General features: G+C 55.5%; 217 protein-coding genes, 1 tRNA gene and 1 riboswitch (1 of these 219 only partly in view). Of the genes, 118 read left to right on the top strand and 100 right to left on the bottom strand.

The genetic code is table 11. The annotated features are described in order from the left end of the window. Positions 1-114: 114 nt before the first annotated feature. The 3 genes from ACHZBS_RS11835 to ACHZBS_RS11845 form a co-directional block, all read right to left on the bottom strand. On the bottom strand, positions 115-585 hold the full coding sequence (locus ACHZBS_RS11835; RefSeq protein ID WP_319406716.1) for a universal stress protein: 471 nt from the start codon (positions 583-585) through the stop codon (positions 115-117). A 269-nt stretch (positions 586-854) separates the two neighbouring features. Beyond that, positions 855-1,490 (bottom strand): MBL fold metallo-hydrolase, encoded by a 636-nt coding sequence (locus ACHZBS_RS11840; protein ID WP_319406717.1) that lies wholly within the window; start codon positions 1,488-1,490, stop codon positions 855-857. A gap of 105 nt (positions 1,491-1,595) precedes the next feature. Beyond that, positions 1,596-1,940, bottom strand: coding sequence for a DUF5320 domain-containing protein (locus ACHZBS_RS11845; RefSeq protein ID WP_319406718.1), 345 nt, complete (start codon positions 1,938-1,940; stop codon positions 1,596-1,598). A gap of 74 nt (positions 1,941-2,014) precedes the next feature. Between ACHZBS_RS11845 and ACHZBS_RS11850 the strand changes: the two genes are divergently transcribed. Next, a complete protein-coding gene (locus ACHZBS_RS11850; protein WP_319406719.1) occupies positions 2,015-2,149 on the top strand; it encodes a hypothetical protein in 135 nt (44 codons plus the stop codon). A gap of 126 nt (positions 2,150-2,275) precedes the next feature. Here the strand turns inward: ACHZBS_RS11850 and ACHZBS_RS11855 are convergent, their stop codons facing one another. The 11 genes from ACHZBS_RS11855 to ACHZBS_RS11905 form a co-directional block, all read right to left on the bottom strand. Further along, on the bottom strand, positions 2,276-2,614 hold the full coding sequence (locus tag ACHZBS_RS11855; RefSeq protein WP_319406720.1) for a DUF134 domain-containing protein: 339 nt from the start codon (positions 2,612-2,614) through the stop codon (positions 2,276-2,278). A gap of 309 nt (positions 2,615-2,923) precedes the next feature. Further along, positions 2,924-4,819, bottom strand: coding sequence for a GTP-binding protein (locus tag ACHZBS_RS11860; protein WP_319406721.1), 1,896 nt, complete (start codon positions 4,817-4,819; stop codon positions 2,924-2,926). A 24-nt stretch (positions 4,820-4,843) separates the two neighbouring features. Further along, positions 4,844-5,551 carry a hypothetical protein gene (locus tag ACHZBS_RS11865; RefSeq protein ID WP_319406722.1) on the bottom strand — a complete coding sequence of 236 codons (708 nt, stop codon included), beginning with the start codon at positions 5,549-5,551 and terminating at the stop codon, positions 4,844-4,846. Between the two features lie 105 nt (positions 5,552-5,656). Then, the gene (locus ACHZBS_RS11870; protein WP_319406723.1) at positions 5,657-6,832 is read right to left on the bottom strand and encodes an MBL fold metallo-hydrolase; all 1,176 of its coding nucleotides are present in this window, start codon (positions 6,830-6,832) and stop codon (positions 5,657-5,659) included. Between the two features lie 43 nt (positions 6,833-6,875). Continuing rightward, positions 6,876-8,288: a hypothetical protein gene (locus ACHZBS_RS11875; RefSeq protein WP_319406724.1), complete on the bottom strand. Its 1,413-nt coding sequence runs from the start codon at positions 8,286-8,288 to the stop codon at positions 6,876-6,878. Between the two features lie 81 nt (positions 8,289-8,369). Beyond that, positions 8,370-8,612, bottom strand: a complete 243-nt coding sequence (locus ACHZBS_RS11880) for a hypothetical protein (RefSeq protein WP_319406725.1) — start codon at positions 8,610-8,612, stop codon at positions 8,370-8,372. A 351-nt stretch (positions 8,613-8,963) separates the two neighbouring features. Next, the gene (locus ACHZBS_RS11885) at positions 8,964-9,293 is read right to left on the bottom strand and encodes an antibiotic biosynthesis monooxygenase (protein ID WP_319406726.1); all 330 of its coding nucleotides are present in this window, start codon (positions 9,291-9,293) and stop codon (positions 8,964-8,966) included. A gap of 48 nt (positions 9,294-9,341) precedes the next feature. Further along, on the bottom strand, positions 9,342-10,004 hold the full coding sequence (locus ACHZBS_RS11890) for a DUF1638 domain-containing protein (RefSeq protein WP_319406727.1): 663 nt from the start codon (positions 10,002-10,004) through the stop codon (positions 9,342-9,344). A 9-nt stretch (positions 10,005-10,013) separates the two neighbouring features. Continuing rightward, positions 10,014-11,924: an FAD-dependent oxidoreductase gene (locus tag ACHZBS_RS11895; RefSeq protein WP_319406728.1), complete on the bottom strand. Its 1,911-nt coding sequence runs from the start codon at positions 11,922-11,924 to the stop codon at positions 10,014-10,016. A 486-nt stretch (positions 11,925-12,410) separates the two neighbouring features. Beyond that, entirely contained in the window at positions 12,411-12,773 is a 363-nt protein-coding gene (gene trxA, locus ACHZBS_RS11900; RefSeq protein ID WP_319406729.1) for a thioredoxin, read from the bottom strand. Positions 12,774-13,028: 255 nt separating this feature from the next. Continuing rightward, on the bottom strand, positions 13,029-14,396 hold the full coding sequence (locus ACHZBS_RS11905) for a sigma 54-interacting transcriptional regulator (protein ID WP_319406730.1): 1,368 nt from the start codon (positions 14,394-14,396) through the stop codon (positions 13,029-13,031). 255 nt (positions 14,397-14,651) lie between these two features. On the opposite strand from ACHZBS_RS11905, the gene ACHZBS_RS11910 reads away from it, so the two are divergent. From ACHZBS_RS11910 to ACHZBS_RS11965, 12 genes are all read left to right on the top strand, one after another. Beyond that, positions 14,652-14,945 carry a hypothetical protein gene (locus ACHZBS_RS11910; protein ID WP_319406731.1) on the top strand — a complete coding sequence of 98 codons (294 nt, stop codon included), beginning with the start codon at positions 14,652-14,654 and terminating at the stop codon, positions 14,943-14,945. Next, positions 14,927-15,181, top strand: a complete 255-nt coding sequence (locus ACHZBS_RS11915) for a sulfurtransferase TusA family protein (protein ID WP_319406732.1) — start codon at positions 14,927-14,929, stop codon at positions 15,179-15,181. The genes ACHZBS_RS11910 and ACHZBS_RS11915 overlap by 19 nt, the downstream gene beginning before the upstream one ends. A gap of 20 nt (positions 15,182-15,201) precedes the next feature. Then, a complete protein-coding gene (locus ACHZBS_RS11920; RefSeq protein ID WP_319406733.1) occupies positions 15,202-15,621 on the top strand; it encodes a hydrogenase iron-sulfur subunit in 420 nt (139 codons plus the stop codon). A 13-nt stretch (positions 15,622-15,634) separates the two neighbouring features. Beyond that, on the top strand, positions 15,635-16,942 hold the full coding sequence (locus ACHZBS_RS11925; protein ID WP_319406734.1) for a CoB--CoM heterodisulfide reductase iron-sulfur subunit A family protein: 1,308 nt from the start codon (positions 15,635-15,637) through the stop codon (positions 16,940-16,942). A gap of 19 nt (positions 16,943-16,961) precedes the next feature. Next, positions 16,962-18,890 (top strand): CoB--CoM heterodisulfide reductase iron-sulfur subunit A family protein, encoded by a 1,929-nt coding sequence (locus ACHZBS_RS11930; protein WP_319406735.1) that lies wholly within the window; start codon positions 16,962-16,964, stop codon positions 18,888-18,890. Between the two features lie 55 nt (positions 18,891-18,945). Next, positions 18,946-19,239 carry a hypothetical protein gene (locus ACHZBS_RS11935; protein WP_319406736.1) on the top strand — a complete coding sequence of 98 codons (294 nt, stop codon included), beginning with the start codon at positions 18,946-18,948 and terminating at the stop codon, positions 19,237-19,239. Between the two features lie 27 nt (positions 19,240-19,266). Next, the gene (locus ACHZBS_RS11940) at positions 19,267-19,569 is read left to right on the top strand and encodes a 4Fe-4S dicluster domain-containing protein (RefSeq protein ID WP_319406737.1); all 303 of its coding nucleotides are present in this window, start codon (positions 19,267-19,269) and stop codon (positions 19,567-19,569) included. Further along, positions 19,570-20,499, top strand: coding sequence for a (Fe-S)-binding protein (locus tag ACHZBS_RS11945; RefSeq protein WP_319406738.1), 930 nt, complete (start codon positions 19,570-19,572; stop codon positions 20,497-20,499). A gap of 69 nt (positions 20,500-20,568) precedes the next feature. Beyond that, positions 20,569-20,943, top strand: a complete 375-nt coding sequence (locus ACHZBS_RS11950) for a DsrE family protein (RefSeq protein WP_319406739.1) — start codon at positions 20,569-20,571, stop codon at positions 20,941-20,943. A gap of 77 nt (positions 20,944-21,020) precedes the next feature. After that, complete coding sequence (locus ACHZBS_RS11955) at positions 21,021-21,722, top strand: hypothetical protein (protein ID WP_319406740.1); 702 nt, start codon at positions 21,021-21,023, stop codon at positions 21,720-21,722. Between the two features lie 14 nt (positions 21,723-21,736). Further along, positions 21,737-22,456, top strand: coding sequence for a methylenetetrahydrofolate reductase C-terminal domain-containing protein (locus ACHZBS_RS11960; RefSeq protein ID WP_319406741.1), 720 nt, complete (start codon positions 21,737-21,739; stop codon positions 22,454-22,456). 27 nt (positions 22,457-22,483) lie between these two features. After that, a complete protein-coding gene (locus tag ACHZBS_RS11965; RefSeq protein ID WP_319406742.1) occupies positions 22,484-23,380 on the top strand; it encodes a methylenetetrahydrofolate reductase in 897 nt (298 codons plus the stop codon). Here the strand turns inward: ACHZBS_RS11965 and cytX are convergent, their stop codons facing one another. The 4 genes from cytX to ACHZBS_RS11985 all read right to left on the bottom strand — a co-directional run bounded on the left by cytX (position 23,381) and on the right by ACHZBS_RS11985 (position 27,898). After that, entirely contained in the window at positions 23,381-24,649 is a 1,269-nt protein-coding gene (gene cytX, locus ACHZBS_RS11970; RefSeq protein WP_319406743.1) for a putative hydroxymethylpyrimidine transporter CytX, read from the bottom strand. Next, a complete protein-coding gene (gene galU / locus ACHZBS_RS11975) occupies positions 24,649-25,521 on the bottom strand; it encodes a UTP--glucose-1-phosphate uridylyltransferase GalU (protein WP_319406744.1) in 873 nt (290 codons plus the stop codon). Before galU ends, cytX begins: the two co-directional genes overlap by 1 nt. Positions 25,522-25,593: 72 nt before the next feature. Beyond that, positions 25,594-26,655 (bottom strand): branched-chain amino acid aminotransferase, encoded by a 1,062-nt coding sequence (locus ACHZBS_RS11980; protein WP_319406745.1) that lies wholly within the window; start codon positions 26,653-26,655, stop codon positions 25,594-25,596. 145 nt (positions 26,656-26,800) lie between these two features. Further along, entirely contained in the window at positions 26,801-27,898 is a 1,098-nt protein-coding gene (locus ACHZBS_RS11985) for a sn-glycerol-3-phosphate ABC transporter ATP-binding protein UgpC (RefSeq protein ID WP_319406746.1), read from the bottom strand. Positions 27,899-28,151: 253 nt separating this feature from the next. On the opposite strand from ACHZBS_RS11985, the gene ugpB reads away from it, so the two are divergent. The 3 genes from ugpB to ACHZBS_RS12000 all read left to right on the top strand — a co-directional run bounded on the left by ugpB (position 28,152) and on the right by ACHZBS_RS12000 (position 31,450). Further along, positions 28,152-29,474 carry a sn-glycerol-3-phosphate ABC transporter substrate-binding protein UgpB gene (gene ugpB, locus ACHZBS_RS11990; protein ID WP_319406747.1) on the top strand — a complete coding sequence of 441 codons (1,323 nt, stop codon included), beginning with the start codon at positions 28,152-28,154 and terminating at the stop codon, positions 29,472-29,474. 155 nt (positions 29,475-29,629) lie between these two features. Continuing rightward, positions 29,630-30,520: a sn-glycerol-3-phosphate ABC transporter permease UgpA gene (ugpA, locus tag ACHZBS_RS11995; RefSeq protein WP_319406748.1), complete on the top strand. Its 891-nt coding sequence runs from the start codon at positions 29,630-29,632 to the stop codon at positions 30,518-30,520. A 9-nt stretch (positions 30,521-30,529) separates the two neighbouring features. Next, positions 30,530-31,450, top strand: coding sequence for an ABC transporter permease subunit (locus ACHZBS_RS12000; RefSeq protein ID WP_319406749.1), 921 nt, complete (start codon positions 30,530-30,532; stop codon positions 31,448-31,450). A gap of 250 nt (positions 31,451-31,700) precedes the next feature. Here the strand turns inward: ACHZBS_RS12000 and ACHZBS_RS12005 are convergent, their stop codons facing one another. Continuing rightward, the gene (locus ACHZBS_RS12005; protein ID WP_319406750.1) at positions 31,701-32,822 is read right to left on the bottom strand and encodes an Acg family FMN-binding oxidoreductase; all 1,122 of its coding nucleotides are present in this window, start codon (positions 32,820-32,822) and stop codon (positions 31,701-31,703) included. Positions 32,823-32,834: 12 nt separating this feature from the next. Further along, complete coding sequence (locus tag ACHZBS_RS12010; RefSeq protein ID WP_319406751.1) at positions 32,835-33,626, bottom strand: HAD-IIB family hydrolase; 792 nt, start codon at positions 33,624-33,626, stop codon at positions 32,835-32,837. 216 nt (positions 33,627-33,842) lie between these two features. Here ACHZBS_RS12010 and ACHZBS_RS12015 point away from each other — a divergent pair, with 216 nt between their 5' ends. From ACHZBS_RS12015 to ACHZBS_RS12030, 4 genes are all read left to right on the top strand, one after another. Next, positions 33,843-34,583 (top strand): glycerophosphodiester phosphodiesterase family protein, encoded by a 741-nt coding sequence (locus ACHZBS_RS12015; RefSeq protein ID WP_319406752.1) that lies wholly within the window; start codon positions 33,843-33,845, stop codon positions 34,581-34,583. A gap of 213 nt (positions 34,584-34,796) precedes the next feature. Beyond that, positions 34,797-35,534, top strand: coding sequence for an enoyl-CoA hydratase (locus ACHZBS_RS12020; protein WP_319406753.1), 738 nt, complete (start codon positions 34,797-34,799; stop codon positions 35,532-35,534). A gap of 4 nt (positions 35,535-35,538) precedes the next feature. Next, positions 35,539-36,615, top strand: a complete 1,077-nt coding sequence (locus tag ACHZBS_RS12025) for a DUF1786 family protein (protein WP_319406754.1) — start codon at positions 35,539-35,541, stop codon at positions 36,613-36,615. 170 nt (positions 36,616-36,785) lie between these two features. Then, a complete protein-coding gene (locus ACHZBS_RS12030; RefSeq protein ID WP_319406755.1) occupies positions 36,786-37,217 on the top strand; it encodes a hotdog fold thioesterase in 432 nt (143 codons plus the stop codon). Between the two features lie 22 nt (positions 37,218-37,239). On the opposite strand, the gene ACHZBS_RS12035 is transcribed toward ACHZBS_RS12030, so the two are convergent. Both ACHZBS_RS12035 and ACHZBS_RS12040 read right to left on the bottom strand, forming a co-directional pair. Next, positions 37,240-38,004, bottom strand: a complete 765-nt coding sequence (locus ACHZBS_RS12035) for a divergent polysaccharide deacetylase family protein (RefSeq protein WP_319406756.1) — start codon at positions 38,002-38,004, stop codon at positions 37,240-37,242. A 275-nt stretch (positions 38,005-38,279) separates the two neighbouring features. After that, positions 38,280-38,423, bottom strand: coding sequence for a hypothetical protein (locus ACHZBS_RS12040; protein ID WP_319406757.1), 144 nt, complete (start codon positions 38,421-38,423; stop codon positions 38,280-38,282). A 143-nt stretch (positions 38,424-38,566) separates the two neighbouring features. Between ACHZBS_RS12040 and ACHZBS_RS12045 the strand changes: the two genes are divergently transcribed. Further along, positions 38,567-39,331 carry a transporter substrate-binding domain-containing protein gene (locus ACHZBS_RS12045; RefSeq protein WP_319406758.1) on the top strand — a complete coding sequence of 255 codons (765 nt, stop codon included), beginning with the start codon at positions 38,567-38,569 and terminating at the stop codon, positions 39,329-39,331. Between the two features lie 117 nt (positions 39,332-39,448). Here ACHZBS_RS12045 and ACHZBS_RS12050 read toward each other — a convergent pair whose 3' ends face one another. Both ACHZBS_RS12050 and ACHZBS_RS12055 read right to left on the bottom strand, forming a co-directional pair. Next, positions 39,449-40,078: a GAF domain-containing protein gene (locus ACHZBS_RS12050; protein WP_319406759.1), complete on the bottom strand. Its 630-nt coding sequence runs from the start codon at positions 40,076-40,078 to the stop codon at positions 39,449-39,451. 415 nt (positions 40,079-40,493) lie between these two features. Further along, the gene (locus ACHZBS_RS12055) at positions 40,494-41,924 is read right to left on the bottom strand and encodes a PLP-dependent aminotransferase family protein (protein ID WP_319406760.1); all 1,431 of its coding nucleotides are present in this window, start codon (positions 41,922-41,924) and stop codon (positions 40,494-40,496) included. A gap of 294 nt (positions 41,925-42,218) precedes the next feature. Here ACHZBS_RS12055 and ACHZBS_RS12060 point away from each other — a divergent pair, with 294 nt between their 5' ends. Next, positions 42,219-42,563 (top strand): DUF2917 domain-containing protein, encoded by a 345-nt coding sequence (locus ACHZBS_RS12060; protein ID WP_319406761.1) that lies wholly within the window; start codon positions 42,219-42,221, stop codon positions 42,561-42,563. Positions 42,564-42,604: 41 nt separating this feature from the next. Continuing rightward, on the top strand, positions 42,605-43,489 hold the full coding sequence (locus tag ACHZBS_RS12065) for a DMT family transporter (RefSeq protein WP_319406762.1): 885 nt from the start codon (positions 42,605-42,607) through the stop codon (positions 43,487-43,489). Between the two features lie 53 nt (positions 43,490-43,542). Here the strand turns inward: ACHZBS_RS12065 and norR are convergent, their stop codons facing one another. After that, positions 43,543-45,117, bottom strand: a complete 1,575-nt coding sequence (gene norR / locus ACHZBS_RS12070; RefSeq protein WP_319406763.1) for a nitric oxide reductase transcriptional regulator NorR — start codon at positions 45,115-45,117, stop codon at positions 43,543-43,545. A 186-nt stretch (positions 45,118-45,303) separates the two neighbouring features. Between norR and ACHZBS_RS12075 the strand changes: the two genes are divergently transcribed. The 4 genes from ACHZBS_RS12075 (at position 45,304) to hcp (ending at position 50,327) form a co-directional block, all read left to right on the top strand. Then, on the top strand, positions 45,304-47,601 hold the full coding sequence (locus tag ACHZBS_RS12075) for a nitric-oxide reductase large subunit (RefSeq protein ID WP_319406764.1): 2,298 nt from the start codon (positions 45,304-45,306) through the stop codon (positions 47,599-47,601). A 95-nt stretch (positions 47,602-47,696) separates the two neighbouring features. Further along, positions 47,697-48,278, top strand: coding sequence for a hemerythrin domain-containing protein (locus ACHZBS_RS12080; protein WP_319406765.1), 582 nt, complete (start codon positions 47,697-47,699; stop codon positions 48,276-48,278). Continuing rightward, complete coding sequence (locus tag ACHZBS_RS12085) at positions 48,268-48,603, top strand: cupin domain-containing protein (protein WP_319406766.1); 336 nt, start codon at positions 48,268-48,270, stop codon at positions 48,601-48,603. Before ACHZBS_RS12080 ends, ACHZBS_RS12085 begins: the two co-directional genes overlap by 11 nt. Before the next feature lie 95 nt (positions 48,604-48,698). Beyond that, positions 48,699-50,327: a hydroxylamine reductase gene (gene hcp, locus ACHZBS_RS12090; protein WP_319406767.1), complete on the top strand. Its 1,629-nt coding sequence runs from the start codon at positions 48,699-48,701 to the stop codon at positions 50,325-50,327. A gap of 91 nt (positions 50,328-50,418) precedes the next feature. Here hcp and ssb read toward each other — a convergent pair whose 3' ends face one another. Both ssb and ACHZBS_RS12100 read right to left on the bottom strand, forming a co-directional pair. Beyond that, positions 50,419-50,886 (bottom strand): single-stranded DNA-binding protein, encoded by a 468-nt coding sequence (ssb, locus tag ACHZBS_RS12095; RefSeq protein ID WP_319406768.1) that lies wholly within the window; start codon positions 50,884-50,886, stop codon positions 50,419-50,421. A 71-nt stretch (positions 50,887-50,957) separates the two neighbouring features. Then, positions 50,958-52,067 carry a DUF362 domain-containing protein gene (locus tag ACHZBS_RS12100; protein WP_319406769.1) on the bottom strand — a complete coding sequence of 370 codons (1,110 nt, stop codon included), beginning with the start codon at positions 52,065-52,067 and terminating at the stop codon, positions 50,958-50,960. Between the two features lie 184 nt (positions 52,068-52,251). Here ACHZBS_RS12100 and ACHZBS_RS12105 point away from each other — a divergent pair, with 184 nt between their 5' ends. After that, on the top strand, positions 52,252-53,463 hold the full coding sequence (locus tag ACHZBS_RS12105; protein ID WP_319406770.1) for a hypothetical protein: 1,212 nt from the start codon (positions 52,252-52,254) through the stop codon (positions 53,461-53,463). 375 nt (positions 53,464-53,838) lie between these two features. Here the strand turns inward: ACHZBS_RS12105 and prmA are convergent, their stop codons facing one another. From prmA to ACHZBS_RS12120, 3 genes are read right to left on the bottom strand one after another with little or no spacing between them, the layout of a single operon-like run. Continuing rightward, complete coding sequence (prmA, locus tag ACHZBS_RS12110) at positions 53,839-54,795, bottom strand: 50S ribosomal protein L11 methyltransferase (protein ID WP_319406771.1); 957 nt, start codon at positions 54,793-54,795, stop codon at positions 53,839-53,841. Next, the gene (locus tag ACHZBS_RS12115; RefSeq protein ID WP_319406772.1) at positions 54,792-56,165 is read right to left on the bottom strand and encodes a radical SAM protein; all 1,374 of its coding nucleotides are present in this window, start codon (positions 56,163-56,165) and stop codon (positions 54,792-54,794) included. The genes prmA and ACHZBS_RS12115 overlap by 4 nt, the downstream gene beginning before the upstream one ends. Next, positions 56,162-57,478 (bottom strand): TIGR04283 family arsenosugar biosynthesis glycosyltransferase, encoded by a 1,317-nt coding sequence (locus ACHZBS_RS12120; RefSeq protein WP_319406773.1) that lies wholly within the window; start codon positions 57,476-57,478, stop codon positions 56,162-56,164. The genes ACHZBS_RS12115 and ACHZBS_RS12120 overlap by 4 nt, the downstream gene beginning before the upstream one ends. A gap of 541 nt (positions 57,479-58,019) precedes the next feature. Between ACHZBS_RS12120 and ACHZBS_RS12125 the strand changes: the two genes are divergently transcribed. The 5 genes from ACHZBS_RS12125 to ACHZBS_RS12145 all read left to right on the top strand — a co-directional run bounded on the left by ACHZBS_RS12125 (position 58,020) and on the right by ACHZBS_RS12145 (position 61,597). Beyond that, a complete protein-coding gene (locus ACHZBS_RS12125) occupies positions 58,020-58,769 on the top strand; it encodes a DUF4198 domain-containing protein (RefSeq protein ID WP_394707985.1) in 750 nt (249 codons plus the stop codon). 6 nt (positions 58,770-58,775) lie between these two features. Then, positions 58,776-59,405: a cobalt transporter CbiM gene (gene cbiM / locus ACHZBS_RS12130; protein WP_319406774.1), complete on the top strand. Its 630-nt coding sequence runs from the start codon at positions 58,776-58,778 to the stop codon at positions 59,403-59,405. 16 nt (positions 59,406-59,421) lie between these two features. Then, positions 59,422-60,039, top strand: a complete 618-nt coding sequence (locus tag ACHZBS_RS12135; RefSeq protein ID WP_319406775.1) for a hypothetical protein — start codon at positions 59,422-59,424, stop codon at positions 60,037-60,039. Further along, a complete protein-coding gene (cbiQ, locus tag ACHZBS_RS12140) occupies positions 60,036-60,788 on the top strand; it encodes a cobalt ECF transporter T component CbiQ (RefSeq protein WP_319406776.1) in 753 nt (250 codons plus the stop codon). Before ACHZBS_RS12135 ends, cbiQ begins: the two co-directional genes overlap by 4 nt. An 86-nt stretch (positions 60,789-60,874) precedes the next feature. Next, positions 60,875-61,597 carry an ABC transporter ATP-binding protein gene (locus tag ACHZBS_RS12145; protein WP_319406777.1) on the top strand — a complete coding sequence of 241 codons (723 nt, stop codon included), beginning with the start codon at positions 60,875-60,877 and terminating at the stop codon, positions 61,595-61,597. Positions 61,598-61,699: 102 nt separating this feature from the next. On the opposite strand, the gene ACHZBS_RS12150 is transcribed toward ACHZBS_RS12145, so the two are convergent. From ACHZBS_RS12150 to ACHZBS_RS12160, 3 genes are all read right to left on the bottom strand, one after another. Beyond that, positions 61,700-62,998 carry an O-acetylhomoserine aminocarboxypropyltransferase/cysteine synthase family protein gene (locus ACHZBS_RS12150; RefSeq protein WP_319406778.1) on the bottom strand — a complete coding sequence of 433 codons (1,299 nt, stop codon included), beginning with the start codon at positions 62,996-62,998 and terminating at the stop codon, positions 61,700-61,702. 105 nt (positions 62,999-63,103) lie between these two features. After that, a riboswitch (SAM riboswitch) is annotated at positions 63,104-63,199 on the bottom strand. 48 nt (positions 63,200-63,247) lie between these two features. Beyond that, entirely contained in the window at positions 63,248-64,096 is an 849-nt protein-coding gene (locus ACHZBS_RS12155) for an HDOD domain-containing protein (protein WP_319406779.1), read from the bottom strand. A gap of 116 nt (positions 64,097-64,212) precedes the next feature. Continuing rightward, positions 64,213-64,782: a stage II sporulation protein M gene (locus tag ACHZBS_RS12160; RefSeq protein ID WP_319406780.1), complete on the bottom strand. Its 570-nt coding sequence runs from the start codon at positions 64,780-64,782 to the stop codon at positions 64,213-64,215. A gap of 144 nt (positions 64,783-64,926) precedes the next feature. Between ACHZBS_RS12160 and uvsE the strand changes: the two genes are divergently transcribed. Beyond that, positions 64,927-65,823: a UV DNA damage repair endonuclease UvsE gene (gene uvsE, locus ACHZBS_RS12165; protein ID WP_319406781.1), complete on the top strand. Its 897-nt coding sequence runs from the start codon at positions 64,927-64,929 to the stop codon at positions 65,821-65,823. Between the two features lie 115 nt (positions 65,824-65,938). On the opposite strand, the gene ACHZBS_RS12170 is transcribed toward uvsE, so the two are convergent. Then, positions 65,939-66,634, bottom strand: a complete 696-nt coding sequence (locus tag ACHZBS_RS12170; RefSeq protein ID WP_319406782.1) for a GntR family transcriptional regulator — start codon at positions 66,632-66,634, stop codon at positions 65,939-65,941. Positions 66,635-66,844: 210 nt separating this feature from the next. After that, positions 66,845-67,588, bottom strand: a complete 744-nt coding sequence (locus ACHZBS_RS12175; protein ID WP_319406783.1) for a DUF6125 family protein — start codon at positions 67,586-67,588, stop codon at positions 66,845-66,847. A 409-nt stretch (positions 67,589-67,997) separates the two neighbouring features. On the opposite strand from ACHZBS_RS12175, the gene ACHZBS_RS12180 reads away from it, so the two are divergent. The 8 genes from ACHZBS_RS12180 (at position 67,998) to ACHZBS_RS12215 (ending at position 74,853) form a co-directional block, all read left to right on the top strand. Then, positions 67,998-68,801 carry an ABC transporter permease gene (locus ACHZBS_RS12180; protein WP_319406784.1) on the top strand — a complete coding sequence of 268 codons (804 nt, stop codon included), beginning with the start codon at positions 67,998-68,000 and terminating at the stop codon, positions 68,799-68,801. A 7-nt stretch (positions 68,802-68,808) separates the two neighbouring features. Continuing rightward, positions 68,809-69,579 (top strand): ABC transporter ATP-binding protein, encoded by a 771-nt coding sequence (locus tag ACHZBS_RS12185; protein ID WP_319406785.1) that lies wholly within the window; start codon positions 68,809-68,811, stop codon positions 69,577-69,579. A 43-nt stretch (positions 69,580-69,622) separates the two neighbouring features. Further along, positions 69,623-70,075 (top strand): outer membrane lipid asymmetry maintenance protein MlaD, encoded by a 453-nt coding sequence (gene mlaD / locus ACHZBS_RS12190; RefSeq protein ID WP_319406786.1) that lies wholly within the window; start codon positions 69,623-69,625, stop codon positions 70,073-70,075. A 96-nt stretch (positions 70,076-70,171) separates the two neighbouring features. Next, positions 70,172-70,801: an ABC transporter substrate-binding protein gene (locus ACHZBS_RS12195; protein WP_319406787.1), complete on the top strand. Its 630-nt coding sequence runs from the start codon at positions 70,172-70,174 to the stop codon at positions 70,799-70,801. A 74-nt stretch (positions 70,802-70,875) separates the two neighbouring features. After that, complete coding sequence (locus ACHZBS_RS12200) at positions 70,876-71,709, top strand: VacJ family lipoprotein (RefSeq protein WP_319406788.1); 834 nt, start codon at positions 70,876-70,878, stop codon at positions 71,707-71,709. Between the two features lie 72 nt (positions 71,710-71,781). After that, positions 71,782-72,009, top strand: a complete 228-nt coding sequence (locus tag ACHZBS_RS12205) for a hypothetical protein (protein ID WP_319406789.1) — start codon at positions 71,782-71,784, stop codon at positions 72,007-72,009. Between the two features lie 223 nt (positions 72,010-72,232). Then, positions 72,233-74,056, top strand: coding sequence for an AAA family ATPase (locus ACHZBS_RS12210; RefSeq protein ID WP_319406790.1), 1,824 nt, complete (start codon positions 72,233-72,235; stop codon positions 74,054-74,056). Further along, positions 74,053-74,853: a general secretion pathway protein GspB gene (locus ACHZBS_RS12215; RefSeq protein ID WP_319406791.1), complete on the top strand. Its 801-nt coding sequence runs from the start codon at positions 74,053-74,055 to the stop codon at positions 74,851-74,853. Before ACHZBS_RS12210 ends, ACHZBS_RS12215 begins: the two co-directional genes overlap by 4 nt. Positions 74,854-74,940: 87 nt before the next feature. Here ACHZBS_RS12215 and ACHZBS_RS12220 read toward each other — a convergent pair whose 3' ends face one another. After that, complete coding sequence (locus tag ACHZBS_RS12220; RefSeq protein ID WP_394707986.1) at positions 74,941-75,123, bottom strand: hypothetical protein; 183 nt, start codon at positions 75,121-75,123, stop codon at positions 74,941-74,943. A gap of 119 nt (positions 75,124-75,242) precedes the next feature. On the opposite strand from ACHZBS_RS12220, the gene ACHZBS_RS12225 reads away from it, so the two are divergent. From ACHZBS_RS12225 to ACHZBS_RS12255, 7 genes are all read left to right on the top strand, one after another. Next, positions 75,243-76,490: a M23 family metallopeptidase gene (locus ACHZBS_RS12225; RefSeq protein WP_319406793.1), complete on the top strand. Its 1,248-nt coding sequence runs from the start codon at positions 75,243-75,245 to the stop codon at positions 76,488-76,490. Between the two features lie 70 nt (positions 76,491-76,560). Beyond that, positions 76,561-76,636 (top strand) — tRNA-Ala (locus ACHZBS_RS12230). Between the two features lie 20 nt (positions 76,637-76,656). Then, positions 76,657-76,854, top strand: coding sequence for a hypothetical protein (locus ACHZBS_RS12235; RefSeq protein ID WP_319406794.1), 198 nt, complete (start codon positions 76,657-76,659; stop codon positions 76,852-76,854). Positions 76,855-77,272: 418 nt separating this feature from the next. Then, entirely contained in the window at positions 77,273-79,837 is a 2,565-nt protein-coding gene (locus tag ACHZBS_RS12240; RefSeq protein ID WP_319406795.1) for an amino acid permease, read from the top strand. Between the two features lie 36 nt (positions 79,838-79,873). Then, positions 79,874-80,332 (top strand): PaaI family thioesterase, encoded by a 459-nt coding sequence (locus ACHZBS_RS12245; RefSeq protein ID WP_319406796.1) that lies wholly within the window; start codon positions 79,874-79,876, stop codon positions 80,330-80,332. A gap of 189 nt (positions 80,333-80,521) precedes the next feature. After that, a complete protein-coding gene (locus ACHZBS_RS12250; RefSeq protein WP_319406797.1) occupies positions 80,522-81,022 on the top strand; it encodes an FHA domain-containing protein in 501 nt (166 codons plus the stop codon). 103 nt (positions 81,023-81,125) lie between these two features. Next, positions 81,126-82,850 (top strand): cation:proton antiporter, encoded by a 1,725-nt coding sequence (locus ACHZBS_RS12255; RefSeq protein WP_319406798.1) that lies wholly within the window; start codon positions 81,126-81,128, stop codon positions 82,848-82,850. Between the two features lie 21 nt (positions 82,851-82,871). Here ACHZBS_RS12255 and ACHZBS_RS12260 read toward each other — a convergent pair whose 3' ends face one another. Beyond that, a complete protein-coding gene (locus ACHZBS_RS12260) occupies positions 82,872-83,387 on the bottom strand; it encodes a methylated-DNA--[protein]-cysteine S-methyltransferase (RefSeq protein ID WP_319406799.1) in 516 nt (171 codons plus the stop codon). Positions 83,388-83,395: 8 nt separating this feature from the next. Next, positions 83,396-84,859 carry an AlkA N-terminal domain-containing protein gene (locus ACHZBS_RS12265; RefSeq protein WP_319406800.1) on the bottom strand — a complete coding sequence of 488 codons (1,464 nt, stop codon included), beginning with the start codon at positions 84,857-84,859 and terminating at the stop codon, positions 83,396-83,398. Positions 84,860-85,020: 161 nt separating this feature from the next. On the opposite strand from ACHZBS_RS12265, the gene ACHZBS_RS12270 reads away from it, so the two are divergent. Further along, entirely contained in the window at positions 85,021-85,335 is a 315-nt protein-coding gene (locus ACHZBS_RS12270; RefSeq protein WP_319406801.1) for a hypothetical protein, read from the top strand. Here the strand turns inward: ACHZBS_RS12270 and ACHZBS_RS12275 are convergent, their stop codons facing one another. Next, on the bottom strand, positions 85,336-85,593 hold the full coding sequence (locus ACHZBS_RS12275) for a DUF2892 domain-containing protein (RefSeq protein WP_319406802.1): 258 nt from the start codon (positions 85,591-85,593) through the stop codon (positions 85,336-85,338). It lies immediately after the preceding gene. Between the two features lie 273 nt (positions 85,594-85,866). Here ACHZBS_RS12275 and corA point away from each other — a divergent pair, with 273 nt between their 5' ends. Beyond that, the gene (gene corA, locus ACHZBS_RS12280; protein ID WP_319406803.1) at positions 85,867-86,931 is read left to right on the top strand and encodes a magnesium/cobalt transporter CorA; all 1,065 of its coding nucleotides are present in this window, start codon (positions 85,867-85,869) and stop codon (positions 86,929-86,931) included. Positions 86,932-87,111: 180 nt separating this feature from the next. Here the strand turns inward: corA and ACHZBS_RS12285 are convergent, their stop codons facing one another. From ACHZBS_RS12285 to ACHZBS_RS12305, 5 genes are all read right to left on the bottom strand, one after another. Beyond that, positions 87,112-87,312 carry a cold-shock protein gene (locus tag ACHZBS_RS12285; RefSeq protein ID WP_319406804.1) on the bottom strand — a complete coding sequence of 67 codons (201 nt, stop codon included), beginning with the start codon at positions 87,310-87,312 and terminating at the stop codon, positions 87,112-87,114. 202 nt (positions 87,313-87,514) lie between these two features. After that, positions 87,515-88,942, bottom strand: coding sequence for a dihydrolipoyl dehydrogenase (gene lpdA / locus ACHZBS_RS12290; RefSeq protein WP_319406805.1), 1,428 nt, complete (start codon positions 88,940-88,942; stop codon positions 87,515-87,517). Between the two features lie 23 nt (positions 88,943-88,965). Next, the gene (locus tag ACHZBS_RS12295) at positions 88,966-90,276 is read right to left on the bottom strand and encodes a 2-oxo acid dehydrogenase subunit E2 (protein ID WP_319406806.1); all 1,311 of its coding nucleotides are present in this window, start codon (positions 90,274-90,276) and stop codon (positions 88,966-88,968) included. A gap of 14 nt (positions 90,277-90,290) precedes the next feature. Further along, entirely contained in the window at positions 90,291-92,969 is a 2,679-nt protein-coding gene (aceE, locus tag ACHZBS_RS12300; protein WP_319406807.1) for a pyruvate dehydrogenase (acetyl-transferring), homodimeric type, read from the bottom strand. 246 nt (positions 92,970-93,215) lie between these two features. Next, entirely contained in the window at positions 93,216-93,515 is a 300-nt protein-coding gene (locus tag ACHZBS_RS12305) for an AF1514 family protein (protein ID WP_319406808.1), read from the bottom strand. Between the two features lie 160 nt (positions 93,516-93,675). On the opposite strand from ACHZBS_RS12305, the gene ACHZBS_RS12310 reads away from it, so the two are divergent. Both ACHZBS_RS12310 and ACHZBS_RS12315 read left to right on the top strand, forming a co-directional pair. Then, complete coding sequence (locus ACHZBS_RS12310; protein ID WP_319406809.1) at positions 93,676-94,503, top strand: NYN domain-containing protein; 828 nt, start codon at positions 93,676-93,678, stop codon at positions 94,501-94,503. Between the two features lie 970 nt (positions 94,504-95,473). Further along, a complete protein-coding gene (locus ACHZBS_RS12315; protein WP_319406810.1) occupies positions 95,474-96,664 on the top strand; it encodes a VWA domain-containing protein in 1,191 nt (396 codons plus the stop codon). Between the two features lie 85 nt (positions 96,665-96,749). Here ACHZBS_RS12315 and ACHZBS_RS12320 read toward each other — a convergent pair whose 3' ends face one another. Together ACHZBS_RS12320 and ACHZBS_RS12325 are read right to left on the bottom strand one after the other, a co-directional pair. Then, positions 96,750-97,205, bottom strand: coding sequence for a MaoC/PaaZ C-terminal domain-containing protein (locus ACHZBS_RS12320; RefSeq protein ID WP_319406811.1), 456 nt, complete (start codon positions 97,203-97,205; stop codon positions 96,750-96,752). 53 nt (positions 97,206-97,258) lie between these two features. Further along, positions 97,259-97,846 (bottom strand): peptide-methionine (S)-S-oxide reductase, encoded by a 588-nt coding sequence (locus tag ACHZBS_RS12325; RefSeq protein ID WP_319409082.1) that lies wholly within the window; start codon positions 97,844-97,846, stop codon positions 97,259-97,261. 508 nt (positions 97,847-98,354) lie between these two features. Between ACHZBS_RS12325 and ACHZBS_RS12330 the strand changes: the two genes are divergently transcribed. The 3 genes from ACHZBS_RS12330 to ACHZBS_RS12340 all read left to right on the top strand — a co-directional run bounded on the left by ACHZBS_RS12330 (position 98,355) and on the right by ACHZBS_RS12340 (position 99,873). After that, the gene (locus ACHZBS_RS12330) at positions 98,355-98,729 is read left to right on the top strand and encodes an STAS/SEC14 domain-containing protein (protein WP_319406812.1); all 375 of its coding nucleotides are present in this window, start codon (positions 98,355-98,357) and stop codon (positions 98,727-98,729) included. Between the two features lie 137 nt (positions 98,730-98,866). Then, complete coding sequence (locus tag ACHZBS_RS12335; RefSeq protein WP_319406813.1) at positions 98,867-99,319, top strand: hypothetical protein; 453 nt, start codon at positions 98,867-98,869, stop codon at positions 99,317-99,319. Between the two features lie 56 nt (positions 99,320-99,375). Continuing rightward, positions 99,376-99,873 (top strand): PaaI family thioesterase, encoded by a 498-nt coding sequence (locus ACHZBS_RS12340; protein ID WP_319406814.1) that lies wholly within the window; start codon positions 99,376-99,378, stop codon positions 99,871-99,873. 37 nt (positions 99,874-99,910) lie between these two features. On the opposite strand, the gene cfa is transcribed toward ACHZBS_RS12340, so the two are convergent. From cfa to ACHZBS_RS12360, 4 genes are all read right to left on the bottom strand, one after another. After that, positions 99,911-101,032 (bottom strand): cyclopropane fatty acyl phospholipid synthase, encoded by a 1,122-nt coding sequence (gene cfa, locus ACHZBS_RS12345; RefSeq protein WP_319406815.1) that lies wholly within the window; start codon positions 101,030-101,032, stop codon positions 99,911-99,913. Positions 101,033-101,530: 498 nt separating this feature from the next. Continuing rightward, on the bottom strand, positions 101,531-102,409 hold the full coding sequence (locus ACHZBS_RS12350; protein WP_319406816.1) for an SAM-dependent methyltransferase: 879 nt from the start codon (positions 102,407-102,409) through the stop codon (positions 101,531-101,533). 315 nt (positions 102,410-102,724) lie between these two features. Further along, positions 102,725-103,012 carry a helix-turn-helix domain-containing protein gene (locus tag ACHZBS_RS12355; protein WP_319406817.1) on the bottom strand — a complete coding sequence of 96 codons (288 nt, stop codon included), beginning with the start codon at positions 103,010-103,012 and terminating at the stop codon, positions 102,725-102,727. A gap of 3 nt (positions 103,013-103,015) precedes the next feature. After that, the gene (locus ACHZBS_RS12360; protein ID WP_319406818.1) at positions 103,016-103,939 is read right to left on the bottom strand and encodes a ketopantoate reductase family protein; all 924 of its coding nucleotides are present in this window, start codon (positions 103,937-103,939) and stop codon (positions 103,016-103,018) included. Between the two features lie 300 nt (positions 103,940-104,239). On the opposite strand from ACHZBS_RS12360, the gene ACHZBS_RS12365 reads away from it, so the two are divergent. Further along, a complete protein-coding gene (locus ACHZBS_RS12365) occupies positions 104,240-104,458 on the top strand; it encodes a hypothetical protein (RefSeq protein WP_319406819.1) in 219 nt (72 codons plus the stop codon). A gap of 36 nt (positions 104,459-104,494) precedes the next feature. Here ACHZBS_RS12365 and ACHZBS_RS12370 read toward each other — a convergent pair whose 3' ends face one another. After that, the gene (locus ACHZBS_RS12370) at positions 104,495-105,901 is read right to left on the bottom strand and encodes an amidase (RefSeq protein ID WP_319406820.1); all 1,407 of its coding nucleotides are present in this window, start codon (positions 105,899-105,901) and stop codon (positions 104,495-104,497) included. A gap of 525 nt (positions 105,902-106,426) precedes the next feature. Between ACHZBS_RS12370 and ACHZBS_RS12375 the strand changes: the two genes are divergently transcribed. The 4 genes from ACHZBS_RS12375 (at position 106,427) to ACHZBS_RS12390 (ending at position 111,570) form a co-directional block, all read left to right on the top strand. Further along, positions 106,427-106,984, top strand: coding sequence for an XRE family transcriptional regulator (locus tag ACHZBS_RS12375; protein WP_319406821.1), 558 nt, complete (start codon positions 106,427-106,429; stop codon positions 106,982-106,984). Positions 106,985-107,051: 67 nt separating this feature from the next. Further along, positions 107,052-107,990: a 3-keto-5-aminohexanoate cleavage protein gene (locus tag ACHZBS_RS12380; protein WP_319406822.1), complete on the top strand. Its 939-nt coding sequence runs from the start codon at positions 107,052-107,054 to the stop codon at positions 107,988-107,990. A 98-nt stretch (positions 107,991-108,088) separates the two neighbouring features. Then, on the top strand, positions 108,089-110,050 hold the full coding sequence (locus tag ACHZBS_RS12385; RefSeq protein ID WP_319406823.1) for an acetoacetate--CoA ligase: 1,962 nt from the start codon (positions 108,089-108,091) through the stop codon (positions 110,048-110,050). 116 nt (positions 110,051-110,166) lie between these two features. Then, on the top strand, positions 110,167-111,570 hold the full coding sequence (locus ACHZBS_RS12390; protein ID WP_319406824.1) for a TIGR00366 family protein: 1,404 nt from the start codon (positions 110,167-110,169) through the stop codon (positions 111,568-111,570). A gap of 111 nt (positions 111,571-111,681) precedes the next feature. Here ACHZBS_RS12390 and ACHZBS_RS12395 read toward each other — a convergent pair whose 3' ends face one another. After that, entirely contained in the window at positions 111,682-111,918 is a 237-nt protein-coding gene (locus ACHZBS_RS12395) for a DUF3820 family protein (protein WP_319406825.1), read from the bottom strand. A gap of 334 nt (positions 111,919-112,252) precedes the next feature. On the opposite strand from ACHZBS_RS12395, the gene ACHZBS_RS12400 reads away from it, so the two are divergent. The 4 genes from ACHZBS_RS12400 to ACHZBS_RS12415 all read left to right on the top strand — a co-directional run bounded on the left by ACHZBS_RS12400 (position 112,253) and on the right by ACHZBS_RS12415 (position 117,061). Continuing rightward, positions 112,253-112,918: an ABC transporter ATP-binding protein gene (locus ACHZBS_RS12400; protein WP_319406826.1), complete on the top strand. Its 666-nt coding sequence runs from the start codon at positions 112,253-112,255 to the stop codon at positions 112,916-112,918. Positions 112,919-112,924: 6 nt separating this feature from the next. Then, the gene (locus ACHZBS_RS12405; protein ID WP_319406827.1) at positions 112,925-115,420 is read left to right on the top strand and encodes an FtsX-like permease family protein; all 2,496 of its coding nucleotides are present in this window, start codon (positions 112,925-112,927) and stop codon (positions 115,418-115,420) included. Then, complete coding sequence (locus tag ACHZBS_RS12410) at positions 115,413-116,264, top strand: arylesterase (RefSeq protein WP_319406828.1); 852 nt, start codon at positions 115,413-115,415, stop codon at positions 116,262-116,264. Before ACHZBS_RS12405 ends, ACHZBS_RS12410 begins: the two co-directional genes overlap by 8 nt. A 161-nt stretch (positions 116,265-116,425) precedes the next feature. Continuing rightward, positions 116,426-117,061 carry a hypothetical protein gene (locus ACHZBS_RS12415; protein WP_319406829.1) on the top strand — a complete coding sequence of 212 codons (636 nt, stop codon included), beginning with the start codon at positions 116,426-116,428 and terminating at the stop codon, positions 117,059-117,061. Positions 117,062-117,123: 62 nt separating this feature from the next. On the opposite strand, the gene ACHZBS_RS12420 is transcribed toward ACHZBS_RS12415, so the two are convergent. The 4 genes from ACHZBS_RS12420 to ACHZBS_RS12435 form a co-directional block, all read right to left on the bottom strand. Continuing rightward, a complete protein-coding gene (locus ACHZBS_RS12420) occupies positions 117,124-119,622 on the bottom strand; it encodes a M1 family metallopeptidase (RefSeq protein WP_319406830.1) in 2,499 nt (832 codons plus the stop codon). A 113-nt stretch (positions 119,623-119,735) separates the two neighbouring features. Further along, entirely contained in the window at positions 119,736-120,023 is a 288-nt protein-coding gene (locus ACHZBS_RS12425) for a hypothetical protein (protein WP_319406831.1), read from the bottom strand. A 170-nt stretch (positions 120,024-120,193) separates the two neighbouring features. Then, on the bottom strand, positions 120,194-120,595 hold the full coding sequence (locus ACHZBS_RS12430) for a hypothetical protein (RefSeq protein WP_319406832.1): 402 nt from the start codon (positions 120,593-120,595) through the stop codon (positions 120,194-120,196). Between the two features lie 231 nt (positions 120,596-120,826). Further along, complete coding sequence (locus ACHZBS_RS12435) at positions 120,827-121,024, bottom strand: helix-turn-helix domain-containing protein (RefSeq protein ID WP_319406833.1); 198 nt, start codon at positions 121,022-121,024, stop codon at positions 120,827-120,829. 294 nt (positions 121,025-121,318) lie between these two features. Here ACHZBS_RS12435 and ACHZBS_RS12440 point away from each other — a divergent pair, with 294 nt between their 5' ends. From ACHZBS_RS12440 to ACHZBS_RS12455, 4 genes are all read left to right on the top strand, one after another. Beyond that, complete coding sequence (locus tag ACHZBS_RS12440; protein WP_319406834.1) at positions 121,319-121,645, top strand: hypothetical protein; 327 nt, start codon at positions 121,319-121,321, stop codon at positions 121,643-121,645. Positions 121,646-121,759: 114 nt separating this feature from the next. Next, positions 121,760-123,211 (top strand): ABC transporter substrate-binding protein, encoded by a 1,452-nt coding sequence (locus ACHZBS_RS12445; RefSeq protein ID WP_319406835.1) that lies wholly within the window; start codon positions 121,760-121,762, stop codon positions 123,209-123,211. A 24-nt stretch (positions 123,212-123,235) separates the two neighbouring features. Further along, on the top strand, positions 123,236-125,527 hold the full coding sequence (locus ACHZBS_RS12450; protein WP_319406836.1) for an ATP-binding protein: 2,292 nt from the start codon (positions 123,236-123,238) through the stop codon (positions 125,525-125,527). Positions 125,528-125,805: 278 nt separating this feature from the next. Then, a complete protein-coding gene (locus ACHZBS_RS12455; protein ID WP_319406837.1) occupies positions 125,806-126,135 on the top strand; it encodes an RNA-binding protein in 330 nt (109 codons plus the stop codon). Positions 126,136-126,226: 91 nt separating this feature from the next. On the opposite strand, the gene ACHZBS_RS12460 is transcribed toward ACHZBS_RS12455, so the two are convergent. After that, complete coding sequence (locus ACHZBS_RS12460; RefSeq protein ID WP_319406838.1) at positions 126,227-127,879, bottom strand: acyl-CoA synthetase; 1,653 nt, start codon at positions 127,877-127,879, stop codon at positions 126,227-126,229. A gap of 288 nt (positions 127,880-128,167) precedes the next feature. Here ACHZBS_RS12460 and ACHZBS_RS12465 point away from each other — a divergent pair, with 288 nt between their 5' ends. Continuing rightward, the gene (locus ACHZBS_RS12465; RefSeq protein ID WP_319406839.1) at positions 128,168-128,569 is read left to right on the top strand and encodes a hypothetical protein; all 402 of its coding nucleotides are present in this window, start codon (positions 128,168-128,170) and stop codon (positions 128,567-128,569) included. Between the two features lie 58 nt (positions 128,570-128,627). Here the strand turns inward: ACHZBS_RS12465 and ACHZBS_RS12470 are convergent, their stop codons facing one another. The 10 genes from ACHZBS_RS12470 to ACHZBS_RS12515 form a co-directional block, all read right to left on the bottom strand. Further along, complete coding sequence (locus ACHZBS_RS12470; protein WP_319406840.1) at positions 128,628-129,644, bottom strand: methionine synthase; 1,017 nt, start codon at positions 129,642-129,644, stop codon at positions 128,628-128,630. An 80-nt stretch (positions 129,645-129,724) separates the two neighbouring features. Next, positions 129,725-130,204, bottom strand: a complete 480-nt coding sequence (locus ACHZBS_RS12475; RefSeq protein ID WP_319406841.1) for a YbaK/EbsC family protein — start codon at positions 130,202-130,204, stop codon at positions 129,725-129,727. A gap of 5 nt (positions 130,205-130,209) precedes the next feature. Further along, complete coding sequence (locus tag ACHZBS_RS12480) at positions 130,210-130,761, bottom strand: DUF2284 domain-containing protein (protein WP_319406842.1); 552 nt, start codon at positions 130,759-130,761, stop codon at positions 130,210-130,212. 52 nt (positions 130,762-130,813) lie between these two features. Beyond that, a complete protein-coding gene (locus tag ACHZBS_RS12485) occupies positions 130,814-131,014 on the bottom strand; it encodes a YebG family protein (RefSeq protein WP_319406843.1) in 201 nt (66 codons plus the stop codon). Between the two features lie 8 nt (positions 131,015-131,022). Continuing rightward, the gene (locus tag ACHZBS_RS12490) at positions 131,023-131,370 is read right to left on the bottom strand and encodes a YebG family protein (protein ID WP_319406844.1); all 348 of its coding nucleotides are present in this window, start codon (positions 131,368-131,370) and stop codon (positions 131,023-131,025) included. Between the two features lie 36 nt (positions 131,371-131,406). Next, positions 131,407-131,760 (bottom strand): hypothetical protein, encoded by a 354-nt coding sequence (locus ACHZBS_RS12495; RefSeq protein WP_319406845.1) that lies wholly within the window; start codon positions 131,758-131,760, stop codon positions 131,407-131,409. Between the two features lie 75 nt (positions 131,761-131,835). Beyond that, positions 131,836-132,558 (bottom strand): PilZ domain-containing protein, encoded by a 723-nt coding sequence (locus ACHZBS_RS12500; protein ID WP_319406846.1) that lies wholly within the window; start codon positions 132,556-132,558, stop codon positions 131,836-131,838. Between the two features lie 155 nt (positions 132,559-132,713). Next, positions 132,714-132,956 carry a hypothetical protein gene (locus ACHZBS_RS12505; protein ID WP_319406847.1) on the bottom strand — a complete coding sequence of 81 codons (243 nt, stop codon included), beginning with the start codon at positions 132,954-132,956 and terminating at the stop codon, positions 132,714-132,716. Between the two features lie 9 nt (positions 132,957-132,965). Continuing rightward, positions 132,966-133,607 carry a YceH family protein gene (locus tag ACHZBS_RS12510; RefSeq protein ID WP_319406848.1) on the bottom strand — a complete coding sequence of 214 codons (642 nt, stop codon included), beginning with the start codon at positions 133,605-133,607 and terminating at the stop codon, positions 132,966-132,968. Between the two features lie 70 nt (positions 133,608-133,677). Next, positions 133,678-133,839 carry a hypothetical protein gene (locus ACHZBS_RS12515; protein ID WP_319406849.1) on the bottom strand — a complete coding sequence of 54 codons (162 nt, stop codon included), beginning with the start codon at positions 133,837-133,839 and terminating at the stop codon, positions 133,678-133,680. Between the two features lie 352 nt (positions 133,840-134,191). On the opposite strand from ACHZBS_RS12515, the gene ACHZBS_RS12520 reads away from it, so the two are divergent. The 10 genes from ACHZBS_RS12520 to ilvD all read left to right on the top strand — a co-directional run bounded on the left by ACHZBS_RS12520 (position 134,192) and on the right by ilvD (position 145,593). After that, on the top strand, positions 134,192-135,001 hold the full coding sequence (locus tag ACHZBS_RS12520; protein WP_319406850.1) for a DeoR/GlpR family DNA-binding transcription regulator: 810 nt from the start codon (positions 134,192-134,194) through the stop codon (positions 134,999-135,001). A 154-nt stretch (positions 135,002-135,155) separates the two neighbouring features. Then, a complete protein-coding gene (panB, locus tag ACHZBS_RS12525) occupies positions 135,156-136,001 on the top strand; it encodes a 3-methyl-2-oxobutanoate hydroxymethyltransferase (RefSeq protein ID WP_319406851.1) in 846 nt (281 codons plus the stop codon). A gap of 23 nt (positions 136,002-136,024) precedes the next feature. After that, complete coding sequence (gene larA, locus ACHZBS_RS12530; RefSeq protein ID WP_319406852.1) at positions 136,025-137,323, top strand: nickel-dependent lactate racemase; 1,299 nt, start codon at positions 136,025-136,027, stop codon at positions 137,321-137,323. A gap of 60 nt (positions 137,324-137,383) precedes the next feature. Next, the gene (locus ACHZBS_RS12535) at positions 137,384-138,391 is read left to right on the top strand and encodes a TRAP transporter substrate-binding protein (RefSeq protein ID WP_319406853.1); all 1,008 of its coding nucleotides are present in this window, start codon (positions 137,384-137,386) and stop codon (positions 138,389-138,391) included. Between the two features lie 111 nt (positions 138,392-138,502). After that, a complete protein-coding gene (locus ACHZBS_RS12540) occupies positions 138,503-138,997 on the top strand; it encodes a TRAP transporter small permease (protein ID WP_319406854.1) in 495 nt (164 codons plus the stop codon). Then, positions 138,994-140,271, top strand: a complete 1,278-nt coding sequence (locus tag ACHZBS_RS12545; RefSeq protein WP_319406855.1) for a TRAP transporter large permease — start codon at positions 138,994-138,996, stop codon at positions 140,269-140,271. The genes ACHZBS_RS12540 and ACHZBS_RS12545 overlap by 4 nt, the downstream gene beginning before the upstream one ends. Before the next feature lie 5 nt (positions 140,272-140,276). Continuing rightward, the gene (gene larA, locus ACHZBS_RS12550) at positions 140,277-141,566 is read left to right on the top strand and encodes a nickel-dependent lactate racemase (protein WP_319406856.1); all 1,290 of its coding nucleotides are present in this window, start codon (positions 140,277-140,279) and stop codon (positions 141,564-141,566) included. Beyond that, a complete protein-coding gene (locus ACHZBS_RS12555) occupies positions 141,563-142,822 on the top strand; it encodes a four-carbon acid sugar kinase family protein (protein WP_319406857.1) in 1,260 nt (419 codons plus the stop codon). The genes larA (ACHZBS_RS12550) and ACHZBS_RS12555 overlap by 4 nt, the downstream gene beginning before the upstream one ends. 12 nt (positions 142,823-142,834) lie before the next feature. Next, positions 142,835-143,866, top strand: coding sequence for a 4-hydroxythreonine-4-phosphate dehydrogenase PdxA (pdxA, locus tag ACHZBS_RS12560; RefSeq protein ID WP_319406858.1), 1,032 nt, complete (start codon positions 142,835-142,837; stop codon positions 143,864-143,866). Positions 143,867-143,919: 53 nt separating this feature from the next. Then, positions 143,920-145,593 (top strand): dihydroxy-acid dehydratase, encoded by a 1,674-nt coding sequence (gene ilvD, locus ACHZBS_RS12565; protein ID WP_319406859.1) that lies wholly within the window; start codon positions 143,920-143,922, stop codon positions 145,591-145,593. Here ilvD and ACHZBS_RS12570 read toward each other — a convergent pair. The 10 genes from ACHZBS_RS12570 to pruA all read right to left on the bottom strand — a co-directional run bounded on the left by ACHZBS_RS12570 (position 145,571) and on the right by pruA (position 157,066). Continuing rightward, a complete protein-coding gene (locus tag ACHZBS_RS12570) occupies positions 145,571-146,590 on the bottom strand; it encodes an oligopeptide/dipeptide ABC transporter ATP-binding protein (RefSeq protein WP_319406860.1) in 1,020 nt (339 codons plus the stop codon). The two genes, ilvD and ACHZBS_RS12570, sit on opposite strands and share 23 nt — an antisense overlap. After that, positions 146,587-147,579 (bottom strand): ABC transporter ATP-binding protein, encoded by a 993-nt coding sequence (locus ACHZBS_RS12575; protein ID WP_319406861.1) that lies wholly within the window; start codon positions 147,577-147,579, stop codon positions 146,587-146,589. Before ACHZBS_RS12575 ends, ACHZBS_RS12570 begins: the two co-directional genes overlap by 4 nt. Beyond that, the gene (locus ACHZBS_RS12580; protein WP_319406862.1) at positions 147,576-148,859 is read right to left on the bottom strand and encodes a M20/M25/M40 family metallo-hydrolase; all 1,284 of its coding nucleotides are present in this window, start codon (positions 148,857-148,859) and stop codon (positions 147,576-147,578) included. Before ACHZBS_RS12580 ends, ACHZBS_RS12575 begins: the two co-directional genes overlap by 4 nt. Further along, entirely contained in the window at positions 148,860-149,675 is an 816-nt protein-coding gene (locus tag ACHZBS_RS12585; RefSeq protein ID WP_319406863.1) for an ABC transporter permease, read from the bottom strand. It lies immediately after the preceding gene. Between the two features lie 5 nt (positions 149,676-149,680). Next, positions 149,681-150,628, bottom strand: a complete 948-nt coding sequence (locus tag ACHZBS_RS12590; protein WP_319406864.1) for an ABC transporter permease — start codon at positions 150,626-150,628, stop codon at positions 149,681-149,683. Between the two features lie 19 nt (positions 150,629-150,647). Continuing rightward, positions 150,648-152,147, bottom strand: a complete 1,500-nt coding sequence (locus ACHZBS_RS12595; RefSeq protein WP_319406865.1) for an ABC transporter substrate-binding protein — start codon at positions 152,145-152,147, stop codon at positions 150,648-150,650. A 44-nt stretch (positions 152,148-152,191) separates the two neighbouring features. Continuing rightward, complete coding sequence (locus tag ACHZBS_RS12600) at positions 152,192-153,169, bottom strand: P1 family peptidase (RefSeq protein ID WP_319406866.1); 978 nt, start codon at positions 153,167-153,169, stop codon at positions 152,192-152,194. A gap of 128 nt (positions 153,170-153,297) precedes the next feature. Further along, complete coding sequence (locus ACHZBS_RS12605; protein WP_319406867.1) at positions 153,298-153,660, bottom strand: LysR family transcriptional regulator; 363 nt, start codon at positions 153,658-153,660, stop codon at positions 153,298-153,300. Between the two features lie 172 nt (positions 153,661-153,832). Then, entirely contained in the window at positions 153,833-155,371 is a 1,539-nt protein-coding gene (locus ACHZBS_RS12610) for an aldehyde dehydrogenase family protein (protein WP_319406868.1), read from the bottom strand. Positions 155,372-155,434: 63 nt separating this feature from the next. Continuing rightward, positions 155,435-157,066 carry an L-glutamate gamma-semialdehyde dehydrogenase gene (gene pruA, locus ACHZBS_RS12615; protein ID WP_319406869.1) on the bottom strand — a complete coding sequence of 544 codons (1,632 nt, stop codon included), beginning with the start codon at positions 157,064-157,066 and terminating at the stop codon, positions 155,435-155,437. A gap of 57 nt (positions 157,067-157,123) precedes the next feature. Between pruA and ACHZBS_RS12620 the strand changes: the two genes are divergently transcribed. Continuing rightward, positions 157,124-157,309 (top strand): hypothetical protein, encoded by a 186-nt coding sequence (locus ACHZBS_RS12620; protein WP_319406870.1) that lies wholly within the window; start codon positions 157,124-157,126, stop codon positions 157,307-157,309. 211 nt (positions 157,310-157,520) lie between these two features. Here the strand turns inward: ACHZBS_RS12620 and ACHZBS_RS12625 are convergent, their stop codons facing one another. Continuing rightward, positions 157,521-157,802, bottom strand: coding sequence for a DUF5818 domain-containing protein (locus tag ACHZBS_RS12625; RefSeq protein WP_319406871.1), 282 nt, complete (start codon positions 157,800-157,802; stop codon positions 157,521-157,523). 408 nt (positions 157,803-158,210) lie between these two features. On the opposite strand from ACHZBS_RS12625, the gene ACHZBS_RS12630 reads away from it, so the two are divergent. Further along, on the top strand, positions 158,211-159,320 hold the full coding sequence (locus ACHZBS_RS12630; RefSeq protein ID WP_319406872.1) for a hypothetical protein: 1,110 nt from the start codon (positions 158,211-158,213) through the stop codon (positions 159,318-159,320). Between the two features lie 48 nt (positions 159,321-159,368). On the opposite strand, the gene ACHZBS_RS12635 is transcribed toward ACHZBS_RS12630, so the two are convergent. Further along, positions 159,369-159,566, bottom strand: a complete 198-nt coding sequence (locus tag ACHZBS_RS12635; protein WP_319406873.1) for a hypothetical protein — start codon at positions 159,564-159,566, stop codon at positions 159,369-159,371. 591 nt (positions 159,567-160,157) lie between these two features. Here ACHZBS_RS12635 and ACHZBS_RS12640 point away from each other — a divergent pair. From ACHZBS_RS12640 to ACHZBS_RS12655, 4 genes are all read left to right on the top strand, one after another. Then, the gene (locus ACHZBS_RS12640; RefSeq protein ID WP_319406874.1) at positions 160,158-161,033 is read left to right on the top strand and encodes an EamA family transporter; all 876 of its coding nucleotides are present in this window, start codon (positions 160,158-160,160) and stop codon (positions 161,031-161,033) included. A gap of 236 nt (positions 161,034-161,269) precedes the next feature. Beyond that, positions 161,270-163,303, top strand: a complete 2,034-nt coding sequence (locus ACHZBS_RS12645; protein WP_319406875.1) for an NADPH-dependent 2,4-dienoyl-CoA reductase — start codon at positions 161,270-161,272, stop codon at positions 163,301-163,303. A 1-nt stretch (position 163,304) separates the two neighbouring features. After that, entirely contained in the window at positions 163,305-163,961 is a 657-nt protein-coding gene (locus tag ACHZBS_RS12650) for a VOC family protein (protein ID WP_319406876.1), read from the top strand. A 123-nt stretch (positions 163,962-164,084) separates the two neighbouring features. Next, a complete protein-coding gene (locus ACHZBS_RS12655) occupies positions 164,085-164,411 on the top strand; it encodes a YajD family HNH nuclease (protein WP_394708043.1) in 327 nt (108 codons plus the stop codon). A gap of 25 nt (positions 164,412-164,436) precedes the next feature. Here ACHZBS_RS12655 and ACHZBS_RS12660 read toward each other — a convergent pair whose 3' ends face one another. From ACHZBS_RS12660 to ACHZBS_RS12690, 7 genes are all read right to left on the bottom strand, one after another. Then, positions 164,437-164,550: a hypothetical protein gene (locus ACHZBS_RS12660; protein WP_394708044.1), complete on the bottom strand. Its 114-nt coding sequence runs from the start codon at positions 164,548-164,550 to the stop codon at positions 164,437-164,439. Between the two features lie 214 nt (positions 164,551-164,764). Continuing rightward, positions 164,765-166,177: a type I glutamate--ammonia ligase gene (gene glnA, locus ACHZBS_RS12665; RefSeq protein WP_319406878.1), complete on the bottom strand. Its 1,413-nt coding sequence runs from the start codon at positions 166,175-166,177 to the stop codon at positions 164,765-164,767. Between the two features lie 59 nt (positions 166,178-166,236). Next, a complete protein-coding gene (locus ACHZBS_RS12670) occupies positions 166,237-166,575 on the bottom strand; it encodes a P-II family nitrogen regulator (RefSeq protein WP_319406879.1) in 339 nt (112 codons plus the stop codon). 54 nt (positions 166,576-166,629) lie between these two features. Next, on the bottom strand, positions 166,630-167,925 hold the full coding sequence (locus ACHZBS_RS12675; protein WP_319406880.1) for an ammonium transporter: 1,296 nt from the start codon (positions 167,923-167,925) through the stop codon (positions 166,630-166,632). Positions 167,926-167,999: 74 nt separating this feature from the next. Further along, entirely contained in the window at positions 168,000-170,642 is a 2,643-nt protein-coding gene (gene glnD / locus ACHZBS_RS12680; RefSeq protein ID WP_319406881.1) for a [protein-PII] uridylyltransferase, read from the bottom strand. Positions 170,643-170,964: 322 nt separating this feature from the next. Next, on the bottom strand, positions 170,965-172,374 hold the full coding sequence (locus ACHZBS_RS12685; RefSeq protein WP_319406882.1) for an ammonium transporter: 1,410 nt from the start codon (positions 172,372-172,374) through the stop codon (positions 170,965-170,967). A gap of 52 nt (positions 172,375-172,426) precedes the next feature. Then, the gene (locus tag ACHZBS_RS12690; RefSeq protein WP_319406883.1) at positions 172,427-172,765 is read right to left on the bottom strand and encodes a P-II family nitrogen regulator; all 339 of its coding nucleotides are present in this window, start codon (positions 172,763-172,765) and stop codon (positions 172,427-172,429) included. Positions 172,766-173,439: 674 nt separating this feature from the next. Here ACHZBS_RS12690 and ACHZBS_RS12695 point away from each other — a divergent pair. The 3 genes from ACHZBS_RS12695 to ACHZBS_RS12705 all read left to right on the top strand — a co-directional run bounded on the left by ACHZBS_RS12695 (position 173,440) and on the right by ACHZBS_RS12705 (position 177,341). Continuing rightward, a complete protein-coding gene (locus tag ACHZBS_RS12695; RefSeq protein ID WP_319406884.1) occupies positions 173,440-174,621 on the top strand; it encodes a pyridoxal phosphate-dependent aminotransferase in 1,182 nt (393 codons plus the stop codon). 15 nt (positions 174,622-174,636) lie between these two features. Beyond that, complete coding sequence (gene mce / locus ACHZBS_RS12700) at positions 174,637-175,041, top strand: methylmalonyl-CoA epimerase (RefSeq protein WP_319406885.1); 405 nt, start codon at positions 174,637-174,639, stop codon at positions 175,039-175,041. Between the two features lie 281 nt (positions 175,042-175,322). After that, the gene (locus ACHZBS_RS12705) at positions 175,323-177,341 is read left to right on the top strand and encodes an acyl CoA:acetate/3-ketoacid CoA transferase (RefSeq protein ID WP_319406886.1); all 2,019 of its coding nucleotides are present in this window, start codon (positions 175,323-175,325) and stop codon (positions 177,339-177,341) included. Positions 177,342-177,364: 23 nt separating this feature from the next. Here ACHZBS_RS12705 and ACHZBS_RS12710 read toward each other — a convergent pair whose 3' ends face one another. After that, positions 177,365-178,789 carry a sigma 54-interacting transcriptional regulator gene (locus tag ACHZBS_RS12710; protein WP_319406887.1) on the bottom strand — a complete coding sequence of 475 codons (1,425 nt, stop codon included), beginning with the start codon at positions 178,787-178,789 and terminating at the stop codon, positions 177,365-177,367. A 776-nt stretch (positions 178,790-179,565) separates the two neighbouring features. Between ACHZBS_RS12710 and ACHZBS_RS12715 the strand changes: the two genes are divergently transcribed. The 13 genes from ACHZBS_RS12715 to yedF all read left to right on the top strand — a co-directional run bounded on the left by ACHZBS_RS12715 (position 179,566) and on the right by yedF (position 191,963). Then, the gene (locus ACHZBS_RS12715; protein WP_319406888.1) at positions 179,566-180,720 is read left to right on the top strand and encodes a TRAP transporter substrate-binding protein DctP; all 1,155 of its coding nucleotides are present in this window, start codon (positions 179,566-179,568) and stop codon (positions 180,718-180,720) included. Positions 180,721-180,832: 112 nt separating this feature from the next. Next, positions 180,833-181,345, top strand: a complete 513-nt coding sequence (locus ACHZBS_RS12720; protein WP_319406889.1) for a TRAP transporter small permease subunit — start codon at positions 180,833-180,835, stop codon at positions 181,343-181,345. A 6-nt stretch (positions 181,346-181,351) separates the two neighbouring features. Further along, positions 181,352-182,695, top strand: a complete 1,344-nt coding sequence (locus tag ACHZBS_RS12725) for a TRAP transporter large permease subunit (RefSeq protein WP_319406890.1) — start codon at positions 181,352-181,354, stop codon at positions 182,693-182,695. Between the two features lie 26 nt (positions 182,696-182,721). Next, positions 182,722-183,480 carry a (Fe-S)-binding protein gene (locus tag ACHZBS_RS12730; protein WP_319406891.1) on the top strand — a complete coding sequence of 253 codons (759 nt, stop codon included), beginning with the start codon at positions 182,722-182,724 and terminating at the stop codon, positions 183,478-183,480. Next, positions 183,470-184,900, top strand: coding sequence for a LutB/LldF family L-lactate oxidation iron-sulfur protein (locus tag ACHZBS_RS12735; RefSeq protein WP_319406892.1), 1,431 nt, complete (start codon positions 183,470-183,472; stop codon positions 184,898-184,900). The genes ACHZBS_RS12730 and ACHZBS_RS12735 overlap by 11 nt, the downstream gene beginning before the upstream one ends. Further along, positions 184,893-185,558, top strand: a complete 666-nt coding sequence (locus ACHZBS_RS12740; protein WP_319406893.1) for a lactate utilization protein — start codon at positions 184,893-184,895, stop codon at positions 185,556-185,558. The genes ACHZBS_RS12735 and ACHZBS_RS12740 overlap by 8 nt, the downstream gene beginning before the upstream one ends. Before the next feature lie 80 nt (positions 185,559-185,638). Further along, positions 185,639-187,027 (top strand): FAD-linked oxidase C-terminal domain-containing protein, encoded by a 1,389-nt coding sequence (locus ACHZBS_RS12745; protein ID WP_319406894.1) that lies wholly within the window; start codon positions 185,639-185,641, stop codon positions 187,025-187,027. Between the two features lie 8 nt (positions 187,028-187,035). Continuing rightward, complete coding sequence (locus tag ACHZBS_RS12750) at positions 187,036-188,325, top strand: (Fe-S)-binding protein (RefSeq protein WP_319406895.1); 1,290 nt, start codon at positions 187,036-187,038, stop codon at positions 188,323-188,325. Beyond that, positions 188,322-189,029 (top strand): FadR/GntR family transcriptional regulator, encoded by a 708-nt coding sequence (locus ACHZBS_RS12755; RefSeq protein ID WP_319406896.1) that lies wholly within the window; start codon positions 188,322-188,324, stop codon positions 189,027-189,029. The genes ACHZBS_RS12750 and ACHZBS_RS12755 overlap by 4 nt, the downstream gene beginning before the upstream one ends. Before the next feature lie 230 nt (positions 189,030-189,259). Beyond that, positions 189,260-189,610: a carboxymuconolactone decarboxylase family protein gene (locus tag ACHZBS_RS12760; RefSeq protein WP_319406897.1), complete on the top strand. Its 351-nt coding sequence runs from the start codon at positions 189,260-189,262 to the stop codon at positions 189,608-189,610. A 255-nt stretch (positions 189,611-189,865) separates the two neighbouring features. Further along, positions 189,866-190,108, top strand: a complete 243-nt coding sequence (locus ACHZBS_RS12765; protein ID WP_319406898.1) for a hypothetical protein — start codon at positions 189,866-189,868, stop codon at positions 190,106-190,108. Between the two features lie 43 nt (positions 190,109-190,151). Next, positions 190,152-191,213: a selenide, water dikinase SelD gene (selD, locus tag ACHZBS_RS12770; protein WP_319406899.1), complete on the top strand. Its 1,062-nt coding sequence runs from the start codon at positions 190,152-190,154 to the stop codon at positions 191,211-191,213. Between the two features lie 153 nt (positions 191,214-191,366). Further along, positions 191,367-191,963, top strand: coding sequence for a sulfurtransferase-like selenium metabolism protein YedF (yedF, locus tag ACHZBS_RS12775; RefSeq protein WP_319406900.1), 597 nt, complete (start codon positions 191,367-191,369; stop codon positions 191,961-191,963). A gap of 36 nt (positions 191,964-191,999) precedes the next feature. Here the strand turns inward: yedF and ACHZBS_RS12780 are convergent, their stop codons facing one another. Next, on the bottom strand, positions 192,000-193,220 hold the full coding sequence (locus ACHZBS_RS12780) for an aminotransferase class I/II-fold pyridoxal phosphate-dependent enzyme (RefSeq protein WP_319406901.1): 1,221 nt from the start codon (positions 193,218-193,220) through the stop codon (positions 192,000-192,002). Between the two features lie 384 nt (positions 193,221-193,604). On the opposite strand from ACHZBS_RS12780, the gene ACHZBS_RS12785 reads away from it, so the two are divergent. The 3 genes from ACHZBS_RS12785 (at position 193,605) to ACHZBS_RS12795 (ending at position 195,945) form a co-directional block, all read left to right on the top strand. Next, entirely contained in the window at positions 193,605-194,366 is a 762-nt protein-coding gene (locus ACHZBS_RS12785) for a YdcF family protein (protein WP_319406902.1), read from the top strand. Between the two features lie 103 nt (positions 194,367-194,469). Then, entirely contained in the window at positions 194,470-195,402 is a 933-nt protein-coding gene (locus ACHZBS_RS12790; RefSeq protein ID WP_319406903.1) for a tetratricopeptide repeat protein, read from the top strand. 81 nt (positions 195,403-195,483) lie between these two features. Next, the gene (locus tag ACHZBS_RS12795; RefSeq protein ID WP_319406904.1) at positions 195,484-195,945 is read left to right on the top strand and encodes a hypothetical protein; all 462 of its coding nucleotides are present in this window, start codon (positions 195,484-195,486) and stop codon (positions 195,943-195,945) included. On the opposite strand, the gene ACHZBS_RS12800 is transcribed toward ACHZBS_RS12795, so the two are convergent. Genes ACHZBS_RS12800 through ACHZBS_RS12810 form a run of 3 tightly spaced genes read right to left on the bottom strand, consistent with a single transcriptional unit; the run spans position 195,942 to position 198,302 of the window. Then, positions 195,942-196,610, bottom strand: coding sequence for a response regulator (locus tag ACHZBS_RS12800; protein ID WP_319406905.1), 669 nt, complete (start codon positions 196,608-196,610; stop codon positions 195,942-195,944). The genes ACHZBS_RS12795 and ACHZBS_RS12800 overlap by 4 nt on opposite strands. A 1-nt stretch (position 196,611) precedes the next feature. Then, complete coding sequence (locus ACHZBS_RS12805; RefSeq protein ID WP_319406906.1) at positions 196,612-197,544, bottom strand: sensor histidine kinase; 933 nt, start codon at positions 197,542-197,544, stop codon at positions 196,612-196,614. Then, positions 197,544-198,302 carry a MinD/ParA family protein gene (locus ACHZBS_RS12810; protein WP_319406907.1) on the bottom strand — a complete coding sequence of 253 codons (759 nt, stop codon included), beginning with the start codon at positions 198,300-198,302 and terminating at the stop codon, positions 197,544-197,546. The genes ACHZBS_RS12805 and ACHZBS_RS12810 overlap by 1 nt, the downstream gene beginning before the upstream one ends. Positions 198,303-198,719: 417 nt before the next feature. Here ACHZBS_RS12810 and ACHZBS_RS12815 point away from each other — a divergent pair, with 417 nt between their 5' ends. The 7 genes from ACHZBS_RS12815 to ACHZBS_RS12845 all read left to right on the top strand — a co-directional run bounded on the left by ACHZBS_RS12815 (position 198,720) and on the right by ACHZBS_RS12845 (position 214,359). Beyond that, positions 198,720-199,196, top strand: coding sequence for a MarR family transcriptional regulator (locus ACHZBS_RS12815; protein ID WP_319406908.1), 477 nt, complete (start codon positions 198,720-198,722; stop codon positions 199,194-199,196). A gap of 15 nt (positions 199,197-199,211) precedes the next feature. Continuing rightward, a complete protein-coding gene (locus ACHZBS_RS12820) occupies positions 199,212-200,570 on the top strand; it encodes an efflux RND transporter periplasmic adaptor subunit (protein ID WP_319406909.1) in 1,359 nt (452 codons plus the stop codon). After that, a complete protein-coding gene (locus ACHZBS_RS12825) occupies positions 200,567-203,803 on the top strand; it encodes an efflux RND transporter permease subunit (protein ID WP_319406910.1) in 3,237 nt (1,078 codons plus the stop codon). Before ACHZBS_RS12820 ends, ACHZBS_RS12825 begins: the two co-directional genes overlap by 4 nt. 107 nt (positions 203,804-203,910) lie before the next feature. Then, positions 203,911-205,356 (top strand): TolC family protein, encoded by a 1,446-nt coding sequence (locus ACHZBS_RS12830; protein WP_319406911.1) that lies wholly within the window; start codon positions 203,911-203,913, stop codon positions 205,354-205,356. Between the two features lie 140 nt (positions 205,357-205,496). Next, complete coding sequence (locus ACHZBS_RS12835; RefSeq protein ID WP_319406912.1) at positions 205,497-206,654, top strand: MFS transporter; 1,158 nt, start codon at positions 205,497-205,499, stop codon at positions 206,652-206,654. A gap of 134 nt (positions 206,655-206,788) precedes the next feature. Continuing rightward, positions 206,789-211,837: a PAS domain S-box protein gene (locus tag ACHZBS_RS12840; RefSeq protein WP_319406913.1), complete on the top strand. Its 5,049-nt coding sequence runs from the start codon at positions 206,789-206,791 to the stop codon at positions 211,835-211,837. A gap of 47 nt (positions 211,838-211,884) precedes the next feature. Continuing rightward, positions 211,885-214,359, top strand: coding sequence for a response regulator (locus ACHZBS_RS12845; protein WP_319406914.1), 2,475 nt, complete (start codon positions 211,885-211,887; stop codon positions 214,357-214,359). Between the two features lie 89 nt (positions 214,360-214,448). Here the strand turns inward: ACHZBS_RS12845 and ACHZBS_RS12850 are convergent, their stop codons facing one another. Both ACHZBS_RS12850 and ACHZBS_RS12855 read right to left on the bottom strand, forming a co-directional pair. Beyond that, on the bottom strand, positions 214,449-216,449 hold the full coding sequence (locus tag ACHZBS_RS12850; protein ID WP_319406915.1) for an FAD-dependent oxidoreductase: 2,001 nt from the start codon (positions 216,447-216,449) through the stop codon (positions 214,449-214,451). A gap of 16 nt (positions 216,450-216,465) precedes the next feature. Beyond that, positions 216,466-217,176, bottom strand: a complete 711-nt coding sequence (locus ACHZBS_RS12855) for a MerR family transcriptional regulator (protein ID WP_319406916.1) — start codon at positions 217,174-217,176, stop codon at positions 216,466-216,468. Between the two features lie 289 nt (positions 217,177-217,465). Here ACHZBS_RS12855 and ACHZBS_RS12860 point away from each other — a divergent pair, with 289 nt between their 5' ends. The 5 genes from ACHZBS_RS12860 (at position 217,466) to ACHZBS_RS12880 (ending at position 222,074) form a co-directional block, all read left to right on the top strand. Continuing rightward, complete coding sequence (locus ACHZBS_RS12860) at positions 217,466-218,059, top strand: TetR/AcrR family transcriptional regulator (RefSeq protein ID WP_319406917.1); 594 nt, start codon at positions 217,466-217,468, stop codon at positions 218,057-218,059. Positions 218,060-218,127: 68 nt separating this feature from the next. Beyond that, entirely contained in the window at positions 218,128-219,276 is a 1,149-nt protein-coding gene (locus ACHZBS_RS12865) for an acyl-CoA dehydrogenase family protein (protein ID WP_319406918.1), read from the top strand. A gap of 36 nt (positions 219,277-219,312) precedes the next feature. Beyond that, positions 219,313-220,095, top strand: a complete 783-nt coding sequence (locus ACHZBS_RS12870; RefSeq protein ID WP_319406919.1) for an enoyl-CoA hydratase-related protein — start codon at positions 219,313-219,315, stop codon at positions 220,093-220,095. 53 nt (positions 220,096-220,148) lie between these two features. Further along, positions 220,149-221,324, top strand: coding sequence for a pyruvate carboxyltransferase (locus ACHZBS_RS12875; RefSeq protein WP_319406920.1), 1,176 nt, complete (start codon positions 220,149-220,151; stop codon positions 221,322-221,324). A 99-nt stretch (positions 221,325-221,423) separates the two neighbouring features. After that, complete coding sequence (locus ACHZBS_RS12880; protein ID WP_319406921.1) at positions 221,424-222,074, top strand: XRE family transcriptional regulator; 651 nt, start codon at positions 221,424-221,426, stop codon at positions 222,072-222,074. Positions 222,075-222,235: 161 nt separating this feature from the next. Here the strand turns inward: ACHZBS_RS12880 and ACHZBS_RS12885 are convergent, their stop codons facing one another. The 7 genes from ACHZBS_RS12885 to ACHZBS_RS12915 all read right to left on the bottom strand — a co-directional run bounded on the left by ACHZBS_RS12885 (position 222,236) and on the right by ACHZBS_RS12915 (position 229,356). Next, positions 222,236-223,276 carry a zinc-dependent alcohol dehydrogenase family protein gene (locus ACHZBS_RS12885; RefSeq protein ID WP_319406922.1) on the bottom strand — a complete coding sequence of 347 codons (1,041 nt, stop codon included), beginning with the start codon at positions 223,274-223,276 and terminating at the stop codon, positions 222,236-222,238. A gap of 417 nt (positions 223,277-223,693) precedes the next feature. After that, complete coding sequence (gene pilQ, locus ACHZBS_RS12890; RefSeq protein ID WP_319406923.1) at positions 223,694-226,090, bottom strand: type IV pilus secretin PilQ; 2,397 nt, start codon at positions 226,088-226,090, stop codon at positions 223,694-223,696. Position 226,091: 1 nt separating this feature from the next. Next, on the bottom strand, positions 226,092-226,715 hold the full coding sequence (locus tag ACHZBS_RS12895) for a pilus assembly protein PilP (RefSeq protein WP_319406924.1): 624 nt from the start codon (positions 226,713-226,715) through the stop codon (positions 226,092-226,094). Between the two features lie 4 nt (positions 226,716-226,719). Beyond that, positions 226,720-227,352, bottom strand: a complete 633-nt coding sequence (locus tag ACHZBS_RS12900; protein WP_319406925.1) for a type 4a pilus biogenesis protein PilO — start codon at positions 227,350-227,352, stop codon at positions 226,720-226,722. 11 nt (positions 227,353-227,363) lie between these two features. Beyond that, entirely contained in the window at positions 227,364-227,864 is a 501-nt protein-coding gene (locus tag ACHZBS_RS12905) for a PilN domain-containing protein (RefSeq protein WP_319406926.1), read from the bottom strand. 59 nt (positions 227,865-227,923) lie between these two features. Next, positions 227,924-228,982 carry a type IV pilus assembly protein PilM gene (gene pilM, locus ACHZBS_RS12910; RefSeq protein ID WP_319406927.1) on the bottom strand — a complete coding sequence of 353 codons (1,059 nt, stop codon included), beginning with the start codon at positions 228,980-228,982 and terminating at the stop codon, positions 227,924-227,926. A gap of 11 nt (positions 228,983-228,993) precedes the next feature. Further along, positions 228,994-229,356 carry a helix-turn-helix transcriptional regulator gene (locus tag ACHZBS_RS12915; RefSeq protein ID WP_319406928.1) on the bottom strand — a complete coding sequence of 121 codons (363 nt, stop codon included), beginning with the start codon at positions 229,354-229,356 and terminating at the stop codon, positions 228,994-228,996. 537 nt (positions 229,357-229,893) lie between these two features. Here ACHZBS_RS12915 and ACHZBS_RS12920 point away from each other — a divergent pair. Next, a protein-coding gene (locus ACHZBS_RS12920; protein ID WP_319406929.1) for an ATP-binding protein crosses the window boundary here: on the top strand, positions 229,894-230,686 show its 5' portion. The gene runs 632 nt beyond the window's last position; the window shows 793 of its 1,425 coding nt (coding positions 1-793); its start codon is at positions 229,894-229,896; its stop codon lies off the right edge, out of view.

Genomic DNA, 230,686 nt, shown 5'->3' on the forward strand with positions numbered 1-230,686 from the left:
TGGCGGTTTGCAGGGGGCCTTGGTTTGGCCGAGGGTGCCGATATTTATTGTGACAAGCGCATGAATGTCGCTATTCACAATCGCTTTGGGCTTTCGACGACGAAGGAACTTGAATCATTCTACCACCCATACGGTGCAGTTGCGCGCATGGTTGACGATCTTGCTGGAGACACTACCGAAGAGAAACGCTTCACTTCGCGAAAGACCTTGCCTGCCAACCACAATGGTATAGTCTTTGGATTGCCGAAGTTCCAACAGAATGCACTCCGCCAATGAAGGACAGTGGCGGAGTGTTGACCGAACCGACACATCCTCCGGCGCAAATCCTTTTCCGATCAGAATCTCGCGATAGTCCTTGAGCATGGCATCAACCTTCAGCTGATACTCGCCGAGCCATTTGTTTATTTCCGCGGAGGTGGGGAAAAAATCTTCTTCGGGGTGACGAATGATATGCAGGATCAACACCCTGAAGCCTTTTATCCCCCCAAGCAGATTACCCACATAGGACACCGCCCGACGGGAGTTTTCCGATTCGTCCACTGCGATCAGAATATTTTTGTTGAATTCAACTTCATCAAGGGTCATGGGTTTCTCCTTAACGTATTGAGTCCTCGACACCATGAAGTATCAGGTCGCTGTCCTAACGGTGCATAGTGTTTTTCAACACCCCCGATGCAAAATGAAGGAATTTGCATAAAATTATTAAGCAAAATTGGCGCCAACTATTTATATGAAAGTGGGCAGTCCCGGGGTAAAAATGAAAATAAAGGTTGCTTGCGCCACGGCGGAGCGACAGGAAAAGGCCGGAGAGGACAGACGCAGTCTTTAATTGACCTGTGGAAGCGTAGAGGTCCTTAAATTTCAATCACCCTGCCGGCGCCGGCGGCCAGATACCTGTTCGGATATCGTCGTTTGATTTCTTCGATGTGTTGGGTGCAGTGGGCCGGGCAAACGCTACCCAGTCGCTCGATCAGGGAAAAATCGTTAAACCCGTGCAGGCCTCCGATCAGGGTTTTGATCTCACCAAACTGGAATGCGGCGGTGAGGATAACCCCGACACCGGGGTGCGAGCATCCCGCAATGACCACCGCATGGTCGTGCTGCCGGATGACCAGCGACTGTTCGATACTGTCGAGTTGTCCCGTAGAGTAGGCATTTTCGAAAAGCTCCATGGGCTTTTTAACTGAAACAACCCGGGTGGCACCCTCTGGTGGCGGGCAGGCGGCGGGCTGGAAAACCGCTGTGGGATGGATGTGCAACAAGTTGGCAAGGCCGCCGATATGGTCCCAGTGGTTGTGGGATATGAACACCGCATCGATGGCCGCCGGGTCGATGCCGAGCTTTTCCATGTTGCCGAGAAGAATCGCCCCTTTGGCGCCGGTGTCGAACAGGAGGGTGTGGCCTTCTGTCTCCACCAGACAGGCGAAGCCCCAATCGGCCCTCAGGGTCGGCTTCCAGACGACATTGTCGTAGACGATGGTGATTTTCATGGGCAAGCAGCCTCGATATGACCGCGGGAGAACTGCGAACAACAAGGGGGTGCCGGTGTTTGGTACAAGCGATCCCGTCAGGCCGGCACCCCGGTTACGTAGCTATTATTCGGAACTCTCCTTTTCCATTTCAGCGAGTCTTCGCCGGACGGCATCCAGGGATTTTTGCATGGCATCGGCATCGGCCCGGAGCCTCTCCATTTCGTCGCTTTTGCTCATCGGGTAACCGGTGCCAAGGGCCTGCGGGTAGGGGTATCCACCGGTGGCCGGCCCGAAGCCGTAACCACGACCCCTGCCGTATCCGCGTCTGAATCCCATTCCTCTGCCATAGCCATAACCGCTGCCGTAAGCCGGCAGGTTGGCTGCGGCACCAGCACGCCCGCATATTCCCCTGCGACCGCCGGTCATTGGACCGGCCCCCATGGGACCGCTTCTGTCTAATCCTGGCATAATGATGTCCTCCTTGATGGTTGTGTGATTGTCGATTACTGATTCTGGCCGCGTCCTCTTCCTGAGCCGCCGCCTTGTCCCTGTCCTCGTCCGCCGCCACCCCGACCTTTACCCTGGCCGGTTCCACGACCGCCGCGACCGCCACCCCCCCCTCCCTGGGGTTGGGGCGGTTGGCCACCTTGGCCGCAGGGGCCTTGTCCTCTGCCTGATTGTCGACCCTTTCCATCCGGGCCGGTTCCGTCTCCTCTGGGCATGTGTTTCACCTCCCTTCTTCGTGCCTTCAATAAACGGTCTTTTTGCCAATATTGGTGTTGTTTCGTTTGTCAGTATCCATGTTACTCACGCCCTCCCATTCGGCCCCGGCGGCCGCGGTGCCGTCTTCCTCCTCCGCGCATGGCATAGTTGCCGCCGGCGATTTTCAGGGCTTTTCCGGTGACCAGGGCTTCGCCGACGATACCGCGGGCCGTGGATAGAATCCTGCCGTAGGTCTGGCGGGATACCTGCATGAGGTTGGCTGCCGATTCCTGGTCCAGCCGCTCGAAATCGCTCAGACGAATGGCTTCCAGTTCTTCGACCGACAGCATTACTTCGCCAGTGATCGGCATACCCTGCGGGACAAAGGCGGCGATGATCGGATAACCGGATACAAATCTTGGTTTTTTGGGTCTCGGCATGTGCTTTCCATCCCCAGTTATGATCGTTTGACTAAAATATAGGAGCACTATATTAAGGTGTCAAGTCGTTTTTAGGTCTTTTGATCAAAATAATTTTCCTCGGTCGGGCATGGGGCGCGTGAAGTTCACGGGGCAGGGTTATTTTTTCCTGAAGCGGGGTCGGTTTAAGCCTCCGCAAGGATGGATTGAAAACGGTCCGGCGTCACTCGGTTCGGAATGATCGGTATACTCATTCAGCCGAACATCAGCACTCAATCGCTTGAAAATTCAGGGAACATGAAGCTTGAGCAATACCTGTCGTGTCTCCGTTTAATTGGAAAGAGCGGGAGAGGGCGCTGTGCGTATAAACCCTTTCGGCCAATCCGAAAGTTCAGGACCTTTGCTGATATTTTGACCGATCAGGACGAGAAATCGGTCCGACATGTTTGGATTATTAAACTCCGAAAATTCATAGCGGCCACCAACGTATTGAAAGAGTTGAGATTTGTCAGTGTCGGTAAAATCAACTACCCCCTTGACACGAAAAACTCCACGGGGGATGGTTTTCATTGCCTCAACGAAGGACGCCTTGTCCAAAGGCGTCGAAAACGAAAATTTATGGCTCGAAAGCATGTTGTGTTCATGCGAATAGTGAATCGGGTAAGCGGTCGCTTGAAATTCTTTCCTGATGGGAGCCGCCGGTTCATCTAACGGATCGACACCATACAATAAGGCCGGATTGATGTCACCCTTACAGACCGTCAGGATGGGAGCAGCTGGATTTAGCGCGTTAAGCGTTTGGTAACTGTTATCAAGTTGGATTTCTGTCAAAAGGTCTTTCTTGTTTAATAAAAGTATGTCTGCAGCTTTTATCTGATCTTTTGCGACCTCAAACGATTCAATCGATTCACAGACGTTCAGACCGTCAACCAGTGTCGTTATTGAATCGAATCGGACCAATTCTTCCACTTCCGATATCTCATCTAAAAGATTATAGGGGTTGGCCAATCCCGTGGTCTCAAGGACGATAACGTCGGGTTGGAAACGGGATAGAATCTGATGGATGGCCTTTTTTAGATTGCCCACCAAGGTGCAACAGAGACAACCTTCGTCGATTTCCGTGACGGCATAATCATGATCCAATAATTTTCCATCCAGACCGATTTCACCAATCTCATTTTGGATGATGGCCACAAACCGATTCAGTTGAACCTGGTATTCGATAAAATGTTGCAAAAAACTGGTCTTTCCAGACCCCAAAAAACCGGTCAACACTATTAATTGGGGTCTGTCATCGATACCCAACGCATTCTTGTCGAGGGTTTTAAAATCGCTTATTTGATGGGCCGTCCACCAGAGAGAATCTTTAAATTCCGGTATGTCAGGTATCCCTTTTTCCCAGGCCACATCGTAATTGAATGATCCCGCTTTGTTTTCCCTGTTTTCAAGGATGGTTTTCCATTCGGCATCACCGTAGCCCAGGTATACTGATTTTTCTTGGGAATCGCCCGACGGAATATCCCAATGTCGGCCGGTGGCGTCATAGACGATTTCCTTGCCGGGCCGACGGAAATGTCTCAGATAAGCGGGGGGTGCTTCGAGATTAAAGGTAAAAGAGGCAGCCAGAACCTGAAAAAAGGCCAGTGCGATGTCATAGGACGGGAAATTTTGATCGTAACCCCCCGGCTTGATCAGTTCCACGACCCGGTTCTTCCGGTGTAATGATACCCCGTTCTGGGCAATGAGCCGCTGATGAGAGATGCTTTCCAGTCCGAGAATCAGGGCGTCGGTGGCATGGTCCGCCATGTTTATACCAAGATGGATGACGCCGATATTAAAAAGTTCACACAGGTGCGGGTATTTTAAAAAGTCTCGAATATGCGACAGGTAGTCTTGCCTCTGCGTATACGCGCCGGCCTGCAAAGAACATTGTTCGACCAATTCTTCCTGCGGGTCCGGGAAATAGCATACGGTAAAACTTCCGTTTATCCACTTGGTTGCTTTTCCGGTTCCGGAAAAATACATCCCGAAAACCCCGGCCGGGCCTTTGATCCTAGCGGTCCATCCTTCCACACTGGTATGCAATTCCGCTAACCCCCGCCATCCGATGACATGGCGAACACCGGGCACGAAGTTCGTTCTGACCAGAAATCCTCGCATTAATTGCTGAATTCCTTGATCCGGAGAGGATAAAATGTCATTTGGGTACAACTGGTTTAGTTTCATTCGAGATATGCCCGTTACAGCGACCTATTTTTTTTGTCCCTTAAATTCGATGGAAATAATTTTTCCTTTTTCCCAGCCGACTTTATATACTTGAACTACATCGGATGGAATTTCGCTGGATGTTCCAACGGTCATTCCTTCAACCGTATAGGTCGTTATCGGGCCTTCTTTTTCGGTTCGCACAACATACGGTTCCTTGAGAATCAGCAGTCCCATTGCCTGCCGGATAATACCGGGGTCGGCATACTTTCCGATGACGTATTGATATTCCTTGGGGTTTGTGTGGGCGCGCATGCACGCTTTCATTTCAGGAATGATTTCATCGTGGATTTTGTTTTTGGGGCCGAAAAATTCCAGAGAGATGATACGTCCATGATCCCAACAGACTTTGTATATTTGCGTGACGTCAGAAGGAATTTCGCTGGACGTTCCAATCGTAGTCCCTTCAACCATGTAGCATATCACCGATCCCTTTTGTTCGGTCTCCAACACATAGGGTTCCCTTATGACCAGCAACCCCATGGCCTGGCGAATAATACCGGGATCGGCGTACTTTTTTATGACGGCCCCATATTCTTGTGGGGTTGTGTGGGCACGCATGCATTCTTCCATCTCAGGGATAACTCCGCCGCCGGCCCATCCAGTCGTTCCCAGAATAACTAAAAAAACAAGAATGGATCTTAATACTTTCATAACAATTCTCCCTCTGGTACCAGGAGATGGGAATTGCATCCTCATCCCCTGGTATCGAAAAGCCTTGTAGAACTGGTCTTCGAAACGGTTTGAGCAGACTCGCATACGCAAACGCTGAATAACAAATCGTTTTATATTGCGCGACTATACCCCAATTCCGAATCCGATTTTATCGCCGTTTCCCAAGTAGGCCTTGTCTTTGGAACGGTTTTGGGCGGTGCCCTCTACCACCGGATAGCCTGCGGAAATAAATTTTTTGGCACACAGGATACCGGTGCAATGATTACAGCCGATTTTCTCAAATCCGTATTTTCCCAACGAGATCACGAGGTCGTCATATTTGGGGTCCCAGTCCTCAAAGGGGGAAATATGCAGACCACCATAAACACCATACAGGTTGTCATTTTCATATTTAATCTCACGATACGCAGTTTCGGCAAATTGAATGATGCTTTGATGGCAGCAGCCGGTGACGCTTACCAACCCCTTGTCCTTAATGTTAAAATACATCGATTGTTCCCCATAGACGCGGCAGATGATCGGGATTGCAAATACAAAAGAAGCCATACCGGGGATAACCGGGTTTAACCCTGCCTTAACCTTGATTACCTTTCCCTTATGACCTGAATCCTTGATATACTGGAGTCCTTCCGGATAGAAGCCATCCGGAATGTAGAGGGTGATGGTTGGATCATATTTCATGGTAACCGGTAACCCCCAGAAATGATCGAAATGTTCGTGGGAGATGAAGAGAGCCTCGATCTCTCGATTTTGCAGCATCTTGTCGATGCCTTCGCGTTGGAAGCATTCATCGGTCCATTTATATGACCAACCGGAATCGAGCAGGTATTTATGTTTTTTACCATTGAGTTCTTCCAACTCGATCAGGCAGGCATAACCGCCGGCATTTTCCGGGTGCACCGACAGCTTTTCAGTAATTTCCCAGGCCTCCTCCAGTCGATCCGGCAGCAAGTGTTTGATCTTGTCGATCCCCTTTTGATAGGAGCCCTTCCCCAGGCCGGCACCGTCCCCGAAAGGCGGCCAGTTGTAGTCGTACTGATTGACCAGCAGACCGCCGGCACCCTTGATATCACCCATCAGGTGCGCATTTTCAAACCAGCTGGTTTCGGAAATGTTGGTGACTTTGATATTTTTACAGGCCCCGATGTCCGCCAACTTGCGTTCGACCTTGGGGAAGTGGGCTTTGCGCCAGGGAGCATAGGAATAAAGCCCCATCATGGCCAACGTGCCGCCCATCGCACCTATGGCTGCGCCTTTAAAAAAGTCGCGACGTGTTGTCTTGCCTTTTTCCTCAGTCATTTTGTCCTCCTTGTCGTAACCCCGGAAATCCGTTTACCATGGGCTATTTGATGACATCGATGGCCTTGTAGAACACCGGCAACAAACCGATCGTAATAAAATAGACGATTACCCCGGCAACGACGCCAGTACCGAGCCCCCATCCCAAAGCAGGATTCCAGCGGACGTCCTGGATTTCCTGGGTTCGCTTCTCGTGTTCCGTGGCGCGTTCATCGGCCGTTTTGGGTACCATTTTCCAGCCAGGCCAGTTGTCCATGAACCAATGGTGCACCAGCCAGATATTGATCAACCATATGGTCGGGATCATTGGAAACTGCTGGGGATGCGAAAACCCTTTTTGGGTGCCTAAAAAATTGTGTGACGTCTTATAGTAGAAAATATAAAGCAGGATGGCGGCAACAACGGTGACCACCGTCCGGATCAGCACATTCACCGGCATACTGAACTTTTTAGGCCAGTTGTTGCAGTAAAAGGTTATAAACAACGCCGGTACCAGGAAGAACACCGCCATTTCACCGACGTGCAGCCAGCGCCAGTCCGGCGCGAACGCCCTGCGGGTGCCGCGAATGGCCGGCCCCCAGGTCAGTTCCTGAGCAAAATAGAGAAAGAAATGCATTGCAAAGGCAATGGCAATGATTCCGAAAAAGGCCACCAGGCGCCGCAACCAGTTCCTTTTAATCAGGTTGAACGGATAGCGCCCCCAGATGGTTTCAACCATCCAGACCGTGACCGTGCAGCACATAATCCAGGAAACATGAAAATTGCCGGAGACGGTATTGGCGAACTTTTCCCAATAGGGCGGTGCAATGGAGGTAAAATACTGCCACGGGTAATATAAAATTCCCATATGAGAATGCATGGTCATGAAATAGATGAGGGTGCTCAGAAAAAAAGTCATCATCAGGATGCTGACCCCTTTTCCCGGTTGTTTTAAATCCTGCCAGGGAGCTTCTTCACAGGCGACCACCCAGGCCGGGCTCAACCAGGAAGCGATGGCTGCAAACATCAGGCAAGCCAGAGCCGCATATTCAATCGCAAAAAATTCCGTTACCCCCGGCAGCTTCATCAGCTGTTCGGGGTTAAAGTAGGCCAGGCCGAAGTTTCCCAGAAGTCCTTCGAAAAACCCCTTGATCAGAACATAGAGGACGCCGTAAGAGACGGCTGTGAGGATAATTCCTTTTATCACCGGATTGGTTTTTTCGAGCCAGGATCGTTTAAGGGGCCAGTAGTTGAATATGTAGACCATCCATATCAGTACGATGAGCCACCAGCGGGTGTACATATAGCCCACATACGGCGTGTACATGCGCATCCAGCCGCGAGGATCCTGGAAAATCCACCAGGTTGCATAAAAGATGACCAGCGTGAACACCAAACTGACAATGGCTGGAATCGGCTGCGGCCATCGCGCCACAAGGTTACGTTCTTCCAAATAGTGTGTTCCGTAAGGTTCCATAGCCCCTCCTTTGGTGATGGTGCGTGCCATTGTTACAACCAACGCGATATCGCAATGTGGCCGATGGAAAACGTACGTATGTCAACGGTACGTTTTCGTATCGGCCAGCGCTGCTTGTTGAACCAACTGGGTAAGTTGGTCGAAATCCTTGGTTCCGGGATCGATTCCCAATGCCAGGGCTTTTTGGAACACGCTTTCGATATCGACGGTATCCGGTTTGGGCGATTCAGTTGCTGGGGACGGGCTTGAACAGGGGGAGATCACCTCCGCGAACCGGATTACATTCCGCAACGCTCTGAATATAAACTGTTTGCGAGTAACCATCTCCAATCCTCGCGGAGCAGGTTGATCCGCTTGATTTTCAAAGCGTTTCGTCCGCTCCCAAACGGTGGTTTGGAAAGATGCGTATTTTTAGCATATGCACAATATGTGCCTTATACTATAGCGGCTGAAATGGCAGGGCGATGAGTTCATCTAAAAAGCAGGCAAAGATGGTTTTGCCTTTGTCCAGAGGCATCCGGATTAACGCGCATCGGGTTTAATTTGCGTATAAATCAAGAACCCGAACGATTGGTGGCCTGGTTGAAAAGGAAAAATTCATGACAGACAGCAAAAAATGCTGACACCTCCGGTTTTTCATTTGGGTTTATTGGTACGATCACCGCAATTAATTTTCTACCGCTTATCGGTATACTCAGGCATAATGCCGCCGACGAGGGGCTCATAGATGCGGTATTTCGTCGCCTCACCGGTGATGGCGTCGATTTTTTTCTGGATGGCCGTGCGCGCCCCGCTGTGAAGCCAGGTGCGCCACTCCTCGACAGACCGCCAGGTGCTTCTCACTAGGTATTCGTCCTCTCCGGGAGGGTCGATACATTTGAGGGTTTCACCGGAGATGTAGCCCGGCTGGGCCAGGGCGAGGGATCGTAAGCGAACGACCAGCGGGGCCAGCGCCGCTTCTTTCTCTTTGACAAACCGTCTTCCGATCAACACCTCGATTGCCATGGGAGGCTCCTTTCATTTTAGGTGGCTCGCAAAAGAACGCAGGCTCGTCTATTTGCTGCCGGCGTTGAGTTTTTCGGCCTGTTCCGTGAGCAGGGACTTAAACCGATCCAGAGTCACCGGGTAGGGAATGATCGGAATTCCCATCCAGTCGGAATATTCCAGAAAATCTTCCGGGTGCTCGGCCATATAGGTGTCCAGGTAGCCCACCCCATCCAGCACCACTGCGCCGCCGCTATGCCTGGGAAAATTTTCGTTGGCCAGCCCCTTGTCCCACCCCTTGAACACCTTGTGGCGAAACTTGATCCAGCCGGGCGTCATCCACCAGACTTTCTCGCCACCGGCCACTTCGTCTGCGATGCGCTGCCGTTCGGCTTCACTGGCGATCATGTCCATGCAGTGGGTGGCATTGATGCGGGCCACGCCCGCCCGCTGTTCGGCAATGATCTGCTGCATGGTGCGGGTGGGTTCGTCGGCATTGACGTAGCAGAACTTGCCGCCGTACACGACCAGAACCTTGTCGGCTTTTTCCCTTGCCCGGCCGATTCGTTCGAGCAACTGGCGCTCCAGTTCATGAATATCCTCGTGAAGTCCCGGTGTGGTGAAAAACAGGTGCTGGGTATCGAGGAAGCCCTCGGATTTGAGATGATTCAGTTCTAGGGAGAGGGTGCCGCAGGAAACGATCGCAATATCGGAAAATGAGATCTCAGCCATGAAATCCTCCTAGTATTTTGAGGCCAGGGCATACCCGGCATGAACAGCCGTGAAAATGTCCATCACGTTTTCGGCGTCGCCGATGACCTCGACGGAGGGCACCGCTTGCGCGATGGCCGGTTCGGGGCCGGGCGCCGAAAGCATTCCCGATGCGAAAATGACCGTATCGAACGGCGCAAGCTCGATGGTTCCCCCGTCTTTTTCCACCACGACCTTGCCGGTTTCGAAGCCCTTGACCGTCGTATGGGGCATCAAGGTCACGTTGCTCATCTGCTCGATTCGCATGAGGGTCAATTTTTTCGTGATCATCTCCATCATGCTGCCGATGGGGTCCGTTCGCTTGGTGGCCGTCACATCGAGGCCGTCTGCGCCGAGTTTTTCCACGATTTCAAGCCCGGTGCGGCCAGCGCCGATGACCAGGACCCGTGGCCCCTTGACCGACTTTGCGCCGCTGAAGTATTCGATAGACGTCATGGCGTATTGGCTGTCGACGCCCTGGATTATCGGGACCTTCTGATGCGCCCCGGTGGCCCAAACCAACAGATCCGGTTTGACATCGGCAACCAGATCCATATCCACGGTCTTGCCGGTCAGCACGGTCTCGGCATTGGCGTTTACGCAAAACGCCAGATGGTCCAGGCCGTCCTGCATCTTCTGTTTGCCCGGTGCCTGCCACGCCAGATTGAACTGCCCGCCAAGCCGCTTTTCCCTTTCGACCAAGGTGACCCGGTGACCGCGTTTGGAAAGGTATAGGGCGGCGCTCATCCCGGCCGGCCCGCCGCCGGCTACCAGAACGTTCATGAGCTTGGACGACTGTTCCAGCACCGGCTGCCCGATTTCCGGATTTACGTTGCAACCGATGGGTTCCCCGTTTTTCACTCGGTGCAGGCATCCCTGCAGACAGTATCCGCAATATCTCACTTCATCGGGTTTTTCAGCTCTCCATTTTTCGATCAGGTCGGGGTCGGCGATCAGGGGGCGGCCCAGGGCGACGAGATCGGCCAGATTTTCGTCGATCACCTGAACGGTTCGGTCAACACGACCCATCCGACCGGCCGCAATCACCGGCAGATTGGTCTGTGTACGTACCCAGGCAAGTGCGTCCATCTGGGGTTTTTCCGGCAAGCGGGCGTGATGGAAATACCATGGCGGACTGAAGCATGCCGACCCCATTCCCACGTGAACGGCATGAATTCCGGAGGATTTGGCCATTTTCAACAGGGGGGCCAGATCATCCGGTGCGATGCCGAAATCCGGGGACATTTCGTTTCCGGAGATGCGCAGAATGAAGGTCAGATCCGGGGCGCCCGCTTTTACCGCAGCCAGAACCTCCTCGGCAAACAACAACCGGTTTTGGCCGTAACGGTCCGTCCGGCGGTTGATTTTGCTGTTGAGAAATTGAGACACCAGGTAGCCGTGGCCAGCCTGGACTTCAATCGCGTCGAATCCGGCGATCACGGCCTTTTCCGCTGCTGATCGATATCCTTCCACAATGCCGCCGATCTCTGTTTCGGTCAGCGGTTCCGAGGATGCGCCGGAGGTCGGACAAGTGAGGGCCGATGGCGCTTTGGGGATGACACCCGTTGCTTTGGGATTGGCCGCGGCACCGGCGTGGTTGAGATGCAGACATGCCAACCGGTTTTTTGCATGGATCACGCCTACGATCTTTTTCAGCTCGTCGGCACTTTCCGGAAGATGGATGCACAGCTGTTTGGGATGTTCCTTGCCCTCCGCCGTGACTGATACGGGTTCGAGAATCAGCAGCCCCGGCCCGTTTTCGGCAATTTGCCCATAGTAGGTCAGATGTCGATCGGTGACATTGCCCTTCGGGGTGCCGTAGGCCGTTTTAATCGGTGGAAAGATGAACCGGTTGGCCAAGGTCAACTTCCCCAAGGTCATTTTTTCAAACAGTCGTTGCATGGTCTGTCTCCTTTTTTGGCATGTAAGGCCGTTAAAGCGATTGAGTCATCAATGGTGTATCTCAATTTTTATGCCAACGGAGGCGTGCATGTCCCACCCTAATCGAGAGACCCCGTCGCTGGACGACAGGATCGTCCCGAAAGACCGTGGCCATGAATGCCGGCATCGTGATAAACGTCCGGTATAGACTTGCGATCAGGGGCAGTAGCTGGCCGGCAAATCGGTCAGGTCGTCAACGTTACCTAAACTTTTTGATGACAGTTTGTAACGTTACTTTAACGATAGTACCGATGGGTTGCCGAAGGATGGAGAACAGGGCCTTTTTAGGGAAGGTTCGTCGCCTCTGCGGGTTTTGAAAATCATTGGTTCGCCGAACTTATCACATCAAGGGTGCCAGATGGGGATGCGTGTAGCCGACTAACATGCATCCCCATCTTCCTCATCGCTGCGGCAAGCCCGGCAATCGCTCAACTTCGGTAGACGAGGCTAGTTGACAATGAACGGCGCCGGCATGGCTTCACCGGCAAGGGCTTTTTTGATCGCATCTTCGAGAACGCCTTGAGAGACCATGCCGGTGATGGAATTGATGCTTTCCCCCCCCTGGAAAATCATCAGGGTGGGGATGGATTTGATGCCATAACGCGCGGCCACGGCGGTGTTGTTGTCGACATCGCATTTTGCGAAAATCATTTGATCTCCGTAAGTTTCCGATAGAGATGCAAAGGCTGGCGCCATGGCTTTGCAGGGGCCGCACCAGGGCGCCCAAAAGTCTACGATGACGGGTTTGGCCTGCTGCAGGACCTGTTGGTCGAACTGGTTCTCTTGGATTTCGATGACAAATTCGGACATGGATCGATTCCTCCGTAATGGTGGTAGTTAGAATCCGGCTGCCTTATAAAGCCTCAGGATGGTTTCATCTTTCGCTTGATAATCCAAAAGTTGTGCCAAAAAGGAAAAGCCCCGACACAATGAGCATGCATTTTCTCGTGTCGAGGCTTCAGGAGGTGAGAGTAAGGTTGAGTGAATCAAAACGGAGGTTTTGATTGGCTTACTCAATCGGATTTTACAGCAAACGATGTGCCAGAACGTTTTCATTTTATGCATTTACAGGTGAATCTTATATTTTTTCATTTGGTTCCATACGCTGGTCCGGGAAATACCCAGCAAGCGGGCGGCTTCAGATTGGTTGCCGGTCGCCTGTTTCAGGGCATCGATCAACCGACGCCGCTTGACATCGTCCAGGCTCTCGGTTTGTGGGCATTGCACACCATTGCAGGACGTAGGCGCAGCGGCAATCTGGGGGGGCAGGTGGTCGGCGTCGATCATGCCACCGGGACAGCTGACAAAAGCAAATTCAAAGGCGCTTTTCAGCTCCCGTGCATTTCCCGGCCAGGGGTAGGCCATCAGATTGTCCATGGCAGTTTTGGAGATGCCGTCCAGCTTTTTGCCGCTTTTCAACAGAATCCGGTTGAAAAATGATCGTGCCAGCAGCGGAATATCTTCGATTCTTTCCCGCAGCGGCGGGACGTGAATCGGAATGACGTTGATCCGGTAGTAAAAATCTTCACGAAAAGTCCCATTGGCGATCAGGTTCGACAGTTGGCGGTTGGTGGCGGAAATGATGCGTACGTCGACATGGATGGAGTGATTGTCGCCCACCCGTTCCACCACCTTTTCTTCCAGCACCCGCAGGAGTTTGACCTGGGTGGAGAGGGGTAGGTCGCCAATTTCATCCAGAAAGATGTCACCTCCGCTGGCGGCTTCGAAACGGCCTTCCCTGCTTTTGTGCGCGCCGGTGTATGCACCTTTCACATGGCCGAACAACTCGCTCTCCAGCAGGGATTCGTTCAAGGCCGCGCAATTGACCTTCACGTATGGCCGGTTGCCGTCGGCACCGGCGTCATGGATGGCTCTGGCAACCATTTCCTTGCCAGTGCCGCTTTCACCATAAATAATAACCGGGGCATCGGATCGGGCGGCGTTGGTAATCAGTTCGAACACTTGCTGCATAGGGCTGCTCACGCCGATCATGCCGTAAAAACGGTCCTCGGCATCCAGTTCCCGGCGGTAGCTTTCAATCTGCGTCTCCTTGGCCATCAGATCGGTGATATCGGTCATGGTCTCGACGGCGCCCGTTACCACACCGCTTTTATCTTTGAGTACAGAGGCATTCTTGAAGATATTAACGATTCGGCCGTCCTTTCGGGTGATGCTGCATTTTTGCCGCCTCAGGTGGCCTTTTTTGAACATGACACACCAGTGGCAACCCTCTTCCCGGCGCGCGATTTCACAGGAAGTGCAGTTGAGCGTGGTGCAGAGTTTCCCCACAATTTCATGCCGGCCGTAGCCGGTGATATCCTCGAACGCCCGGTTGACGGAGATGACAATGCCCTCCGGATTTACGATCATGACGCCGTCCTGGATCGTATCCACAACGGACTTCCAGTAATAGTTCAGGTCAAAAGTGTCCACAATCCCAACTTTTGTTCAAGTTGTAAACAGTTCACATGTCCAGAAAATTAACACATGAACAGTCATCTGCCAATACAAAAAAATGATCAAATTGCTTTTTCCTTTCCCAAAAGCCCACACAACATTTTTAATATATTGATATGATTATGTTTTATTTTTTGTCACCCCACGCTTACCAATTTGGCATCTCCATTGCTCTTCAGAAAACCGTCATCGAACCGTCATCGCCCTCTTTTCGGAGATACAAGAGCCACCATGTTAACCTTCGATCTTCGCGAAACCCTCATTCCCTTCTCCCTGCTGCAGGTCGCCAATGCATTCAAAGAGATGAAGCCAGGCGAAGAGATGGAGATCTTCGCCGGTGCCACTCCCATCGATGCCGCCATCTTGAAGGACGTTCTGCGGATTCTGCCGCAAACCGATTATGACCTGATATTCAGTGAAAACCGGGCGAACGATGATCCGGTCACGCGGCTGATACTAAGGAAAAAGCAGTCATTGAAAACACATAAACAAAAAGGAGATTTATCATGTCGGAAATCGATCTGAGTTCGGTAGAAGTGGCAAGTACAGTAGACGCCAGAGGAAGCGCATGCCCCGGTCCGTTGCTGGAAGCCAAAAAGGGTATCGGCAAGGTCAAGGTCGGCGAAGTGCTTGAAATCTACTCCAACGATTCAGGGACCCGGACCGATATTCCCGCCTGGTCAAAGAAAGTTGGTCACGCATACCTGGGTGTGGTCGGGGCGGATGGGTACGACAGACATTTTGTCAAAAGAAACAAATAGAACAAATAGGCGGAAGCGCTATGGCAGCACATGAAAAGGGCGTAAACCAGGAAAAAATTCTGATTCTGGCCACTGAAAGTTGCGCCTATCCGGGTGCGGATTCCGTGGGACAGGCCCATTCGACCTACCCTGCGAACACCTATATTCTCAGGGTGCGCGCACCGGTTCTTTTTCCGGAACAGTTTTACCTCGATTGTTTTAGAAAAGGAATCGGTGGCATCATCATTATGTCCTGCGGAGAAGAGTGTCCATACGACGGGGCGTATAAGGCCCTCGCCCAACGATTGGACCGGGTTTACAAAATCATGAAAGAAAAAGACCTGGACATTCGTCGATTGCGTCTGACCGCTATCTGCACAGTGTGCAACCGGGCCTTTCTCAATGAGGTCAATCAAATGAACGACCTGGTCAATGAACTGGGGCCGGCAGTTTGCGCCTAAATAGGAGGAATGAATGGATTCCACGCGAGTATTAGCGTTCGACGCACTTGTTGTCGGCGGCGGAATTGCGGGTTTGCAGTCGGCCCTGGATCTGGCGGATCAGGGGTTTCAGGTGGCCCTCGTAGACAAGGATGCATCCATCGGGGGGAAGATGATCCGCCTGTCAAAGGTGTTTCCCACCCTCGATTGCGCCAGCTGCATCACCACCCCTAAAATGGCGGCCGCGGCGCATCACGACAACATCCGTGTGTTTACCTATTGCGATATCGCTTCTCTGGATCGTCAAGCGGACGCCATCGTTGCGTCCGTCACTCAGCGGCCCCGCTATGTCGATGCGCAGAAATGCATCGGCTGCCGGCAGTGCGAGTACACCTGCCCGGTATACGTGGCGGATGAGGAGCAGGGCGGCTTTTCCGCCACAAAGGCCATATCTATTCCGTTTTCCAACGCCATCCCGCAAACGGCGGTATTGGATGTCGAAAGCTGCATGCTCTGCGGCAAATGCGCCAAGGTGTGTCCGACGGAGGCGGTAGACTATTTCCAGCAGCCCGAGGATTTCATCATTCAGGCCAAAACGGCGATTCTGGCTACCGGCTTCGACATCACGCCGCTTGAAAACAAGCGGCAGTATGGCAACGGCAACATTCCCAATGTGATCACGGCCCTTCAGATGGAGCGGCTGCTGGCCCCCCACGGTCCCTATAATCGCGTTTTGCGGCCTTCGGACGGAATGGAGCCGGATTCCATCGCATACATTCAGTGTGCCGGTTCGCGGGACAAGAGCATGGGCATTTCCTATTGTTCCCGGGTGTGCTGCATGTATGCCATCAAGCAGGCCATGCTCCTCTCCGGGTCGCTGCCCCTGGCGGATATCACCATATACTATATGGATATCCGTGCCTTTGGAAAAGGTTACGAACAGTTCTATCAGAATGCCAAAGCCATGGGCATCGATTTCGTCAAAGGCAAAGTGGCCACCATCGGCGAAGGCGAGAACGGATCGGTTGCCTTGCGCTATGAAGCCCAGAACGGCGAAGGGGCGACCACGGTCGATCACGATATGGTGGTGCTCTCGCTGGGAATGGTCCCCGGCTGGAACCCGCAGGGGGTTTGTCCGGTCTCGGCGGATTCTGACCAATTTATCAAAACCATTCAACCCAAGCTGGCCCCCACGCTCACCGACATGGAAGGGGTTTTCGTTGCCGGCGCGGCGGCCGGCCCCAAAGATATTGTCGATACGATTACCGAATCGGGTTCGGCGGCCATGGAAGCGGCCAAGTACCTGGAACAGACCCGTCAATTCCGAAAAGCGGTGGCTTAATCAGTTAGGAGATGCAGGAATGACCGACGAGAAGAAAAGCAACTCGAACCATAAGGCGCCGGGAAAAGTAGGCATCTACATCTGCTACTGCGGCGGAAACATATCGGACCACGTCGATGTGGAGGCGGTGCGTGACCGGGTGGAAAAACTGCCCGGTGTGTCCGTGGCGCGGACCAACATGTTCATGTGTTCGGACCCCGGCCAGGAACTGATCATGGAAGATCTGAAAAACGGTACCGTCAACCGGGTCGTGGTGGCTTCCTGCGCGCCCAGTCTCCATGAAACCACCTTTCGCAACACCCTGCTCCGTGCCGGCATGAATCCCTATGTATACGATCATGCCAACATCCGCGAACAGGTCAGCTGGGTCCATCACGGACAAGCGGCCACCGATAAGGCCACCCGCCTGGTTTCGGCAGCCGCCGCCAAGGCCGAGCAACTCACGCCCCTGGACCCGATTCGTGTGGAGGCCAAGTCTCACGCGGCGGTTATCGGCGGCGGCATCGCAGGTCTTCGAGCGGCCAAGGATTTGGCCGAGCGGGGAATCACCGTCACGCTGATCGAGAAATCCCCGTTCTTAGGCGGTCAATTGGCCCGTCTGGATCGGATTGCCCCTACCGGAGATCGTGCGGAAGATTTGGTGAAGGACCTTGCCGGACAGGTTCTGGCCAATTCGAAAATTATCGTTCACACCTGCTCGGTCGTTGCGCATTTCGAGGGGTATGTCGGAAACTTTGTGCTCGGTGTTAACAAGCAGCCGCCGACATTCCTGCCGGGAGAAGATAAAAACAAGCCGGGCAGCCTGGACGGGGTCAACCCGGGTGACTATGTGCCTTTTTCCGGCGTATACCCGAATCCGGTTCCTGCGGAAGCTGAAACCCTCACCATCGAGGCCGGTGTCATCGTGCTGGCCACCGGGTTTAAATCCTACGTGCCGCGCCGCGGCGAGTTCGGTTACCGAGACTTTAAGGAAGTCATCACCCTGACCGACTTGATTCAGATCCTGGCCGAGACGTCCGCAGATGGAGGCCGACTCACCGTGGACGGCAGAAAAATCAGAAGCATTGCCATGATTCACTGTGTCGGCAGCCGCCAAATTCCGGGGATCCACCCCGAAGACGAGTCCGGCAATTTGAACGAATACTGTTCGCGTACCTGCTGCTCGGCCACCCTCAATGCGGCCAATATCATCCGGAAAACCTATCCCGGCACCAGTGTCTACGAGTTCTATCGGGATATCCGGACCTACGGCCGCGGCCAGGAAGATCTGTACAATGACGCCGCCAAAAACAAGGTGGTCTTTTTGCGGTATGAGGCGGAAGATGCTCCCCAGGTTGTTGAAAACCGGGATTCCAGCGACTATCCGCTGCGGGTCCGCGTCCATGACACCCTGACTTTCGGAGAGGAAGTCGACGTGCCTGCGGATCTAGTGGTGCTGGCGACGGGCATGGAACCCGCCGGCATCCCCGAGTTGGTGGAAATGATGAAGCTGCCGGTGGGTACGGACCGTTTCTTGCTGGAAGTCCATCCGAAGCTGCGCCCGGTGGAACTGCCCCAGGCGGGAATATTGCTGGCCGGCACCTGTCAGGCCCCTATGGATGTCGGCGAGGCATGCAACGGTGCGGGTAGTGCGGCGGTGAAGGCTGCAGCGCTTCTGGGCCGTGGTTATGTGGAACTGGACCCGTTCGTCGCCGAAGTCGATGCGGCCAAATGCAATGGAAGCGGAGCCTGCGTGGAGGCCTGTCTGGTTGACGGCGCCCTGCGCATGGTGGAGACATCCGTGGATGGCCGGACGGTGCAACGCGCCGAAGTAACCCCGGCGATGTGCGCGGGGTGCGGCGCATGCGTGGCGGTCTGCTCGCAAAACGCCATCGACATCAACGGCTGGACCCTAAAACAGTATGAGGCCATGGTCGACCGGATTGTTGCCGCCGATGTGGCGGCTTAGTTCATGACCCATATTTCGCGGGATCAAGTAACTCCTTAAATAAAAAGGCAAGGCAATGACTTCACCCGAGCAGGACAAGCAAGCTGAGAAAGCGGTCATGAAAAAGCTCCGCGAAGAACGGGCTCCCTTTATCAAATCGGCCTCGGCCAAAATGCAAATTCAGAAAAAGAAGATACAGGCCATTAAGGATCAACTCAAGGATGGGGCCCAAACGATTCCTGCCATAGCCGCGGCAACTGGTGGCACCACGGCGGAAACACTCTGGTACGTGGCTAGTCTTAAAAAATACGGGGAAATCAAGGAAGCGCAAAAAGACGGCGGCTATTTCAAGTACGAACTGGCCAAGTGAAAACAGGGACGCCCCTGGGAGGAAAATATGACACTGGTAAACCCGGAGTTTGCACAGGACCTAGCAAAACATGGGAACGAGACAGCGCTTGAGTGTTTCAACTGCGGTACCTGTGCGGCGATCTGCCCGTTGGTCTATGAACACTTTCCACGCCGGATGATCCGCTATATCCAGCTTGGCGCGAAAGATCGAATTCTGGAAAATGCTCAGGAACTCTGGCGTTGCCTGCACTGCGGACTTTGCACCCAAACCTGTCCGCGAGGGGCGGATCCCGGGGAAGTCATTCTGGGGTTAAAACGCTATGTCGTTGCCGACTGGAGGAGGTCTTAAATGCTTAACCCCAAAGATATTATCGATCTGATTGCCGACAACCTGAGAAAAACAAAAAATCCGTTCGGCATTCCCAGATTCGCCGTTAACAATTGGTGGAAGAAAGCCAACGTCCCCCAACAGGGAGATGCCCTGCTGTTTACCGGATTGATGTACCAATTCGTTCCCTACATCGAAACGTCGACCGCCTATCTGGCCCGCGTCGAGGACACCCGTTGGGCCGACTACCTCAAGTACGGCAAATATATTCCCAAACTGTTGTCCGGCTTAGGCCTGGCGGCCATAACCCCGGGGCGGGAAAAAAAGAAATTTAACGGCATCCTGATGGATATTGCCGAGATTCTGACCAAGTCCAGGGTGGATTTCTATTACGACCCCCGCCTGGACGATTACAGCGGTGTCCTGCTGTACGACCTCGGCGACCAGGATGGTTTTGTGCAGCACGCCAGATACGTGGCCGCCAAGCTCAAACAAAACGGCGTTAAAAAATTGATCACCGTGGATCCCCATACCACCTATGCCCTGAAAATTCTCTTTCCCAAATATACGGGGGTCAGTTTCGAGGTTTACACCTATTTCGAATTGTTGAATCTGACGTCGAAAAACGGCCACAGAAAGATTGCGTTGCACGATCCCTGTTTTTACGGGCGATACCTGGAGTTGTCCGACGTTCCAGCCAGAGTGCTTGCCAGCGTGGATATCGAATGTGCACCCATAGCAAGCTCGGGACGCTTTACCAACTGCTGCGGGGGACCGGCCGAATCCATATCGCCCAAACTTTCCACGGAGGTGGGCTCGCGGCGAATTGCCGAACTGGAAAAATCCAACGATCCCATCGTTGCCATGTGTCCCATCTGCCTGGGCAACCTGAGGAAGGCCGGTGCCGAGGTGGAGGATCTGTCGACGGTTCTTGCCCGCCAGGCAAAATAGCAAGTGCCCCGGTATCATATGGGAACAGTATAAAATAGAATTCAAATTCAATTGAAAAGGAGTTGGAACATGTCTGAAAAACAAGAGAAAATCCTTTACGTGTGCACCTGCGGAAAAGACCGGTCCGAGACCGCCCATATGCCTTTTGTGCTGGCCAATGCAGCCTTGGCAATGGATGTCCAGGCTACCATCGTGCTGAATGGGGAAGGTGTCACCCTCGCTAAAAAGGGTTACGCCGAAACCATGCCTCCCGGAGGCGGGTTTCCCCCCATTAAAAAGCTGGTGGACGATTTTATGGAGCTGGGTGGAAAGATGTGGGTTTGCGGCCCGTGTATCAAAGTACGTGAGATCGACGAAGCGGACCTGATTGAAGGGGCTACCATCACGGCCGCAGGGGCGGTTAATGTGGAAGCCCTGGAAGCCGATGCGGTGTTCGTCTTCTAACGCAAGGGGCCTGTGGTTATTGGCCGCATGAAAACAACCCGTAACAGACCACCTAAAACGAAAAAGTGAGGCGCGCCATGGAACTGGCAACCCCAAACATCCTGCCCCATCGCGTAACCGATTTGATTTCCTTTAAAAATCGTGGCGTATCAGTTTCGGCCAGGGTGTCATTTGAAATCCTGCCGGTCGATTTCGACCACCGCGACAACCCGTTTCAGGCCTATATCTTCCTCAGCCGGTATACCGGTGATATTGATGGACAGGAATACGTGTTCAGGAAGTGCTATGCGCGAGGCTGCCCCAACAACCTGTGCCCCCATGTTTCCCAGGCCGTTATGATTGCCAACCGATATTTGCAGCGGGACTATCGCCGGATGGAAGACGCGGGAATCGAGGTCGAGAAAAACCTTTTTACCCTCGAAGAGATGATGGTCAAGTTCGATACCAGCCACCAGGCACATGGCTCGGTGATGGCCATTTACGACTATATCAACCTGGCCCGCGAAGGCACAGATGTGTCGGTGGAAATACAACTGGAATACGTGCCGGCGGTGGAGCATTTTGCAAGCCATAAAAATGCACAAATTTTTCTAATGGCCGATTTCAAAATTGCATGCCTTGGAAAAACCAGCCATGTCGAACGCTGCCTGGCCTGCTACCCAAAAGAAAAAGAAGAAGAAAAATCGCAAACGATGGAAATTGCCAATGACCGCTTGAAGCTTCTTTATGAGGAGTTTGAACGCGCATCCGTAAAATTCGGGCAACGCTTTTTTCAATAAGAGGGGGACCATTCATGCATGCTACCATACAAAAAAAAATTGAAGAGATTGTCGGCTACATCAGACCCGGAGAAAAGGTGTTTGTTGTCGGCTGCAACAACTGCGCCTGGAAATGTCATTCCGGCGGACAGGACGAAACTGAAAAAATGGCCGAACGGCTGACCCGCCGAGGGATCGACGTTGTGGGATATACGGTTCCAGGCCCCCAGGGCATGTCCCTGTGCAAGCTGGACCACACCCGTAAAGTGCTTCAGGAGGATTATACTGAGCAGGTGAACCAAGCGGACAGTTTTCTGGTCCTGGGTTGCGGGCAGGGGGTTCACACGGTCATCGACGCAACCGATGGCGGCATGGTGCACCCGGGCTGCGATACCATTTTCGGCGGCGAAACCGTTTCCGAATCCGATATCGAAGAGTACTGCTCCCTGTGCGGCGATTGTGTGATTGAATTTACCGGCGGCCTGTGTCCCATGACCCTGTGCTCCAAGCAGCTCTTGAACGGGCCGTGCGGCGGTGCCGAAAAGGGTATGTGCGAAGTGGACAAGGAGCGTCCTTGCGGATGGGTCATGATCTATGAACGGCTCAAGAAGCTGGGACGGCTGGAACTGCTTAATCCGTATCAAAAACCTAAAAATCATGCCAGGTGGAGCCGCCCCCGCACCCTTAAGGTCAGCGCAACCGAAGCTACTTTTTGTTCCCAGGCCGGCAGGGTCACGGTCAGCAACCAAGATTAATCACCAGCGGAAAGAAGGAAATACTCAATGAAATTAACCAATTTGTTCGATAAAGGTGAATTTGTGGTGACCGGCGAGGTAGGCCCGATCAAAGGCGCCGTGAACCGCGACAAAAACATCGACCCCCTTTGCACCCAGGAGGCCAAATATCTGCAGGGCTGGGTGCATGCCGTCAATGTGACCGACAACCAGTCCGCCGTGATGCGGTTAGGATCGCTGGCCGCCAGTGTCGGTTTAAAGCAAAAAGGTGTCGAGCCGGTATATCAGCTCACCTGCCGGGACCGCAATCGCATCGCCTTGCAGAGCGATCTGCTCACCGCCTATTCATTGGGCATCGACAACGTGTTGCTGCTTACCGGCGATCATATCCAACTCGGCGACCACAAGGAAGCCAAACCGGTTTTCGATCTGGACTCTGTGCAGCTCATCGACATGGCCATGGGACTGCGCAGGGGACATGACATCACCGGCAATCCCATTGAAAATCCGCCGGACATGGCTTATGGCGCCGTGGTCAATCCCAATTTCGAACCCTTGGACCTCCAATTAATGAAAATGAAAAAGAAAGTCGATGCCGGCGCCGAATTTTTCCAGACCCAGGCGGTTTATGATCGCAAGATTTTCGAAACCTTCATAAACAAGGCGTCGAAGTTGAACGTACCCATCCAGGTGGGGCTGGTGGTGCTCAAATCCCCGCAGATGGGGAAATTCATGAATGCCAATGTTTCCGGAATCGAGGTCCCCCAGCGCTGGATCGATGAAATCGGCAGCGTGGAAAAAGAAGACCGCAAGATGAAAGCGGCTGAGATGATGGGGAAATTCCTGGCTGAGATCAAACACATGGTTCAGGGGGTACACCTGATGCCGTTGGGGTGGGCCGATATCGTTCCCAAAATTTTGCAGGAGGCACGGATCGCGATTTAATCAGTCTCCGGTGTCCCGTGTCATGAAATAGTAGATCAGGCCGGCCACCAGCATGGAGGGAATCGACCCGCCGACAGGATATTTCATCAGGGCGATAACCTCGAAGGTTACAAACCCAGCCGCCCAGGCCACCGCTGCGGTGATATTGACGCCTTTGTAATACCAGTAAGGCCCGCCGACGGTGTCGATGGATTCGATCTGCAACTTGCCTTTACGCAGCAGGAAATAGTCAGTAAGCACCACCCCGAACAGCGGCATAAACATGGCACCGATGAAGAGCAGGAAGTTTTCATACTGCTCCATGGGAAACACCAAGGCAACCACGATGGACAGAAGCCCAGCCATCCACATGACGGTGTTGGCCTTAATTTTCTGTGAAATGTTCATCATGGAGCAGGTGGCCGAATAGATATCCGGAAAATCGGAGGTAATCGTGGAAAAGACCACCATGATGAGTGCCGGAACCGCAAACCCGATTTTTCCCATGGTCTGAAGAATAAGTGCGCCCGGGTCCGTTTCACCGGTCACTAACGTGGCCATCAGGCCCAACAGATACATCCAGGAAGAAACGATAAAATAGCCCCACCAGGTGTTCCAAAAGGCCGGCGCGCTTTTTTTGGAAAAGCGGGAGTAGTCAGCCACCAGGGGCATCCAGGATATGGGCATGGCGATTACCAGGTCGAGGCCGATCATAAACGGCATCGGTTCGGTTTTGGCTGCCGCCACCCCGCCGCCAAACTCACCAAGGGAGACCCAACTCATCAGGACAATTACCAGCAGCAGGGCGATCACCGCGGCGGTTTGCAGTATTTTCCAGATCGATTTACCGGTTCCCAGGGCCCACAGCAGGGTTCCCATGCCGATCAGCACGATCCAGAACTGGCTGGAAGCCAGCAGCCCTCCAAAGGGTTTTCCCAGCATGGCACCGGCCTGGCCGCCGATGATCAGCATGATGGAGGCCCAGCCGATGAGCTGGATGATGTTCAGGAGCGCAGGCAGGTTGGAACCACGGATACCAAAGGCGGGCCGCACCGAAACCATTGAGATGATGCCGTACTGCGAACCGATGACGCCCCCCAAGGACATCAAGGTGTTGCCGATCATATGGCCCAGAATGATGGCCCAAAGGCCGGCCCAAAATCCCATGGGGGCCAGAAAACCGCCGGCCCAGATTTCGGCCAGAGAAATCGCCACTCCAGCCCACAAGAGAAAAAAATCGATGCCGCCGAGATTCCTTTCCGAGACGGCAATTGGCCTGATATCCATCATTAATACTTTTTAATCAGATCGCGGATAAAGGGCAGCAGTTGCTCCCGCATGTCCGGCCGGTCCAGGGAAAAAGCCAGGTTGGCCATCTGGAAGCCCGCCTTGTTGCCGCAATCGAATCGGGTACCCTGGTAGCGGTAACCGTAAATATCCTGGGTTTTGAGCAGCCGGGCCATGGCATCGGTGATCTGGATTTCACCGCCGGCGCCCATCTCTTTGCCCTCCAGAATGGAGAAAATTTCCGGGGTCAGGATATACCGGCCGATGATGGCCAGGTTGGACGGCGCCTCTTCCGTTGCCGGTTTTTCCACCAAACCCCGAATTTTGGTGATGCTGTTAACTAGCGGGTCGGCATCCAGGATGCCGTACTTGCTGGTGTCTTTCGGGTCCACTTCAACGACCGAGACGATTGAGGATTGCAGCGCGTCGAATTTTTCCATCATCTGCTTTAACACCGGTGTTTCAGCCTTGATTAAATCGTCTGCCAGCAGAACCGCAAAGGGTTCTTTGCCCACGATGTTTCGGGCACACCAGATGGCATGGCCCAGTCCCAACGGCTGGTTCTGGCGGGTGTAGATAATGGAGCCGGAATCGGGGATCAGGGAGTGAAGCTCTTTCAACTGCGCGTCCTTGCCCCGGGCCATGAGCATGTGCTCCAGTTCGCAGGTGTGGTCGAAATGGTTCTCGATGGCCGCTTTTCCGGCGCCGGTGACGAAAATGATCTCCTTGATGCCCGAGGCGTAGGCCTCTTCCACGGCGTACTGGATCAGGGGTTTGTCCACAATGGGAAGCATCTCCTTGGCCATGGCCTTGGTGGCCGGCAGAAACCGGGTACCTAGACCGGCGACGGGAAAAACGGCTTTTCTGACTTTCATAAATCCTCCCTGGTTGAGAAAATGTGCCTCCGTGCGTCAGCGGTCACTCGGAAAATCCAGCTGCCTAACCAATCAGACCGTCTCCACCCAGCCCCGGGGACCCTCCATGGTGCCGTCCTGGATGTCCTGAATGGCCCGGAAAAATTTGTGGGCAATCGGGCCGACCTGACCGTCGCCGACGGTGATGACCGTGTCTTCGTACTTCAGTTCACCCACCGGAGAGATGACCGCGGCGGTGCCGGAACCGAAAATTTCCTTCAGTTGACCCGAGGCGTGGGCATCGATCACTTCGTCGATGCTGATCTTTCTTTCGGATACCTTCATGCCCCACGATCGTCCCAAGTGGATCACCGAATCGCGGGTGATGCCGGGCAGGATGCTGCCCGAGAGCATGGGCGTAATCAACTCGTCGCCGATGACGAAAAAGATGTTCATGGCGCCGACTTCTTCCACATACTTTTGCTCCACACCGTCCAGCCACAGCACCTGGGTGTAGCCGGCCTTGTGGGCCTTGTCGCCGGCAAGCAGGCTGGCCGCATAGTTGCCCATGGTTTTGGTGTCGCCCACACCGCCGCGTACGGCCCGCACATGTTCTTTGGTGACCATTATCTTTACCGGGTTGAACCCTTCGGCGTAGTAGGCCCCCACCGGACTGAGAATGATGAAGAACCGGTAGGTAAAAGACGCACGGACGCCCAGGAAGGGGTCGGTAGCAATAATGGTGGGGCGGATGTAAAGCGAGGTTCCCGGAGCGCTGGGTATCCAGTCCTTTTCGACGGTGAGCAGCTGCTTGAGCGCATCAAGGGCAAAGGTTTCGTCTATTTCGGGAATGCAGAGCTTACGGTTGGACGCATTGAGGCGCTTGAAGTTCTCCTGTGGTCGGAACAGTTGAACGCCTCCCTGCTTGTTGCGGTAGGCCTTTAGCCCCTCGAACACGCCTTGACCGTAATGAAGGACCATGGTGGAGGGCGCCATCACCAATGGGGCGTAAGGCTCGACCCGGGGGTTGTGCCATCCCTTTTCAACGCTGTAATCCATGTTGAACATATGGTCGGTGAAGATGGTTCCAAACCCCAACTTGTTTTCATCCGGCTTGGCTTTCAGCTGCCCGGCTTTGGTGATGGTCACTTGCATGATGGGTCCTCCTCGGTGAATGAGACAGTCTTGGTTGGGCGTCCGGATCAAGGAAACGAAAATAAATTAAACCAGTTCAGGAAAATTACAGACGGACAAACATACCCGTTATTGATACACTTATTTTGCCCATGAATCAATACAATCAGTAAATGGAGCGGGTGGTGCTTGCATCGAACAGATGCAAGTGATTCAGGTTCATGGCCATGCGCAATTGCTGGCCGGTTTTAAAGATTCTGCGGCCCTCGCTTTTGACAATAAAAGTGATGCCTTTAAAATTCATATGCATGTGGGTTTCCCCGCCGAGGGGCTCGACTACCTCCACCGTGCCGTCCAGCTTCCATTCGTCGGGATAATTGCCGTTGCCGTTATCCACGGTAAAATCCTCGGTGCGCAGACCCATGATCACGTCCGTCTCTTCCCGGAGGTTCATGCCTGCCTTATCGGGAATGGGCACGCTAAGTTCGTCATTCAACCGGATCGTCAGGGCCTCGTTGATCTTGACGATGCGGGCGGGAACAAGGTTCATGGGCGGGCTGCCGATAAAGCCGGCGACGAAGGTGTTCGCCGGGTTCTGAAACAGCTCGATGGGCTGGCCCACCTGCTCGATGTTCCCGTCGCGCATCACTACGATGCGGTCGGCCAGGGTCATGGCTTCCACCTGGTCGTGGGTGACGTAGATGACTGTAGACTGGACTTTTTGGTGCAGCCGTTTGATTTCAACACGCATCTGGGTCCTCAGTTTGGCATCCAGGTTGGACAGGGGCTCGTCGAATAGAAAGACAGCCGGTTTGCGAACGATGGCACGGCCCATGGCCACCCGCTGCCGCTGCCCGCCGGAGAGCTCGTGGGGCTTGCGATGCAACAAATCTTCCAGTCCCAGAATGGCGGCCGCTTCGTTGACCCGTTGGAGAATTTCCGCCTTGGGGGTTTTGCTCAGCGTCAACCCGAAGCTCATGTTGCCGAAGACGTTCATGTGGGGATAGAGTGCGTAGTTCTGAAAGACCATGGCCACGTCCCGGTCCTTGGGTGCCACGTCATTAACTATCCGATCACCGATGCTGACCGTGCCGGAGGTGATTCTCTCCAAGCCGGCGACCATGCGCAGGACGGTGGATTTACCGCAGCCGGAAGGGCCCACCAGCACCACGAACTCCTTGTCGGTGATGTCCAGGCTGATGCCATGGACCACTTCGGTTTTACCGAACTTTTTAACGATGTCCTTAATAATGACCTGTGCCATGAAGAGCCTATCCTGAAATGTGGGTTGTAGTCGTGAAAAATGACCATGCTTTTCCGGTTCAAGTCAAGCACTCTTTATGCGGCAGGGATAATTTTCCAAACCAACCAGGTATGACCCGTCAATCTGCGTTGATATTTTAATAAATGCTTGACTCGTGAGAGGGAACCCATTACTCTAGTTTTATCTCGGGCGGAGATATCATCTTTTCTATCTATTTCAAACCGTTACATAAAATTGGGAGGAGCGTGCAGCCATGATGAAAAAGCTCATGATGTTGATGGTATTGGTGATCCTGGCGGTTTTCGCCGCCGATCAGGTTTTTGCGAAACCCATTGAAATCCACTGGTGGCACGCCATGCGTGGCCCCCGGGGCGAGACCCTGAAAAAAATTGTGGACGCCTTCAATGCATCCCAGAAAGATTATGTGGTGGTGGAGACCAACAAAGGCAATTACGATGAGACTGTCAATGCCGGTGTGGCCGCTTACCGGGCCAAAAAACATCCCCACCTCCTGCAGTCCTTCGAAGTGGGTACCCTCACCATGATGCTCTCCGGGGCCATTTATCCGGTCTACAAACTCATGGCTGATCAGGGTTACAAAATCAACTGGTCCAGCTACCTGCAGCCCGTGCTTTCCTATTACGTGGACGAAAATGGGAACCTGCTGTCCATGCCGTTCAATTCATCGACGCCGGTCATGTATTACAACGTCGACCTGTTCAAGCAGGCGGGCATAGATCTGCCATCCAAAACCGAGCCGTTGACCTGGGACCAGATGGGCGACATCACGGCCAAGCTGGTGGCTTCAGGAGTGAAAAAAGGCATGGTCACCACCTGGCAGTCATGGATACAGGTGGAGAACTACAGCGCTATCCATGATCTGCCTTTTGCTTCCAAAGCCAATGGCTACGAAGGCCTGGACTGTGAACTGCTGATCAACAACCCTCAGGTCATCAACCATCTCGCACAGCTCAAATCCTGGATGGCGGACGGTCGTTTTTCCTACGAAGGCCAAAAATACCAGGGACCTCAGGCGGCCTTTGTCGGCGGTGAGGCAGCCATTATGATGGAATCCATCAGCGGTATCGGCGCAGTAAAGAAAAATGCAAAGTTTGCCTGGGATCTGGCCCCGCTGCCCGTGGAAGCCAGCATGAAAGCCCCCCAAAACAGCATCATCGGCGGCGCCTCCCTGTGGGTCATGAAGGGTCATCCCAAGAAAGATTACAAAGGTGTAGCCGCCTTCCTGAATTTTCTTGCCCAGAACGATATGCAGGAATTGTGGCACATGGAGACGGGCTATTTCCCCATCACCATTACAGCCTATGAAGACCTGAAGAAAAAGGGCTATTTTGATGAAAACCCCTACCAGGAGGTGGGCATCAATCAGATGACCCGCCGCCAGCCCACCAAGAACTCCCGGGGGCTCCGGCTGGGATATTTTGTGCAGATCCGCAACATCATCAACGAAGAGATGGAGCTGATCTGGAACGGCTCCAAGACCCCGCAGCAGGCCATGGATGACGCCGTGTCCCGAAGCAACGAGAAGCTGCGCGAGTTCGAAAAAACCTATAAGTAGCCGTTATAATAAAATGGCGGATTACCCCTTGCGGTGCACCGGGCGGACGCGATATGCTGCGACGGTACGCCGCAAGGCTTTTTTGACCTCATGAATGAAAGCTCACCATGGCGTCAGTTGACCAACGATAACACCGGAATCGATCACCGCTATCCATGATCAAACGATCCCATTTCACTTCGCAAACCCTGGCCTATCTGCTGATCCTGCCGCAGATCCTGGTGACCCTGACTTTCTTCTACTGGCCGGCCGTGCAGGGCCTGCTCCAGTCGTTCATGCTCAGCGATCCATTCGGCCGGCGCAGCCAGTTCGTCTGGTTCTACAATTTTATCAATATTTTTACCGACCCCCTGTACCTTAAATCCATCGGGATCACCCTCGGCTTCAGCCTGGCCACCGCCCTTACCAGCATCATTTTCGGCCTTTTTATTGCCGCGCTGGCCAACCGTGCCCTGCGGGCCAAGGCGATGATCCGCACCATGCTCATCTGGCCATACGCCGTGGCGCCCGCCATTTCGGGCATCCTCTGGCTTTTCCTGCTGCACCCGTCATTCGGCGTGTTGGCCTATTTCCTCCAGGACCGGATGGGAATCGACTGGAACCCGATGCTCAGCGGCACCGACGCATTAATCATGGTGGTGATGGCCAGCGCCTGGAAAGAGATCAGCTACAACTTTGTCTTTTTCATGGCTGGCCTCCAGGCTGTTCCCCATTCGCTCATCGAAGCGGCGGCCATGGACGGGGCCGGGCCTTTCCGGCGGTTCTGGACCATCACCTTCCCGCTGCTTTCCCCCACCTTGTTCTTCCTGATGGTCATGAATATCATCTACGCTTTTTTCGAGACTTTCGGGGTGATCCATACGGTTACCCAGGGCGGACCCGGCGGTGCCACCAACACCCTGGTTTACAAGGTTTACCAGGACGGCTTTATCGGCTTGAACCTGGGATCGTCCGCGGCCCAGTCCGTGGTCCTCATGATCCTGATCGTTACCATCACCGTGCTCCAGTTCCGCTTCGTGGAGCGCAAAGTCCACTATACGGTGTAATCGCTCACTATGGTTGAACGAACCCCCATTCTCGACACCCTCACCTACGGCTTTCTGATGCTCGGCATCTGTATCGTGGGTTTTCCCATCTTCTATACCGTCGTGGCGGCGACGCTGCCCCTGGAGGAGGTCGCCAAGGTGCCCATGCCGCTGATCCCCGGTGACCAGTTCTGGGTGAATGTCAACACGGCCTGGGAGAAAGGCAATTTGGGGCAGCAGCTGATGAACTCGTTCATCATGGCGTCGGGCATCACCATCGGCAAGATCGTGGTTTCCATGCTGGGCGCTTTTTCCATCGTCTATTTTGACTACCGCTTCCGCAAAGTGGCATTTGCCACCGTCTTCTGCACCCTGATGCTGCCGGTGGAAGTGCGCATTCTGCCTACTTACGAGATAGCAGCCAACATTTTCGGTCCTCTGCAGTGGTTCATCGACACCTTGCATCTCAACAGCCTGATTCAGTGGTGGGCTGGCAACGATTTTGAAATCGCCCTGGAATGGAGCCTGCTGGACAGTTACACGGGCCTGATCCTTCCCCTGGTGGCCTCGGCCACCTGCACCTTCCTTTTCCGGCAGTTTTTCCTGACCGTACCCGAGGAGTTGTGCGAGGCGGCCAAGCTGGACGGCGCGTCGGCCATGATGTTTTTTCGCAAGATTCTGCTGCCGCTTTCCCTAACGAATATCGCCGCCCTGGTGGTCATCGAGTTCGTCTACGGTTGGAACCAGTACCTCTGGCCGCTGCTGATCACCACCAATCCGGACATGACCACCGCTGTCATCGGTCTTCAGCACCTGATCCCCCAGGCGGACGACGTGCCTTACTGGAACGTCGCCATGGCCGGTTCGCTGCTGGTGATGATGCCGCCTATCCTGGTAGTGCTGATGATGCAGCGCTGGTTTGTCAAAGGGTTGGTTGAACGGGAAAAATAAGTTTGACGGCTTGGTAAAAGCCCGATACCTGCGTTACGCTTAATCCCTCGTCACTGCGGCGTATGCTCGATACACCTCATTCCTCAGGATTCGCAAGCCTTGATCTCGGACTTTTACCAAGCCGTCCGATCGGCAGGGTTTTTAAACAGGCTCGTATGAAACAACTGTGAAATCCGGAAATTGAAGGCATTCTATCCTTTACATCGGTTTTACATCCCTGAATTCCCCCATCCGAAATCCATCAATCATTTTATGTGGTTACAAACCATTCCACCGGTCTGCGCAGGCTGACCGGGTCCGGATACTTTTCGAGATAACCCACGCGCAAGACAAATTGAGGAAAAAAGCCGCTGCCGTGAGAACCCGCGATCTGGTCGAGGCCATTTTTTTCCTCAAGCATCTGGGTCATGGGATGGATGCCGATCCTGTGTTCACGGGCCAGCAGTGCCATGCGTTCAAAACGTCGGCCGGTGTCGATTAGATCTGCCACCGTCTGCCCCGAACTGGTGATGACCAGCCATCCTCCTCCCTCCTGCGCCAGTCCGGCAATCAAATCGATTCCTTGTTGACGGTAGGTTTCCTTCATAAAATCTTTTGGTTGGATAAATTGACGTACCACCCAGCCCTTGAAACCCAATATTTCCATACTTTGGGTGGTCAAACCATCACGATGGTGCTTTGCATCCCGGGTATTAAAGCGCAACCAGCGCACCAGCTCTTGCTGGGCGTCATCTCGCCTGGCTTGAACACGGTAATTTTCCACGGCCGCCTCCCGCATGCATGCGGCGTGGTTGGACTCCCGTGGGAAGTAAAACAGATGCCCTTTCATCCCATCGGATAGGGTATTTACATCCGCAGCGGAAATTTCTTTGGGTAAATGTCCATGTTTGACGGTCCGGCGCTTTTTGATTCGTTGCAACGGATAGTCGTTCGGCCCGTCCTTTTGGAGGGCAACACGGATCACATCCCGGTCATAGCGATCCCGGGCAATCACTTGAATTTCGGTGCTCACCCCATTTGCTCCGGCGGCCAGCGACAGATTTTCGACAAAGGCCCCCAGCGACAACATCAGCTCACGGTTCTGCGGATCCACACATGGTAGTCGACGTTCAGCATCGGCTTCGATAATCCAATTATCAGGACTTTCGATTCGAACGCGCCAGGGTTGGCTGTTGTGCCCGCTGGGAGCCAGGCCGGCGTGATAGAGGATGGTTTTCGCCGTTTTATCCAGATTGGACAGCGGACTGTTTGTCTCTTGAAAGGCAGGGAAATCTTTACGCGTCAATCCCGAACAGCCATTTAACGTGGCTGCGCTTCCCAGGAAAAAGCCGGCCGACAGGGCTCCTTTAATAAATGCACGGCGATTAAGCATGAGCAACCCTCCTTATCGATCCAGAATCACGTTCACCATTTCGGCAAAGCCGAACCCGCCTTCGGCGCGGGTCACCCAGGTCGGCGATGCCTCCAGCAGAGCCTCGAAGGCCCGGACATTGGCCACCCCTACCGAATGGGGAAAAAAGCCGAACATGGGCGAATCGTTGGGCGAATCGCCGCAGAAGATCACCTGGTCCCGTCTCGCATCCATTTGCTCCTTAAACACTTCTTTGAACATCAATCGGGACATGGACAGCTTATCGTAGTCGCCGAACCACCCGTTCACATGGATGGAGCTGATTTTGGCGGTGGCTCCGGCGGCCTCGAAAATCGTTTGGATGGCCTGTGCCGACGACATGGGCAGGGCCGGCACGTCTTCGCAGAAATCGATGGCCAGGTCCGCCTCCCGATAGGCCTGATCGGCGGCCACGGCGCAGCCGGGAACCTCGGCAAGCACCTTCTCCCGGATGCGATCAAGTCTGGTGCGATCGGAGATTCGTTCTTCCTTTGATTTCCAATAGCGCCGGGTCATCTTTTTTTGACGGTCATCGTATCGAAAATAGAAGGCGCCGTTTTCGCCTACCAGCCCGTCAACCGGCCACATCCGGGCGATGTGGTCGCACCAGCCGGCCGGGCGGCCCGTGATGGGGACCACCCGGATGCCGGCCCGTTGGAGGTTCTCCATGGCGGCGAAGACCACGGCCGGCAGGCGGCCGTTTACAGTTAGGGTGTCATCAATGTCGGTGAGCACATAGCGGATGCCGGTCTTGTCGACCTGGTGAAACGTGTCGATCGGTTTCATCGAAGTCCTTCTTTTTAAGATTGTCCATGCTTGTATCCTACGTTTTGGAACATTCTTGGTGATATAGACGGGAAGAGTCACCCTGTCAAACGAAGGGAAACATGCGGACTGTTTATTAATCTTGCGGTTTTTTTAGAACTTGATTAGGACAGTTACCGACCTTTTGGGAACAATTGGAATAAAATTTCAGCAACAGAGGATTGTTCGTTTATCTACATGATGAAAAAACAACTGCAACAACGATTGTTTATCGCCCACCGTGGGATCAGCGCCCGCTATCCGGAAAACACCTTAGCCGCGTTCAACGGTGCCATCGATGCCGGCGCCCATATGATCGAGCTGGACGTTTGTCTCTCCAAGGATCGCCACTTGGTGGTGATCCACGACGAAACCGTGGACCGAACCACCAATGGAACCGGTCCGGTCAAGACGCTGACTTTAGCTCAGCTCCGCCAATTGGATGCCGGCAGCTGGTTTGACCCGCGGTTCCACGCGGAACGGCTGCCTACCCTATCTCAGGTGTTGGATACGGTAAAAGGGCACCTGCTGGTGAACATCGAAATCAAGCCCGAGGCTTTCGAAGAGAAACGGCCGGCAGATGCGGTGGAGCGGCAAGTGCTGGATTTGGTGCGTGAGAAAAACATGCTCGATGACGTTCTGGTGTCCAGTTTTGAATGGCAGGTGCTTGAAAATCTGAGAAAAATCGATCCGGGCATCGCTTTGGGCCTGCTTTCAGAGGTTCCCGCGGATGAGAATCTGCTCCACTGGTATCAACGGATCAAGGGTTTCTCGTGGCACCCGGACTTCAGGGTGTTGACTCAACAACAGGTAAACACCCTTCATGATATGGGTGCGTGCGTGTTCCCCTATGCGGTGGATGGTGAGATCGACACCCGCGGGATGCTTGCCATGGGTGTGGACGGATTGATCGTCGACGACCCCCGGCAGATGATTTAGCCATCCTCTCGACTGTCCCGCCGGGGACATTCCGCCCATCGGAATCGAGGCGCAGTGATCGCCTGCAAGGGAAAGGCGCACGATGTGTGCGCGTCATCCTGACCGTTGCTATCGTGGGACCTTGACGCCGGTTGCCGCTTTTGCCATACTCCCTGATGTCGCACCTGCCTGAGTCGGTTCAGTATCCCTATCAACCCTGCAAGGAGAAGAACGATGGCCCCACCCGTGCTTGTTGACGTGGAGAATCAGACTGCGGTGATTACCCTCAACCGCCCCGAGCGGAGAAACGCCATCAACCAACAGCTCCTCATCCACCTTTACAATGCGCTGGAGGCGGTGACCACCCGCAGGGATATCAGGGTAGCCATCATCACCGGAAACGGACCCTCTTTCTGTGCCGGCCTAGACCTGGGTGCCATCGGCAAGGAGAATCTTTTCGATCCCCGGGGAGATGGCAGCGATCTGCCGGATTTGATGCGTGCATGCAACAAACCCATCATCGGAGCGGTGAACGGCCACGCCATCACCGGCGGTTTCGAGCTGGCCTTGAATTGCGATTTTATCATCGCCGCAGAAAATGCACAGTTCTCCGATACCCATGCCCGCGTGGGAATCCATCCGGGCTGGGGAATGACCCAGCTGCTCCAACAGACCGTGGGTCAGCGCCGGGCCAAGCAAATCTCTTTTACCTGCCAGCCCATATTCGCCCATACGGCGCTGGCCTGGGGGCTGGTCAACGAAGTCCTGCCCAGAGAGCATCTGCTGGACCGTGCAAAAACCATTGCCGCCCAGATCGTTCAGGCCGATCCCCAGCTTCTGGGAGTTATTAAAACCCTCATCGAAAACCGCAACCGCAGTCCCCTGGAGCAAGCCTTCGATAAAGAGAGAAGCGGATTCAGACAATTTATTCAGGACAAGATCAGTCAATTCAAGCTCTCTCGAAAGGAGTAGCACCATGGGACGCTACCTGCTGCTGGACATCGGTGCCGGTACCCTGGACATGCTCTGCTATGACACCGACCATGATCTTCACTACAAAGCGGTGGTCCGATCGCCGGTGCGGGTGCTGGCGGACGAAATCCGGCAGACCGGCGGCAATTTGTTGGTCACCGGCTGTGAGATGGGCGGTGGTCCGGTCTCCCAGGCGCTGATCGACCGCGCCAAGACCGCTGACGTGCTGATGTCAAAACCATCCGCCGCCACCATCCATCACGACATGCAACGGGTGGCTGCCCATGGCATCCGCCTGGTTGACGAGGCAGAAGCCGAGGGCTTGAAGGATGATTCCCGATTTTATCATATCCGTACCGGAGACATTCAACCCGATCGGCTACAGCAACTCGTCCGAGGCTTCGGTGTTCCCTTTGAATTCGATGCCGTGGCCATCTGCGCCCAGGATCATGGATTGGCGCCGTCCGGGGTCTCCCACCTGGATTTCAGGCATCAACGGTTTGCGGCGGCACTGGCGCATCACCCGGTTCCCCAGACCCTGCTTTACCGTTCCGATCAGGTCCCGGCAGAGATGAACCGGCTGTCGGCCATCGCCAAAGTGGCAAAGTCCCTTCCCACCCATCGGGTCTATGTAATGGATTCGGGAATGGCAGCCATTCTCGGCGCATCCATGGACGTGCTGGCAGCGAATCAAAAAAGAATCCTCGTGCTGGATATCGCCACATCCCACACGGTGGGTGCGGCCATGGAAGATGGCATGCTGTGCGGCTTTTTTGAGTATCACACCACAGACATCACCGCTGCGCGGTTGGACCAGCTGCTCAAGGACCTTGCCGACGGAAAGCTATCTCACCGGCAGATTTTAGATCAAGGCGGCCACGGGGCCTATGTCCGCAAATCATTGGGCTTCGACGGCGTCGAACTGATCCTGGTCACCGGCCCCCGGCGGCGACTGGCCCTGGAATCAAAACTTCCCATCACCTTCGGCGCCCCCTGGGGAGATAACATGATGACCGGAACGGTGGGCCTCATGGAAGCCGTGAGGCGACGCGAAGAGATGTCGCCGATCAGGTACCTGTAAGGATTTTCCCAGCAGGTAATTTACCTCGACGACGGCTCGGCGTTGTCCGGGAGCAGCGTTGGTTCGGTTTACCGGAACCGGCTGCCGAGCGGCAGCGTTTTCGAACCCTTTTTCCTCGATTGCCGGATGGAGTAGACTGTTATTGTCGTTACGCCCGAGGAGGGCGATCCATGCCAGATAGATCACGCCAGGCAGCCATCGATGCCCACATCCAGAACGATGCCTTTGCCCGGTTCCTGGGTGCCGAGGTAACGATCGTGGCACCGGGGCACAGCCGGGTTTCGTTGACCGTCACCGCGCAGATGACCAATTTTCACGGGATCACCCACGGCGGCCTAGTGTTCGCCCTGGGTGACCTGGCTTTCGCCGCCGCCAGCAATTCCCGGGGGCAGGTGGCCGTTGCCTTGAATGTAAACATCTGCTTCCTCAACCCGTCCAAGGTGGGTGACCGCCTGGTGGCCGAAGCCAAGGAGTGCCATCTGGGAGGAAGAACCGGGTTATATGAAATCACGGTGGTGGATGAAAAAACCGGCACCCCCATCGCCCGCAGCCAGGATCTGGTGTATCGCAAGAAGGCGTGGTTCGTGGCACCGGAAGATTAAACGCCTTCTGCGGGTGGGCCGGTTATAGTATTTGTGAAATGTAGACGAACGCGACATCCCTGCTTTCGGGTGTCTCCAGAAAACGCATGATGCCTTCGACGGTATCCGGTCGCGGATGACCGATTCCGATGGCGCTGCCATGCTTCAGTGCACGGGCCCGAAGCCGTTTCATTTGCCGGATGACCGACCGCACCTCCCGCTGATTGTCCAGGAACAGATCCCGCCTTATCGTTGACATGCCCATTTGCCGGGCGCAGGCGTAAGCTGCTGAATGCCCGGTGGTCAGACTGTCCACAAAAAACAGGCCGCGGTTTCTGACCACGTCCAAGGCCTGCCCCATTTTTTGGGGCTGCTGGGTGTATTTGGATCCCATGTGGTTGTTGACGCCCACCACGTTGGGCAAGGTGGCGATGTTTTCGGCCACCACATGGTGAATGCGTTCCGGTCGGTCATTCACGAAAATGGCGCCGGGTCCCGGATCCACCTTGGTGCTGAACGGTTCCATGGGTTGGTGGAGCATGATTTCGTGGCCGGGGGCATGCAGGGCCAGGGCCGACTCTACGGACCAGCAGAGTCGAGGCAGAACAGAAAAGGTAATGGGAATATCCGCTTTGAGAAATTGTTCGGCCCGTCTGAGGTTGAACCCGATGTCGTCGATGATCAGGGCGATACGGGGAGGGCCGGCGGCCGGCGGTAAAAAGGATTCTGCCGAAACCGGGATACGGGAAACGAAAAGACTTCCCAGGAGAAGTCCGGCGCTTTTAGCCAGAAAAGTACGTCGATCCATCCGTTGTTCCGCGTTTCTCCGGCCTGCTGCCAGGTGACCCACCTTTCTGGTGGGGGTAGATTTTCTTCCTTTTTGAGAGCGTTGAATCGGTCTTGCATGATAACCCTTGTTTTCTTATACAGGTGGTTGCGTTTTGGATCAACCCCTAACACTATATATAGGATAGCTTGGGAATTCTGAGGACTTTTGCCAGTGACGGGCTTCCAATTCTCCAGGGCAGCAGGTGCGTCCTGCGGTCCAGCCTATCGTACGTCCACGACAATTGTGCCGTTCGGTCAGAACGCAAATCCGCCATTGGCGCATTTATTCTGGTCGGTGCTCCAGGCGGGGTCTTTGCCCGGAAGCAGGACCACGGCGTCGGCGATATCCGCCCCGAGGGCTGATGCCGTGGCCTGGACAAAGCCATCGATTTGTGCCACGCCGCATCATAAAAAGAATCCCTGTCAGATTGATAGCCTGAAGAATCATGTGTTGAAAAGATCTTGCTCGGCGTTTCTAAATCGTTCATACTTTCGCCTATGTATTCCTGGTTTCACAAATCATTGAACCCCACGAACCAACCATGAAAAAACCCTTGCATTCGATCCTATTGCTGGCCCTGCTCTTAATTTCGTTGCCAACGCAGGTAATGGCAAACAAAGAGGCTGTCCAGGTAGCCGTTGATGCGGCCTATCCGCCTTACATGTTCGGTACAAGCCCGGTAAAAGGCCTCTATCCGGAAATTATCAGAATGGCCTTTTCCCTGTCCGGCATCCCTGTAAAAATAACCGAATATCCCTGGAAGCGGGCACTGAGCCTGGGCCGTGAAGGCAAGGTTGCCGTCGGCGGGATCTATCAGAACCTGAGACGCATGGCCCTGTTCGACTATTCCGACCCGATTTACCTTGAAACATTGCGGGTGTGGGTGAAAGCCGGTCACGAATTTCCATTTAGCGGGGTGGTGGACCTGAGCGGGAAACGGGTAGGCATCAACCGGGGATGGAGCTATGGCGAGGTATTCGACAGCGCCCGCCGGGCCGGTTTGTTTGAAGCCGAAGAAGCTACGGACAATCTGGCAAACCTGAAAAAGCTTATTCTCGGCCGTCTGGATTGCATTATTGCCGATGAACTCTCCCTTTCGCAGATTATATACCAGAGGGGGTTGGGTGGTGATGTGGAAATGCTCGATCCTCCCGCTGCAGTCAACAGCGTGCATCTGGTTTTCGCCAAGCGCGCAAAACAGACCCTTGTCTTGGATCGGTTCAATCAGGGTTTGGTCAAAATGAAAGAAAACGGGACCTACAGCCGGATCATCGACGAGTTTATCCATGGGGTTGAAGTAGATTGATTCCTCTACGCATTCAAACCCTGCCGCTGTCGAGTCCTCCTTGCCCTCAGGCGTAGCCGCACTCCGACCCTCTCGCTTTTTCTACCCGACAAAACTATATAAAGATAAGGATCAGCATCAGGCGCTGGCGTGGGCCACCTCCTCTTTAGAAAAACTTCTGGGTACGCCTTCGTACGGGGTCCTTTTTTTAGATTTGATCGTTCGGGGATCACGCATGGATTTCAGAATGTCGATGCTTTCCTTATACCCTTTGTTGATCCGGCACAATTCCAGCGCCATGCCGACCACCTGGGCGACAGCCTGGACGAAATTCACGTCATTATGTCCGAACTCCCAGGGTTCGGCCGTGTAAACCCGCAGGCATCCGATAATGCGTTCACCGATGATCATCGGTACCGAGAGAATCGATGCGATGCCCGCTTTTCGGGCAGCTTCCGGGTATTGAAGCCGCGGGTCGTCACTGACATCGTAAATGGCCACCGGCTGACCGTCTTCAAGGGCTGATGAGATTGATCGAAGGGCGCTGATCGGTCCCTTGTCCAGGTACTCCCGGCTGAGTCCATAACTGCCGGCAAGCGAAAGCACATTGCTTTTCTTGTCGAACAGAAACAGGGTGCAGCCTTTGACGTTCAACGCATTGGTGACCCCCTCCACCGATATCAGGACAATTTCTTCAGGATCCCGGATCATCGAGATGGATCGGGTGATCCGGATCAGGCTCTCATAGGTGATGACAGGTTTTTCCATGGCGACCTCCTTGGGTTAAAATGGTTGATCCGTGCCGGCCATCGAGTTCAGACTTGACGGCAAAACTGGTTCAGGAGGCGTTAGGTCGTTAACGGAAAGCCGTGTTGCGTTATCGGGCCAGAAATATCAGAGGAAGAAAAAAGACGATGAAAAGATTTGCCGGGTGCAATTACACGTGTCGGTATCGATCAGGCGCTGAAGTCGAATGGTTCGATGGCTGGTTATAAATAATGTCCCACAGAATTGGATTGATTGCAAGGCACATGATCTGTCTGTCGCGGCAACTTTACGTGAAATCCTTCCGGCGGTTTCTGCTTGGGCGGCCGGAAGCTGCTCCTCCCAGACCGACTTTCTGATTGTCCGGTTTGTTTTTATGATCCTTTTTAACTCCCGTGAATACGAGGGAATTCAGACTTCACCCGACCTGTGACATCCGGTCGATGACCCGCCCCAACCGTCGGATGGCTGGTAGGGCCTCGTCGGACCAGTTGGCTGCGTTCAGGCGAATGAAATTGCGGTATCGGTTGCCGGTGGAAAAAAGATGGCCGGGGGTGATGGCAATGCCCTCCTTCAGCGCGGTTTTGTAAAGCGCCAGAGCGTCGACGCATTCGGGCAGTTCGATCCACAGCAGATAGCCTCCGGCAGGATCAGTCACGCGAATACCGGATGGAAAGAAGCGAATCACCGCCCGTCTTAACTCCGCTACACGTTCCTGGTACACACGGCGAATCCGGCGCAGGTGCTGACGGTAGCCCCCTTCGGCCATGAATTCGGCCACCGCCACCTGGGGGAGAGTGGCCGCGGCCAGGCTGGTGCTGTATTTCAACCACGCCACTGTGGATCGGTATCGCCCGGGTGCGGCCCAGCCGACCCTGAGCCCTGGTGAGAGCGTCTTGGAAAATGAGGCGCACCACAAGACCAGGCCTTTGGTATCGAATGCTTTGGCGGACAAGGGCCGTTTGGCGGAAAAGTGAATGTCCCCGACGATATCGTTTTCAATCAAGGGGATGTCTTGAGATGCCAGCAGTTTGACCAGTGCATTTTTGCGTTCATCCGGAATACAGCTTCCCAGAGGATTGTTGAAGTTGGAAATGACCAGACAGGCCTGCACGGAGTTGTTTTCCAGGGCAAAGCCCAAGGCCTCCAGGCTGATGCCGTCCCGGGGATGAGTGGGGATTTCCAGGGCTTTGAGGCCGAGATTCTCCATGTATTGAAACACGTCGAAACAGATCGGCGACTCCACCGCAACGGTATCGCCGGGGCGGCAGACGGCCTGCAGACAGCTGGAAACGGCTTCGCCGCAGCCTGACGTGATGATGATTTCATCGGCATCCAGGGTGCAGCCGGCGTCCACCGCATGCCGGACGATTTGCTGGCGAAGAGGCTTGTTGCCGGGCGGGGCCATGTACAAACCGGCGCGATCGCCCATGCGGCGGGCCGCAGACGCCATGATCCGGTTCAGCTGCCGGGTGGCTGTGAGTTCCTGGGCCGGGTGGGCGGCGCCCAGTTGGGTCAGTTTCGGGTTGAGGGTATCACGCAGAACGATCATGGTGATCAGTTCGCGCATACCGACGGCGCTCGGATCTGGTTCAGGATCGGAAAGCGCCGGCTCCGGGGGGGCGCTGGGAAGCTGGTTGCTGACATAAAACCCCGATCTTGGCCGGGGAACCAACAGTCCTCGTGCCTCCAACTGGTAGTAAGCTTTCAGTATCGTGGTGATGCTGACCTTCCACTGCTGGCTTAACTTGCGCACCGACGGTGCGGCCGCTCCCGGTCCGAAGGCCCCTTCTTCGATCAGACGCGTCAACTGGTCGGCGACCTGTTGATATTTTGGTGTTTTACCCATGGGCAACCTCCAAAACTTAAAGGTTTCAAGGCTTCAATCAGTACAATTGGGTTACTTCGCAACCAGTACAGATGTAAAATTATCATAACTGTACTCATAACAAAACATTAATATTGTGGCTGTTATTGTTTTTCTGGAAATTGTATTCATCATGCCAGGGTAACGCAGGTTGCCTTCAGCGTGGATGCCTTGGACCCGTGTGGTACGTGTCGACGGAATGAATTTGTTCTACGGCTGATTTTTTTATAGCTCTATCGATCCTGCCACATTGAAGGGCGGGGTGAGGAGGCAGCAATGAATCATCAATTTCTGGATTCCGGAAGCATCATGAGTGCCCAAAAGCGATTTTTTCTTTCAAACCTGAGCACACCGGATACGCTGGTCGATCTGGCCGCCGGTCAGGGTTGGGGACTAAAGGGAAAACGCCGGCAGCAAACCCTGTTTTGTCTCCAGGGAAGCGTGTGGGTCACTCAGGAATGCGATATCCACGACTATGTGCTCGAAGAAGGCGATGCTTTTCTTGTGACGCAGCCGGGACTGGTGCTGGTGCGAGCCCTGACGCCGGCACGAATCGGCTACGCCGAAAGCCTGATGCCTATGCCCTTTAAAGGGCGTTTCAGCCAGACCGTCTTCAACTAGTGCCCATTAAGATTTTTGGCGAACAATAAAGTTGGGTTCCCATGAATGAAAAACGACTGGCCGTGCTGATGCTCTTTACGGCCGCCATCTTCTGGAGTACCAGCGGGGTGCTTATCAAGCTGGTCGCGCTTCATCCCATGGCCATTGCCGGCTGGCGCAGCCTGATTGCTGGCGGCGTCATCCTGCTCCTTTGCAGAAAAGAGGTCCGGATTTCTTGGGGTATCAACCCGGTGATGGCAGCCGCCTGCATGGGGCTGTTCTGTATCTGCTTCGTGATCGCCACCAAGCTTACCACGGCTGCCAACGCCATTGTTCTGCAGTATGCGGCATCGGCCTATGTGGCAATTCTGGCCCCTAAAATGCTCGGTGAACCCACCCGGCGACAGGACTGGTATCTGTTGTCGGTGGTCGTCGGCGGCATCGGTCTCTTTTTTGTCGATACGCTTTCCGAGCGAGGCACTATGGGCATTCTGGTGGGCATGGTTGGATCGGCCTTCTGGGCCGGCGCCATGATTTTTCTGCGAAAATCCCGCAGCGGTTCCACCGCCTGGCCTTTGGCCCTGGGAAATTTCATGGCCGCGGGCCTGTGTCTACCGTTCATGTTCAGACAGATACCCACGTCAATGGACTGGCTGGGGATCGTGGGCTTGGGCGTCATTTCACTGGGGGCCGGCTACGCGGTCTTTGCCTATGCCATCAAGCGGGTCCGGGCGCTCGAGGCGGTCCTGATACCGTCCATCGAGCCGCTGATCAATCCCATGTGGGTTTTTCTGGCCACCGGTGAAGCGCCCGGCATGTGGGCGTTTTTAGGTGGGACCCTGGTGCTGGTCGCGGTGACGGTGCGCGGTATGGTTACGGCCTACCACAGTCGGATTTCAACGCGACCGGTCAAGCCGATGTCACTTGCCTGTACGACGACGGGATAGTCGAACGTCCTAAAACCCGTTTCTTTTCCCACGGCCGGAATGACAGTAGCCGTCTACCGGCCCCGCTTCGTTTGCTTCATTTTTTGCCGCAGATTCAGCCGTGTCGCCAGATTATGAAGGTTGCTTCGGTGCATGCCCAGATCGCGTGCGGCCGCAGCCCAATTGTTTTGATTGTTTTCAAGGGCCCGTCGGATGGTTTGTCTTTGAAAATTCCTGGTTTCCGTGCTCAGCGAAAATCCTTTTGAAAAGATCGGCTCGGAAAGCTGGATGCCACGCGTTTCCTTCGTTTGACCAGACGACAAATCCCCTCCCAGGTGGTTCGGACGGATCACCACCGGTCCTCCCCGCGGCAATCCCGACGAGGCCTTCAGCACGGCTCTTGAGATGATGTTTTCCAGTTCACGGACATTTCCCGGCCACCGATAGCCGGTTAGCAGCTCATGGGCATCCGGGTTGATTCGAACCGGCCCCAATCCCAGCCGACGTTGGGTGCGTTCACAAAAATATCCGGCCAGCATCGGGACGTCGGCCCGGCGTGCCCTCAAGGGGGGCACCGTGATAGGATAGACATTCAGGCGATGAAACAGGTCCGCCCGGAAGCGGCCGTCGTTTACCTCCGTCTCAAGGTTGCGGTTGGTGGCCACCAGAAGGCGCACATCGACCCGAATCATTTTATCCGACCCCACCCGCTGAATTTCACCTTCCTGGATAACCCGCAGCAGCTTGGCCTGGATGGAGAGCGGCAGCTCGCCGATTTCATCCAGAAAAAGGGTGCCGGCGTCGGCCAACTCGAATTTTCCTGTGCGATCTCTGCCTGCGCCGGTAAACGCCCCTTTGGTGTGACCGAAAAGCTCACTTTCAGCCAGCGTTTCCGGCAGGGCGGCGCAGTTCAGGTAGAGCATGGGACGGTCTGCCCGTGTCGAACGCTGGTGGATGGCGCGAACCACCAGTTCCTTGCCCACACCCGTCTCCCCCAACACCAGAACAGTGAAATCCGACCGTGCCACCAGGTCGATTTCCCGACGCAGGTGATCCATCACCGGACTCCCGCCTAAAATCTGGGTGCCGTGCTGCCTGACAATGTCCTGCATCAGGTCGATGGCAATCTGCCCCTGTCGTTCGGCACTGTGCTCTAATGCCTCGATGAGCCGGGCCGTCTGCATCTGGGCACCGGCCAATGCGCCCACTGCGATGAGAAACCGATGATCCAGGTGGTCGAAGGCTTTGGGATCCAAAGCATCGGCTGTGAGAACGCCGACCAGGGTGTCGTCCACACGCAGGGGGCATCCCAGGCAGGCATGGATATTCCCCAGGGCATCCGGATCCGCAACCAGCAGCCCGTCAAAGGGATCGGGCAGGCTGTTGTCGTCGGGAAAGCGTACCGGCTCCCCGGAGTTGCAAATGATATCCAACCGCGGATGATCTTTGCGTGCATAGTGGCGCCCCATGGCGTCCGCGGACAGCCCACGGGCGGCCACCGGAATCAGCCTGTCTCCGTCAATGCGCAGCAGTGCCGCTGCATCATAGGGAATGGCCCGTTTCAGGGTGTCGATCAGTCGCTGGTAGCGGTCCCGGGTGTTCATCGCGGCCGTCAGGTCGACGGCTATCGGTATCAGTGTGTCGATCATATCCATGGTTATCGTTTTTACAACAAAGTTACGATTATGGCAACAGTTGTATGGTTGTCGTTTTTACAACAGCATTCTTATTCTATTGAAATGTCAAACAAAAAAATGTGGCACACGGCTTGCTGAATCAATTGGAAAGACAGCAATAATTCTGCTGGTTAAGCGAGCAGTGAAAGAGAGGAAGCGATGAAAGAGACCAAACGACTGTGGATAGTGTTGGGAGCCGTAATTTTTTCCACCCTGTTTGTTCTGGGGTGGTTCGGGCACGAATTGTACCGCAAGGTGCCGCCTATCCCGCTGAAGGTGCAAACCGGGGAGGGGGAGGTGCTGATGACACGCGATGACATTCTGCGCGGCCAGCAGGCCTGGCAGAGCATCGGCGGCCAGCAGGTGGGATCCATCTGGGGCCATGGCGCTTACCAGGCGCCGGATTGGTCAGCCGATTGGCTGCACCGTGAATCCGTGGCCTTGCAGGAGCTGCTGAGCCGAAAATATCACCGAACCGGATTTGAGAACCTGACCCGTCCGCAGCAGGCCGAAATCAACCAGCGCCTGCAGGCCGAAATGCGCACGAATACCTACCACCCGGAATCTGGAACCGTGACCATATCCAACGAACGGGCAGCGGCCATTGCCCGGACCGCCGACCATTATATGGCGCTTTTCAACGATGATCCTGACTTGGCCGGTCTTCGCGAATCCTATGCGCTGCATGAAGGCGCATTGCCCGACCCGGTTCGAAGGAAAGCCTTGACAGCCTTTTTCTTCTGGACTGCCTGGGCGGCCACCACTCAACGCCCGGATTTGGCTGTAAGTTACACCAACAACTGGCCTCACGAGCCGCTGGTGGGCAACCACGCCACCACCGCCAGTTTGATCTGGTCGATAGCCAGCATCGCTTTCCTGCTGGCCGGGGTGGGCGGTCTGGTGTGGTACAAACTGTTCCACGACCGTGAGGAAGAACCACCCACACCGGACCGGCAAGACCCCCTGGACCGTATCGCTACCACGCCGTCCATGCGGGCGACCGGCAAGTATGCTGTCACCGTCATCGCCCTCTTTGTCGTCCAGGCCCTGCTGGGCGGTCTGACAGCCCACTACACGGTGGAAGGCGATTCCTTTTTCGGGATGCCCCTTGCCAGCATCCTGCCGTATGCCGTAGTACGGACCTGGCACGTCCAACTGGCCGTTTTTTGGATCGCGAGTGCTTTTTTAGCCACTGGATTGTACCTGGCCCCCGCTGTGGGCGGACGTGAACCGCGCTTTCAGCGCCTGGGGGTCAATGTGCTCTTCGGAGCCCTGCTCGTGGTGGTGGCCGGCTCCCTTATCGGCGAATGGCTTTCGATTCAACAGGTATTCAATCTGGATGCCGGATTCTGGTTCGGGCACCAGGGTTATGAATACGTGGATCTGGGACGCTTCTGGCAGATCCTGCTTTTCGTTGGACTGCTGCTGTGGCTGGTGCTGATGCTGCGCGGCCTGTGGCCGGCGCTGCAGCAAAAAGGCCACCGTCGCCAACTGGTGCTGCTGTTTGCCGGATCGTCGGCCGCTATCGGCCTGTTTTACGGTGCCGGGTTCTTCTATGGTGCCAGAACCCACCTGACCATAATGGAGTACTGGCGCTGGTGGGTGGTCCATCTGTGGGTGGAGGGCTTTTTTGAGGTCTTCGCCACCGCGGCCATGGCGTTCATCTTTACCCGGCTAGGGCTGGTGCGATCCCTGAGTGCTACGCGGGCAGTGCTCTTCTCGTCGGCCATTTACCTGTTCGGCGGCATTCCCGGAACTTTTCATCATCTGTACTTCAGCGGTACACCCATCTCCATCATGGCTGTGGGCGCTTCCTTCAGCGCCCTTGAAGTCGTTCCCCTCGCCCTGATCGGGTACGAGGCCTGGGAGACCTATCAAAAGGTCGAGGCCGTCGAATGGATGGAAACATACCGTTGGCCCATCCGTTTTTTCATGGGTGTAGCCTTCTGGAATCTCGTGGGGGCCGGTATTTTCGGATTCCTGATCAATCCGCCCATCGCCCTGTATTACATGCAGGGATTGAATACGACGCCGGTGCATGCCCACGCTGCCCTGTTTGGGGTATACGGACTGCTGGCCCTCGGACTTGTGCTGGTGGTGCTGAGGCGGCTTCACCCCCAGGGCGTCTGGCGGGAGGCGCCGTTACGGCTGGCCTTCTGGTCCATGAACGGCGGCCTGACATTGATGATCGTCCTGAGCCTGCTGCCCATCGGCCTGATGCAGACCTGGGCCAGCATCGAACATGGGTTGTGGTATGCACGCAGCGCCGAGTTTCTGCAGCAGCCGGTGATGGAAAATCTGCGCTGGTTGAGAACCATTGGCGACACGGTGTTTCTGGTGGGCGTGGCTGCGCTGGCCTGGTTCGTGGTCGGTTTGATTACGGGCTGGTCATACAAAAAAGTCGGGGTTGGCCGCCTCCCCAAAGATGAGCCGACCCCTAACGGCATAGCGGCATAATTTAGGATTGCGTCCGGGCATTCAGCCGGCAGGCCAATTCCCGGACGTCATCAACAAACGAGTGGACCCGTGCTGAGAACTATAGGAGGATGACAATGAATGCCATCGAAGATCTGAGGGAAGAACATGAAGCGGTTCGATTGACCCTGAGAATCCTGGACAAGATCATTGTGGAGACGTCGAAGGCAGGCCGTGTCCCCCGGCCTGGAGATATGGATCAGCTGCTTGATTTTTTTTCCATCTTTGTCGACACCTGCCATCACGGCAAGGAAGAGGAACAGCTTTTCCCGGCCATGGAGGCGGTGGGCGTCAGCCGCGACGGCGGTCCTATCGGAGTGATGCTCAAAGAACACGAAGAAGGCCGCGGGCATGTGAAAGCGATGCGGGCAGCTCTGAAGCGGAGCCATGAGGGTACCACGGGTGCGGTGGATGATCTTATCCGGCATGCCCGGGCCTATATCCAAATGCTTGAGCAGCATATTCAAAAAGAGAACCGGGTTCTTTTTCCCATGGCGATCCGGCATCTTTCCACCGCCAAATTGAATGAATTGAATGATGGCTTTGAGAAAATTGAAACGGATAAGATCGGTACGGGCAGACACGAAGCCTTCCACCGTATGCTGGATTCCATGAAAAGCGTTTATCTGTTAAAAAAAGGAGGTTTACATGACCACTGAACCTGTTAAACTGGAAGACACTGCATTTCATCTGGCGAATTTTATCGACTATTCTGACGATTCCGTTGTCAGCAAAACCCTGCTGAAGAAGACCACCGGCAATCTCACCCTTTTCGCCTTCGATGCTGGCCAGGGCCTTAGCGAACATACGGCCCCTTTCGACGCGGTGGTATATATCCTTGACGGCCAGGCCCGGATCACCATCGGCGGCCAGCCTCTCAGCGTGGGCGAAGGCGAAATGCTGATCATGCCGGCCAACATTTCCCATGCCCTGCATGCGGAAAAGCGGTTTAAAATGCTGCTGGTGATGATCAAAGGTGAATAGCCGCTATTTTTGGGTTGTGTCTTGCTTTTCAGCCATCCCTGCCAGTTATGCGCAGGGACTCCAACCCGTCATCAAAGAAAAGAAGGAGGGTCGCCATGTTTTGTTACCAGTGTGAACAGACCGCCAAAGGGACCGGTTGCACCATCCAGGGGGTTTGCGGCAAGCAGCCCGAGGTGGCCGCGCTCCAGGACCTGCTCCTTTACTCGCTCATGGGCTTGTCCCAGGTGGCGGTGGAGGGGCGTAAAGTGGGTGTATCAGATAGGGATGTCAACGTTTTCACCGTCAAGGCCGCCTTCTCGACCCTGACCAATGTGGACTTTGATCCGAATCGTTTCGTGGTCCTGATCAACCAATCGGTCAACCTGCGGGAAGCGTTGAAAACCAAGGTTCGGGCGGCCGGCGGCAATGGCGCCTGGCCGGCCGGCGCCGCCGCCTTCCAGCCCCAATCCTCCCTGGACGACCTGGTGACCCAGGCTGAGCAGGTGGGGCTGAAATCCTATCCGGGCGACAACCCCGATATTCTGTCGCTGAAGCACACCGTGCTGTTCGGCATCAAAGGGGTCAGTGCCTATGCAGACCATGCATTGATCCTTGGCAAAGAGGACGAAAGCGTCTATGCATTTGTCCACGAAGGATTGGCCGCCATTCAACGCGACGACATGAGCGTGGACGACTGGGTGGCCATGGCCCTGCGATGCGGCGAAGCGGCCTACAAGGCCATGGAACGACTGGACGCCGGCAATACGAAAACCTACGGCCACCCCGTGCCCACCCGGGTTCCCTTGGGGTACAGGAAAGGCAAGGCCATCCTGGTTTCCGGACACGACCTGAAAGATCTGGAGGAACTGCTCAAGCAGACCGAAGGTACGGGCATCACCATTTACACCCACGGGGAGATGCTCGCCACCCACGGCTATCCCAAACTGAAGGCCTACCCGCATTTTTACGGTCAGTTCGGCACGGCCTGGCAAAAGCAGACCAAGGAGTTCGCCGAATTTCCCGGGGCCATCCTGATGACCACCAATTGCATCCAGCGGCCCAAGAATGACTACAAGGCCAACCTTTTCACCAGCGGCATGGTGGGTTGGCCGGACATTCCCCATATCTCCGACCTGAACTTCAAGCCTGTCATCGACCGGGCCCTGGCGCTTCCAGGTTTTACCGAGGACCGGGTGGATAAAGAGGTGACGGTGGGCTTTGCCCGCAATGCGGTGCTCGGCGTGGCCGACAAGGTTATCGAAGCGGTCAAGGCCGGCCAAATCCGGCACTTCTTCCTGGTGGCCGGCTGCGACGGCGCCAAACCGGGGCGCAACTACTACACCGAATTCGTCGAAAAGGTTCCCAAGGACTGCATCGTATTGACCCTGGCTTGCGGCAAATACCGCTTTTTCGATATGGACCTGGGCGACATCGGCGGCATCCCCCGGCTGTTGGACGCAGGACAGTGCAACGACGCCTATTCGGCCGTACAGATTGCCACGGCACTGTCCAAGGCGTTCGATGTAGGGGTCAACGAACTGCCCCTGTCATTGATTATTTCCTGGTATGAGCAAAAAGCGGTGTGCGTGCTGCTGGCCTTGCTATTCCTGGGCATCAAAGGCATTCGCCTCGGTCCGACCCTGCCGGCGTTCATCACTCCCAATGTGCTGGATACCCTGGTGAAGAATTTCGACATCAAACCCATCGGCACGGCCGACGAGGACCTGAAGGCGATCCTGGGATAATCGATTCCGTTGGGAGGGGCCAAAAAAAAGGGGCTGCCTACGACGCCTGCGGCTGCCCCTTTAAATTTTATGCCAGCGGTCAACAGTAAGCTTAGAACGGGATATCATCCTCCTTGTCATTCTGGTAGGACTGCTGGGGGTAACCCTGATCCTGGGGATAGCCGCCGCCACTTCCGCCGCCTGCTGCCGGCCGGGGACCACCACCGCCCCCCTCGCGGGTGCCGAGCATCTGCATGATGCCGCGCTGGTCGACCACGATTTCCGTGGTATAGCGGTCCTGTCCGTCCTGCCCCTGCCATTTGCGGGTCTGCAGTTTTCCTTCGATGTAGACCTGCCGACCCTTGGACAGATATTCCCCGCAGATTTCGGCCAGCTTGCCGAACACGACCACGCGGTGCCATTCAGTTTTTTCGCGTTTCTCTCCGCTGTTTTTATCTTTCCAGGATTCTGACGTTGCAATGGAAAAATTGGCTATCGGTCTTCCGTCAGCGGTGTACCTGATTTCAGGATCCTGCCCCAGATTTCCCACCAAAATGACTTTATTAATACCACCCGCCATAAGCTACCTTCCTTTCATTCATGGGCATCCGATCACAGCCCGTTGGTTCTTACCAATTTTTATTGGCTCCATTATCGATTTTTCGTCAACCATGCGACCACTTTTCCGGCTATCGGTTTTTTGGCCCGGATGGCCGCGTGGGGGCACACCTCCAGGCAGCAGTAGCAGCGGATGCACGTGTCGGTGTTAAAGGCAATTCCCCGGTCGGTGTAGGAGATGGCCTTGGCCGGGCAATATTTCCAGCATTCACCGCACAGCTTGCAGGCCTTGTTGTCCGCAACCGGCTGCTGAATGACGAACCTGCGCATGAACCGGCCCAGATAGTCCGGTCCCATGGTCAGCGAGCCCAGTTCCGGAAATTGAAAGTCGTCCAGGATTTTCAGGTCGCCGTTGATATGAACCCTGCCGTCATACACCCCCATTTCCCTGGCATTGCGATGGGTTTCCAGGGTGTCGGGATCCAGTCCCACCTGCAGGCAGGCCACATGATCCACGGCGTGGGCGTTTTTGCCTCCCATCAGCAGTCCCAATTCCCTGGGGGTCCCGCTTCTTCCCGGACCCTGACCTTCCATGGCCAGGATGCCGTCCATGATGGTATAGGCCGGGCCGACAGCCTGGAAGATGCTGACGATCAGTCGTCCAAACATCTGCCGATCGACGCCCGTGCGCATGTGCCATTCGGGTTTTTTCAGGCCCACGATGCAGCCGAAAAGATTTTTAACCCCCAGGGTCAGCATCATCTGGGTATGGGTTTTGAGCTTGGCCAGGTTGATCACCACATCGGCTTCCATGGCATCTTTGGCTATGTCGATGCTGCCGAAAGGTTCACCCACGTCCACCGAAATGGTTTCTTCAAAGGGCTTGACCGTCACGTCGAGGCCTTTGAGCATTTCCTCGTAGCCACCCTTTTTCCACAGCTTGGAAAAACTGCCCATGGCCGGGCTGTCCGATATCTGGACCCGGGCGCCTTTGGCCAAAGCGAATTCGGCGGCTGCCTTGAGAAGCAGCGGGTGGGTGGTCAGCGCCTTTTCGGGTGCTGCCGGGGCGAGAAAATTGGGTTTAATCAGCACCCGGTCGCCAGTGTCGATGGTCGGCCCCTCACTGGATTCCAGCATTTCGAAAACGATGGGCCGAAGCACCGCTTCGTTGTAAGCTGCTTTTCGAATCATGACAGTGGACATGGCAGCGGGCGCTTTCTGAAGCTTAACCTTGAGACGGCCGGCGGCTTTCAGTGCCGTGGCGTCAAGGGTGAACGACGGTGATTGAACATTTGCAATCGAACTGATAGGATGCGCTCGTCAGGCAACTTAATATTGATGCAGCGGTTTATCAAGTCCTTTCCCCGCCCAGTAATTGTCCAAAGCGATGAGTGATTCGATCTCCGTTAATCCAAAAAACGATCATGTCGGCGACAGCGCCTTTGCCAAGCGTGTCCGCCGTCACGTTGCCGGGCGTGTTCGCGCTTACCATGCAATCGCTTCCCCGGGTTTCGAGGATCTCTGCTGCCAGGAATTGATTGCCCTGGGCATGGATCCCACAGCAATGTCCCTCCACGCCGGAGGCGTGACCTTTACCGGTCGGTTGGTGGACTGCCAGCGGGCCGACCTCCATCTGCGCACGGCCACGCGAATTCTCATGCGTATCGATGGGTTTGTCGCTACGAACGCGCGCCAGTTGGAAAAAAAATCATCCGAAATTCCCTGGGAACTGTTTCTTCCATCCGGACAGTTGCCGGATATCCGGGTGAGCAGCCGGCGATCAAGGCTCTATCACACGGAAGCCATCAGAGAAGGCTTGCAGAGCGGTATCGCCAATCGATCGAGCGGCTCCTCCGATTCTGCATCCTCGTCGATTCCCCAGACCCTGTTCGTGCGCGCGGTGGAAGACCGGTTTACCCTCTCCCTGGACAGCAGCGGTGATCCGCTTTACAAACGGGGACTGAAGGCGGGTCCGGCCCGGGCCCCCATTCGTGAAACCCTGGCGGCGGCCATGCTCATGACCGCCGGCTACGACCCCCGACGACCCCTGGTGGACCCCTTGTGCGGGTCCGGCACCTTTTCCCTGGAAGCGGCCATGATGGCCAAACAGATGGCACCGGGCGTGAAGCGGGCGTTTGCCTTCATGGGCTGGCCGGCCTTTCGTGAAAACCAGTGGGGGTTTATTAAGCGGAAGGCCGAATCAGCCGTGCAGGATTTGGAACAGCCCCTGATCTTTGCGTCGGACGTTGACCCAGGTGCCTGCGAAAGGCTGACCGGCATGATCGCCGGCAACGGGCTGGCGGATGCCGTCCAGGTGGGGCAAAGGGATTTTTTCCAATGTGAGGCCGGTCAGTACGGCGGTGAGACCGGTTTAGTAACCATCAATCCACCTTATGGCGTCCGCATCGGTTCTGTCCAACAGGCGGATGATCTGTTCAAGGGCATCTGCCGGCACCTGACAACGTGTTTCCAAGGATGGAAGGTCGCCCTGATCGCTCCCCGACCGGCCCTGGCTTGCAGACTGCCTTTCCCGGCCAGACAAGTGGCGATGTTGCATGGAGGCCTGAAGCTGACGCTGATCGTTGGAACCATCAGGTAATAGTCGGTTCTATCTAATTATCCAATCCACATCGCGGCTGTTCAAGTCTGGCTGAAAAGCGCATTTTCAGTGGCTCCAATGAAGTTCTTCACTGAGTCGGGTAACCAAGAAGCTTTGGTTTTCCGTCCCATAGGCAAACAGCCGATAGTCATTGCAGCCCGGTCCATGGCAACGATAGCATATGGAGAAAGTGGGACCTGGCGGGCGATGGTGATATCGTGCCTCTTATCCGTGGAAATGTGCTTCGATATCGTTTGCATCCTCGACTTTCCGCTTCCTCGTAGGGCTACTTCCTCGGGGGAAGCACTTCGGCAACGTGAAGAAAGTCATGCACGACATTGCGGATTAAGGGATTGGAGATTGAGGAAGCGGCGGTTAGCCGAGATCGGTTTCAGATTTCGGACCGCCTGCATCCGTTTTCCGGGCGGCGATGGCGACCCAGCCTTCCTTTTCCAGCACTTGAATCACCGTAAACCCTTTTTCATCCAGACTTGAACGCACGAGATCTTTTTTGGCCGATATAATTCCGGAACAGATAAATACCCCCTTATCTGTCAGGGTGGCCGCCACGTCCGGCAGTAATTCAAGGATGACCTCGGCCAGGATATTGGCAGCAATCACATTGAAGGTCTGATTCACCTTGTCCACGAGGTTGCCGGTGGAAAGGGTGAACCGTTCTTGGTCAATACGGTTGGCCTGAAGGTTTTTGTTGGCCACGGTCACGGCCACCTCGTCGTTGTCCACGCCGCAGATTATGCTTGCTCCCAGTTTGGCGGCGGCGATCATCAGGATGCCCGATCCGGTGCCCACGTCCAGGAAGGCGTCGCCGGTTTTGAGATGGGTCTGTATCATCCGGATGCACAGGGCTGTGGTGGGATGGGTGCCGGTGCCGAAGGCCATCCCCGGGTCGATCTCCAGAATGATTTCTTCCGGTCCGGCCGTGTACTCCCGCCAGGAGGGTTTGACCACGATCGTATCGGTGATTTTTTCCGGCCAGAAATATTCTTTCCAGGCTTCGGCCCAGTCCTGATCGTCAATGCGTGAGTATTCCACCCGGGTTTCGATGTCTGCGGTGTCTTGAAGGCGCAGCAGTTCCGCTTCAAGGGTTTTGCACTTGTCACCCGAGCTTTCCGTATCTGCAAAATAACCCGTGACACCGGGTGCTTCCGACGGGCGAATGGCATCTTCACCCCAGTCCTGCCCCGGGTCCATGTCCGGGTCGTTTATGACAACCCCCTTCAGATCTAAAGCGTAGAAGATATCGGCCACGAGGTCTGTTGCCAGAGCGCGGTCCGGGCTGTCGAAGGTCACTGTTGCGGCAATCCATCTCATGGCGAGGCTTTCTTTTGCATTGCATCCAGGCTTGCTTGAAAATGTTCCTTCGGGGGATTGAAGTAGCCGTACTGAAGATTGGAAAAGCGCTTGCGGATCATTTGCAGCAGCGGTTCCATACCCACGGCCAGGCCAAGGGGGACGACGCTGGTCATTGCCTGGAGGTATCGCTGGGGATCGAAGTTGAGGTTGCGCCACTGGATCAGGTGCACCGGGTGCTTTTCCAAAAAGACAAACAAGGCCGCAGCTTCTTCAGGGCTGTCGGTAAAGCCGGGACAATTCAGATAGTTGATCGCCACGTGCTTGCCTTTGGCGATGGCCAGGTCGATGCTTTCGACCACTTGGGAAAAGCGATATCCCTTGGGCCTGAAATAGGCGGTGTAGCAGGTTTCACGAACCGAATTCATGCTTACGCGGAGGCTGTCCAGCCCGGCATCCAGAAGCGGCGCCAGCACATGCGGTAGGCTGGCGTTGGTGTTCATGTTGATGGTGCCATCTGCGGTCTTTTTACGGATTAGGGCAATAGCGGGTCCAATCACCCGTGCCGCCATGAGCGGGTCGCCTTCGCATCCCTGACCGAAGCTCACCACACTGTTTTTAACCCGTGCTATATGAGCCAGGGCCACGCCGGCGATCTCTTCTGCCGACGGGGTGAAGTCGATTCGGTTCTGGCTGCTGGTTAAATGCGCGTCATGCTGAAGGGAAATGCAGCCCAAACAACGGGCATTGCAGGCACGAGAGGTGGGAAGAGGCGCTTCGTACCGGCCCAGGAAGAAATTTTTACCCGCCGGGCAGCCGTATGTCAACGCACAATGTTCCAGGTGGCGGGCCAGGCGGTTGTCTGGCAACTGCATGCGCATCTGTTCAACGCCGGACACGATGTTTTCCCTCGGCATCAGGCGAAGATCCTGACGGGGTTCTGTATCCACCACGATGGCCGCCGACCGGAACCCGTTACCCTGCCAACCCACTGCGCCATATGAAAAAAGAGGCAAAATGGATGCGCCGGGATGCTCTTCGTAGGCGCAGGAAAGGGCCAGTACCACACCGGGAGAGTTGAAGGCCGCTACTGGAAAGATGCGTTCACCCGGAGAATAGGGGTTTCGGTTGACGGGTCTTATCTGTCCGGTTTCCAGATTCATGAGTACCGGCATCCGGTCCGGCAGGAACATCAATTCACTGCCGTGAGGTAATTCGATGGTGTCTCCGGTGGTGATGGGTGACAGCAGTTCTCCATCGGCTCCCACGGCGGCAAATCCTTCCAGGTCGAAGATCTCCCCTTTCTCATTGGCCACCACGGCAAGGAGCAGTTCCGATTTTTTACTTTCCTTGGTTTTCCTCTTTCGGGGCGGTTGTTTCCGGTTTTTCATAGTTTGGTCTTCTTGGCCGGCAAACGATACAGGCGAGCCAATCGCCATGGCGCAATACCTGCCAGGCTGCCGACAGCAATGATTGCATTGATGATCGTGGTTCGCATGGTTCCTAAGTGCTGCCACCGTCTGCCGGAGGTGACAGCCGCGGCCGGGGCCAGGGTGATGTGGCCGTTCCGGGCCATTCGGCGGACCAGGTGAAGGTCTTCGGCAATGGGTACGTCAGGAAACCCGCCAGCTGCATCGAAATCATCTTTGCGCATGAACAACGCCTGGTCGCCGTAGGGCAGGTTGAGCCAGCCGGCACGTAGGTTGGTGAAAAATGCAACGCTTCGCATGGCTGGCGTATGGATGTCCGTTGCAAAGCGAAACGCCCCCAGTAGGGTTCGCCGGTCCATCAGGGTTTCGAAAACATGATCCACATAATTGCCGGGCAGCCGGGTGTCCGCGTGAAGGAAAAGCAACACCTCGCCTCGCGCGGCGGCCGCTCCCCGGTTTTGCTGGCCGGCCCGGCCCGGTTCACCGGAAACGATACGGGCGCCGAGGGAGCTGGCAATTTGGACGGTGCGGTCCTTGCTGCCGCCGTCGGAGACAATGATTTCCGCGTCCGGGGATGTGGCGGTGGCGATGGTTCGGGCCAGCTGCCGCGCCTCATCGATCGCGGGAATGACCACCGACAGGTAGAGTGGTGGGTTGGCTCCCTTTTCCATAGCCAGATCGTCCGGTGTGTCCAAATCATTCAACGGCTCCAGCAGATGGGACGTCATGCCTTTGTCCCGGGCTACGGCCAAGGTCTTTTCCAATACATCCCGCTGGCTCCAGGTGATACCTTCAAAAATGTTTTCGGGCCTTTTCATGCCAACCAGCCAGTAGCCGCCGTCGGTGCTTGGTCCGACCACCAGGTCCCTTTTTTGTAGCGCGTTGAAAGCCTGATTCAGAATACCCGTTGTCAGTCCGGGAATGTCCGTTCCCACCAGCACCACCCGGCGGGCACCGCCATCGAATGCGCTTTTCAGGGCCAGGTGCATGCGCCAGCCCAGGTCTCCGTCGGCCTGAGCCACATAACGGATTGGCCTTCCGCCCAACCATTGACGGAGTTGTTTTTCATTACCGCCGTCATGGCAGAAAACCAGGCGGGCACCGATCCGTGTCGTTACCTCCCGTGCGGTTGCCATGGTTTTTTCGGCAAGTCGTTTTTGAAGTGCCGCGGCGCCGGCCGGCCCCAAGGCAGGGATAAGACGGGTTTTGGTCATTCCAACCCGTGGGTATCGGCCGAAAACAATCAGATGGGCATAATCGGTCGAGTTTACCACAGTTCTCCTGAAAGGTGGTTGTTCGAGCAACAGGTGTCTGCAAGGACAGAAAACTTTTTCCATCTATCATATCCAGCGCACAAAGTACATTCGATAACAGGGCGTGTATAGCCCCTCGCCCACGCAACGGGCTCTATAAAAAACGGCTTGACCTTGGCGATCCTTTGGGATATCCCTCATTTCCAGTGGACAGGCCGAAGCTTGTCTTTTTTTGATTTAAAAAAGCGAATAATCCGTAAATCAAGGCCACGAAGGTTTCCGTCCAGAAGGACGAGCGACATCGTGGCTTTTTTCTTTTTAATTAAAGCCGGCGGCGTGAAAAGTCTGGAAAAGCGGGTCAATGAGTGGAGGAGGCCATTGGCAGACCGGTAACGGGAGGCAGGCGGGGTGATCGCCTTCAGATCAGCCGGTTGATTGAGGTCGAGGCCTACCATGAAGGAGTTAAGTTGTTATTGGTCAATCGCTTTGAGTCAGCACTCATCTTGGGTCCAATGAAAAATTATGGAGGAAAATGATGCGTTCATGTAAAATGGGTATATGCTTGGCAGTTGTCGCGGTTGTGGTCTTTTTTTCCAGTTCGGCCATGGCTCATTTCGGCATGATGATTCCGTCCGACACCATGGTGATGCAGGAAGACAGTCACACGATCAATGTCACCCTCTCCTTTTCCCATCCCATGGAAATGGTCGGCATGGAGCTTGAGAAGCCCAACGTCTTTGCGGTGTCGGCCAATGGTAAAAACCAGTCGCTGCTCGGCCAACTGAAACCGACCAGGGTGATGGACCACGCGGCCTGGATCGCCGATTACCCCATCAAACGCCCCGGCGTTTACATGTTTTACATGGAACCCCAGCCTTACTGGGAGCCGGCCGAGGACTGCTTTATCGTCCACATTACCAAAACCGTGGTCACTGCCTTCGGCGACGACGAGGGCTGGGACGCGGAACTGGGGTTGAAGACCGAGATCGTGCCGCTCTCCAAACCCTACGGCCTTTATAAGGGCAATGTGTTCCAGGGGATCGTTAAAATGGACGGCAAACCCGTGCCCTATGCCGAAGTTGAAGTGGAATTTTACAACCAGCACAGGACCGCGCATGCGCCGACTGACTACATGGTTACCCAGACCATCAAGGCCGACGGCAATGGTGTCTTCACCTACGCAACGCCCACTTCGGGATGGTGGGGTTTTGCCGCCTTGAACACAGCGGACTACACGATCAAGCATGACGGCGAGGATAAAGACGTGGAGATGGGCGCCGTGATCTGGGTTAATTTTCACGACTGGAAATAGACGGCTATGCATATTTCAGAAGGGGTGTTAAGTGCGCCGGTACTCGTTGCCGGAGCGGCTGTGGCCTTGGCCGGTACGGCCGTCGGCCTCAAAAAACTGGAACTGGATCGGGTGGCCCAGGCCGGTATGCTCTCGGCGGCCTTTTTCGTGGCATCGCTGATCCACGTGCCGGTGGGACCGTCCAGCGTCCACTTGATCTTAAACGGCATCGTGGGACTGCTGCTGGGGTGGGCAGCCTTTCCGGCCATTCTGACGGCCCTGTTGCTCCAGGCCATGATGTTCCAATTCGGGGGAATCACGACCCTGGGCGTCAACACCGCGATCATGGCCCTGCCGGCGGTGGTCTGCTACCATCTTTTTGGCCCACTTATCCTGAAACCGTCGCGGGTAGCCGTGCCGGCGGCGTTTGCCTGCGGCGCCGGAGCCGTCTTTATGGGAGCGGTTCTGGTGGGTGCCAGCCTGATGTTCACGGAAGGCAGCTTTCTAGAAGTGGCCGGTCTGGTCGTCACGGCCCACCTGCCGGTGATGGTTATTGAAGGGGTCGTCACGGTTTTCTGCGTGGCATTTTTGAAAAAGGTCAAACCGGAGATGTTGCGCGGCTATGATGCCTCGGTATTACAACGGGCAGAAAAATGATTTACAGGACTGCTTTATGAAACGATTGCTTACCGGATTGGTATTGACATGGCTTTGTTGCTTCGTAGCTCCTCCTGCAGCCCATGCCCACAAGGTGACGGTCTTCGCATGGGCGGAAGGGGATCGGATATTCACCGAAAGCAAGTTCAGCGGCGGTAAAATGGTAAAAGCAGGCAAGATCGACGTGTTTGACGCCAGCGGGAATCTGCTGCTGGAGGGCCGTACCGATGACAACGGGGCGTTCGATTTCAAGGCCCCGGCAATTACCGATCTGAAGATCGTGCTCACCGCCGGTATGGGTCACCAGAATTCGTGGCTGCTGTCCGCGGCCGAACTGGGCGAGGGAGAACCAATGCCGGTCGCAACGCCTGACACTCGGTCCGAACCGGCTGTCCTGGAGACACCTCGGGAAAAGGTAACACCAGAGGCGGTACCGGGTTTGACGGCCCGGGAAATAGAAGCCATCGTTTCCCGCCAGCTCGAACAGAAGATTACGCCCCTGACGCGAATGGTGGCGGCATCCCAGGAAAAGGGACCCACGCTGAGTGACATTTTCGGCGGTATCGGCTACATCATCGGCCTGGTGGGGCTGGGTGCCTATGTGCGCTATCGGAAGGACAGCCGGCGATCATGATCACAGAATCCTTTGCCGAGGGCAACTCATGGATTCATGGCATCGACCCTCGGCTGCGGGTGATTTGGGCTTCGGTTTTTGCCGTCGTGGTGGCCGTCTCCTACGCGTTTTCGGCGCTTTTCATCGCCCTGAGCCTTTCCCTGATCATGGCCCTGTCCGCCCGGCTCGATTTTCAGGCGGTTGTGCGGCGTCTTCGGGCACCGGTGATCTTTCTGATATTGCTGTGGGCGGTGCTGCCGTGGTCTTACGAAGGAGATGCACTGAGAGCATGGGGACCGGTGATAATCACCCGTCAGGGCGTGACGCTTTGCGCCCAGATTAGTCTGAAAACAGTCAGTCTGATGGTGGCTTTTATGGCGCTGGTGGCCACGATGACCGTGGACACCCTCGGCCACACCCTGAACCGGCTGCGGCTGCCGGACAAGATGGTGCATATGATCCTGATCACCTACCGATACCTGTTCGTTATCGAGCAGGAATACCAGCGCCTGGTGCGGGCCATGAAGATCCGCAACTTCCAGCCGAAGACCAACCTCCACAGTTACCGGACCTATGCCTACTTGGTGGGCATGCTTTTTGTCAGGGCCTCGGAGCGGGCGCGGCGGGTGCATTGCGCCATGATCTGCCGGGGTTTCAACGGCCGGTTTGTCAGCCTTCGAGTGTTTCCCCCCCAATCCCGCAACTATATATTTTCACTTGTATTCACTCTTTTCCTCGCGCTGCTGGTAACGCTGGAATGGGTAAAATGAGTTGATGCGGCCAGTACCGCCATGCTACACAGCCGGTTGCCATTTTCGATTGCAGGCCGGTTCCACTCCATCGAAGGCGCCAATCCATGAGCCCCGTTATCTTTAACCTGTCGAAGATCCGCTACGGATACCCCGGCGGTCCGCTGGTTCTTAACGATCTTGATTTTCACCTGCATGCCGGCGACCGTATCGGTCTGGTGGCCCCTAACGGAAGCGGCAAGACCACCTTGTTTCATATCATTATGGGGTTGATTAAACCCCTTTCCGGAACCGTGGAGGCGTTTGGTGAAGTGCGGGAAGCGGAAGCGGATTTCGTCGAGGTACGCCGGCGCATCGGGCTATTATTCCAGGATGCCGACGACCAGCTTTTCTCTCCCACGGTGCTTGAGGATGTAGCCTTCGGACCGCTGAACCTGGGGAAGTCCCGCGAAGAGGCGGTGGCCGTGGCCAGAAAGACCCTTGACTTTCTGGGTTTGAACGGTTTCGAGGACCGGGTCACCTACAAGCTGTCCGGCGGGGAGAAGCGTCTGGTTTCCCTGGCGACGGTTCTGGCCATGGAGCCGGAGGTGTTGCTGTTGGACGAACCTTCCACCGGTCTGGATTCATCCACCAAGGACAAACTCATCGACATCCTCAACGGACTGGCGCTCTCCTTTGTGCTCATTTCCCATGAATTTGATTTCCTCTCCAAAACGGCCGGGCACATCTACACCATGGATGAGGGGCGCATCCGCTTTGACCAGGAGCTTCATATCCACACCCACGAACACGCCCATCTGATGGGCAGGCAACCCCACCGGCACGTGTGATTCTTATTCGCCGGGTCGAATGTCGGTTCATCTGCGGCGAACTACCGTACCGACGGATGATGAACACACCTTCGCCGTTCCTTATCGTTGCCCGGCATCACCCTAACCCGTGCATGCCACCCCGGCCGTCAGGGCGTTGTCCAGATCATCGAGAATATCCTGAATGTCCTCGATGCCCACGCTCAGACGGATGAAATCCGGGGTGACCCCGGCGGCCTGCTGTTCGGCTTCGGTGAGCTGCTCGTGGGTGGTGGAGGCCGGATGGATCACCAGGCTTTTGGCGTCGCCGATATTGGCCAGGTGGCTGAAGAGCCGAAGGCTTTCGATGAATTTGACGGCCGAGGGTTTACCTCCCTTGATGCCGAAGCCCACCAGGGCTCCCTGCCCTTTGGCGAGATATTTTTCCACCAGGTGGTAGGTCGGAGACGATTCCAGCCCGGGGTAGCGGACCCAGGACACACAGCTATGGTTTTCCAGGTAGCGGGCCACGGCCATTCCATTTTCCGAGTGGCGCTGCATTCTCAAATGCAGGGTTTCCAGCCCCTGGAGGAACATCCAGGCGTTGAAGGGGCTCATGGCCGCCCCCATGTCCCGCAGGCCGATGACCCGGGCCCGCAGGATAAAGGCCAGGTTGCCGAAGGTCTCCACGAATTTCAATCCGTGGTAGGCGGGATCGGGGTCGACAAAATCTGGGAACCGGCCGGAAGCGGCCCAGTCGAACGTGCCCGAATCCACGATGATGCCACCGATGGAGGTACCGTGGCCGCCGATGAATTTGGTGGCCGAGTGGATCACGATGGCCGCCCCGCAGTCGAAGGGCCGGGTGAGGTAGGGGGTAGTGACCGTGTTGTCCACCACCAGGGGGATACCATGGCGATGGCCGATGGCGGCAATGGCGGCAAGGTCGATGATATCAAGCTTGGGATTGCCGATGGTTTCAACGAAAAAGGCCTTGGTCCGTTCGGTGACCGCTTCTTCCCAGGCGTCCATGTCGTGGGGGGAAACGAAGCGTACAGCAATGCCCAGTTTCTTCAGGGTGTGGGAAAACAGGCTCACCGTACCGCCGTAAAGTTCGGCAGACGCAACGATTTCGTCGCCGGCCTGTGCCAGGGTCAGAATGGTCAGCGTTTCCGCCGCCTGCCCGGATGCCACGGCCAGGGCGCCTACCCCGCCTTCCAGCTCTGCCACGCGCTTTTCCAGCACCTCTGTCGTGGGATTCATGATGCGGGTATAGATGTTGCCGAACTGCCGAAGGCCGAAAAGGTCGGCGGCGTGCTGTGAACTGTCAAAGGTAAACGATGATGTCTGGTATAAAGGCACCGCCCGGGAATGGGTGGTGGGGTCCGGCGTGTGGCCGGCATGCACCGCTTTTGTTGCAAAACCTCTTATAAATTCGGTCATTATAGGTTCTCCTTGGATTTTATCTGGGTTTCTTTTGCAGGCAAACAAAAAAAGCCGCTTCCTTCAGGGGAAGGCGGCGGCTGAATCCTTGCCCCACAGATGGGGCCGCATGTTTCCCGTTCGGGCTGGAATTGGCACCTTGTCCTTGAAGGTTGCCGGGCGATCAACGGGCCAGGTCCCTCTCGCCACTCCTCATGATAGTTTTAAAAGAAACTAATTTTAGATGCTGATTTGTCAAGGGGAGCGGGATCAGGCGGCTTCCAAAAACCCTTGAATTTCCCGCTGAAAGTTTTTGTAGGTGATCATCAGTGATTTTAGCTGCTGTTTGTCGGGGAAAAAGTCATTGAAGACATCCTGATACACATGGTAGGCCAGCCGGTCCACGCCAATGCCCGTATCCACCATCATGGCAACCATGTCTGCCAGGTAAAGCGTGGCGGTGGCCGGGTCGTTCCGCGATGCAGGATTGGGCAGGTGGTGGTTTTCGATCATATAAATCATATGGGGACTGAAATGCCATTGTTTGGCGATGATACCCCCCAGGGTGGTGTGGTCCATTCCCAACACCTCTTTTTCGGCTTCCACAAAACTCATGTCCTTTTCGGCCACCAATTTCTGGATCGCCGAAAGCTGGTCGGCCACAAACTCGTGGAGAATGACCTTGCCGATATCCTTGAGCAGGGCGGCGGTGTAAATGGCCGGAAGGCTCATCAGGTCCCGCTGGCGGGCAAGCGTCCTGGCGACCATGGCTACGGCCAGGCTCTGACGCCATAGATCTCCCTTGGCCAGTCCATATCCCTTCTGGGAGCGCTTCAGGTTGCCGGACAGGTTTTGAGACAGTATCATTTCGACGACTTGCTGCAACCCCAGCATGGAGACGGCCTGCCTTACGGAATCGACTTTGACCGGCAACCCCATGTGGGCGGAGTTGACCGTTCTCAGCAGGTTGGCGGTGATGGCCGGATCCCGTTCGACCACTTCCATCAGGTCTTTCAGCGACGATTCCGGATCGTCGGCGAGATCCAGGACTTTGTGGATGACCATGGGAATGGGTTCCAACCGGTTTACTTTTTTCAATATGTGGGTCAGGCTGTCCATTGTTCAGAAATCCTTTTATTCCGTTTTGTCGGGTTTCTCGCTTACCGTCGTTCGAGCTACCCTAAGACATCGGCCTTTTCCGGGCAGGCATTAGAAATATTTGTTTCGGCTGTTGCTCATCCCGGGAAAAATCCAGAAAGATGCCCGCGGCCCTCAACAATGGCGGCCAGCAGCAGCAGGGGGAGAACGATCAGAAAAAACACCTGGTTGGATTGCTTCCAGCGTTGAAAATAGGTTCCCGGGTCAACGCTGAACCGATACCCCGCGCCGCGCCACAGGCCGACACCCCAGGCGGTCATCATGGCGGGCCACTCGAAGATGCCGTGGGGCACCAGCATGGCGGCGGCCTCAATCCAGGACGGGCCGGTGGCGGTTACCACAATCCACCCCAGAAGCAGGCCATTGCCAATGGCGGTGATTATCGGGACTATGCCCCATAGGGTTAACAGGCACATGACGATATAGGTGGCCACGAGGTTATGGAGAAACAATGAAAAGATGAAATTCGAGCCGACCTGGCCGGCAAATTTTCCGGCCAGACCGCTGGCTGCCTGTTGGAAAAAGCTTAGGGCGTCGGCATAAATCCAACCCCCCAGGCAACTGCCGGCATAGATAAGAAAAGCGATCAAAATTCCGTAGCGGGCCTGGTACAAGGTTGTCAAGGCGGCGGTATATTGGCGATTCAACAACATCAATTCCAATCTATCGGTTGAGTTTAAGGGTATTAAACGGGACGCTTGAGGTACCTGTCAATTCCTTTTTAAGTGACGATTTTCAACTTTTAGACATTCAACCGTTGAGGCAGATCAGTGAAAGGGTAAGGTGGCTCCATGATCCGACTGGGTCTTTGCTGCATTTTTCGAGAGGTTCCGATCAGGTTCCGACGCACCACGGCCAGGTATCTGCGGTCGTTGTCCGAGGCGGCCCGGCCGGCCCACCTGGCTTCTATCTGCATAGACAACGCCGATGCACTCTACCGTGCTTTGGCATTCTGCGCGGACAACGGCATTGGCGCCTTTCGGATCAACAGCCAGATCCTGCCGGTTAAAACCCATCCGGAGGTCGGATACGACCTTCATCAATTGCCCGATGGATACCGGATTATTGAGCGTTTCAAACAATGCGGGGAGTTCAGCCGGCAAAACGGCATCCGGACCTCTTTTCACCCGGATCAGTTTCTGGTGCTTTCCTCACCGGATGCCGGTGTGGTCAGACGTTCGGTGATGGATCTGGAATACCACGCTCAGGTGGCCCAATGGGTGGGCGCCGATGTCATCAACATCCACGGCGGTGGAGCCTACGGAGAAAAGGGCACGGCGCTGAAACGACTGACTGCGGTTATAAACGGTCTTTCCTCTGACGTTAAACGCCGGCTGACGCTGGAAAATGATGACCGGGTGTATACGCCGGCGGATCTGTTGCCCGTGAGCACGGATACCGGCACGCCACTTGTCTACGATGTCCACCACCACCGCTGCCTGCCTGACGGAAAAAGCGTGGAAGATATTACGAAAGCAGCGCTGTCCACTTGGAATCGTGAGCCTCTTTTCCACCTCTCCAGTCCGCTGAACGGTTGGGACAAGGGACCCTGCCGGCCCCATCATGATTTCATCGATCCGACTGATTTTCCTGAATGCTGGCGGGATCTTGACATTACCGTAGATGTGGAGGCCAAAGCCAAAGAACGGGCGGTGCTGAAGTTAAAAGCGGATTTGGAAAGGAGATGATGGAACCCTCCCCGTAGTTTGCCGCGGGGAGGGTTCACTGCAAGGATGAAAATCGATTCCCCGTTCACTCGCTAATCCTGCCGCAAGCAGCGGGGAATGCACTCGCTATCGCGGATCAGAAGCCGGACTTGTCTTTTTCCTTCATCAGGCGTTCCAGCCCGCTGAGCACGTGTTCCTTGACACTCTTGATGTGCTGTGAAAGCACGGTTTTGGCCCCCGTCAGGTGGTTGTTGCGAATGTGGCTGAACAACTCCTTGTGGGCGGTGTCCGCTTGGTCCATCGAGGTGGAAAAAAGGATGTTCCCCCCGTATTTGAGGTAAAGCAGGTCGAACAGCAGGCGTAGGGCCTGGTGCTGAACCCGGTTGCCGGACAGGCCCGCCAGCGTCAGGTGAAACTCCATATCCTTGAGCAACCGGCCATACAGGTAAATCTCCCTCGAGGCTTTCAGGTGGGCATTTAATGCATCCTCCAGCGTTCTGATTGCTGCGTTGTCCATTCGGGCCAGGGTTTGAGGCAGCAGCGCCAGTTCGATCTGTTCCCGAAAATCGTAGATTTCCTCCACTTCCTGGATGCTGACCGGCTCGGTGTAATATCCCCGGTGACGTTCGTGGCGGACCAGGCCTTGAAATTCAAGCCACTTCAGGGCCTGGATCACCGGGGTCTGGCTCATGCCCAGCCGTTCGGCCAGATCCCGGTAGGCGATTTTTTGCCCCGGTACGATCTCGTTGTGAAACAGCATCTGCCGGATGCCTTGGTAGGCCTTGCGTGTATGGCCGGCATCCGGCTTTGATTTTATTTTGGAGGGGGCCATTTGATGTTCCTTGGCAGAATATTAGGTGGCAACGTATTGATGAATAGGCGCACTAAGCATTTGATCAATTATTTGATTAAATAAAAGCGGCCATGATGTCAATACGGGACACCTCATGACCGGATTGTTCCGTGTGGATAAAATTGCCTGGTGATGCCGCGAATCCGGTAATTGGGTCCCCAACGCCCCCTAAATTTCTAACTGCTTGTTTTATTTTAACGAAAAGCGCCAGGCGCAATACCAATCGTCCGGGTGGTCGTCCGGGGGACAGCCGATGCATTCGGTTTGAATGCGCCGGTCGATGGCACGGGCAAAATAGGTGTACTCCACCAGGCCGGCAGATTTGCAGGGGTAGTCGGGCAGGTCTTTGCTTTTGCGCGCGACCTGGACGCGGCATTCATTCATGTGGAAAATGAAGGCATCGGGTCCATCGTCGGTAAAGGACTGAACGTTGATCCGGGCGTAGACCCGAAAACTCAGGGCTTTTCTCAACCCATCCAGGCCGGATTGGTCGCCGAGTCCCAGAAACCGTTTGATAGCCCAGGCCTCAAAGGGTGAAAAGTGGGCCCAGCAAGAGTCGTTGCAGCGCTTGGCGTCGTTCATGCCGCTGGTAAATTCCACAGACTGGAACCACACGCCGTCGTTGGCCAGCCAGTTGAATGCAGCGCCGTCCAGCAGCGCCAGCAGGTCTTTTTTAGGCAGGTTCAGCAGTGGTTTGGGGATGCCGTCCTGCATATCGAAACCCAACAGCTTGGACAGTCGGTTGAGTTGAAGGCCCATGCTCTTTTCCGAGGCAACGGACAGGGCTTCCAGCGCCTTTTCCATGCCCATCTGGTGGCGGATCTCCGTGAACCAGAGTGCATAATGGATGAGGGTCCGATGCATGACATCCATGACCAGGCGAGCGGTCTGCTCATGGTTCAGGTCTTCAATGGTTCTGACGGTATCGGCCATGGGGTGTCTCCTTTCATGGATCGGGAAATTTTAGGATGGCTTGGCGGTTGAGGTCAATCGGTGGGCACTGTAGGCAATGGTCCGCATGAAGTCAAGAAATTCGGACAAAAGCTCATAATCGAAAACTTTCCGCAGCGAAGATGGTTCGTTTCCGCTGTCGGGTGCCCTTCCATAGCTGCCTGGCGGTCCACTGCTTAAGCCGCGCTGCATGGGAATGCTTTTGCCGTTAAGGTGACACCAGAAGAGGATGGGCTCCTTCGTTCGGACGGAACCGGACGCGTGGACCATTGCCTTCTTTTCTTTACATTACCGGCGATTTCAGTTATTTTCATAACCTTGTGCGGGTATTCATCGTTCCAACTCGATCTAATACCACCTCTATTGACGAACCAAAAGCGGTATTGATTTGATGGCCCAGTCTATTACGATTACCAATATGTTGGCCGGTCTCGGCCGCATGGCCATTTCCCCTGTTCAGGAACTGGGCCGGGTGGCCATCTTTTTTTTCCGCGGCGCCCTCCATCTTTTTTCGTTTCCTCTCCAGGCGGACAAGATTATCGACCAGGTTTATTTTATCGGTATGAAATCGGTGTTCGTGATCTGTCTCACCGGCGCATTTACGGGGATGGTACTAGGCCTGCAAGGTTATTATACGCTGGTGAAGTTCGGTTCCGAAGGACTGCTGGGAGCGGCGGTGGCCTTGAGCCTGATTCGGGAAATGGGACCGGTGTTAGCCGCCATCATGGTTGTGGCCCGGGCCGGTTCGGCCATGGCCGCGGAAATCGGCATCATGCGTATTTCCGAACAGATCGATGCCTTGGAGACCATGGACATCAACCCCGTGAGGTTTTTGTTCAGTCCCCGGCTGGGGGCAGCGCTGATCAGCTTTCCCTTCCTCACGGCTATTTTCGATGTGGTGGGGATTATCGGGGGCTACGTGACCGGTTCCTTGTTGCTGGGAATCAATTCCGGGCTCTATTTCAGCCGGGTGGAGTCCAGTGTGCTGATGGAAGACATCAACGGCGGGTTTGCCAAATCCTTCTGCTTTGCCGCCATCGTAGCCACGATCTGCTGTTTTCAAGGATACACGACCCACCTGCGCAAGGAAGGTTTCGGCGCCAAGGGCGTGAGCCTGTCCACCACGTCGGCTGTGGTCTTATCCTGCGTGATGATTCTGGTGGCCGACTATGTGTTGACCTCGTTTTTGCTGTGAGACAACGATGACTGTGCCGTTGATCGAATTTAATCAGGTGTTCAAGCGCTTCGGCGACAATGCCGTGCTCAAGGGGGTGGATCTGTCCATCTACCAGGGGCAGGTTACGGCCATTATCGGCAAGAGCGGCATCGGCAAGAGCGTCCTGCTCAAGCACATCATCGGACTTCTTGAGCCGGACGCGGGAGAGATTCTGTTCCAGGGGCAGGCGATCCGTACTATGACCGCCGCCGAACGCAAGGCGGTGAAGATGAAGTTCAGTTATATGTTTCAGGGAACGGCCTTGTTCGATTCCATGTCGGTTTATGAGAATGTGGCCCTGCCGCTGAAAGAGAAGGGCCGGGTCCCGTTCCGTGAAATTGAAAGCCGTGTGCGTGATAAGCTGGCTCAGTTGGATCTGGTCGGAATCGAAGACAAATACCCCTCCCAGCTTTCCGGAGGCATGAAAAAACGGGTAGCTATGGCGCGGGCGCTGGTGACCGATCCGGAGATCGTTCTTTTCGACGAGCCCACCACGGGGTTGGATCCCATCCGCAAGAACGCGGCCCACGCCATGATTGCCGAATACCAGAAGACCTTCGGTTTTACCGGAGTCATGGTCAGTCATGAAATTCCCGATGTATTTTACATTTCCCAGCGTATCGCCATGCTGGATCAGGGTCGGATCGTTTTTCAAGGAAGCTGTGAGGAGATCCAGAACAGCACCGAACCGGTGATCCGGCAGTTTATCCGGGGCCAGGACCCGGAGGCCATCAAAGCTGCGCCAAGCGAGCGCTAACGATGATACCCGCATTGGTTTCTTTTGCGGCTGCGGAGGTAATATGAAAAAAACATCTGTCGAAACCGCGGTGGGCGTGTTCGTTCTCATCGGCCTCATCAGCGTGGCTTACTTGACGATAAAGCTGGGAAAAATGGAGTGGTTCGGCGACGATTATTACATGCTTAATGCGCGGTTCAATTCCGTTTCGGGCCTGAAGGCCGGCGCCCTTGTGGACATGGCGGGGGTCGAAATCGGCCAGGTGGCCGATATCCACCTTGACAATCAGAAGCAGGTGGCCATCGTCAGTCTGAAAATCAAAAAGGGCGTAATACTCACCGACGACGTCATCGCCTCGGTCAAGACCTCCGGGCTGATCGGCGATAAATACATCCGGTTGACGCCGGGCGGTTCGGACAGAATACTCAAGTCCGGAGATATGATCATCGACACCGAGTCGGCCCTGGATATTGAGGAACTGGTCAGCAAATACGTATTCGGAGATGCGAAAAAGTGATTCCGCCGGGCTTGCAAGAAGGGACCTACAGGATAGAACGCATCGACGGCGCCGGGATATGAAGGCAAAATGGAATAAGATAATGCGGAGGATGTTATGATCCCCAAAAGTATTGCCGCTGTAATGGCTGTTTTTCTGGTGATGGTGTTCCCGGCCGCAGCGGTATCCATGGAACCCCTGGCGGTCATCCAGGCCCCCATCGATACCGTTATCGCCATTCTCAACGATCCCCAATACAAGGTGGCGGGCACCAAATCGGCCCAGAGGGACGAAATCTGGAAGATTGTCAAACCGATGTTCGACTTCGATGAGATTGCCAAAAGGGCCGTGGCGCGTAACTGGAGCGATTTTAACGATGCTGAAAAGATCGCATTCACCGATGTGTTTGCCCAGTTTCTCGGCAACACCTACATCGACAAAATCCAAGGGGAGTACCACAACGAGCAGATCGTTTACCTTGGGCAGGATTTCTACTCGGACATCTACGTCGAAGTCAAAACCCAGATCGTCCGAGAAACATTAACGATTCCCGTAAACTACCGAATGCTCAAGGGCGGGGATGGCCAGTGGAAGGTCTATGATATCATTGTCGAGGGAGTCAGCCTGGTTAAAAATTACCGCACTCAGTTTGCCAGCATCCTGAGCAAGGATAAGCCGGCCCAACTGATCCAGCAGCTCAACGACAAGCTGGCCGAGCAAAATAAACGGCTTGCTGAAAACGGATAAAATTAAAACTGATGATGCATCGGCAGCGAATGGCCCTGATTGGGGCGTGCGACTTTCAAACGGCGAAACAAGCCATGGTGATAAAGCTCAGATTGTCTTTCTCGATGGTGATGGTGTTTGTGCTGATGGGCAGTCTTGCCTGGGCGAATCCGCCGGCAACCGAGGCCGCCAATGCTCCGCCCGGTGATGCCGTGATGTCGGCCGATCAGGTTCCCTTCGATCCTTTCGATAATCCCAGTGGTGATAGTTACGGGGATAAGGATCTGATGCTGCAAGCGGTTGCCGACCCCATTGAGGGGTTCAACCGGACCATGTTCGTTTTCAACGACAAGTTGTATTTCTGGTTGCTCAAGCCGGTGGCTTCCGGATATCGGGTTGTCGTTCCCACACCGGTCCGGGTAAGCGTAAAAGATTTCTTTTTCAACCTCATGGGACCCGTGCGCTTTTTCAATTGCCTCTTTCAGGGAAAATGGAGGTCGGCGGAAGGCGAGTTCTGCCGGTTCATGGTCAACAGTACGGCAGGGTTTCTGGGATTGTTCAACGTGGTAAGAGATAAACCGTCATTCAACCCGCCCGTTGAGGATTTCGGCCAGACGCTGGGGTATTACAGCATCGGAAACGGGATTTACATCATCTGGCCGCTGTTCGGCCCGTCCACCCTGCGCGATACGGTGGGCAGTATCGGGGACTGGGCGTTGAACCCGGTTTCGTTTATGCAGCTGGTCAATGCGGATGCGGGTGAATTGACCTCCGGCACCACCAACGTGATTGCCTACGGTGTCAGAATTGTCAACGACACCTCTTTTCGCATCGGTGATTACGAATCCCTGAAAAACGCCGCCCTGGATCCCTATGAAGCCTTTCGCAACGCCTACATCCAGAACCGGCTCAGTAAGATCGCCCAGTAGGTCAGCGGCCAACAACCGCTTTTCCGGAAGCGGCTTATACAAACGAAACTGACTATCCTGTGCGAAAAAGTCGTGGACCGGCCCTTCGGTGTTGTGGGCCAACATGGGTTGGCCTGTTTTATCGACACCGAGGCCGGCAGGGTGCTGTTCGACACCGGTCGGGCATGGACACCTGCGGAAACGCCGCTGTCCCGGGCAAAAACCCGGCATCGTTGCGGGCAACCGCCATCCGCCATGGCCATTACGATTACACCGGATGACGGCCACACGTTCTCAACCAGACCGGCCCGATCCTTGTAGTCGGCCATCCGGATATCTTTGCCTTCACGCACGGGGTCAGACGGTAACGCCACCCGGTATTCCGGTATGCGCAACCGACGCGAATACCTCGAATGGCTGGGTGGGTGCCGAACGGGAGGGATAGCGGTGACGTTCCTGCCCTGGCGCGCCATTGATCAGCAGCCCGATAGTGATGGCTGCCCCGGTTTCGTGTACCCCATGACCTGATAATTGGCAACCACCCATGTACAATCGTTTTTTTGGCTTTAAAGAGAGACCGTTCAAACTGGTGCCCAATCCGGAGTACCTTTACCTGTCCCGGATTCATGAAGAGGTGCTGGCCCATTTGAACTACGCAGTGGGTTATGGGGAAGGCTTCGTTGAGATCACCGGCGAAGTGGGTACCGGCAAAACCACCCTGTGCCGCATGTTCCTGGAAAGCCTGGACGAGAATACCACGGCGGCTTATATTTTCAATCCCAAGCTCGATGCCCTGCAGCTGCTCAAAGCCATCAATGACGAATTCGGCCTTCCTTCGGATACCGAATCGGTAAAAGTCCTCATCGACCGTCTCAACGCCTTTCTATTGGAGAAAAAAGCCCAGGGAAAGCGAGTGATTTTGGTGGTGGACGAAGCCCAGAACCTGAGCGCCGATGTGCTGGAACAGCTGCGGCTGCTGTCCAATTTAGAAACCACCACCAGCAAGCTGATTCAGATTATTCTAGTGGGTCAGCCCGAGTTGGGAGAGCTGTTGGAAACCGAAGCGCTCCGCCAGCTGAACCAGCGCATTACCTTGAGTTGCCACTTGATTCCCCTGAGCACCTCGGAAACCCGGGAGTACATTCGCCATCGCATCCATATTGCTTCCCGAAAACCGGGATTGGAGTTCGCTGCGGGTGCCTACCGGTCTATTTTCAAATATACCCATGGCGTCCCCCGGCTCATCAACATCGTCTGCGACCGGGCCTTGCTTACCGCCTTTGCCCTGGGAAAACACCGCATCACCAACCGTATCGTCAAGCGGGCCTTGCGTGAGTTGGATGGGAAAAGCAAGCGATCCCACAAGCCAATGTTTTTACGAGAAAGGTTGATTATCGGCCTGCTGGTGGTCCTGGTCATTCTAGTGGCCGGCCTGGTTGTCGCCCAGACGATGTTGAACAGGGCCGGCCGCATGTCCGCTGCGCCGGTCATCCACCATAAGATTGAAAAAACGGTTTCGGAATCAACGGCCGCTATAGCCTCCGAGGCGGCCAAAGCGTCGGTTCCGGAAGCAGCGCCACTATCGCCGCCACCGCCACCTCCCGCAGCAGAACCTTCAACGGTAAAGGCCGTACCCCCAGGCGCCATGGCAGTCGCCGTTGATCCGGTACCGCCGCCACCTGTTCGCGACCTTGAACCCGTGATTATGTCCAGGGACGCCTTAAATTCACGCATCGGTGCCTTGACGGCCGTACTGAGGCAATGGAATGCGCAAGCACCCCTGGGCTTCGGACCGGTGGCGGTGATGGACAGCGACACTTTTTTTCGCCTTTCCGCCCGGCATAGTAATATGGAAACCCTTCGGCTTCATGGCAATCTGACCCTGATCAGAAAATTGAATCTGCCGGCCATATTGGAATTTCCCCATCCGGACGGCAGCGATACCCGGTTCATGGCCCTGGTGGGTCTTGCAGACGATGAACTCCGGTTGTCGGACGGTGAGGATACCTTTTCCGTCGCGCCGGCATCTCTGGCAGGACTGTGGAATGGTGTGGCGCATATTTTCTGGAAAAACTATTATAACTACACGGGGATCATTCCGATCTCGTCACCCGGAGAAGTCATTTTGTCCCTCAAGGTCCACTTGAAAGCGCTGGGGTTTCCCATCGAAAAGATGACCGCTGCCTATGATACCACCACGCGGCTGGCCGTAGAGGCCATCCAGGCCCGCAATGGCCTGGATGTAGACGGGATGGTGGGTCCCATGACGAAAATTGCACTTTACAATGAGGATCCATCGCTGAACGGCCCCCGCCTGGCAGGCAGCAGGACGGAGCAAGGAAAGCCGGTTGAGGAGCAGAATCGTTGAGTTCCATTCTGGACGCACTGAAAAAAGCCGAGCAGGAATCCACCACGGAGCGCGGTGCGGGGACCCCATGGCCGGCCCCTCTTCCCGCGCAATCCCCTTACCGGCAGCGCACCCGTCGGTGGTGTGTTGGGCTGGGTATCGTCGTTGGTTTATGTGCTTCCGGTGTGGTTTCCTGGAAAATTTGGCAACCGGAGATCACGCTCCCTCTTAAGTCAATGACAGGGGTCCCGCCATTGCTGTCACCCAAACCCAACCACACGGTGCCGCCATCGGTTGCCGAGGCGCCAAAGTCCAACATGCCGGTTGCCCCCCCGCGGCAAGACACGGGAAAGGAGCCTGCCTCCACCGTTCAAACATCCGCCCCCATAGCCGCGGTCCAGCCGGTTCAACTCGGGAAAAAATTATTGCGCACCGTCACGTCGGCGGAGGCTCCGAGGGCGCAGTCATCGCCCATACCCAATGAGAAGACCCCGCGGCAGACGGTTGTACCGACATCCGAATCGACGCTTGCTCCCGCAGAGGACCCGAACCGCCGCCCGGCGGACCCAGCCAAGACGACCGGTCAGCCCATGGCAGGAGTGCCGGATATCGGAAAATTTTTCAGGAGCGACCCGCGAATCGACCTGCAGGCGCTGGTGTGGGCCCCGGAAGCCGCTGCGCGGTTTGTCGTCATCAACAATCGCCTCATTAAAGAAGGCGGATCCATAGACAATATCGTTGTCTTGCGAATCAATCCGGACGACGTGCTGCTGGCCGAAGGATCCGATCAATGGCATGAGGTATTTAAAATCCGTTAGGAAAAGTTGGACGGATTTTTACAAAGACCAATATCGGCGCTACGCTTCATCCCTCATAATTGCGGGGTAAGATAAGCACACCTCCTTTCAATGCCCGCCAGACAAGATATTGGGACGATCCACCGCGCCAATGCCGACCTTCCGGCGCTGGTCCTTACTGCCTTTCCAGCCGATGCTTTCCGCCGGCTTTTTACTTTCCCTCAGCGGTAAAAAAAAGCCGGCAACAATCCAGTAGTCAATAAAATGCTTGAAAAAACGGTTGATTACCATAAACGCTTTTGTTAAAGAGGCAGTCATGCAAGCTAAAGTAATCCATAAAACCGACCGAAAACCTGCTGAGATTGGCTGAACGCTCGAAAGGAATGTCGAACATGCGTTGGAAATGTAATATGCTTGCAGTATGGTTTTGTGTTGCCTTGATGGGAGGATTTTTTCTTTTATCTCCCCGGTTATCCCTGGCTTCCGGTCTCCAGGCCGAAGCCCCTGTCGCCGAGACCCTTGGGATTGAAGCGTTTCCTGCTGCACCTGTCGTCAGTGTGGTAGAGGGAATCATTCGCAATCGTACGCTATACGATGCGCTGACGGCCTGTGATATTCCGCCGGCGGAAATTCTCTCCCTCTCCAGATCCTTCAAGCCGGTTTTCGACTTCCGTTGTTCCCGGCCGAAAGACTCCTATGAGGTCAGCGTTGACAGCCAGAACCTGATCCAGAAGTTTGTCTACAAAACCAGCCCCCTGGACGAATATGAGGCCGTTAAGGAAGACAACGGCGACTATACCGTTCACAAGCGAAAAATCGTACTGGACCGGCAGGTGATTGCCAAGGTGTTCACCATCGAATCCTCGTTGTACCAGGCCGTGGCCGACAATGGCGAGACCCAGCATATTGCCGGTTTGATAGCAGACATTTTTGCCTGGGATATCGATTTTTATCTCTATCCGCGAAAAGGCGATCAGATCGCGGTGGTCTATGAGCGCTGCTACAAAGACGGTGCGTTTGTGCAGTACGGGGATATCCTGGCCGCTCGTTACGTGGGTAAGCAGAAGACTTTTTCCGCATTTTTATTCAACGATGGCCAGTTTGACGGATACTATGACGAATCCGGCCAGCCGCTGAAAAAAATGTTTTTGCGGACCCCGTTGAAATTCGGTAAGATAACTTCCTCATATTCCATTCGACGATTCCACCCGGTTTCCAAACGCTACAAGCCGCACACCGGCATCGACTACGGAGCCCCCACGGGTACGCCCATCATGGCCACGGCCAACGGTCGGGTCACTTTTTCGGGGCGTAAGTCCGGATACGGCAAGCTGGTGATTGTTAAACATCCCAATGGCTATCAGACTTACTACGGTCATTGCAGCAGGTTGCTGATGAAGCCGGGCCAGCTGGTGGAGCAGGGCCAGGTGATTGCCCGGGTCGGCCAGACCGGTGTGGCCACCGGCCCCCACGTACACTACGAAGTCCGTGTGAACGGGAAACCCATCGACCCCAACACGGTCAAGAAAAGCCGGGGAAAGCCGCTGAAGACCGAATTGCTGGCCAGTTTCACGGATACGGTAAATGAACGGCTGCTGGTGGTAGAGGACCTGTTGAAGGAAAAAACCAGCCTGGTGATGCTGACCCGCGACAATTGATTTTCTTGACTCGTTCCAAAAAAAGACCTAAACAAGTCATAATCAAGGTCTCGATAGTCCGACTCTCAATGGGGGTGTAGCTCAGCTGGGAGAGCGCAGCGTTCGCAACGCTGAGGTCAGGGGTTCGATCCCCCTCATCTCCACCAAAACAAATCGAGGGGTTACGGTGATCGCCGTAACCCCTTTTCCTTTGGATTTTGGCTATGTCTGGCCAGTCATGGAAGCCACCGAATGCCAGTTCGGTGCTTTTTGCATCGGTACACTTAAAATTAACCTTGACCTGGACCACATTTTCCTGCTGGGTCAGTTCCGGCTTTATGGGGCGCTCGATCATTTTGCCGGCCAGATCCATAGAGACACATAGGTTCTTGAATTGCAGATTTACACAGTTAATCAAACATGGCACAGGCGGGTTTGCCGGCATCACCTCCTTTTGGTCAGAGGATTGATCTTTGCGGGTATCGTTCAGCAGCCAGTTGAGCATCGGTTGCGCCGTAAAGGTATCGCCTCCAAAGGGCATAGCGGGTAACTTCCTTTACAATGAGGCCACCATTCTCTTTTTACGGCCGGAGCGTCACGGCTAAATATTTGACCTGAAAACGAAAATCGCTTATAATGCCAGAGGGTTGTTTCTTTCGGTCCTTCGTGAATCCTTCATGGTTTCATGAACAGCAGCAACCCCACGGATCCCTTTTTTCTGGGAAAAGCCTTATATGGCATACCTGCATCAGAGCCAACCGATAGCCAGCAGATCCATCGGTAAACGAAAGTGAACGTGATCCATGAATAAGCCACGATCAACAGAGGCCACCCTTTCTGCCGGCAAACTGGGTACCTTTGCCGGTGTTTTCACCCCCAGCATTTTGACCATATTGGGGATTATCCTCTTCCTGAGGCTCGGGTATGTGGTAGGAAGCGCCGGATTGGCGCGAGGTCTGGTCATCATCGCCCTGGCCAATGCCATCAGCGTGATCACCAGCATTTCCATGTCTGCCGTGGCCACCAACCTCAAGGTGCGGGGGGGAGGGGATTACTACCTCATATCCCGTACCCTGGGACTGGAATTCGGCGGCTCTATCGGCCTGGTGCTTTTTTTTGCCCAAAGCGTGTCCATCGCCTTTTACTGCATCGGCTTTGCTGAGGCGGTGGCCGCTTTTTTCCCCCATATGCACCCGTTGACCGTTCAGCTGATTGCTGTCGGTGCCGTTGCGTTTCTTCTAATTTTCGCCTGGCTGGGTGCAGACTGGGCCACCCGGTTCCAGTTCATTGTCATGGCCCTGCTGATCGCCGCCCTGCTCTCTTTTTTCATCGGTGGCATCCGCAGCTGGGATTCGGCACTGTTGTCTGCCAACTGGGCTTCGCCGGAAAATGGTGCCCCCTTTTGGATTCTCTTTGCCATATTTTTCCCGGCCGTCACGGGATTCACCCAGGGGGTGAGCATGTCCGGTGATCTGGCGGACCCGGGAAAAAGCATTCCATTAGGTACGTTTCTGGCCGTGGGAATCTCTTTTGTCATCTATTTCGCCGTGGCGGTCCTGTTTGCGGGGTCCCTGCCCAACCCCGTCCTGTCGTCGGACTACGGAGCCATGAAAACGGTTTCCGCGGTTGGATTTTTCATCGATGCCGGGGTGATCGCCGCGACCCTTTCCTCAGCGATGGCCTCATTCATGGGAGCGCCGCGAATTCTGCAGTCTCTGGCTGTGGACCGGATTTTTTCCCTGCTGACGCCTTTTGCCAAGGTCAGTGAACCGTCGGGCAACCCCCGGCGGGGGGTGCTGCTCTCCGCCGGCATCGCCTTTGTCACCATTGCCTTGGGGCAGTTGAACCTGGTGGCTAGTGTGGTTTCCATGTTTTTCCTCATTTCATACGGGCTGCTCAACTATGCCACTTATTTCGAGGCCAGAACCCAAAGCCCCTCTTTTCGACCCCGCTTCAAATGGTTCTCTCCCCCACTGTGCTTGTTGGGTTTCGTGATTTGTTTAGGCGCCATGCTGGCCATCGACCTCAAGAGCGGGGCGGCGGCCATTGCCATGTTGTTTGCCGTTTACCAATATCTCAAACGTACCGCCGGCCCGGCCCGGTGGGCCGACAGCGCTCGATCCCATCATCTGCAGCAGGTGCGCCAGCATCTGCTTGCCGCCGGCGAAGATCCTGAGCATGCACGCGACTGGCGTCCGCAGTTGCTCGTGTTTACCCAGGACTCGACGCGTCGTGGCCCTCTGCTGGCATTTGCCGCCTGGATTGAGGGGGGAAGCGGGTTTACGGAGGCGGTACAGATTGTTGAAGGCGAGGGTTCCGCCGCCAAAAAAGCGCAGGACTTGGCTCACCGGACACTGGCAGAGGCCATTGCGTTCGGTCGCCACGCCATGTTTCCCCTTACCGTGAGTACGCCGGATTTGACCCTGGCCATGGGTATTCTCATCCAGAGTTCGGGAATCGGTCCGTTGCGCCCGAATACGGTGGTGCTCAATTGGATGGGTGAATCTGCAAAATCCATTTCCGGTATCGGCGCCTATAACTACGTGAAGAACCTAAGGCTGATTTTCAGGCAAGGAAAAAATTTGGTGGTTTTTCGTATGGATCCGGAATCCTGGACCCGGCTTGAGGCTGAACCGAGGGAAGGCCGCCGGATTGATGTGTGGTGGCAGGGCAATGCCACCAGCCGGCTGATGCTGCTCTTGGCGCATCTTATGACCCGTAACGAACCGTGGGACAAAACCACCCTCCGGGTGCTGACGTCGGGTGATGGCATGGGTATCGAAGCGGAAAAAGAGAAATTGAATAAAATCCTGGAGGATGTTCGCATCGAGGCAGCCGCCGAAATCGTTGAGAATTTTGATGCCGACACCATTGTGCAGCAGTCGGCTGATGCAACTTTTGTTTTTTTACCGCTGAAAATTGAGCAAAACCGCATTGCGGACCCCACCGGCAAATCATTCGAACGCTCCCTGCCCCGGCTGCCGGTTTCTGCTTTGGTCATGGCTGCAGAAGACATCGATTTGGATGCGGCTCCCGAAGAGGGTTTGGCTGCCCAGGTTGCCCGGGCGACCGATGATCTGGAAGCGGCCCGGAAAAAAGCAGCCGCCGCTGAAAAGGTGGCCGCCGATAAAAAGGCCGCCCTTGAAACGCTTAACAGCCGGCTCGAGGCTTTGGAGGTTAAGGGCGTTTCCGGTGCGGTGCCCCTGGATGCCCGTAAGGGCTTGAAAGAAGAAATCAAGGATGCCGAATCCGGTGCCGAAAAGGCCTATCGACGTGCGGTAAAAGCCAAAGTCAAGGCCGATGATGCCGAAAAGACGGTGGATGTTTTAAAACCCGGATTAAAGTCTGAAAAGGAACCGTCGAAATAAATGGTATCTGCCCCGACCACTAAAATGGAGATGCCCATGGCCAGTCCTAACCCGGCTTATATCGGTGCGTTGATCAACGTGGTGAATTCCAGCCCCTTTCCCACGCATATGTTGATGCAGCTCAAAGTGATCGCCTTCGATCATGCGGTGGTTTCACTGAAAACCGACACCTGCCATCTTCAGCCCTATGGGATTGTCCACGGAGGGGTATTGGCGACGCTCATCGATACGGCCACTTTCTGGGCTTCATTTCTCAGGCTGCCCGACGATGACGGGTTGGTGAATATCGACCTGAAACTCAATTATCTGAAGCCGGTGGCGGAAGGAACACTCACGGCCACCGGGCGCTGCATCCGCTCCGGCCGGTCGCTGAGCTACGCCGAGGCCGGAGTGACGGATGCCGACGGAAAACTGGTCGCCCATGGTACGTCAACCCTGATGGCCCTGCCGGGAAAAGGGCTTGCCTTCAAGATGAACAAGTTCTTGGAGGATTGATTTTTTATCAAACGACAGAAGGGCGGATACGGATGACCCCTGTTTCTACATGAGAACCACCCCATGAGTGGAAAAGACTTGATTATTGAAGGGTTTTGAGTTGAAATATAGCGATTTACCGTTTACCCGGAAAAACGCTCTGCCCCTGCTTAAGGAGTGATTCGCACCAGCAGCTACGGATAGTCGGTCATGATCATTTATTGTGAGGAGTGCGGTTTTAAAAATACGATTGACGAGGCACTCGTCAAAGGTCCCAAGCCTCAAATTCCCTGCGGGAAGTGTGGGGATTTTTTGCGCTTTTACGGGCTGAAGGCAAAGGCGCTGAAAGCGCCTTCGCCGAAGCACAAAAAAGCGCCGCGATCCTGCCTGATACTGAAATACGGCAAGGTGGTTGTCCTTGTTAACGAAACTAACTCCCGTGTGGAGATCGGCCGCCAGAAGAGCAACGACATCCAGGTGGTGAACAACCGGGTGTCGCGGACGCACGCGTTAATCGAATACAAAAATGGGAAATATTATCTCACCGACCAAAGCTCCAATGGCACCTATGTTCTCATGGAGGGCCGCAAGGGTATCACCGTCAGGAAAAAAGAAATTTTGCTGACCGCCAAGGGCGTAATCGGCCCGGGATACAAAGTCGATTTCAAATCCTCCGACGCCATTCATATATTGTTTGAACAAAATCCCTAATCCTACCGGACATTTATTAATGTGCGATTGACGCTGAATCTAAATCGACATCATACGTTCATTGGATAATTTTTAACACCCTTGCCGTAAAGGAGACTTTTTCATGTGGCCGCTGTTGATGAAACTGTTTCTTCTGGTGTTCGCGGCATATACTACCGGCATCCTGGCTCAGCATTTCCGTCAAAGCGCCATCGTGGGATATCTATTGGCCGGCAGCATGGTCGGTGCCCTGTTGTTCAACTACGGGACGATCGCATCGGTGGCCGAACTGGGTGTGGCGCTGCTGCTTTTTTCCATCGGGCTGGAATTTTCTTTCCAGCAGCTCAAAGCTCTGGGCAAGGCCGTGCTCGCCGGCGGCGCCCTTCAGGTCATGCTGACACTGATTGCCTTTGCCGCCCTGCTGATCCTTCTCGTTCCGGTCTCCCAGGCAGTGATCATCGGTTCCGCTTTTGCCCTGAGTTCTACGGCCATCGTGCTGCGGGTGCTTCTGGATAATGCCCAGATGGATTCGACCCGGGGACGTATGGCCCTGGGAATTCTCCTGGTTCAGGATCTGGCCGTGGTTCCCTTGGTGTTATTGGTCTCCCTGATGGGCGAAGCCGGGACAGTGATGACAGTGGCGTTGCGAATCGGAAAAACACTCGCGGCCGCCGGGGGGCTGGTGATTGTCTTTTATGTGATGTTCTACCGGTTCATCCCCTGGCTGCTGAAAAAGCAGGGGCTTTTCGCCAATCGGGAACTGACCATTCTTCTGGCCATCCTGTCGGCCATGGGCGCCATCGGCGGTGCCCATTTTGTCGGCCTTTCACCGGCGCTGGGCGCTTTTCTGGCCGGCATGCTTCTCGCCGAATCTCCATTTGCCACCCAGATCCGTTCGGATATCGACGCCATCCGCACCCTGTTTGTGGTGCTTTTCTTCACTTCCATCGGCATGTTGCTGGATCTGGGATGGATGGCCACACATATCCATCTGGTTCTGCCGGCGGTGGGGCTGGTGTTTGTCATCAAGGCAGCTATCATTTTCGGCATCCTCAAAATGATCCGTGTAGACACCCAGGTGGCCCTGGCGGCAGGAATCACTCTCGGACAGGTGGGGGAGTTCGCCTTCGTGCTGGCGGCGGCGGGACGGGACAGCGGCGTGGTAGATCCCAACCTGTTTGCCGGCGTGGTTTCAGTCACCTTGCTTTCCATGTTTCTGGCCCCTTACATGGTCCGCTACGCCGATCCGCTGGCCGAAAAGCTTGGCGTCCGGCTGTTCAAACAGCCACTGACATCTTCTATCAGGAGTGAATCCAGCGGATGCAAAAAAGCCCTGATCGTCGGTTTCGGACCAGCCGGCAGAAAGGTAGCCGGGATATTGAAAGATATGGGCGTGGTTCCTGAAATCATCGAATTGAATCCATCGGCCCTTGAATCCGCGGACAGCCAGGGGGTTGTCATGCATCTGGGCGATGCCACCAAAACGGATGTGCTCGAACACGCCGGCGTCCATGATGCCGCTGTAGTGGTGGTGACCGTACCCGACAGCCGCACCGCCGCCGGCATGATTCGCACCATCCGCATGCTGCTGCCGAATGTGAAGATCATCGCCCGGGGCCGTTATCACCGGCACATATCCCTTTTGGAAACGGCCGGTGCATCATTGGTTGTGGACGAGGAGCAGATGGTTGGCTTGCGCCTTGCCGAAACCACGGTGGGACAGCTGTCTGAAATGGATCTCTATGCCACGGCCTGCCGGATGATTGGGAAAAACCCGCCATCCAATCCATCGGTTTCTGGTGAATTCGCGCCAAAAGGCAAATCGGCTGAAGTAAAGCCGAGGCCCTGAAAAAGGGTCCGGAGTGTCGGGTCATCTATCGGAAAAGGGCCGCGGCGCCTGGCTGGCCGAAAAGACGTTCCCTTTTTCCAGCCGGAGAAGCCGCTGCTTGAGGTCAAGCCCGCCGCCGTAACCGGTCAACGCGCCATTTTTGCCGATGACCCGGTGGCAGGGAATAATGATGGAGATGGGATTGCAGCCATTGGCGGCACCCACGGCACGCACGGCATCGGGCTTGTCGATACGCCGGGCAATCCACTGGTAGGAGACCACCGCGCCATAGGGAATCTCTAACAGCGCGGACCACACCTTCATTTGAAAGGGTGTGCCTTCCGGAAACAGATCGACTTCGAAGGTTTTGTGTTCACCTGCAAAATAAGCGGACAGCTGGGTTTTCACCGATTTGAAATGAGCCGCGTCCCGCTGCCAGTCCCCTTGGATGAACACCGGATGTTTTCCGCTGACGAAATTCAGGTGTCGCAGCCCTTTCTCGTCTCCAGCCAGCACCAGGGTGCCGGCCATATCGGTATCCATATAATCATAGATCATCGTGTCTCCTATCCCTGTTCCTGCCACAGGTAAATTGTCGCGTAAGCCCGCCAGGGGCGCCATGCTTCGGCGCGCGACATCACTTGTTTAACGGTCGGTCGGGTGTCTCCCCCCTGGAGTGCCTTCATGATTCCCAGATCCGATGCCGGGAACGCGTCGGGTTCTCCCAGGGCACGCATGGCCACATAGTTGGCCGTCCACTCTCCGATGCCCGGTATGGCCGTCATGGTAACGACAAAGGGGGATAATCCTCCGGCCGAGTCGAACGGCAGCGATCCGGCAACGACGTGCCGAGCCAGTTGCCGAAGGGTCTCCTTCCTTTTTTGGGGCATGCCGATGCCTGCCATATCGGCGGCTGCCATATCACCGGCATCAGGAAAGAACCATGCCAGGTGGGGATTTCCATTACCGCCATAAGGGACGCCGGCAGTGCTTGCGATACGACCCAGCTGAGTGACGGCGCCCTTTACCGAGATCTGCTGGCCGACTATTGCGCGTACCGCGGTTTCGAAGGGGTCCCATGATCCGGGCAGGCGCACTCCCGGTGATTTGCGGATCCGTTCGGCCAGCAAGGGATCCAGGCTGAGGGTCTGGTGAATGGCCCGGGGATTGGCATCCAGGTCAAACATGCGCCGTACCCGATCCACGACCGCCATCAGCTCGCGGCTGTCCGTCATGCACACCTCAAGGTCAAGGGTGTGGCCCTTTTGGGCGTGTCGCACAGCGAGGGTTCCGCAGGTGGTCGACAGGCGGATGGTCCGGTGATAGGTCCCGCCATCCACCCATTCCACACCGGGGATGGCCCGTTCCTGGAAAAAGGTCAGCATCCGCTCCCAATCGTATGGCGGCCGGTAGGGCAGCGTCAGGGTGCAGCGGAATCCGGAATCGGATCGGAGACGTGCCTGCGGGCGACTTCTGCGAAGCTGAGACGGCGTGCGATCGACGTGCTTGCGAAAGGCGGCATTAAGGCGCCGGATGCTGCCGTAGCCGGCGGCAAGGGCCGCCTGGGTGATGGGCATGTCCGTTTCCACCACCAGCCGTTTGGCAAACAGCAGGCGCTGGTTATCCGCAAGGGCTTTGGGCGTGGCTCCGATATGCTGTCGGAACAGACGGCGTAAGTGCCGGGCGCCGACACCCAAGCGTGCGGCCAGATCGTCTACGGAACCGCTGTCAAGAGCTCCCTGGCGAATCAGATGCAAGGCCCTGGAGACGGTGGCGGAGGTGCCGTTCCAGGCGGGAGTGCCCGGGGCCGTTTCGGGCCGGCAGCGCAGGCATGGACGCAGGCCGGCCGCTGCGGCTGCGGCTGCCGAGGGATAGTAAACGATGTTTTTCGGCCGGGGTGACGGGGCCGGACAGATGGGTCGGCAATAGATGCCCGTGGTTTTGACGCCGATGAAAAAGAGGCCGTCAAAGCGCGGGTCCCGGGCGAGTCTGGCGCGGTCACAGACGTCACGGTCCATCATAGTATTCATATTCAGCCTTTATTCATGGTGGCGTGCATCCAGAATTTATATTTAAGGGGATTCCTTTTATGCTGTGCACCATATTCAGATGTTTTTTATCGGCTGACAAGTCGTTTTCGGACATGACTATAAAAATGAGAAGGGAATAAAAATAGGGGAAAGACCATCCTATGTATGGTTGTTTTACTGACATTCTGCGCAGGTACCCGGATCGCATCCGTACCAACAGGCGGTCGCGACAGTATTACAATGACTATTTCCGGTTTTTCGACTACGCCTGGGATTATGTTCTTGCGTCCACCGTATGCGTTGAACGGGTGGCCATCAGCCTTGAAACCCGGCTATATGAAGTGAAGGCGGAATCGCTGATCTGGGCTGGGGAGTTGCAACTTATGGATCCGAAAACCACCGGGCAGGCGATCGGTCAGGTGGTCGATTCGGTTATGAATGAGTTGGAAAAAAGTCGACTGTTGCCCGAACGTTAATCATTTGAACCGGCGCTCCCGGATTTGTTTGTCCTTGTCGGTGCTCACCGTATCTACGGGAATCTCTTCCTGCTCCTCTTCCCTGCAGGTGGTAATCCCAAACGCCGCGGTGACCGGACACCAGGCAATCATGGCGGTTATGAATACAACGACAGCCACGACGTAAAAACCTTTCCACCAGCTGGCACCGAGGGCCATGAACGCCAGACTGGCGACAATGCGGATGATCCGTTCGGTTCGGCCTACATTGCATTTCATGGTCGGCTCCTTTCATTTTTAAATTCACCGCTTCCTTATTCAAAGCAAGACAAATACCAATTTGGCGGCAAAATATTATTTATATTAATAGTTGGTTATAAAAAGTTATCGACCGATTTGCCGTCCCGGGTGTCAGCCTTTTTTACCGAATGACAAGAAAGGCTGCGCCAAGGTGACGTCAGAACGACTACTAAATTTACAAACCGTATGATTTGCGCTACACTTCTTTTTATCCACCCGTGTCATTTTCCCTATCCGTTCATAGGACCACCAATGTCCCGATTCACCAGAAAGTCATCAAAGAAAGCCGGCAGTTCCCCCGGAACCTTGGTCCACGTGGGAGAAAGAAAAACGGATGATGTCCACCTGGCCTTGTTGCACTATGATGCAGAAACGGTCATAGAGAAGCCGTTGGAGCTTGTTGAAGAGGCCTTGCCGCTATTAACATCCAGCGCCACCACCTGGCTCAATATCGATGGTATTCACGACATCTCATTGATGGAACACATCGGTAAAATTTACGGCGTTCATCCCCTGACCCTGGAAGACGTGCTCAACACCACCCAGCGGCCAAAAACGGAGGCTTTCGACGGTTACCTTTTTATCGTGTTGAAAATGCTTCATTACGATGCGGAAAAAGAAGGAATTTCTTCGGAGCAGGTCAGCCTGATACTGGGGAAAACGTTCCTCATTACCTTTCAGGAAGTTGCCGGTGATGTTTTCACGCCGGTGCGAGAGCGGATCCGCAAAGGCAAGGGACAGATTCGCACCGGTGGCTGCGATTACCTGGCATACGCGCTCATCGACGCCATTGTGGACAACTATTTTGTGATTCTGGAAAAGGTGGGCCAGCGGCTGGAAACTTTAGAAGAGACGATTGATGAAAATCCTGATGCCGGCATGCTGGAAGAGATTCATGCCATCCGCCACGATTTGATTTACTTGAGAAAACAGGTCTGGCCACTGCGGGAAATCATCGCTCATCTGCAAAAGGACGGCGCTCCTTTTGTGGGTGAGGCGATCGGTCCGTTTTTGCGTGATGTGTACGATCACACGATCCAGACTATCGATACCATCGAGTCCTTCCGGGATATCCTGTCCGGCATGCAGGATCTTTACCTGTCCATCATCAGCAACCGTATGAACGAGGTAATGAAGGTGCTTACCATCATTGCCACCATCTTCATTCCCATCACCTTTGTGGCCGGCATCTACGGCATGAACTTTACCCATATGCCCGAGCTGGCCTGGCGCTGGGGTTATCTGTTTGTGTGGATAGTCATCCTGGCCATAATCATCGGCATGCTCGTTTTTTTCAGGCGCAGGAAATGGGTGTGACGCTTGCCGCTGTCTGGTCTTTGCCTGTGTTCATGACCTTTTCAACAGTCGGGAAGAAAGACACCGCCCAGCGGTCTTTGGAGAAGGTTCCGGCGAGCCGGCTTGAATGACGTTTCAGCAGGAAAAAAAAGGGCCTTCCGGTTAAAACGGAAGGCCCTTTAAAAATCGAAAAACGAAGTTTTAGACCACAGTCACGTTAGCTGCAGCCGGCCCCTTGGGACCCTGCTCGATTTCAAAGCTAACCCGGTCTCCTTCGTTGAGAGATCTGAATCCACTGGAATTGATTGCCGAATGATGCACGAAAACATCCGGGCCGTCTTCCTGCTCGATAAAACCAAATCCCTTGCTGTCATTGAACCACTTCACAATACCATTTGCCATGCTAACTTCCTCCTACAGAATAAAAAAAATTTAATCATTGCTTCAAACTTCAGGCGCCACTTTAACAAGACAAATGGATCGATGCCCTAGCAAGAAACCGGACCGCCAACACCGGCAATCCTTTATGACTTGTCTGCCATATCACATTTATAAATAAATGCAAGTCAATTTTGACGGTAGGGCAAAACCTCCAAGGTAGGAATTATTTCCTGGCCCGCTTCGGCCGGTAATAATGGGTGGCCGTTCCGTGAAAGATATCGGCTGCCTCCTTGAACGTTTCGGACAGGGTCGGATGAGGATGAATAGTTAAACCGACATCGGTGGCATTGGCCCCCATCTCCAGGGCAAGCGTTGCTTCAGCGATCAACTCCCCGGCGCCGGGTCCCACGATGCCTGCACCCAGCAGGCGTTCGGTTTCCGGATCGATTATCAGCTTGGTGAGCCCGTCACTGCGGCCCAGGGTGACGGCGCGCCCGGATGCCGCCCAAGGGAACCGGGTGACTGCGACAGCCATCCCTTTTGCTTTGGCAGCGGCCTCGGTGAGGCCGACCCAGGCAATCTCCGGATCGGTGAAGACCACTGCCGGGATGGCTGCGGGATCGGCGATCACATTTTTCCCGGCGATATTTTCCACGGCGATGCGTGCTTCGTAGGCGGCTTTGTGGGCCAACATGGGCTGTCCGGCTGCGTCGCCGATGGCGAAGACCTTGGCAGCCGTGGTTCGGCATCGGTTGTCCTTCTGGACAAACCCGGTTTCATCCAGGGACACTCCGGCTTTATCCAAGCCAAGGCCGGTGGCATTGGGCCGCCGGCCTACGGCTACTAGCACCCGCTGGAACAGTTGGGTTTGAGGCTTTTCATCCTGTCCCTGGAAGGTCACCTTAACGCCGTTTTTCTGGATTTTAACCGCCGCCACCGTGGTGTTCAGCAGGATTGCCTTGAATCGGTCCGTTAGTGTCTTGGTAAGAAAGCGCACCAAATCCCGGTCGGCACCGGCCAACAGGTGGGGCAGCATCTCAACGACGGTGACTTCGGAGCCCAAAGCCGCATAGACACTGCCTATCTCCAGGCCAATATAGCCGCCGCCCACCACCAGCAGCGTTTTAGGAACCGTTTCCAGATCAAGGGCTTTTTTCGAGTTCCAGATGAGATTTGAGTCCACCGGAAACATGGGTATTTCCGTGGCGCGGGATCCTGTGGCCAGGATGGCGTGCGCGAAACCCAGCGTGCTTGTTTTCCCATCAACGCCCATCAGGGACAGTGTCCGGTCGTCGGAAAATACCGCGCTGGCCCGGATGTAATTGATTTTTCGCTGGCTGACCAAACGCCCCAGTCCGCCGGTGAGACCGGTTACCACATCCGATTTCCATAGCCGCATCCGGTCGATGTCGATTCTGGGCTTGCCGAAAGAGACACCCCAGGCCTCGGCATCGGCTGCTTCATGGATCAGCCGGGCGATATGCAGCAGGGCCTTGGAGGGAATGCACCCGCGGTAAAGGCAAACACCGCCGGGGTTCTCTGCCGGATCGATGAGGGTGACGGTAAGGCCCATATCCGCAGCCAGAAAGGCAGCCGCATAGCCGCCAGGGCCGGCACCGATGACAGCCACCTGAGTGTTGTTGTCAGCCATGGATGATACTCGCTTTCTTAACGCTAATCGAGAAAAAGGGTCATGGGTTGTTCCAGCCCATCGCAGATCCAGCGAAGGAACCGTGCCGCGTCGGCTCCGTCGATGATGCGGTGATCGTAGGAGAGCGAAAAGGGCAGAATGGTTCGCGGTTCGAAGCGATCCTGCACATAAACCGGTTTGACGGCGGACCGGCTCACGCCCAGGATGGCCACCTGGGGCCACAATACAATCGGGGTGAACCCCACCCCGCCGATGCCCCCCTGGTTGGAGATGCTGAAGGTGCCGCCCTCTAATTCGTCGGGTTTGATCTTTTTGTTGCGGGCACGTTGTGCCAGGTCCCCAATGGCTTTGGCCAGGTCGACGATGCTCTTTTGGTCGGCATCGCGGATCACCGGCACCAACAGGCCCCGCGGAGTGTCGGCAGCTATTCCGATATGAACATATTGTTTGAGGATGATGCGGCGGTTGGCAACGTCGATACTGGCGTTGAACCGCGGAAACCGTTTCAGGGCTTCGGCGCACACCCGGGTGACGATGGCCGTTACGGTGAGCTTGGCACCGGCCGTTTCCACCGTTGGAGCATTTTTTTCGATGAATTTCATCACACCGGTGATGTCCGCCTCATCAAACTGGGTGACGTGGGGGATGGTCGTCCAGGAGGCTGCCGTGCTCTGGGCCGTCAGCCGTCGGACCGTGTCCATCTCCTCGATGTGGACCTCTCCCCAGCGGCTGAAATCGGGAAGCGCCAAGGTTCCGGTTACAGGGGGACTGCCGGAAATTCCTGGCGCTCCTGGCTGCCGGTGACGCACATGGGTTTTGATGTCTGCTTCGGTAATTCGGCCACCGGGGCCACTTCCGCTGACGTTGACAATATCCACCCCCAGCTCCCGTGCCAGGCGACGGATTGAGGGCGCCGCCGGTGCCGGAGGACGCTCTGGCGTCGTTTCGCGTCCGGGGGGCTGAGACTCGGAGCCCGCGGTTACAGGTGGTGCGGGTGCAGGGGACGCTTCCTCCTCGCCGTTCTCGGACGCGGATGCGGGTTCTTCCGTCGCCGTATCCGGCGCCGGAGGTTTTTTATCCGCTTTGGCCGCTTTACTTTCGGTTTCCACCCGGGCGATGACATCGCCCACGTTCATCTGGGCGCCTGCCTCGGCCAGCACTTCAGTCACCCGGCCGGCAAATGGGGACGGAATTTCCACCAGGGCTTTGTCCGTCTCCAGTTCGATCACCGTATCATCCACCGCCACTGTGTCTCCGATCTTGATGTGGACGGCCACCACGACGCCCGATTCAACATTCTCGCCGATTTCCGGAACTTTGATTGCTTGTATCATGGAGTCTCCTTCTTCTATGCGAACAAGGGATTGGTGCGATCGGGGTCGATCTTCAACGCCATTCGGGCTTTTTTTACCGTAGCAGCGGGTATGGTCTTTTCCCGAGTCAAGGCGGACAGGGCCGCGAAGGCGATGTGCCGGGCGTCTATCTCGAAAAAGTCGCGCAATGCTTCGCGGGTATCGCTGCGGCCGTAACCGTCGGTTCCCAGGATAACCACCGGACCAGGCAGATGGCGGGTAATCGTTTCCGGCAGGGCCTTGAGGTAGTCGCTGGCCGCCACAAACACCCCGGTTTCACCGGTGGTGAGACGCTGCAGAAAAGAGGGGCGGGGGTTTTTTTCCGGATTGAGGCGGTTCCAGCGATCCGTCTCCTGGGCGTCCCAATAAAGATTCTTGTAGCTGGTCACGCTCCACACATCGGCAGCGACGCCATAGTCCGATTCCAAAATGTTCCGGGCTTTGAGGCACTCGTTGAGAATGGCCCCGCTGCCTAGCAGATGCGCCCTGGCTTTGGGCTTTTTGAGAGATGATGAAGTAAATTTATAGATGCCCTTGAGAATTCCTTCCTCTGCGCCGGTTGGCATCTCGGGCATGGGGTAGAATTCGTTGGTGATGGTGAGATAGTAGACCAGGTTTTCCCCTTCCTCCAGCATCCGGCGGAGCCCCTCGCGCACGATGACCGCGATCTCGAAGGCAAACGCCGGATCGTAGGCCAACAGCGATGGGTTGGGCAAAGCCAGGATGTGGCTGTGGCCATCCTGGTGCTGGAGCCCTTCACCGGCCAGGGTGGTACGGCCGGCCGTGGCACCCAGCAAAAAGCCCCGGGCCTGAACATCGCCGGCGGCCCAGATCATGTCGCCGATGCGTTGAAAGCCGAACATGGAGTAGAAGAAAAAGAAGGGCACCATGTTGATGTCGAAGGTGGAGTAGGCCGTGCCGGCGGCGATGAACGAAGCCATGGATCCGGCTTCGGTAATGCCCTCCTCCAATATTTGACCATCGGTGGCTTCTTTGTAATAGAGCAGGCTGCTCTTGTCTACCGGCTCGTAGTTCTGTCCCACGTGGGAGTAGATGCCGATCTTGCGAAACAGGCTTTCCATGCCGAAGGTGCGAGCCTCATCGGGTACGATGGGCACGATATAGCGCCCGATTTTTTTGTCCGCAAGCAGCTTGCCGAGCAGGGTAACCATGACCATGGTGGTGGCCACTTCACGGTCACCCGACCCCTTTAAAAATTCGGCGTACAAATTTTTGGGCGGCGGCCTGAAGATGGGTACCGACACGCTGCGTGCCGGCAGGTAGCCGCCAAGGACTCGTCGCCGTTCTTTCAGGTAATGGATCTCTTCGCTCTCTTCGTCGGGCCGGTAAAAGGGGGCATCCTGGATCTGGTCATCGGGGATGGGGATGCCGAAGCGGCTTCTGAAATGGCGCAGTTCCTCTTCGTTGAGTTTCTTCTGCTGGTGGGTGACATTGCGTCCCTCGCCCGCTTCTCCCAGGCCATAGCCCTTGATGGTCTTGGCCAGGATTACGGTGGGCGCCCCCTTGTGCTCGACCGCCGCCCGGTAGGCCGCATAGACTTTCTGCGGGTCGTGGCCGCCCCGACGCAGCTTCTGCAGCTGCTCGTCGGTGTAGCCTTCCACCATGCGGGTCAGTTCCGGGTAACGGCCGAAGAAATCCCGGCGGATGTATTCGCCGCCGGACACCGAATACATCTGGTACTGGCCGTCGGGCACCTCCTCCATTCGCCTGGCCAGCAGGCCCTGATCATCCTGGGCCAGCAGCGGGTCCCAGTCGTCTCCCCAGATCACCTTGATGGCATTCCAACCGGCCCCGCGAAAGGCGGCCTCCAGCTCCTGGATGATCTTTCCGTTGCCCCGCACCGGTCCGTCCAGGCGCTGGAGGTTGCAGTTGATCACAAAAATAAGGTTGTCCAGGTGCTCCCTAGCCGCCAGGGTGATGGCGCCCAGGGTTTCCGGTTCGTCGGTTTCGCCGTCACCCAGGAATGCCCACACCCGGCGGTCATCAGGCGGCTTGATCCCGCGATCCTCCATGTAGCGGTTGAAGCGGGCCTGGTAGATGGCCATGATCGGTGACAGGCCCATGGACACGGTGGGAAACTGCCAGAACTCGGGCATCAGGTACGGGTGGGGGTAAGCGCTCAAGCCTCCGCCTTCGGCCATCTCCCGGCGGAAATTTTCCATCTGCGCCTCGCTGACGCGGCCCTCTAAAAAGGCGCGGGCGTATATTCCTGGTGCTGCGTGACCCTGGAAGAAGACGATGTCTCCGGGGTGGCCGGCGCTTTTGGCCCGGAAGAAATGGTTGAAGCCCACTTCGTAGAGGGTGGCGCTGGAGGCAAAGGTGGAAATGTGGCCGCCGATGCCCGAATGCTGGCGGTTGGCGCGCACCACCATGGCCATGGCGTTCCAGCGGATAATGCTCTTGATGCGGCGCTCGATCTCCCGGCTTCCCGGAAAGGCAGGCTGGCGGTTCGCTGTTATGGTGTTGAGGTAAGGGGTGTTGGCGGAAAAATGGATGTGGACGCCGCGCTGCTGGGCTCGTACTTGAAGGTGACGAAGCAGCTCTAAAATGCGTGCAGGTCCTTGATTCTCGTATACATAATCAAGGCTTTCGATCCACTCCCGGTTCTCCACGGCGATTTCCCGGGCTGTGGTGTCGGCATCTTCGTGGGGCATGCGCACGTTCCTTTCCTTGGGATACGAATATTGGAAGGCGGCAACTGGACATCTGGCAGAAACCTATCGCGAGTGTGGCAGAGATTTATGTCTGATAGGAAAGGGTTGCCGGATGTCCGTGATGTTTACTATTATCGGGTTGATAATAAACGCCTGTCAATAGCCGTAACGTTAACCGGCGCTTTTAGCTCAGTCTGCATGCACCGCAGGGAAAAATGCGGCCGATGTATCCATGAATCGTGTCAGCTAAAAACGCAGATAAAAAAACTCATACTCGCCGTCGTTGATATCGATCTTCAGGTTGTAGCCTCTGGCTTCGGCAAACACGATCCATGGCGGCCGCCCGCCCCCGCCGCATTCGTAATTCGGCCAGAATTCGCCGGTTTTCCCGCTGTGGTAGGACAGCATCATGGCATTGCGGTCCATGTCGCGGGCCTTTGCTTTGGCTATGTCGCGGGCTGTTGCCAGGTCCAGGTCGGCATTCTCGACATTCATCGCTACCGTGTCCAGGGTATATTCATTAGATGTTGCTCGAAGCTCAGCCATCGGTGTATCCTTTCATTGAAGACTGGTAATTGAATCAAAATAAGAAGGCTTCGCCATTTGTAAATCAAGCGCTTGTCGGCGAAAATCCGCATGGTTTTATTTTTTGGCCATCGGGGTATGGATCTTTCTCGAAAACAATTGAAAATCCTGGAAGGAAAACATGAGCAAGTTATTGGAAGCAACCAACCTGGCGGTGTTCTGCGATTTCGAAAATGTCGCCCTCGGGGTGCGGGATGCACGTTTTGCCCAGTTCGACATCAGCAAGGTGCTTGAGCGGCTGCTGCTCAAGGGCAGCATCGTGGTCAAGAAAGCCTACTGCGACTGGGAGCGTTACAAGGAGTTCAAGGCGGCCATGCACGAGGCGGCCTTCGAACTCATCGAGATCCCCCATGTGCGCCAGTCGGGTAAGAATTCCGCCGACATCCGTATGGTCGTGGATGCCCTGGACCTGTGCTACACCAAATCGCACGTGGATACCTTCGTGATCGTTAGCGGCGATTCGGACTTCTCCCCCTTGGTCAGCAAACTGCGCGAGAACAACAAAAACGTTATCGGCGTGGGCGTCAAGAACTCCAGTTCCGACCTGCTGATCGCCAATTGCGATGAATTCATTTATTACGACGATTTGGTCAGGAAGAAGAAAAAGGCCAAGAAACCGGCCCGCAAGCCGCAGGTTAAAGGACCCAAGACGCCGGCTCCTGAGGCAACTCCCAAAGAGGATGCCGAGACACTGACCCAGGAGGCGCTGGACCTGGTGATGGAGACGTTGGAGGCCCTTGCCGAAGAACGCGGGTCGGAAGATAAAATCTGGGGGTCCATGGTCAAGCAGACCCTCAAGCGCCGCCGCCCGGGATTCAACGAATCCTACTACGGTTTCCGCTCGTTCAAGCGGCTGTTGGACGAGGCCGCCAGCCGCGGCCTGATGGAACTGGAGTCTGACGAAAAATCAGGCGGGTACATTATTCGCAGCTTCCATTCGGAGGAGTGATCCGCGTTCAATCCAACCCACTGGGCTGGCCCATGCGCAACGGCTCGCCCCGGGCAGTGGTCCACAGCAGGCGGTCGCAGCCGGAATCGGGCACGGTAAAGACGTCCATGCCGTGATCGAAAAGTATGGATCATGATCTCCTGCTGTGCCCCATTTCGTTGAGATCGGCATTGCCTCCTTCTCCGGTGCGATTGCTATAACGCGGCCAGGCCACATCGGCTAATCCGGCCGACTGATACCGGTCCCCGTTGAACGGCCACACAAACACCTGGGCACCGCCTTCATCGGTGGGTAAGGTCTGCGTGGTTGTAACGATGATTTCGATGGACCCGTTGCCGTCCAGGTCGGCGGCGGCCAGGCCCCCTACTTCCGGGGAACTGCCGGCACAGGCGGTGTCCCTCGGCCAGCCCGATTTGACAGAAAATTGCCTGTCGCGCCACTCATAGGCGTATACTCACCTTCCCTGCCCGTAGACGATTTCAACCGGGCCATCCCCTTCCAGATCCATCACGACGTGGGGAGCGTAAATGCGACTGCCGTTGCCGTCCAATGCACGTGCCGAAGAAGAACCGCCGGTACCGCTCCTACCACCGCCACGACGCGTCACAGTGAGAAAAAAATGCAATCAAACCCCTAGCTAAAAGGGTCCTGTTCATCCATCCTCCTGCGCGGGTCGGAAAAAATGAAAGGGGGTTACGTCAGATCGTTGCAATGGGTGATCCTTCTTTCATTGAAGATCAATTGTTCAATAATTCGGTTGTTTAGTTCCCGATTAAGAATGGGGATGAGCCGGTGGTAGGCCCAGCTTGCGCATTTTGTGCGTCACTATTTGAACCCGATCAATCCGTTAAAGAAATGCAAAAGCAGCATGCCGACAATTTGCATTTGTTTGAATTGTGTTCCGGGTTGGATGCCGTAAAATCCAACCATCGATCAAACACCTTGTAAACCCACGAAAGGAGTTCTGAACATGAGCAACAATCGACCTGCCACCAAAACTTTTATTGGAATGCTTCTTTTTGTTTTCGGTTGGATCCCTTCTGTTTTCGGCGGCAGCCTTGCCCCTGAAACAATGGCCGCTACCCAATCCGAGCGCCCGGCGGTGGAGGTGATGTTCGTCCTGGACACTACCAGCAGCATGACCGGGCTGATCGCCGCGGCCAAGGAAAAAATATGGTCCATCGCCAACACCCTGGCTTCGGCCGACCCGGCGCCGGACATCCGCATGGGGCTGGTAGGCTACCGGGACCGGGGCGATGCCTACGTTACCGTGTTCACGCCCCTGTCGGACGACCTGGACGCGGTTTACGCCCGACTGATGCAATTCGAAGCCGTAGGCGGCGGCGACACCCCGGAGAGCGTCAACCAGGCCCTTTACGAGGCGGTGACGAAACCGGATTGGAGCAGCAGCCCGGCAGTCTACCGGGTAATCTTTCTTGTGGGCGATGCCCCTCCGAAAATGAACTACCCGGATGATGTCAAGTATATGCAAAGCTGCGCCCGGGCGGCCCAAGCCGACATCGTCATCAATACGGTTCAATGCGGCAACATGCCGGAAACCGTCTCCATCTGGCGGGAAATCGCCCGGTTGGGAAGGGGCGAAACCTTCCAGGTGGCCCAGTCTGGTGGTGCCGTGCTCCTCGATACCCCCTACGATGAAAAAATCGCCAGCCTGTCGCGGGCCCTGGACGACACCCGGATCTATTATGGTGATGCCGATCATCTGCGTGAAATGGAAGCCCGCCGGAAAACAGCCGACGAGATTTACAGCGAAGCCCGGCCTTCCGCAGTGGCCAAACGGACGATTTTCAACAGCAAGGCAGCCGGGGCGAAAAACTTCATCGGTTCCCAAGAGCTGGTGCATGCCGTGGAAGCCGGAGAACTGGATCTTGCCGAGATTCCCCAATCGGACCTGCCGGTCGAACTAAAGGGCATGAGCGAACCGGCATTGGCCGCGCACATCGAGGCCCGCAGCCGTGAAAGGAAACAGCTTCAATCTCAGATCGAAGACCTGGCCAAAAAGCGGCAGCATTTTATCGAGAATAAAGTCAGAGATGGGAAAGACGGGGGCGCAGATTCCCTGGATACGAAAATCTACCGGTGCATCCAGGTCCAGGCCGCCCGGAAGGGCATCGATTATACCGACGGTCCGGCATATTAGGCGGAATCCTTTTCCATCTTCTCTTCCCTCGGACGGTGACGGTCACCATCCGAGGGATTCCGCGAAGCCTTCAGCAAGGGGGCATCTATTCGTGTTTGCGCCTGATCATTCGCTTGATGGCGTATTCCATGACCGGTTCATCGTCTTGATTGCTTACCCGATGAAGGAATGAGACAATGCCCCGATCCGGTTTTTGGGTCTGTCGCTTGTCTACCACGTCAATGTCGACTTTGATGGTTTCGCCGATGAAAACCGGTTTGATCACCTTGAGGTCGACGCCCAGAAAGGCCAGGCCCGTGCCATGCAGGATTCCGGACAGGATCGTCAGGCCTTCTGCCATTGAAAAGGTCAGTGCCCCGGGAACGATGGGCCGCTTGTAGGGCGTCTCATCGGCCACGTACGCCCGGTCCATGAACAGGGGCTCGAAAAAGCCGAAGGAGGTGGTGAAATTGATGTGATCCGCCTCGGTGATCGTACGACGGTCCGTGGCGTATTGCTGTCCGGCCGAGAAATCCTCGAAATAAAGTCCACGACTGTGCATGGAAGGCCCTTTCCTTAATCGGCACGCGTTGAGGGGTTCATTTCCTTGCTGGACTATTGACGATCATATTTCCACTTCCGGGTGACCCTATCCGTCAAGGCTTTTTTGCCTGCGTCCGTCAGCCCCAGGTCGTCGATCTCGCGCGCCAGTTGTTCTTCGCTGCCTTGCCCGCTTGCGTATCCGTTGAGGCGCGCCACGGCGGTGGAATCGACAAAATCGCGGTGAAGCGGATAGATGCGCGACATTTCAGCACTCAGGTAGTAATGTTGTTTGAGAACATACTTCTGGTGGTAGTCTTCGGCCATGGTAAAGGTTCGCAACGGAGCCACTTCGGTTTTGACCCGCTGGCCGATCTTTTTCTCCACGGCCGACTTGGAATCCATTGCCAGCTGCCGCTGACGGTCGTCGTGGTAGAATACCGCATTCATGTACTGCCGGGACCACGACCGCCCGGTGGGCTTATGGCTCTGCCAGAAAATATCCAGCAGCTCGTTGTAGGTGATGCGCTGCGGATCATAATCCACCTGCACGGTTTCCGTGTGATCGCCGATATGGCCATAGTCCGGATTGGCCTGCCGGCCGCCGGCGTAGCCCACACGGGTGCGAATCACGCCTTCGATCATCCCGAACCGGGATTCAATTCCCCAGAATCACCCCAGTCCGAAGGATGCGGTCTCGAATACCGCTGGTGCCGCCGCATCAATCGGCGGTATTGCCAGGGCATCGGTTTTCGTTTTATATGCCAGGTTCATGGCTGCCTCCGTTGATTTCGCTTCATGACTTGCCTGTGAGTCCATTGCCTGGGAGCAGGCCCCCAGTAACAACAGTATACCCAAAAAAAATAAACACCATTTGCCGGTTGTGCAGCATCTTTTTTTCATCGCGCTTTTCCTCTCTTTCTTTCCGCTGCCTTTATTTTTCCAAGGCGGGACTTCAAGTCTACCGATATAGTAAACAATAACTATTCATTATCAGGATTCTGTAAAGATTCGATAAAGATTGCCGGGCAATGCCCCTTTCACGGCAAGCAGCCGCTTATGCGATTTCAGGTGGTCCCCTTGTTTGAAAAGACACATCAGTCAGGATTTGCGCTTTTTTATTCTATGAGTTATTGTCTGTTAAAAAATACAAAGCAAAATGGGTGTCTCGATGCCTGTCACCATTGATAGAAACGATCCTGACGAGTTGACCACGTTTTCCTTGTCCGGAAAGGTGAAGTTGCCGGAGTTGGTTGGTGCCCTGGAGCGATATGGCCGCAGTGGCCCGACGCGCTATGAATTGTATGATCTGGGCGAGCTGACCGGAGAACGATTGTCGAGTGCAGATATTCGTTCGCTTATCGATTTTTTCCGAAAATATCCGAATATACGTCCACCGGAAAGTAAAACAGCCATCCTTGTGGCAAGCGATATCGATTTTGGCATCGGCAGAATGATTTCCATACTTTCAGATGGCCAGGTGCCTTTTAAAATAGAGGTTTTTCGTTCCCTGGATCAAGCCTTGAACTGGCTGCGGCTGGAATGATTTCTGTCTGCATTGAACCACGGCAACCACGGCAACCGATGTCGCTTGAGGCGGGCTGGCGAGCAAACCTAAAATCGATTTTTTATCCTTACGGTGATGATTCCCGGGGCCTCACGCGGGGAGGATTCACTTGGGTGTTGGAGATACCGATTAAGAAACAGATCGATACGCAGATGCACAGCGCCGAGCATATTCTCAACCAGGCCATGGGCCGCCTGTTTGATTGTGACCGGTGCTTCAGTGCGCATATCGAGCGTAAAAAATCCAAATGCGACTACCGCTTCAACCGATCGCTAACCGACAAAGAATTGAAAGCCCTGGAAAACGAAGTCAATGGCGTGATCGAGGCCGGCTTGCCGGTTTCTGAAGAATATGTTTCTATCGATAACGCCCGGGAGCGGTTCAACCTGTCCCGGCTGCCAGACGATGCCGGGGATCGTGTGCGCATCGTGAGTATTGGCGATTATGACCACTGCCCGTGCATCGGGCGCCATGTATCATCGACCCATGAAATCGGGACGTTCCGAGTCACATCGTCTGGATTTGACGACGGCGTCCTGCGTATCCGCTTCAAACTGCAGCGGCCTTGAACAGGTGGCTCGATGCAAGCGGTAAATTTTTTCAATGCGCCTGATATACAGCCCCCATGAAAACCGACAAAGATACCGGCCCCCACAGCTTCAGCATGCCCGCGTGGATCAGCTGTGCGCCATTCGAGCAGTTGCTGAGTATGGAGATTGTCAAGGCCGAGAGGGGTGAGGCGGTTTTAGAAATGCCGTTTTACAGGGAATTGGCTCAGGGGGCGGGTCTGATGCATGGCGGCGCACTGGTGAGCCTGGCCGATACCGCCGTGGTGATGGCCATAAAAAGCGTGCTGAGGCCGGGAACCCACTTTGCCACCATCGCCATGGAGATCCGCTTTCTCTATCCCGTGAAAAAAGGCATCCTGTTGGCCAAAGCAATCCTGGTCGAACGCAAGGGCGCCATCATCAAAGGGAGCTGCGATATCCATGATGAAGCGGGTCGCACGGTAATGACGTTTACGTCTGTTTTTAAAATCGCCAGTGATGCGACGATCAAAGATATCCGTTTTGAAAACACGTCAACGCGTCGGCGCGATGAAGATTCCCAGGATTTACGCTGACCGACAATCGACCGACCCCAAACAACCCTTTCGCAGGTTACCTCACGCTTTCATAGTTGGGACGAACCCCGTTTCTTGAAAACACGATCTGCCACAGCTGGTTTCTGCGGGCGCGGAAGGAACCTGCGCAGGCCAGCAGATAATAAGTCCACATGCGGAAAAACCGCTCGTCATAGTTATGGCGGATGTTTTCCCAGTTCGTGACGAAATTATGGTACCAGGCCATCAGGGTGGGATCGTAGTCCGGTCCGAAGCTGTGCCAGTCTTCCAGGACCAGCAGTTTTTCTGCCGCCGCAGAAACCTGGCGGCTGGACGGCAGCATGGAGTTGGGGAAGATATAGCGGGTAATCCAGGGATCGGAGGAGCGCACCGAGCGGTTGCCGGCGATGGTGTGCAGCAGAAAGAGCCCCTCAGGGGCCAGGCAGCGGCGAATCATCCGCATGAAGGTGCGGTACCGGCCGGCGCCCACATGTTCGAACATTCCCACGGAGACGATGCGATCAAAGGTTTCCCGCATGTCCCGGTAATCCTTCAGTTCGATGGTCACCGGAAGATCATCGGTGCGCTGCCGGGCCAGCTTCACCTGTTCCCGGGAGACGGTAACGCCGGTCACTTCGACGCCGTAATGCTGGGCCGCAAACGCCGCCAGCCCGCCCCAGCCGCAGCCGACATCCAGCAGGCGCAGGCCGGGTCGCAGATGCAGCTTGCGGCAGATGAGGTCCATTTTGGATTCCTGGGCCGCATCCAGGTTGTCGGCATTCTTCCAGTAGGCACAAGAGTAGTTCATCCATTTGTCCAGCATCAGGCGAAACAGTTCGTTGCCGATATCGTAATGGCGGCGGCCGATGGTAAAGGCGCGGAATCGGCCCGGCGAGCAGGTGAGCGCCGCCTTGCAGCCGCACCACAAGGCCTTGATGGATTTCCTGGCCCGCTGGTCCAGCCGCAACTGTAAGATGCGGTCGAAAAACTGGTCCAGGGCCTCGCAGTCCCACCAGCCGTCCATGTAGCTTTCGCCCAAGGCCATGGAGCCGCCAGCTGCCAATCGTTTGTAAAACAGGTCGTTATGTACCTGGATATCCCAGGAACGGCGACCGTCGGTTCCCACGTCTGCCGCAGTGAAAAATTCCCTTACCAATCGTTCCGGTGCCGATGCAGTCATGATGAGGCCTCCCTTTTCCGGCGATTTCATGCCGGCAGCGGTTGCAGTTGTTTTAACGTCCCGGAAAGCGACAGGAAAACACAATGTAAAGCGCAGTAGAGAAAACAGGAGGTTGCAAAGGAATCAGGTCAGAACTCATGAGCGACGGACCAGGGGCGTCCTCTTTGGCTTTCCGAGTCTTCGCTCAATAATAGTGGTTCCAAGCCGATCGGGCAAGGCAAAAATGGAAGGCTTTCCTATCCTATCATAGACAGCAGATTTGGAACGTTAGTGAGGAACGTGGAAAGGGCATGATTTATTGCATTCAGTCACAACCATCCAAAAGAAACGCATAATTTTATTTCCGTTCGCGTCCCCGCCCCCTGCGTCCATAGGATGTTATCTTGAATCACGGTTACCTCTGAAGGGGGGACGATCTACGGCAAGCTCGACAATCGCTCAGCTTAGGTTTTAATAACAGCCCCCAAATATCATAAAAGGCATGAATCCAGTTCCCGATCAATTCTTTATTTGTGCATGGGCAAGCGAAAGCACGGGGGTGGATTCCCGGTCCTGATTCACGCCTGTGAAATATGCGGCATTAAAATATTCGGATGATACACTGACAACATTGGAAAAGCCCCTGTCTGTGAGGAACTTTTCAATATTATCCCGGCTGATGCCAAAAAGAAGCGGCTCATCCGACTTTTGCGATATTTTAAACCATTCTTTGGCTTCTTTGCGCTCAAGGGTCCCTGCAAGCACCTCGGGATAGGTATAATCAAAAATAAGACCGCTGCCGTTCCCAACGTTGTTTGCTATAAAATCAAGGGTTTGTTCCACAGTAACCGCATCCGCATACATGGTTACCCCTTCCCATATGAACAGGGTTTTCAACTGCCGGTCATATCCATTGGCAAGCAGGCCGGTCTGAAAATCTTTCTCGACAAAATCAACGGGGATATAGCGCACATGGGCAGGCAATGCCTTAAATCGTTCAAAGACTTTTGCTTTTTTCACCTCCTGGGTCGCCGGGCGATCCACCTCGAAGACCTTGATTTGATCTGTCAGCGCATTGAACCGATAGGCCCTGGAATCATAGCCGGCACCCAGAATGACCAGTTGCTCCAGTCCGTTGTTTAGGCAGTCCTGCAAGTGGTCATCGATATATCGCGTCCGGGCAATAAAAAATTCATGAAATCCCGGGACAAGGGCTTTAAAAAAAAGGAGCGCTTGATCCTCAGGGATGTCGTGTGGGCCGATAACCGTGAACCCCGGGGGCAGAAAATCCCGGGCATACGGGTCATAGCAGACTCGTTGATGTTCATCTTTGGATGATTCCATAGTACGGTGGGCGGCAATAATTCCTGCGGAACGGCTGGGTTCCTGGTTTTTCATCTCGCTTCCTCCTGGTTACGGCACTTACACAGAAATTGGGCCAAAAAGACTATTTCGGGATTGCTTCTTGCAACTGCACAGGAGCAGGCCAGGCAAGTCTTATCGTAGATGAAAAAAGATTTATTCCATATGAATAAATAGAAGCGATCTCAAAAATGTCTTCCAGCCCAATATCTGTGTTGGATCCGCATTTCAAATCCTCGACATATTCCATATATGCCTGCGGTTAGAAACGCGAATCCGCCTTGATCTTAAACCGGAATCCTATTTTTTCTAGCTTCTAGAGCACACCAATTCTTATTTTTGGAATGCGTTCTACTGAGGTTTATTTATGAATGCGGCCGGGCTCATTCCAAAGTGATTTGAAAATGCTTTTGAAAAGGAGGGGATGCTGTTGTAGCCGACTTCATAGGCTGCCAGGGTCACATTCAACCGGTCTGATTCAAGCAATTTAAGTGGAAGCGCCCAAAGAAATTCTTCAGAACTTTTTGTGAGTATATTGTTTTTCAGCACCATATCCGCCATAAAAGGGTCACCCATTAAAGAACGGGTCTGTTTTTGCTTCTTGCGGAACCCAGAAGTCTTGAATCTGGATTGTCCCATCCATCATTTTCCAAAACCGCCTTCGATCACCCTGATGATCCGCTGCACCGTGGCGTTGACCGGTGTAGCGGTGTCATACTGCTTTCCCAGTTCCACCACCCGGCCGGAAAAAATCTCCACTTCGGTTTTTCTTCCGGCTTCCACATCCTGAAACATGGAGGTTTTCCCTTTCGGTGAAAGGGTCATCATCACCCGCTCCCAATCTTCGATATCTCCGGTGCGCAGGTCGACACCGGCCTTGGGCGCCAGCGTCACCACCTCTTCCATCAGCGAGCGCATCAACTCCCTGGCGTCGGGGCTGGACTGAAAAACGCCGTAGGGAGCCCGCAGCACGGCCGAGGCCTGGTTGATGCCTACATTGATCATGAATTTCCACCACATGGCCCGCATGATGTCCGCTGGAACCTCGCTGGGAATGCCCGCGCGATCCAACGCTTCCTGAATGCGCTCCAACCGGGGGCCGCTGCCGTCATCTTTCACCAGACCAAAAATTATTTTGCCGGGATTGGCATAGGTGAAGCTATCGTTCTCGCGCACGGCATCGATGCCCACGGCGATGGCGTAGACCAGCTTGTCCATGCCGCAGGCAGCACCGATGGTCTCCTCGCTCTCCAGGCCATTCATTACCGACAGGATGGCCGTATGCTCACCCACCAACGCTGCGATATCGTTGACGGCACCGGCTAGATGGTGGTGTTTCAAGGCGACAAGAATCAGGTCCGCCGGCTCAGAGACTTTGTCCGGGTGAACCACGGGGACGTTATACAGCCGGGCATTTACGGAGAGGGTTTTGTTTTTCAACCGCTCGTACCGTTCACCCCGGGCTGCGAAGGAGACGGAAAACCCGGCGGCATCGGTGAACAGGGCTGCATAGGCCGCGCCCATGGCACCGGCCCCTACAATGGATACTTTTTGAATGGCTTTCATGGCTGATACTCCTTTTGCCGCTTCCGTGGAGGCGGCGATGGCGATACCATCCCCGCAATTCGAAAAGGGCTACCTTTTTACAATCCGGATATCTATCGGAAGATAACCGATTTTACAACCTGTCGGAAATGTTTCCAGCCAAACCGTTCCACTTTTCTTTTAATAAATGTGATTTCAAATAGTTATTGTTGGCATCCCTTTTGATAGAGTCTGTTCAGCAACAATCGTTGATGCAGTCTTTCACCGGAAGTGACGAACGCTGCCGGAAAGCCATTGAAAAATGATTGGAAAGGAGGCCCCATGATTCAGTCACCGTGTCGCCATTGTCCGAACCGGACCAAGGATAAAAGCCTTTGCGCGGGTTCCTGTGTGTTGCTGCGCCGTGTGCAGGCGTTACAAGCCGGAGGCCTGGAGCGTTCGCTGTATACTGCCGTGGATTCCGCAGATGAGGGTCGCTACCAGTTGATGACCGCTCATGAGAACCACCGGAGGGGCATCGACGGCCTCAGCCTTTTTTGATGGGTCGTGCCGGGAATGACCGTTGCCGACCCGCGGTTATACCTGTCCGGGCCAGCTGTCATTCCATGGCCGGATCTTCTCATAAGCCCGGGCTGCCTGCAAGACCCGGTCGTCACGGTGCCGGGGCGCGATGATCTGGACCCCAACCGGTAATCCGCTTGGGGTCAACCCCGCCGGCACCGAGGCGGCCGGATGCCCGGAAAGGTTGAAGGGATAAGTGAAGGCTACAGCCCCCAAAAGGGGGATGGGGTGACCGTCAATCTCAGCCGGCGGCGGCCCGCCGGCGGCAAACGCCTCGGTGGGCATGGTGGGGGTGAGAAGGATATCGAATTCTTCGAAAAGCGCCGCCAGTTTCCGGTTCAGCCGTGCCCGCAATTGCTGGATGGGGGTAATCTCGGCAACCGTAAGCCCCCGGGTCCGATCCACCACATCAGCCAGGGTTCTTCCGATCTCGCTCCGTTTTGTTTCCATCACATCGCATAGCTGCGCATAAATATCCGTACAGATCAACGGTGTCCAGACGTCGCCCGTATCCGGCAGGCTGCCGGCCCACCGTTCCACCCGATGGCCCATCTCCTCGAAGGCATGCACGGCCCGCTCAACGCAGGCCATCACCTCCGGTTGAACCCTGGCGTATCCCAGGTCCGGGCTGAAGACGATTTTCAGCCGCTTCGGAAGCTCGTCGATGCACGCCTGATAGGACGTTGGCGGTTTGGGCAGGGAATGGGGATCCGCCGGGTGATAACCTGCCACACAGTCCATATACAGGGCGGCGTCGATAACCGTCCGCGTCAGGGGGCCCATTACGATCATGGCGCTGTAGCTCAAAAAGGGCGACGGTCCCACCGGAATCCGGCCGAAGGAGGGTTTTAGCCCGAAGCAACCCGAATAAGATGCAGGGATGCGAATGGACCCGCCGGCATCGGATCCCGTGCACAGCGGGACCATGCCGCCGGCAACGGCCGCTGCCGATCCGCCGCTGGAGCCACCCGGGGTTCGCTCCGGATTCCATGGATTGCGGGTGGTGCCGTGGAGCCTGTTTTTGGTGAAACCGGTAAACCCGAATTCCGGGGTGTTGGTCTTGCCCACCACAATGGCACCCGCTGCCTTGAGGCGCGCCACTTGAATCGAATCGGCCTGCACCAGATTGTCTTTAAACGGGAGGGAACCGTAACTGGTTACCATGCCTGCGGTATCCTCCAGGTCCTTCACACCCAGAGGGACTCCGGCCAGGGGGCCAACGGGTTTCCCTGCCGCAACTTTCTCGGTCAGTGCCCGTGCTTCGGCCATGGCCGCTTCCGGTCGCAGGGACACAAAAGCATTCAGGCCCGGATTGACGCGATCAATCCGGTCGAGGGTGTCGCGCATGACTTCCAGCGGCGAAATTTCCTTCTTGGCGATGCGGGCTGCCAGCCGCCAGGCTGGCTCGTGGCTGATCGACATGTGAACGCTCCTTCCCGGAGTGAAAGATGAAGGCACGGGTGGGAATTGTGGTTCAGTGAAATACATGATCGGGTTCCGGCAGTCAAACCTGTTGATTCTCATGTCACCCTCCCGGATGAGGCATCCGGATAAGCCCTTAATTGCCCGACGGTTTTCCAGAATTTCGTTCAGCAAATATATCGCATGAGGAAAATAGAATGCCGGCAAAAAACTACTTGACATATGCTCACCTTAACAATAAGTTTCCTATTTGGAAACCGTTTTTCTTCTTAATATTAGCTAACAATACAATAAGTTAAAAATATTTTAGTATTGGGTTGATTTCTTGGGAAACTTAGAGAGCCCGTGCAAGGCGTCCTATGTTTTTTTAAATGAGGCCATGCTCTTTGCTCAATTTGCAGGGCTACTGCCTCCGGTTGCCGTTCATTCGACCGAAATTATCTGGTCGGCATCGTCGTTAAAAAAGCTGACACGTCTTAACGGCGACGGATAGCCATTCTCTGGCCACAAAAAAAAGAGGGGTGAATGATTCCGGAATCCCAGATCGGAAAGAATATCAAATCCCTTCGTCTTTCCAGAAAACTCACCCTGGCGGGACTGGCAGGGAAGGCCGGCCTCACCAAAGGCTATCTGTCCAAAGTCGAGAATTCCGAAAAATCCCCCCCCGTGTCCACCCTGATCGTCATCGCCAAGGCGCTGAGCGTGACGCTTTCCCAGATTTTCGGAGAAGAAAATACGACGGTACGCTGTTCGGTAGTCAAAATGGCGGAACGCCAATTCATGGCCAAAACCAGCGTCGGCTTCGGTTACTCTTACGAGACCCTGGCGCATAAATATCCCAATAAAAAGATGGAGCCTTCCCTTTTGACAATCCCGGCTGACTCAAAGAAAAGCCTTGTTTTTCAGCATGATGGTGAGGAGATGGTCTTGGTGGTTGAAGGTACTATGCGATTTTTCCATGGCGAGGACGAGTACCTTCTGGAAACCGGGGATTGTGTCTATTTTGACTCCAGTGTTCCCCATTTCGCCCTTCCAGCCGATCATCGGGATGTGAAATGTGTGGACGTCATTTACGTTCCTTAACCCCCTGTTGGGAAAAAGCCAGGTCAGCCGAGACGAGGAACCCAAATACGAAAAAGGAAAGAGACGAATGGGCAACGAAACTTCACCGAAAGCCATCATCACCGCGGCCGTCACCGGTGCCATCCACACCCCGACCATGTCGCCGCATCTGCCGATTACCCCCCGAGAGCTGATCGATGACATCATGAGTGTCTACGAAGCCGGCGGGGCTGTGGCGCACTTGCATGTGCGCGATCCCGAAACCGGCCAACCCAAGGCGGATCAGACGATGTTCCGGGAAGTTGCCACCGAGGTCAAACGCCGCTGCGACATCGTTATTTGTGCCACGACCGGCGGAAGCCTCGGAGATACGGTGGAAAACCGTGCCAAGGTGGTCTCCAGCCTGAAGCCGGAGCTGGCCAGCCTGAACGCCGGATCCATGAATTTCGCCCTGTTTCACGTGGTCCCCAAATACGCGGGCCAGTGGAAATACGACTGGGAGGAACGGTACCTGTCGGGCACCGATGACTTCATTTTTCCCAATACTTTTTACACGATCCGCAAGTTCACCGAGCTGATGGGACAGTACGGTACCAAACCGGAGTTTGAAATTTACGACGTGGGCATGATCAACAACCTGGCTTATCTGATTGATGCCGGACATATCAAAACGCCGGTTTACCTTCAGTTCGTGCTGGGCATCCTCGGCGGCATCCCGGCCACCGTTGAAAATCTGGTCTTTCTGGTGCAAACCGCCCGGCAGCAGATCGGCGAGTTCCAGTGGTCGGTCTGCGCGGCAGGTCGCACCCAGTTTGCCATGACCACGCATGCGCTGCTCATGGGCGGGCACGCACGGGTGGGCCTGGAGGACAACCTGTACCTGGGAAAAGGCGTTCTGGCCAAAACCAGCGGAGAGCAGGTAGCCAAGCTGAAGCACATCGCCGGCGAACTGGGTGTCGAAACCGCCACCCCGGCCGAGGCCCGTCAGATTCTGGGCCTCAAGGGTTTGGACCATGTGGACTATTAGGCGACAACGCGGGTGAGAAAAACGAATTTTTCCCCGGGAGCGACGGGTGCCGGACAAGTCCCGGAAATCAAAAAAATCTATATTTACAGGGAGGTGTCATGAATAATCCGAAGACGCTTTGGCGGCCCGATGAAACGTTCATTGAACAGTCGAACATGATGCGTTTCATGAAAACTGCCAATCAACGCCACCATCTGTCCCTTTCCAACTATTCCCAGCTTTGGCAATGGTCCGTCGATCACATCGCCGACTTCTGGGGCCTGTTCTGGGAATTCGCCGATATTGTTGCCAGCAAGCCCTATAAAAACGTGGTAAGCGATCCGTTGAAGATGCCCGGGGCTAAATGGTTTACCGGCGCCGAGCTGAACTTTGCCGAAAATTTGTTGCGCTACCGGGACGAGCGAACGGCCCTGATCTTCCAGGGCGAGGGCCAGTCCCGACAGTCCTGCTCATACAGCCAACTTTACGACGAGGTCAGCCGCATGGCTCAGGCTTTGAAGGCTGCCGGTGTGACCACGGGCGACCGGGTGGCCGGCTTCATGCCCAACATGCCCCAAGCCATCATCGCTATGCTGGCCGCCGTGAGCCTGGGAGCCATCTGGTCCTCATCTTCCCCGGATTTCGGCATCAAAGGCGTCCTGGACCGCTTCGGTCAGATCGGACCCAAAGTGCTCTTCACTGCCGATGGCTACTATTACAACGGCAAAACGTTTAACAGCCTGGAACGTGTGGGCGGTATCCTGCGGCAACTGCCCATGGTGGAAAAAGTGGTGGTGGTCGGATACACCACGGCCGAACCGGCTCTGGGAAAGGTGCCCAACGCCGTGTCCTGGGAATCCTTTGTGGCGCCTTACGCGCCGGCGGAGATCGATTTTGTCCAAGTCCCGGCCGAGCACCCCCTTTACGTCATGTACAGCTCCGGCACCACCGGCAAGCCCAAGTGCATGGTCCAGAGCCATGCCGGCATTCTTACGAACCAGCTCAAGGAACATCTGCTGCACTGCGACCTGCGGCGCGACGACGTGCTGTTTTATTTTACCACCTGCGGTTGGATGATGTGGAACTGGATGGTCTGCGGGCTGGGCGTCGGGGCCACCCTGGTCCTATACGACGGCTCACCTTTTTACCCCGGCCCCGAGGTGTTGTGGAAATTGGCCGAACAGGTGGGCATGACCATCTTCGGGACCAGTGCCCGGTATATCAGCGCCCTGGATGAGGCGGGTTACCGGCCCGGCAGCGACTGCAACCTGGAAAAGCTGCGCATGGTCTGTTCCACCGGTTCCCCCCTGTCCGTATCGGGTTTCGAATACGCCTACCGTAAGATCAAGGCCGACATGCAGCTGGCTTCCATCAGCGGCGGCACCGACCTCAACGGCTGCTTCGCCCTGGGAACCCCGTTCCTGCCGGTCCACGCCGGAGAACTGCAGGGGCCCGGTCTGGGTTTGAACGTGCAGGCCTTCAACGATGCCGGGGAGCCGGTCCTCGACGAAACCGGCGAACTGGTGTGTACCGCGGCCTTTCCCAGCATGCCGGTCTATTTCTGGAACGATCCGGACGGTGAGCGATACCGCAAGGCCTATTTCACGAAATACCCGGGGGTGTGGACCCACGGCGACTTCATCAGCATCAACAGCCGGACCCGGGGGATCACCATTTATGGCCGAAGCGACGCCACACTCAACCCCGGAGGTGTGCGCATCGGCACCGCCGACATTTACACCGCCCTGGAAACCCTGGAGGAGGTAGCCGATAGTGTGGTGGTGGGTCAAAAGTGGAATGACGATGTGCGGGTAGTGCTTTTTGTCACGCTTGCCAAGGGACTCGACTTGGACGAGGCGCTGGTCAAAAAAATCAAGACGACCATCCGGGACGCCTGCAGCCCGCGCCATGTACCGGCCAAGGTCATCCAGGTGCAGGAGATTCCCTACACCATTAACATGAAGAAGGTCGAACTGGCCGTACGCAACGTTATCCACGGCGATCCGGTGACCAACCGCGACGCGTTGGCCAACCCGAATTGCCTGGAGCAGTACGAAGGTCTGGCTGAATTGGATCAATAGCCATCAATGTGTCCGGTAGGGTATTTGTTATCGACCCGAGCAAACGCCGGGTTCCCTGCTTCAGGGCGGTGCCTGCATGAATCGACACCGTCAAACCAAATCAAAAGGAGAAAAAAATGCTAAGCGGTATCGGAACTTTTTTTGCGGTTCGGTTTAGAAGATGGTTGCCGGACTCCTTTATCTTTGCGTTGATTCTCACGCTCATCGCGGCGGTTTGGGCCTTGTTCAGCATGGATGTCGGGCCGGTCAAGATCGCTGAGGCATGGTACAAGGGGTTTTGGTCGCTGCTGAGTTTTGCCATGCAGATGGTGCTGATTCTGGTCACCGGTTACGCCATCGCCATCAGCCCCATTGCCAGCCGCTTTATCGACTGGCTGGCCGCCCGGATCAACAAACCGGTGGCGGTGTATGCAACCATCATGATCGCCGGGCAGGTTTTCGCCCTGATTTCATGGGGCTGGATCGTGCTGACCGCAGTATTGGCCCGCGAACTGGCCATGCGGGTCAAGGGGGTCGACTACCGACTGACCGCCGCCGCGGTTTACGCGACCTTCCTGCCCTGGCATGGTGGTCTGTCGGGTTCCATTCCGCTGGTGATCAATACCCCGGAAAATTTTCTGATCAAAGCCGGGGTGCTCAGTGAAATCATCCCCACTACCCTGACCCTGGGCAGCGTCATGAACATCGGGGTCAACCTCGCTCTGCTGATCACCTTGCCCATGCTCTTCATGCTCATGCGCCCCGCGGAGGAAAACATTCAGACGTTTGACGATCTGCGTGAAGGTGACGCGCCGGCCAAACCCATGAGTGTGGAGGAGGAGGCCAACAGCCTTTGCCTGTCCGACCGTTGCCTCAGCGACATGCTCAACGCCTCATGGATCATCAACCTGCTGATTGTCCTCATGGGCGCTTATATCATCGTGGCCCACTTCTGGAACAAGGGGTTTGACCTGAACCTGAATATCATGAACTTCGTGTTCATCATCCTGGGTATGCTGGCCCACAAGACACCCATCCGTTACGTGGTGGCTATGAAACGGGCCTGTTCCAATGTATCCGGCATCATCCTGCAGTTCCCCTTTTATGCCGGCATCATGGGCATCATGATCCATACCGGCCTGGGCAAGCAGGTGGCCACCTCTCTGGCGGCGGCGTCCTCCCCGGAGAGCTTCCCCTTTGTGGCTTTTCTCATTGGCGGTTTCCTCAATATCTTCGTTCCGTCGGGCGGCGGTGAATGGGCCGTGGTGGGGCAGCCCATCGTCGAAGCAGCCAAAACCGTGGCCGCCAACGCCGGTCTGGCCGCCGATGTGACCCAGGCTTTCATCGCCAAGGTTTCCATGTCCGTGGGATACGGCGACAGTTGGACCAACATGATCCAACCTTTCTGGACCCTGACATTCTTGCCCATCGTGGCCGCCGGCAGCCGCCTTCAGGCCCGCGACATCATGGGTTACACGTTCGTGGCCATGCTTTGGTCCTTTGTTATATTCGCACTGGGCGTAAGCTTTCTGCCCATGTAGTCTATGCAAGGCAACCGGGGGGCATTTTCAATGCCCCCTGGAAAGCCGTTTCTCAAAGATCATCGAACGACTGCACTCTGCCAACCGACAGGGAAATGGCAAAACCCCCGCCTATAAGGTCCGCAGCGGATCGAAGAGATACTCTAGTCCGTTGATTTTGATTTCATACACCATCTGCAGCATGTCGCCCAACTGCCCGCCCGGAAATCCCTTGTTGGCCAGCCAGATCACATAGGCCTCCGGCAGATCGATCAGCAGGCGGTCCTTGTACCTGCCGAAGGGCATTCGCATGCGGGCCAGTTGGAGCAGCACTTCCGGATCGGGCCGGCATTCATTTTTATCGGTCATGCGGTTTGTCCCTGGTGTTTTGACGAATGGTTGTGATTAACCGCATTGGCGAGAAATGGCAAGCCCGGCGTTCCTATTTTGCCCTCCACCACCCCCTTGAAAAGAGCGGCGCAGCGGGGACATGGCGGTCTTTTGTCCCGTATTCACCCGAGCACCTTTTCAGTGCCTTCATCTGTCTGATTTGAAAATCCAGTGGGATGCCTTATCTTTCTCTATCTTTTGTTCAATGTCGTTTTATAGGAATATTTTTTGGAGCGAAGATACGCCCTGTCATTATCTATCAACCTGATGAGCACCCTCACGGGCCTTTCACATTCTGGGAGACACAACCACCATGGCTTTGCTGGAAGCGCGACACATTACCAAAACCTATACCGTGGATCACCGTGCCATCACCGTGCTGGAAAATGTTTCCTTGTCTGCCGAAAAGGGGGAATTCATTGTCATCGCCGGTAGCAGCGGCAGCGGTAAAACCACTCTGTTGACACTGCTTTCCGGGCTGGATCACCCCACGTCGGGTCAGGTATTCATCGACGACCGCGATATTACCGACGCCTCCGAAGAGGCGTTGGCGCCGCTGCGCAACCGAACCATCGGTTTCGTGTTTCAATCCTTTCACTTGGTGCCGTCGATGACCGCCAGGGAGAATATCATGTTCCCGGCCGAGCTGATGGGTGATCATGAAGCGGACGTGCGTGCCGGGCGGCTGCTGGCCCGGGTAGGCCTGTCGGCCCGGGCGGACAATCTGCCCAGCCAGCTGTCCGGGGGCGAAAAGCAGCGCATCGCCCTTTGCCGCGCCCTGATCAATCGACCCAAGCTGCTTTTTGCCGACGAACCCACCGGCAATTTGGATTCGGAGAACGGCAAGATCGTGCTCGCCCAGCTCATCGATCTGAAAAACGAACACGGGGCCACCCTGGTGCTGGTGACCCACAATCCGGAAATCGCCCGGGCCGCCGACCGGGTGATTTCCCTTAAAGATGGACACCTGACAGGATAGCCGCCCATGCGTCATATGCCGACAATTCTCCGCCAGGTGCGGCGCTCATCCAGGCAGGCAGGCCTTTTCGTGCTTTGCGTGGCCCTTTCGCTGACCACCCTGACCGCCTTTTCCGGATTCGCCAGAAGTGTGGGCCGCGCCCTGCTCGATGACGCCCGCTCTCTGCACGCCGCCGACATTATCATCAAATCCTACGACCCCATTTCCGCCCCGCTGAAGCAGGCCATTGATCAACTGGCGGAACAGGGGCAGATCGTGCGGGCCAATGTTCACGAATTCTATAGTGTGGTGCGCGCGCCTGACGAAAAGGCATCCGTGCTCGCCAGGCTGAAAGTGGTGCAACCGGGCTACCCTTTTTACGGCCAGATCGTTTTGAAATCGGGTCGCCCCTTCAGGCAGGTGCTTGTTCCCGGCGGCTGCATCGCGGAGCAGACCCTGCTGGACCGCACCGGCCTGACGGTGGGAGACCGGTTAAAAGTTGGCTACACCACCTTGACGATTGATGACGTGGTTACCGTCGAACCGGATCGCCCCTTGGATCTGTTTGCCTTCGGCCCACGGATCTTCATTCACAGTGCGGACCTGGATGCCCTGGGCCTGATGGCCACCGGTAGCCGCATCCGCCGCGTGGTGCTGCTCAAGGTGATCGACCCGCTTCAGGTGGATGCCATTGCCGCCCGCTTGAAACAGGCATCCCGGTTAGACGGTGAAGACATCGATACCTACCTTACCGCCGGGTCCGTGGTTAAACGGTTTCTGGACAATTTCCTTTTCTTCCTGAAACTGGTGGGGCTTTTCATCCTGATCATATCCGGGCTGGGCATACAGAGTACCCTCACGGCCCTGTTCAACGAAAAGCAGCGCACTATTGCCGTGATGAAAGCCGTGGGCGCCACCGGCCGGTTCATCACCACGCATTTCATGCTCATGGTCTTTTTGCTGGGTGCCGCGGGAACCGGCGCGGGCATCTTGGCCGGTGCGGCGGTTCAGGGCATCCTGGCCTGGATGCTGGGCCCCTTATTGCCCGGGCGCCTGGGTTGGGCCATTTCCTGGATCGGGGTGGGCGAGGCTGTCATGCTGGGGTTTACCGTGGTCGCCCTGTTTTCGTTCCTTCCCCTTTACCGGCTCAGGGAGACGCGTCCGGTGGTCATCTTCAACCGCCTGCCGTCCGTCGGCAACTCACGCTGGCCCAATTACCTCTCCGGCCTGCTGATCCTGCTCTTTTTTCTCGCTCTGGTGCTGTGGCACATGCGCGACCTTCGTTTCGGCTTTTATTTCGTCGGCGCTGTCGTCGGCCTGATCCTGGCCGCGGCACTGCTGGCCCATTTGGTCCTGTGGACGATAAAACGCCTGCCGGTTCGCTATCTGGCCCTGCGCCAGGCCATCAAGGGGCTGTTTCGACGGGGCAATGCCACCCGTGCCATCATGATTACCCTGACCGCCTCACTGGCCATGATCTTCGGGGACCACCTCATCGAAAAGAACCTGAATGCCACCTTTGTCCAGTCCTTCCCCGCCGATTCGCCCAACGCCTTTTATGTGGACATCCAGCCCGACCAGGCCGATGCGTTTTCAGCCGCTATCGGCCGCCCGGTCCAATTTTACCCCATCGTGCGGGCCCGGATTACGGCCGTCAACGGCGAGGCCATCGACCGCAGCCGAGAGGGCAAGCAGCGGCGCGACAACCTGTCGCGGGTTTTCAACCTGACTTACCGGGAGGTGCTGCTGGATGACGAAACCCTGATTGACGGCGACACCCTTTTTCGCAAGGACTGGACCGAGCCCCAGGTGTCGGTCATGGATACGATAGTGGAGATGCGGGAGATGAAAATCGGCGACCGCATCACCTTCAGGATCCAGGGGGTCCCCTTGACCGCGCGCATTTCCAGCTTGCGTACCCGGGACAGCCGGACCTTGAGCCCGTTCTTTTACTTCGTCTTCCCGGATGCGGTGCTGAAGCAGGCCCCGCATACCCTGTTTGCCGCCATGAAGGTGGCTCCCGGGCAGATGGGGCCGCTTCAAACGTCGATCGTCTCCCGATTTCCCAATATCAGCGTCATCGATATGTCCCAGACCATCGGCATCCTGGCCCGGATGATGGCCCGCCTGTCGCGGATCGTGCGCGTTTTCAGCCTCTTCAGCATTGCGGCCGGCATCCTGATCCTGGTGAGTGCGGTCTTCGCCACCCGTGCCGAGCGGACGGTGGAGTCGGTTTACTACAAGATCCTGGGGGCCGACAGGCGGTTCGTCTTTACCGTTTTCGCCCTGGAAAACATGCTGGTCGGCCTGCTCAGCAGCGCGCTGGCCCTGATCATGGCCCAGGCAGGCGCATATTGGGTGTGCGTGGTGAAATTCGATATCGGCTATCGGCCGTTTTTGTCGGTATCGCTGGTGATGGTGGCCGCCACCGTGGCGCTGGTGGTCTCGGTGGGCATGACCGCCTCGCGATCGATCATGGCCAAAAAACCGGTTGCGTATCTCAGGGAGCAGCAAAATGAATAAATGTTTGAAGCCCACCTTCTGGTCCAATCTCTGCGTTGGAGCCGTGTTTCAAATCCTCGACATACTGCAGTATGCCTGCTGTTTGAAATACGGATCCGCCTCGACCTTGAACCAGAATGTACGCTTCAAGGTACCTTCTAGAGAAATTGGGCATTTTTATGGGTGGCGGGTTGATCGTGCGGCGCTTTTGCTGATCAGCCTCGGTTTCGTTCTGCTCGGCTGCAGCCAGGAGCCGACGGTTGAAAAATCCGTTGCACCGCAAACCGCTGCTCCTTTATACGAGGGCACGATCGTGGCTGTGGGAGACAGCCTGACCGCCGGGCTGGGCGTTTCCGAAGATCAGGCCTTTCCTGCCCAGCTGGCCCGCCGGCTGCAGGCCGATGGGCGCAACTATCAGGTGATCAATGCCGGGGTGAGCGGGGAGACCAGCAGCGGCGCCCTTTCGCGCATCGGATGGGTGATATCCAGCCTGTCACCGGACATCGTCATTCTGGAAACCGGCGCCAATGATGGCCTGCGGGGCCTGGATCCCGAGCTGCTGAGAGCCAACCTGGACCGGCTGGTCAGCCTGTTAACGGCGCGCAACATCCAGGTCATTCTGGCCGGCATGCTCATGCTGCCCAACCTTGGCCCGGACTACACCCAGGCCTTTTCCGAGATCTATCCGGAAATTGCCGAGAAGTATGGGGTCCTCTTTATTCCCTTTTTCCTCGAAGGCGTGGCCGGAAACCCGCAACTCAACCAGCCGGATAAACTGCACCCCACGGCTGACGGCTATGCCCGCATCGTGGAGACGGTCTACCCGTATATCGTGACGGCCATTGAACGGCACAAGGCCGTGTGACTTTGCCTTATCCGGCAATACACTGTTTCCCGTCGGAGACGAGATTGTTGCTGATACCGGATTGTTTTCGGCATACGAAAAGTTTTTCATCTTCGACGAGATGTGATACAGGATGCCTCCTGTTAAACCGACAGACCCTCACACAAGGAGATCCATCGCTCGTGGCGTGGCACACCATCAGATCATTCGGCGCAACCGACTACCAGGCGGTCATGCGCTATCGGGACCCGGGCACGCAGTCATTCCGGTTCCGAACATCGACGAGTCGTGCACTGACACGGGAGATGCGCAAGAAAGACAAGTGGTATGTCGGCGGGTGGAAAATCCATCTGTCCATCTATCCCGCCGATTATGCCAAAGCGCTGCCGGCCATCAGACTGTTCGAAGATCGCATGGCTCCCACCGGCCTGGTTTACAAGTATGCGGCCTCGAGACGGTTATATGAAAGCTTTGCAGGTGAAGTGAAGGGAAAATTTGCCACGATCTATTGCAAGGCGCCGACGGATATTCCAACGGTTATCCATCTGTTGAACCAGATATTTACCCAGGAGGGCATAACGCCTGTGGGCAGGAACCAAATCAATGGGCTTGATGGGTTGAAGCATGAGCTGCCCCTGACCGGCGGGTACGGCTTTGTCAGATACGGGGCCTTTTGTTACACCAACGGGATCCTGGATCTGACCGATGCCAATCGGGAACCGATGCCGGACAACCGCCATCGTCCTTTTCCCCTATTCACGGATCCGGCCCGACTGGATGGGGAAATGGCCTTGTTTTCAGATCTTGTCGAACGATGATCCCGGTGGTTTCCGGGCTTCACAGTCCTCGCGCCGACCGTCACGATTCCACCATTTTGCCGTTATTGCTCGCGTTGACGGAAACCAGCATTGATTTCCAATCGCTCCAATGAGAGCGCGATCACATCTTTCAGACGCGGCTGTTTTCGCTGTAAATGGTTGCAGAAGGTGCGTGTGCGATCCGGATCCTGCAAGCCGGGGCCGGGCACGAAAGCGGCCACCACCCGTTCGAATAATAGGGGATGCATCCGTTCAATTCGCGGGAAATTGTCGACAAACCAGGCCCACAGGCGATCCACTGCCGCCGGGTTGCCGGCGGCCGCCACCAGTGGCATAAAACGAATTCGATCGGGCATCTTCTCCAGGGTATAATCCAGAGCTTGTTCCAGCAGGGGCCATGAGTTGAAACTGCCCAGTGCGCCAGCCAGGGTCATGCGCTCATGCTCGACCCCACTCGCTTCGAAACGGCCAATCATGGCTTCCAGGGCCGTCCCGCCACCCGAAACGGCTCCGGCAGTCATCACCCCCCTGAAAATATCGGGGGCGATTATGGAACCGCCCAAAAATGCATTGAACTGATCGGTCAGGAAATCGAGGGTCTGTGGGTTGCCGATCAAGGCGCCATGGACCAGGAGCTGGTCGCGCAGCATGGCCGTGGTCTGCGATTCATCCGGCGCAGGATGATGGCCGAAAGCGTCCAGGGCGCCATTCATCAGGGTCATGGCCGTGCGGGTCGTGCGGGTCCGGATTTCGCCCCGGAGCAGCAAAAAGGCTTCGAACAATTGACTGTCCAGACTGGAAAGGGGCAGGTAGGCCCGTTCACCGAGAAAGTTTTCGGCCATGTCCAGCAGCTTCGCCATGGGCACGAGACCGGATTTGACCAGCGCAAACAGATCGTTCTGCAGGCCCCAGCGGTCCAAGGGGGGCAATTGCTGACCAGCGACCATGGCGCCCAGCCGGGTCAGATTGTCCGCATCGTTGTAGCAGACATGGTAAAATCCGGTTTGACCGGTGTTGACCTTGTAAGCGGTGGTATTCACGGGCAGGGCGAGGTCGGTTTGTTTTTTTCTGAGCAGGATCGTTTGGGTGTCCGCCTTGCCGTCCGGGAAATAGGATGTGACTGTTACCGGCACCAGCCATGTCTGCGCCGAATCGTTGGGCAGGTAGGTGAAACGCCGCTGGCTCAAGGAGAGCGTGTTTTTTTTGCGCTCGGCGGTGATCACCGGAAAGCCCGGTTGGGTGACCCAGTTGCGCATCAGGTCGGCCACGGGCATGCCGGACGCGGCAGACAGCGATTCCCACAAGTGGTGGCTGGCGGCGTTGCCATAGGCGAAGTCGGTCAGGTAGCGCCGCAGGCCCGCCTTAAAAGAGTCGGGGCCGATCCAGGCCTCCAGCTGTCGTAAAATGCTGCCCCCCTTGCTGTAGATGATGGGCGCCGTGCTGGTGGTGATGGCCACTGGGGCGCCGCCCGGCATTTCGATGGCGAAGGTTTCGTTCAGGGCGTCACGGGACAAGGCCGTTTCGGTCTGGCTTCTGACAAACTGATCCCAGATCTCCCACGCAGGATAGTGGTAATCCACCATGCCGTAACCGAAGTAGGTGGCAAAACTTTCGTTCAGCCAGAGATATTTCCACTCCTCCGGGGTGACCAGATTGCCGAACCATTGATGGGTGATTTCGTGGGCAATGACTTCGCAGATGCGCGCTGCCGCTTCCCTGGAGGTCACACCGGGAACGTTTAACAGCAGGTTTTCTCGAAAGGTGATCGCTCCCCAGTTTTCCATGGCCCCGAAGGCGAAGTCGGGCACGGCAATTAGATCCATCTTGGTCAACGGATAATCGATAGCATAGTAATTTTCACCGTAGGCCAGTGCCTTGCGGCCAAATTCGCGGCCGAATTCGGTCTGGTTCCCCATCCCCGGCAGACAGACGGCTCTCACCCGGCGGTCGACGGCGTCCTCGTGGATTTCGAAGGGACCCACACCGAAAAACAACAGGTAGGTGGACATTTTGGGGGTCGGATGGAAGGCGACCCGCTGCCGCCCGTTTTCGAGGTTGGTGATTGTTTGAATGTCGGTGTTGGAAATGGCGGTCAGGTTGCTGTCGATGATCATTTCTACCGTAAAAACAGCCTTTTGCGCGGGATGGTCGACACAGGGAAAGGCGCGCCGGGCATCACTTTCCTGAAACTGGGTGACGGCAATATGATCCGGGGCCTTATCCGTTTTGATCCGGCTGCGGTAGAAACCGGCCATGCGATCGTTGATTTTGCCGGCATAGTCGATGATCAACTGAAAGAGTCCGGAAAGGGGCTCGGGCAGATGGATGATCAGGCGGGTATTGGCCGGATCCACGGTAAACGGACAGTCGATGAGATTTTCATCGGATCCGTTCTGTTGAATCCGGCATTGCCAGATGGCCAGCTCTGCACAATCGAGGGTGAGGGTATCGGTCGGTTGATCGGCATGGGCGGAAAGGGTCATCCGGCCGGAAAAGGAAAATCGGTAAAGGTCCGGTTCGATGGTGAGCTTGTATTCCATCGGTTTAATGGAAGCGGGCATGCGGATCTCCATTGGTTTTTTTGAAGGGTTGCGGGAACGGGTGGAAGGCCGCGACAATAACTAATTTTTCTCCCCGCTGGTGCAATATCGTGCATTAAGTTCTTGCCGGGAGTCTAAAAAAAGCGGGGCAGAATGAACCGTCCGATCGTGTAAGCCACTCCGGTGGAGATGAATATCCCTGCGGAAACCGAGTGGACCCAGAAAGCGCCCCCGATCCGGCCGGTCATTTTTTGGGTATGCGCAATATAGGTTTTGTAGAGGGCCATGATATTCGGCGCCAGCGCGTTCCGATCTGCCAGACCGCGGTCGAACAGGTATCGGGCAATGATTGAAAATGAACCGGCCGCAATGACCGCGGCCACTCCCATAATAACCAGTATTGTGTAATCTGCAGCAATCAAAAGGGTACCTGCCTGGAAAAACTTTAGGTTAGGTGAACTGCATGAGCATGGTGATCCGAATCTTAATGCCCTATGACTCAGCGTAATGGCTTTCCCCAGATCGGCTGATGGTGGATAAACCGCCTGCCAAAAACGTGTGAACAATCAATCTGCCGCAACACCAGGGTCGGTTAATTTTTAAATTTAAAGCGGTTTGCGTCCTTGACGGTATAGCCCCTGCCGGTGAAAATTTTTTTTTCATCGGCTATGCGCTTGTCGGCGATGGCCTGGGATCGATACGCTACCCGGGCGCTGGTGACAAAATCAGCGTTGTCCATGCCCTGTCCCGCCAGGTAATTTTGAAACTGCTCCTCTATTTTACGGATCAGCTCCACGTCAGCGACAAATTCCTCTTCGCTGTATGTTGCGCCTGAGACTTTTGCAACAAATACGGGAGTGATATAAGCGATTTTTCCGTTCATGGAATAGCTCACGATGTAACAGTAGCCCTTTTCTTTGGCCCAACAGGACGGTGCGCTGAACACGATTGCCAGAACCAGGGTGACCAGCAGCTTCAAACAGGTTTTTTTCATATGCAACCTCCTTTTCAACACCTATGCTTGTCATATCGCGTACCTCAGATTACCGCTACGCGAACCCGTTTGTATCTATGGTGTTTCAGGCGTTGACCGGCGTGGGTGCAACGCCTGTATGGTAAAGCTGCGAATTGATGTCTTTATTCCTATCACGCCATGAAATCCGGTGCAACCGTGCGATCCGTTGGTTTTTAGCCTGTCCCTTGTCAACGTCCTGCCCAAACCCGCTCAGGGCCGCTTGCCGCTGTTGTGAAAGGCTTCCAGGCTGCTTCGGTCGATCATTACCCTGCCGTGCTCACGCACGGCGCGAATTTCGTCAAATTCGACCAGCTGATAGATCACTTTTTTACCCACGCCGATAAATCGGGCCGCTTCGCTGACTGTCAATACCGGGACCTCAATATATTTGCCGTTGTCGTCTATCATTTTGTGAATCCTTATGGTTGTTGTCCCCGTGCGGCACATGCCGGATCAATTTTACGGACCGCATCCCGATGGCCGCGGCGGTTGATTGGAAAAGTTGGGTTATCTCTTCTCTGGCAATTTCAGTTGTGGGGATGGTAAGCATCATTCCATAGGCTGCAAGAGTTTTGCGACAAGGAGCCCTCGTCATCCCGGAAAATCCGAAGCCCGGATCATTCGTGGTTCTATTGTTGTAAATCCAATCCGCATTCTTATGTTTCAGGTGTTAAAAACACTGAATGGGAAACGGAGGAGAACGTGCAAAACACATGGACCTACAAAAACTTTGAGATCAGAGAAGGCTTGAAGCCCGGAAGCAAAACCTTTCGATATTTTTTCAGGGTTCTCGAAGATGGTAAGAAAAAGTGCAATTACTGTATCTGGATCGTCGATGACGCGCTGACCCGCTTTGATCCGTCCACCGATTTCAAGGCAATCGTCGCTTTCTGCCAAGCCGACTGGCACCAGTGGGTTATGGGAAAAATTGACGGCGGGGATTTCCGGAACCGGGCGTTGAAATTCGAAAAAACGGGCGAACAGGAGATAAATCTGTCGGAGATGAAAGAACATGTCAGGCCAGACTGATCCGGCTGCAAAGCTAAAATGGGTATCGCGGTTGACAAACCCTTATAGCCTAAACGACTATATCTATAAGGTCGATTAACGACAGCACAGGGGATTTCCTTTAAGGAGCGATTCATGAAACTCACTTCCGGGTTTTTTCTTTTGGTCTTCTTGCTTCTCTCCATGACGTGTTGCCTGGCTGCCGGCATAACCCTCGTAACTGAAGAAAACCCGCCGTTCAATTATACCGAAAGCGGGAAACCGACCGGCGCTACCACCGCGGTGGTCCGGGAAATCACCCGTCGCCTGGGAATTGCGGGAGACATCCAGGTCATGCCATGGACCCGGGGGTACAAGCTGCTCAGCAGCGAACCCAATGTGGTTTTGTTTACCACCGCCCTCACGCAGAAACGGGAGCCGCTCTTCCAGTGGGTCGGACCCCTTTATACCGTTCGGTTGGGTTTTTATGCCAGAAAAAGTGATGCGCGCCGGATCGATTCTCTTGAAGCGGCAAAGCAGGTGGGAGCCATCGCCACCTACAAGGACGATTTCAGGGAACAACTCCTGACATCGCTCGGATTTACCAATCTCGACAGCTCCAAAAGTCCGCAGAGCAATCTCCGCAAACTGATGTCCGGACGGGTGGACCTCTGGTTTTATGATAATATCGGCCCTTACCAGGTGGCCCGTGAAGTCGGGATCGATCCGAATGAAATTGAAGAGGTCTTCACATATCAGCAGCACTTTTCCTACATTGCCATTTCAAAACAGACATCGCCGGTTATTGTGCAGCAGTGGCAGGCGACCCTGGATGAAATGAAGGCGGACGGCACGTTCTGGTGGCTGACGCGTAAATGGCTGCCGCCGGAGGCCATCATGGTATCCGAACGCCAGACCTCCACCGACAGGCCATTTCCCCTGAAGCTGTACACTGAGGATTCGCCGCCGTCTTCTTATAAAGAAAAGGGCCAGATCAAAGGTCTGTCCACCGAAATTGTTCAGGAAATTCTCAGACGGATCGGCCAGCCCGATACCATATCGTTGGTCCCGTGGGCCAGGGGATACAAGCTGGTCCAATCCGATGCCGGCACAGCCCTTTTTTCAACCACCCGGCTTCCCCAGCGGGAAGCCCTTTTCTCCTGGGTGGGGCCGCTGTACCGTCAACGATGGGGGTTCTATCGATGGAAAGGCAGCGGTATCGATGTCCCGGACATAGAGGCGGCCAAAAAAGTGGATCGCATCGGCACTTACCACCAGGATGCCAAAATGCAATACCTGCAGGCATTGGGATTTGAAAACCTGGTCCCCACCAATAAAAATATTTCCAATGTGACCCACCTAAAGAAGGGAAATATCGATTTGTGGGTCAGTTCGGATTTCAATGTGCCATACCTGGCCGATCAAGCCGGTGTTTCTGCGTACCAATTGGAACTGGCTTTCGCCTTTCATCGTGTGGGCAATTATATCGCATTCTCAAAAGCAACCTCACCCCATGTTATCCGACTGTGGCAGGCGGTGCTGGATGAAATGAAAGCAGACGGCAGTTACCAGCGGATCTGCCGCACATATAATTATGAGCCGCAATAACAGCCGGCTCGCAGGAAAACGCATTTGATATCAAAAAGAAATAACTTCCCCGAGCCTGTTTCACAGAGTCCCCCCATTCGAGGCATTGGTTCACTGAGGCGCCGATCCATATCCACCGAGCTGGCCTTCAGCCTGGTGCTGCTGGTGTTTCTGGTGGAGGGGATTCTGCTTATTTTAATATACAACCGGCAGGCTGACGAGCTGTACCGCCAGCTGCAGGCAAAAGCGGATGAGTATGCCGTCAATCTGTCCGAAACGCTGGCAGTTCCGATCTGGGACTATGATGACGAACAGATCCGGCGGATCGGAGAGAGCTTTGCCCGGAACGATCTGGTTACTTCGATCCTCATTCTTGATGCAAAGGGAACCGTCATCTATGAATTCAGCCGGAACACCGCCGAGAACCCGATCGTCCGGGTGGTGCCGATTATTCACATCGGAAAACCGATCGGCCAGGCGCGGATCTCATTATCACTGGACACCTATCGCCAAGACCTGACCTGGCTGCGAAATACCGCCATCCTGATTCTGGCGGTATCCCTGGTGGTCATTATCCTTGCCACGAGAATCGTATTACGGGTGCTCATGCGCATGCCTTTGGCCATACTCCGTCAGGGAATGGACCGGGTGGCCCGAGGAGACTATGACTACGGGTTCGATGAGGTTCACCATGATGAGCTAGCCGACATCGCCCGACGGTTCAGCAAGATGGCCGAAGAAATCCGCAAACGCGAACAGTCGTTGCAGAAAGAGGCCGCTGAACGCAAACGGGCGGAGGATAAAAGCAGGGAGAGTGAAGCCAGGAGCCAGGCAATTCTCGACGCCATTCCCGATATCATGTTCCAGTTCGATCGCGACGGCCGGTTCATCGACGTGCGGGGAAAACCGGGAAACCTTACGGTACTTCCTGATCAATGCATCGGTCGGAAAATCGAGCATGTCATGCCTGGCCCAATTGCCAGGATTTTTCGGAACCAGCTCGTCCGGACGTTCGAGACCAGGCAGGTGAGGGTGTTCGAGTACGACCTTCCGATCGAGGATGCCGTCAGGTATTACGAATGCCGGCTCGTGGCGGTATCGGACGACCTGGCACTGGGCATGGTGAGAGATATCTCTGAACGGGTGACCGCTGCGGCGGAAAAAAAACGGTTGATGGACCAGCTCCAGCGGGCCCAGAAAATGGAGGCTATCGGCATGCTGGCCGGCGGAGTCGCCCACGACCTGAACAACGTCCTGTCGGGACTGGTCAGTTATCCGGAGTTGATTCTCATGGATCTTCCGGAAGAAAGCCCTCTGCAGAAGCCCATCCGCACCATCCAGCGATCCGGTGAACGCGCCGCCAATATCGTTCAGGATCTGTTGACCCTGGCCCGGCGGGGGGTGTCCGTCGCAGAAATTGTCAGCCTGAACCAAGTGGTCCGGGAGTACCTGAAAAGCCCTGAATACGAAACATTGCGGAGTCACCACCCGGATTTTCAACTGGAAACGGAGTTGGCAGACGACCTTCTGGATATTTCCGGCTCTCCGGTCCACCTCGCAAAAACCGTGATGAACCTGATTTCCAATGCCGCGGAAGCGACGATGCGCGAAGGACTGATCCGTATCGAAACGGAAAACCGATACATCGATGCCCCCATTAAAGGCTATGACGACATCGAAGAGGGCGATTATGTGGTGCTGACGGTGACAGACAACGGCATCGGCATTTCGCACGAGGACATCGACCGGATTTTCGAGCCGTTTTACACTAAAAAAGTGATGGGCCGCAGCGGTACCGGACTGGGTATGGCGGTGGTATGGGGGACTGTCAAGGATCACCGTGGGTACATAGACATTCAAAGCAAACCGGCACAAGGCACCACGGTAACCATTTTCCTTCCTTCCACCAAAGAGCACCGAATGCAGACGCGTGCACCGGAAACCGTTGAAAACCTGATGGGTGACGGTGAGCGAATTCTCGTTGTGGATGATGTGAAGGAACAGCGCGAAATCGCTACTGGAATGCTCACCCGGTTGGGTTATGACGTGGCCAGCGTTTCCAGTGGCGAAGCTGCCGTTGAATATTTAAGGGAACAGCGGGTCGATCTGCTGGTGCTGGATATGATTATGGATCCCGGCATCGACGGCCTGGAAACCTACCGGCGCATCATCCACATGCATCCCGGCCAGCGAGCCGTGATCACCAGCGGGTTCTCTGAATCCGACCGGGTACAAGAGGCCCGAAAACTGGGAGCCGGCGCCTATGTGAAAAAGCCGTATCGGCTTGAAACCATTGCAAGGGCGATTAGAGACGTGTTGAAGAGTCATGAAAAATGATGAACCCCTTCCAACCGGTCGTTTGCCACTCCAGATACCCTCTGGGAGAAAATGTGAAAAAATCAACATCCGCTTATTTCGTTCCGAAGGATCCCCCGGCATTTAGGGTATGGGCGGAATCAATCGCTTGCTATCGTATCGGATGGTGATATGATGCGTTCTCGAAGGGCTGACGCGATTCCGTCCCAAAATATCAGGCAAGCCCTGATCTTGCCTGAATTTCCCACAGACCCATCAACTGGATGTGTGGTTTCCAACTTCCTTAATAGGAGATTAAAATGAACATTTATGTCGGTAATTTGTCGTTCGATGTCACAGAAGATGATTTGCGTTCGGCGTTCGAAGTCTTTGGCAAGATAGATGCGGTCAACATTATCAAAGATCGTGATAGCGGCCGTCCCAAAGGATTCGGATTTGTGGAGATGGCTTCAGGTGAGGAGGCCAAGAAGGCCATTGAAGCGCTGAACGGCAAAGAATTCAAAGGCCGGGCCATGAATGTCAATGAAGCCCGTCCCAAACCCGAAGGTGGCCGTGGCGGCGGCCGACACGGTGGCGGCGGCCAGGGCGACCGGGGACGGCGCGGTGGCGGTGGCGGTCGGCGTTATTAATTGATTTTTAGTGGGTTAGCTCATTACACGCCATTCCAACCTATCCCTCGCCCCATTGCCGGGCGAGGGCCGCACCTGGCAATGGCTGTATTCAGCGGTTCAACTTACTGTAGGTGCCGCGCATGTCGCGCTTGAGGATTTTGCCGGTGGGGGTCTTGGGCAGAGCATCCACGAAGACCACGGCTTTGGGCACCTTGAATCCGGCCAGTTTCTTCCTGCACATGCCGATGATCTCATCCTCGGTGATGGTTTCCCCTTTGCGGGGCACCACCACCGCCGTAACCGCCTCCACCCATTTGGGATGGGGCGTACCGATGACGGCCACCTCCTCAACGCGCTTGTCAAGGTAGATGGCCTCTTCCACCTCCCGCGTGGAGACATTCTCGCCGCCGGTTTTGATCATGTCTTTCTTGCGGTCCACCACCGCGATGTAGCGATCGTCGTCCAGCACGCCGATATCCCCGGAGTGAAACCATCCGCCGCGCATGGCCGTTTCGGTTTTTTCCGGCTCCTTGAAATACATGATCATGGCGTGGGGACCCTTGCCGCAGATCTCGCCGGGGATTCCTGCCGCGTCGATGGGCTGGAAATCCTCATCCTCCAGCCGGGTTTCCATGTTCAGGCCCGCCATACCGGCCGATCCCAGCTTTTCCAGGGCGTCTTCGGCCTTCAGAATGGTGTGGTAGGGCGCCAGCTCAGTCTGGCCGTAGTAGTTGTAGACCTTGCAACCGGGCAGCCGCGCCATGAGTTCCTTGAGGACTTCCACGGGCATGATGGAAGCCCCGTAGTAGCACTTGGTGAGGCAGGAGAGGTCGTAGCGCTCGAAATCCGGATGGCGCAGGATGCCGATCCACACGGTGGGCGGGGCGAAAAACATGTTGGCCCGGTAACGGTCGATAGTTTTTAAAATCATGCCGATGTCCGGCGCCATGAGAATATTGGTGCCGCCCACCCAGAAAATGGGGTTTAAAAATACGTCCCGCTGGGCGCAATGGTAGATGGGCAGGGCGTTGACATTGATATCCCCGCTGTCGTAGCCCCCATCGATGATGGCTCCCATGTACTGGGCCATGAGCGCTTGGTTGCTGATGATCACCCCTTTGGGAAGTGACTCGGTCCCGCTGGTGTATGTCATCTGGCAGGGATCTTCGATGTGCAGGATCACGTCGGGCTCCGTGTCCGGGGCGGCTTTCATCCAGGCGTCGAAGCCCAGGAAACGGTCGTCCACCGCCGGCTGGCCACCCCCCTGGTCAGACCATATCAGGTGGTTCACCGTCGGCATCTCGTCCAGCACCCCCTCCACCAGCGCGAAAAGGGCGTCTTCGACAATGAACACCTTGCTTTCCGAATGGTTGATGCAATAGGTGATGTCCGGGCCGCGCAGCAGGTAGTTGATGGCCAGGTACACCGCCCCGATCTTGCAGCAACCCAGCCAGGTCAGCACATGGTGGATGGTGTTGTGGGCCAGAATGGCCACCCGGTCGTACTTGTTGACCCCCAGGCCGGCAAGGGCGTTGGCCGTCCTATTGGCGGCTGCCTCCAGTTGGGCGTAGGTGAGGGACTGGTCACCGAAAATGATGGCCGTCTTGTCCGGGGAGTGGTAGGCGGTTCGCCGGATCATGTCTGCGATGACCCACCGATTGACCCGGTTGTAGCGGTCCATGAGAAATTCGAGGTTCTCCTTGTTCAACGCGTTGAACCGGGCTTTTTGTCCATCGGTCATAGGGTTTCCGGGTGCCGTCATTCAATAGCCTCCTTTTTACTGATGGGTTTCCGAACGGTCGGAGCGGCCATCGGTGGTTGTGGGTGCGGAAAAAACGGTTTCGGACATTCCGAACGCCGGAGCTGAAAGGGCTGAACTGAGAAGAAAAAATGCCCACAAAACCTACCGGATGTCAATGCGCAAATTGGAGCAGCATCGTGTTTATCAGGTCAGATCCCTTTAACATACGGGCACCTGTTGATCGCCGGAAGAATTTGTGTTTTTATAGCTGCCGGCAACGCCAATTGAAACCATCTGAGGGTGCATCGTATGAAAAACCTGATTATCGCCATCGCCGTTCTCATTTGTCTGCCGCTGGGGTGTGCGTCCATTTCGGAGCACGGGAAAATGGAGGCGTATGGACGGACCATGGATTCATACGGAACCGCCCTGCGTCTGTCGGATTTCAACGCCGTGTGCCAGTATATTGATCCGGTGGAGATGGGGCGCAACGATTGTTTGAAGCGATATGAGAACATGAAGATTGTCAGTTATGATCTGTTAGGGGTTACCGTGGCCAAAGACAAGCGGGAAGTGACGCAGGCGGTTGAAGTGGAATACTATTTTCTCGACCGCTATGTGGTAAAGAAGATCGGATATGAACAGTCGTGGCGATACAGGGAAGACATGAACGATTGGCTGCTTCAAACCATCCCGCCGCATTTTGAATAAAAGTGGCTTTCACACCTTTTCCGGGCCACGGCGGTGGTGCCCTCCTTCCGGATTTTCCCTACAGGGTTTTTCTCACCTGGGCCGCACCGGCGGCCAGACTGCGGATTTTGTCCACGGCTATGTCGTAGGGGAGGGGGGCCATGCCGCAGTTGGTACACGGATACAGCCGTTCAGGCGCTACGTGCGCCATGACCGAACGAATGGTGGCGGCAACCTCGTCCGGCGTTTCCACCCGGTGCCGGGTAACCGCAACGACACCCACCATCAACCCCTTATCCTTCAGCAGTTTCATCAGCGACAAGGGCACGCGCGAGTCGGCGCACTCCAGTGAAACCTGGTCGAGGCGGCTGGCATTGAGTGCCGGGAAGATGTCTTCATACTGGCGCCACTCGCGGCCCAGGGTCTCCTTCCACCGCAGGTTTTCGTCGATTCCGTAGCCGTAACAGATGTGCACGGCGGTGGTGCATGAAAGTCCGTCGATGGCCCGGTGGAGGGCGTCGACGCCCCATTCCTTTACGTCGTTCATGAAGACATTGAAGGCCGGTTCGTCGAACTGGATCAGGTCGATTCCCGCGGCCTCGAGTTCCTTGGCCTCGGTGTTGAGGATGTCGGCAAAGGCCATGGCCATTTCCGCACGGCTGGTATAATGGGCGTTGGCGATGGTGTCGCAGATGGTCATGGGGCCGGGCAGGGTGAATTTGAGGGGCCGATCCGTTTGCGCCCGGGTGAAGCGTGCCTCGTTCAGGTGAACCGGCTGCGGCCGTGAAACCGGACCTGTGACCGTGGGCACATCCACGGTGTAGCGGTTGTCCCGGATACCCATGGGCGTTTTCTTCTCCCAGTCTATGCCTTGTAGACTCTCTAGAAAGCCGTGAACAAAATGGATGCGGTGCTGTTCACCGGCGGTGACGATATGGATCCCCGCAGCTTCCTGATGGTGCAGCCATTCCACGACTGCGCGTTCCTTGGCACGCTCCAGGGCCTCGCCCTCGAGGCGCCAGGCCGGCCAGAGTTTTTCGGTTTCCGCCAGGTATTCCGGTTTCGGCAGACTACCGACGGTGGTGGTTTCCAGCATGGGGCGCCTCCTTCGTTTAGGGTTGGCTTTCTCAGGTGCTTGGGGAGCGGTTTATACCGCATGCATCCCCTGTTGAACGGTTATTCTGAAATATCGACCACTTCGGCATGGGTCACCTTGAGCAATTCCGAGGATGACAGCCGCATCATGGCATCGACGCTCCCACCGCCTCCGTATACGGTGGCGATTCCTGCGGTGGCGGCGTCCACTATAGTGCGCAGATTTTCGCGGTGGCCGAATGGCGGCATGCTGCCGACCACATAGCCGGAAACCTCCAGTGCCTTCTCGGCACGGGCAAATTTTACCCGTTTGCGATTCATGCCCAGATATGCGGCCAGTTTCTTGCGGTCCACCCGGGCCAAGCCGTTGTTGATCACCAGGATCGGCTGGTCCCCGGCCATGAACACCAGGGATTTGATGACCCGGTCGGCGTCCACACCCAGGGCCATGGCCGCATCTTCCACCGTGGCGGTGTGGGCATCCATGGGCAGGATGACGGCTGCCAGGCGGTGGGTGTTGATGAAGGACTGCAGGTTATGGCTGTTCAGCGGTGTCGTCATTGTAATCAATGCACCATGAGAAAGGCGTAGCGATCCATCTTCTGATCGTAGGCGGTGCGCACGGCGATGGGAAAGCCGAACTGGCGCACGGTACTGTATACGTCCACGGCCATGGCCTCCGGGGCTGGCCGGGCCATGCGCGGCATGTTGCAGGTGCGCCGGTCGCCGCTGCATTCCTTGCAGAAGCAGCACGAGTCCATGAACAGAAGAAAGGCCCGTTCGCAGCCGGCCAGAAAGATTTCGCGCTCCAATTTGATCAGGCGGGCGTTAATTTTGGCGGACCAGGCGTGACGGTCCTCGGGTTTGTCCATCTTGCCTTCGAAGTGGAGGATCACGGCCTGGGTGTACTCATTGAAAAACCCTTCACATTCGGCCACAGACGGGGTGTTGGGCGGGCAGGCGCCGCCGCGGCCGTATTCCCCGCAGCCGAACATGCACTTCATGCGCACCCACTGGGCCACCACGATCTGCTTCGGATCGACCCACTTGTAATCGGTGTATCCCTGGGTGTGGAAGATGTTGTCGAGCGTTGCCTTTTTCTCCGCGTCAAAACTCATGAAGGAAGATCCTCAGCGTCGGGGATGTGGCCCCTTTATTATTTATAGCTGGTCAGTCCGGCGGCCATGTCCGATTCAGGTGCTTGAGCATGTTGCGTACGGCATACCCGTGCGTGGCCAGAAAGATCGTCAGTTCCTCGAGATCGTATTCATCGATCTCGATTTCGCTGGTTTCGATCAGGTCAGCCAGGTCTGCGGCGGCATCGAGTACACGGTCCCATGCGTCGGCTTCTTTTTTGGATATGGCGGCCATGGGAAGGTTTATTTACCTTTGGGTTTCGCCTTGGCCGCGGGGGTTCTCCGTTTTGCCGTGTCTGCCGGGGTTTCGTCTTTTTTTTCCTCACCCGTTGCAGGTGCCGGCGGCACATGGGGTTTCATTCCTTTGAGGATCCGGGTGACTTCGGGTCCGTTTTTGGCAAGGAAGACCGAAATGGTATCGATGGCCTTGCCGTCCAGTCCGATCTCCAGTCCGGCGCCTTTGATGTAAGCGGCCAGGTTTTCGGCGGCATCGCGCATCTTGTCGTAGGCCTCGGCCTCTTTCTTGACCAGAAACACCCTGTCCAGTTCAATGCCATTTCGAACCACCACAAACTTGGTAATAACGGCCATAATGAACGCTCCTTTGGTTTGCCGATTGCTCCGGAGTTATGGATTTGAATAGTACCCTTCGGGCCAGCTGCGGCCGAAGCCCCAGCGCCAGGGCGTGGGCAGCCACCCGTGGCCGCCGATGCGGACACTCCAGTAAACCACATGAGAAAGCACAGGGCGGCCTTTTGCCGCGATGCATCGCCTCAGGGCAGCGTCGGCGGCCCTGCGCTGGTCGGGGGTGCCCCCTTGCCAGTAAACCCGGTCGTGTTCCACGCAGCAGTCACCATAGTCCAGGTCGGGAAAACACGAGCATCCATCACTGTAAAATGGTTTTTCAGGGGGGTGTTGCGGGACGGGTGGATGACTGCAACCGCCGATATGGATCGCGAATAGAATCAGAAGCCATTTCATGTGAACTCCAGGAATTGACGGGCGATGCGGGTCTACCCTATCCGCTAATGACTGATTGCCACATCGAACGGGGAATTACTTCCGGCGCTGGAGATACCAGCGCTGAAGGTCATAGATAACCTGGGTGAGCTTATTCTGCTCTTCCTTTTCTATGTCCTCGAATTCGAAGGCGTAACGGTAAAATCCGCGGTCCTGATCGTGTTCGATCCGCTTGACTTCGGCCTTCTTCACGTAAATGGTATTGCCCGGCCGATCATGATCGCCTGGAAATACCAGGCTGACATCATAGACCTGCTGGTCCATTTTCAATACCGGTCCGCGCATGAACTTGAAATTGTGTTTGGTCAGGACTCCGTAAACGCCGCCGAGGCTGACATTGATCAGGTCGATGACACCCTGGATTTTTTTCAATTTAAAATGCATCTGGGTCCCGATCAAGGTATTTACCCGAAAATTCCGGCGACGCTGCAGCCGCTCAACGTGCTCGGGAAAGGGTATTTTCAGACCCTGCTCGCACAGTCTGCCGCCCCGGGTGCTGAAGATGTACTCCAGACGATCCGGTCCGTTGAAGTTGAACCGCAGATGCCAAAGATCCTTGACGGCGGCGGCCTCCTCGAAGTCGTCCGGGGGGTCGACCAGCAAGTGGCTGCCGTCTGAATCCTTCGTGATCCCGGTGATGCAGGTGAGCCGATCGAAACCGGCCCCGACCACATTCATGGAGATGATCACTTTTTTTGCAACCAGGGTGTTGAACAACTCGCTGAGTTTTTCACCCTGGACTTTTCCTGCATCCCCCATAATCAGAGACCCTTAATCTGCATGCCGGTCGCTTCCAGCTTAATCCGTGAACCTTTTTTCTATTTTCGGCCGCCGTCGCCGATTCTTTAACACAGACACGGGTGGATGGGGCAATGGTTTTTTTCGGTCGGTGTCAACAGGCCATTGAACCCTGTTTATTTATCATCGGCCGCCTCGTCCAGCTGCTGATATTTTTCCGTTTGCTGCGTCTGTATCTCACCAAGATCCTCTTTCATCTTTTTGTAGCGGTCGACGTTTTTTTTCCCGGCCATTTCTTCCACCGTGTCATCCACCTTGTCCCGGGTGTCCGTTCCTTCGCATCCGCCGGCACCCAGTGAAACGCAGAGAAGGAACACAAGCACCCCGGTTTTTAATGTCCTGCCAAATGCTCCACTCATAGCGCCTCCTTATTCAAACTGTTTGCGAAATGATTTAAAAGCGGCTCCAAGGTCGGCCAATTCATCTTTCAGAGACTGGATTTCTGCTTCCAGCCGTGCCAGCCGATCGATGTCATCGGGTAGAGGCGCCGGGCCGGTAGTTTCAGCGTTGTCGGCGCCGTCATCGGGTTCACCGGAAAGCAGGTGCATGAACCGGCACTCTTTGTGGCCGGGCAGTCTCTCCAAACGGCGCACATGGCCCCATTCGCACATCCGGTCCAATGTCTCCTGCACTGCTTCAAGACTGTCGAAGGCATGCAGGCGGTCGGTGCGACTGCGGATGGCCCCGGGCGTCTGGGGGCCGCGAAGCAAAAGCACGCAGAGCACGGCGGCTTCGGAGGCTACCATATTGTGCTGCCGGGTGAAAATCTCCTCGTATTTGGGTACCCGGCCGACTGTGCTCCGGTTAACCAGGCCGCTTTTTTCCAGGCCGCCCACCGCGTCCTCTACGGTCTGCTCGTCCCAGTCCACCACCGGATCCCGGTTGGACTTCTGGTTGCAGGCATTGGTCAGGGCGTTGAGGGACAACGGATAGTATTCAGGCGTTGCCATGGCTTTTTCCATGAGACAGCCCAGCACCCGGGCTTCCTGGGCATTCAACATTATATCCATCGTGGTTCCCTCCCTGTCTGGTATGGGCTTGAGGCCTTTCTCAACACCCCGTTACCGGAATGGTTTCGTTCTACTTCGTCTGTTCCAGCATGTCGTTTGTCTTTTGGATCATCTCTGTCTTGCCGGACAGGTAATCGGGAATCTCAAGGAACGGGATATCCACAATCTGGAAAAATTCCAGAATGAGGGCCGCGACGACGATGATCAGGGCATAAATGACAAATTTTCCCATGCGGGCCTCCTTTCGTGTGCGGATCGGAAAAGGTTAAAAATCGTTCTTAGGAGCGGCATTCTACAGCGATACGTGTGAATGCAAATGTGCAAGAAAGGATATTATCGTTTCTCTGTTCAAAAGACCAGCACGGAGCGATTTCATTTTTATTCCTGATTTTTTTATTCCTCTGCGGAACAGGCCCGCATTGGTGACCGCCGCATAAACAGTTGCGATGGAATACCTCACTTGAACCCCCGGTTGACCAATCAGAAATTTGCCGGGGCAATGCGCGTTAATTTTTTTTATTGACTTTTATTGACTTTTTATGATTGTTTTTATCAATCAATTGCTGGTTAATCGGATCACATCTATGATTGTTGCGCAACAAAAAGCAGACATCATCCCCGCCCAGCGTCGCAACGTGATCCTTGAGCTGTTACGACAAAAGGGCGTCGTTTCAGTTCACGAACTGTCCGATGCCATCGGCGTTTCATTGCCGACGATCCGTCGCGATCTGGACTGGTTGGCCAAATCCGGTGCTGTTCATCGGAGTCACGGCGGCGCGACGCTGAAGACAACCCCTGGTACGACTTTCGAACCGGACTATCATATTTCATCCAAAATCGCACGAGAGGAAAAAGCGACCATCGGCAAACTGGCGGCCGACAGGCTTCAGGACAACCAGAGCGTTATTTTTGATTCCAGCTCAACCGTCTACGAAGCCGCATACCAGGTCGTCGAAAAAGGACTGAAACTCACCGCGGTAACCAACGATATCCGAATTGGTGAACTGCTTGCCGGAAACCCGTCGATTCATCTGCTGGTCAGCGGAGGGTCTCTCCGCCCAGGCTCCTACACCCTGATTGGCGAGCCGGGATCGAGTTTTCTGAAAGGCCTGCATGTGGATGTGGCCTTGATGGGAATTCATGCCATCAACCAGTCGTCGTGCTGCGATACGTCATTGGAGGTGGCCTATACCAAGCGTTACATGGCTGCGGCCGCCAAACAGGTCATCGTTTTGGCCCATGCCTCAAAATTCGGACACGTCGCGTTTTTTGATGCGTTTGACGTCGATGAAAAATTTGAAATCATCACGGACCGACCGCTGGCCCCGGCGATTCTCAGAGCGTTGGAAGAGAAGGGCGCCACCGTCACCATTGCCGGCAATCGAAAAGGATGATTCACGCGGTTGATTGCCGCTTGCCCAAGAACCATTTCGAAAACACGACACCGGTTTTCCGAGGATTCGGTTCAGCCGGTCGGTGCAACCCATCACCCGTCATCAAGCCCCTTGGACGAATCAAAAGGGAAAATATCAACGGAGGAATATTACATTGAAAAAGAAACTTACACGCTTCGATCTCCAGAAAATGAAAACGGAAGGCCGAAAGGCTGTCTGGGTAACCGCTTACGACTACATCACCGCTCAGTTGGCTGAAGAAGCCGGCATGGACATGCTCCTTGTGGGAGATAGTCTGGGAATGGCTGTTTATGGGTATTCGGGAACCGTTCCCGTCACCATGGACCAGTGCATCTATCACACTGAAGCAGTGCGCCGCGCAGCACCCAACACGTTCGTCATCGGCGACATGCCTTTTGGCGCATACCAGGTTGGTGTTGAAGATGCCTGCCGCAATGCAGTCCGGTTTCACAAGGAAGCCGGTGTCGACTGTGTAAAACTGGAAGGCGGTACGCGGGTAGCGCCGGTCATCCGGGCCATCAGCGATGGTGGCATGCTGGTGATGGGGCACGTCGGACTTACCCCCCAAAGCTCCGGTGCCATGGGTGGATTCCGGGCGCAGGGGCGCACCGCCGACAGCGCCAAGGCGATTATCGAAGATGCCAAGGCGGTTTATGCGTCCGGTGCGTTTGCCGTGCTCGTGGAGGGGGTCCCGCCTGAGGTCACCCGGGTCATCTGCAATGAGATTCCCATACCGGTGTACGGTATCGGTGCCGGCGATTGCGACGGCCAGGTGATGATCTGTTCGGACATCCTGGGCCTGTTCCAGGCGTTCACGCCTAAATTCGTCAAGCGTTATGGGAACGTCGCCGACGAATACCGCAAGGTATTCTCCGCTTACATCGATGACGTGCGCAACGGAACCTTTCCCGGCGAAGAACATGTCTACCGGATGATAGACGGGGAAGCCGCCAAGCTCGAAGCGGATGAGACCGACTGAACCTCCTTACAATGAATAAAAAAATGAAAAATATTGATTTCACTCTGAAGATCGGCAAGGGGACGACAAGCTTTTCCATCCCGGAATCGCAGCTGCTCTATCAGCTCGTGGGGCGCAACCGCAAACCGCCGGAAAATTTGGCTGCGGCCTATCGAAACGCCCTGGACCATCCCATCGACAGCCCGCCGTTGAACGAAATCGTCAAACCGGGGCAGACGGTGGCCATCACGGTCAGCGACATCACCCGGGGCTGGCAGCGCAACGACCTCACCCTGCCGATCCTGATCGACTACCTGAATGAAGCCGGCATAGCGGATGAGGCGATCACGGTCATCATCGCCGTCGGTGCGCACCGCCAGAACACTGCCGAGGAGTTTGTGGAGCTTTGCAGTGAAGCGGTCTGCCATCGTGTCCGGGTGATCAACAACAACGCGTGGGACACCGATAACATGGTCTACTACGGCAAGACCAGCCGGGGGACCGAGGTGTCCGTGAACCGCGTGGTGGCCGAGGCCGACCGCGTGATTCTCACCGGTGGGGTTATCTACCATTACATGGTGGGGTATGGGGGCGGGCGCAAGAGCATCCTGCCGGGGGTTTCTTCTTTGAAGACCATTCAGCAGAGCCACATGTGGGCCATGGAGAAGACCGTCGGAAAAGGCTCCAACCCCCTGGCCGCCAACATGAAGACAACGGGCAACCCGGCCCACGAAGACATGATGGAGGCGGCTGCATTTATCAAGCCCGATTTTATCGTCAACGTGGTGCCCAATCTGGACGGTGACATTACCGGTATTTTTACCGGCAATTGGATCTCGGCTTGGCAGGCAGCCACACGCCTGGTGGACGACATCTTCGGTGTGGCGATTCAAGAACAGGCCGACATCGTTATCGCTTCGGCCGGCGGCTATCCGAAGGATATCAATCTATATCAATCCCAAAAGACCATCGACAATGCCGTTTATGCCATGAAGCCGGGCGGCGTGGTCATTCTTTTGGCGGAGTGCCCGGACATCAAGGAACCCGGCGAATTTTTCGATTGGTTCAATCACCCCACCTTTCTGGAAATGGAGCAGGCGGTGCGGGCAAATTTTTTAATCTCGGGATGGGTGGCCGTGCGGCAGCTGGAGTATGCCCAGCAGGGGCACATCATCATGGTCACCCGCAAAGAGAATATCGAACTGGCGCGTAAGGCCGGCGTCCAGGGTGTGGCCACCATGGCGGAGGCCCTGAAAATGGCGTACGAGAAGTGTGGCAGCAGCGAGCCGAAGATAACGGTCATGCCACAAGGTGCCAATACCTTTCCGATCCTAGAAAAATAAGGTCCAGGGAGTGAAAGGCCGCGGCGATAAAACACATTTTTATCCATCAAGGAGGTAGTTATGCGCAAAAAATTGTCGATGATTGTCCTGTTTTCTCTGTTTGTCGTCCTGGCGATGTCCCCGGCGAGCTACGCCAAAATCATTCTCAAATGCGGCACTTCGACCCAGCCGACCCATATCTACAACCTGGCGGCCGAGCATTTCGGCAAAATCGTTGCCGAAAACAGCGGCGGCGAAATCGAGGTCCAGGTGTTTCCGGCATCCCAGCTCGGGTCCGAACGCGACATGGTGGAGGGCCTGCAGCTCGGGTCCCTGGAGATGACCCTGACCTCCACCGGCCCCATGGGCAATTTCGTCCCCCAGGTCAAGCTGTTCAACCTGCCCTTTCTCTTCAAGGACCGCGAATCCTGCTACCGAGTCCTAGACGGTGAAATCGGCACCCAGATCGCCGACCGTTTCACCAAGGTGGGCATCCGTTCCCTGGGATGGTTTGAAAATGGCTTTCGTAACATCACCAACTCCAAGGTGGCCGTACAAAGTCCCTCGGACATGAAAGGCATTAAAATCCGGGTCATGGAGGACGACGTTTTCATCCTGACCATGAAGGCGCTGGGGGCCAGCCCGCTGCCCATGGCCTTCGGTGAATTATACACCGCACTGGAGCAGAAAACCGTGGACGCCCAGGAAAACCCCTTGGCCGTGATTTACTCCTCACGGTTTTTCGAAGTCCAGAAATACCTTGCCATGACCGGGCATTTCTACTCTCCGGCCGTGCTGCTGATCAGTGAGATGACCTGGAAGACGCTGACCCCCGAACAGCAGAACATTGTTGCCGATGCGGCCGCCGAGGCCCGTGATTATGAACGCGAGCTTTCACTCAAGGCCGACCAGGAGCTTGAAGCCGCCTGTAAGAAAGAGGGCATGACCATTACCCATCCGGACAAAGCGCCGTTTGCCAAGGCCGTCGCTTCCGTTTACAGCAATCCGTCGGTCATCAAAGCCATCGGCGGCGGCAATGCCGAAGAGGGCCAGAAATTGATCGACGCAGCCATCGCAGCAGCCAAATAAAACGCAGGAAAGCAAACTGAATCTGTTATTTCCGGCCTGGTCGGTAACGACCGGGCCGGCCGCACCCGGATAGTCCCATGGGACACAAACCCCGATCAAAGGGTGACAGACGTGTTTTTTAATTCTGTTTTCAACATCATGGACCGTTGCATCAACTGGTTTCTGGCCCTTCTGATGGCCGGGATGGTGGTCATCATTTCGGCCCAGGTCTGGTATCGTTTCATCTTGAACGACCCGCTGTCCTGGTCCGAGGAGGCCGGGCGCTACCTGTTCGTCTGGATCTCCTTCATGGGAGCCGCGGCCGGGGTTCGCTATCAGGTCCATCTGGGTATCGACCTGATGGACAAGCTTCTCTCCCCCGGAGTCTATCGATGGGTGGTGGTGCTGGTCAATCTGATCATCCAGATTTTTCTGCTCATGATCATCTACTGGGGTTTCAAAATCCTGGGGATCATCCAATTTCAGGAATCTCCGTCCATGCACATTTCCATGCGCTACCCATACATGGCCGTGCCGGTTGGCGGGATTTTCATGCTGATCAATTCATTGCGCATCATGGTGGCCGCCATCCAGAACCGCACGCTGGATCGGGAGGTGCGCATATGACTGCCGTATTGTTCGTTTCCCTGCTGATCTGTTTTGTTTTGGGTGTGCCCATTGCCTTTTCCCTGGGGGTGGCGTCGGTGGCGACCCTGCAGTTCGCTTCCAGCCTGCCCTTAACCCTGGCGGCCCAGCGGCTTTTTACCGGCGCTGATTCTTTTCCGTTGATGGCCATCCCTTTCTTCATGCTGGCTGGCGAATTGATGGAGTCGGGCGGCATTTCGCGACGCCTGTTCGATTTTGCCCATGCCCTGGTGGGGTTCGTGTCCGGTGGACTGGCCATGGTGGCCGTCGTGGCGGCCATGTTCTTCGCCGGGATTTCAGGCGCTGCGGCGGCAGACACTGCAGCGGTGGGGGCGGTATCCATCCCGGCCATGATCCGCAAGGGGTACCACAAAGGGTTTGCCGCCGCAGTGCAGGCTGCCGGCGGATCCATCGGCGTCATCATTCCCCCTTCCATTCCCATGATTATTTTTGGTGTCGTGGGCGGGGTCTCCATCGGAAAAATGTTTTTGGGCGGTTTTATCCCCGGTGCACTGATCGGCGGCAGCCTGATGGCGGTCAGTTATTTTCTGGCCCGGCGTGCCGGCTATGAACGGGAGAACTTTCTCGGTTTTAAAGCCATCGGGAAAACATTTTTCGGAGCTTTCTGGGCGTTGCTGATGCCCCTGATCATCCTGGGCGGTATCCTGGGCGGCATCTTCACCCCCACCGAAGCCGCCGTGGTCGCCGCCGTTTACGGGGCGATTATCGGTTTCGGGGTGTACCGCGAACTGAAGGTCCGCGACTTGCCCAAAATTCTCGCCAAAGCCGCGATTTCCACTTCTACAGTAATGCTGCTCATCGCCACGGCCAATATTTTCGGGTGGATCCTGACGGCCGAGCGGGTGCCGCAGAATGTGGCCGCCTATCTGGTCAGCCTGACGACCTCCCCGGCGGTGCTATATGCCCTGATTCTTGCCTGCCTGCTGGTGGTGGGAACATTCATGGAAACCTCGGCATCGCTGATTATTCTGACCCCGGTTTTTCTACCGGTGATCGAGCAGTTCGGCATCGACCCCGTGCATTTTGGCGTCATCATGGTTACCGCCCTGGCCATCGGCATGCTTACGCCGCCGCTGGGCATCTGCCTGTTCATTTCATGCAATATCGCCCAGATTCAGCTCTCTGAAATCATCAGATATATCGTTCCCTTTCTGGCGGTCATGATCGGGGCGCTGCTACTGATGACCTATGTTCCCGATATCGTCATGTTTATCCCGAACCTGTATGGAGATTGACGCCCATGGCAACGGTGACCATCCCTTTTGACGGCAACCCGGTAACCTTCAGGGTACCCGATCGGAATCTGATTGAAACACTTAGCCCCAGGCCGTCGACTCCCTTAAGTGATCTGGAACGCGCAATCGATGACGCCTTCGATGCGCCGATTGGTCAGGAGCCGCTGGAAAAATGGGTCAAACCGAATGACCGGATCATGATCGTCAGCGACGACAATACCCGCCTGACGCCGGCGGACCGAATCATACCGCCGCTGCTCGAGCGGCTGAATGCCGCCGGGATTCCGGACGACCGCATCGAATGCATCATGGCTCTGGGCACCCACCGTTATATGACGGAAGCCGAGATGGCGGCCAAGGTGGGTGAACGCGTCTACCGGCGGATCCGTGTCTTCAACCACGAATGGCGAGACCCCGACGCCCTGGTGGACCTGGGTGCTTCCAGCCAGGGAACCCCACTGCTGGTGAACCGGGCCGTGGCCGAAGCGGATATCGTGATTGGCCTGGGCGCGGTTGTTCCCCACCACATCCCGGGATTTTCAGGCTCCTCCAAGATCATCCAGCCGGGGGTTTGCGGTGCCCGGACCACAGCCGAAACCCACCTGCTCTCCTGCAGCAGCGGTGGCGACTCCTTGCTGGGTATCGTCGACAATCCGGTGCGCCGCGATATGGACGACATGGCCGACCGGGTAGGCATGCACACTATTTTTAATGTCGTCATGGACAGTCAAGGTGGCGTGGTGGGCGTCTTTTTCGGTGATATGCGCGCGGCATTCAAGGCCGGCGTCGAAATGGCCAAGGATATATACGGCGTGGCCTACCACGAAACGCCGGATATTGTTCTGGCCAACTCGTATCCCTGCGACCTGGATTTCTGGCAGTCCCACAAAGCCCAGTACCCTGCCCAGCGGATGGTTCGAGCGGGCGGGACCATCATCGTCTGCACGCCGGCACCCGAAGGGGTCAGCCCGGTGCATACCGACCTGTTGGATTTTACCGCCTGGTCATCCAAGGAAATCAAGACCGCCTATCGCGACGGTCGGATCAAAAACGGTGTGGCGGCAGCCCTGGCCATTGCCTGGGCCATGGTTAGAGAGAAGGCCTCGGTGATCATGGTCTCTCCCGGTATTTCCGCCGCAGACAAGGCTCGCCTGGGGCACACCCATGCCGACAGCATCGATGCGGCAGTCGAGGAAGCCCTGCGTCGGCAGGGTCCGGATGCGAGATTGAGTGTTTTGACACACGCACCGGACATGCTCCCCATTCCGGCCGTTGAAGCTCTCATTCAATCATGAACCGCGTCGTCCATATCGCCGTCATTGCGGATGACATTACCGGTGCGGCCGATACCGGAGCGCAGTTCTGCCCAGCCGTCGGTCCGGTCTACATGGCAGGTGCGGCTGATGGAGACCTGACCGCCGCTGCTGTTCATACGGCAGGGCTGGCCGTTTTTACCAATACACGCCACACCGAGGCGGCAAGGGCAGCTACAATTGTCGGCAGGGCGGCTGAAAAGATCCGCGGACTATTCCCGCGAATGGTTTATAAAAAAATTGATTCCTGCCTGCGGGGAAACCTGGGCGCGGAAATCGACTCCCTGCTTCAGGCAACCGGCGCAACCGCCAGTTTTGTGGCGCCGGCCTTTCCCCAACAGGGGCGTACCACCGTTAACGACCACCATCTGATCAATGGAGTACCGCTCGCCGAAACTGAAATCGGTCACGACCCTCTCTGTCCCGTCCGGGAATCGCGGCTCTCGGTTCTCCTGTCCGCCCAAAGCCGGATGCCGGTGGGGCATGTCGATCTGGCCTGCATTGAAAAAGGGCCTGCCGAACTGGCGGAACGGGTCCGAAGCTTGCTCAACGGCGGCTGCCGGAACATCGTCTTCGATGCCGAGCAAACGGTTCACCTGGATGCCGTCGCCAGCCTTGCCCGGGACCACTTTGAGAATATACTGCTGGCCGGGTCCGCCGGCCTGGCCGGCAGCCTGTCCCGAATGATGGCCGGAAATCTTCAGGCCCCGGCGGCTGCGGACCGGCCGAGGATCAAAAAATGGTTGTTTGTCTGCGGTTCGGCGTCACGGGTGCTGGCGGATCAGGTCGCGATGCTGGCCAGAACTACCGGCTGGGCCCACGTGGCCATGGATCCGCTGACACTGGCCTCCGGTGAAGGTTCAGTTTGCCGGGAACCGTTCGGTGCCGCATTGGTTGACGTATGGGCTGCCGGCAGCCTGATCCTGAGCATCCAACCGATCCAGAAAATGCAGCCAACCGAAAAGCCCGATCATGTGGTTCAGGGTTTGGCAAAGGTGGCGGCGGACCTGCTGACCGATCATTCCGTGGACGGGTTTTTCCTTAGCGGCGGCGATACGGCCGAAGCGTTCTGGCATCAGATCGGCGCTAATGGCCTGCTCATCCGGGAAGAAATACTGCCGGGCCTGATGCGCGGGGAGTTTGTCGGCGGCATGCGCCACGGGCTTCCCGTGATCACCAAGGCCGGCGCTTTCGGCAAAGTCGACACTCTGAAGCAACTTATCAACTCATTGAAATAGAGGTTTTTCATCATGAAGCAGACATCCACGCTTCCCCTGCTGGGCATCACCATGGGCGACCCCGGTGGCATCGGTCCGGAGATCTGTGCCAAAGCGCTCAGCGATGCGGGGATCTACAGCGTCTGCCGTCCAATTATTGTCGGAGATGCGGCTGTGATGGCCGACGCGGTCAAATTCTCCAACCTGAATCTGACGATCAATGCCTGCCGGCAGGTCACGGACGGCCGGTTCAGGCCGGGAACGCTTGACGTTCTGGACCTGATGAATATGCCGGTGGCCGACCTGCGGCACAAAAACGTTACCGCCGGGCAGGGAAAGGCCTCGTTCGAATACATCGACCGGGTCATCTCACTCGCCCTTGCCGGAGAGATTGACGGCACGGTGACCGGTCCGATCAATAAAGCCGCCATCAACGCCGCCGGGTTTCACTACGCCGGTCACACCGAGATTTACGGTGAAAAAACCGGTACGACCGATTTTGCCATGATGCTGGTCGATGGGAATTTCCGTGTGACGCACGTCTCCACGCATGTATCCCTGCGGGAAGCCTGTGAACGGGTCAAAAAGGAACGGGTCCTGAAAGTGATTCAGCTCACCCACAGCACCTTGAAGGGACTGGATATCCCCACGCCCCGGATTGCCGTTGCCGGCCTCAATCCCCATTGCGGCGAAGGCGGCCTGTTCGGCAATGAGGACGACACCGAAATCACGCCGGCGGTGGAGGCCGGTCGAGCCGCGGGGATCCGGGTGGAAGGACCCCTGCCGGCCGATACCGTTTTTTCCAAGATGAAAGGCGGCATGTATGATGCCGTGGTGGTCATGTACCACGATCAGGGCCATATCCCCGCCAAACTGGTCGGTTTTCAATATGACGACGGTACCGGAACATGGAGTCAAATGGCGGGCGTCAACGTGACCATCGGGCTCCCCATCGTTCGCACGTCGGTGGATCATGGCACGGCCTTCGACAAAGCCGGGGAAGGCCGTGCCACGCCCCAGTCCATGGTCGAAGCCATCAAGATGGCGGCCAAGCTTTCCCGGTGACGCCAACGCCCTGATTAAAACCGTTCATCCCCTATCGACGGGAGTTGATAAGCATGAAACTTCGCAGTCAGAAAATTCTCGAGCGGCCGGAGTGGAGCATTAACCGTGCCTACTATAAATCCATGGGTTACACCGACAGGGATCTGGAAAAACCCCTGATCGGAATTGCCAACGCCTGGAGCACCACCGTCCCCGGCCATTATAACCTTCGCCAGGTGTCTGCGGCGGTTCGGGAAGGGATCCGCGCGGCCGGCGGCACGCCGGTGGAATTCGGGGTCATCGGTGCCTGCGACGGCATTGCCGAGGGCCACGAAGGCATGCGCTACATCCTGCCCACCCGCGACATCATCGCCCACAGCATCGAACTGATGGTGCAGGCGCACCAGTACGACGGGCTGGTGCTGCTGGGATCCTGCGATAAAATCGTTCCCGGCATGCTCATGGCAGCTGCACGACTGGACCTGCCGGCCATCCTGGTCAACGGCGGCCCCATGATGGGCGGACCTCGGATTGATGGCCGCAAAGCGGACACCACCTCCATTATCGAAGGGGTCGGCCGGTTGAAAAAAGGCGAACTGTCGGCGGAAGCGCTGATCCGGATGGAGGATGCGTGCGCCCCTACCTGTGGTTCGTGTTCCTTTCTGGGGACCGCCAACACCATGTGCTGCATCGCCGAAGCCATCGGCATGTCCCTCACCGGCAGCGCCATGATTCCGGCTACCCATACCGGGCGGCTGCATGCGGCCCAGGACTCCGGCCGCGCCGTTGTCGATCTGGTTCGCACCGGTATCACCGCCCGGCGGATCATCACCCGCCAATCCCTGGAAAACGCCGTCCGTCTGACCTCCGCCATCGGCGGCTCCACCAACGCCGCCCTGCACATTCCCGCCATCGCCTATGAGGCCTGCGTGGCGTTCGACATCAAGATGTTTGACGATATCAGCCGCAGCACGCCCCTGATTGCCAAGATGAATCCTGCAGCTGCCTGCAATGTAATCGATTTTTTCGAGTCCGGAGGCGTACCCGTGGTGATGAATGAGATTGCCCCCCTGTTGCACCAGGAGGCAATGACCGTCACCGGCCGGACGATCGGTGAAAACATCCACGGCCATGTCTCACCCGACAATGCCGTAATAAAGACATTTGAGAAACCCTTCAGCACCAGCGGCGGGCTGGCGGTGCTGCACGGCAACCTGGCGCCGAATTCGGCGGTCACCAAGCCGGCAGCCATCCGCAGCGACATGTTAATCTTCAGCGGGCCGGCACGGGTTTTTGATTCCGAAGCCGAGGCCAATGCGGCTATCATGGCTGATGCGGTGCGACCCGGCGATGTGGTGGTAATCCGCTATGAGGGCCCCAAGGGCGGGCCGGGTATGCCCGAGATGTTCAAGGCCATGAAACTGCTGCACGGCCTGGGGCTCAGCGATAAGGTCGCCCTGGTGACCGATGGACGGTTTTCCGGGACCAACAACGGCTGCTTTATCGGCCATATCTCTCCCGAAGCCATGGAAGGGGGCCCTATTGCCCTGGTGACGGACGGGGATGTCATCGCCGTCGACATTCCCGGCAAACGACTGGACCTGAAGGTGCCGGAAGACGAACTCGCTCGCAGGCGTTCCCAATGGCAGGCGCCGGCCCCGCGGGTCACCTCGGGATATCTCTATCTTTACAGCCGGCTGGCCGAATCCGCTGATAAAGGCGCCATCATCCGGACCCGTGCCGATTGAGCGGCAGCCCTTGCTCCACGCCTTTGCCTCCATTGAACCAGCAGGCCACCTGGTGGTGCCTGCCCGCTTCGATCAGCGGCGGCCGCCGCTCGGGGCATGGATCGAATGCGTGGGGGCACCGGGGGTGATAGGGGCATCCGGGCGGCAGCGCGGCCGGGTCCGGGGGTTCGCCTTCCACCGGGACCGGCGGCAGGATCACCTGCGGGTCCGGTTGGGGCACGGCGGCCACCAGGGCCTGGGTGTAGGGATGCCTGCAGGCCCCATGGAACCCTTCGGAGCCGGCCGTCTCCACCAGTTGACCGGCGTACATGACGGCAATCCGGTTGCAAATGTGTTCCACTACACTGATGTCGTGGGAGATGAAGAGATAGGCCAGGCCGAACTGCTGTTGAAGATCCTTCATCAAATTGAGAATCTGGGCCTGGATGGAGACGTCCAGGGCGCTGACCGGCTCGTCGGCAACCACCAGTTCGGGCCTTACGCACAGCGCCCGGGCAATGCCGATGCGCTGGCGCTGGCCGCCCGAGAACTCGTGGGGGAAGCGATCCAGGTCGCTGGTCCGCAGGCCCACGGTGGCCAGCAATTCAGCAGCCAACGAACGTCGTTCACGTTTTGAAAGCGTGGCGCCGTTGAGAAGGGGTTCGGTGACACTGGCCGCCACGGTCATGCGCGGATCCAGGCTGGCGTAAGGATCCTGGAAGATGATCTGAATCCGCTTTCTCAGGGGTCGCATGGCCCGCCGATCCAGAGCACCGATCTCCCGGTCCCCGAATCGGATGGAACCGTCGGTAGGCCTCAGCAGCCTTGCCACCAGCCGGGCCAGCGTGCTTTTACCGCATCCCGATTCGCCCACCAGTCCCAGGCTTTCCCCCCGGCCGATGGAAAAACTGACGCCGTTGACCGCCTTCACCCATCCTATGGGGCGTGAAAAAAAACCGCTGCCCACAGGGAAGTGTTTGGTGAGATCCGTGACCTCAAGCAGGGGGGCGGGATTCATGGGTTGGCCTCTTGCTTGGAAGGGTCGTACAACCAGCAGCTCACCTGACGTTCCTGCCGAACCGTTTCCAGCACCGGGTCATCGCGCCGGCACCGGTCGAACGCCGACGGACAGCGCCCGGCAAAGGGGCAGCCGCTGATCGGATCTGTCGCGGCGGGAACGGTGCCGGGGATTTCATGCAGCCGCCCACGACCCGCTCCCAACCGCGGCATGGATTGGAGCAACCCCCGCGTGTAGGGGTGCAGGGGCTCGGCAAACAGGAGCCGCACACCGGCGCATTCCACCACCCGGCCGGCGTACATTACCGCCACCCGGCCGGCGGTCTGGGCGACCACCCCCAGGTCGTGGGTGATCAGCAGCATGGCGGTGTCCAGCTCGGTTTTCAATTCCGCCATCAGCGACAGGATTTGGCGCTGGAGGGTCACGTCAAGGGCCGTGGTGGGTTCGTCGGCAACCAGCAAACGGGGCCGGCAGATCATGGCCATGGCGATCATCACCCGCTGGCGCATGCCCCCGGACAGCTCGTGAGGGTATGCCCCCAGCCGGCTTGCCGCCGACGGGATACGCACCCGGTCCAGCCACCGGGCCGCCTTCTTCAGGGCCTCGGAGCGCGACATCCCCAGATGCGCCACCAGGGGTTCGGCCACCTGCCGGCCGATGGTGAGCACAGGGTTCAAGGCGGTCATGGGTTCCTGAAAGATCATGCCGATCTCGTGGCCCCGGATGCGGCGCAGGCTTTCGGGGTCGGCTTTAAGCAGGTCTCTGCCCTGAAAGCGGATCTCTCCCGCCACGATCCGGCCCGGCGGTGAGGGTACCAGACCCACCACGGCCAGGGTGGTGACGCTTTTCCCGCAGCCCGATTCGCCCACCAGTCCCAGGGTTTCACCTGGGGCGATGGACAGGTTGACGGATTCCACCGCCCGGCCGACTCCCTCGGGGGTGTGGAAGTGGACCGATAACCCCCGGATGTCCAGCAGCGCATCACTCACCGGGTGTCTCCGGCATAGAGGTAATGAAGGGCGGTGAGGGCATAGATGCGGGCCGTATCCACCAGCTGGTCCAAATCAACCCACTCGTCCGCCTGGTGGGGCACCTGGCGGTCCCCGGCACCCATGGTGACGATGGGAATATCTTTCAGTGCCCAGAGAAAGGTGCCGTCGGTTGCGCCGGGAACCCCTGCGAAGTCAGGCTTTTTCCCGCTGACCTGGCGGCTGGCCCAAACGGCCGACGCGATTACCGGCTCGTTTTCCTCGGTTCGGGTGCAGGGCCGGTCGGAAAGAAATTCAACCGCCACGTCCAGCTCCCAGGGGCGTTGGATACCGAGCCGTCGGTCGGTTTCCCGGTAGTGGTCGTTGACGTCCCTGACGGTCTGCTGCGCCAGGTCACCCAGCGCCTCCCGAATGGCATCGTGGCGCTGACCGGGAATGGTGCGTACGTCCACCAGGATTTCTGCTTCACCGGGCATTACGTTGAGCTGAGGCGGCCCCTGTGAGGGTGCCTGAACCACCGTGGGAGTGAAGCTGGGCCACCCCAGCAGGGGGTCTTGTCCAAAAGCCCTCACGGCCTCGGCTTCCAGTCCGGCCAACCCGTCGATGATGCGGGCCACGGCCGCTGCAGGGTTGATGCCGGACAGGGGCATGGCACCATGGCTCATGCGACCCTTTACGGCAAACCGTGCCCTCACCGCTCCCTTCTGGGCGATGCAGACCAGTCCGTCCTGGGGTTCGCAGATCACCGCGGCGGTCACCTGATCGGCATGGCCCTGCGCGATGAAATGCTGCACGCCGGTCATCATGCCCTCTTCGTCGCACAGGATTCCGCCTATCATGGATCCGGTCAAGGGGATGTCCGATGCCTTCAGGGCCGCCATGGCCACCAACATGGCGGCCAGGTTTCCTTTGGTATCGTTGGTGCCCCGGCCGAACATACGCCCCTTTTCGATTTTTGCGCCGAAGGGATCGTAGCGCCACCGGGTCAGGTCGCCGGGCGTGACCACATCCGTGTGTCCTTCGAACATCAAGGTTCGAGGTCCGGGGCCGAAAGCCCAACGGACAATCACATTGGGACGGTCCGGGGCCACGGCTTCCACGGACACGGAAAAGCCCCGGTCCTGAGCCCATCGGGCGGTCAAGGCAGCCGCTTCGGCTTCACTGGTGCCTGCTTTCGGATCCCACACCGAGTTGCATCTCACCAGGCGGGCCGTGAGATCGACCACCGCTTCCGGATCGATCTGTTCCAGGACTTTGTCCATCAATGTTTTGTCTATCATCTATCGCAACCTCGGATCCAGAATGTCCCGCAGCCCATCACCCAGCAGATTGAATCCCAACACCGTCCAGGCAATGGCCAGCCCGGGAAAAACAGCCATCCACGGGGCCAGTTCCATGAACGTCTGGGCTTCGTTGAGCATCCTTCCCCAGGAGGGATGCGGCGGCTGGGTGCCCAGCCCCAGGTAGCTCAGGCCGGCTTCGGCCAGAATCGCTACGGCGAACTGGACGGTGGCCTGAATGATCAGCGGCGAGAGAATGTTGGGCAGCACGTGGCGCCAGATGATGGCCACCTCCTCCTGCCCCGCCGCCCGGGCGGCGGAAATATAGTCCAACCCCTTTATGGTCAGGGCCGATGCCCGGGTGAGCCGGGCAAATACCGGAATATAAAAAATGCCGATGGCCAGCATGGCGTTGACCGCCGACGGCCCCATGACCGCCGTGATCAATATGGCCGACAGCACCGCCGGAAAGCCGAAGAGCAGGTCTGAAAAGCGCATGATGGTTTCATCCGCCAGCCGGCCGCCCCAGGCGCTGGTCAGTCCCAGGACGATTCCCGCTCCCATGCCGATAGCAACGGTCATCAATCCCACGATGATGGAATTCACCGCCCCGACCATTACCCGGGAGAGCAGGTCCCGGCCGTATTGATCCGTACCCAGGGGGTGGGCCAAGGAGGGCGCTTCAATGCGATGATGGGCGTCCATGGTGGTGGGGCGGTATGGCGTCCAGAACAGGCTGACCACGGCCATGGCCACCACCACTGCAGAGAGTGAAAGCCCTATAAAGAAGTTCAGGTTTTTAAAATAGCGACCCATGGCTATCAACCGTCCAGCCGGATTCTCGGGTCCACGACCGCGTATGAGAGGTCCACGAGAAAGTTGACGATCACTACGGCGGCCGCCATGAAGAGCACCACCTCCCGCACCACGGGTAGGTCCCGCTGGCCAATGGCCTGGAACACCAGCCGTCCCAAGCCCGGCAGGGTGAATACATTTTCGATGATGATGGCTCCGGCCAGCAGTTGGCCCATCTGCAGGCCGAAAATGGTCAGCACCGGGATCAGCGCATTTTTCAAGGCGTGGCCATACACCACGGTGCGTTCCTTCAGCCCCTTGGCGCGGGCCGTACGCACATAATCCTCCCGCAGCACCTCCAGCATGGAGGATCGGGTCAGCCGGGTGAGAATGGCCGCCCGAATCAGCCCAAGGGCCAGGGCCGGCAGGAACAAGGCCTTCAGGGAGCCCCAGATATCCTCTCCCCAGCCGGGAAATCCGCCGGCGGTAAACACTCCCCAGTGAACGGAAAAGAGCAGCATAAGCAGGATGCCCAGCCAGAACTCGGGAACCGCCAGCCCCACCTGCGTGCCGGCCATCACTGCCGCATCTCCGGGGCGATTCTGGTGGCGGGCGGCAAAAATACCCAGAGGAAGGGCCAGTGCTACGGCAATGGCCATGGCCATAAGCGCTAACGGGCCGGTTACTGCCAGGCGGGATCCGATAAGGTCGAACACCGCTGTATCATAAGTAATGGAGTGGCCTCCGGTGCCGTTCAGCAGACTGCCGATCCACCTGCCGTATTGGACCCAGAACGGTTGATCCAATCCCAGCCTCGCTCGAAGGGCCGCCAGGGTTTCCGGAGAAGCGTTGATCCCCAGGATGATCTGGGCCGGGTCGCCAGGCAGTACGAAAAGTACCGAGAAGACGGTGAGGGAAACCAGAAATAGCACTGCCGTCAGGCTGATTCCTTTTTTCAACAAATAAGCGGTCATCAGTGCCTGGTCGCCATGATTACGGCTTCCACCATACCGCGGTGCAATCCAGGGCAATGGTCGGGTAGTTTTCCCACCACCCCATGACGCCAGCCTTCATGACCGGCAGGCTGGGCGCTGAAAAAAGAAATCCGTTGACCGCGTCATCGGCGATGATCTCCTGGCAGCGGCCGAACCATTTGGCCTTGCCCGCTTCGTCCGGGGCCTTGAGGGCATTGGCATAAGCATCCCGGAATTCCTGGGAGTCATACTGAAAGTAGTAATCCGGTTTGGCATAGATGCCGATGTCCCAGGCCTCCACGTGGCCGATCATGGTTAACTGGTACTCTTTTTTCTTGAAGATCCGGTCGATCCACTGACCCCATTCCACGATTTCGATGGTCAGGTCGATGCCTACCTTGGACAGCATGTCGGCGATTACTTCACCGGCGCGTCTGGAGTAGGAGTAGATAGCCGGCAGCTTGATGGTGGCCGAAAAACCGTCTGGGTATCCGGCTTCCTTCAGCAGGGCCCTGGCCTTGTCCGGGTCGTAGGGAAAGCGGCCGGTGAGATCTTCGTAATAGGGGGTGGAGGGTGACCAGTGGGAACCGATGGGGGTTCCGTAGCCGAACATCACCAGATCCACCACCGCCTGGCGATCGATGGCATGGGCCATGGCCCGGCGAACCAGCAGGCTGTCGAAGGGTGCAGCCTTGTTGTTGGTGGACATAATCACCTCGCCGGTGGTGGTGCCGGCATATACTTTGAAGCGTTTGTCCTTTGCCAGCATCATGGCCGACTCCGGCGCGGCGATATAGCCGATCACATCAATATCGCCGGCCTTGAGCGCGGCGATCTGGGCGGCAGGATCGCCGATGAAACGGAAGGTCACCCGGTCCAGGTAAGGTAAAAAGGGGTTCCAATAGCCGTCGAAACGGGCCATCTCCACCCGGTCCCCCCTGACCCATTTGACGAACTTGAAGGGGCCGGTGCCAATGGGGTTGGATTTAGCATTCTCATACCCTTTCATCGGCAACATGACGGCATCCCCTTCGGCCATGTGGGCGATGAACAGGGCGTCAACGTCTTTAAGGCGGATGACTAATGTATGGTTATCCGGTGTGGCAATGCTCTCGATGCCATTGAAATATTCGGGATGGATGTTTCCATTTTCCGGTTTGGCGGCGCGTTCCAGGTTCCATTTGGCCACCGTTGCATTGAAGGTTTCCCCGTTGTGGAAGACCACGCCTTTTCTCAGGTTGAAGGTGTAGACCAGGCCATCGGCCGATAGGTTCCAGCCATTAGCCAGGCCGGGGAGAAAGCCACCCCCGCTGTCCACCTTCACCAGTCCTTCATAGATGTTGGCATACACCACGCGGTCAATGGCCGCCTCTGTACCGGCCGTGGGATCCAGTCCCGGCGGCTCCGCCGGTTGGCAGACCATCAAGGTGCCGCCCTTGACCGGTGTCTGGGAAAAAGCGGGAGTGCTTACGACAACCAGCAAGAGGACCACAAAAAAGGACCGGAAGGCATTGTTCATCTTTTCTCCTTTCAGCGATGATTGGTTGGAAAACGGTTTTTCCGTTATCGATGGTCAAGATCTCGATAGGCAGTCATGCCATAACCGCTTTTTGCATCGAGAATTCCTCGGATGATGGCTCGTGCCAGGCAGTCGGCAGCGGCATGACCGATAGTATTGACGGCTCGGGCGACCGGTGCCGAAAAAAAACCCGGGGTTTCCGGTAGAGGCCGTTGGCCGGTGGCGAGGCAATACACGATATCCCCGTCGAACATGGTATGGGCGGGACGGATGGCCCGGGCCATGCCGTCATGGGCCATCATGGCGATTTTTTTTGCCTGGGCCTTGGTGAGAGTTGCGTCGGTGGCCACAACGGCAAGGGTGGTGTTCTCACCCGGCGAACCGGTGGGTGGCTCGGGTAGTATTACCCGATGGCGGATATGCCCGGCAAATTCGTTTTCGATTTCAAGCCGGATTTCCCAAAAGGTTCCCGTGGCCGGATCGATGGTCGATCCCAGGGAGTTGATCGCCACCAGGGCCGCCACGGTAATGCCCGTATCCAGGACTATGCTGGCACTGCCCAGACCCCCCTTTATGCCGCCGGACATGGCGCCCGTACCGGCACCTACGCAACCTGTTTTTACCGGTCCCGGGCCGGCGGAGCGGCAAGCCAGGTCTCCCCAATGGCTGTCCACCGGCGGTCTGAATTCAGCGCTGCGGCCCAGGTCGTAGAGTACGGCCGACGGAACGATGGGGGCCACGTGGGTGGAATCCAGAGGGAAGCCGATCGACCTGGATTCCAGATGCCGCACCACACCGTCCGCCGCGGCCAATCCGTACACCGATCCGCCCGAAAGACAGATGGCCTGAACTTTTTCAACCAGATTTTCAGGGGCAAGCAGGTCGGTTTCCCGCGTGCCCGGTGCCGCCCCCCGAACATCGACGCCGCCCACCGCCCCTTCGGGACACATTACCACGGTCGTTCCGGAGGCTGCGCGTGTATCGGTATAGTGTCCCACCCAGATGCCGGGAACATCAGTCAACCCATTTGTTTTTCCTGCTCGGTGCATGTCGTTTTAAGATCGAAAGGCGTGGTATGAGAAACGGTTCATGGCCGGGCGGTCCGATTGCCGCCCATACTCCGAAGTATACCCTTTTCAATAGAACATGGCTATTGCGGATCGAGGAAGCCGGATTCGAACAGATCATCGGCCTGATTGTCGATGATGCGTGAAAGGGCCAGGTATCGCTCCATGAGGGTGTGGGCATAGGGGGTGAGCGTGGAGCCGCCGCCGGCACTGCCTCCCTGGCTCTTCACCAGCAGGGGTTTGCCCAGAGCCTCTTCGGTCACCTTGATCTTGCCCCAGACCGCCCGATAACTCATTTTAAGGTCTTTGGCCGCCGCGTTGAGAGATCCGCATTTTTGAATGGCGTTTAAAATTCGCATGCGACCCAGTCCAAAAATGATTCGTCCCTGGCGATCCTCGAGCCAGACCTTTGATTTGACACTGACTTTTCTGGTTTTTCCGGCCATCCCACCTCCTGTCATCCGGGCAAGGGTATCGGTAAACGCAAAAAGAATAGCAGGCGGGAGAACGGTCAGCAAGGAAAAAGATGGGCTAGTTGCCGGCTCACCGGGGCCACTCGGAGAGCCGGCAACACTGAATGTTAGGTTCGGAAACCATGCTGGAGTGCGATGGAACCGGTTATATGTCGAAGACGATTCCCTGGGCCAGGGGCAGGCTGCAACCGAAGTTGATGGTATTGGTCTGCCGGCGCATGTACCCCTTCCAGGCATCGGAGCCGGACTCCCGGCCGCCGCCGGTTTCTTTCTCTCCACCGAAGGCGCCGCCGATTTCCGCACCTGAGGTGCCGATGTTGACGTTGGCAATGCCGCAGTCCGACCCTGCCGCGGAGAGGAACTGCTCGGCCTCACGCAGATCGTTGGTGAAGATGGCCGACGAAAGACCTTGGGGAACGTCGTTCTGGATGGCGATGGCGTTGGAGACATCGCCGTTGTAACGGATCAGGTAGAGAATGGGCGCAAAAGTCTCATCCTGGACAATGGCGTAGCCGTTTTCCATCTCGCACAGCGTGGGCTGTACGTAACAACCCGACGAATACGCGGAGCCTTCCAGCACCTGGCCGCCATATATGATCTTTCCTCCCTGGGCTGCCACCTGTGCCAGTGCATGGCGATAGTCCGCGACGGCTGCGGTATCGATGAGCGGCCCCATGTGGTTGGCTGAATCCAGCGGCGTGCCGATACGTAGGCTTCCGTAGGCTTTGGTCAAGGCCGTGACTACTTTGTCGAAAATGGATTCATGGATGATGACCCGGCGGGTGGAAGTGCAGCGCTGGCCGGCTGTGCCCACGGCGCCGAAAACGATGGCCGTGACCGCCATGGCCAGATCGACCGCCGGGGTAACGATGATGGCGTTATTGCCCCCCAGTTCCAGAATGGTCCGTCCGAATCGACCGGCCACGACCTGGGCGGCATGTCGGCCGACCCGGGTGGACCCGGTGATTGACACGAGGGGCATCCGCTTATCCTCCAGCAGGCGTTGGCCCACGGTGCTTCCGCTGCCCACCACCAGGGAGAAAAGCCCTTCGGGGATCACATCGGCATTGTCCCGCAGCACATCGGCCAGGATATGCTGCACGGCAATGGCCGAAAGGGGAGCTTTGGATGACGGCTTCCAGAGGATCGCATCGCCGCACACCGCCGCCAGCATGGCGTTCCAGGACCACACGGCCACCGGGAAGTTGAAGGCGCTGACGATGCCCACGACTCCCAGGGGATGATATTGGTCGTACATGCGATGTTCCGGCCGCTCCGAGTGCATGGTGTACCCATAGAGCTGCCTGGACTGGCCCACGGCAAAGTCACAGATGTCGATCATCTCCTGGACCTCACCCAGTCCCTCCTGAAGGGATTTTCCCATTTCGTAGGACACCAGGGTACCCAGCGGCTCTTTGTAAGCCCGGAGTTGCTGGCCGATTCGCCGGACAATTTCTCCGCGCCGGGGTGCCGGTACCTGCCGCCACGTTAAAAAGGCGCGGTGGGCAGTCTGAACAACCAATTCATATTCGGCTTCCGTGGCTGTGAATATGCTGGCGATAACGTTGCCGTCCACCGGTGAAATCCCTTCGATTTTCGGTCCGTCACCGCCACCCATCCATTTCAGGCCGGTAGACACGCCGAGGTTTTCTTTCTCAATACCCAATACTTTCAAGAACTCCATGATTTCATATCCTTCCAGGGGTCGGTGAGTGTTCCTAATACCGGGTTCTCCGGCCGGGTCGCTTTACTCCGCAGCCATATACGGGTAGCGGTAGTCGGTGGCCGGCAGGAAGTTTTCCTTGATGGTTCGCGGGCTGACCCAGCGATAGAGATTGAGAAAACTGCCCGCCTTGTCGTTGGTGCCTGACCTCCGTCCACCGCCGAAGGGTTGGCGCCCAACTACGGCACCGGTGGGCTTGTCATTGATGTAGAAGTTGCCGGCTGCATGAACCAGCCGGCGCCTGGCTGTAGCCACCGCCGCACGATCCCGAGCCCAAATGGCGCCGGTGAGGGCATATGGCGACGTCCGGTCGCACAGGTCCAGGGTTGCTTCGAAGTCCTCGTCGGCATAGATATAGACCGTCAGCACGGGTCCGAATATTTCTTCTTCCATGGTTTTAAAATGGGGATCGGTGGTGAGGATCACCGTGGGCTCGATGAAATAACCGGAGCTTCGGTCATAGGCGCCACCGGCGATAATCTCGGCTTTGGCGTGCTTGCGGGCATATTCGATATAACCGGTGATCGTGTCAAATGCAGCCCGGTCGATAACGGCATTGACAAAATTGGAGAAGTCTTCCGGGGTCCCCACTTTGATCGTGAGGAGGGCGGCCGTCAGTTTTTCCTTCAATTCCGCCCAGAGGGATTTGGGAAGGTAGGTGCGTGAGACGGCCGAGCATTTCTGCCCCTGGTATTCGAAGGCACCCCGGATCAGAGCGGTGACCACGGCGTCAGGATCAGCGCTGGGGTGCACAAAGACAAAGTCTTTTCCACCGGTTTCGCCGACGATGCGCGGGTAGCCTCGGTAGCGGCCGAGGTTGTCGGCAACGGTTTTCCACATGCCCTGGAATACAGATGTGGATCCGGTGAAGTGAATGCCGGCCAGATCCGGGCTGGCCAGAACCGGAGTGCCCACCCGGGCGCCGGCGCCTGGGATGAAATTGATTACTCCCGGCGGAAGTCCGGCCTCAATGAATGTCTCCATGAGCATCCAGGCTGAATAGACGGCGGACGATGCCGGTTTCCACAACACCGTGTTGCCCAGCATAGCCGGCGCCGATGGAAGATTGCCGGCGATGGCGGTGAAGTTGAATGGGGTAACGGCAAAAACGAAGCCCTCCAGGGGCCGGTATTCCAAATGATTCCATTCAGCAGGCCCGGATTGGGGTTGCTGCCGATATATCTGCGTGGCATAGAAGGCGTTAAAGCGAAGGAAGTCTATGATTTCACAGGCGGAATCGATTTCCGCCTGGAAAATGTTCTTGCCCTGTCCGAGCATGGTGGCAGCGTTTAACGTCATACGCCGTGGTCCGGCGATGAGATCGGCAGCCCGGGTAAAAATGGCCAGGCGGTCGTACCATCCCATGGCCGCCCATTCCCCGGCGGCTGATGCCGCTGCGTCGATGGCCATGGACACTTCTTTCTCGCCGGCCTGGTGAAAAAGAGCCAGCTGATGGCCATGGTCGTGGGGGATCGTGCATCGGCCCAGGTTCCCCGTTTTTATGGGACGTCCGCCGATGATCAGCGGAATTTCCATTTCCATGTTTCTGAGCCGCTGCAACTCATCCTTGATGCGACGCCGCTCATTGCTGCCCGGCCGGTATTCAAGAACCGGCTCATTGGCCGGCGGGTCTATGGAAAAAATCGCATTGGCCATGGTTCACCTCCCCTTTCCTCAAAAGCTGAATTTCCAGGTGCAGGACATCTTCACCTTATGAACAGAATCAACTGGATGCGCAGCTATCTGTCTGTAACTCAACAAGCCGCGTCAGGCATGCTTCCTGCGTTTCCGGCCTATTTGATCGCAGCGGGCAAGGTGCTATCACAGGATTACTGCTGTGTCAATGAAGGCATAACGCAACCGATTGCATCAAAACACAAAACCAGTCTTCAGGGGTAAGGTAACTCAAAAGACGGCACATGCAAGGAGGGGACATGGGATGTCCAAACAAAAACAGGGAAAGCCGCTTTTAAGCAACTTTCCCTGGATTTATTCTTTGATTCGAAAAATCCCGCATCCGGTCGGGGTCTTTCCCGGATGCAGGTGACTGCGTGCTATCAGCAACCCCGCGGTCCTTGGCCGTCAGGGCTGCACTTCGGCTCTGAAATTCTTATTCCGTGACTTCCTCCATGGAAAGTACATTGATGACTTTCATGTTTTCCTTCTCAGCAACCGTGCCGGTCACCTTCACTTTTTTGCCAACCATGTCGGCTGCCATATCACTGCCTTCGAGAACGTAGCTGCCGTCAGCAGCGTCAAGCACGATGACGTCGCCCTTTTCCGAAATGGTGCCGACGATGCTGTCACCCGCCATTGCCAGGCCGGCAGTGGCCACGACCATAAACATGGCGGCAACGAGACCGGCTACGATTTTACCCTTGAATGTTTTCATTGCTGCTTCCTCCCTCCACTGGTTGTTGGTTGACCCCTCTTTTGCCCAAGAAGGGACAGGCGCCCTCCCTTCGTCAACACACCCCATGCTGAACTTTCAGCATCCCGGAACCGACCGACGGTGTGCCGCGCTTATTTTTTCAGCTGAGCAATGGGTGTGCCAACGATATAACTATTCGATTTTATACGGTGTGTTGACCTTTTTTAAAATCCATGCAGCCTTAATCCGTTTCGTATTTTGCACCAGAAGGCCCAAAATTGCGCATCGACAGGGTGCCGATGGCCAATTTTCAGCGGTGGGCATGAAACATGTAATAGTAAGCATGGAATGCCGAAATTAGCGTTTTGGTCGTTAATTCCAGCGAATTTAAAAATTAATAGTTACGAAAATATTGCCGATAACGGAATCATGAGACAATTGAGAACAGGCTTTTCCGCAAACAAACGCTTGAGCCGGCGCCGCTTGATGCAACTGGGAGCGATGGGTCTGACCGGCTGGATGCTCTCGCCGATCAGGTTTGCTGCCGCAGCCCTGAAGGACGACTTGGAACTGGTTTCGAGAATTCCTCAGATGATGGAACGGGAAGGCCCGATGCTTGTATTTCGGGACTTTTTGGCAGACCCGGATGTTGAGGTAGCGCAGCACATCCGCTCTCAGCTGGGCCAGCGGAAGGATTTGTTGAGCCAGCTCAGAAAAAAAATAGGATTTGAAAAGCAGGTGAGATTATCGGTGGAAGATATTCAGGTCCGTCTGATGTTCGTTCCACAACTGCAGGAAGGCCACGCAGCCGCCTATCATCACTATTGCCGGGATATCACCAATTTTCTGTTCGAGATGAACCGGATGGAAAATTTCTATGCGGTCATCTCCAGTCCGAGGGAAAGCTATCCACCGGTATCAGAGACCGGTATATCCGCCTTTCTGGTTCACCGGCTGGCAAAGGATTATCGGGCGGTCTGCAAATTTACCGCAGAATCCGGATGCAGTGTAAAGTACAAGGCCACCGGTGCCATATTTTCCAACCACTTGGGAGCGGTGGATCTGGAGATACAATCGATGGCGTCGGGGCAGTTTGATTTGACGCGCAAACCCTTTACCATCTGGCAGAACAATACCGAAAACCTTTACACCCTCATGTCAGTTCCTGTGGAAGAGACCCTGCACTATCAACTGGGAAAGGCAACGGATCGTGAAATTGCGACATCCATGAGGAATCATCCGCCGGAGAGCCTGTCTGCCGCGCAGCGTCTCGCGGAAGAATGGATGGCCGTGGAAGAGTCGATTGTTGGTGGATTGGTGCATTGTGTGTTGGAGCGCTATTGCATCCAGCACCATATGGCGGTACCGGCTTCCGCTCCCGAGAAAAAGCCACCCTTGGTGCCAGCCCTTCGTCAATACCGATACCGCGACCGGGGCATTCAACTGGTCGGGAACCTCGGCTTCCAGGAGGCTACGGCCCTTTATATGAACAGCCCGTCTGATTTCAGGGACCAGCTGATCCGGCAGCAGGATGCATGACCAGCGCGGCTCGACAAAATAAAAGTCGATCCGTTGATCGAAGAAGGCCTAAAACCATCGTGAGGGGATATCGCCCCCCGTATCCGGATTAATCATAAATCGATAGCATCCTTCACACAGAATCTGTTTCTCATCTAACGCCAATTCCCTGCCACTGTGGATGACCTCTCCGCATTGGCTGCAGCGGCCCACAAAAATCGACTCATCGCCTAAAGACAATGGCCTCTTTTCGACAATGCCTTCCATGACAACTCTCCCTGAACATCCGGTTTAATGAATGCGCCTATCATGCCGGTCAGCAGGCTTTTGAAACCGGCCAGGCAAATGGCGTGCTGACGGTACAGGACCATGCCGTATGTAAAAATCGAACAAAAATAAACTCGGTCGGGCAGCCATTTAAACGAACTAGATAGCAAGAGTAATGCCTAATTTAAAGGACGACTCATTACGTATTTATTGTCTTTTATATCATTAGGTTGAAATTTAATGTCGGACAAAATCAAATCCAGAAATCGTAACAATTGTGCAATATCATTGATAGGTTTGTGACAATTATGTCCGAATTGAAAGGAGCGTTTTCACCAAAAGAAGTTAACCGTCCGTATTCGGCCGATTCTATTACTGCAGACAGATGAAAACGATTTTTTTTCGAAAATGCACCGTCAACCTTGATCCGATGCCATCGGTTTCCAAGCCTGATTTTAACGGTTGTCTTAGCAAATGGCGATGGATTCGTTTTGACTTTTTAACCTACATAAAATAATCTCAATCATTTTTTGCCGTACGTTCCTTTTTGGCAAAACAGCACATTTTCGCTTCAAATGGGCAAGCCGCGCCATGAGCACCCTCGCCATCATCCTGGTCATTCTATCCGCGGCCATGCATGCCGGCCGCAACTACCTCACCAAAAAGGCCACCGATAAACAGGCGTTCGTATGGTGGTATGAAGTGGTTGGATTGGTGCTGTTTACGCCGCTTTTTCTAGTTTACTTTCCCGCAACACCCCTGGCCTCGATCCCCGTCTGGATCTTTATTCTGGCATCCGGACTGCTACACTTCCTCTACTGGGTCCTGCTCACCAAAGCCCTTGAAACCGGTGACCTTTCATTGGTCTACCCCATCATGAGATCCTCGCCGGCCCTGGTCCTTCTGTTTTCCATTTTTGTTCTCAACGAAGCGGTCAGCCCACAGGGTGTTGCCGGGATCCTGTTGGTGGCGCTTGGCAGCTATACCATCAATATGCAGCGGATGAGCGCTACCGAACTGGTCCGGCCGTTGCGGGCCTTGTCCCATGATCGCGCCATTCAGTTTGCCTTTCTTACCCTTGTGTCGGTGGCGTCCTATTCCATCGTGGACAAGGTGGCTGTGAGCCACATTCATCCGGTGGTTTTTGCCTATGTATATCCCTGGTTCAGCATGCTGATGTTTTCAGGGTACATCAGCAGTCATAAAACAAAGGGTGAGATCAAAAGGGAATGGCAGACGAATCGTACCCCCATCCTTGTTTGCGGGTTTCTGTCAATTTTCGGTTATTTTCTGATTCTTGTGGCGTTTACCATCGACCGGGTGAGTTATATCGTCGGCCTCAGACAGTTGAGCATTGTTTTTGCGGTTTTGCTGGGCGGGTATGCATTAAAAGAAAAGCATCAGAGGATGCGATTCACCTCTGCATCGATTATCTTTATTGGCACCTTTCTCATCGCCTTCGGATAACATTTCCACCTTCTTGCATCCATCTTTGCATCTGACAGGGACCGCAGGGATTCCAGTGAGTTGAGAAAGGCATTGACGACCGCCTAACTTTTGGAAAGCAGTGTTTTGGACAATAGAATACTTGTTACGCAAGATCGGTGATGATATGCTTTTATAATTGTTCTCGAGACTTTCAACCGGTATTCACCGTGTGATTATAGAGGCTGTCCCGCCCGCCCTGGAAGCAGGAGATCGTAATGAAGCGTCACCCCTACCCGAATGTTTTTAGGCCGCTGGACCTTGGTTTTACCTCCCTTAAGAACCGGGTAATCATGGGCTCCATGCACACCGGTCTGGAAGATGATCCGGATGGGTTTGAACGACTGGCCGCCTATTTTGCCGAACGGGCTGCAGGTGGAGTGGCACTCATTGTAACCGGCGGGTTTTCTCCCAATCCTGAGGGGCGCGTGGCCGACTACGCCGTGCAGTTGAGCTCGGCAGACGAGGTTGATCGTCACCGGATGGTGACGACCGCGGTTCATGACCGCGGCGGCAAGATCGCCCTTCAGATCCTGCACACCGGCAGGTACGGGTTTCATAAAAATCTGGTAAGCGCATCGCCCCTGCAGGCACCCATCAACATTTTCAAACCCAAGGAACTCACCGAAGACGAAATTTTGCACCAGATCGACGATTTTGCCCGCTGCGCCGATCTGGCCCTGCAGGCCGGCTATGACGGGGTGGAGATCATGGGCTCGGAGGGCTACCTGCTCAACCAGTTCATCGCTCCGGCCACCAACCGACGTACAGACCGCTGGGGAGGGACCTATGAAAACCGAATTCGGTTTCCCATAGAGATTCTTCGCCAGGTCCGACAGCGGGTGGGCACCGATTTTATCATTATCTACCGGTTGTCTATGCTGGATCTGGTCGTCGACGGCAGTTCCTGGGACCAAGTGGTGAAACTGGCCCTAAAAGTGGAAGCTGCCGGCGCCACCATCATCAACACGGGAATCGGCTGGCACGAGGCCCGGATACCCACAATCGCCGGCATGGTTCCCCGGGCGGCTTTCACCTGGGTCACCGGTCGTCTCAAGGGTGCGGTGTCCATTCCCCTGGTGACCAGCAACCGGATCAACACGCCTGAAGTGATCGAAAAGATCCTGGCCGACGGTCATGCGGATCTGATTTCCATGGCCCGCCCTTTTCTGGCGGATCCGGCGTTTATGAAGAAGGCCGGCGAGGGCCGAAGCGATGAGATCAACACCTGCATCGGATGCAACCAAGCCTGCCTAGACCATATTTTTCAGGGTAAGGTGGCCAGTTGCCTGGTCAACCCGCGGGCCTGCCGCGAGACTGAATTCGTCATCACCCCGACACCTTCCCCCAAAACCATCGCTGTGGTAGGTGCCGGCCCGGCAGGACTTTCTTTTGCGGTGTCGGCGGCATCGCGGGGACATTCAGTGACCCTTTTCGACCGGCAGGACCGCATCGGCGGGCAGCTGAACCTTTCGGTGCGGATTCCCGGCAAGGAGGAGTTCGCCGAAACCCTTAGATATTTCCGCCGCCAGCTGGCCCTGCGGAGGATCGGTGTCCGGCTGAACACCCCTGTGGATGCGGATCTCCTGGGCGGTGAATCCTTCGACGCGGTGGTGGTGGCCACCGGTGTCCGGCCGCGCCGGCTGAATATCCCTGGTGCGGATCATCCCAAAGTGATTTTCTACGTCGATGCCATCCTGGGCTCAAAACCTGTCGGTCATGCCGTGGCCATAATCGGTGCCGGCGGTATCGGCTTCGACACAGCCGTGCTTGTCACCCACGAAGGCGCATCTACCAGCCTTGACCGCGACCGGTTTCTGAAAGAGTGGGGTGTGGATAAAGACTACCGCCAGCCGGGCGGGCTATTGGCGTCTCCTGCGGAAACCCAGCCCTCACCTCGACGGGTCACCATGCTGCAGCGGAAAGCGTCCAAGATGGGGGCCGGGCTGGGCAAAACCACCGGTTGGATCCATCGGGCCACCCTGAGAAAGCGTGGGGTGGAGATGATCAACGGTGCGACCTATGAAAAAATCGATGACGACGGCCTTCATATCGTCAAGAACCAATCCCGCCGGACGATTCCCGCCGACACCATCATTGTCTGCGCCGGTCAGGAACCGCTGCGGACATTGGCCGATGACCTGAAAAACAGAGGGATGCATGTACACGTCATCGGAGGCGCGGACAAGGCTGCCGAACTGGATGCCAAACGGGCCATCGAACAGGGAGCCCGGCTGGCCATGGAGATTTAACGTGCGTCTGCCCGCTGCCGTGCTGGACCACCTCGTGGTGGCCGCCTACACCCTGGATCAGGGTATGGCGTATGTTCGGGACCGTCTTGGCGTACCCATGACCGGCGGTGGTGTGCACACCGCCATGGGCACTCACAACCGAGTGCTGAAGCTTGGCCATGGCCAATACCTGGAAGTGATCGCCATCGATCCAAAAGGCCGGCGACCCGATTCACCGAGATGGTTCAACCTGGACGATTCGGGTCTCCAGAGCGGATTGAAGATCCGGCCTCGGCTGATCACCTGGGTAGCACGAACGGATGCAATCGATACGTTGGCACCAGGCATTTGCAACCGCCATGTTCAGGTTCGACCCATGCAGCGGGATTCACTGCGATGGCGGTTTGGCTTTACTGACGACGGATCGATGCCGGGCGATGGATTGATCCCGCATTTAATCCAGTGGGAGAGCGACATTCATCCCACAGAGAAAATGGAGGACGCGGCCTGCAGGCTGTTAAACCTCGAAGGCGCCCACATCGACCCCCCATCCGTTCAGCGGGTGGTTTCGTCAATGGGCCTCGACCATGCCATCACGGTCCATCCGGTTTCAAAACAGCGCCCACCGGGGTTATTGGCCAAGATAAAGACGCCCATCGGAGTGGTGGTATTGGACTAAGGGCTCGAGATTCATACAAGGAAACCGTTTATTTGAAAATTCAGGGAGCAGATCATGTCGGCTGTTAAAAAGGGAAAGGATTCGGACCGGCTGTCACAGGTGGTGGCTGACGCCCGTCGCAATATGAAGGATCGGGAAAAGACGTACCGCGAGAAGGCCCTGAAAATGTATCCGCACGTCTGTGGCCGCTGCGCGCGGGAGTTCAGCGGCAAGCAGCTTAGAGAACTCACCGTCCATCATCGGGACCACAACCACGACAACAACCCGCCCGACGGCAGCAACTGGGAACTGCTTTGCATTTACTGCCACGACAACGAGCACGGCCGCCTGGAAGTGGCCGAGGCCTACGATGGCCGGTTATCGTCATCACAGACGTCAGATTCCGATTTCGCCCACAGGCCCTTTGCCGCCCTGGAAGCGCTGTTAAAGGGGAAAGACAAGGGGAAATAGGTGATATCCATCTTTATAGAACCTATCAAAACAGACAATGAAGTAACCCATCCGGGTAGTTGAAAATTTCGCCGTTGAAGGTGATCCAGAAGGTTGTTTCTTCGTTATGGATGGGCTGGTGGCCCATGGCGGGAGTCATCGCATAGCGGGTTTTGAAGTTAACGATTCCGGCAATACCGCAAATCAAGCCCCCATCTGGTTCGCATAAAAAACTCCGACGGGGATAAAATAGCAGAAGCGATAGCACCAAACAATGAAAACGGCAACCCGCTGTTAAGTATCGCAGGCTGCCGTTTTCAGGAAGGACCGATTATCGTTAGAAGGAATCGGTCACGCCATCAGTTAACGCCTAATTAAATGTCGTAGTACAAGAAGAACTCGTGCGGGTGGGGACGCAGCTTCACGGGGTTGACCTCGTTTTTGGTTTTGTACTCAATCCACATGTCGATAACATCCTTGGTGAAGACGTCGCCTTTGAGCAGGAAAGCGTTGTCTTCGGCCAGGGCAGCAAGGGCTTCGTCAAGAGAGCCCGGTGCAGACGGGATCTCGGCCAGTTCTTCTGGCGGCAGGTCATAGATGTTTTTGTCCAGTGGATCGCCCGGGTCGAGCTTGCTCTGGATGCCGTCGAGTACGGCCATCATGATGGCGGAGAAAGCCAGGTAACCGTTGCAGGACGGATCGGGTGTGCGGAACTCGATGCGTTTGGCCTTGGGGGATGCCGAATACATGGGGATGCGGATGGCCGCACTGCGGTTGCGGCTGGAGTAGGCCAGGTTTACCGGCGCCTCAAATCCCGGAACCAGTCGCTTGTATGAGTTGGTGGTGGGGTTGGTGAAGGCACACAGGGCCTTGCAGTGCTTGAGGATGCCTCCCATGGCCCAGAGGGCTTCCTGGGAGACGCCGGCGTATTTGTCACCGGCGAACAAGGGTTTGCCTTCTTTCCAGATGCTCACGTGGGTGTGCATGCCGGTGCCGTTGTCTCCATACAGCGGTTTGGGCATGAAGGTAACGGTGTGGCCGGCCTTGTTGGCCACGTTTTTCAGTACATACTTGAACCACATAAGCTGATCGGCCATCTGTAGCAGGGGCTTGAAGCGCATGTCGATCTCGCTCTGACCGGCGGTGGCCACTTCATGGTGCTGGCACTCCACGTCAATGCCCAAGCTCTCGAGGGTCAGAAGCATGTCGGAGCGCAGGTCCTGGAACTTGTCCGACGGGGGCGTGGGAAAGTAGCCTTCCTTGTGGCGCAGCTTGTATCCCAGGTTGGGATCTTCACATCGGCCTGTATTCCAGGCCCCTTCCACGGAATCGATGGCGTAGAAGGCGCTGTTTGTCTGACTCTCGTAGCGGATGTCGTCAAAAATGAAAAATTCTGCCTCTGGGCCGATGAAGGCGGTATCGCCGATGCCGGTGTTTTTGAGATAGGCTTCGACCTTCTTGGCGATGTTTCGCGGATCACGGGTATAGGCTTCACGGGTGATGGGATCGGCGATATCGCAGATGAGCACCAATGTCGGCACCTTGAAAAACGGATCGATTTTCGCTGTGGATGCATCCGGGATCACCAGCATGTCGCTGGCGTTAATGGGCTGCCATCCCCGGATGCTGGAGCCATCAAAGCCGAAACCATCTTCGAAGCTTTCTTCGGTCAGTTCCACGATGGGGACAGTGAAGTGCTGCCACATTCCCGGGAAATCCATGAAACGCAAATCTACGACTTTTACGCCTTTTTCCTTTGCCATTGCCAATACTTGTTTTGGGGTCATAATTTCCTCCTGAAAATGTTGAATAGGTAAAGAAATGATATTAAAAGTAATTCTTCCAATTAAATGGCGTCTGTTCCGGTTTCGCCGGTTCGAACCCGGATGACCTCTTCCACGGAGAATACGAAAATTTTTCCATCGCCGATTTTGCCGGTATTAGCTGCCTTTTGAATGGCCTCCACCACCTGGGCGGAGCGCTCCGAGTCCACGATAATCTCGATTTTAACCTTGGGGATGAAATCCACCACATACTCGGCGCCCCGATAGATCTCCTTGTGCCCTTTCTGGCGCCCATAGCCTTTGACTTCCGAGATGGTCATTCCCTGGATGCCGATCTCGTTGAGGGCCTCTTTTACATCGTCCAATTTGAAGGGTTTGATGATGGCCTCAATCTTCTTCATTTTTCAACCTCCTGTTATTAATGGCCAAGAGAGCGTTGGACGTCTCTCCGAATGTTAAATCTCAGCAATTTCAAAACCGCGTTCACCGTGAAGTGCGTTGTCCAGGCCCTGAATCTCCTCATCGCGCTCCACGCGCAGACTCCCGGTCAGCAACTTGGTGGCAGCGATGACAATCAATGTCCCCACGGCCGTAAATACCGCGGTGGCTACAATTGAGACGATTTGGATCCACAGTTGTCCGGGGTTGCCGTAAAACAGGCCCGTGGCGCTTTCGGTGATGGCGGGGTTGGCGAAAAGGCCGGTGGCCAGGGCGCCCCAGATACCGCACATGCCGTGGACACCAAAGGCGTCCAGCGAATCATCGTAACCGATTTTTTGTTTCAACACGGCAACGGAAAAGTAGCCCAATGCCCCGGCGATCAGACCAATAAACAGTGCGGCGGGCAGGTTGACAAACCCGGCGGCTGGCGTGATGGCCACCAGTCCGGCAACGACGCCGGAAGCGATGCCCAATACCGTCGGTTTGCCGGTAACGATCCATTCGCAGAACATCCACACCAGGGCCGCGGTGGCGGCAGAGGTGTTGGTCACCAGAAAGGCCGATGCAGCCACCCCGTCGGCAGCCAGTTGGCTGCCCGCATTGAATCCGAACCAGCCGAACCATAACAGGGCTGCGCCCAGGGCAGTCAGTGCAATGCTGGAAGGGAACATGGCTTCTTTGCCATAGCCGATGCGTTTACCCAGTACCAGCGAGAGTACGAGGCCGGCCACACCGGCGTTGATATGAACCACATTGCCGCCGGCAAAGTCAAGGGCGCCCATCGTTCCCATCCAGCCCCCCCCCCACACCCAGTGGGCGATGGGGCAATAAATGAAGGTGATCCACAGGATCGTGAAGACGATCCACGAGGAAAATTTCATCCGGTCGACGATGGAACCCAGTATCAGGGCGACAGTGATGCCGGCAAAGGTCATCTGGAACAGAGCGAAAACAAAGGTGGGGATGGTTCCTGAAAGGCTGTTCACGCCGATGCCACTCATGAAAAAATGGTCAAAGCCGCCGATCATACCGCCCTGGCTGGAGCCGAAGGCCAGGGTGTATCCCCACATCATCCAAATGACACTAGCCAGACAGTAGGACACGAAGGTCATGGCCAGGGTGTTGAGCAAATTTTTGTAGCGCGACATACCACCGTAAAACAAGGCCAGTCCGGCGGGGGTCATCATCATCACCAACGCCGTTGAGACGATCATCCAGGCGGTGTTGCCCGTATCCAACGCGTCTTCTGCAACAGCAGGGGTAGCGATCAATCCGAGTATCAATGCCAGCCAAATCGATTTTAGTTTCATTTTTTGGTTGCCCTCGTTTGGGGAATGCTATTTACAATGCATTCCAGCAGTTTAACTGATCGTGAAGGCCCTGGTCAGCCATGGATCGGATCTTCACCCGGGAGAATTTCCTGGATGGCTGCCTTGACGGCCGCTACCTGTTGCGGTGCGTCCACCTTCTGGCCGTCAAAATCCCTCACGTAAAAAACATCCACTACCTGGTCCACCTTGGTGGCAATCTTGGCAACCCAGATATCCAGGCCGCACTTGAAAAGGGCATCGGTCACCCGGTACAAGAGGCCTGGAAAGTCAAAGGTTACCACCTCCACAATGGTAAAAAAGCTGGAGGTTGTGTTATCCACCGTAATTACTGTCGGTCGTTCGGCCGTGAACGGCCGGATCGAGGCGGCGTCGTTTTTTTTACGGATCAGTTCTTTGCCCAGATCCAGTCGGTCCGCCAATGCATCCTCCAGGTTCCGGCAGGCCCGGTTCCATCGTTCATCTTCGAAGATCGGGTCCGGCGGCGGGGTCACTTCAAAAACGTCCAGTGCAATGTTGTTGCGCCAGGTGAATATCTGTACGTCGAGGATGTCGATATTGTTGAGAGTGAAAACGCCGGCAATTCTGGAAATGAGACCGGGCCGGTCCTTGGCGCAGATAGTTACGGTGCGGGTATCCGAATCCGGAGATTTTTGGATATGCCACACGAAGGGCCGGTCGCCGATCCGGGCGTAAAGCTGTAGGTGCTTGGGGATGTTTCCGACAGGGGTATAGAGCATGTACCGGGGAGACATAAAGTTGAGCAGTCTTTCCACCTGGTCCGGAACCATTTCCATGGCCATGGCATCAATCACCGCCTGGCGCTTTTTTCCCACGGTTCTTACTGCGCGGCCGCTCGCCAGTTCGCCGTGTTCGAGAACGTTGAGGACTTTAAAAAAAAGGTTTTTGAGCAGTGAAGACGTCCAATCGTTCCAGGCCTTGGGGCCGGTAGCCATGGAGTCGGCAACGGTGAGTAGATAGAGCATCTTCAGCAGATCGACCTTCTTGATGATTCGGGCCATGGCGATGGCCGTCTCTTCGTCGTTGATGTCCCGCCGTGTGGCCGTCTGAACCAGCAGCAGATGATGCTCAACGAGAAAGGCAACGGTTTTGGCATCCGACGGGTTGGCCCCTTTTTCCAAGAGGATTTTTTCTACCAGGACAGCACCGCGCTCGGAGTGACCGCTTTTGGGATCACCCTTGCCGATGTCGTGGAGCAGGGCGGCCCACAACAGGACCTTCTTTTTTTTCAGTTCCTTGTACAAGCTGTGGGCGAGGGGGTCTCCCTCGACTCCCGCATCGGTATCGAAGCTTCGTAAAATCTTTATGGTGAAAAGCAGATGCCTGGCCACCGGGTATAAGTGATACTGGTCGAACTGGATTCGGTTGACCACCGAGTTGAACTCGGGGATAAATCGGGCCAGGAAACCCGTGTACAGCATCTGATTGAGCACTTCGAAAGCCCGGGAGGAGCGGATAAGGATCCGTTCGAACTGCTGCACCACGTTGGGATCGCATCGGAACCTATCGTCCACCAGATGCGCGAAATCTTTTACCAGCCGCTTGGCTTCGGTGTTCAAAGGGGATCGCTGAGCGGCGCTTTCCACAAAGATATCTATCAGCAGATGCGGGTTGTTGAGGATTTTTTCCGGAGAGTTGAAATTAAGCATTCCCCGGTTGAATTTAAGCCCCTTGACCTGCGTGGTTTTCAGCCCCTTGTTTTTCCGCTTGAGACGCTTTTTTTGTTCCATTTCGTACAGGAACATCTCATGCTGTTGCTTCACATATTCCATGTGCCCGTGAAGCTCGCCTAAAAGGTGTTCCACGGGCAGGTGGCCGTTGACAGCCTGTATCCCCATGACTTCCGCCAGCTTACGCTGCTGCTCAAGATGAATCTGATCGCTTTTCCGGTTCATCATCAGGTGAAACCGGTTTCTCACGTTCCAGATGAAGGCAAGAGCGTCGGACAGGCGCGTGTAATCATCATGGGAAAAATAGCCATAGTATTCCAGATCCCGGCGCTGTTTGATGCCGGACTTGATCTTGGCGATCCAGAGCATGGTGTGATAATCCCGCAGACCCCCCTGCCCCTCCTTGAAGTTGGGCTCCAGCAGATAGGAAGAGTCGCCGAAGCGTCGATGCCGTTCCCGGTTGGTCTCAACCAGCCAGGAGATAATCGTGTCGGGTTTGAGATTGATGAACTTGGAACGAATCTGGTCCATTAACTTTATGAACAGTGGAGACATGCCGCAAATGAAACGGGCATCCAGGATGGAGGTCAGCACCTCGAAATCCTTGCGTGCCATGGAGACACACTCTTTGATGGAGCGCGTGGCATGTCCCACATCCAGTCCCATGTCCCACAACGGATAGACGATTTCGCGAACCAGATCTTCGGCCACTCGGGGAACCTTCTTTTCAAACAGGAACAGAAGGTCCACATCCGAGAAAACGCATTGTTCCGCCCGCCCATATCCCCCTAAAGCCACCACCGCATAGGGGTTCTTGGCGATGTCCATCTTCGGACCCACTGCACTTTTTTCGTAGCTTTGACGGAAATAGTCGTCGATGAGCCGGGCGTGGTCATCGAGAAAACCAGGTGCGTTTCCCGCCAGGAGATCCTCGATGAGCTGTGCCCGACCCTTTTTCAGGGCCAGGGAGACATCGGCGTATAGGTTGTGGGGGTCCGTATGGGGCACGTCCATATCCTTCGTATTATAACAGGGATTGATCAGAGCAACCCGCGTGCCATCCGGCGATATTTATTAATTATACAATGATAATAGTATCTTAATAGTTTTTGCGTGATTGTTTGAATTTGCAGTATGATTCCAAAAATGTAATTTTAATTTTATTTGAATTACAAAATTGGAATTACGGGTTCGGAAAGCGAAGTTGCCGCAAGTTCGATAATTCTAATTGAAAATGCACCTCGAAGCAGCGGGACCAGCCACTTCGAGGTGCATTCAGGGGGGGAACAGTGATTTACAGTTTTAAAAAAATGTTTGGTTAACGTTTCGATTAAGACTGGGTTAACGGACTTGTAGCCGAGGCGTAGCTGGGCAATCCTGATGATGGAGGCCCGGAAATGGATGAGATCCCGCCGTGGGTGGAAACTCCAAAGTCCGGATAGGCAATACCGCCGTGCTCGGCGTAGTCTAGCCCTTCCAATTCTTCTTCCGGTGTAACCCGCAGCCCGATGGTCTTGTCGATGAGCTTGAACATTATAAAGGCCACGGGAAAAGTCCAGAGAAAGCAGGAGACGATGCCCAGAACCTGAACACCGATAATGGCCGCCGACGTACCACCCATATTAAAAATGCCTGCCGCCAAGGTTCCCCATGCACCGTTGACGCCATGTACGGAAACGGCACCCACTGGATCGTCGATTTTGATCTTGTCAAAGAACATGACCGAGAAGACAACGATGACACCGGCAATGGCCCCGATGATGATCGAACTGGAGGGTGACACATTGGCGCAGCCGGCGGTGATGGCCACCAAGCCGGCCAGGGCCCCGTTGAGGCTCATGCCCACTTCGGGTTTGCCGAATTTCATCCAGGAGACGATCATGGCCAGACAGGAACCGGCGGCGGCGGCCAGGTTGGTGTTGACGAAAATCATGGCAATGCTGGTATCTGCTGTTGTGGTGGAACCGGGGTTGAATCCGAACCATCCCAGCCAGAGGATGAACACGCCAAGTGCGGCCAGCGGAATGTTGTGGCCCATGATCGGTTTAATCTTTCCGTCTTTGGTGTATTTGCCCAGACGGGGACCGAGTACGATGGCGCCGGCCAGGGCTGCCCAACCGCCCACCGAGTGCACCACCGTGGAACCGGCAAAATCGATGAAACCGAAGCCTTCCAACCAGCCGCTGCCGTTGAGCAGGCTGCCCCAGGCCCAGGAACCGAAAACCGGATAGATCAGGGCGGAAACAAAAATGCTGTAAATGATATAGCCGGTAAATTTGGTTCGTTCGGCCATGGCACCGGATACAATGGTGGCGGCAGTGGCGGCAAACACCACCTGGAACATCCAGAATGCCAGCACCCAGGGATCACCGTCCGGTGTGAAGTCGCTGAGAAAAAACCCCGTGGTGCCGAACCAGCCGGTGGTGGTGGCTCCGAACATAATCCCGAAGCCAATGGCCCAGAAGGCGATGGAGCCGATCGAAAAATCCATGAGGTTTTTCATCATGATATTGATGGAGTTCTTGGCCCGGGTGAAACCGGCCTCAACCATGGCAAAACCGGCTTGCATGAAAAACACCAGGGCGGCGGCCACCAGTGTCCACAGGTAGTTGGCATGGGTCTGGACCAGATCGATGGCTTCCTTGTTGGTTATAGCGGTGGGTTCGGGATCTGACGCCATGGCAACGGTGACAGTCATCAGGGCAACCAGCATCAGCAGGATAAATGCTTTCAGTTTCATTTTTCTCTCCTTGTAAAATATGAGTGGTGACAATTTTAAATTGCTTAAGCTACTAAATCGCATCCTTTCCCGACTCACCGGTGCGTATGCGATATGCTCCCTCGATGGGCATAACGAAGATTTTGCCGTCTCCCACACTGCCGGTATTGGCCACCTCAGTGATGGTGGAAACCACTTTGTCCACCATGTCGGAATCCACAATCAGGTCGATTTTGACCTTGGGAACAAAATCGGTCTGGTATTCGGCACCGCGATAGATCTCCTTGTGGCCCCGCTGACGCCCGAATCCTTTGACCTCGCTGACGGTCATGCCGGACACGCCGATGCGGTTTAAGGCGTCTTTCACATCATCCAGTTTGAACGGTTTGATTATCGACTCAATTTTTTTCATTGATGACATCTCCTGTTGACTAAAAAAGTTGATCTACCCTGGTTAATGACTGTTGTTTGAATGGCTATTGAGCAACCGCTGTGCCATGATTGCCGTAGTGTGTGATAAGAGTCTTAATTTATGGAAAAAATTTTATTATTCGCAGGAAGCCGGCCCGAATTTTACAAAACATTTATGTAACATTAAAGAAATTGAAAAAACAAATATGGAAATAAATACTATATAAACAACAATTGTGTAATTTTAAAATGTCGGCTCTTTGGCATTGTTTTCCGACAACCCTAACAGGCGCCCAAAGATTGGGAATCAGCACCCTGCCTGACTTACGGATTTCGGGAACATAACGGGTTTTTGCTTGGATTTTGTGGACGTCTGGTCATGCTGCTTAATCGTCTAAAACTGAACCTTTGGCTCAGGATTCGAAGACTGCGGCGACAGTGGAAGAAAACAATGGTTTCTGTTGCAGGCTACAAAAATGTATTATCGGTGTCGTACTCGGATGGCGGCGGGATCCAGCACGATGGGGTCCGAATAGTGACCTTTATCCGACGCCTGAAATTATGGCTTGAATTTTCTTCAGGATCTCCATAAGTTACTTTTTCATTTTACGACAGCATACGGCGTGCAGGTCTTTGGCACCCGTGAACCTACCGCAGAAACAGGAGAAGCGTACGATGACCGTTGCACGCAAGATCAACGACATCATGGCTAAATCGTCATGGATTCGCAAAATGTTCGAAGAAGGGGCCAGGCTTAAGGCAGAACACGGTGCAGACAAGGTGTTTGATTTCAGCCTGGGCAATCCCATCCTCCCACCGCCGGAAAAATTCAATGAGATTCTGCGCGATACCGTGGATTCCTGCGGACTCGGCGACCACTGTTACATGCCCCAAGCCGGTTATCCTCAGGTGTGCGTCTCCATTGCCGACTACCTGACCGAGGAGCAGGGCGTCGCCATTAGCTGCGATGAGATCATCATGACCTGCGGCGCTGCAGGTGCACTCAATGTCATCTTCAAGGCCCTGCTGGATCCGGGTGATGAAGTGCTGACGCCAACGCCGTGCTTCGTGGAGTATCGTTTTTATGCGGACAATCATGGCGGTGTCCTTAAAATGGTGGGCACCCGGCCGGATTTCACGCTTGATCTCGATGCGATAGGTGAAGCCATCACCGGGAAAACCAAAGTCGTGCTGATCAATTCCCCCAACAATCCTACCGGTCAGATTTACAACGGGGAAAGCCTGGAGGCGTTGGGGAAACTGCTGGTTGAAAAAAGCCGCGATTATGATCACATCATCTACCTGGTATCAGATGAACCCTACCGGAAAATCGTCTTCGACGATGCCACGGTGCCGTCCATTTTCCAATGTTATCGTGAAAGCATTATTGCTACCTCCTATTCCAAGGACATTTCCATTCCTGGCGAACGCATCGGTTTTGCCGCGGTGAATCCCGCCGCCACCCATAAAAAGGAACTGATGGCCGGCATGGCGCTGACCAACCGGATTTTGGGATTTGTCAATGCACCCGCTCTGATGCAGCGGGTGGTTGCCTGCATGCAGGGGATGAGCGTGGATATCGGCGAGTACAAGCGCAAAAGGGATTTGCTTTGCGACGGGCTTGCCGATGCCGGCTATGAATTCACCAGGCCGCCGGGTGCGTTTTACCTGTTTCCGCGCACGCCTATTGCCGATGACGTGGCATTTGTCAAAGACTTGCAGCAGGAATTGATCCTGGTGGTTCCGGGCAGCGGTTTTGCGGGTCCAGGGCATTTTCGAATTGCCTTTTGCGTTGAGGACCGGACCATTGTCAACGCTTTGCCGGGATTCAAGAAGGTAATGCAAAAATATATTTAAAAGGAGGCGAGTACTATGAAAATTTTGAAGATCGATCATTTGGGCATCGCGGTGAACAGTATCGACAGCGGCAAAAATTTCTGGTCCGGGGTGCTGGGGCTGTCTTTCGAAGGGGCGGAAACCGTTGCCGAACAAAAGGTCACCACGGCATTTTTTCCCGTGGGAGAAAGTGAAGTGGAGTTGTTGGAATCCACTGCTCCTGACGGCCCGGTGGCCAAATATATCGAAAAACGGGGCCAGGGTATCCAGCATGTCGCTTTCCGGGTCGAAAATATTGACGAAGCCTTGGCAGAGTTGAAAGAAAAGGGTGTACAGCTTATCGATCAGCAGCCCAGAATCGGTGCCGGCGGAGCCAGGATCGCCTTTCTGCATCCCAAGGCCACCAACGGCGTGCTGGTTGAGCTGTGCCAACGGGATTGATGGTTCTTCTTTCTCTTTAAGGGAGGCTTCCCACCGCTGATTGTAGGGTTCCAACAGAACTGTTTTTCGGCGGGAGGCCGTCCCTGAGTTTTCATGCCTCTTTTGGGCCAAAATGCCCACCTTCCATTTTTTGCCTGCCCGCCTGGCATTTTCAACTTTTACGGCATTTTTTTTGCTTAAGCTTTCGGTAACGACTGAGTCGGGGACATGGGCCATGCCAATTTCCCTTCAAGCCTTTTTAACTGAAATCATAAAAAAATTGAAATGCCTGGAGCACTGCCATGGAAGAAAAATCCACCTTGTCCGCATCCGCTCATCCCATGTTGTCCCCCCTACCGCCGGACCGGGCCAAAAAAGGAAAGGTTGTTTCCGCTGAGGAGGCCGTTCGCATTATCCGGGACGGTGATACCATCGCCACCGGCGGTTTCGTGGGTATTGGGTTTCCCGAACAGATGGCCATTGCACTGGAATCGTATTTTCTTAAGCACGAGCGTCCCAGGGACCTCACCCTGGTCTATGCCGCCGGCCAGGGTGACGGCAAGGAGCGGGGATTGAATCATCTGGGGCACCTGGGCCTGGTGAAGCGGGTCATCGGCGGGCACTGGGGACTGGTTCCCAAGCTCCAGAAACTGGCTCTGGACAATAAGATCGAAGGGTACAATCTGCCCCAGGGAGTCATTTCCCATATGTACCGGGACATTGCCGCCCACAAACCGCGAACCATCACCACCGTCGGCTTGGGCACTTTCGTCGATCCGCTCAACGGCGGGGGGAAGATCAATGCCATCACCACCGAAGACCTGGTGGAACGGGTGCAGTTCGATGGCAATGACTACCTGGCCTACAAGACCTTTCCTATCCATGTGGCCATCCTGCGGGGCACCACAGCGGATACGGATGGAAACATTACCATGGAAAAGGAAGCCCTGACCCTCGAAGCGCTTGCCATTGCGACGGCAGTCAGAAACTCCGGCGGTTTCGTTATCGTCCAGGTGGAGCGTGTGGCTGACCGGGGCACCTTGAACGCCCGGCAGGTGAAGATCCCCGGGATCATGGTGGACTGCGTGGTCGTCTCGGAGTCCGAGAACCACTGGCAGACCTTCGGTACCCGCTATGACCCCTCTTTCAGCAGCGAGATCAAGGTGCCGGTCCAATCGCTGCCGCCCATGGAGATGGGAGATCGCAAGATTATCGCCCGGCGGGCGGCTTTCGAATTGATTCCCAACAGCGTGGTCAACTTGGGAATCGGCATGCCCGAAGGGGTTTCGAATGTGGCCAACGAGGAAAAGATCATCGAATACCTGACGCTGACCGCAGAGCCTGGCGTTATCGGCGGATTGCCGGCCGGCGGCCTCAATTTCGGCGCCGCGGTTAACACCGAGGCCCTCATCGATCAGCCTTCGCAGTTCGATTTCTACGACGGCGGCGGGCTGGACCTGGCCTTTTTGGGACTGGCCCAGGCCGACGAAGCCGGCAATCTCAATGTGAGCAAGTTCGGCCCCAAACTGGCCGGTGCCGGCGGCTTTATCAACATCAGCCAGGCTGCCAAGAAGGTCGTCTTCGTTGGCACGTTTACCGCCGGGGGCCTAAGGATTTCCGTACGTGATCGAACATTGTCGATCGACCAGGAAGGCAAGGTAAAAAAGTTCGTCAAACAGGTGGAACACGTCACCTTTTCCGGTGCCTATTCCGTATCTAAAAACCAACCGGTTCGCTATGTCACCGAACGATGCGTCTTCTCGCTGACCGCGGACGGAATGGAGCTGACCGAAGTCGCTCCGGGGATGGATATAGAAAAAGACATCCTGCAGCACATGGATTTCAAACCGGTGATCAAGGGAACGCCGCTGCTGATGGATGAACGAATTTTCAGTCCCGAACCCATGGGGCTCAAGGAGGATCTGTTCGCCGTCTCCCTGGAAAAGCGCTTGGTTTATGACCCGCACGAAAACCTGTTCTTCGTCAACTTCGAAGGATATTCGATTCGTACTCCTGAAGATGTTGAAGCGGTATGGTCCGCCGTCGCCAAGGTCTTGGATCATGTGGACCATCGTGTCTATGCCGTGGTCAACTATGATAATTTCAGCATTTTACCGGAACTGGTGGGCCCTTATACCGACATGGTGAAAAGATTGGTGCATCGCTATTACACCGGCGTTACCCGCTATACCACCAGCACCTTTCTGCGCATGAAAATAGGCGAAGCGCTCAAAGAGCGGAAAATGGCGCCCCACATCTATGAAAGCCGGGAGGAGGCTGAGACCGCTCTGAGGGGTGGCGGGAAAGCGACTGATGCGTGATTGGCCGGTATGTATCTGTTTTGCTACACTCTTCCCCTGTTGCTTAGAGATATCCCGTGCCTTTTCATTTTTTTATAGAGCAGGGTCCGGTGAATACCCAGTAAAGAAGCGGCGCGAACCTTGTTGTTGCCGGTTTTTTTCAGCGCGGCGACAATCACCGCTTTTTCCGCATCGGCCTGGATCTCGCGAATGGGTTGAACCCCAACGATATCGGGTGGCGCCGGTTGTCTCTGGAGAGGCAACGGCAGATCCGTCAGTTCGATTACATCTCCGTTCATCGTGGAAAGGGCTCGGTCGATAATATTGGACAGTTCCCGTACATTTCCCTGCCATGAATACGTCAACAGCGCATTGATCGCCTTCGGACTGAGCCGGATTTTGTCGGTGGCGGTGTCCGGAGCCGCCTGACGCAGAAGATGGCGAGCAATAGGGATAATGTCTTCCGTTCGCTCTTTCAGCGGCGGGATGTTCAATGAAATGACATTGAGCCGATAATACAGATCATTGCGGAAACGTCCCCTTTCAATCAGCCGTTCCAGGTTCTGGTTGGTGGCGGCAATGAGCCTGAAATCGGATTGAATGACGGTATTTCCGCCAACCCGTTCAAACACTTTTTCTTCCAGTACCCGCAATAACTTGGGCTGCATATCCAGGGGCAGGTCACCGATTTCATCCAGGAATATGGTCCCCTGATGGGCCAGTTCGAATTTGCCCGGCTTGCCTGCCGACCGGGCACCGGTAAATGCGCCGCGGTCATACCCGAACAGTTCTGACTCCAGCAGGTCCTTTGGAATGGCGGCACAATTGATCTGTACAAAAGGATGGACTCCCCTTGAACTGGCATGGTGAATGCTCTGAGCAAAAAGTTCTTTGCCGGTTCCGCTTTCACCGACAATCAGCACCGGGTAGGTGTTGGTGGCTGCTACCAGCGCCTCCTGCTTCAGTTCAGCGATCGCCCGGCTATTGCCGATAATACTGTCCAGTGTGTATCGGGTGGATCGCAGGGTCATCAGTTCCTTTTGGTATCGTTTGACCTGCGACTCCAGATGGCGTAGTTTTTTGGCCAGTTTAACCACTTCTCCCACATCCTGAAACATCACCAGGCCGAACACGGCAATAACTTTCCCCGCTTTTTTAATGGGAATGCGGTGCACCACGATGTTTTGCCCGCGAATCATTTGGGTCTGATTGATTTCGGGTTTGCCTGTCCTGCCCACAATATGCATTCGGGTGTTCTCTACGACTTCGGTGCAGTGTTTTCCGATGCTATCGACTGCATCGAGGCCGAGAAACCGCGCATACGGTTTGTTCAGATGGGTCACCATGCCATTGGCGTCCGTCACGATGGCGCCGTTGTAGATGCTGTCGAAAATCAAGTGAAACAACTCCAGTTGGCTATTTACCTCTTGGAAATCGCGGCATTCTTCTGTGTTTTGATTGTTCTTCATACGGATTTGGTCCTCCGATGCCCACTTAAAATTTAATTCCCGGTGAACGCGGGATGTCGCAAATTTGGGTCATGTAGTCATATAGATACATTCTGATGGCGTGGGAGTCTACTCAAAAAACGAATACAATTTATTGAAAAGGATGTTAACTATTTGATAAAATATAAGATTAACATAAACTGGTCCTGTCGTTTTTAATTGGTCCTTTAATTGCACTCCATTCTTTATTTTTGGGTCTGTGTTTTAATTGGTATCGCCATTTGAAAACCGGCCCACGGAAGTCGGGCCTTTTATATGGTGTTACCAACGGCTTCTTCTAAGGCTTCATGTAAAATTGAGGATCGTCGCCTCACTATCCGTACAACTTAAAAGGCAACCATTGAATTTCGAGTTTTTACCTATCGATGACGACTACCAATAATTTTCGTCAATCCCAGAAGTCGTGCGATGGTAGCTCTTCTGCTTACTATCGGGCTGCTTGCATCCCATCGTTAAACAACGGTCGGCGGAGGATCGGGTCCGCAACAAAAATGTCTTTTTAATAAACGTCATTCATCATTTGTATACCAAAATTATTGTTGACATGGTCCAGCTTCTATAATATCCGAAATGATCAATGGTATGACCAATAAGCTATTAAACATAGGACCATTTCTGCAAAACAGCCAGGATGCCATTGAAAGGAGGTGTGTGGCCAACCTGTCGGCAAGAGCAAGATATCCCTTTTAAAGTTGAGATGTTTTTAATCCATTCGATTCAGCAGGGAGGAATCCGTCATGAAAAAAGCGTTAACCACCATTTTTTGCATCGCCCTGGCCCTGTGTTTCCTGACCAGCGCATCCATTGCCGCTGAAAAACGTGAAAAATTCGGTAGCGACAAACGCCACGATATCGCCAACCGGGTGAAGTTCAAACCCAGTACTGAAAAAATTCGCTGGAAAATGGTCATGCCCTGGAGCAAGGGCCTTCTGTTTTACGATATTGCCGTCCATTTTGCCGACAGCGTGCGGCTGGCTTCTGCAGGCCGCCTGGACATCAAGGCTTTTTCCGCGGGAGAACTGGTGCCCGCCATGCAGAGTTTTGACGCTGTAAGCCAGGGTTCGGCCCAGGTCGGCCATGACTGGCCCGGTTACTGGAAGGGCAAAAACGAAGCCTTCGTGGCCTTTGCCTCCGTACCCTTCGGGCTGGATGCTGAAGGCTACAACATCTGGCTTTATGAAAAAGGCGGCCTGGAACTGATGCAGGAGCTCTATGGCCAGTTCAACCTTTTCGCCCTGCCCGGTGGTCAGGTTGGTCAGGAAATGGGCCTCTCCTCCAACAAACGAGCAACCAAGATGGAAGATTTCAAGGGCATGCGTGTGCGTACCCCGGGCTGGTACATGGATATCATGAACAATCTGGGTGCATCGGTCAGCCCCCTGCCCGGCGGCGAAGTCTACCTGGCCCTGGAGCGTGGCGTCATCGATGCCGCCGAGTTCTCCTCTCCGGCCATCAACTATCCCATGGGGTTTGACGAAATTACCAAATACGCCATCCAGCCCGGTGTCCATCAGCCCGGTGTCCAGTGCGCCCTGTTCTTCAACAAGGATGCGTATGAAAAACTTCCCGAAGACCTGAAATGGATCATCGATATCTGCGCAAAAGAAACCCAGCTGTGGAGCTACAACTGGATCAACAGCCTTAACGCCGAAGCCATTCGTCGCTTCAAGGAGAAAATCGAATTCGTCAAGATGGACAAAGAAACGCTTATCGAATTCCGCAAAAAAACCAAAGCCTATCTCGATGAAGTCAAAGCCAAGTACCCGGATGTAAAAAAGGTGCTCGACAGCCAGGAAGCCTTCACCGAAAGCTTTGCCGACTGGCGTGATGCCCGCTCCGGAGCGGCCGCGTGGCCCTATGAAACCTACATCGGCGGTCGTATTACCGAATAGAGACCCACGTGCATTTGATCGCTTGAAATCAGCGGTTCAAGGTTCGCATCCTGATAATGCGAACCTTGAACCGCTATCAACAGATTATGTGCCGTTTGAAAGGAACACTGGCATGCTTGGAAAAATAGTCAACGCAATTGATACATTTAACATCAAACAGGGTGAAATCAGTTCATTGCTGGCCATTCCTCTGTTGCTGGTGGTGGTCTACGAGGTGGTCATGCGGTACGCCTTCAATGCCCCCACCACCTGGGGTTTTGAAGCCACCACGTTTCTTTACGGGGTACACTACATGCTGGGGCTGGCCTACTGCGACGTCTACGGCGGACACGTGCGGGTAGACATTTTCACCTCACGCATGCCGATGAAGCCCCAGGGCGTTATCGGAATTTTGACTAATCTGGTTTTCTTCATGCCGGTGATGGTCCTGATGACCATCGCCACGTGGAAGTACGCCCTGACATCCATCGCCGGACGGGAACTCAACCCCACCAGCTGGGCGCCGCCGATTTATCCCATCAAAACCCTGATGGCCATATCCTTTTCGTTTCTGCTGATTCAGGGGTTTTCCAATTTGATCCATAACATCCGGGTGCTGCAAGGCAAAGCAGAAGGGGTGAGGTAACTAACCATGAGTGTAGAATTTCTAACTGTCGCGATGTTCGTATCGCTGATCGTGGCAATTGTCTTCGGTCATCCGCTGGCATACACCCTGGCGGCCGTGGCAACCCTGTTCGGGCTGATCGACAACGGATTTAATTTGAGTGCTCTGTTCGACATGTTTGCCAACAACGCCTGGGGCGTCATGGAAAACTATGTGCTGGTGGCCATCCCGCTGTTCATCCTCATGGCCCAATTGCTGGACCGGTCCAAGGTCAGCGACAAGCTTTTTGAAGCCCTCTATGTGGTCTTGGGCGGCATCAAGGGTGGTTTGGGACTGGCCGTGGTTGTGGTGTGCACCGTATTTGCCGCCACCACGGGCATAATTGGTGCTTCGGTTGTCGCCATGACCCTGCTGGCTGCACCAGCCTTGCTGCGCAAGAACTACCAGAAAGAGATGACCAGCGGTATCATCTGTGCCGCCGGTACCCTGGGAATATTGATTCCACCCTCCATCATGATGGTTATCTATGGCGGTTTGACCGGGCTCAAGGAGACCACCGTCGGCAACCTGTTTGCCGGCGCGATCTTCCCGGGCCTGCTGTTGGCGGGCCTTTATTTTGCCTATATTGTGGTACGCTGCAACATCAATCCGCAGCTGGGCCCCCCGATCTCCAAGGCCGAGGCCGGCACCTACACGGCTGCCCAAAAATGGAGCATGACCTTAAAGTCGATGGTGCCGCCCCTGGCGCTGATCCTGGCCGTAATGGGCACCATCTTGGGCGGCGTGGCTACGCCCACCGAGGCCGCCGGTATGGGTGCCAGCGGTGCGGCCATACTGGCATTTGCCAACCGCAAGCTCAACTGGCCGGTCATAAGAGACAGTTGCCGCGCCACCCTGAAAACTACCGCCATGGTAATGATGCTTTTCATCGGCGGAAAATTCTTCAGCTCGGTGTTTTTGAGCATGGGCGGCGGCGACGTGGTTGCCGATGTGCTCATCGGTTCGGGAATGAACCGCTGGCTGGTGCTCGTCATCATGATGGCGATCGTCTTCATCCTGGGGATGTTCATCGACTGGGCAGCCATCCTGCTGATCACTGTGCCGATTTTTCTGCCCATCGCCATGGAGCTGGATTTTAACCCGCTGTGGTTTTCGATCCTGATGTGCGTCAACCTGCAGACCTCGTTTCTGACGCCGCCCTTCGGCTACGCGCTGTTTTATTTCAAGGGGGTCGCCCCGCCGGAATATACCATGATGCACATCTACCGCGGCATCATCCCATTTGTGTTGCTGCAACTGGTAGGACTGCTGATCCTGGCAATTTTCCCGGGCCTGATTACCTGGCTGCCAGCCATCTTTTTCGGCAGCTGATGACACTCTCACCGAAGGTGACACCGATGAAGAGCCGAAACGATCCGGATCGATGCGAACCCGTCTATTTTTTCGGTACCTGCCTGATGGATGCCGTCTATCCCGATGCCGGGATGGCGGCCATCCGGCTGCTTGAATCCCGGGGTGTAAAGGTAATCTTCCCCCCGGACCAGTCCTGCTGCGGCCAGCCGGCTTACAATTCCGGATTCATCCGGGAGGCTCGGGCCGTTGCCCGCAAACAGATCGAGGTGTTTTCGAAACCTTATCCCATTGTGGTACCTTCGGGATCCTGTGCCGGCATGATGAAACATCATTATCCGACGCTGTTCGCCGGCACCCCCGATGAAGTCGCTGCGCGCCGTTTTTCCGAACGGGTGTATGAATGGTCCGAATATCTGGTCACGGTTCTGAAGGCTAATTTCGAAGATCGGGGAGCACCGCTGACGATCACCTGGCACAGCTCCTGTCATGCCCTGCGCGAAATGGATGTGATCCGGCATTCCAAGGCCCTGCTCCGACAGTTGAAAAACGTGACGCTGGTGGAGCTGAAGCGTGAGACGGAATGCTGCGGGTTCGGCGGCACCTTTGCCTTCAAGCAGCCGTTGATTTCGGCCGCCATGGTCAAGGATAAGATCGCCGATATCGTCCACACCGGTGCTTCGACGGTCGTGGCCGGCGACTGTGGGTGCCTGATGAACATCACCGGAGCGATGGAACATGCCGGCGTGGCGATTGCCGGCAAACACCTGGCCGAATTCCTGTGGGAGAGAACCCATGCACAATGAGACGACGTTCGACTTCGAAGCCAACATCGCCGATGCGCTGGAAGACGACCAGCTTCGTAAAAACCTGCGAAAGGCGATGGACATCCTGGTCGACAAGCGCCGCGCGGTCTTCCCGGACACCGCCCATCTCGACCAACTGCGCTCGGCCGGCAATGCCATCAAGCGCCGTGCACTGAAACAGCTTCCCCGGCTGCTGGAGCAGCTCGAAGCCAACTGCACCCAAAACGGTATTCAGGTGCACTGGGCCGAAGACACGACCGAGGCCAATAATATCGTGCTGGAGATCCTGCGCCGCCACGATTCGCGTGACATCGTCAAGGGCAAGTCGATGGTCTCCGAGGAGATGCACCTGAACCATTTTCTCGAGGAAAACAACATCGAAGCCATCGAGACCGATCTGGGCGAATTCATCATCCAGCTCAACCACGAGACGCCCTCGCACATCATCGTACCGGCCATCCACAAGAACAAGGACGAGGTGGCCGCCATTTTCCACGAAAAGATTCCGGACACTCCTTACACGGAAGACGTGGAAGAATTGACTGCCATTGCCAGGCGGGTCTTGCGCAAACGATTCGCCGCGGCCAAGGTGGGGCTTTCCGGCGTCAATTTCGCCATTGCCGAAACCGGGACCCTGCTGCTGGTGGAAAACGAGGGCAACGGCCGCATGTGCACCACCGTGCCGGAGGTGCACGTCGCCGTGATGGGCCTGGAAAAGGTTATCGAGAAGCTTGCCGACGTGCCCCCCCTGTTGCGGCTGCTGACCGGATCGGCCACCGGGCAGACGATTACCACCTATGTCAACATGATCACATCGCCCCGTCGGGCCGGTGAAAAGGATGGCCCCAAGGAAGTGCACCTGGTCATTTTGGACAACGGCCGCTCGCGCATGCTGGCCGACCCGGAATTTCGTCAGACCCTGCTTTGCATCCGCTGCGGCACCTGCCTGAACCATTGCCCGGTTTACGTTCGCATCGGGGGGCATGCCTACGGGCACGTCTACCCGGGTCCCATCGGCAAAATTTTGACCCCGCAGATGGAGGGGCTTGAACGGGCCGGTGTGCTGGCCACCGCATCCAGTCTTTGCGGCGCCTGCGGGGAAGTCTGCCCGGTTAAGATTCCCATTCCCGATTTAATCCGGCGCCTGAGAAATGAAAGTTACGATCAGGACGGCAGTGCAGTGGTGGCGGGCGGGGGCTACAAAAAGAATTTGGCTGAAACGCTGGTGTGGAAAGGTTGGGAACTGGTCAACCGTTCACCGGCGCTCAATGAAATGGGCACCCGCGTGGCTGGAAAGATTGGAAAACGCCTGCCCAAGGTCGGCCCGCTCAAAAAATGGACACGCGTCCGCACGTCGCCCAAGGTGGCCTGCACCAGCCTGCACCAACGCGCACGCAACGAAGGGGTGAAAGATGAGTAGTCACCACAATGCCCGTGATCGTATATTGGCCCGTCTGCATGCTTCCGGGGCGGAGCAGACTACGGTTCCAGAGGCGCCGCTGCTACAGGAGTTGTCGCTCGATCGGGATGCCAGGATTGAACACCTTGCAGCGATGATGACGGCCATGCGTACCGACGTCCACATCGTGGACACGGACACCTGGATCGATACGTTCAAGGAATTGGCCCGGGAGAAGGGCTGGAAGCGGCTCCTGTACGGGCCGGGGGCTCCGATCGGCCCGGCAATCGAGATGGCGTGGGCAGCCGATGATAGCGGACTACCGGAACTGGTGGCTTACACCGGGCCGGTGGAAACCTTCAAGGAAGACCTCTTTCAGATCGATGCCGGGCTTACCAGCGTCCGCGCGGGGGTGGCCGACACCGGCGCCGTGGTCCTCTGGCCCACCCCGCATGAACCGCGGCTTATGTCCCTGGTGCCTCCGGTCCACGTGGCGGTGCTCGATGCCGACACGATTTACAACTCGCTGGCCGAGATAATGTCTGAGGAAAAATGGGTCGGCGGCATGCCCACCAATGCCCTGTTGATATCCGGTCCGTCCAAGACCGCCGACATCGAGTTTACCCTGGTGTTTGGCGTACATGGTCCCAAAGAGCTGGTTTTGCTGATACGGAAATGAAAATTTCGATAAACGTCGACCCTCGAAGGATGAATATACAATGATGAAGAAACAGGCTTTTCTTAACAAAGGGTGTGGCCATGATCGCTGATGTTCTTGTCCGTCAATTCAAAACCATCGTGGGCGACGATAACGCGTGGACCGATGCCACCGATCTGCACACTTACTCTTACGATGCCGCTGTCGTGGATCCGGTCCAGCCCGGGCTGATCGTCCGGCCCACCACGATCGAAGCCCTGGGGAGGGCGGTGCGCCTGTGCAACGACAGCGGCTTGCCGCTGACTGTTCGAGGCGCCGGTACCAACTTGAGCGGCGGTACGGTGCCCCTTCCCGGCGGGGTGGTCATGGTCACCAATGGAATGAAATCCATCCTGGAGATCAACGAGGCGGATATGTATGCCGTGGTTCAGCCAGGCGTGGTCACGGCCAAACTGGCCGCTGCCGTGGAAGCCAAAGGCCTGTTCTACCCACCCGATCCCGGCAGCCAGGCCGTCTCCACCATCGGCGGCAACGTGGCCGAAAACGCCGGCGGCCTGCGCGGGCTGAAATACGGCGTCACCCGGGACTACGTGATGGGTGTGAGTTTCTTCGATGTGGGGGGTAACCTGGTCAAATCGGGATCCAGGACCGTCAAATGCGCCACCGGCTACAACCTTACCGGGCTGATGGTGGGATCGGAAGGCACCCTGGGGGTATTTGCCGAAATCATCCTCAAACTGATCCCGCTGCCGTCCCACCGCAAGGCCATGATGGCGGTTTTCGAATCCATGGAAAAAGCCTCCGAAACCGTGGCCGCTATCATCGCCAATCGCATCGTTCCTGCCACCTTGGAATTTATGGACAACTTCACCATCCGGGCCGTGGAAGATTTCAGCAAAGCCGGCCTACCGAAAGATGCCGCGGCAATGCTCCTGGTGGAAGTGGATGGCTATCCGGCGCAGGTGGAAGAAGACGCCGCCAGGGTAGAGGCGCTATGTCGATCCATGGGGGCGACTTCGATCCGCGTGGCCCAAGATGCGGCCGAGCGCGACCGGGTATGGGCGGCCCGCCGTGCCGCCCTCTCCGCCCTGGCTCAGCTTAAACCCACCCTGGTGCTGGAAGACGCCACGGTGCCCCGCAGCCGCCTCCCGGAGATGGTTGTCGCCATTCAGCAGATTGCCAGACGCTATGACCTCACCATCGGTACCTTCGGCCACGCCGGCGACGGCAACCTGCACCCCACCATTTTAACGGACAAACGCAACCACACCGAATGGGAACGGGTGGAAAAGGCTATCGACGATATCTTCGATGAAGCGCTGAAAATGGGGGGAACGCTTTCCGGCGAGCACGGAACCGGTCTGGCCAAGTGCCGCTATCTGGAAAAAGAGACCAGTGCCGGAACCATCCTGTTCTCTTCCCGGATCAAACGGGCCCTGGATCCCAAGAATATTCTAAACCCCGGCAAGATTATCGCCGCGAAAGCGTAGCTCCGATCATGGCATCAATGGAAACACTTGCCCGCCTCATGCGGGAACTGGAAGATCAGCTGGTCGTATGCATGCGTTGCGGCATGTGCCAGTCCGTTTGCCCGGTCTTCGACCAGACCGGACGCGAGGCCGACGTGGCCCGGGGCAAGCTGGCCCTGCTCAGCGGGTTGATGGAATCCATGTTTGATGATCCCGAAGGGGTCTATCAGCGGCTGAACAAGTGCCTGCTGTGCGGATCCTGCGCGGCCAACTGCCCCAGCGGAGTCAGTGTGCAGGAAATCTTTCTCAAGGCCCGGGCCATTCTTACCGGATATATGGGGCTGTCTCCGGCCAAGCGGCTGATCCTGAAAGGGATGCTGGCCAATCCGGCGCTTTTCGATCGACTGGTCGAGTGGGGGGCACGGTTTCAAAGGATTTTCACCCGTCCGGTCAATGACATCATCGGAACGTCCTGTGCCCGGATGATGTCGCCGTTGATCCAGGACCGCCATTTCAGGACCCTTGCCCCGGTGCCCTTTCACCGGCAAGTGCCGTCCATGGATAGCCCGTCCGGCAAATCGGGCCTCAAAGTGGCCATTTTTACCGGGTGCCTCATCGACAAGATGTTTCCGACCATTGCTCACAGCACCATCAAGGTCTTGAATCATTTGGGAATTGGCATTTTCCTGCCGGAAAACCAGGGGTGCTGCGGTATTCCGGCGCTGTCCAGTGGTGACCTCCCCACCTTTCAAAAACTGCTGAACCATAGCCTGAAACGCTTCAATAGCGGTGAATTCGACTTTCTGGTCACTGCCTGCGCCACCTGCACTTCCACCATCCATGAGGTCTGGCCGAAGATGGCAGACGACCGCAGCCGCAACGCCGCCATCCGGCTGGCCCGGCGAACCATGGACATCAATCAGTTCCTGGTCAAGGAAGCAAAACTCCAGCCATTGACGAATTCACCGGGAAAGGCTCGTACCGTCACCTACCACGACCCGTGTCATTTGAAGAAAAGCCTGAAGGTGTTCAACGAACCCCGTGCCGTGATCCAGGCCACCCCCGGATGCAATCTGACGGAGATGGCCGAACCCGATTGGTGCTGCGGGATGGGAGGGAGTTTCAACCTTCAGTACTATGATATCTCCAAAGGCATCGGGATGAAAAAGGCGGCTCAGATAATAGATACCGATGCCGATGTGCTGGCTACGGGATGCCCGGCCTGCATGATCCAGATCTCGGACATGCTCTCTCAGGTTGGTGCGAAAATCGCCGTGCGTCATCCCATCGAACTTTATGCAGAAGCACTGGGCGAATGAAAATACGGCTTAAACCCATCAATCCCAAACGTATTTCCGATCAGGTGTTCGACCAGTTGCGGGAGCTGATTTTTCGTGGCGATTACCAACCGGGTCAAAAGATCATGACCGAGCGGGAACTCGCCGAAGCCCTGAATGTCAGCCGGAACTCCGTCCGTGAAGCCATCAACAAGCTGGTCACCCTCCGTTTTTTAGAGCAGCGCCAGGGTCAGGGAACCTTCGTGCGTTCAATGGACGAAGCCGTGAAAATTCCGCTGGCCACGGTCATGGAGACCCAGGATGCCAGCCTTATCGATTTGTTGGAAATGCGCATGGGGATTGAGTGCACCGCCGCTTCGCTGGCGGCGCAGCGGGCCAATGCGACAGATCTGGATGCCATTGAAAAAGCCATTGCCGAGATGGAAATCGATACCCGTGCCGGGGGGTTAGGCACCGAGGGAGATCTTTCCTTTCACATGGCCATCGCTGCGGCAACCAAAAATCCCCTGCAGATCTATATCATGAAGAATGTCTCGGACTTCCTTCATGTGGGGATCCGGGAAAACCTGCTGCACCTGTATGAAGATCCGGACAACATCGTTGAAATTCTCCAGCAGCATAAGGCGATCTACCAGGCCATAGGCGACGGCGATGCCGAAGCGGCCTACAAAACCATGCAAAATCACATCAACTATGTGATCCGCTTTTTCGGAAACCGCATCTAAACCGACGCTTTTTTTCTTCGGTTCTGCCACGCACGCCTTAATATTTCCCGATGAGAAAATCCCATTCTCACGAATGATTTGCCCCGCAGCCCAGGCAGGTTGGGATAAATGCATCGGTCATGCGAATAAATGGCCTTCGCATCGATTTTTAGGTATAAGAATAGAGTAAACACGGCCAAGTCAACGGCATCGCAAAGCAGTCGGCTAAAAAGATACAGGAGAGACGAACCATGGGTGACATAGAAAAATTTCAACAGGAGCGGCAAACCCTCAATGAACTGGTAATGAAATACGCCGGACTGGGTACCAAGCGGTACTACAGTCTGGATTCGCAAGCCTATCGGGAAGGGGTGCTGCCGGTTAAGACCAAGGAGCTGCTTGGCCTGGTGGCCAGTTTCGTGTTGCGTTGCGATGACTGCATCACGTACCATGTGATCCGCTGCCATGAAGAGGGCGTCACCAGCCAGGAATTGGAAGAAGCCCTGTTTATCGGTTTGATCGTGGGCGGTACCATTACCATTCCCCACCAGCGCCGGGCCATGAAGGCCTGGGATGAGCTGAAAAACAAAAGTTCCGCATAATGGATTGTCACCCCCGCGTCACGGGGTTTTCCTGTGCTTTTGAACTCAGTGGGTTGTGTGTAAGGCTCCCCCGTCGCTTTCGGGCGCAGACTGGCAGAGGATTTTTTGGCTGATCCGTCATCCGACATCCCTCCTCGGGCTTCCGGAGCGAAATAGAATTTTTCTATAGGCCATAGGCTCCTTATCGTTTATTGCAATTTGATTTCCGCAGCGATGGCGATTAATCTCGACAGATTGGAAGTACTGGGAGAGGATATGTCTGAAAACGGGTTGTCTTGCATTGATCCCCGAATGACGGTATTGGATATCCTGAGCCGCCACCGTGAAACCGAAGCGGTGTTCAAGGCGTGGGACAGTCGAGCGGGCGCTTGCATCTGCTGCCAGGCACTGTTCGATACGGTGCAGGAGGTGGCTGACAGGTACGGCCTGAATCTGAAGCTGCTGATGGCCGAAATCAATGCCGTCGTCCGCCCGGCCGATGCCATCCTCGACGACTGAAAACACACGTTTTCCAACTCACCCTCTAACCGGGAGGAACAAAATGGCCGAGAACGACCCAATCCAGACACCCCTTCGCCTGACCGAGACGGTCAGAGGGGCCGGCTGAGCGTCCAAACTGCCTCCAGGGGACCTGGAAAGAGCGTTGTGCGGGCTGGATTTTCCAACAGACCCCAATGTACTGGTCGGCCTTTCCCGGGCGGATGATGCCGGGGTCTACAAAATTTCCGACGATCTGGCCCTGATTCAGACAGTCGATTTTTTCACGCCGGTGGTGGACGATCCCTATTGGTTTGGACAGATCGCTGCGGCCAATGCCCTGAGCGATGTCTATGCCATGGGCGGAGAGCCCAAAACGGCCATGAATCTGGTGAGCTTTCCCCTGAAGCGAATGGACCTTTCCGTCTTGAGAGAGGTGATCCAGGGGGGGATCGACAAAGTCAGGGAAGCGGGAGTGGTCCTGCTGGGCGGCCACAGTGTGGAGGACGATGAACTCAAATACGGGCTTTCCGTGACCGGGTTTATCCATCCCAACCGGATTCTGACCAAACAGGGGCTTAATGTGGGCGACCGCCTGGTGCTCACCAAACCCCTAGGTACGGGCATCGTCAACACGGCCATCAAGGGCAACCTGGCCTCGGGGGAGATCACCCGGAAAGTGACGGCCATCATGGCCGCCCTGAATCGGACTGCCGCCACGGTGATGAGGGAATACCCGGTTCATGCCTGTACGGACATCACCGGCTTCGGGCTCATCGGCCATCTGGCGGAGATGATGCAGGGAACCGGCCTGGGATTGAAAATTATCCTGGAAAAGCTGCCCATTATCGACGTGGCGCTCGGGTTCGCCGCCATGGGCATGGTTCCGGGAGGTACTCATAAAAACCGGAGTTTCCGCGCCCACATGGTGGACATGGACGAGGGCGTGGATCCAGCCATGCAGGACATCATTTTTGATCCCCAGACCTCCGGGGGGCTTTGCATCGCCGTGGCGCCGACCTCCGCGGAGGGGTTGGTGGACCATCTGCAAAGCGAAGGCGTGGAGCATGCCGCCATCATCGGCGAAGTGGTGGACTATCCGGCAGGAATCATCCAGGTCGTGTAAGGTCAAAATGCCGTTGGGGGATTCCGCCGTCTATCGTTGAGTTTGTATCGGGGATCATTTTCGAATGGGTTCCAAAATGATCGGCGGGTTTTGCCGGAGTGGCGGTTGGCGATGCGATGACTAAAAACTCCATAGCAGATTGAGGATTGTGAATTGAACAAGATCGACGTAAGAGGATTGTCCTGTCCGGCACCGGTGCTGGAGACCAAGGCGGCCGTGGAGAGCCGGCATCCCCAGCACCTCGAGGTGCTGGTTGACAATGAACCGGCCCGGCAGAATGTGGTCCGTTTTCTGGAATCGCAAGGTTACGGGATCCACGTTGACCAGGAGGGCGATTTATACACGGTTATCGGTACCGCCGGGGAGGCCGCTTCGGAGCCAACACCGGTTGCGACTGCATCGGGAATCCCTGATAAAAAGATCATGGTGATGGTGGCGGCCGACCGCATGGGCAGCGGAGACGATCTGTTGGGCGCCAAACTGATGATCAACTTCATCAAAACCCTCAAGGAGATGGGCGACGAATTGTGGCGACTGGTGTTCGTCAACAGCGGGGTGAAGCTGACCATCGACGGTGCTGGTACCCTTGAAGATCTGAAGGGGTTGGAAGAAGCGGGCCTTACCCTCCTGGTTTGCGGTACCTGCCTGGATCACTTCGACCTGCTGGAGAAAAAGCGGGTGGGCCAGACCACCAACATGCTGGATATTGTCACCGCCATGCAGTTTGCAGACAAGGTGATCAACATCTGACCGCCGGGACCGGTGGGGCATGTTATTGTCCCACCGTCACCCATTATTCGGCGGCAATTCCTTTTCCATTTCTGTCAACGCCCGACGCATCTGCTTGAGGCCCTGGCGGATGCGGTTTTCGTTTTCCACGAGGGCCAGACGCAGGTAACCGTCCCCTTCCTCACCAAAACCGGCACCGGGGGTGACCGCCACGTTGGCCCGATCCATCATTTCCACGGCAAAATTCACCGACCCCATGCGGCACCAGGGCTGCGGTATCTCCACCCAGACGAACATACCCGCCTTGGGTTTTTCCACCGGCCAGCCCATGCGCGCCAGTCCCTCGCACATGACATCCCTTCGGCTCTGATAGAGTTGGGCCTGGGCGGCGATGTCCGCTTCGCAGTCCCGCATGGCCACGATGCCGGCGATCTGGATGGGAGAGAAAATGCCGTAGTCGTAATATCCCTTGATTTTTCCCAGCCCTTCGATAATCGTTGGATTGCCCACACAGTAGCCCACCCGCCAGCCGGCCATATTGTACGATTTGGAGAAAGAGCCGAACTCCACCCCCACCTCAATGGCGCCGGGAACCTCCAGAAAACTGGGAGCGGTGTAACCGTCGAAGGTGACCCGGGCATAGGCAAAATCATTGACCACCATAAATCCATACCGGTTTGCCAAATCAACAATCTGTGAGAAGAATTCCCTGGACGCCAGGGCACCCGTGGGGTTGTGGGGGTAGTTGAGCATGAGCAGGCGTGGTGCAGGCGTCAGAGATTCGCACATGGTGGTGATCCGCCTTAAAAACTCATCTTCCGAGGCGATGGGCACCCGGATGACGCTCGCACCGGCAATGACGGCGGCATAGACATGGATGGGAAAAGCCGGGGCCGCCACCAGCACCGTGTCCCCGGGTCCCACCAGAGCCAGGCACAGGTGGGAGATCCCTTCTTTGGAGCCAATGGTGCAGATCACCTCTTTTTCTGAGGCCAGGTCTACGGCATAGTTGCGTCGGTAGTACAAGGCGATCTCCCGGCGCAGGTTCAGCATGCCGCCGGCCACGGGATAGCGGTGGGTTTTTGGATCCTGGGCCACTTCGCACAATTTGCCGATGACGGCATCCGGGGCCGGGTCCACGGGGTTTCCCATGCCCAGGTCGATGACGTCCTCCCCGTTCCATCGGCGCTCCATTTTCATCTTGTTGATCATACCGAATAAATACGGCGGCAATTGGGACATGCGTTCCGAAAAGCGGATGGTCGTTGTGGTTTTCATGCGTCTCTCCTTTTCTTGAACCCTGCTATTTCCGGCTTTGAAAAAAAAACCCCTTGGCCGTCCGGCCAAGGGGTTGAAGCAAAAGGGGCCGGTGTCATGTCCGGCCCAATGAAGTGTGGTGGTTCAGCAGTTGGTTTTGCTGCCGCCGACCGTCAAGGGACCGAGTCCATTGCGGCGGCCGCGGCATGGATTATATATGTTTCCATGGCAATTCACCTTTTAAGTATAATGGGCATCCGATATTGCTCATAGCAAAGCCGCTTGTGCGCTGTCAATGATTCTGCAGATCATAGATGCATTTGACCGAGGAATCCGAAAAGATGTATAAGCACCTAAAAAAGACGCCATTTCCCATGTCGGCTGATCCATGAGAAAGAAAACGCCATGTTTGCGCTGAAAAAGACGATCACCCCATTCATTCTGCCGCCGGGCATTTTCATCCTGGCGATCGTGTTCATTTCTTTGGTGATGATTTACCGGAAACGCTGGAAACTAGGGCTGGCGAACTTGATGGTGGGGATGATGTTATGGGCCCTGTCTACCGTTCCGATGGCCAATTTCTTGATTCATGGGCTGGAACTGGATTATCCCATCCCATCGGATCCGTCGGGAGATGTGATTATTCTGCTGGGAGGCGGTATGATCCAAAGTGTGCCGGACCTCACCGGTACGTCGGCGCCATCGCCGTCGATGATGGGCCGGATCGTCACCGCTGTGAGGCTTTTTCAGCGGTTGGGGCTTCCCCTTATCGTCACCGGCGGCCGGGTGGACGATGACGCAGATTCCGCGGTAGCGACAGTGGCCAAACGGTTTCTGATGGACCTGGGCGTGCCGGAAAAGCTAATCACGGTGGAAGATCGGGCCCGGGATACGGCGCAGAATGCCCGGCTTACTGCCGCTATCTGTCGGCAGCAGGGCTTTTCCAAACCCATCCTGCTCACCGCTGCCTACCACCTGAAACGGGCTCGGATGGCGTTCGATGCCGCCGGTATGCGTGTCACCCCGTTTCCCGCCTATTTTATGGGGTCCAGGAATATCCCTTACACGTGGCGCCACCTGCTGCCTCGGGCCGGCTGCCTGTGCACCTCAACCGATGCCCTTCACGAATACATGGGTATTCTTTTCTATCGGATGTTTGGGCCCTGACCGCGATGCTACTGTGGATGCTTTCCAATCGATGGTCAATAGACCCGGATAAAACGATGCTTTGGAATCAGCCGAAACTTCATTTAAAAAAGGAAGGTTTGTGATGAAAAAATCCTTTATCCTGATACTGATTCCGGCACTTTGGGGGATTTGGGCCTGTGCCACCTCGCCATCGGTGACCTCGTCTGCCGATGGCCCCGGCCAGGGGGATCGGGAACTGAATCGTGGCATCTATTGGTATCAAAAGGGGTGCTCACTCAAGGCCATGGAGCATTTTCACGCCGCCCACGAGTACTATTCCCTCACCGATCAGCAGGCCGGTGTGGCTCGCAGCCTGAACGGCATTGCCAATGGTTACCGACAGGCGGGTAAAGATGAAGACGCACGGTTGTTTTACGATGCATCCATTGCCGTCGCCAGGCGCTGCGACGACCAGCGAGTGCTGGCGCAGGCGCTGTCCAACAAGGCGGCGATGCTTATCGAATCAGATGATCTGGCGGGTGCCGAGGTGCTGCTGGACGAGGCGCAGCTGCTGGCCCGGGAGACAGGTCCGGTCTATGCCATGGTTTTGAACCATCGGGCCGTGCTGTTGATGAAGACGAATCGAACCGATGAAGCGATAAACCTGTTGGATCAGGCTGATTCCGCAACTGGTGGCGGTGGGTTCAATGCCGATGCAACCGTTCATTACACCCGGGGGCGGCTGATGATGAAAACCGAAAATTATCCGGTAGCCATGAGCCATTTTCAGCAGGCCCTGGAATTGGACCGCCATGCCGGATTTTCTCGGGGGATGGCCGACGATCTTTCTGCTATGGCAGTCATTTACGAGCAATTGGGTGAGGATGAGGCCGCATTGGATTGTCTGGATCGAAGCATCAAAATCCAGGCCTTGATAGAAGACCGTGCTAAGGTGCTGGAGAACCTGGGACGGTTGAAATCACTGGCACAAAAAACCGGAACCGACGTTCGGGTGACCGTTCATTTTATCAATCAATGGCTGGCCGGTGAAGCGATCGATGCCATCTGTCGTTAGTGAAAGAGGACTTCCGGCTAAGTGCCCAGGCGGTTTTCCGGCACAGCACCTGTGCTGCCAGGTTTATGAAGGGGGCCGGCCATGACCCTGTCCCATCTCAAACCGACAGTTCCCAAATGCTGGCTGTTTACGGCCTCCGGTGTGATGTGGAGCGCCGTGGGCATCATGATGTGTGCTACCGGGATTGGCTGGGTGGCGAATCGTGGGCTCGTTCGAGGCATGGGTCTTGAACTGGCGGGACTGATTTTGGCCATGCTGTTTTTTCGTTGGGGGTTTGGCAGCATTGCTCAAAAAAATATCCGTCGCCTGCGCCGGCTGCCGGATCGGGGTTGTTTTTTTGCCTTCCAGGCCTGGAAAAGCTATCTGATCATCATGGTGATGATTGCGCTGGGGATTTCCTTGCGGCACTCATCGATCCCGAAACATGTCCTGGCCGTGGTTTACACGGCCATCGGCGGTGCCCTGATTCTGGGTAGCTTTCACTATTATCGTCACTTGGCGCGGTTGATGAGAACCGCTTCCCGCCGACGCGTTATTCCCTAGTCGAAGGTCAACGACGATTTTTCTATGTCCACGATGCGTTCTCCCTGCACATAATCTTTGGTTTCGTAGCGGGTGATGCCCATCAGTTTCTGGGTAATTGCGCCCATGCGTTCCACCTGGGATTTGATCTTGGAAATTTTCAGGTAGACGGGGTCCTCCGGGTCAAGGGTGTCCATGAGCAGTTCCGTGTGGCCGGAGATGGCCATCATGGGTTGGTTCAACTCATGACAGATCGCACCGGCGGTTTCCAATACCGCCTGGAGCTTTTCCCGGTAGATCCGCTCGGACTCGCCGCGGTGGCGATGCATGGCAATTTCGATAGACACCATCAGACTGCGGGTTTCGAAGGGCTTGACCACGTAGCCGAAGGGCTCCATGACTTTGGCCCGCTCCAGGGTGGCCGGATCGGTGTAGGCGGTGAGGTAAACAACGGGAAGGTTGAACCGGTCCCGGATCACGCCGGCGGCTTCGATGCCGTCCATCTCGCCTTTGAGCCGGATATCCATAAGTACCAGGTCCGGACGCATCTCCCCGGCATGGGCGATGGCGGTCCGTCCGTCATGGGCCACGGCGCACACTGTGTATCCCGATTTTTCCAGGCGGCTTTTGATCTCTTGAGCCACAATGCCTTCATCTTCCACAACCAGAATCGTCGCCTGTGTCATGTCAGAACTCCTTTTGGGGTCGTTCAGGGGCGTTCAGAGTGATGCTGAACCGTGTTCCATTTTCCGTTTTGATAGCCAGGGTGCCATCCATCTGAGTCGTAAGCGTATCGATGAGCCGTAGGCCCAACGATTTTTTCCCAACATCCGCCGGGGGCTCGACCAGACCGATGCCGTCGTCGGCAACCCCGATTTCTACCCGGCCACCGTCAAGGGTTCGAATGACGATGTCAATCGTCCCGCTGGCATCGGGTAAAAAAGCATGCTTGAGGGCATTGGATACCAGTTCGTTGATGATCAGGCCGCAAGGCACAGCCATGTCCACCCCCAGTGCAATATCATCGGCACGGACATTCAGTCGTATGCGGGTCGGATCGATACCGTAGGCATCGAAGAGGTTGGCGGTCAACCCCTTAATATAGTGGCCGAAGTCGATTTTTGCCAGATCTGACGTTCCGTAAAGTTGCTCGTGAATCAGGGCCATGGACTTGACCCGGTTCTGGCTTTCCCGCAGAATTTCCACGCCTTTGGCATCCTTCATATAATCCTCCTGAAGGTAGAGCAGGCTCGAGACAATCTGCAGGTTGTTTTTGACCCGGTGATGGATCTCCTTGAGCAGCGACTCCTTTTCCGCCAGCGACTGCCGCAATTTGTGATCCGCGGCCAGCAGTTCCTTTTCGGCCATCTGCCTCTCGAATAGTTCCCGTCTCAATTCGGCGGTTTTACGGCGGACCATTCGGTTTTGCTGGAGGTAGCCAAGAAAAATGGCCGCTAAAAGCACAACGACCCATAGAAACACCCAAAAAATGCTCCCATGCATTGGATCGCCGCTGCCGGCGGCATTGGCCGGAAAGGGAGCCAAAAGCAAGGCTGCGGCTCCGAAATGGCGACAGCCGGTTGTCATGCCGCGGGTGGGGGTGGCGAGTATGGAAATCATCAGATCAGCTTATGAACTCGTTCTGCCAGGTCATGGACCGCCCTGGCCGCTTTGCTGCCGGGTTTTTGTTCGATAAAAGGTACCTGGTCGAGAACTGCCTGGCGGACCGCCTTGTCTTCCGGAATGCTGCCCAGGTGGGACAGTTCCAAGCCAAGAAACCGCTGGGTCACCCGCTTGATGGTATCTACGGTATGGTTGCCCTCTCGGATGCCGCGAACGAAATTGAGCACCAGGTTGAACCGGTTGATTCCGTGATCCCGGGATAGCAGTTTGATCAGGGCGTAAGCATCGGTCATGGATGTAGGGTCCGGGCTCAGGATGAAAATGTTGTGGTCGGAAAATCGATTATACCACAACACCGAAGATCCGATTCCTGCGGCCGTATCGATGATGACATAGTCGAAATCCGATGAGACATCCTTGATAAAGCCGGCCAGCCGGTCTTGTTGTTTTTCTCCCAGCGACACCATCTCCGGAACACCGGAACTGCCCGGCAGGATGGCCAGGTTGGGGCGGGCGAAAATGAGTGACTGCCGTGGATCGGCGCCACTTTCCAGCATGTCCCGGATATTGTTTTTAACTGACAGCCTCAGCAACACGTCCACGTTGGCCAGTCCCATATCGCCGTCCACCACCAAAACGCGGTTGTCGTTGCGGGTCAGGGCGATGGCGAAGTTTACCGTGAAGCTAGTCTTGCCCACACCGCCTTTACCACTGGTTACGCAAAGGGTGCGCGGTGTCTTCCTGCTCAGGGCCATATTTTTACCGTCCGGGGCATATTATGGGTTAATTGAACTGTTTCCCACATTATCGGTCGCCGGTGACCTTTCTTTAACATGAGCTTAAGATAAAAACCATGGTGGACCTGATTGCTGATCCGACAGCCTGTCGGGGATGCACATCATTTCTTAACATCAGCCGTATAGGCATGCATGCCCGGCCTCCAAAACCAGCCGCGTGTGAAGGTGTACCGTTACGATTCGATACAGGTTGTTACCCTTTTGAAAAGGCTGATCGGCAAAGCACGTGTATCTTCTGCGAAACGCTTTCGCAGGCGGGACCGAGGGCCGGGTGGCCCCTATTAGTTAATAAAACTTATTAGATTAGCTAAATATTATATTGACAAAAATTTAGAAAAGCTTAATGTACTGCCTTCATAATTATTGGAGGTCCCCATGACAGAACCAGATGTATTGATCCATGCCCGTTTTATCTTTACCACAGGAAGAATGATCCATGACCAGATTATGCGGATATCTACCGGTGCATGCATGCGCATCGCCAAGGATGACCGCTTCGGGGAGCTGTCCGCACCGCAGATGAACATGCTGATCATGATTCGTGTTCGTGAAGCGGTGTCGGTTACCGAACTGGCAGCGCTGCTGGGCGTATCCCCACCATCGGTCTCAACCATGGTAGACCGCCTGGTAGAACGGGGGCTGTTGACCCGGGTTCCCAGTGATCAGGACCGGCGCAAGGTTGTGATCCGGGTTTCTCCCGAGGCGCTGGAGGATATTGCCCGGGTGGAAGAGATGCTCCTGGGATATTTTGTTGAGCTGGTGGAGGCCGTTGGGCCTGAAACCACCAAAAAATGGTGCGAGGTGCTCGAACAGATCAAGCAGGTTCTTGGAAAGAAATTACTTTCAGCTTAATTCAAGGTTAGTCAAATGGACAGCAAGGAAAAAAGTCGGCAGAAAAAACACGTGATGCTTCGAATCGCCATCTGCGTCCTGATTCTTGCGGTAGGCTGGGCGGCAATGAATGGGTTGGCCAGCCTGAAGCAACCTCCCGCCGAAGCCAAAACCGAGGAGCGCCCCATCAAGGTACAGACCACGACGGCCCAGCCCCGGGACTATCCGGTAATCATCACCGGGTTCGGGGAGGCCGTGTCGCTGACCGTGGTGACCGTTGCGCCGGAAGTATCCGGCCGGGTGATCTACACCCACCCAACACTCAAGACCGGGCATCGAATTCCGGTTGGTGACGTGATGTTCCGGATCGACCCGGCCGATTACGAGGCCGGCCTCCAGGAGGCCAGGGCCGGAGTGGCCCAGTGGCAGACTTCGGTGGCCCGGTTGAAAAAGCAGTTTGCCATCGACATGCAGCGGTTGAAAACGCTGGAACGCAGTGCCCAGCTCGCCAGGACCGAGTTCGAACGGGTCCATCAGCTGTTCGAGGCAGATCGCGTAGGGACCCGTTCCGGGGTGGATCAGGCAGAGCGGGCCTATAACGGCGCCTTGGATCAGGCGGATCAGATATCCCAGGCAGTGAGCCTTTACCCGTTGCAGATCCGGGAGGCCGAAAGCAGCCTGCTGTCTGCCGAGGCCCGTCTGGCGATGGCCGAAACCAATTTGTCCCGATGTACGGTCAAGGCACCCTTCGATGCCCGGATCAAATCAGTATCGGTGGAAACCGGGCAGTATGTCTCTCCCGGTCAGAACATTTTGACCTTGGCCGACGATACGATTCTGGAAATTCAGGTTTCCCTGGACAGCCGGGACGCCCGTCACTGGTTGCAGTTTGAAACGCCGGTCGACGCCCGTCCGCCCAGCGCCTGGTTCGCCACGCTCAAGCCGGTTGCGTGCACCATTCGCTGGACCGAAGATAAGACCGGAGCGGCATGGACCGGCATTCTTAACCGGGTGGTGACGTTCGACCAGCAGACGCGAACCCTTACCGTGGCTGTGCGAGTCGCCGCCGCATCGGCCACGGGCAACGGGAACCGGACACTGCCGTTGGTGGAAGGCATGTTTTGCACAATTGACATACCCGGCCGTACCATGCACGATGTCTACCGGCTGCCCCGGCAGGCGGTGAGCTTTGAAAATAAGGCCTACCTGGTTAACGCCGACAACCGGCTTGAAACTGTGGATGTTCGTGTGGAGCGGATCGAAGGAGATTATGTTTACGTCGGCCAGGGACTCAACCCGGGCGATACGGTGATTGTTACCCGGATCATCGACCCGCTTGAAAATGCATTGCTTGAATTTGCGGATGCAGTCACCGCCAGGGAGCCCACATCATGAAAGGGGTACTTGCCGCCTTTGCCAGGAACACCGTGTTCGCCAACATCATCCTGTTGCTGATTTTTATCGCCGGCTACATCGCTACGGCCAACATGATCCGTGAAACCTTCCCGGAGTTCTCCCTGGACATGATCACCATTTCGGTACCTTATCCCGGCGCCGATCCGGAAGAGGTGGAAGAGGGGATCAGCCGTAAAATCGAAGAGGCTATCGAAGGGTTGCAGGGCATCAAACAGTACACCACCGAATCGTTCGAAGGGCTGGGTTCGGCCAATATCGAAGTCCGCGAAGACTACGATGTGGACGAGGTCCTGGACCGAGTACGCACCAAGGTCAACGCTATCTCGACCTTCCCGGTGGATGCGGAAAAGCCGGTGATCAGCGAGTTGTTGCTCAAAGATGTGGTAACGCTGCTTTACCTGTCCGGCGATATGTCAGAACGGCGGATCAAGGAGTGGTCCGAGCAGGTCAAGGACGAGATTCAGCAGCTGCCCACTATTTCCCAGGTGGAAACCTTCGGCGCACGGGACTACGAAATTTCCATTGAGGTTTCCGAGGAGCGCCTCCGCCAATACGGCCTTTCCTTTTCAGATGTGACCGATGCCGTCCGTCGAAGCAGCCTCAACCTGGCCGGTGGCACCATTCGGACCCGGGAAGAGGAGATTCGGGTGCGCACCATGGGGCGCAAATATACGGGCCAGGAGTTGGCCTCTGTCGTTGTTCTGGCACGGCCGGAGGGTGACGTCGTCACTTTGGATCGGCTGGCCCACATCGACGATGGATTTTCCGAGGACCCTATTGCCGCCACCATCAACGGGGAGCCTGCCATCCTTTTGATTGTCTACAAAACGCCGGAAGAAGATGCCCTGGTCATCTCGAAAACCATCCATCGGTACATCAAGGATAAGCAGCAGCAGATTCCGAGCGGCGCCAATATCGAAATTCTATACGACAACACCGATATGCTCAAGGCGCGGATCGACCTTTTGATGAGAAACGGGATCATCGGCCTGTGCATCGTTTTTTTGCTGCTTTGGTGCTTTCTCAATGCCCGGCTCTCATTCTGGGCCGGTATGGGCATCCCCACCTCAATCGCGGGTGCCCTGGTCATTCTCTGGGCCATGGGCGGCACCATCAACATGATCTCTCTTTTCGGTCTCATCATGGTATTGGGCATCGTGGTGGATGACGCCATTGTGGTGGGCGAGGCCATCTACGTCCACCGCATGCAGGGAAAGACAGCCCTTAAAGCAGCTGTAGACGGGGTCTCGGAGGTGGGTATGCCGGTGATTGCTGCCGTGCTAACCACTATCGTGGCCTTCATGCCCTTGTTCTACGTGGGTGGCATCATGGGGAAATTCATCTCCATTCTGCCCGCCGTGGTGATCGCCTGCCTGGTGGTTTCGCTGGTCGAATGCCTCTTTCTGCTGCCGGCCCATTTGAGCCACCTGCCTTCCCCCAACAGGACCACCGATCAGGAAAGCAAGCTGATCCGGCGACTCTCCAGGGTTCAAGAAACGACCTCCCGGTGGATGGTGTTGTTTGTGGCCCGGGTGTACATGCCGTTTCTCAGTAAGGCACTTCGCTGGCGTTACATATCCCTGGCCACGGCCATCACCGTGCTCATGGTGACCGTCGGCATGGTTCGCAGCGGTATCATCAAGTTTGAGGTCTTCCCCAAGCTGGACGGGTTTGTGATGACTGCCACGGCCGAGTTCCCCAGCGGCACTCCTCCTGAGGTCACCCGGAGGGCCATAGGTGAGATCGAGGCTGCCTTGACGCGGCTGGAGAAAAAAATTCATACGCAGTCCGGCGAGCCCCTGGTGGAAGACCGGTTGACCCTGGTGGGACAGACCTTGAGTGATATGCCCCAGGTGGGCCCCCACTATGGTTCCGTCCAGGCCATTCTTCTGGATTCCGAAGCCCGGGGAATCCATACCGAGGAGCTGATGGTGCTCTGGGAAAAGGAGATCGGCATCCTGCCCGGCATCAAATCCCTGACCTTTGCCGGCATGGAGGCCGGGCCCCCCGGCGACCCCATAGAGGTCTGGCTCCAGGGCCACGACATGGACGATATCCTGGTTGCCGCCGACGAGCTGATGGAACGGCTGAGAAAATTCGACGGGGTTTACCAGATACGTACCGACTTTTCTCCCGGCAAGAACGAGATGCGGCTTCACCTCAAGCCGGAAGCCCGGGCCCTGGGACTCACCGTGGATGATCTGGCCCGGCAGATCTATGCCGGCTATTACGGCGACGAAGCGCTCCGGCTTCAACGGGGACGAGATGACATCCGGGTCAAGGTGCGCTACACCGCCAAGGAGCGCAGCCGGCTGTCCGACCTGGGCCAGGTGCGCATCCGCACCGCCGGTGGGTTTGAAGTGCCGCTCATGTCGGTCGCCGATGTAACCTTTACCCCCGGATTCTCGACCATCACCCGCACCGACGGCATGCGCCGGGTAGCGGTGAGCGCCGGTGTGGACACCAACAAAGCCAATGCCAACGAAATCTTTGCAGAGCTGTCGGCCAGCTATTTCCCCGAGTTGAAAAAACGCCATCCCGGACTGTTCGTGGCCCTTCAGGGAGAGCAAAAGAAGATGCGCGAATCATTCGGCAGCCTCTTCATCGGATTTCCGCTGGCGGTACTGGGCATCTTCATTGTCATTGCCACCATGTTCCGCTCCTATGCCCAGCCCATTGTGATCATGTTTACCGTGCCATTCGGCATTATCGGCGCCGTATTCGGCCACCTGCTGATGGGCTACGATCTGTCCATCATGAGCATCTTCGGCATGGTGGCCCTTACCGGCGTGGTGGTCAACGACGCCATTGTGCTCATCGAGCGCATCAATGAGAATTTTGCATGCGGAATGCCGTTTTTTGAAGCGATCCTTCAGGGGGGAACCCGGCGGTTCAGGGCCATTTTCCTGACCACCTTGAGTACGGTGGGCGGCCTGGCCCCGTTGATTATGGAGACCGATTTTCAGGCCAAGTTCCTTATTCCCATGGCGCTTTCCATCGCGGCCGGCGTGGCGTTTGCGACCATTCTCACGCTGGTGCTCATTCCCAGCCTGCTGGCCATACTCAATGACCTTCGACTGGTGGTGCACCGAATCAAGCACGGCCAATGGCCCAGGCGACTGGACGTGGAACCGGCCAGAAACCGGCATGCAAATCCGCTGGCCGACGATCTTGAGCAACTGCGCCCACCGTCGGTGGATGTCTGCAACTAGTGTCCGTCCAGAAGTGGTGATTTTTGGCCCCGGCCTGGAAAAAAATCTACCACATTATGGATGGACAAAGTCTATCGCCATTGAAAAATCACGAAAGGGTGGAAAAAATGAAAAGACGTTCCCTTTGGTTCGCCATACCCATGCTCTGTTGCGTTCTCGCCCTGCCGGTGGCGGGTATTGCTCAGGAAGGTGACGCTGCTGCGGCATCCGTCAAAAAATATTCCGGGAATTCCCCAGCCGTGGACTGGGCCGCCACGTCGACCCTGGACCTGGAAGCCGCTGTCAAGATCGCCCTGGTCGGCAACCCAGGCCTCGAAGCGGCGGCGGCACGGGTCCAACAGGCCAAGGCCCAGGTGGATCAGGCGCGTTCCACCTATTTCCCCTGGCTGGACGCCAATGCATCCGGGGCTCGGGTGGACCTCTCCGAAAACACCTATCAGGAGAATCTGGCTATGGCACGGTTTTTTAATCCGACCGCTTCCATCCAAAATCCCGAAGACTATTACAATGCCAATCTGACGGTATCATGGACCCTGTTTGACGGATTTGAACGCAAGTTCTCCAATGCGTCAGCCCGCTATGGCGAACAATCCAGCGCAGCTGCGTTGAAGGACGCTCGGCGGTTGCTGATTTCAGCCGTGGCACTCTCCTATTTTTCTGCCCAACTGGCCTTGGAGAACATTGCCATTGCCAAAGCGGACGAAGCCTTCAACCAGCGTCAGCTGGCCGATGCCGAGGCCCGCCAGCGGGTTGGAACCGGTGCGCTGAGCGATGTGCTCAACTTCCAGGTCCGCAAAAACCAGGCCAAGACAACCCGCATCAACCAGGAATACCAGTATGAGATCGCCCTTTACGGCCTGGCCGCTCTGCTGGGACTGCCCGATTCCCGGTTGCCGAACCATGTGCAACTGGCCCGGCTCTCTCCGGAGACGGCTGTGGAACTCTCCAGCCCGGCGGTGGATGACCTGATCGCCACGGCCATGGATCATCGACCGGATATCCAGCAGGCCCAGTGGGGCATTAAACAGACCGATGCTCAGGTCAACATCGCCCGGTCCGGCAACTATCCCACGGTTGTCCTGGCCGGCAGTCTTGAAGGCGAACGGGCTGAGGATCCGGGGTTCGGTCAGGACGATTTCGGCAATCGCGTCCAGGTAGGTTTGTCCTACAACCTGTTTGCCGGAGGCTACACCCAGGCCCGGGTTCGCGAGGCCCGGCAGCGCAAGGTAGAGCTTGAAAAGCGCCTGGATGAGCTGATCCTATCGGCCACGTCGGAGATCCGCAGTTCCGTGGCACTGGTGGCAACGGCCCAGACCCAGGTGGCCCTCCAACGGGAAAATGTTGACCTGGTGCAGCGTACCCGGGATCTGGTGGAAAAGGAGTATAACGCGGGCCAGGGATCCCTGGTTCGTCTCAACGAAGCCCAAAAGGATCTAACCACCGCCCAGAGCAATCTGGCCCTGGCCCTGGTCGGTCTGCGCCAGGCGTGGGTGGAACTGGAAACCCGAACGGGCAATATACTGGCCACCTACGCCACTCCTGATGCGCCCTGATGCTTGTCGTCTCCGTGCTGGGTTGGTCATGCAGTAAAAGGCGGACCCAATCGCATTCAGCGACTTGCTACATTACCCGATTGATGTTAGACCCGCGGGCTTGTGAATGATCTGATGAACCATCGGGGAGCGCCGCGGTTATGGACCCTGTAAAAAAAAATCCCATGTATCTCTACCTGGTGGTGCTCACCATCGGATCTACGGTAGGGCTGCAGGCGTGGACGACCCTGTTCAACAACTTTGCCGTGGAAGTGGCCCGGCTGGACGGCGACAGTATCGGCCTAATCCAGTCCATTCGTGAAATTCCCGGGTTTCTGGCCCTGCTGGCCATTTTTGTCATCCGGCTTATCCCGGAGCACCGACTTTCCGCCCTGTCCATCCTGCTGCTGGGACTGGGCATTGCCGCTACCGGGTGGTTTCCCTCATTTGCCGGGCTGGCCCTGACGACGCTGGCGATGAGCTTCGGGTTTCACTACTACGAAACCACCAACATGTCCCTTACCCTTCAGTATTTTGACAAGCACACCTCGCCATGGGTGTTCGGAAAGCTGCGCAGCATCTCCTCCGCGTCCAGTATCGTCGTGGGGGTGTTTATCTTTTTCATGGCCTCCATGTTGGATTTTACCCACATGTACCTGATCATCGGGGGGCTTATCGCAGCGGTGGGGCTGTGGGGGGTTACACGCACCCCCACCAACACCGACATCGTGCCCCAGCACAAGCGGATGATCTTTCGCAAGCGTTACCGCCTTTATTATTTTCTCACCTTTATGGCTGGCGCCCGGCGGCAGATTTTTATCGCCTTTTCGGTGCTCCTGCTGGTCCAAAAATTCGGTTATTCGGTCCAGGCCGTGACCTTTCTGTTTGTGCTCAACAATGCCATCAATTATTTTCTCAGTCCCACTATCGGCCGCGCCATTATTCGTTTCGGCGAACGCAAGGTGCTCACGCTGGAATACGCCAGCCTGGTCGCCGTGTTTCTTGCCTATGCCTTCACCGATTCAAAATGGGTGGCCGGCGTCCTGTACATTCTCGACCATATCTTTTTCAATTTCGGCATGGCCATCAACACCTTTTTCCAGAAAATGGGTGATCCCGGCGACGTGGCGCCGACCATGGCCGTGGGGTTCACCATCAATCATATCGCCGCAGTCTTTCTGCCAGCCGTCGGGGGCTATTTCTGGATTGTCGATTATCGCATTCCCTTTATCGCCGGTGCTGTCATGGCCCTGATATCCCTGACCGCCGTACAGCAGATCCGCATCGCACCGGCGTCCTCGACCAATGATTCTCGATAGAAATCCCCGATAACGCTAAACTTTTTGACCTGAACGGCCAATAACGGTATAAAAGAAAAAGGCGTCAACGCTGACGGCGACCGTTCTTTCCATGGTTGTTTTCCTAAGGCTGATATGGACGAAAGATTCGAATAATGGCCGACCAAAAAGGCAAACGACACCATTCCCGGTGGGTATCGGTCAGGTTCTCCATCAATACACCGTGCCTGTTATTGGTGTTCTTAATGTTGTTGGGTGTCTCTTCTCTCAATGTTCCCGACGGCTACGCGTCACCCCCTGTCAACGTGCTGTTAATCAATGCCTACCACCCGGGTTATCGCTGGAGCGATGAGCTGGTCAGAGGGTTTCGCGAAACGCTCATGACCGCTGAACCGCAAACCCAGCTTTTCGTAGAATATTTGGACAGCAAACGCATCTATTCGCCACGGGCCTTGGATCGCCTTGCCGACCTGGTCCAAGAAAAATACCGTCATACCGCCTTTGACGCCGTCATCGCCGCTGACAACAATTCGTTCAGTTTCCTGAAACAACATCGCCAATCCCTTTTTAGCGGCATACCGGCCATCTTCTGCGGGGCCAACGATCTAAACCCGGCCGACCTGAACGGAATGGCACCCATTACGGGCGTCAATGAGGCCGCCGATGTCCGTGAAACCCTCGATGAGGCTCTCATTCTCTTCCCTTCCACCCGGCGCGTTGTGGTGGTCAACGATACCACCCCAACTGGCCGCAACGTCCATAAGGAAATCGAACGGATTGCCGCAATCCATCGTGACCGACTGGTGTTTTCCTATTGGGAAGATCTACGGCGGGAGGATTTGCTCCACCGGCTGGCCGGTCTGAAAAACGGCGATATCGTCCTTTACACGTTTTTCTTTCGCGATACCGCCGGCCGGTTTTACGAGTATGACGACAGCGCCCAAAGCATCTGCGACGCATCTCCGGTACCCGTCTTCGGCCTTTGGGAATTCAACCTCGGCCTGGGTATCGTCGGCGGCAAGCTGGTCAGTGGCTACGAGCAGGGCCATGCGGCGGGCAAAATGGCTCTGCAAATCCTTGCCGGAAAAAAAGCCGATGAGATTGCCATACAAATGAAAAGCCCTAACCGGTTTGCCTTCGACTACCGGGTGTTGGAAAAATTCGGCATCGACGAATCGCGCCTGCCAGCCCAAAGCCTGATCATCAACCGCCCCGTATCCATCTATCAGGAATACAAGGCCGTAATCTGGAGCACCCTGCTGGCCCTTGTCGCCTTGGCTTCGCTGAGTCTTTTTTTAATGGCCAACATTGCGGCCCGCCGCCGGGTTGAAAAACGACTGCGGAAAAGCCAGCAGTTCATCACGGGGGTCACCAGCAACGTGCCCGGGGTAGTATATCAGTTCTACGCAACGGCGGACGGCAAGTTCGGTTTGAATTTTGTAAGCGGCAAGGTCTTTGAAATTTTTGAACTGGATGTCCCCACGGAAGCATTTTTCTCGGAGTTTTCGGCGTGCGTTCACGAGGACGACCAGGCGCCGTTTTTTGAGTCCATCATCAACGCGGTGAAACACGTCAGTCCCTGGCATTTTGAAGGCCGGTTTGTCAAACCGTCCGGTGAGACGATCTGGTTCTCCGGTAACTCCATTCCCCACCGTGAGGACACAACGATTGTTTTTGACGGCGTGATCATGGACATTTCAGGAATCAAAGCCGCCGAAGAAAAACTGCGTAAATCTGAACGGCAGATGTCCCAGATCATCAATTTCCTGCCGGATCCCACCTTTGTCATTGACCGGAAAAGCCGGGTCATCGCCTGGAACAGGGCCATGGAAAACCTGACCGGCATCAAGGCCGAAGCCATGCTGGGAAAAGGCAATTATGAATACGCCATTCCTTTTTACGGTGAACGACGCCCGGTGATGATCGACCTGGTTGGTACCTGGAACGATCAGATCGCCAACCAGTACAAAGATATCAAGAAAAAGGGCGATCTCCTCTTTTCGGAAACGCTGGAGCCGCATCGTCCTTTAGGCAACCGACATTTTCGCAATACGGCCGGTCCGCTTTACGACGAAAACGGTACGGTTGTGGGTGCCATCGAAACCATCCATGACATCAGCGAACGTCGACATGCCGAAACGCGCCTGCAGTTGATGGACCATGTGGTGCAAAACAGTCCGGTGATACTGTTTCGCTGGCAGGCGACGGAGAACTGGCCGGTTGTTTATGTTACCGACAATGTGGACCAATTCGGCTATACACAAGAGGAACTGCTTTCGGGCAAGGTCCCTTTCAGTGTAATGATTCATCCCGATGACCGGTCGCGGGTGGTTGAAGAGGTGATGTCGTACTCGCGTCAGGGCGTTTTCGATTTCAAGCAGGAATACCGTATTGTCACCAAAGACGGCGCTGTCCGCTGGATCGATGACCGAACCGTGGTTGAACGGGATGGGCGTGGTACCATCACCCACTACCAGGGCGTGGTGTTGGACATTACTGACCGTAAGTCGGACCAGGAAGAGATCAGCAAGCGGCAGCTGTATTTGGAATCGGTGCTTTATCATGCTCCGGATGCCATTATCACGTTGGATGCACAGCACCGGGTGGTGGATTGGAACCCGGGGGCCGAAAATATCTTTGGCTACACCAGCCAGGAAGCTCGCGGCAAAGAATTGGACGGCCTCGTCACCAGGGATGAGGTCCGAGTCGAAGCAGGTGGAAAGACCCGACGCGTTCTGTCGGGTAAACGGGTTGAAGCCTTCGAAACGGTACGTTTTAGAAAGGATGGGACCCCTGTTCATGTTATTGCCGGTGGTTCGCCCATCATGGTCGACGGCAGCCTCACGGGTGTGGTTGCCATGTATACCGATGTGACCGCACTGAAACAGGCACAGGATGACGTCAGAAGAAGCGAGCGCATGCTGCGCAGAATCATGGATATCGTCCCGTCGATGATCTTCGTGAGAAATACCCAGGGTCGATTTCTCATGGTCAACCAAGCGGTGGCGGAGGCTTATGGCATGGCCGTCGAGGAGCTGATCTCCATGTCCCACGAATCGGTTCATCCTGATCCGGTCCAGGTGCAAGGCTATCTTGCTGACGACCGCGAAGCGCTGGAATCGGGCCGGCCCCTATTCGTTTCCGAAGAACCTTTCCAAGACCATACCGGCGCTATACGGTGGCTGGAAGTCACTAAAATCCCCGGCGATGCAGATGATTTTGGAGAGCCGGTTATCGTCGGCCTGGCTACGGACATTACCGAACGAAGAGCGGTGGAAGCCCGGATCCAGGAGAGTGAAAAGCGCTATCGGACCATGTTCGAAAATACCGGCACAGGGACGGTGCTCAGTGAGGCCGATACCACGTTGTCAATGGTCAACAGCGAATTTGCCAAGATGGTGGGCTATTCCCGGGAAGCAATCGAAGGAAAGATGAGTTGGACGCAATTCATCGTACCCGAAGATGTCGGACGGATGGAAGCCTATCATTTTGCCCGCCGGGAAGATCCATCCTCCGCCCCCACCCAATGGGAGTGCGGCCTCGTTGACCGGTCTGGCACGGTAAAGCGAATGCTGCTGAAGGTTCGTTTGATTCCCGGCACCCAGACAAGCATCGGGTCTTTTCTGGATATCACCGAGCGTATACGAGCCGAGGAGGACCTAGTGGAGGCCAACCGTATGCTGCGACTGATACTGGACACCATTCCAGTGCGGGTGTTCTGGAAAGATCGGGAATGCCATTACCTGGGATGCAACCAGGCTTTTGCAGGGGATGCCGGTCAATCCGAACCGGAGGCGCTGATTGGAAAAGATGATTATGAAATGACCTGGCGGGACCAAGCGGACTTGTATCGTAAAGATGATCAGGCGGTGATCGATTCCGGTACCGCGCGAATCAATTATGAGGAACCCCAGACCACACCGGAGGGTCATACCATCTGGCTGCAGACCAGCAAGGTGCCCATCCGGGACAATCAGGAGAACATCATCGGTTTGCTGGGTACTTATCAGGATATCACCGAACGCAAAAATGCCGTCGAAGAACTCCGGAGATTGCGCAACTACCTGACCAACATCATCAACTCCATGCCTTCGGTGTTGGTGGGCGTCGACACGAAAGGGCGGGTGACCCAGTGGAACAAGCAGGCTGAACTGGCCACGGGAATGACCTTCGACCAGGCCCGGTCGCAGCCCCTGACAGCGGTTTTCCCCCAGTTGATCGATGAGATGGATCGCATTCAATCAGCCATTCAGGATCGGCGGGTACTGCGGGACCCGAAAATTCCGAGGCATTCGAACGGTGAGACGCGATTTGAAGACGTCACCATTTTCCCATTGGTGGCCAATGGCGTCGAAGGGGCGGTGATCCGCGTGGACGATGTGTCCGAGCGGGTGCGACTGGAGGAGATGATGATCCAGAGCGAAAAAATGCTCTCGGTCGGCGGGCTGGCTGCCGGCATGGCCCATGAGATCAACAACCCCCTGGCCGGCATCCTGCAGAATGCAGCCGTACTGGAAAACCGTCTGTTCGGGGACCTGCCTGCGAACCGGCAAGCCGCCGAGGCCGCCGGCACCACCATGGCAGCGATTCAGTATTATCTGGAACTGCGCAAGCTGCCCATCATGCTGGATAACATCCGTTCCTCAGGAAAACGGGCTGCTGCGATTGTCAGGAATATGCTCAGTTTTGCTCGCAAATGTGATCACAGCGTCTCTAGTCATGATCTTGGGACGCTGTTGGAACAGACCATTGAATTGGCGCAAACCGATTATGATATGAAAAAACGTTATGACTTCAAACAGATCCATATTGTCAGGGAGTATGATGATACGGTCCCTCCCGTTCCCTGCGAGGCAAGTAAACTTCAACAGGTCTTTCTGAATATTTTGAAAAACGGTGCCGAGGCCATGGCAGAGGTGGCTGATCGGAAGGTACAGCCAACGTTTACCCTGAGGGTGAATGATGATGAATGTTGGGTGCGGGTGGAAATCGAGGACAATGGGCCCGGGATGGATGCAAAAACCCGCCGCCGGATTTTCGAGCCTTTTTTTACGACCAAACCGGTGGGCAAGGGAACCGGATTAGGTCTTTCTGTTTCTTATTTTATCATTACCGAAAATCACGGCGGTAAAATGGATGTGTTTTCTGCAAATGGGGAGGGTACGCGGTTTGTGATCCGCCTGCCGAAAACGGGCATGTCATGACCGTGAATGTTGACAAAACCGTAATCTCAGCAAGGAGACCCGGAACCATGACCCCATCTCGTATACTGATCATTGACGATGAGAAAGCCATTCGAGACAGTTTCGGTGCCCACCTGGAAGATTGCGGATATGAGGTTCTTACTGCTGAAAACGGACGGGTGGGACTGTCCCTGTATGACGATGAACAGCCGGACCTGGTCATTGTCGATCTGCGCATGCCCGAAGTGGACGGCAATCAGGTGCTCCAACAGATCAGCCGGGTTTCTCCATTGACGCCGTTGATCGTGGCATCGGGCACCGGCATTATCGCCGATGCCATCGAAGCGCTTCATTGCGGCGCCTGGGACTACCTGCTCAAACCCATCGCTGATTTATCCGTCCTGACCTATGCTGTTGAAGCCGCTCTGGAAAAAGGACAACTGAAAAGAGAGAATCAGGCCTACCGGGAGCAGCTGGAACACCAGGTTGAAGCCCGAACCGACCAATTAGAGCAGGCCAACACGAATCTGTCACAAATCAACGCCCGGTTGCGGCATATTGTGGATACCACGCGAAGCCTCTCTTTCTGCAGTGAAGTTCAGGAGTTCGGATCGTTGCTGCTGGAAGAGTTCGGTCAGCACATGTTGGCCACGGGCGGCAGCATCTACTTGAAGGAGAATCACGGCCTTCGGCTGGTACATACCCTGGACAGGGGCCATGCCGCCGAATTCATTGCCTTTCCTTTGCCAGAAAATTCACTTTTTGCGCTTGCTATGGCAGAAAACCAGCCCATTCTGGAGCACCATATTGGTGAAAATGAGGCAATCCGACCCAGTGGGTGGGAAGGATATGCCGATGGTTCGGCCCTGGTGTTTCCCCTGCCTGACGAGTTCGGCGGTATTGCCGGCATCATGACCCTGCACAGCAAAACGCCGCCTCCCTTCGTGGATCAGGACCGGGAGATCGGTACCATTTTGGCCTCATACAGCTGCGAAGCCTTGCGGGCGGTCCGCGCTTCAGAGCAGCTTCGGGATAGCGAATCGCGGTTCCGTAAAATTCTGGACACCATTCCCATTGGCATCATTATCGTCGATGCTGAAACCCAGCACATTGTTTATATCAATCCTGCTGCAGCCGGCATGATCGGCGCCGATCCGCAGGCGCTTACCGGGAAGGTCTGCCACGAGGTGATCTGTCCCTCACAAGCCGGTCATTGTCCCATGGTGTCGGATAAGGAGATGGGACTATCCGAACGAACACTGATGACGGTGGACGGGTGCAACGTGCCGGTGCTCAGAACTGTTTCCCGAACCACGCTATCGGGTCGGGAATGCTTTCTGGAAAGTTTTATCGACCTGTCCGAACAAATCCGGGCCGAAGCAGACAAGGAAAAGCTGGAGGCCCAGCTGCGCCAGGCCCAGAAAATGGAAGCTCTGGGAACCTTGGCCGGGGGCATCGCCCATGACTTCAACAACATCCTCAGCGCTGTGTTGGGGTACTCGGAGCTGGGGTTGCAGGATCTGGACGATCAAGCCCACCCCCTTTACCCCAAGTTAATGGCCATCAATCATGCAGGCCATCGGGCCAGAGACCTGGTGGAGCAGATTCTGGCCTTCAGCCGCATGCAGGAACAGCTCCAGGCACCCATTAAAATTTCTCCCATCGTCAAGGAAGCGATCAAGCTGCTTCAGTCTTCCCTTCCGGCCAACATCCAGATCAAGGCGGCCATCACAGCCGACAGGCCGGTGCTGGGCGACCCTACGCAGATTCACCAGATCATCATGAACCTGTGCACCAATGCCTACCACGCCATGCAGGCGTCAGGGGGCGTGCTGGGTGTCTCATTGGAACCGGTGGCCGTCGACGCATCGGCGGATTTCGCTGCCTTGGACCTGCCACCGGGTCCCTACCTGCGGCTGACCGTTTCCGACACTGGCGACGGCATCAGCCCGGCCATCATCGACCGCATTTTCGATCCCTATTTCACCACCAAGGACAAAGGCAAGGGCACGGGGTTGGGGTTGGCGGTGGTGCACGGCATCGTCAAACGCCATCGAGGGGAGATATCCGTGGAAAGCCGGGTGGGCGAAGGCACGCGGTTTACCGTCTTTTTGCCGGTCTCCGATGATGAATCGGCGGAAAGCCGCATGCATCCGATCTCTTTGCCCCGGGGCACCGAACATGTACTGCTGGTGGATGATGAGAAAGACCTGGTGGAGATCGGGAGAGAAATGCTCCACCGCCTGGGGTATCGGGTGACCGCCATCACCGGAAGTCTTGATGCCCTGGAAGCCTTCAAGCAGGATCCTCTCCGTTTCGATATCGTGGTTACCGATTACAACATGCCGGGGTTGACCGGGGACCAGGTGGCAGGGCAGATGCTATCTATCCGCCGGGAGATACCCATTATCGTCTGCACCGGTTTTTCCGAGGTGTTCGATCAGCAGCAGGCCAAATCCATCGGTATCCGGCAGATACTGATGAAACCGGTGACCATGGAAGCCATTGCCCGTGCCGTGCGTGAGGCTCTGGAGACGCGATAACGATAAAAAACATCTCTGCTTTTTGCCTGTTTCGGTCCGCGATAAACAGCAAGAGGCCGCCGGCTTGGGCCAAAAAATGCTATTTCGGACTATATTTCCATTCCCGTCCGATACCCTTGATGCACGGCATCAAAGGCCAGGGCCACCTTGCCGGCGTCACCGGCCACCTTGAAGGCGATGCCCAGCTTTTCCACCACCTTTTGAAGCGGGTTGTAGGATGAGGCTCCGGCGGCGACGACCACCGTGTCAGCGGGAATTGTTTCCTGCTGGCCGTCCTTTTCCACTTTCAGGCCCTCGAGGCTGATTTCGACCACCGTTGTCCGGTTGACCGTGGTCACCCCCATACGCGACAATTCCTGCATCATGCCCCAGCGCGTGGACTTGCCGATGTCTTTGCCCACCTTGTCCAGCATCTCCACCAGCGTCACCTGCCGGGTACCCCGGGTGGCCATTTCGAAAAGGGTCTCCGGGCTCTCGGCGCGATTTACCAGCAGGAACTTGACGCCCTCGGCGGACAAGGTTCCCTTCTCGGCCAGGAAGAGGGCGGTCTCGACGCCAACGGCACCGCCGCCAATGATGACTACACGCCGGCCGGTGATCACCCGGTTGGCCAGCACATCCCAGGCTTGAACCACGTGGGGCAGGTCGCAGCCGGGAATGTTTGGGGACAGGGGGGTTGCGCCCGTGGCCAGGATCATCGCATCGGGATTTTCCTCACGGATCAGGGATTCATCGACTCGACAATTGAATACCGTGGGAATGTTTGCCGCCTTCACCTGTCGGGACAGATCCTTGGCCAGTGAGGCGAATTCGGCCCGTCCGGGAGGGGCTGCGGCCAGGAAAAGCTGACCTCCCAGACGGTCGGCCATCTCAAAGAGTGTCACCTGGTGGCCGCACTCGTGGGCCGCCATCGCGGCACTCATGCCTGCCGGACCACCGCCCACCACCATCACTTTCTTCGGCCGCGATGTTTTTTTAATCGCCATCGCGTTTTCGTGGCCGGCCCGGGGGTTGCACATACACTCCACGTGTTTGAGCTGGAACAGGTGGTCGAAGCACCCCTGGGCGCAGGCAACGCAGTGGATGATGTCCGCTTCTTTTGACTGGCGGGCCTTTTCCGGGAGCCATGGATCGGCGATCAGGCTGCGACCCATGGCGACCATGTCGCACATGCCGTCGGCGAGCATCTCGCGGGCCGTGGCCGGGTCGTTGATGCGGTGGCTGGCGATCACCGGCACATCCACCTGTTCGCGGATGCCTTTGGCCAGGTAGGCAAAAACGCCCCGGGGAACCGCGGCGACAATCTGGGGAACGCGGGCTTCGTGCCAGCCCACGTTGATGCACAGGGCATCGGCAGGGCCAGCTGCCAACGCCCGGGCGTATTCCTGAAGTTCCAAGCGGCCGTTGCCGCCGGGCATGAAATCGTTGCCGTTCATACGTACGATCAGCGGGTAATCGTCACCGACGGCGTCGCGAATGGCGGCCATCACTTCCAAACCGAAGCGCATGCGGTTTTCCAGACTGCCGCCATACCGGTCGGTGCGCTGGTTGGTGAGTGGGGAAAGAAATTCGCTGATCAGATAGCCGGTTCCGCTGAGCACTTCCACGGCATCGAACCCGGCGGATTTCACTCGAAGGGCAGCGGCTGCAAAGGAATCGATGGTCTGCCGGATCTCCTCTTTGGTAAGTTCTTTGGGGGTTTCCCCGGTCATGCGCGAGGCGACGGGAGAGGGCGCTACCGGCTGCTTGCCGTCCAGAAAGAAGGAGAAATTGTAGCGGCCTGCATGGTTGAGTTGGACGGCGCTTCGGGCGCCGTTGTCCTTGATGGCCGTCGCCAGCCGGGTGAGGCCGGGGATGAAGGCGTCGTCGTGGGCGCCGATGTTCTGGGTGCTGCCGGACAGATCGTCCACAGTGGCATAGCCCACGCAGATTATCCCCACACCGCCTCTGGCCCGCTCGGCATAAAAGGCAATCAACTGGTCGGTCACCTGGAAATCCACAGCCATGCCCAGGTGCATGGCTGGCATGTAGATCCGGTTTTTGAGTTCTATCCGATTGATCGTGATGGGCTGGAATAGGGGGTCCGTCATTTTCTTTTCTCCTGTATTAACCCGTTCGATTTTTAAGTCCCTTGAAGTGGGACAGTCGTTTTTGCATGATGCGGTCGATGACGTAGGCCCTCAGGGCGCGGGCCATGCGGGTCAGCTTCAGGGTCATGGCGGCGTCCTTTTCAAATGAGAGCGAATCGGTGTATTTTTGGCGCAGGGCGATCTCTTTTTTCACCACGATGTCGGCCAGATCCGGGTAAAAGGCTATATCCGGGATGGTCATTCCCAGATCGAACCCCATTTTAAGCATCCGCCCCATGGCCTGGTCCTCGGCATCGAACCGGTCGTCGGCCATGGGAACTAGGATACGAGCTTCGCACAGGCGATTCACCTGGTCGGCAGTTAAACCGGTGGTTTTGAAAAAGGCGGTCTTGCCTATCCTCCTGCCCCGAGAACCGAACAGGTCGATCTGAAGTTCCACCAGGGGGTCCACGTCATGACCCTTGTCCATTTCTTTGAGCAGGCCTTTGATGGCTGCCAGGGGTAACCGGTAGCGGGATTGAGTCTGTTTGATAAAGGCCACCCGCTCCACACAGGACGGATGATAGTAGGCCATGTTGCGTTGTGTACGCACCGGTTGGGGCAGCAGGCCGGTATTCACGTAAAGAATGATGGTGGACTTGGGCACGCCGGTGGCGTTCACGATTTCCTTCATCTTGAGAAACGGGCGGCCGTCTCGTGTTTGGGGTTTGTCCTTGAATTCAGGCACGACGATTATCCGTTTTTGATCAAGTGCCGGTATTTATTAAAAGCGTAAACTGTCACTTAACACTTTATGCGTAGACCATTTTCCGGTTCACTTGTCAAGCACTCATAGGAGACAGGTTTTTCGAATACCATTTCTTCGAAGCACCATTTTGGGTCTTGACAACCCGTTGACAATTCGCTTAATAAATATTGCAGTCTAACGACCGGTCGGTAAATATAACTGTTTTTGATTCACCCCCGTGTACAGCCCGCCGGTCATTGTCCGTTGCATCCCCGAGCCGAATTGCCTTATGGCCGACATGAAAGCGACCATTAAATCCGTTTCCATCGATCTCTTTTTCAAAAAAGGATACTTTGCCACCAGTATCAGTGATATCGCCGGGGGCAGCGGCATCCAGAAGGCCAGCATTTATTATCACTACGCCAGCAAAGAGGATCTGCTGTTTCACATTCTAAAGTCCACCATGGACGATCTGACCACTACCCTCAAGCGGTGCCTTGCGAAGGGAACGGGCACTGAGCAGCGGATGCGGGCGGCGGTTCGCGGCCATGTGCGGTTTCACCTGGAACGGCAGAAGGAGAACTTCATTGCCAACAGCGAACTGCGGGGGCTCACCGCGGAGCACTACCGGTCCATTACCCAAAAGCGGGATGAATATGAGCTGATCTTTCAGGACCTCATCCGCCAGGGTGCCGAACAAGGTGTGTTCGCCGACGTGGACGTCAAGATTTTATCCTACGCCATCTTGACCCTGTGTACGGCCGGTGCCACCTGGTATAAGCCTAACGGGCGTCTGACGGTAGATGAGATTGCCGACATCTATGAGAATTTTATTATCAGCGGATTGAAGCAGGGAAATCTCAACACCCCTGCCAGTTACTGAAAAGATATTTTCAACGGTACTGAAAGGAAGCCGGCGCCGCAGCAATACGGTGCGAAAAGGAGGTCGTCGTGGATTTTGATTTGACTAAAGAACAGGAAATGATTCGCAAGGAGGTTCGTAAGTTCGCTCAGAGTGAGATCGCGCCGGTGGCCCTGGAACTGGACGAAGCAGAGGAATTTTCTTCCGACCTCACGCGCAAGATGGGCGAGATCGGCCTGTTCGGCATGTTTGTCGCTGAAACATACGAGGGCCAGGCTATGGATTATATCTCCTACATTATTGCGGTTGAGGAGATCGCCCGGGTGGACGGCTCCCAGGCGGCCACCATTGCAGCGGGAAACTCTCTGGGCATCGGTCCGCTCTACTACTTCGGCAGCGAAGAACAAAAACAGAAATATCTGCCCACGCTCTGCAACGGAAAGGCCTTGTGGGGGTTCGGGCTCACCGAACCCACTGCCGGTTCGGATGCCGGCGGGTCCAAAACCACGGCAGTGCGCGACGGCAACGAGTGGGTCATCAACGGTTCCAAGATTTTTATCACCAACGCGGCCAGTGATATGACCTTGGGGGTGACGGTCCAGGCTATCACCGGCACCCGCCCCAACGGAAAACCGGAATATACCTGTTTTATCGTTGAAAGCGGTACTCGGGGATTCAAGGCCGTGCCCATGAAAAAAAAGATGATGTGGCGTTCCTCCAACACCGCCGAGCTTTACTTCGATGATGTGCGCGTGCCGGCGGCGAATATCCTTGGCCAGCAGGGTGACGGCTTTCACCAGATGCTCAAGACCCTGGACGGCGGAAGGCTATCCATCGCCGCCATGGGGCTGGGTGGTGCCCAGGGTGCCTATGATGCAGCATTAAAATATGCCCAGAAGCGGGAGCAGTTCGGTCAGCCCATCTCCAAGTTCCAGGCCGTGGCCTTCAAGCTGGCGGACAGTGCCATGGAAATCGAATGCGGTCGCAACCTGCTTTACAAAGCCTGCTGGCTGCGGGACCACAAGCGCCCTTTTGAGAAAGAGGCCGCCATGGCCAAGCTCTATTGCTCGGAACTCATGGGACGGGTGGCTAATCACGCCGTGCAGATTCACGGCGGATATGGACTGATGAAGGAATACGATGTGGAGCGGTTTTATCGAGACCAGAAGTTGCTGGACATCGGAGAAGGCACCTCGGAAGTCCAGCGCATAGTTATTTCACGCTACATCGGATGCTGACCGTTTCAACCAACACGTCCTTTTTCGGAGGGTTGCATGAACGATATGATTCTGCTTACTGAGCAGCAAGATGGGGTAGCCGTCATCACTTTGAACCGGCCCGAGGTCATGAATTCTTTCAATTTTGCCCTGCTTCATGCACTGGCGGAAAGAATCGCCGACATCCGCTTTGACCCCTTGGTTCGCGTCGTCATCATCACTGGGGCCGGCGATCGGGCGTTTTGCTCCGGCGCCGACCTGAAGGAGCGGTCCACGCTGTCGCCTGTCCAGGTCAAGGAGTACATCTTTACCATCCGCAACCTGTTTACGGCCATTGAACAGCTCAACAAACCGGTGATTGCCGCCGTCAACGGAGTGGCTTTAGGAGGCGGTACTGAACTGGCGCTGGCTTCGGACATCCGCATCGCTGCGGAGACAGCCACCATGGGGCTCACCGAAGCCCGGTTGGCCATAATCCCCGGTGCCGGCGGTACCCAGCGACTGCCGCGTCTGGTGGGCAAGGGCAAAGCAAAAGAATTGATTTTCACCGGCAAGCGCATCAGTGCGGCCGAGGCCTTGGAGATTGGGCTCGTGAATAAGGTCTGTGCGCCTGAACTCCTTATTGACAACTGCCGACAGATGGCTGCCGAGATCTGCGAAACCGGCCCAGTGGCCATCGAACAGGCCAAATATGCCATCAACTACGGCATGGAGACGGATCTGTCCACCGGCCTGGCCATTGAATCCAACGCTTACTGGGTATGTATTCCCACAGAGGATCGACTGGAGGGGTTGGCCGCTTTTCGTGAAAAACGAAAACCGGTTTACAAGGGCTGCTAAAAATAAAAAATTTAAGGCCGTAAAGGAAGCCTGAAAATTTAAGAGGAGGCATCATGACCGAATACGATTATTGGAAAATTTTTCCGAGAATGCCCAAGAAGATTACCCTCGGCGACATCACCGTCAGGGACGGCTTTCAGCATCTGGAAAAATTCATCTCGACCCGCGCCAAGATTTTTTACGCCGAGGAGATGATTTTTGCCGGCTGCCGCAACATCGAGGTGACCAATTTGGGAAACCCCTACCTCATGCCTCAGTTCAGCGACGCAGAACAACTTCTGGCGCACCTGCGCAGCGACCGCTTCCGTGGCCGCTGCCAAAAGAAGGGCATCAACCCGGACGATATTACTATTACCGCCGTGACCATCCGGGAGCCGGGAGTGGACCGGGCTATCGCCCTGGCCAAAAAGGGAGTCGGTCCGGATCGCTGCCTGATGATGGTTTCCACCGAAGAGGAACACCATTTCGCAAACTCCGGCTTGACCCTGCCCGAATACTGGAAAGAGTGCGAACGAGCCATCCGCAAATGTCGGGACGCGGGACTTCGGATGTGCGGCACCGTCAGCACCATCTGGGGCAGCCCCATTGCCGGGGCCACGGAGTTAAAAGATGCCGTGGAGTTCACCAAACGTTGGCTGGAGATCGGCGCTACTGATATCGAGCATGCCGACCACGACGGTAGCGCCTCGGCGCCGGAGGTGTACCGATATTTCTCCATGATTCTCGACGAAATTCCTGATACTTCGGTGCACATCGCCCACTTCCACGAGACCAAACGGGTGGCGTCGGCTTCGGTGCTGGCCGCTCTTCAGGCAGGTATCTGCCATTTCGAGGGAACGTTGGGCGGTCTGGGCGGGCAGCCGGCCAATTTCCTAGACGATTGCCCGGTTCCCGGGACCGGTGAATACTATTACGAAGATCCCCGTTACGTGGGATTGACCTGCCTCGAAGACATGCTGGTGCAAATCGATGAAATGGGCATTGAACACGGTTACAACGTGGATCGCATTTTGTGGCTGGGGAGACAACTGGAGCGCACGGTAGGCCACCGTTTGAGGAGTGAGGCGGTGATCAACGGGCGCACCCTCAAGGAAGGACATCCCAAATTTGCCCGACCGGGGTTAAAGCGGCTCAAGGAGAAGATGGCCGAGGCGCCTGACCAGAAGCTGCCCAAGCAATGGGCAGGAAAGGCGGTGCTGCCGGAACGCTACCGCCCTTTATCGGCTTGACCCGTGGTTGAAACCGGGGCATGATATGCTATAAAAAACAACGCCCAATACCGAACCCATCAGGAAAGCCGGGAGAATTCCCGCACCAGGAGCATTGCCATGGAAACAGGCGAAAAGAAACCCCACATCAACGTGGACTATTTCGAAGACCTGACCGGACAAATTAAGGAGGGTACCTGCAGCCAACCTGAAGGTGGCCAGGAAGACATCGGCCAGCGGATCAAGGCGATCCGTGAAGCCAAAGGGCTTTCCCTGGACGAGCTGTCCCACATGACCGGTTTCGATGTGGAGTTTTTATCCGGCATCGAAAGCTGCGAGGTTCAGCCCCAGTTGGGAACGGCCATCAAGCTGTCCAAGGCCCTGGACAGTGCTTTTGGGCGGTTGGTGTCCGGTGTGGGAGAAAAGCTATATTCCATCACCCGCAAAGGGGAACAGAAAATCGTGTCCCGGTCTACCTCAATGAAGGGAAAGAAGCAGGCCTATACCTACCGGAGCCTGGCTCCGGAAGTGAAAGGCCGACATATGGAATCCCTTATCGTCCAGTTGGAAGAGGCACCGGCCGCGGAACGCTCTGTCCACGATGGCGAGGAATTTATCTATGTGCTGGATGGGAAGGTTTCTCTGGATATCGGGGACGATCATTTCGATCTCTCTCCGGGAGACAGCGCTTACTACCTGTCCACCACCCCCCATCTGATTGCCTCCGCCAGTGGCCGGGCTACCATTCTTGCAGTGCTGTACGGAAAGTAATACCGGTGCCACAGATAAACACAAAGGCCATCCCGGTATTATTTATACGGGATGGCCATTATCCATATTCCTCTGTCGGCCGGGGTAATAGCGACGGGGGAGATCTGTCTTAAAAGAATCCTCGGGCCAAATTAAAACTCGAAAAAGTAGCCTGGGTTATCTTAAAATCGATTGATAACGGTTACGCCCGTTTGATCGAACCGGTCCATGACGACCAATTGAGCAATCCCTTCTTCCAGACTCACGGTTCGCCCGATAAGCTTTTCCGGGTGCAGTTTTCCGGCGGCAATCATATCCATCAGCCGTCCGTATTCAAAAGCCTGGATGCCGTGGCTGCCCAGAATTTCCAACTCATGGGCAATGACCAGGTCCATAGGGACGGCCGCATGGCGGTGCTCGGTATTCAGGATACCCACCTGGATATGTTTTCCCCTTTTTCTGAGGCTGGCAACGGAATCGAAACAGGTCCGGGGGCTACCCAATGCATCTACCGATACATGGACTCCACCGCGGGACAGGCTGCGGACGGCTTCGACCACGTCGTCCACGGACCGGGCGTTGATCGTTTCCGAGGCGCCCACGGATCGAGCCATATCCAGCTTGTCATCCGCAATGTCAACCGCGACGACCCGAGCGCCCAGGGCGTCGGCGATCATGATGGCGGACAGGCCCACCCCGCCGCAGCCGAACACGGCCACCCATTGGCCGGCGCCGACCCGGCCCTGGGCGGTGATTCCCCGAAAGGCAGTTACGAACCGGCAGCCCAGGCTGGCAGCGGTGACAAAATCCATTGAATTCGGTAGGCGCACCAGGTTGACATCGGCATACCGGATGGCCACATATTCGGCGAAAGACCCCCATCCTGTGAATCCCGGTTGAAACTGGTGGTCGCAGACCTGGTGGTTGCCTGACAGGCATTGGGGGCATCCCCCGCAGCCGCAAACAAAGGGCAAAGTCACTCGATCGCCGGGCTTCCAGTGGATAACTCCCTTTCCTGCAGCTTGGACAACACCGGCCAGTTCGTGCCCGGGTACATGGGGCAGATGGATATCCGGGTCGTGTCCCATCCATCCATGCCAGTCACTCAAGCATAATCCCGTCGCTTTAACTTTGATAACCACGCCGTCTTTCGGAGGGGTCGGGTCGGGTAGATTTTTAATGGTAACAGAGCCCCCGAACTCTTCATAATAGGCTGCACGCATCGATCTTTCCTCAGGTGGGTTTCATTCAGTGTTTATCATTATTGCCAATTCCCTGTAACAAGATACCCCGCGATTAGCGCGGGGTATCTTGTAGCTCCGAGAGTAAAACGGTTGCGGCAATCGTATCAAGGACTCACCTTATCCAACACAAAACACGGGGCGTGACGGATTGTATGAATTTTCAAAGGTTTTAGAAAAGCAGATAACCACGCGCTGATGGCGGTTGCCCTGCTATTGGTTCCCCCAAACGGTTGGTTTCCCATTTTCAATTATATCACCGTTCAAGGGTAAAGGAATACTTTTTGGTGCGTCCACTATCTAATAGACGAGCGACCATCATTTTGGGAGATGTGGTCGCTCGTTAAAAAGAAACGGTTCGGGTTTGTCGAAAGCCGCTATTTTCTGAAATGAGCTGGTCTATCGCTGCTCCAGCTGCACAATTTTCGGGTTCATAAATATAAGTAATTCATCGTTAGTCGCTTCCTCAATATTGCTCTGAAACATCAACCCAAGAACCGGGATTTTGTGAAGCCCCGGAAAGGCCGATTTCTCTTTGGTCGCTCTTGACTTGATGATGCCGCCAATTACGATCGTATCCCCGTCGTTCACAAGAAGTTGTGTCTGTGCCTCGTTTGTAGAAATGACGGGCACACCATCAACAAAACCGGTGACATCATTTTTCTGGATAACGATATCCATGGAAATCCGGTTGTCCGGCGTTACGTGAGGCGTAACTTCAAGCATAAGATCGACATCTTTAAATTTTACGGAAGATCCGCCCGCTGAGTCCCGCTCCAAATATCCTATTTCCTGTCCCTGCTTGATCTTCGCTTTTTTGTTATTCAGGGTTGCAATTTTCGGAGCAGAGAGAATCTTGCCATTCCCATTGGATTCGAGGGCTGTCAGAATGGCATCCAGGGTAAACGGAGTCCCGGCGATTTTTGCAAAATTCAATTGAAAGCCATTGGTGGTAGCCGCCGGATAGTTCATCGCGACGGATGTGCTATATCGCGATTTGCCATTGTTGACCGTTACCGGTCCGACACCCAGATTCCACTCAAATCCGAGTTCCTTGGAATAATTCTCGTTGACTTCGACCACCCGGGCTTCGATGATCACCTGGGCGGTTACCTTGTCGATTTGTCTAGCGATTTCCAGAGCATTGTCAATCTTATCAGCCGTATCGGTCATGATAATCTGATTGTTTTTGACATCGACTGAAACGGAGCCGCGATCTTTGGTTACGATATTTTGAATATGGGGAAGCACCTCTTTGGTAGCATCGGAGTAACTGATCGGAATGTATCGTGTTTCCAGAGGTTCCAGAGATTTTATTTGCGCCTTTTCTTTTTGTAGAGAGGCAATTTGCGCGTTCCTGAGATCGTTTTCTTTTTTCAGGGTTGCCAGGGTGGCAATCCGGACGATATCGCCCTCCACGATCATGCCGAGTTGGTTCATTCTCAGCACCAAGTCCATCACTTGATCCCACGGAACCGGCTTGTCAAGCGTCAGTGTAACTTTGCCGCTAACATCATCGTCGATGGCAAAGTTTTTACCGCTGACTTCCCGTAGAATCCGGAATACATTTTTGATGTCGGTTTGAAAGAAATCCAGGGCGATTTTCTCGCCGGTGTATTTTTTGATATTTTTTCTTAAAACCATTGCCTGGTCGCTGTCTAACGCTGTCTCAAGAGAAGAAGACGCGTCGGCCGTTGTCTCCGCGGGTTTTATCCCCGAGGCCTGGCTTTCGTCCGGAAGTTGCATTGCCTTGGGGTATGTGGAAACAACATCAGCCGGTCCAATAGTTTCCTCAAGGGCCTTCTTCCAGGCAGGAAGATTGGCCTCGTCGGCCGGTACAGGTGGGACAGAGGATGCTTCAAAGTGGACCAACAGAAGTCCTCCGGTCTGCTCCGTATAGTAAGGGACGGGTTCCCGGAGCTCGATGGAGAAAATTGAAAAGTTCTTCATGGATGGCAGCTGGATCGGCATGATACGGTTAACAGCGCTTTCAAAACGCGTTGTTATCAGCGGACGCTGTCTGAAGTCAGCGATGTTGGCGTTGGCTAAACGTAATTCTAGAAGTTTATCCGATATTTTTTTAATGTCGTAATCGACCGGGGCCGTTGTTTCGATTGAAAGTGTTGATCGGCCGTCTTTTTCTCCTAGAAAATCGATTCGGTTGACCCATATCTGATTTTCTTTCCCAATCCTGGCGCCCGTGCCTTGGAAAGCACCGGACGGTTTAATGGCTTCGATGCGGGAAGGATCCATGGCGCGAGTTTCTGTGCCCGTCCCCAGTTGCTGGGTTGCGCCGGTTTGGGATGTCGGGGTGTTGCTGGCTCTGCCTGAACCGGGAATGGCCTTATCAAACTGGATTTTGAGTGAAGGGCCGTCTTGAACTACATTGTACGGAACGTCCGATGCCAGAAGAATTTCGATACGCGTGGTACTGTTTTTTGCCTCGATTTGGCCTGCGTGAATTGAAGTGACAGGGTTTCCCGAGGATTGTACATCGGTTTTGGAAACGTTCAACCGGGTGTTTGGAAAGTATAGAACCACACCAAGGGGAAGCGGTTGTTTGACTGATGTGTAAGTCAACGGACCGATTCCGTCAATCACAACGTTCATCGTGTCCGCTTCTTCAGATAATCCGATAGATGTGATTTCCATGGATTGGGAAGGATCAACATCGGTCACACCGGTTTGACGACTAGAATTTTGAGTTGCACATCCTGGAAATAGAAAGGCAACAATCAATCCAAGGCAAAAAACAAGTGTCAATCTCTTTGAAAATTTGATCCTGAAGTTGTGCATATCACTCTCCAGCTGGTTTCTGAAGTTTTATTTCGGTATTTTGAAGAATTAGTTCTCCCAGAAGGTTCTCTATTTCTTCTTCGACGATCACGCTGTTCGCGTTGATCTGCGTCACGATTCCTGAATTTAAGCCGATATAGGTCCCAATTTTGATGATATAGCCTTTTCCGGTGTTTTCTTCTACGAGTGCTTTGTTTCCTGATGAAGAGCGAATGATTGCCACCAGCTTAAGCTGGTTAAGGCTTATTTTCTCTAAAGGAGTCTGTGGAATGCGTTTCTTTCTTTTGCTTTTGTCACTTTTATCCGCAACGGTCTCTTTTTTATCTTCCCTAAATAGAGGTATAAACGGGTTTAGCCGCTCCGTGGGATCGTAAATTCGCTTAGCTACTTTTTGTTCTTCTTCTTTCGTATCGGTTGACTCAGTCTCTTTTACAGAAGCCACGGCTGTCGGACTTTCATCTTTCTGCTGCAGAGCTTCTGGCTTGGTTTGTACGGAAATCTTCTTGCTGATCACCGGAGCCTGGGATTGGGATGGCTCTTTTTGATCACCGCAGTTCCAGAGAAAACACGAAATCAGCAGAATCAGAGTCACAACAGGGTAAGATTTTCTAAATTGCATGGGCATGATTTTACCGCTTTTTCTTCTTAGACGTCTTTTTTTGCGTTTCGGAAGCTTCAATAAATTTATATGTCACCGCAGTACATGTCGTCGTCAGGGACGCACCATCCTTATCCGGCGTCATGTATATATCCCTGATATTTACGATTCGATTCAGTTCCGCAACATTTTCAAAAAAGGTTGCTACACCATGATAGTCTCCGGTAACTTTCATCGCTACAGGAATTTCGGCGTAAAAATCTTTTTTTACCTCAGGCTTGGGCTGAAACAGAAGAAAATTGAGTCCCGCGTCTTTTCCGGATTTTGAAATGCCGGTGAGCAGGGTGGGGATTTCTTCATTTTCAGGCAATGCCCGCATTACAATTTTAAATTGCTCTTCGGCGTCCTGCATTTTTTTCCTATACGCATTCAACTGCCGCGCATTTTTTTTGGCAACCTCCAGCTCTTTTTCGATTTTTGATAAATTGTTCTTGAGCTGGTCGATTTTCTTCAATTTGGGAAGATATGAAAAGTAGACGAAAGCACCAATAAATAATATCAACAGACCTGCGCAGATAGCGATCCGTTGGATTTTGGAAAGCTGCTCAAGCTTGTCAAAAACCGGATTGACTTTTTCTATGGAAACCGCTTTGCCTTTCTTCATTTCCTCATTACCTATTTAGGTTGATCCTTAAGGGGAGCTTTGCGAAACCTGATATCAAACCTTTTCAGTTGCAACCCTTTGACCGATGTGTCCTGGTTGATGGTCAACAGTTTGATATCGACATATTTTAAGGATGCTTCAATCCGGGTCATATATTCCGCAATCGTCGGGTTGTCCAAGGCGATTCCGACGACCTTAACATTTCCGGATTTTTCCTCTAATCCCGTCAGCCACATCCGCTTTTCTATTAACAGTCTGGACATATCGTCAAGCAGTTCAACTGGCGCTTTTCTGGTCAGGTCCAACGATTTGATAACTTCAATCTTTCTTTTCAGAATATCCAGTTTTTTCTTGATATCCGCGATCTCTTTGTTGATTTTGTTATACTTTTCAACCTGCGCCTTGGTCTCTTTAATCTGGTTGTCTAAGGATTTTATTTTGCCGGATAATAAATAGTTGAACCAGGAGGCGACAATCACAACCAAGACAAGTGACAACAGAAATATGGACACTTGTCGCCTAATATTCTCTTTTTTCCGTGCGGCTCGAAATGGGAGTAAATTAATGCGTATCATTTGTCATCAACTTTTCTTGTTGCCAATCCCATGCTGATTGAGGCCTGGGGGGCTATGCGTTTTAGAAATTCCACATCAAACCGGTTCTCATCTATGTGAAGCCCTTCAAAGGGATTTATGGTGACCACTTCCGCGGAGGTTTCGACAGACAACAACTGCCTGAATTCCTTTATATTGCCACCTCCTCCACTGAGAATTATTTTTTTGATTTGATCATCGGGATAGGTTGAATAAAAGAAGTCCAGCGCCCGCCTGATTTCAGTGCACCAGTCTGAAACGACGGATGAAACGATGTCTGAGAGGTCACCGGCGGTTATCTTTTCGGATTGGTCGCCAAACTTGATCTGCTCGGCTTCTTCAATGGAACAGTCGATGAGCGATGCGATCTTCTGATTTATCTGGCCACATCCGAGCGAAACATCTCTCATGAAGACAGATGCCCTGCCTTTCAAGATATTTAATGAAGTTTTGCTTGCTCCGATATCAATGAGTGCAATGTTCTCATCTTCAGCAGGGGAATAATTAAACTCGTAAATATTTTGAAGGGCAAATGCATCTACATCTATGATGCATGGATTCAGTCCTGCCATTTGGGCAAGATTGACGTAGTCATTGACCATTTCTTTTTTTGCGGCAACCAGCAGTACGTTCATCTGGTTTGGGTTGGTTTCATTCTCACCCAGAATTTGGAAATCCAAATTCACGTCAGATATATCAAAGGGGATGTATTGTTCCGCCTCAAAACTGATTGTGTCCTGAAGCTGCTCCTCCGGCATGGACTGAACATTGATCTTTTTTACGATGACCGAGTAGCCACCAACCGAGAGGGCCACATTATGGCCTTTTATGCCATAATTCTTAAACATTTGACGGATGGTGTCTGCGACTTGTTCTGCATCTTTTATTGCGCCATCTTCGATAAGTCCCGGAGCGATATCGATGATGCCGAACCGTTCAAGGGAAACACCCTTCTTCGTTTCGGAGATTTCCGCCGCTTTAATGGATCTGGACCCGATGTCCAATCCAACTATTTGGTCTTTTTTTCCAAAAAACATGGTTCGCTCTTTTATTCACCAAAGATTTTTTTACTGTCCGACAGGCTGTACCCCAAAGCCAGCAAGATTTTTCTTTTGGTTTCCAGCCGACACGGTTTCCCTTCTTCAATCCGCGTAATCGTAATCGGAGAGACATTCGCTTCTCTCGCCAGTTCCGATTTGCTCATCAGGAGGGACTCTCTTATTTTTTTTAACGAATTCTTCACCATTTGATCCATCGTCTTATGGCAATCAAAAAAGTAAAAACAGCGTTCGCTTTTCAAAGAAGATTGGGGCTTACTGTCTGTCAATTTGAACGGGAATGCCGACTCTTGATTTCGATTCAAGACCGAAAAGAAGTCGTTGTCAAGTAAAATTATATGACTTTTATGCATAATTTAGTCTATTTAATATATATTGTGGCTCCATAACGATAATTACCCTTATCTTGTGTGGTGGCAGCGTCCATTTTTTTAATATTTCAATGGGCGTTATTTATTTCTCTTCTTAAGGGTCGTTTTTTAATAGTTTGAATTGACGATTGAGCTGAAACAGTAAATTGCAGCAGATCAAATAATAATTATCCCTAAGATTTATTGGCGCGGTGCCACGTATCGATGTAGAAAAAAAATAGTTTAACGCTCTGGGCATTTATTCACCGCACATTGACATGACCCGCTGGTTTCTTTATATGGCATTACAACGGTTTCCGGTGCTATGCTTTCACTTCGGCACTCACAACGAAAACTTTAGTCGCTTGTGTGTCCCCTCGACGAAATATTTGAAATGCGACGTGTCCGGTATATGTGATGGATATGATGACAATCGGTGCGATAGACCGCTATGCATTTAGATTTCTTGAACAATCTAAACAGATTGGTTTGTTTTAGATATAAGATTGCCCTGCCATTCATGGCAGCAATGGAAACGTCATGAAACCGTCCAGCTTTGCAGAACGGGCCAAACCCTTTCGTCTGGTAAAATATTTTACCTTTACCAGCCTTATTGTCATTTTTATTGGAACGATCATCCTTTCCGTGCTTAACACCCATTGGGTTCGTTCAATGCAATACCAGAAAAGCGAAGACTATGCATTGCTGCTTATCGAGAACCTGAACCATCAGGTGTTTTTGCAGTTTATTCTTCCTGTGGGGTTAAAGTATGGAAAAATCGAACTCAGGAATCAGGAACAGTTCGAAAGAATGGACAGTGTCGTCCGCAGCACGTTGCACAGTTTCAAAGTTGAAATGGTCAATATTTACAGCAAAAATGATATCATTGCCTATAGTTTTTCACCTGAACTGGTGGGAATGGAAAATCTTGGAGGAACTTTCTATAAAAATGCGCTGGACGGGCAATCATCCTCTAAGCTTGTTCAAAACGGTGCATTTTGGGAAATTCTTCTGGGGATTCCAAAGGAGATTAAAATCATCACTTTTGCTCCCTTAAGGGCGGAGAAGCCTTTGTCTCCGATCTCTGGACCGGTATTGGGCGTCGTTGAAATCAGACAGGATTTGTCGAGCGATTACCGCAAAATTTTCAAGTTTCAGGTACTGGTGATTTGCACTATCAGTGTTGTCATGGGGATTTTGCTGCTTACCTTGATTTATGTCGTGAAGCGAGGTGAGGGCATTATCGAAAAGCGGGCTTTAGAACGAATACGGCTAAAAGACCAGCTGGCCAAAGCCAAGCACCTGTCCTCGCTGGGAGAGATGGTTGCCGGCG

Origin of the sequence: uncultured Desulfosarcina sp., from assembly GCF_963664155.2 — a bacterium.
Classification (GTDB): Bacteria; Desulfobacterota; Desulfobacteria; order Desulfobacterales; family Desulfosarcinaceae; genus Desulfosarcina.

Bases quoted from the DNA above. Each gene is read 5' to 3' on its own strand.
- ACHZBS_RS11835 (WP_319406716.1), bottom strand. From the start codon at position 585: ATGACCCTTGATGAAGTTGAATTCAACAAAAATATTCTGATCGCAGTG.
- ACHZBS_RS11840 (WP_319406717.1), bottom strand. From the start codon at position 1,490: ATGAAAATCACCATCGTCTACGACAATGTCGTCTGGAAGCCGACCCTG.
- ACHZBS_RS11845 (WP_319406718.1), bottom strand. From the start codon at position 1,940: ATGCCAGGATTAGACAGAAGCGGTCCCATGGGGGCCGGTCCAATGACC.
- ACHZBS_RS11855 (WP_319406720.1), bottom strand. From the start codon at position 2,614: ATGCCGAGACCCAAAAAACCAAGATTTGTATCCGGTTATCCGATCATC.
- ACHZBS_RS11860 (WP_319406721.1), bottom strand. From the start codon at position 4,819: ATGAAACTAAACCAGTTGTACCCAAATGACATTTTATCCTCTCCGGAT.
- ACHZBS_RS11865 (WP_319406722.1), bottom strand. From the start codon at position 5,551: ATGCAATTCCCATCTCCTGGTACCAGAGGGAGAATTGTTATGAAAGTA.
- ACHZBS_RS11870 (WP_319406723.1), bottom strand. From the start codon at position 6,832: ATGACTGAGGAAAAAGGCAAGACAACACGTCGCGACTTTTTTAAAGGC.
- ACHZBS_RS11875 (WP_319406724.1), bottom strand. From the start codon at position 8,288: ATGGAACCTTACGGAACACACTATTTGGAAGAACGTAACCTTGTGGCG.
- ACHZBS_RS11880 (WP_319406725.1), bottom strand. From the start codon at position 8,612: ATGGTTACTCGCAAACAGTTTATATTCAGAGCGTTGCGGAATGTAATC.
- ACHZBS_RS11885 (WP_319406726.1), bottom strand. From the start codon at position 9,293: ATGGCAATCGAGGTGTTGATCGGAAGACGGTTTGTCAAAGAGAAAGAA.
- ACHZBS_RS11890 (WP_319406727.1), bottom strand. From the start codon at position 10,004: ATGGCTGAGATCTCATTTTCCGATATTGCGATCGTTTCCTGCGGCACC.
- ACHZBS_RS11895 (WP_319406728.1), bottom strand. From the start codon at position 11,924: ATGCAACGACTGTTTGAAAAAATGACCTTGGGGAAGTTGACCTTGGCC.
- trxA (WP_319406729.1), bottom strand. From the start codon at position 12,773: ATGTCCGAATTTGTCATCGAAATCCAAGAGAACCAGTTCGACCAACAG.
- ACHZBS_RS11910 (WP_319406731.1), top strand. From the start codon at position 14,652: ATGTTAACCTTCGATCTTCGCGAAACCCTCATTCCCTTCTCCCTGCTG.
- ACHZBS_RS11915 (WP_319406732.1), top strand. From the start codon at position 14,927: ATGTCGGAAATCGATCTGAGTTCGGTAGAAGTGGCAAGTACAGTAGAC.
- ACHZBS_RS11920 (WP_319406733.1), top strand. From the start codon at position 15,202: ATGGCAGCACATGAAAAGGGCGTAAACCAGGAAAAAATTCTGATTCTG.
- ACHZBS_RS11925 (WP_319406734.1), top strand. From the start codon at position 15,635: ATGGATTCCACGCGAGTATTAGCGTTCGACGCACTTGTTGTCGGCGGC.
- ACHZBS_RS11930 (WP_319406735.1), top strand. From the start codon at position 16,962: ATGACCGACGAGAAGAAAAGCAACTCGAACCATAAGGCGCCGGGAAAA.
- ACHZBS_RS11935 (WP_319406736.1), top strand. From the start codon at position 18,946: ATGACTTCACCCGAGCAGGACAAGCAAGCTGAGAAAGCGGTCATGAAA.
- ACHZBS_RS11940 (WP_319406737.1), top strand. From the start codon at position 19,267: ATGACACTGGTAAACCCGGAGTTTGCACAGGACCTAGCAAAACATGGG.
- ACHZBS_RS11945 (WP_319406738.1), top strand. From the start codon at position 19,570: ATGCTTAACCCCAAAGATATTATCGATCTGATTGCCGACAACCTGAGA.
- ACHZBS_RS11950 (WP_319406739.1), top strand. From the start codon at position 20,569: ATGTCTGAAAAACAAGAGAAAATCCTTTACGTGTGCACCTGCGGAAAA.
- ACHZBS_RS11955 (WP_319406740.1), top strand. From the start codon at position 21,021: ATGGAACTGGCAACCCCAAACATCCTGCCCCATCGCGTAACCGATTTG.
- ACHZBS_RS11960 (WP_319406741.1), top strand. From the start codon at position 21,737: ATGCATGCTACCATACAAAAAAAAATTGAAGAGATTGTCGGCTACATC.
- ACHZBS_RS11965 (WP_319406742.1), top strand. From the start codon at position 22,484: ATGAAATTAACCAATTTGTTCGATAAAGGTGAATTTGTGGTGACCGGC.
- cytX (WP_319406743.1), bottom strand. From the start codon at position 24,649: ATGATGGATATCAGGCCAATTGCCGTCTCGGAAAGGAATCTCGGCGGC.
- galU (WP_319406744.1), bottom strand. From the start codon at position 25,521: ATGAAAGTCAGAAAAGCCGTTTTTCCCGTCGCCGGTCTAGGTACCCGG.
- ACHZBS_RS11980 (WP_319406745.1), bottom strand. From the start codon at position 26,655: ATGCAAGTGACCATCACCAAAGCCGGGCAGCTGAAAGCCAAGCCGGAT.
- ACHZBS_RS11985 (WP_319406746.1), bottom strand. From the start codon at position 27,898: ATGGCACAGGTCATTATTAAGGACATCGTTAAAAAGTTCGGTAAAACC.
- ugpB (WP_319406747.1), top strand. From the start codon at position 28,152: ATGATGAAAAAGCTCATGATGTTGATGGTATTGGTGATCCTGGCGGTT.
- ugpA (WP_319406748.1), top strand. From the start codon at position 29,630: ATGATCAAACGATCCCATTTCACTTCGCAAACCCTGGCCTATCTGCTG.
- ACHZBS_RS12000 (WP_319406749.1), top strand. From the start codon at position 30,530: ATGGTTGAACGAACCCCCATTCTCGACACCCTCACCTACGGCTTTCTG.
- ACHZBS_RS12005 (WP_319406750.1), bottom strand. From the start codon at position 32,822: ATGCTTAATCGCCGTGCATTTATTAAAGGAGCCCTGTCGGCCGGCTTT.
- ACHZBS_RS12010 (WP_319406751.1), bottom strand. From the start codon at position 33,626: ATGAAACCGATCGACACGTTTCACCAGGTCGACAAGACCGGCATCCGC.
- ACHZBS_RS12015 (WP_319406752.1), top strand. From the start codon at position 33,843: ATGATGAAAAAACAACTGCAACAACGATTGTTTATCGCCCACCGTGGG.
- ACHZBS_RS12020 (WP_319406753.1), top strand. From the start codon at position 34,797: ATGGCCCCACCCGTGCTTGTTGACGTGGAGAATCAGACTGCGGTGATT.
- ACHZBS_RS12025 (WP_319406754.1), top strand. From the start codon at position 35,539: ATGGGACGCTACCTGCTGCTGGACATCGGTGCCGGTACCCTGGACATG.
- ACHZBS_RS12030 (WP_319406755.1), top strand. From the start codon at position 36,786: ATGCCAGATAGATCACGCCAGGCAGCCATCGATGCCCACATCCAGAAC.
- ACHZBS_RS12035 (WP_319406756.1), bottom strand. From the start codon at position 38,004: ATGGATCGACGTACTTTTCTGGCTAAAAGCGCCGGACTTCTCCTGGGA.
- ACHZBS_RS12045 (WP_319406758.1), top strand. From the start codon at position 38,567: ATGAAAAAACCCTTGCATTCGATCCTATTGCTGGCCCTGCTCTTAATT.
- ACHZBS_RS12050 (WP_319406759.1), bottom strand. From the start codon at position 40,078: ATGGAAAAACCTGTCATCACCTATGAGAGCCTGATCCGGATCACCCGA.
- ACHZBS_RS12055 (WP_319406760.1), bottom strand. From the start codon at position 41,924: ATGGGTAAAACACCAAAATATCAACAGGTCGCCGACCAGTTGACGCGT.
- ACHZBS_RS12060 (WP_319406761.1), top strand. From the start codon at position 42,219: ATGAATCATCAATTTCTGGATTCCGGAAGCATCATGAGTGCCCAAAAG.
- ACHZBS_RS12065 (WP_319406762.1), top strand. From the start codon at position 42,605: ATGAATGAAAAACGACTGGCCGTGCTGATGCTCTTTACGGCCGCCATC.
- norR (WP_319406763.1), bottom strand. From the start codon at position 45,117: ATGATCGACACACTGATACCGATAGCCGTCGACCTGACGGCCGCGATG.
- ACHZBS_RS12075 (WP_319406764.1), top strand. From the start codon at position 45,304: ATGAAAGAGACCAAACGACTGTGGATAGTGTTGGGAGCCGTAATTTTT.
- ACHZBS_RS12080 (WP_319406765.1), top strand. From the start codon at position 47,697: ATGAATGCCATCGAAGATCTGAGGGAAGAACATGAAGCGGTTCGATTG.
- ACHZBS_RS12085 (WP_319406766.1), top strand. From the start codon at position 48,268: ATGACCACTGAACCTGTTAAACTGGAAGACACTGCATTTCATCTGGCG.
- hcp (WP_319406767.1), top strand. From the start codon at position 48,699: ATGTTTTGTTACCAGTGTGAACAGACCGCCAAAGGGACCGGTTGCACC.
- ssb (WP_319406768.1), bottom strand. From the start codon at position 50,886: ATGGCGGGTGGTATTAATAAAGTCATTTTGGTGGGAAATCTGGGGCAG.
- ACHZBS_RS12100 (WP_319406769.1), bottom strand. From the start codon at position 52,067: ATGTCCACTGTCATGATTCGAAAAGCAGCTTACAACGAAGCGGTGCTT.
- ACHZBS_RS12105 (WP_319406770.1), top strand. From the start codon at position 52,252: ATGAGTGATTCGATCTCCGTTAATCCAAAAAACGATCATGTCGGCGAC.
- prmA (WP_319406771.1), bottom strand. From the start codon at position 54,795: ATGAGATGGATTGCCGCAACAGTGACCTTCGACAGCCCGGACCGCGCT.
- ACHZBS_RS12115 (WP_319406772.1), bottom strand. From the start codon at position 56,165: ATGAAAAACCGGAAACAACCGCCCCGAAAGAGGAAAACCAAGGAAAGT.
- cbiM (WP_319406774.1), top strand. From the start codon at position 58,776: ATGCATATTTCAGAAGGGGTGTTAAGTGCGCCGGTACTCGTTGCCGGA.
- ACHZBS_RS12135 (WP_319406775.1), top strand. From the start codon at position 59,422: ATGAAACGATTGCTTACCGGATTGGTATTGACATGGCTTTGTTGCTTC.
- cbiQ (WP_319406776.1), top strand. From the start codon at position 60,036: ATGATCACAGAATCCTTTGCCGAGGGCAACTCATGGATTCATGGCATC.
- ACHZBS_RS12145 (WP_319406777.1), top strand. From the start codon at position 60,875: ATGAGCCCCGTTATCTTTAACCTGTCGAAGATCCGCTACGGATACCCC.
- ACHZBS_RS12150 (WP_319406778.1), bottom strand. From the start codon at position 62,998: ATGACCGAATTTATAAGAGGTTTTGCAACAAAAGCGGTGCATGCCGGC.
- ACHZBS_RS12155 (WP_319406779.1), bottom strand. From the start codon at position 64,096: ATGGACAGCCTGACCCACATATTGAAAAAAGTAAACCGGTTGGAACCC.
- uvsE (WP_319406781.1), top strand. From the start codon at position 64,927: ATGATCCGACTGGGTCTTTGCTGCATTTTTCGAGAGGTTCCGATCAGG.
- ACHZBS_RS12170 (WP_319406782.1), bottom strand. From the start codon at position 66,634: ATGGCCCCCTCCAAAATAAAATCAAAGCCGGATGCCGGCCATACACGC.
- ACHZBS_RS12175 (WP_319406783.1), bottom strand. From the start codon at position 67,588: ATGGCCGATACCGTCAGAACCATTGAAGACCTGAACCATGAGCAGACC.
- ACHZBS_RS12180 (WP_319406784.1), top strand. From the start codon at position 67,998: ATGGCCCAGTCTATTACGATTACCAATATGTTGGCCGGTCTCGGCCGC.
- ACHZBS_RS12185 (WP_319406785.1), top strand. From the start codon at position 68,809: ATGACTGTGCCGTTGATCGAATTTAATCAGGTGTTCAAGCGCTTCGGC.
- mlaD (WP_319406786.1), top strand. From the start codon at position 69,623: ATGAAAAAAACATCTGTCGAAACCGCGGTGGGCGTGTTCGTTCTCATC.
- ACHZBS_RS12195 (WP_319406787.1), top strand. From the start codon at position 70,172: ATGATCCCCAAAAGTATTGCCGCTGTAATGGCTGTTTTTCTGGTGATG.
- ACHZBS_RS12200 (WP_319406788.1), top strand. From the start codon at position 70,876: ATGGTGATAAAGCTCAGATTGTCTTTCTCGATGGTGATGGTGTTTGTG.
- ACHZBS_RS12210 (WP_319406790.1), top strand. From the start codon at position 72,233: ATGTACAATCGTTTTTTTGGCTTTAAAGAGAGACCGTTCAAACTGGTG.
- ACHZBS_RS12220 (WP_394707986.1), bottom strand. From the start codon at position 75,123: ATGGTAATCAACCGTTTTTTCAAGCATTTTATTGACTACTGGATTGTT.
- ACHZBS_RS12225 (WP_319406793.1), top strand. From the start codon at position 75,243: ATGCTTGCAGTATGGTTTTGTGTTGCCTTGATGGGAGGATTTTTTCTT.
- ACHZBS_RS12240 (WP_319406795.1), top strand. From the start codon at position 77,273: ATGAATAAGCCACGATCAACAGAGGCCACCCTTTCTGCCGGCAAACTG.
- ACHZBS_RS12245 (WP_319406796.1), top strand. From the start codon at position 79,874: ATGGCCAGTCCTAACCCGGCTTATATCGGTGCGTTGATCAACGTGGTG.
- ACHZBS_RS12250 (WP_319406797.1), top strand. From the start codon at position 80,522: ATGATCATTTATTGTGAGGAGTGCGGTTTTAAAAATACGATTGACGAG.
- ACHZBS_RS12255 (WP_319406798.1), top strand. From the start codon at position 81,126: ATGTGGCCGCTGTTGATGAAACTGTTTCTTCTGGTGTTCGCGGCATAT.
- ACHZBS_RS12260 (WP_319406799.1), bottom strand. From the start codon at position 83,387: ATGATCTATGATTATATGGATACCGATATGGCCGGCACCCTGGTGCTG.
- ACHZBS_RS12265 (WP_319406800.1), bottom strand. From the start codon at position 84,859: ATGAATACTATGATGGACCGTGACGTCTGTGACCGCGCCAGACTCGCC.
- ACHZBS_RS12270 (WP_319406801.1), top strand. From the start codon at position 85,021: ATGTATGGTTGTTTTACTGACATTCTGCGCAGGTACCCGGATCGCATC.
- ACHZBS_RS12275 (WP_319406802.1), bottom strand. From the start codon at position 85,593: ATGAAATGCAATGTAGGCCGAACCGAACGGATCATCCGCATTGTCGCC.
- corA (WP_319406803.1), top strand. From the start codon at position 85,867: ATGTCCCGATTCACCAGAAAGTCATCAAAGAAAGCCGGCAGTTCCCCC.
- ACHZBS_RS12285 (WP_319406804.1), bottom strand. From the start codon at position 87,312: ATGGCAAATGGTATTGTGAAGTGGTTCAATGACAGCAAGGGATTTGGT.
- lpdA (WP_319406805.1), bottom strand. From the start codon at position 88,942: ATGGCTGACAACAACACTCAGGTGGCTGTCATCGGTGCCGGCCCTGGC.
- ACHZBS_RS12295 (WP_319406806.1), bottom strand. From the start codon at position 90,276: ATGATACAAGCAATCAAAGTTCCGGAAATCGGCGAGAATGTTGAATCG.
- aceE (WP_319406807.1), bottom strand. From the start codon at position 92,969: ATGCCCCACGAAGATGCCGACACCACAGCCCGGGAAATCGCCGTGGAG.
- ACHZBS_RS12305 (WP_319406808.1), bottom strand. From the start codon at position 93,515: ATGGCTGAGCTTCGAGCAACATCTAATGAATATACCCTGGACACGGTA.
- ACHZBS_RS12310 (WP_319406809.1), top strand. From the start codon at position 93,676: ATGAGCAAGTTATTGGAAGCAACCAACCTGGCGGTGTTCTGCGATTTC.
- ACHZBS_RS12315 (WP_319406810.1), top strand. From the start codon at position 95,474: ATGAGCAACAATCGACCTGCCACCAAAACTTTTATTGGAATGCTTCTT.
- ACHZBS_RS12320 (WP_319406811.1), bottom strand. From the start codon at position 97,205: ATGCACAGTCGTGGACTTTATTTCGAGGATTTCTCGGCCGGACAGCAA.
- ACHZBS_RS12330 (WP_319406812.1), top strand. From the start codon at position 98,355: ATGCCTGTCACCATTGATAGAAACGATCCTGACGAGTTGACCACGTTT.
- ACHZBS_RS12340 (WP_319406814.1), top strand. From the start codon at position 99,376: ATGAAAACCGACAAAGATACCGGCCCCCACAGCTTCAGCATGCCCGCG.
- cfa (WP_319406815.1), bottom strand. From the start codon at position 101,032: ATGACTGCATCGGCACCGGAACGATTGGTAAGGGAATTTTTCACTGCG.
- ACHZBS_RS12350 (WP_319406816.1), bottom strand. From the start codon at position 102,409: ATGAAAAACCAGGAACCCAGCCGTTCCGCAGGAATTATTGCCGCCCAC.
- ACHZBS_RS12355 (WP_319406817.1), bottom strand. From the start codon at position 103,012: ATGGGACAATCCAGATTCAAGACTTCTGGGTTCCGCAAGAAGCAAAAA.
- ACHZBS_RS12360 (WP_319406818.1), bottom strand. From the start codon at position 103,939: ATGAAAGCCATTCAAAAAGTATCCATTGTAGGGGCCGGTGCCATGGGC.
- ACHZBS_RS12365 (WP_319406819.1), top strand. From the start codon at position 104,240: ATGATTCAGTCACCGTGTCGCCATTGTCCGAACCGGACCAAGGATAAA.
- ACHZBS_RS12370 (WP_319406820.1), bottom strand. From the start codon at position 105,901: ATGTCGATCAGCCACGAGCCAGCCTGGCGGCTGGCAGCCCGCATCGCC.
- ACHZBS_RS12375 (WP_319406821.1), top strand. From the start codon at position 106,427: ATGATTCCGGAATCCCAGATCGGAAAGAATATCAAATCCCTTCGTCTT.
- ACHZBS_RS12380 (WP_319406822.1), top strand. From the start codon at position 107,052: ATGGGCAACGAAACTTCACCGAAAGCCATCATCACCGCGGCCGTCACC.
- ACHZBS_RS12385 (WP_319406823.1), top strand. From the start codon at position 108,089: ATGAATAATCCGAAGACGCTTTGGCGGCCCGATGAAACGTTCATTGAA.
- ACHZBS_RS12390 (WP_319406824.1), top strand. From the start codon at position 110,167: ATGCTAAGCGGTATCGGAACTTTTTTTGCGGTTCGGTTTAGAAGATGG.
- ACHZBS_RS12395 (WP_319406825.1), bottom strand. From the start codon at position 111,918: ATGACCGATAAAAATGAATGCCGGCCCGATCCGGAAGTGCTGCTCCAA.
- ACHZBS_RS12400 (WP_319406826.1), top strand. From the start codon at position 112,253: ATGGCTTTGCTGGAAGCGCGACACATTACCAAAACCTATACCGTGGAT.
- ACHZBS_RS12405 (WP_319406827.1), top strand. From the start codon at position 112,925: ATGCGTCATATGCCGACAATTCTCCGCCAGGTGCGGCGCTCATCCAGG.
- ACHZBS_RS12410 (WP_319406828.1), top strand. From the start codon at position 115,413: ATGAATAAATGTTTGAAGCCCACCTTCTGGTCCAATCTCTGCGTTGGA.
- ACHZBS_RS12420 (WP_319406830.1), bottom strand. From the start codon at position 119,622: ATGCCCGCTTCCATTAAACCGATGGAATACAAGCTCACCATCGAACCG.
- ACHZBS_RS12430 (WP_319406832.1), bottom strand. From the start codon at position 120,595: ATGAAAAAAACCTGTTTGAAGCTGCTGGTCACCCTGGTTCTGGCAATC.
- ACHZBS_RS12435 (WP_319406833.1), bottom strand. From the start codon at position 121,024: ATGATAGACGACAACGGCAAATATATTGAGGTCCCGGTATTGACAGTC.
- ACHZBS_RS12445 (WP_319406835.1), top strand. From the start codon at position 121,760: ATGAAACTCACTTCCGGGTTTTTTCTTTTGGTCTTCTTGCTTCTCTCC.
- ACHZBS_RS12455 (WP_319406837.1), top strand. From the start codon at position 125,806: ATGAACATTTATGTCGGTAATTTGTCGTTCGATGTCACAGAAGATGAT.
- ACHZBS_RS12460 (WP_319406838.1), bottom strand. From the start codon at position 127,879: ATGACGGCACCCGGAAACCCTATGACCGATGGACAAAAAGCCCGGTTC.
- ACHZBS_RS12465 (WP_319406839.1), top strand. From the start codon at position 128,168: ATGAAAAACCTGATTATCGCCATCGCCGTTCTCATTTGTCTGCCGCTG.
- ACHZBS_RS12470 (WP_319406840.1), bottom strand. From the start codon at position 129,644: ATGCTGGAAACCACCACCGTCGGTAGTCTGCCGAAACCGGAATACCTG.
- ACHZBS_RS12475 (WP_319406841.1), bottom strand. From the start codon at position 130,204: ATGACGACACCGCTGAACAGCCATAACCTGCAGTCCTTCATCAACACC.
- ACHZBS_RS12480 (WP_319406842.1), bottom strand. From the start codon at position 130,761: ATGAGTTTTGACGCGGAGAAAAAGGCAACGCTCGACAACATCTTCCAC.
- ACHZBS_RS12485 (WP_319406843.1), bottom strand. From the start codon at position 131,014: ATGGCCGCCATATCCAAAAAAGAAGCCGACGCATGGGACCGTGTACTC.
- ACHZBS_RS12490 (WP_319406844.1), bottom strand. From the start codon at position 131,370: ATGGCCGTTATTACCAAGTTTGTGGTGGTTCGAAATGGCATTGAACTG.
- ACHZBS_RS12495 (WP_319406845.1), bottom strand. From the start codon at position 131,760: ATGAAATGGCTTCTGATTCTATTCGCGATCCATATCGGCGGTTGCAGT.
- ACHZBS_RS12500 (WP_319406846.1), bottom strand. From the start codon at position 132,558: ATGGGGGATGCAGGAAAAGTCCAGGGTGAAAAACTCAGCGAGTTGTTC.
- ACHZBS_RS12505 (WP_319406847.1), bottom strand. From the start codon at position 132,956: ATGAGTGGAGCATTTGGCAGGACATTAAAAACCGGGGTGCTTGTGTTC.
- ACHZBS_RS12510 (WP_319406848.1), bottom strand. From the start codon at position 133,607: ATGGATATAATGTTGAATGCCCAGGAAGCCCGGGTGCTGGGCTGTCTC.
- ACHZBS_RS12515 (WP_319406849.1), bottom strand. From the start codon at position 133,839: ATGGGAAAATTTGTCATTTATGCCCTGATCATCGTCGTCGCGGCCCTC.
- ACHZBS_RS12520 (WP_319406850.1), top strand. From the start codon at position 134,192: ATGATTGTTGCGCAACAAAAAGCAGACATCATCCCCGCCCAGCGTCGC.
- larA (WP_319406852.1), top strand. From the start codon at position 136,025: ATGAAAAATATTGATTTCACTCTGAAGATCGGCAAGGGGACGACAAGC.
- ACHZBS_RS12535 (WP_319406853.1), top strand. From the start codon at position 137,384: ATGCGCAAAAAATTGTCGATGATTGTCCTGTTTTCTCTGTTTGTCGTC.
- ACHZBS_RS12545 (WP_319406855.1), top strand. From the start codon at position 138,994: ATGACTGCCGTATTGTTCGTTTCCCTGCTGATCTGTTTTGTTTTGGGT.
- larA (WP_319406856.1), top strand. From the start codon at position 140,277: ATGGCAACGGTGACCATCCCTTTTGACGGCAACCCGGTAACCTTCAGG.
- ACHZBS_RS12555 (WP_319406857.1), top strand. From the start codon at position 141,563: ATGAACCGCGTCGTCCATATCGCCGTCATTGCGGATGACATTACCGGT.
- pdxA (WP_319406858.1), top strand. From the start codon at position 142,835: ATGAAGCAGACATCCACGCTTCCCCTGCTGGGCATCACCATGGGCGAC.
- ilvD (WP_319406859.1), top strand. From the start codon at position 143,920: ATGAAACTTCGCAGTCAGAAAATTCTCGAGCGGCCGGAGTGGAGCATT.
- ACHZBS_RS12570 (WP_319406860.1), bottom strand. From the start codon at position 146,590: ATGAATCCCGCCCCCCTGCTTGAGGTCACGGATCTCACCAAACACTTC.
- ACHZBS_RS12580 (WP_319406862.1), bottom strand. From the start codon at position 148,859: ATGATAGACAAAACATTGATGGACAAAGTCCTGGAACAGATCGATCCG.
- ACHZBS_RS12585 (WP_319406863.1), bottom strand. From the start codon at position 149,675: ATGGGTCGCTATTTTAAAAACCTGAACTTCTTTATAGGGCTTTCACTC.
- ACHZBS_RS12590 (WP_319406864.1), bottom strand. From the start codon at position 150,628: ATGACCGCTTATTTGTTGAAAAAAGGAATCAGCCTGACGGCAGTGCTA.
- ACHZBS_RS12595 (WP_319406865.1), bottom strand. From the start codon at position 152,147: ATGAACAATGCCTTCCGGTCCTTTTTTGTGGTCCTCTTGCTGGTTGTC.
- ACHZBS_RS12605 (WP_319406867.1), bottom strand. From the start codon at position 153,660: ATGGCCGGAAAAACCAGAAAAGTCAGTGTCAAATCAAAGGTCTGGCTC.
- ACHZBS_RS12610 (WP_319406868.1), bottom strand. From the start codon at position 155,371: ATGGAGTTCTTGAAAGTATTGGGTATTGAGAAAGAAAACCTCGGCGTG.
- pruA (WP_319406869.1), bottom strand. From the start codon at position 157,066: ATGGCCAATGCGATTTTTTCCATAGACCCGCCGGCCAATGAGCCGGTT.
- ACHZBS_RS12620 (WP_319406870.1), top strand. From the start codon at position 157,124: ATGAACAGAATCAACTGGATGCGCAGCTATCTGTCTGTAACTCAACAA.
- ACHZBS_RS12625 (WP_319406871.1), bottom strand. From the start codon at position 157,802: ATGAAAACATTCAAGGGTAAAATCGTAGCCGGTCTCGTTGCCGCCATG.
- ACHZBS_RS12630 (WP_319406872.1), top strand. From the start codon at position 158,211: ATGAGACAATTGAGAACAGGCTTTTCCGCAAACAAACGCTTGAGCCGG.
- ACHZBS_RS12635 (WP_319406873.1), bottom strand. From the start codon at position 159,566: ATGGAAGGCATTGTCGAAAAGAGGCCATTGTCTTTAGGCGATGAGTCG.
- ACHZBS_RS12640 (WP_319406874.1), top strand. From the start codon at position 160,158: ATGAGCACCCTCGCCATCATCCTGGTCATTCTATCCGCGGCCATGCAT.
- ACHZBS_RS12645 (WP_319406875.1), top strand. From the start codon at position 161,270: ATGAAGCGTCACCCCTACCCGAATGTTTTTAGGCCGCTGGACCTTGGT.
- ACHZBS_RS12655 (WP_394708043.1), top strand. From the start codon at position 164,085: ATGAAGGATCGGGAAAAGACGTACCGCGAGAAGGCCCTGAAAATGTAT.
- ACHZBS_RS12660 (WP_394708044.1), bottom strand. From the start codon at position 164,550: ATGACTCCCGCCATGGGCCACCAGCCCATCCATAACGAAGAAACAACC.
- glnA (WP_319406878.1), bottom strand. From the start codon at position 166,177: ATGACCCCAAAACAAGTATTGGCAATGGCAAAGGAAAAAGGCGTAAAA.
- ACHZBS_RS12670 (WP_319406879.1), bottom strand. From the start codon at position 166,575: ATGAAGAAGATTGAGGCCATCATCAAACCCTTCAAATTGGACGATGTA.
- ACHZBS_RS12675 (WP_319406880.1), bottom strand. From the start codon at position 167,925: ATGAAACTAAAATCGATTTGGCTGGCATTGATACTCGGATTGATCGCT.
- ACHZBS_RS12685 (WP_319406882.1), bottom strand. From the start codon at position 172,374: ATGAAACTGAAAGCATTTATCCTGCTGATGCTGGTTGCCCTGATGACT.
- ACHZBS_RS12690 (WP_319406883.1), bottom strand. From the start codon at position 172,765: ATGAAAAAAATTGAGTCGATAATCAAACCGTTCAAACTGGATGATGTG.
- ACHZBS_RS12695 (WP_319406884.1), top strand. From the start codon at position 173,440: ATGACCGTTGCACGCAAGATCAACGACATCATGGCTAAATCGTCATGG.
- mce (WP_319406885.1), top strand. From the start codon at position 174,637: ATGAAAATTTTGAAGATCGATCATTTGGGCATCGCGGTGAACAGTATC.
- ACHZBS_RS12705 (WP_319406886.1), top strand. From the start codon at position 175,323: ATGGAAGAAAAATCCACCTTGTCCGCATCCGCTCATCCCATGTTGTCC.
- ACHZBS_RS12710 (WP_319406887.1), bottom strand. From the start codon at position 178,789: ATGAAGAACAATCAAAACACAGAAGAATGCCGCGATTTCCAAGAGGTA.
- ACHZBS_RS12715 (WP_319406888.1), top strand. From the start codon at position 179,566: ATGAAAAAAGCGTTAACCACCATTTTTTGCATCGCCCTGGCCCTGTGT.
- ACHZBS_RS12720 (WP_319406889.1), top strand. From the start codon at position 180,833: ATGCTTGGAAAAATAGTCAACGCAATTGATACATTTAACATCAAACAG.
- ACHZBS_RS12725 (WP_319406890.1), top strand. From the start codon at position 181,352: ATGAGTGTAGAATTTCTAACTGTCGCGATGTTCGTATCGCTGATCGTG.
- ACHZBS_RS12730 (WP_319406891.1), top strand. From the start codon at position 182,722: ATGAAGAGCCGAAACGATCCGGATCGATGCGAACCCGTCTATTTTTTC.
- ACHZBS_RS12735 (WP_319406892.1), top strand. From the start codon at position 183,470: ATGCACAATGAGACGACGTTCGACTTCGAAGCCAACATCGCCGATGCG.
- ACHZBS_RS12740 (WP_319406893.1), top strand. From the start codon at position 184,893: ATGAGTAGTCACCACAATGCCCGTGATCGTATATTGGCCCGTCTGCAT.
- ACHZBS_RS12745 (WP_319406894.1), top strand. From the start codon at position 185,639: ATGATCGCTGATGTTCTTGTCCGTCAATTCAAAACCATCGTGGGCGAC.
- ACHZBS_RS12750 (WP_319406895.1), top strand. From the start codon at position 187,036: ATGGCATCAATGGAAACACTTGCCCGCCTCATGCGGGAACTGGAAGAT.
- ACHZBS_RS12755 (WP_319406896.1), top strand. From the start codon at position 188,322: ATGAAAATACGGCTTAAACCCATCAATCCCAAACGTATTTCCGATCAG.
- ACHZBS_RS12760 (WP_319406897.1), top strand. From the start codon at position 189,260: ATGGGTGACATAGAAAAATTTCAACAGGAGCGGCAAACCCTCAATGAA.
- ACHZBS_RS12765 (WP_319406898.1), top strand. From the start codon at position 189,866: ATGTCTGAAAACGGGTTGTCTTGCATTGATCCCCGAATGACGGTATTG.
- ACHZBS_RS12780 (WP_319406901.1), bottom strand. From the start codon at position 193,220: ATGAAAACCACAACGACCATCCGCTTTTCGGAACGCATGTCCCAATTG.
- ACHZBS_RS12785 (WP_319406902.1), top strand. From the start codon at position 193,605: ATGTTTGCGCTGAAAAAGACGATCACCCCATTCATTCTGCCGCCGGGC.
- ACHZBS_RS12790 (WP_319406903.1), top strand. From the start codon at position 194,470: ATGAAAAAATCCTTTATCCTGATACTGATTCCGGCACTTTGGGGGATT.
- ACHZBS_RS12795 (WP_319406904.1), top strand. From the start codon at position 195,484: ATGACCCTGTCCCATCTCAAACCGACAGTTCCCAAATGCTGGCTGTTT.
- ACHZBS_RS12800 (WP_319406905.1), bottom strand. From the start codon at position 196,610: ATGACACAGGCGACGATTCTGGTTGTGGAAGATGAAGGCATTGTGGCT.
- ACHZBS_RS12805 (WP_319406906.1), bottom strand. From the start codon at position 197,544: ATGATTTCCATACTCGCCACCCCCACCCGCGGCATGACAACCGGCTGT.
- ACHZBS_RS12810 (WP_319406907.1), bottom strand. From the start codon at position 198,302: ATGGCCCTGAGCAGGAAGACACCGCGCACCCTTTGCGTAACCAGTGGT.
- ACHZBS_RS12815 (WP_319406908.1), top strand. From the start codon at position 198,720: ATGACAGAACCAGATGTATTGATCCATGCCCGTTTTATCTTTACCACA.
- ACHZBS_RS12820 (WP_319406909.1), top strand. From the start codon at position 199,212: ATGGACAGCAAGGAAAAAAGTCGGCAGAAAAAACACGTGATGCTTCGA.
- ACHZBS_RS12825 (WP_319406910.1), top strand. From the start codon at position 200,567: ATGAAAGGGGTACTTGCCGCCTTTGCCAGGAACACCGTGTTCGCCAAC.
- ACHZBS_RS12830 (WP_319406911.1), top strand. From the start codon at position 203,911: ATGAAAAGACGTTCCCTTTGGTTCGCCATACCCATGCTCTGTTGCGTT.
- ACHZBS_RS12835 (WP_319406912.1), top strand. From the start codon at position 205,497: ATGGACCCTGTAAAAAAAAATCCCATGTATCTCTACCTGGTGGTGCTC.
- ACHZBS_RS12840 (WP_319406913.1), top strand. From the start codon at position 206,789: ATGGCCGACCAAAAAGGCAAACGACACCATTCCCGGTGGGTATCGGTC.
- ACHZBS_RS12845 (WP_319406914.1), top strand. From the start codon at position 211,885: ATGACCCCATCTCGTATACTGATCATTGACGATGAGAAAGCCATTCGA.
- ACHZBS_RS12850 (WP_319406915.1), bottom strand. From the start codon at position 216,449: ATGACGGACCCCCTATTCCAGCCCATCACGATCAATCGGATAGAACTC.
- ACHZBS_RS12860 (WP_319406917.1), top strand. From the start codon at position 217,466: ATGGCCGACATGAAAGCGACCATTAAATCCGTTTCCATCGATCTCTTT.
- ACHZBS_RS12870 (WP_319406919.1), top strand. From the start codon at position 219,313: ATGAACGATATGATTCTGCTTACTGAGCAGCAAGATGGGGTAGCCGTC.
- ACHZBS_RS12875 (WP_319406920.1), top strand. From the start codon at position 220,149: ATGACCGAATACGATTATTGGAAAATTTTTCCGAGAATGCCCAAGAAG.
- ACHZBS_RS12880 (WP_319406921.1), top strand. From the start codon at position 221,424: ATGGAAACAGGCGAAAAGAAACCCCACATCAACGTGGACTATTTCGAA.
- ACHZBS_RS12885 (WP_319406922.1), bottom strand. From the start codon at position 223,276: ATGCGTGCAGCCTATTATGAAGAGTTCGGGGGCTCTGTTACCATTAAA.
- pilQ (WP_319406923.1), bottom strand. From the start codon at position 226,090: ATGCACAACTTCAGGATCAAATTTTCAAAGAGATTGACACTTGTTTTT.
- ACHZBS_RS12895 (WP_319406924.1), bottom strand. From the start codon at position 226,715: ATGCCCATGCAATTTAGAAAATCTTACCCTGTTGTGACTCTGATTCTG.
- ACHZBS_RS12900 (WP_319406925.1), bottom strand. From the start codon at position 227,352: ATGAAGAAAGGCAAAGCGGTTTCCATAGAAAAAGTCAATCCGGTTTTT.
- pilM (WP_319406927.1), bottom strand. From the start codon at position 228,982: ATGTTTTTTGGAAAAAAAGACCAAATAGTTGGATTGGACATCGGGTCC.
- ACHZBS_RS12915 (WP_319406928.1), bottom strand. From the start codon at position 229,356: ATGCATAAAAGTCATATAATTTTACTTGACAACGACTTCTTTTCGGTC.